Origin of the sequence: Streptomyces sp. NPDC088794 (assembly GCF_044750545.1) — a bacterium.
Taxonomy (GTDB): Bacteria; Actinomycetota; Actinomycetes; order Streptomycetales; family Streptomycetaceae; genus Streptomyces.
In genome coordinates, this window is record NZ_JBIVKB010000001.1 from 1 (window position 1) to 222,428 (window position 222,428).

A 222,428-nucleotide genomic window follows, 5' to 3' on the forward strand; every position below is an offset into this window, starting at 1 on the left:
CTGGCCTTCTCCGGCTTCGGCACCATCCTGGGCGCGGTCAACTTCATCACCACCATCATCTGCATGCGCGCGCCGGGCATGACCATGTTCCGCATGCCGATCTTCGTGTGGAACGTGCTGCTGACCGCGGTCCTGGTGCTGCTGGCCTTCCCGGTTCTCGCCGCCGCGCTGTTCGCGCTGGAGGCGGATCGGAAATTCGGGGCACATGTCTTCGACGCGGCCAATGGCGGGGCGTTGTTGTGGCAACACCTCTTCTGGTTCTTCGGCCATCCAGAGGTGTACATCATCGCGCTGCCGTTCTTCGGCATCATCTCCGAGGTCATCCCGGTCTTCTCCCGCAAGCCGATGTTCGGCTACATGGGCCTGATCGGCGCCACCATCGCCATCGCGGGTCTGTCCGTGACGGTGTGGGCGCACCACATGTACGTCACCGGCGGTGTGCTGCTGCCGTTCTTCTCCTTCATGACGTTCCTCATCGCCGTGCCGACGGGCGTGAAGTTCTTCAACTGGATCGGAACGATGTGGAAGGGATCGCTGTCCTTCGAGACCCCGATGCTCTGGGTCATGGGCTTCCTCGTGACGTTCGTCTTCGGCGGCCTGACCGGCGTGATGCTCGCGTCCCCACCCATCGACTTCCACGTCTCCGACAGCTACTTCGTGGTGGCCCACTTCCATTACGTCGTCTTCGGCACGGTGGTGTTCGCGATGTTCGCCGGCTTCCACTTCTGGTGGCCCAAGATGACCGGCAAGATGCTCGACGAGCGGCTCGGCAAGATCACGTTCTGGACGCTGTTCATCGGCTTCCACGGCACGTTCCTCGTCCAGCACTGGCTGGGCGCCGAAGGCATGCAGCGCAGGATTCCCGACTATCTCGCGGTGGAGGGCCTGACTACCCTCAACACCATCTCGACCATCTCCTCGTTCCTCCTCGGCTCGTCCCTCCTCCCCTTCTTCTACAACGTCTGGAAGACCGCCAAGTACGGGAAGAGGGTCGAGACCGACGACCCATGGGGCTATGGCCGTTCACTGGAGTGGGCCACGTCCTGCCCGCCCCCACGCCACAACTTCGTCTCACTCCCCCGCATCCGCAGTGAATCGCCCGCGTTCGACCTGCACCACCCCGAACACCAGCTGGCTGAGCGGGAGTTGACGGCGCCGTGACGGCTATGGACGAACAGCCCGTGGACACGAGGGCGTTCCTCAACGAGATCGAGGGTCACCTGCTCCTCGCCTCCGAACGCGAACAGGTGCACGCGACGGCAGCGCGTTTCACCGCATCGCTGGACTGGCTGACGGAGCATCAGCGGGCCGAGGTGACGCGGCGGTTCGAGGCAGAGCACCTCGCGCTCGTCCGCGCCTCCTGGCAGCACACCGCGGAGCGCGCCAGGGAGGTGCGGGGCGAGTACGAGGAGGTGTACCGCGACCTGCGACGCCGCCTGCTTGCCCGCTGGCTGCTGACGTGCGCCGCGGTCGCGGTCGTCCTGCTGCTCGTGTGCGGCTAGGCCGGTCCTACGACAGCGACCACTGCTGGTTGGTGCCGCCGTTGCAGGTCCACAGCACGAGTTGGCTGCCGTTGGCCGTGCCGCCGTTGTAGGCGTCCAAGCACAGCCCCGCGTTGACGTTGGTGATCGTGCCGTCCGAGTTGACGTTCCACTTCTGGTTGTTCTGGCCGTTGCAGTCCCAGATCACGACCTTGGTGCCGTTGGTGGTGCCGAGGTTGTAGGCGTCCAGGCACTTGTTGCCGTACACCACCAACTCCTTGCGGGAGGTGTACGACCACGACTGGTTCTGGCCACCGTTGCAGTCCCAGAGCTCGGACTGGGTGCCGTTGGTGATCGTGTTGTTGTAGATGTCCAGGCAACGGCCGGACTGGGCGCCGATGACCTGGGTGCCGTTGGCTCCCGGCAAGGGGCGGACGGTGATGTCGGCCAGGGTCGGGGCGCCGGTGAAGGTCAGGGTGTTCGCGGAGCCCTTCGCCAGGCCGACCTGGACGGAGATGGTGCCCTGCGTGGAGCCGGTGGGCGGGAAGGAGACCGCCGTCGTGCCCTGACCGTTGACCTTGAGGGTCGCGGTGCGGGCGGCGGACGTGTTGTTGGTGTAGGCGACGTCCACGGTCTTCACGCCGGTGCTGCCGGCGACCACGCCGGTGAAGCCGGCGGTGCCGGTGTAGGTGCTGCTCGCCGCCTCGGTGCCGCCGGTGACGGTGAGCAGCACCGAGCCGCCCGCCGGGACGCTGGTGGTGTAACCCGTGCCGTAGGTACCGACGTTGGCGCGCGCCCACAGGTCACGGACGGTCGCGCTCGCGTTGGTCAGGCCGAGGTCGGACCAGCGGACGGTGATGTTCTGGGCGGCGGAGGTGCGGTTGAGGAGGACGACGGCACGGTTGCCGGCGCCGCTGAGCACCTTGCCGTAGACCTGGAGTCCCGTCGTGTCCTCGGCGACCTTGACGCCCTGGAGTCCACGCGCGTCCTGGTCGACGGCGACGACCTCGGGGTTCTTGAGGATCCCGGCGGTCTCCGAGGTCATGGTGGTCAGGTCGTTGCCGGCCAGGAGGGGTGCGCCGGAGATCGCCCAGAGGTTCATGTGCGTGCGGTTCTGCGCGGCGGTGAAGCCGGTCATGCCGACCATCAGCATGTCCGGGTCGTTGTAGTAACCGGTGTGCTGGGCGGTCGGGTGCAGGGTCTGGTCGAAGTTGGACAGCAGGTTCGTCATCGACGGCGAGTTGCCGTAGTAGATGATGTCGGTGCTGGTCCGCCACATGGGGGCCAGGCCCGGCGACCAGTTCCAGGGGTTCTGGTAGCCCCAGTTGCAGATGGAGAGGGTGAGCGGGCGGCCGGTCGCGGCCGTCGCCTTCGTCACCGCGGAGCTGATCGACGTGTACGTCGATGCCGGGTCGAGGCCTTCCGCGTCGCCGCCGCACCAGTCGACCTTCACGAAGTCGAAGCCCCACTGGGAGAACTGCAGCATGTCCTGGTCGTAGTGGCCCTCGCTGCCGCTGCCCGGTGCCGCGGGGCGGCCCGTCGGGTAGTAGTAGCCGCAGCCGTCCTTGCCGGCGTCGGTGTAGATGCCGGCCTTGAGACCCTTGCTGTGGATGTAGTCGGCGATGGCGCTCATGCCGCCGGGCCACTCGCCGGTGTCGACGGTGATGTTGCCCGCGCTGTCGCGGGTGCCCTGCCACCAGCCTTCGTCGATGTTGATGTACTTGTACCCGGCCGCGGGCAGTCCGGCCGCCACGAACGCGTCGACCTGCTGCTTGATGACGTTGTAGTCGATCTTCGCGGCGAAGCTGTTCCAGGAGGCCCAGCCCATGGGGGCGGTGGGCACGGCTATCTGGCGGCTGGTCGCCGCCTGCGCCGGGGCAGGTCCGGCGAACAGCAGCGCGGCGGTCGCGGTCAGGGCGAGGACGAGCAGTCGGACGGCGGCGGCTCTGCACCGTCGGACGAGCCCTCTGCGGGTGGTGGGCGTCGGGGGGTTCATGCGGCTCCTTCGGCGGGGGTCCCGAAGACGGTCATGGACGGGCGGGGACGGTCACGATGATCGAGATGGCCAGGACAGTCGATATTTCGAACGTGGATCGGTGAACCGAACGCGTTGCGCGCCGAAAGTAGAGGCACGGAGAGAGGGAAGTCAACGGATGTGACAGGCGGGAGGGCGTGAAGTGGCCGTTGTTCTCGGGTCGTTGTCGCCGCGCGGCACACCGCGGGCCCATACTGACCGTCGTGCGGGTAGCGATCATGACGGCGGGCTCCCGGGGCGATGTGGCCCCCTACACCGGGCTCGGGTTCGGCCTCTCCCGGGCCGGGCACGAGGTCACCCTGGTCACGCACGCACGGTTCGAACCGCTGGTGGCGGGGTCGGGGGTCCGCTTCCACGCCCTGCCGGTGGACCCGCGGGCGGAGTTGGAGTCCTCGCGCGGGCGGGGGCTGCACGACAGCGCGACCGGCCTGGGGAAACTCACGCGCCTGGTCTCGATGGCGCGGGACGTGGTCGGGCGGATGGCCGACGACCTCGTGGTGGCCGCCCGGTCGAGCGACCTGCTGCTCCTGGCCCCCTCCGTGGCCCCGCTCGGGCACACCATCGCCGAGGGCCTGTCCCTGCCGAGCCTGGACGTCCCGCTCCAACCCCTCAGTCCCACAAGGGAGTTCGCACCACCGATGCTCAGCGCCCGGTCCTTGGGCGCCACGGGCAACCGGATCGCCGGTCATGGGGTGAACCTGGCCGTGCAGCAGGTCTTCGCCGGGACCCTGCCCGCCGTACGGGACCGGCTGGGACTGCCCCGCGTGCGCGCCGTCGCGGCGTGGCGGGCCCGTGAGCGACTGGCGCCGCCGGTCCTGCACGGCTTCAGTCCGCTGGTGGTGCCGCGACCGTCCGACTGGCGGGCGGGGCTCGACATCGCGGGCTACTGGTGGCCGTACGACGTCGATACCCAACTCCCGCCATCGGTACGGGACTTCCTCGACGCGGGTCCACCACCGGTGTACGTCGGACTGGGCAGCGCGACCGTGCCCGATCCCGAGCGGCTCAGCGCCGACGTCGTGCGCGCCCTGCGCCGGGCCGGACTGCGCGGGGTGATCCAGCGGGGCTGGAGCGGTCTGGAGGCGTCCGGCGACGACATGCTGACCGTCGACGAGGTCCCGCACTCCGCCCTGTTCCCGCGCATGGCCGCCGTGGTCCACCACGCGGGCGCGGGCACGACCGGCGCGGGCCTGCGGGCCGGGGTCCCCGCGGTACCGGTACCGATCCAGTTCGACGAGGCCTACTGGGCGGCGCGCCTGGTCCGGCTCGGAGTCGCTCCGTGTGCCGTGCCCCTGCGCCGCCTCACGACCGACTCGCTGGCCACTGCGCTCGAACGGGCAACGGGAGACACGGAGTTGGGGCGCCGGGCTGCGGAGTTGGGTGCGCGGATCCGGGCGGAGGACGGCGTGGCACCGGTGGTGAAGGCCGTCGAGAGGCTGGCCGGCTGAGGGGGTGGGCGCGCAGGTCGGACGGTCGGCTGAGGAAGCAGGCGCGCGGATCGGACGGTCGGCTGAGGGGTGAGCCGACAGGTCGGACGGTCGGCTGAGGAAGCAGGCGTGCGGATCGGACGGTCGGCTGAGGGGTGAGCCCTCGGGTCGGACGGTCGGCTATGCGTCCTTCGGGGACCAGCCCTCCGGCCGCAGAATCCCCAGCAACTGCCGGACCAGTTCGTCCACGACCTCGTCCAGGGTCGCGTCCAGCCATCCGGCGCTCCAGTCGTGGAGCACGCCGTTCACGCTGCCGATGAAGGCGGTCGCGGCGATGCGGTAGTCGCGCTGGGCCGCCTGGCCCCGGGCGGCGGACGCGTCGCACTCGGCACAGATCAGGTCCACCCAGCGGGCGCGACGGGCCAGGCGCTGCTCTTCGAGGCGGGGGCTGACGCCGATGATCTCGACGAAGGTGATGCGGATCCGGCGCGGATCGGCGCTGACGTTCCCGGCGTAGGCCCGGAACATCGCCGTGACGCGCTCGACGAGCGGGAGGTCGCGGGCCTCGGCGAACGCGGCCAGGACCGCCTCCTCGGCCCATCCGTTGACCTGGAGGTGCAGCGCGGCGAGCACGTCTTCGAGGGTGCGGAACTCCTCGTAGAACTGCCGCGTCGAGAGTCCCGCGGCCTCGCTGAGCGCCGCGACCGTGGTCGCGCGGTAGCCGGGTGTGTCGCCGAACAGGTCGAGGGCGGCGTCCAGGAATCTCCTGCGCCGTTCGGCCTGCCGTTCCGTGGCCGACTTGCCGCCGTAGCGTCCGGTCGGGGCTCTGAGCCTGCCCGCCACTGATTCCTCCCTCGCCGCCTGATACGACAGTTTGTCGCGTCATCGACCTCGGCGAGAAGAGCGCCCCCCTTCCTCGGCGTCCGCGCGCCCTTCCTCAGCGCTGCGGAAGGGCGCTCGGCGCCGCGGGCAGTTCCACCGTGATGCGGAGCCCGCCGGCGGAGCGCGGGACGAGGGTGAGTCGTCCGTCGTGTGCGAGCACGATGGTCTTGACGATCGCGAGGCCCAGGCCGACGCCGGCGTGGTCGGCGTGAATGCGCTTGGTGCCGCGCTGGAACGGCTCGGTGAGGGTCGAGACCAGTTGGGGGGTGAGGATCTCGCCGGTGTTCTCGACGGTGACCACGACGGTCCTGGGGCGGACCTCGGTGCTGACCCACACCGTGCCGTCCTCCGGCAGGTTGTGCACGATCGCGTTCTGCACGAGGTTCGTGATCAGTTGCAGCAGGAGCGCCTGCGATCCGATCGTGGGGGTGATGTCGCCGTCGGTCTCGATGGTGACGCCCTGCTTCTCCGCGAGAGGCAGCAGGGTTTCGGCGGCCTCTTCCGCCACAAGAGAGAGGTCTACGGGCTCTCGGGTGAAGGTCCGTTGGTTGGCGCGGGTGAGCAGGAGCAGTGCCTCGGTGAGGTCGATCGCCCGGGTGTTGACGGCGTGGAGACGTTCGATGATCTGGCCGTTGTCGTGATTCGGGTCGGTGCGGGCCAGGTCGATCAGTGACTTGGAGACGGCCAGCGGGGTCCGCAGTTCGTGGGAGGCGTTGGCGGCGAATCTCTGCTGTTCGGCGACGTGTGCCTCGAGCCGGGCGAGCATGGTGTCGAAGGCGTCGGCGAGTTCGCGGAACTCGTCCTTGCGGCCCGGCAGCCGGATCCGGTGGGAGAGCGAGCCGCTCGTGGCCGTGCGGGTGGCCTCCGTGATGCGGGTCAGCGGGGCGAGCATACGGCCGGCGAGGATCCAGCCTCCCACCAGACCGAAGAGCAGCAGGAACGCCAGGACCGCGGCCGCCCTCGGAGCGAAGACGCCCAGGAGGACGGACCGGATGGGGAAGACACCGTTCGGTCTGTCGTCCGGGTTCGTGAGCATCGCGCGATTGGGGACGTACCGCAGGAGGAACACCCACACGGCGGCGAGCAGCAGGACGCCGGCGACCATGAGGAATCCGGCGTAGCTGAGGGTGAGCTTGAGACGAGCGCTCATCCCGGGCGCCCTGTCCACGATCCCCTGCCCGTCTCGCTCCTGCCTGTCTCGCATGCCTTCGATGGTATGAGTCGGCGCATATCGTCGCCGTACCGAAAACCGCATACGCACCGGCAACACCGCGCTGCCTTGGCTGGAGGAATGTCCTACAGCGAAACAGTGCGCACCCCCGCGGGCGTGAACCTGACCGTCAGGCCGATCAGCGCGGCCGACCACTTGGCGTTCGTGCGGGCCCAGCGGTCGGTCAGCTTTCTGCAGACCCCGGCCTGGGGCCGCGTCAAGACCGAGTGGCGCAGCGAGTCCCTCGGCTGGCACGACCGCGGGCGGCTGGTCGGCGCCGGGCTCGTCCTGCACCGGCCGGTGCCCCGGCTCGACCGCTACACGCTGGCCTATCTGCCCGAGGGCCCGGTCATCGACTGGACCGGCGAGATCGATGTGTGGCTCGACCCGCTGGCCGCGTATCTCAAGGCGCACGGTGCGTTCGCGATCCGGCTCGGCCCGCCGGTGCGCACGAACACCTGGGGTGCCGCCCAGGTCAAGGAGGGCATGGCCGACCCGGGCATCGGGCGGCTGACCGAGATGTCCGGCGACTGGGCCGACCCGGTCGGCGCCCGCGTGGCGGGCCGGCTCCGGGACGCCGGCTGGCTGCCGCAGAGCCCGGAGGACGGCTTCGGGGTCGGGCATCCGCAGTTCAAGTACGAGATCCCGCTGGCCGGCAGATCCGAGGACGACGTACTCAGGGGCATGAACCAGCTCTGGCGCCGCAACATCAAGAAGGCGGCCAAGGAGGGGGTCGAGGTCACGGTCGGGGGCACTCTCGGGGGGACCCTCGGTCGGGACTTGAAGGCGTTCCACGATCTCTACGTCCACACCGCCGAACGCGACCGCTTCACGCCCCGCCCACTGCGCTACTTCGAGACCATGTTCCAGGCCCTGAGTACCGAGGATCCCGACCGGATCAAGCTCTACCTCGCCCACCACCAGGGCGACCTGGTCGCCGCCACCGTCCTGGTCCGCGTCGGTGGCCACGCCTGGTACTCCTACGGCGCCTCCTCCACCGAGAAGCGCGAGGTGCGCGGCTCCAACGCCTGCCAGTGGGCGATGATCCGCGACTCTCTCGCGGCCGGCTGCGATGTCTACGACCTGCGCGGCATCACCCCCACCCTCGACGCCGACGACCCGCATGTCGGGCTGATCCAGTTCAAGGTCGGCACGGGTGGCCGGGCGGTGCGGTACGTCGGCGAGTGGGACCTGCCGCTGCGGCCGCTGGTCTACCGGGCGTTCGACCTGTACATGAGGCGGCGCGGTCGCTGAGCGGTTCACGACGAACCGGCTGACCTAGTCCAGTATCGCCCGGCCCAACTACTCGAGCGCGGCGGCGACTTCATCGAAGCGCGCCCCGCGCGAGGCCTTGACGAGCACCAGATCACCGGCGGCGAGGTGTCGGCGCAGCCAGTCGACGGCCGCGTCGTTGTCGGCCAGCAGCACCGCCCGCTCCCCCGCGCCGTCGGCGATCGACCGGGCGCCCTCGCCGACCACGACCACCACATCGACCCGGGCGGCGGCGTACGCCCCGACGGCACGGTGTTCGGCCTCGCTCTCGTCGCCGAGTTCGAGCATCGCGCCGAGGACGGCGACACGGCGTCCGCCCTCGATCGCCGCCAGCGCGTCCAGGGCGGCGCGGGTCGAGTCGGGGTTGGCGTTGTAGGAGTCGTTGAGCAGGGTCGCGCCGCCGGCGAGGTCGCGCGGCTCCATGCGCCACTTGGAGAGCGCGGCGGTGGCGAGTGCGGTCGCGGCCACGTCGAGGGGCACGCCGGCCGCCAGCCCCGCCGCCGCGGCAGCCGACGCGTTGAGCGCCTGGTGGGCACCTACCAACGGCAGCACGACGTGAGCCGAGGCGTCGGCGGTCCGCAGGGTGAAGGACGGCCGGCCGAGCCGGTCCAGCGCCAGGTCGAGCACCCGCACATCGGCGTGCTCCGCCCGGCCGAAGGTCACCACCGGACCGTCGGTGAGCGAGCGCATCGCGGCCACGCGGGGATCGTCGGCGTTGAGGACGGCGGTACCGCCGGGCGCCAGTCCCCGCACCAACTCGCCCTTGGTCCTGGTGATGGCCGCGCGCGACCCGAACTCGCCGAGGTGGGCCTGACCGACATTGAGGACTACGGCGATGTCGGGCGCGACCAGACCGGTGAGCCGGGCGATGTCGCCGACGTGCCGGGCGCCCATCTCCAGGGCGAGGAACCGGGTGGCCGCGTCCGCGCGCAACATGGTGAGTGGCACGCCGAGTTCGTTGTTGAGCGAGCCGATGGTGGCGGTCGTCGGAGCGGTGCTCGACAGCACGGCCGACAGCAGATCCTTGGTGCCGGTCTTGCCCTGGGAGCCGGTCACCGCGACGACGGTCAGCCCGTCGCGCAGCCGGGCCACGACGTGGGCGGCGAGTGTCTGGAGCGCGGCCTGGGCGTCGTCGACCACGACGGTCGGCAGCGGTGTGGGCCGGGAGCCGAGCACGGCCACCGCGCCGGCCCGGCGGGCCTGGTCGACGTAGTCGTGGCCGTCGACGCGCTCGCCGGCGAAGGCGACGAAGAGGCCGCCCGGCCCGGCCTGCCGGCCGTCGAGCACGGCCGGCGCGGTGACCGTCACGGCTCCGTCGCCCTTGACCACACCACCGACGACCGCGGCGATCTCGCCGAGGCGGAGCGGGGTCATGACCGGGCTCCGATGGAGGCTGTTTCTTGGAAAGGCATGCCTCCAGTCAAGGCAGCGCGGTGTATCGCAGGCATATCGAAAACCCCATACATCCGGGCAACACCACGCCCCCTTGACTATGGGCATGACCGACAGCGACAGCGAACCGCCCCGTATCACCGTTTACGGGTGCGGCCCAGATGAAGCCGTCTTGTTCCGAGAGCTGGCGTCTCGCTTCGACATAACGCCGACCATCACCGACGCGCCGGTATCCCCGGCCACCATTGAACTGGCGTCCGGAAGCAGATGCATCAGCGTCGGCCACAAGACCCGCATCACCAACTCCACTCTTCGCGCACTTGGTCACGCCGGCGTGGAGTACATCTCTACCAGGAGTATCGGCTACAACCACCTCGACGTGGACTACGCGAGCGGCGTCGGCATTTCCGTGGGGAACGTCAGCTACTCGCCGGACAGCGTGGCCGACTACACCTTGATGCTCATGTTGATGGCGGTGCGCGACGCGAAATCCACCATCCGTCGCACGGACGTCCACGACTACCGACTGAGCGAACTGCGCGGGAGAGAGCTGCGCGACCTGACCGTCGGGGTGATCGGCACGGGCCGCATCGGCACGGCGGTCATGGACAGGCTTCGGGGTTTCGGCTGCCGAATCCTGGCCCATGACAATCGCCCCAGAACCGACGCCGATTACGTGCCGCTCGACGAATTGCTGAAGCTGAGCGACATGGTCACGCTCCACGCGCCGCTCACCTCGGAGACACGTCATCTGCTGGATCGGCAACGCATGGAGCAGATGAAGCACGGCGCACTGATCGTCAATACCGGACGTGGCGCACTCATCGATACCGAGGCCCTTGTAGAGGCATTGGAAAGCGGCAAGCTGGGCGGCGCTGCATTGGACGTCCTCGAAGGAGAGGAAGGAATATTCTACGCCGACCGCAGAGACGAACCCATCGACAGCAAACCGTTGTTGCGGCTCCAGAGTCTGCCGAATGTGCTGATCAGTCCGCACACCGCCTACTACACGGACCACGCCCTGAGCGACATGGTCGAGAACTCCCTCACCAACTGCCTCACATTCGAAAGCAGGAGTCAGCATGGCTAGGTTGAAGGTCGGCGTCATATTCGGGGGCGTCTCCGAAGAGCACCCCGTCTCCGTCAAGTCCGCGCAGGAGGTCGCGCGAAACCTCGACCTCGACAAGTACGAGCCGTTCTATGTCGGGATCACGAAGAGCGGCGCCTGGAAGCTCTGCGACGCCCCCGGCCCGGACTGGGAGGCCGGCAGGTGCCGCCCGGTTGTGCTCTCGCCGGACAGGAGCGTCCGCGGCCTGCTCGTCCTGGAGCAGGGGCGATACGAGACGATCGGCCTGGACCTCGTGCTGCCCGTCCTGCACGGCAAGCTCGGCGAGGACGGCGCGATGCAGGGGCTGCTGGAGCTCTCCGGCATCCCCTACGTCGGTTGCGATGTGCAGAGTTCAGCGTTGTGCATGGACAAGTCCCTCGCCTATCTCGTCGCCAGGAGCGCGGGAATCGCCACGCCGAATTTCTGGACCGTCATGGCGCACGAGAACATCGATCCCGACGGGCTCACCTATCCCGTCTTCGTGAAACCGGCCCGTTCGGGTTCGTCCTTCGGCGTCAGCAAGGTGTCCGGGAAAGAGGAACTGCTCAGCGCGGTGGAGACCGCACGGCGGTACGACGCGAAGGTCCTGATCGAAGAGGCCGTCGTCGGCAGCGAGATCGGGTGCGCCATCCTCGGGAGCGAGTTGGACCTGTTCGCCGGCGAGGTGGATCACATTTCCCTCTCGCACGGATTCTTCCGCATCCACCAGGAGGACGAGCCCGAAAGCGGCTCCGAGAACTCCACGCCGATCGTTCCCGCCGACATTCCGGCGGAGTCGCGTGCGCTCGTCCAGGAGACGGCGAAGTCCGTGTACCGCGCGCTGGGCTGTACGGGACTCTCTCGGGTCGACATGTTTCTCCGGGATGATGGAGAAGTCGTCCTCAACGAGGTCAACACCCTGCCCGGCCTCACCTCGTACAGCCGTTATCCGAGGATGATGGCGGCCGCGGGGTTGCCGCTTTCCGAGGTGATCGACCGGATGGTGTCGTTGGCGTTGACGGGGAAGATCCGATGACCGAGGATTTCGTCTTCGTGGACGAGGTGGTGTCCGGAATACGCTGGGACGCCAAGTACGCCACCTGGGACAACTTCACCGGCAAACCCGTGGACGGGTACCTGGCCAACCGGATCGTCGGCACGCGGGACGTGTGCGCGGCTCTGGAAAGGGCGCAGGAGCAGGCCGAATCCCTCGGCTTCGGCCTGCTCCTCTGGGACGGTTATCGTCCGCAACGCGCCGTGGACTCCTTTCTCCGGTGGTCCCGACAGCCGGAGAACGGCCGCACGAAGCGACGCCACTATCCGAACATCGACAGAGCCGGGATGTTCGACCTGGGATACGTGGCCACCAAATCGGGTCACAGCCGCGGCAGCACCGTCGACCTGACGCTGTTCCACCTGGATACCGCAGAACTGGTATCCATGGGCGGTGACCACGACCTGATGGATTCGATCTCGCATCACGGAGCAGAGGGAGTCACGGAGGCCGAAGCGGCGAACCGTCAGTATCTGTGCTCCATCATGGAAGCCTGCGGTTTTCGTTCCTACGCCTGCGAGTGGTGGCACTACACACTCGAATCCGAGCCTTTTCCGGACACCTATTTCGATTTCCCCGTCGCATAGGCCCGGGCAGCCAGTCACTGGGTGGCGTTGGCGAGGGCGGCGGCTTCGTCCTCGGTGTCGAACGGCAGGGAGACCAGCACCGGCCCGAAGATCTCCTCCCGTGCCACCTGCATGTCGGGCTTGACGTCGGTGAGCACGGTCGGCTGGATGTAGCGCCCCCGCTCGGGCACCCCGTCCTCGCACTTGTGTCCCCCGACGGCCGCGCGGGCACCCTCCTGCCGTGCGGTGGCGAGCATTCCGAGCACCTTGTCGAACTGCGGTGGAGTGACGATCGGGCCGAAGTGCTCGCCGGGCCGCTTGTCGCTCAGGATCGCGCCGATACGACGTACCAGCTCGTCCTGCACGCCGCGCTCGACCAGCAGCCGAGTGGTCGCGGAGCAGATCGGCCCGGAGTTGATCAGGACGGCCATCGCCGCCGCCCTCGCGGCAGCGTCGAGGTCGGCGTCGGCGAAGACCAACAGCAGGCTCTTGCCGCCCAGTTCGAGGGCGATCGGGATGACGCGCTCGGCGGCGATCCGGCCGACGGCCCGACCGGTGACGACCGAGCCGGTGAAGCTGATCCGGCGGACGAGGGGGTGCGAGACCAGCGGGGTGCCGACCGCGGGGCCGACTCCGGTGACGACGTTGAGGACACCGTCGGGCAGTCCGGCCTCGGCGGTGATCCGCCCCAGGGCCAGGGAGGTGGCGGAGGTGAATTCGCTCGGCTTGAGCACCCCCGCGTTGCCGGCCGCCAGCGCGGGGGCGATGCCTCGGCAGGCCTGGTTCAGGGGGGCGTTCCAGGGAGTGGCATCCTCGAGCACCGCCACCCGGCGGAGGCCGTGCGTACCGCCTACGCCACCGACGCGAGTCTCGCGTTCCTCCCGACTCCTTCGCCGCGACTCTTCAGCGCGCGATCACGATCTACCTGATGGGGCTGCTGGCCGATACCGACAGATGACCCCGACCCGGCCGACCCCGCCGGAGTCGACCGGTCGAGGGCCTGGCCGGGTCTTCGCCTTCCTCAGAACCTTTTCCCACTTCCCTTTCTCAGAACTTCGCCGCCGCCCAAGTCGCCAGCTCGGACTTCGCCGCGCTCAGCAGGGTGGCGGACGGTGCGGTCGCTCCGTTGGTCACCAGCGCGTAGTGCAGGACGCCGGAGTCGGAGTCGGTCAGCAGCAGCCGGCGGCTGCCGGTGCCGCCGGGCTCCGGGGCCACGCCGACCGGGGTCGACGAGGTGTAGGCGGGCGGCGCGTAGGCCGTACCCAGGTCGGAGACGACCGTGGTCGTCGCGGTCGGGAAGGACGCCGGGAGGTGCAGTTCGGTGGGTGCCGTGGCGCTGCCCGAGCGCCACACGAGCAGGCTGTACTGGCCGGATCCCACCAGCGAGGACACGTTCGGGAGTGAACTCGGTACGGGGTTCCAGGTCAGGGTCGTCGACCCGTCCCGGGAGCGGTCCTCGTAGGTGAACGCGGCCGTGGAGCCGGAGGTCGCGCTCGGGTAGATCCGGTCCAGGAGCCGGGCGTCCTGGCGCAGGGCCACCGTGCCGGAGTCGGTCATGTTGACGGCGGAGAGATCCTCGTCGTTCCAGGCGTCGCCGGACGTCAGCACCTTGTCGGGGTTGTCGTTCATCAGCTCGTGGTGGCGGCCGTTGTAGATGTCCCACTGCCACTGGGAACCGGACAGGACAGGACCGGAGTTCGCCGGGCTGGTCCACCAACTCGCCCCGGGGACACGGGAGTCCAGGGCCTGGTACATCGCCTTCAGGACCGTCGGCGCCTTGCCGGCGACCGTCCCGTTCAGGGGGTGCCCGAACTCACTGACGATCGCGGTGGTCCCGGCGGCCGAGGCGCGGTCGCGGATCGTGCCGAAGTCGGTCGCGTACTGGCCGTCGGAGGCGTTGCCCCACATGAGGATGCCGGAGATGGCCTTCTGGTCGTAGAAGTGGGTGTTGAAGACGTAGCGCGAGCCGAGCGTGCCCGCGTCCAGCAGGCCGCCCTCCTGCTTCTGGGAGTCGATGTTGGAGTTCCAGAAGAGGTTCGGCTCGACGAAGGCGGGCTTGGACTGCCAGCCGGCCGCGTCCATCCGGGCCCGGAACTTCTGGTAGAAGGGCCACAGCAGGCTCGCTTCCCAGGTCCGGGAGGCCTGGCCGGAGTCGTAGGTGCCGGCGAACGGCTCGTTGTACGGGTCGAAGCCGACGACGCCCGCGAACTCGGCGGTGGTGAGGTGCTGCGCGAGGTAGGTCATCGTGGACTGCGCCGTGGCCAGGAAGGCGTCCTGGAGGCCGTAGTTGTTGTGCCAGAAGTCGTACTGCCCCTTGGTCACGGCCGCGTTCTGGGTGATGTTCTGCCCCCAGAAGAAGCAGATCCCGCAGTACTCCTGCGGGTAACTGCCCAGGTCCACCGCCCACTTGGGGGCTCCGTCACCCGTGTACCAGCTGCCCGTGTTGAACAGGTACCGGGAGTAGAGGTCCTGGTGGAAGTCGGGGTAGACGCGGATGCCGGTGTCGAGGAAGGCCTGCATCTGCGCGGTCGCGGCGGCCAGATAGGCCGTGTCCACCTGACCGCGGACGGGCTCGGCGTAGGCCCAGGACAGCAGGAAGCGGACCGCGTTGCCGCCGCCGAGGGCGCGCAGCGCGGTCGCCGACTTCTTGGCGTCGGCCACCGAGGCGAAGGGCAGGCCGTTGTTCTCGTCCAGCTTGGTCTCGCCGGAGACGTTGTAGCCGCGCAGCACCACCTCGCGGCCGGTGGCGTCGACGAAGCGGCCGTTCGACACGATGAGGGTCGTGCCGTCGAACGAGAGGGAGTCGGGGACGGTGGCGGCGGTGGCGGGCGAGGCACCCACCACCGTCAGGAATCCACAGAGGACAACCAGAACCACGAGCAGACGAGCCCGGATATTCGGCATGTCCACTACAGTCCGGGGATTTCCCGACACCGTCAATACTTCTGACTCTTGAGTAAGTTTCAGGATTTTCGGACCTGTTTCGCCCCAGTCACCTCAACTCCCGACTCGTCGGGTCATGTTCAACAGGTACTCCCGGCGATCGAGGGGGTTGTGGTCGGTACGCGACCGGGTCGGCACCGTGCCGTACGTGATCGGCGCGTAGTGGTCGAAGGCGCTCTCCAACTCGCCCTCACCGCGCGTGAGTCCGGGGATCCGCCGGCCCAGTTCGTGCACCCGGCCGGCCGGTACCGCGCCCGTCAGCACACAGACGCCGCCGCGCGTCTCGGTGCTCTCCGGCACGGCCCGCAGCGAGGTCAGCACCGGCAGCAACGCGCCCAGGGTGTCCGCCGGGGCCTCGACACGGAACGCGTGCATCGGCTCGTACACCCGCGTCCCCGCCCGCCGCAGGGCCTCGACCAGGACGAGCGGGGTCAGCCCCCGGAAGTCGTACCCGGTGCTGGACATGCTCTTGTCGAAGCCCTGGTGGGCGTGGCTCTGCCGGGGCGAGTAGCCGCAGTGGGTCATGGTGACCGTGCAGTCCGGGATCCGCCAGCCGCACAGGCCCTGTCCGAGGGTCTCGCGGACGGTGTCCTCGACGGCCTTGAAGAAGGCGTACGGCATGGAGCCCAGCTCCACCTCGAGGCGGAAGTCGACGCCGGAGCCGGTCGGGGCGGGGTCGACGCGCAGGCCGACGGTGGCCAGGAAGGGGTTGTCGTCCTTCTTGTTGCACTCGACCGCCGTGCCGGAGCCGGCCGGTCGCTCGACGCAGATGGTGGTGGTCTCCCGGAAGGTGACGTCGAGGCCGTACTCGTCGGCGAGCGTCGCCTGGATGACCTCCTTCTGCACCTCGCCGTAGAGCGACACGGACAGCTCGCGGCGCACTTCGTCGTGGCGCAGGTCGATCAGCGGGTCCTGTTCGGCGAGTTGACCGAGGGCGAGGTGGAGCTTCCCGCGGTCCGTGTCCGCGCCCGGGACGACGACCGTCTCCAGGGTCGGCGGAGCGAAGAAGTGCCCCTGGGTGCCCCGGGGTTCACCGATCGTGTCGCCGATCCGTACGTCGGACAGACCCCACAGCCGGGCGATGCGCCCGGCGGGGACGGCGTCGTCGCGGACGTCGGTGCCGTGGTCGAAGACGGTGATCGCGGTGACCCTGCCCTCCTTGCGGGCCGCGTCCTCCGTCCCGGCCGCACCGAAGGGGACGCGGTCGCGGGTGCGCAGGGTGCCCTCGAAGATCCGGGCGTACGCCACCTTCTCCCCCGCCGGGCCCCGCTCGACCTTGAACACCGTGCCGGAGACCGGCCCTTCGGCGTCCCCGTCGGCCGACGGCAGCAACTCCCCGATCCCGGCGACCAGTTCAGGGACGCCCGCGCCGGTGATCGCGGACCCGAAGTACACCGGATGGACCTGCGCCCGACGAGTGAGGCTGACGAGTGCCGCGTGGAGACGGTCGTGGGAGAGGGTGCCGTCGGCGTACGCGGACAGGACGTCGTCGTCCTGGGACGCGAGGACGTCGAGCGCGCTCGGAGCGAGCCCCGGCGTGAAGTGGGCACCGGGTGTGCCGAGCCCCTCGGCCGTGCCCATGGGCACGATCGCCGGTGTGAGCCGGTCGGCGATCTCGCGCAGCAGACCGTCCTGGCGGGCCCCGCGGCGGTCGATCTTGTTCACGAACAGCAGGGTCGGGATGCCCAGCCGCCGCAGTGTCCGCATCAGGACGCGCGTCTGCGCCTGGACGCCTTCGACGGCCGAGACGACGAGCACGGCGCCGTCGAGCACGCCGAGCACGCGCTCCACCTCGGCGATGAAGTCCGGGTGGCCGGGGGTGTCGATGAGGTTGACCGTCACGTCGTCGATCTGGAAGGAGACGACGGCGGACTTGATGGTGATCCCGCGCCGGCGCTCCAGCGCGAGGGTGTCGGTACGGGTGTTCCCGTCGTCGACGCTGCCGATCTCGTCGATCACGCCGACGGTGTGCAGCAGCCGTTCGGTCAGGCTGGTCTTACCTGCGTCGACGTGCGCGAGGATGCCGAGGTTGAGCAAGTGCACGAAGCGTCATGTCCTTTGGATAGGGGGTGCTTCCTTCCTGGGTGGACATGAACGGTGCGCGCATCTCAGCTCCTCGGATCCTTCGGTAGGGGTGCCTGAGCAGTGCAGCAGACCGGCGCCCGCGATGCCAACGGATTAACCGGGAGCGTGATGATGCGAAGCGTGGTGATACGGAGTCGCTCGTGGCCCGGATGCGACGCTTGACCTCACCGTCGGCACACCGGCTGACCTGGGCCTGTCTTAAGGAGCGGAGCGTGCGTGACATCCTCCCGCGGTTGAGCGAGTGGTATGCGGACCGGGTGCCGTTCGGCCTCGCGACCGTCGTCGCCGTCAGCCGCAGCACGCCGCGCGATCCCGGCGCGGCCATGGCGGTCGGGCCCGGCGACGAGGTCGTGGGGAGCGTGTCCGGCGGCTGTGTCGAGGGAGCCGTCTTCGAGCTCGCCCAGGAGGTGGTGGCGAGCGGCGAGGCACGGCTCGAGACCTTCGGGTACAGCGACGAGGACGCGTTCGCGGTCGGGCTCACCTGCGGCGGCGAGATCACGCTGCTGGTCCGGCCCGTCACCGCGGAGACCGATCCGACGTTCCCGGCGGTCGCGGAGGCCGTCGCCGCCGGCCGTCCGGTGACCGTCGCGACGGTGGTCGACGGACCCGCGCCGCGCGGGGCCACCCTCGTGGTCGGCACCGACGGGGTCTCGGGCACGCTGGAGTCGGCCGGTCTGGACTTCGCCGTCGCCGCCGACTCCCGGGGCGAACTCGCCCTGGGCGCAACGGGGTTGCGGCACTACGGGCCGCACGGTGAGCGTCGCGAGGACACGGTCGCCGTCTTCCTGCACTCCTTCGCCCCACCGCCCCGCATGCTGGTCTTCGGCGCGATCGACTACGCGGCCGCTGTCGCCCGCATCGGCGGCTTCCTCGGCTACCGCGTCACCGTGTGCGACGCCCGCCCGGTCTTCGCCACGCCGAAACGCTTCCCGGCGGGCGTCGAGGTGGTCGTCGACTGGCCCCACCGCTACCTCCACAGCACCGACACCGACGAGCGCACGGTCATCTGCGTGCTGACCCACGACCCCAAGTTCGACGTGCCGCTGCTGACGGAGGCGCTGCGCCGGCCGGCCGCCTACATCGGAGCGATGGGCAGCCGCCGTACCCATGACGACCGTACGCGGCACCTGGTCGACGCCGGCCTCACGGACGCCGAACTGTCCCGGCTGCGCTCCCCCGTCGGACTCGACCTCGGGGCGCGTACGCCCGAGGAGGTCGCGGTGTCCGTCGCGGCCGAGATCATCGCCCGGCGCTGGGGCGGCAGCGGCTCGCCGCTGTCGGCCACGGCGGGGAAGATCCATCCGTCACCGTAGGCGGGGCACGGCTGCTGTCGTCCGCACAAAGGCGACGGCGAGCCTGACCTGGTCGGACACCGTCAGGCCCCGGTCTCCCGGTAGTCCGCCAGGATTCGCTCCAGGTGGTTCAGCGCCGCCTTGGTCCGGGCCGGGTGGTCCCGGAAGAAGGGGTCGTCCGGTACGGGGAGCGAACCCGCGAGCGCCCAGCCGCGGCCCCGCGCCCAGGTGGCATCGTCGGCGCCGACCGCCTCGCGGAAGACGTCCCGGGCCCGGGCGGGCAGGAACTTCCAGGCGGGCACCAGGTCCACCGCGGGGTCGGCCACGGCCAGCGTCCCGAAGTCGATGACGGCGCTGAGCCGGCCGTCCCTGGTCAGGAGGTTGCCCGCGTCGAGGTCGCCGTGGATCCACACCGGGGCCCGGTCCCAGGCGGGCGCGGCGAGGGCGGCCTCCCAGACCTCCGTCAGGGCGTCGGTGTCGACCAGCCCGGTCGTCCGCAGCTTCTCGATCTTGGGCCGGACGCGTGCCTCGACGGCGATGGAGTCGCGCGGGTCGCCCATCGGGACCCCGCGGAAGGCGTTGCTGGCCTCGGGGCCGGGTCCGTCGGTGGCGTCGGCGGCTTGCAGTGCGCGCAGGAATCCGGCCAGGTCGAGGGCGGTCCGGACGGGGTCGGCGAGGTTCTCGTCGGTCGCCGTCTCGCCCTCCAGCCAGCGGTACACGGACCACGGGTAGGGGTAGCCCTCGCCGGGCCCGCCCCTCGCGACCGGTTCGGAGACGGTCAGCGGCAACTGCGGGGCGAGGCGGGGCAGCCAGCGGTGCTCGCGCTCGACCTGGCCGACCCAGTGGGCGTACCGCGGCAGCCGTACGGACAGGTCGTCGCCGAGCCGGAAGGTCGCGTTGTCCATGCCGGACAGCGGAACCGGGGCTACGGGCAGGTCCGCCCAGTGCGGGAACTGGGCGGCGAGCAGACGGCGTACGAGCGGGGCATCGATCAGCATGCCGTCCATCTCAGCCGGGCGGTGGTCGCAGCTCCAGCGAATTACCCGGCACCGGTGGGGCTACCTCGGCGGCAGGCGGTGCAGTTCCAGGTCGGTGAGCCGGCCGTCGGCGACCGTGGCGGTCATGTACGTGCAGTGCGGCTGGCGTCGGCGGTCGGTCGGGGAGCCGGGGTTGAGCAGGCGCAGGCCGGTGGTGGCGGTGGTGTCCCAGGGGATGTGGCTGTGCCCGAAGACGAGCACGTCGAGGTCGGGGAACCGTGCGGCGCAGCGCGCCTCCCGGCCCTGGGCGGCGCCCGTCTCGTGCACGACGCCGAAGCGCAGGCCGCCGAGTTCGGCGTACGCCACCTCGGGCAGCCGGGCGCGCAGGGGCGGCCCGTCGTTGTTGCCGTACACGCCGACGACTCGGCGGGAGCGGTCCTCCAGCAGATCGAGGGTGGCGGTGTCGACCCAGTCCCCGGCGTGCAACACGACGTCCGCGCGCGGGAGTTCGGCGAGCAGCGGCGCGGGCAGTTCCTTGGCGCGCTTGGGGAGGTGGGTGTCGGACATGAGGAGGAGGCGCACGGGGTCAGCCTAGGGAGGGCGGCGGAAGTCCGCTCGGCCGGCTCGACGGAGGTCTGCGCTCGACGGAGGTCTGCGCTCGACAAGGTCTACAGTTGAAACTGTTCAGTCTGGGCTGGACAGTTTCCGGATCACGGTCTTACGGTGGGCCCATGAACGCATCGGCCACCGACCCGCCCGCCGGCATTTCCGACTCGGCGGCCCGGGCCGCGCGCGACCTGCGGGTGGTGTTCAGCCGGCTGCGCCGCCGGATCAGGGTGGTCGCGGAGAACGACGAGCTCACGCCGCCCCAGGTGTCCGCGCTCACCCTGGTCGCCAAACAGGGCGCCGCCACGGCCAGTGCGCTCGCCACGGCCGAGGGCGTGCGTCCGCAGTCGATGGCGACCACGCTCGCCGCGCTCGACCGGCAGGGGTTGATCCGGCGCACCCAGGACCCCGACGACGGCCGCCGTCAGCTCGTCACCCTGACCGACGCCGGGCGCCGGCGCGTCGACGGCGATCAGCAGGCGCGCGAGGAGTGGCTGGCCCGGGCCCTCCAGGACCGGTTCACCGAGGCCGAGCGGAGCAAGCTCCTGGAGGGGCTGGCTCTGCTGGAACGGCTGACGCAGGAGTAGCGGGCCTGGCAGGGCCTTGTCGCAGTCGTCCGGCAGGGCCCGGACCCGAACGCACTCACCCTCTCCCCCAGCACCACCGCACTCTCCCGAAAGGCACGTCCATGACCGTCACCGCCCTCGACCCGCGTACCGCCCTCGTCGTGATCGATCTCCAGGCCGGCATAGTCGGCGCGCCCACCCAGCCGTACTCCGGCGAAGAGGTCGTGGCCCGCGCGGTCGCGCTCGCCGACGCCTTCCGTGACCGGGGTCTGCCCGTGGTCCTGGTCCGGGTCTCCTTCGCCGCCGACGGCGCGGACGCCCCCTCCGGGCGCACCGAGGCCACCGGACGGACCGGGTCTCCGCCCGAGGGCTGGGACCGGATCGTCGGTGAACTCGCGGGCCACGCGGGCGACATCACCGTGACCAAGCGCAACTGGGGCGCCTTCCACGGCACCGACCTCGACGTCCAGCTGCGCCGGCGCGGTGTCACCCAGATCGTGCTGACGGGCATCGCCACCAGCATCGGCGTCGAGTCCACCGCCCGCGCCGCCTACGAGCACGGCTACCACGTCACGCTGGCCACCGACGCGATGAGCGACCTGAGCAGCGAGGCGCACGACAACAGCATCGAGCGGATCTTCCCGCGTCTGGGTGAGCGGGGCAGCACGGCGGAGATCCTGGAACTCCTCGCCAAGACACACGACTGACGCCGCGAAGTCACCGTCCCGACAGGAAGGTGCGAGGGGGACGAGGCCCTCTCCCGGGTTAGCATCTGGCCACCCGCACCAACCGTACGGCGAGCGACCCGAGGGGGCTCGGAAGCCCGATGCCGGTCAAGGTCAGCGTCATCGTCCCCGTCCACAACCCGGGGGCCCGCATCGGCGATTGCATCGCCTCAGTGCTCAAGCAGTCCCTGCCGCCCGACGCCTACGAAGTGATCTTCGTCGACGACGGCTCCACCGACGCCACCCCGGCCCGGCTCGACGCGCTCGCCGCCGCGGACCCCCGGGTCCGGGTCGTCCACCAGGACAACTCCGGCTGGTCCGGCAAGCCCCGTAACGTCGGCATCGCCGCCGCCCGCGGCACGTACGTGATGTTCGTCGACCACGACGACGTCCTCGGCGACGAGGCCCTGGAGCGCATGTACGGGTACGGGGTGGCCAATCGCGCCGACGTGGTCGTGGGCAAGATGGCCGCGCGGGGGCGGCCGGTGCCGGTGGAGCTGTTCCGCCGCAACCTGCCGCGCGCGAGCGTCGCGGACGCCCCGCTCATCGACAGCCTCACCCCGCACAAGATGTACCGCAGGGCGTTCCTCGACGACATCGGCCTACGGTTCCCGGAGGGCCGGCGCCGCGTGGACGACCACGTCTTCGTGACCGAGGCCTATCTGCGCGCGGCCAACGTCTCCGTGATCGGCGACTACGTCTGCTACTACCACAGCAGGCGCGACGACCACTCCAAGGCGGGCGTCCAGCCCTTCGACCCGGCCGGCTACTACAAGAACCTCCGCGAGGCGCTGGACGTCGTCGAGCGGTACACCGAACCGGGCCCGGTGCGCGACCGGCTCTACCGGCGCTGGCTGCGGGTGGAGATGGTGGACCGGCTGCGCGGCCGGCGCCTGCTCGCCCTGCCGGAGGACCACCGCAGGAAGCTCTTCGAGGAGATCCGCCAGGTCGTCGTGGAGCGCTTCGGGCCGGGTGTCGCCGCCGGGCTCCAGCCGACCCAGCAGGTCGTCGCCGCGCTGGTCGCCGCGAACCGGCTCGACGACGTGACGGCGTTCGCGGAGTGGGAGGCCGGTGTCGAACTGGCGGCGGCGCCCGATCGCGTCGAGTGGCGGGACGGTCTGCTGCGGTTCGACTTCGCCGCCGAACTCACGGCGGACGGTACGTCGTTGACGTATCCCGGCGGCAGTGTGCGCACGAGGCCGGACGAGCCGCCCCGTGATGTCGCCGACGCGATCGCGAGGGTGGGGGCCGGGGCGGTGAGCCGGTTCGGCCGGGCGAGCGCGGATCTGCTGCTGCGTGAACGGGCCACCGGCGCCCAGTACTTCCAGCCCATCGAGGTCACCCGGGAGATCGTGCCGGTCGAGGACAGCGGGCGGGTCCGGCTGGTGCTGCGCGGGGTGGTCACCGTCGACGCGGCCACCGCGGCGGGCGGCGCCCCGCTGCACGGCGGGCTGTGGGACACCTACGCCCGGATCAGGCTGGGCGGTTGGACCAAGGAGAGCCGGGTCGGTCCCGGCCCGCGCAAGGCCCGGGCGGCGACGTCGGCCGGGGTGGTGGCCGACCGTGTGGTGCTGCCGTACTGGACGGACCGGCACGGCACTCTCTCGCTCGACGTCGACCGGGCGGTCAAGCGGCTCGGCCTGCACGGACTGAGCCCGGAGGACACCGACGCCTCGGCCGGCCGACTGCGCGTGCCGCTGCCGCTGTACACCCCCGCCGGAACCCGCGTCCGGCTGAAGCTCACGTCCTCCGACGCCTCGGTGGAGACACCGGGCACGCTCGCCCCGGCCGCCGACGGGGCCGTCCTGGAAACCGCTTTGCCGGTCGACCGACTCGACGGCGCCACCTGGCGTGCCGCGCTGTGCCTGACCCCCGACGCCGACGAGCCGCGCTTCCTGCCGCTGCCGCTCGCCCTGCGCGCCGCGGCCGGTTCGGTCGAGGTCGTACGGCCGCCCCGACCCGGCGTCGTACGTCAACTCGCCCGCCGGGTACGGCGCTTGCTCGCCGTCACCATCGGCCGTAAGGCATCCGCGGACGCGAACCGGGGAACATGACCGCGCCCCGCGCAGGCCGACCGCTCTCCCGAAGGGGCGCGTCCTGCGCGGGGCGAAAGGGTCAGCGACCGCCGGTGATCTGACCCAGGGCGGAGCTCAGCGGCTTCCAGCCCCGGGAGCGGCCGAGGCCGAGGTTGCGGGCCCGTACCAGCGGGCGCCAGAAGTCCGCGCGGGTCAGCGTCTCGGGCTGGACCGCCTGCACGCGCTCAAGGATCGCCTCGGGCACCTTCTGCGGGTCGGGCACCTCGAACTCGGCGATGATCTCGTCGTACTTGTCGCTGAGCACGGTGTTGGTGTGGTCGGCACCGAAGACGACCAGCTGGCCGGTGGGCTGGGTGTCGACGAGGACGGTCACCAGGTCCGGGCGGTAACGGTTGAGGATCTCGACGACCTTGTAGACGTCACCGGTCCAGTACTTGGTGTGCCGGTCCCGGGCGGCCTCGTCGATACTGCGCGGCAGCATGTCGTCGAAGACGATGACGCTGGCCCAGTCGGAGTGCTTCTCGACGTTGATGAAGTCCCGCAGCGCGTACTCGAAGAGGTGCATGCCGTCGATGAAGGACAGGTCGAGGGTGGTGCGCCGCCAGTAGCCGAAGGGTTTACGGCCCCGGCGCAGGTTGCGCAGGGGGTGGCGGCCGCTGCGCAGGTGGGCCAGCGGGTTGTTGCGCTTGAAGAAGTCGTCGCTGGTGGCCTTCACCAGGTGGACGTCGTTCCGCACCTCCGTGACCACCTTGAACGCGGGGTCGATCGCGATGCTCGGGACGCGTGACAGCGCGAGGCTGCGTCCGTCGTTGACCCCGATCTCCAGGTAGTTGCGGTTGGCGGTGGCCTTGTGCAGTTCCCGGAGGAACTCATGGCGATTCACGAAGGGACTCCTAGCGGATGTGTGGCATTGCTCCGTGCATGGTGGCGGCGCGGCCGTCGGCGACAACGGTCATGAATGGATCTGCACCTTGCTGTGGTCGCCGAGGACGAACCGGTGGGCGCTGGGCACGCTGGGGGCCGGAGTGACCTCCACGTGCCGGCCGATCAGGGAGTTCTCGATGCGGCCCACGCCGCGGATCGAGGAGTCGCGCAGCACAATGGAGAACTCGAGCTCGCTGTCGGTGATGCCGCAGTTCTCGGCGACCGAGGTGAACGGGCCGACGTAGGAGTCCTCGACGACCGTGCCGGCGCCGATCAGGACGGGTCCGACGATCCGGGAGCGCACGATCCGCGCCCCCTCCTCGACGACCACCCGTCCGATGAGTTCGGACTCCTCGTCGACCTCCCCGTCGGTGCGGGGTTCGAGGGTCTCCAGGACGGTCCGGTTGACCTCCAGCATGTCGGTGACATTGCCGGTGTCCTTCCAGTAGCCCTGGATGACCGTGCTGCGTACGTCGGCGCCCGTGTCGATCAGGTGCTGGAGGGCGTGGGTGATCTCCAACTCCCCTCGCCAGGACGGGCGGATGGCGCGCACCGCGTCATGGACGACGGGGGTGAACAGATAGACGCCGACGAGGGCGAAGTCGCTCTTGGGGTGTTCGGGCTTCTCCTCCAGGCCGACGACCTGGCCCGTGGCGTCGAGTTCGGCGACGCCGAAGGCGCGGGCGTCCGCGACCTGGGTGAGCAGGATCTGGGCGGCGGGGCGGTCGCGCCGGAACTCGCCGACGAGGGCGCTGATGCCGCCGACGATGAAGTTGTCGCCCAGATACATCACGAAGTCGTCGTCGCCGAGCCAGTCCCGCGCGATCAGCACCGCGTGGGCCAGCCCGAGCGGCCGTTCCTGCGGGATGTAGGTGACCCGCAGCCCGAACTTGGAGCCGTCGCCGACGGCTTCCTCGATCTCGGCGGCGGTGTCCCCGACGATGACGCCGACCTCGGTGATGCCGGCCGCGGCGATCGATTCCAGTCCGTAGAAGAGCACGGCCTTGTTGGCCACGGGCACGAGCTGCTTCGCCGAAGTGTGCGTGATCGGCCGCAGGCGTGTACCGGCTCCGCCGGACAGCACAAGAGCCTTCATCTGCTTCACCTTAGCCTCGATCGTCCGGGTGTGACGGGGGACGGTGACGCTCGATGGTCACGAATCAGGCATGGCGGCCCGGTGGACTCCAGGTGACGCTCAGTCCTCGCCGCGCACGATGTTCCACTCCGGCCCCACGGGCACCACGTATGGTCCGACCCGCTCCTCGACGGCGGGCAGACAGGTGCGGACCGCGCCGAGCGGGCGGCGGGCCTTGGACCAGCCGGTGCGGGGCCGGCGGACGACGGGTTTGTCACTGAGGGGCGAGGTCACCGCGGTTCATCTCTTCTCTGCATCCGTTGACTGCTCCGGGACGGGTCCCCGGCGGTGCCGGGGACAAACGCCCCTTCGGTCAGGCGGTGCCGAGCGCGGTACGCAGGGTGGCGACGGCCTGCGCGATGGCCGCTCCGGCGACGTGGGTCCCGCGCAGGGCGTTGAGCATCACGAAGTCGTGAATGATCCCCTGGTAGCGGACCGCGACGACCGGCACGCCCGCCTCGCGCAGCTTGGCCGCGTAGGCCTCGCCCTCGTCGCGCAGGACGTCGGCCTCGCCGGTGATGACCAGGGCCGGCGGCAGACCGGTGAGCTGCTCGGTGGTGGCGCGCAGCGGCGATGCCGTGATCTGTGCGCGCTCGCTCTCGTCGGTCGTGTACTGGTCCCAGAACCACTGCATGCCGTCGCGTCGCAGGAAGTAGCCGGTGGCGAACTGGTGGTAGGAGGCGGTGTCGAAGCTCGCGTCGGTGACCGGGTAGAACAGCACCTGCTGGACCAGCGGGACGTCACCGCGCTCCTTGGCCATCAAGGTCAGCGCGGCGGTCATGTTCCCGCCGACCGAGTCGCCGGCGACGGCCAGCCGGGAGGCGTCGAGGCCCTTGCCCGCGCCCTGCTCGACGATCCAGCGGGCCACGGCGTAGTTCTGCTCGATCGCCACCGGGTAGCGGGCCTCGGGCGAGAGGTCGTACTCGGGGAAGACGACCGCCGCACCGGCGCCGACGGCGAGTTCGCGCACCAGCCGGTCGTGGGTGTGGGCGTTGCCGAAGACCCAGCCGGCGCCGTGGATGTAAAGGATCACCGGAAGGGTGGCGGTGGTACCCGCTGGCTTGACGATCCGGGCGCGGACCTGGCCGGTGGGGCCGCCCTCGACGGTGATCCACTCCTCGTCCACGGCGGGCTTCTCGATGTCGCCGGACTGGACCTCGTCGACCGCCTTGCGGCCCTCGGCGGGCGCCAGGTCGAACAGGTACGGCGGGTTCGCCGTGGCCTCGACGAAGGCCTGGGCGGCGGGTTCGAGGACGGGGCGGGGTGCGGTGCTGTCGGTCATGACTGCCTCCTCGGTACGGGTGCCGCGACGGCTCCGGCGGAGGTGCGGGAGCCGGTGGTGCCGCACGCCGTGGACAGTAGCCCTCGAGTTAGTCGCGCGCAACTCATTAGGGCACGATAGAATCGGACAGACCTGACCGTTAGGGTGGTGACTAGGGTGGTGACCGTCGTGAACAGGACAGCAACCGGGAGCCGTGCCGTGAGCCAAGCCTCAGTGGAGCCGAGCGTGGAGCTGGGCGTGGAGCCGAGCCAGGGATCGCTGCTCCTGGACGACCAGCTCTGCTTCGCCCTGTACGCCGCCTCCCGCGCCGTCACCGCGCGCTACCGCCCGCTCCTGGACGAGCTCGGCCTGACCTACCCGCAGTACCTGGTCATGCTCGTGCTCTGGGAGCGGGACTCGATCTCCGTACGGGACCTCGGGGCCTCGCTCCAGCTGGAGTCCAGCACCCTGTCGCCGCTGCTGAAGCGGCTGGAGGCGAGCGGTCTTGTGCGCCGGGAGCGCCGCGCGGAGGACGAGCGCTCGGTCGCCATCCGGCTCACCGAGGCGGGCGCCGCCCTGCGGGACCGCGCTGCGACGGTCCCGCTCGCCATCGGCGACGCCATGGGTCTCACGCCCGAACAGGACGTCCTGGCCAAGCAGTTGCTGCGGTTGATCACGGCCAACGTCACGAACGGCTGACCGAGAGTTCGGCCCACACCTGCTTGCCTCCGCTGACGGGCACGGTCCCCCAGGTTCCCGACATGGCCTCGACGAGGAGGATGCCGCGCCCGCCGGTGGCCTCCCAGCCGATGCTCGTCGGCTTGACCGGGGTGCGGGGCGAGGAGTCGGCGACGGCCACGCGCAGCCGGTCGCCGAGCAGGGTGAGGTCGAGGCGGACCCGGCCGTCGGTGTGCACGAGGGCGTTGGTGACCAGCTCCGAGACGACGAGCAGGGCCGCGTCCATGTCGTCCCGCGGCACGCCCCAGCCGCGCAGCGCGCGCCGGGTGAAGCGGCGGGCGTGGCCGACGGCCTCGGGCACCCGCCACACCGTCCAGGTCTCGCGCAGCGGGCGCAGGGTCATGCCGTCGTAGCGCAGCAGGAGCAGGGCCACGTCGTCGCTGCGGCGGGCGCCCACGAGCAGGGCGTCGGCGACGAGGTCGAGGTGGGCGGGGTCGGCGGCGGAGAGCTCGTGCGCGAGCCGGTCGAGGCCCTCGTCGATGTCGGCGTCGGAGGACTCGACGAGGCCGTCCGTGGTCAGCGCGATGACGGTGCCGGGCTGGAGGCGCAGCGGGCTCATCGGGAAGTCGGCCTGCGCGACCACGCCGAGCGGCGGGCCGCCCTCGACGTCGGGGATCTCGATACCGCCGTCCGGGTGACGCAGCACCGGCGGGAGGTGTCCGGCGCGGACGTACCAGGCGAAGCCCTCCTCCATGTCGACGTCGACATAGCAGCAGGTGGCGAAGAGGTCCGTCTCCAGGTCCATCAGGAGGCGGTTGGCGTGGGAGACCACGACGTCCGGCGGGTGCCCCTCGACGGCGTACGCGCGCAGGGCGGTGCGCATCTGGCTCATCAGGGTGGCGGCGCCCGCGTTGTGCCCCTGGACGTCGCCGATGACGAGGGCGACGTGGTTGTCGGGCAGCGGGATCACGTCGTACCAGTCGCCGCCGACCTCCAGGCCCGCCGTGGTGGGCAGGTAGCGGGCGACGGCGGCCGCGCCGGGCAGGGTCGGCAGGCGGCGCGGGAGCAGCTGGCGCTGGAGCATGCCGACGAGTTCGTGCTCCGCGTCGAAGGCGTGCGCCCGCAGCAGGGCCTGGCCCGCGAGGCCCGCCGAGGCGGTGAGCAGGGCACGTTCGTCGGTGCCGAAGTCGTGCGGGGCGTCCCAGCCGATAAGGCAGGCGCCGGCCATGCGGCCCCCGGCGGGCAGCGGCAGGACGGCCAGGCCGCCGGGGCCGACCTCGGCGAGCGCGGGCTCCAGGTCACTGCCGGCCGGCCAGATCCGGGCGCGGCCCTCGCGCAGGGCGGCGGCGAGGGTGGGCATGCTCCGAACGGGCGCGTCCGGCCACTCCGAGCGCCACTCCAGACGCCACAGCTCGGGCCAGGACTCCGGCTCGGGCGGGTCGAGGACGATGACGACGAGCCGCTCGTTCTCCAGCTCGGCGAGCGCGATCCGGTCGGCGTGCAGCGGCTTGCGCAGCGCGGAGACCACGGCCTGGCTGACGTCCCGCACCGTGCCCGCGGTGGCGAGGGCGGCGGCAAGGCGCTGCACGCGGGCCACGTCGGTGACGTCGGAGCGCAGTTTCGAGGCGTCGGCGACGGTCCCCACCAGCCGGGCCGGCCGCCCCTCGCCGCCCGGCACCAGGCGCCCGCTCAGTCTGAGCCACTTCGGCGGCCCCGAGGGCTGGAGCACCCGGAACTCCAGCTCACGGTCACCGATGGACATGTGGTCGGCCTCGACCACCGACATCAGCGAGGGCAGGTCCTCGGGGACCGCGAGACCGAGCAGGGTCTCGACCTTGCCGTCGAAGTCGTCGCGGGTGAGGCCGAACAGGTCGAGGATCTCGTCGCCGACCTCGACGCGTCCGGTGTCCATGGCGAGGCCGAACGCGTTGGCCGGCAGCTCCCCGCCCTCCGCGGCCCGGTCCGCGGCCGGGCAGGACACGGCGTCGGCGATCAGCTCAAGAGACTTGCGGTCGTCGGTGTCGAACCCCTCGGGGCGTTCACTCACCGCCACCAGACAGCCGCGGCCGGCGTCCCCGCGCGCGGGCAGCACGGCCAGGAAGAAGTCCCGCGCGGACGTGCGGCGTGACTCCGCGCTCCCCGACAGCTCCTTCGGCCCCAGCCACACCGCGTTCCCGGTGCGGTGGGCGTCGGCCACCGGGGAGCCGCCCGTGAGGAGGTAGCCGTCGCGCAGTCCGAACAGGGTCCGCGGTACGCCGGCCGACTCGACCAGGCACAGCACGTCGCCGTCCTGCGCGGGGGTGTAGAAGGCGGCGAGCGAGGCGCCCGCGAAGACGAGCGCCTGTTCCAGGACGCGGCGCACCCGATCGAGCGATGTCGGTTCGGACGTGAGCGCTTTCAGGGCGCTTTCGGCACGCAACGTTCTCGTTCCGCGTCCCGCAGCGCCCTCACTGACCACGTCCGTCATTACAGCGCGTATGCGGCCCCTGCGCAGCCCCTGTGGACGTTCCATGGAGGCCGAAGGGCCGGTCCGCCCGATACGTACCGAACCTGCGGCGGTTCTCCGCGCCGCTCCGCTCGCCGTGCGCGTCCGGCCCGGGGGAGGCAGATTTGTCCCTGGGACCCGTCGCGCGGCCGTGCGAGGAGGTGGTCGGCGTGTCCGACGGGCATACGTCCGCACAGTCGCCGGCGACCGCGAGGGCGCGGGTGGGCCGGCCGCTGCTGTCCCTGGCGCTGGCCTCGATGATGGACGAGGTGCACGCGCACTCCGGCGCGGTGTATCTGCTGGCCGCCGACGAGCCCGTACTGGAGATGTCGGTGATGGCGGGGCTGCCCCGGGCGTTCGCGGCGCCGTGGGAGCGGGTCGGGCTGAGCGCGCCGATCCCGGTCGCGCAGGCGGTGCGGGAGCGGCGGCTGGTCTGGGTGGGCGGCGAGGAGGACATGGCGCGCAGCTATCCGCGCATCGCGGTGGTGCTGCCGTACCCCTTCGCGCTGGCCGCGCTGCCGGTGGCGACGCGGTCGACGGCGTACGGCGCGGTGTTCGTGACCTGGCCCGGTTCCCATCCGCCGGAGCTGTCCGACCGGGAGCGGGGCCATCTGACCGCCGCCTGCGACCGGCTCGCGGTGCGGCTGGAACGGGCCGTCGAGGAGAACCGTCCGGTGTTCCCGGAGCACGATCTGCTGGCCACTCCCCCGCCGGCGGGCGCGGCGGGGACACTCGGCACGCTGGAGGCGGCCCGGATGGTGGCCCGGCTGCCCTACGGGCTGTGCTCGCTGGATCTGCACGGCCGGATCAGCTTCGCCAACGCGGCCGCCGCCGAACTCATCGGCGTCCCGGTCAGCACACTGCTGGGCACCCAGCTGTGGGCGTCGGTGCCCTGGCTCAACGACCCGGTGTACGAGGACCGTTACCGGGCCGCGCTGCTCAGCCAGCACACCACCTCGTTCATGGCGCTGCGTCCGCCGGGCGACTGGCTGTCGTTCCGGCTGCATCCCAGCACGACCGGGCTGAGCGTACGGATCACCAGGGCGCGGCCGGTGGCGGAGATGAGCCGGGCCGGGCCGCAGCCGGGTGACGCCGCGCCCCGGCTGGTCACCATCTCCCAGGTGCTCAGCCTGGCGGGCGCGCTCACCGAGGCGGTGGGGGTGCAGGACGTGGTGCAGCTGGTCGCGGACGAGATCGCGCCGGCCGTGGGCAGCCAGGCCCTGGTCGTGCTGGGTTCGCGGGCGGGGCGGCTGCATGTGCTGGGGCACCGCGGCTATCCGGACGCGCACGTCGTGGAACGGTTCGACGGGCTGCCGCTGGCCGAGCGGACGCCGGGCACGCACGTGCTCACCACGGGTGTACCGGCGTTCTTCGACTCACGCGGGGAACTGGAGCGCCTCTATCCGGGGCGGCTGGACTCCCCCGACGGTTTCGCCGCCTGGGCGTACCTGCCCCTGATCGCCTCCGGTCGGCCGGTGGGCACCTGCGTGCTCGCCTACACCGAGCGGCACCCGTTCCCCGCGGACGAGCGGGCCGTGCTGACGAGTCTGGGCGGCCTCGTCGCCCAGGCCCTGGAGCGCGCCCAGCTCTACGACGCCAAGCACCAGCTCGCGCACGGGCTGCAGGAGGCACTGCTGCCGAGCACCCTGCCGACGCTGCCCGGCATCGAGGCCGCCGCGCGCTATCTGCCCGCCACCCAGGGCATGGAGATCGGCGGCGACTTCTACGACCTGGTGCCCTCGCACGGGGTGGCGGCGGCCGTGATCGGGGACGTGCAGGGGCACAACGTGACCGCGGCGGGCCTCATGGGCCAGATCCGTACCGCCGTACGGGCGTACACCACGGTCGGGCAGGCGCCCGAGGACGTCATGCGCAGCACCAACCGGCTGCTGATCGACCTGGGCGCGGACCTCTTCGCCAGCTGTCTCTATCTGCGGCTGGATCCGGCGCGGGGGCGTGCGGTGATGGCACGCGCGGGCCATCCGCCGCCGCTGCTGCGCCGACCGGACGGACGGGTACGGGTCCTCGACCTGGCCGGCGGTCCGCTGCTCGGCATCGACGAGGCGGCCACCTACCCGACGACGGAGGTCGACCTGGCCCCCGGTTCCGTGCTCGTCCTCTACACCGACGGTCTGATCGAGTCCCCGGGCGTCGACATCGAGGACGCGCTGGCCGACCTGGGCGAACTGCTCACGTCCTCGGGCGACCTGCCGCTGGAGCAGCTGGCCGACCACCTCGTACGGCACAGCACGGCGGCCCGGGAGCGGGTGGACGACGTGGCGCTGCTGTTGCTGAGGGCGCCTCCGACGGGCCCATGAAGGACGGACACATGAATGCGGTCCGGCCCTCCCGCCGGAGGGCCGGACCGTCCACCGCCGACCGGGACGATGAGCCGACCGACAGTGGGTCTGCGTGGGGGGAACCCGAGCCGAGGGCCAACGGGGTGGGGCCCGATGGATGGCCCTCGGTCAGGGGTGCCTGATTGAGCTGTTGCTGCGGCTAGTGGGAGCCGGTGAGCTGCGAGCCGTCGTCCGCGCCGTTGCCGGTCTGGTCCTCCTGGCCCGTCCCGTTCAGGTCGTCGCCGGCGCCCTGCTGCTCCTCGCCCGCCGTCGCGGAGGGGTCGACCGCCTCGCCGCCGATCTCCTCGCCACCGACGCCCTCGTCACCCGCGCTCGCACTCGGGTCGACGGCGCCTTCGTCACCGGCACCGGCGTCACCCGCACCCGCGTCACCCGCACCGGCGTCACCGGCACCCGCGTCGCCGAGCGTCGCGCCCGTCGCCGCGAGGGCGGTGGTCACCGGCTGGAAGAAGGTCTCGCCGCCGACGGTGCAGTCGCCGCTGCCACCGGAGGTGAGGCCGACCGCGCCGCCGTCCTGCGTGAACAGGGAGCCGCCGCTGTCGCCCGCCTCCGCGCAGACGTCGGTCTGGATGAGCCCGGTGACGGTGTCGACGCCGCTCGGGTCCGTCTCGCTCTGGAAGTTGACCGTGGCGTCCAGTCCGGTGATCGTGCCGTCCTTCAGACCGGTGGTGCTGCCCATCCGGAAGACCTGCGTGCCGACCGTGGCCTCCTCGGCCTGGACGATCTGGACGATCTGGCCGCCGCCGACGTTGACCTCGCTCGGCGCCACGGTGGCCGGGTCGTCGTACTTCACCAGGGAGAAGTCGCCCTCGCCCGGGAAGGTGGCCTGGTCGACGGTGGCGATGGGCTCACCGGTCTCGGAGTCGGACCACTGCTTCGCCGCCACACCGCAGTGACCGGCCGTCAGGAAGGCCGGCGCGCCGTCGCTCGCGGTGACGTTGAAGCCGAGGGAGCAGCGGACGGTGCCGCCTTCGACCTGGGAGAAGATCGCGTCGCCGCCCGAGACGAAGGGCTTGAAGGTGCCGGCCGACTTCTTCAGCGTCGCCATGTCCGCGCCGAGGCCCTGGACCGTGGACTCCAGCTGGTTCCACTTCGCGCCGGTGACCGTGCTGTCGGCGGTGACCACGATCTTGTTGGTGCGCGCGTCGAGCGCCCAGGCGGTGCCCGGGATGGTCGCGTCGGTCTTCAGGGTCTGCGCGCCGGTCTTCAGCTCGGCGAGGCTGTTGTCGACCTCGCGGACCTTCGCGCCCGCCTTTTCGGCCTGGACTATCACGTTGTTGTTTTCGCCGGATATGACGTTGACGACCAACTGCTGGCTGCCGGAGTCGTAGTACGAACCGGCGAAGGCCTGACCGAGCAGATCCTGGAGCTGTGAGGCGAGATCCGAGGCGTCGGTCGCCTTCAGGGTCTTGGGGGCCGCGTCGGACGAATTGTCCTGCGACGCATTGGCGTTCGGCAGCAGTATTGCGGCCGCGCCGAGCGCCACGACGCTGCCTGCCGCGATCGCGACCTTGCGCTTCGGAATTCGCTTGTGACTCAAACTACTCGACCTCCTGGGGGACCGGAGTGTGGGTGCCGCCGTTCGGCAGCTGTTCTGTTCGGGGCGCCTGGTTGGCTGTTGGTACGCACGTGCCGTCCGGTGCGTTCAATTCCGTTTGCCAACTCGCTTTGCCCTACGCCGAATCAGCCATGACCCGCGCCTGACCCGCCGGCGCGACGGGCAAGCGCTTCCCGCCGCCACCACGCCCTGTCCATGCCGCATCCACACCATGTCCACGCTGCGGTGACCGATGCGGATGTCCTGATCGAAGCGGTGCGCGCCGACGGCTCACCGGCGACTCACGACGCCTTGCCGACACGATCAGCGACCGATCGACAACAGTCCGTTCCGATCACGGAGCGGAATCCCGGCTTCAGTGAATCTGCACATCGACTACCCAACCAAGTCACCGTGGGCGGAGGTTCTCCACACAGGAAAGGCCGCCGCCACGTCATTGGGGCGGGAGTGTCGCATTCGCCTCGAGGGCCGCAAGTCCTCGCGTGAACCAATGCCGTGAGGCATGTGAAGAACTCGCCCGGGAGGCGTGCGCACACCTGCACGGAATGGTGCCCGTGAGGCTCAAGTGCCCTGGTGGGACGTTTGGTTGATTGGAAGCCCGTACCCGCCGCGTGCTTTGATCCATCGCACCGCAGGGTCCGCCAACGGCTCCCGGAAACGGGCGCACGGCGTCCGCGGTCGCGGCGTCCATCTGTCCCCAGAGGGGCCGCTCCCCCTTGCTGAATATCCATACGAAGGGAAGTTCCATCATGAACTCCACCCCCCAGGTTCAGACCGTCGAGATCTCCGACGCCGAGCTCGACAACGTCTCCGGCGGCCTTTCCGTGAACGCCGTCAGCAACGTCACCGGCCTGGTGGACGGCATCGTCCCCGTTTCCGGCCTGGTCGACACCGTGGTCGGCACCGTCGAGGCCACGACCGGTCTGAACACCGCCCCGGTCACCAACCTGGTCGCCGGTCTCTGATCGCACCTTCTGTGCCGTCGAGCCCCGGAGCCGTCACCCGGCTCCGGGGCTCTCGGACGCCCTGAAGCAGACGCCCTGAATCAGCAGACGCCCTGAATCAAGGGAAGCCCCCGTGCAGTTCCGCCAGCAGGCCCTCACCAAGCTCCAGTCACCGGAGGATCTCGACCTCCCGGTGCGTTTCGCCCGCCCCCAGGGCTGGCTCGTGCTGTCCGTGACGGTGGTCGCGATGGCCGCCGCCTCCGTGTGGGCGGTGACCGGCTCGGTGGCCTCCACGGTCGGCGCGCCCGCCGTCCTCACGCACGGGGAGGGCAGTTACATCCTCCAGAGCCCGGTCGCGGGCCAGGTCACGGCGGTACTCGCGAAGGAGGGCGTCCGGCTGCCGGCCGACTCCCCCGTCCTCAAGGTCCGCACCAGCGAGGGCAGTACGGTCGTCCGTACGGTCGCCGCGGGCCGGATCACGGCGCTCGCCGCGACCATCGGCCAGATCATCCAGACCGGTGCCAATGTCGCCGCCGTCGAGAAGGTCGCCCACGCGGGCGACCCGCTCTACGCGACGGTGTACGTGCCCGCCGAGAACGCGGCCTCCATCCCCGCCGACGCCGCCGTCGACCTGACCGTCTCCTCGGTGCCGACCCAGGAGTACGGAGTCCTGCGCGGCCATGTGAAGTCGGTGGACCGCTCCGCGCAGTCGGCCCAGCAGATCGGCGCGTTCCTCGGGGACAGCCAGCTGGGCGAGCAGTTCACCAAGAAGGGCAGGCCGGTGGCCGTGCTGGTCCGGCTGGACAAGTCGTCCGGCACGAAGAGCGGTTACAAGTGGTCGTCCGCCGACGGACCGCCCTTCGCCCTCAGCTCCATGACCATGGCCTCGGGCTCGATCCGGCTGGCCGACCAGCGTCCCGTCGATTGGCTGCTGCCGTGAGCACCGCACAGGAGACGCGGAACAGACGCCGCGCCACCGCGCCCAAACGCCCGGTGCCCAAAGGCAGGGCGAAGACCGTCCGCACACCGACCGTGCTCCAGATGGAGGCGGTCGAGTGCGGGGCCGCCTCCCTCGCGATGGTCCTCGGCCACTACGGCAGGCACGTCCCGCTGGAGGAACTCCGCATCGCCTGCGGAGTCTCCCGGGACGGTTCCCGCGCGAGCAACCTGCTGAAGGCGGCCCGCAGTTACGGCCTGACGGCCAAGGGCATGCAAATGGACACGGCCGCCCTCGCCGAGGTGCAGACCCCGGCCGTCCTCTTCTGGGAGTTCAACCACTACGTCGTCTACGACGGCATGGGCCGCCGCTTCGGCCGCCGCGGTGTCTTCATCAACGACCCCGGCAAGGGCCGCCGGTTCGTCCCCATGGAGGACTTCGACGGCAGCTTCACCGGGGTCGTGCTGGTCATGGAGCCCGGCGACGACTTCACCAAGGGCGGCCGCAAGCAGGGTGTCCTGGGCGCGATGCCGGCCCGGCTGCGCGGCACGGCGGGCACGATGCCGGCCGCGGTCCTCGCCAGCCTGCTGCTCGTGCTGGTCGGCGCGGCGGTGCCCGCGCTGAGCCGGACGTACATCGACATGTTCCTGATCGGGGGTCAGACCTCGCTGCTCGGCGTGCTGTTCGCGTCGATGGGCGCGAGCGTCCTGCTCACGATCGTGCTGACCTGGCTCCAGCAGGCGAACCTGCTGCGCGGCCGCATCATCTCCTCCACCCTCTCCAGCGCCCGCTTCCTGCGGCATCTGCTGCGCCTGCCGGTGACCTTCTTCGCCCAGCGCAGCCCGGCCGACCTGGTCCAACGCCTCCAGTCCAACGACCAGGTGGCCGAGACCCTGGCCCGCGACCTCGCTGCGGCGGGCGTGGACGCGGTGGTCGTCGTCCTCTACGCCGTGCTCCTCTACACGTACGACCCGCAGTTGACGTATCTCGGGATCGGCGTCGCGTTGCTGAACATCGTCGCGATGCGGGTGGTCATCCGGCTGCGGGCGACGCGGACGGCGAAGTTGCGGGCCGACAGCGCGCGGCTGACCAACACCGCCTACTCCGGGCTCCAGTTGATCGAGACGATGAAGGCGACCGGCGGTGAGGACGGGTACTTCCGCAAGTGGGCCGGGCAGCACGCCACCACGCTGGAGGAGCAGCAGCGGCTCGGGGTGCCGAGTGCCTGGCTCGGGGTGGTCGCGCCGACGCTGGCCTCGCTGAACAGCGCGTTGATCCTGTGGATCGGCGGCATGCGGGCCGTGGAGGGCGGTATCTCGGTCGGTCTGCTGGTCGCCTTCCAGTCCCTGGTCACCCGCTTCACGGCACCGATCACGCGCCTGAACGGCGTCGCGGGCCGCATCCAGGACTTCGCCGCCGACGTAGCCCGGTTGAAGGACGTCGAGAACTTCCAGGCCGACCCGCTCTACGACCGTCCCGGCGCCGGCGACTCCACGCGCCGCCTCCAGGGTCACGTCGAGCTCCAGAACATCACCTTCGGCTACAACCCGCTCGACAAGCCCCTGCTCACCGGCTTCGACCTGACCGTCGGCCCCGGACAGCAGGTCGCCCTCGTCGGCGGCTCGGGCAGCGGCAAGTCCACGGTCTCCCGGCTGATCTCGGGTCTCTACACGCCGTGGGAGGGCGTGATCCGCATCGACGACCAGCGCCTGGACGACATCCCGCGCGGCGCGCTCGCGGCGTCGGTCTCCTTCGTCGACCAGGAGGTCTTCCTGTTCGAGGGCTCGGTGCGCGACAACGTGGCGCTGTGGGACCCGTCGATCCCGGACGACGCGGTGGTGGAGGCGCTGCGGGACGCGGCGCTGCTTGACGTGGTGACGCGCCGGCCCGGCGGCATCCACAGCAGGGTCGAGCAGGACGGGCGCAACTTCTCCGGCGGGCAGCGCCAACGCCTGGAGATCGCCCGGGCGTTGGTGCGCCGGCCGAGCATCCTGGTCCTCGACGAGGTGACGAGCGCGCTGGACGCGGAGACCGAGCTGGCCGTGATGGACAACCTGCGCCGGCGTGGCTGTGCCTGTGTGGTGATCGCGCACCGGCTCAGCACCGTGCGCGACAGCGACGAGATCGTCGTGCTCCAGCACGGCACGATCGTGGAACGCGGGCGCCACGAGGACCTGGTGGCGCACGGCGGCGCCTACGCGGCGCTGGTCAGGGAGCGTTGAGATGACGACGGCACACGAAGGCGACCTCGTAGTCGGCGCACTCGGCTCCATGGGCACGCTGGTCGACTGCTCGGGTCTGACCCGGCTCGACCTGGAGGGCCCGCAGGTGCTGTGGCTGATCACGGCGGGCAGCCTGGACCTGTTCGCGGTGGACGCCGTCCAGCAGGGCCACTGGCACCACCTCGGCCGCCTGGGAGCGGGCTCGCTCCTCCTGGGACCAGTGGCCGGACCCCAACACACCCTGGTCGCCCGCCCGTTGCGCGACTGCGTGGTCCACCGCATCGGCCTGCGCGAGCTCTACCAGACGGCCGACACCCAGACCTGGTCCTACGACGAGTACGGCAACGCCCAGTACGTCCCGCCGACGACGAGCCCGCTGGAGTACGCCCTGGCCCTCGGCGTCGGACGCAGTCTGTCCGTCCTCTTCCAGGCACCGACGGCCGGCGAACGCGCCGCCGAGTTGACCGACGACGACGTCTTCTGGATGCAGGTGCCGCCGGGCAGCGTGCAGTACGGCTCGTTGTACGGCGCCGAGGCCGCTGCCGACCTGCTGATGGACCCGGGGCTCTGGCAGAGCATGGTCGACCAGCAGTACCGGCTGCTGACCACCCTGGACCGCTGGATCGAGCAGCTGGAGCGCACCCACGAGACCCGAACCGCCGCCGGTATCAAGGCCGGTGAGGCCGTGCGCGCCCAGGCCGACCGCACGCTGCTCGCTTCCATCGGCAAGTCCTCCAAGCGCACCACGGCCGCGGACGCCGACGCCTCGTACGCGGCCTGCAAGTTGGTCGCCCAGGCCGCCGGGATCACCCTGTCCGAGCCCGCGCGCAGCGGTACGGAGAGCGACCGGCTCGACCCGGTGGAGCAGGTGGCGATCGCCTCCCGGGTGCGGACCAGGGCCGTACGCCTGGACGGCCGTTGGTGGCGGGACAACATCGGGCCGCTGGTGGGACACCGGGCCCTGTCCGGGGCGCCGGTCGCGCTGCTGTGGCGGCGCGGCGGATATGTGGCCGTGCATCCGGCGACGGGCCGTGAGACGCCGATCGAGAAGGCGAACGCGGAGGAGTTCGAGCCGCGCGCGGTGATGTTCTATCGTCCGCTGCCCGATCACGGCCTGAGCCCCCTGAAGCTGCTGCGGTTCAGCATGAAGGGCACCGGCAACGACCTCACCAGCCTGCTCCTCGGCGGTCTGGTGACCGTGGCGATCGGCGCGCTGGTGCCGATCGCGACCGGCAAGGTGCTGGGCGAGTTCGTGCCGAAGGCGCAGACGCATCTGATCGTGCAGGTCTGTCTGGCCGTGATGATGACCAGCGTGGTGGCGGCGGCCTTCATGCTGCTGGAGAACCTCACCATCCTCCGACTGGAGGGCCGCATCGAGGCCACGCTCCAACCGGCCGTCTGGGACCGTCTGTTGCGGCTGCCGACGAAGTTCTTCACGGAGCGCTCGACCGGCGAACTGGCGAGCGCGGCGATGGGCATCAGCGCGATCCGCCGCATGATGGCCGGCATCGGGCCCACCGTCGCCCAGTCGCTCACGATCGGCGCGATGAACCTGGGGCTGCTGTTCTGGTACAGCCCGTCGATGGCGCTGGCGGCGATCGGCATGCTCGTCGTCATCGCGGGGGCCTTCCTGGGCCTGGGCCTGTGGCAGGTGCGCTGGCAGCGCCGCCTTGTGGTCCTCAGCAACAAGCTGAACAACCAGGCCTTCCAGACCCTGCGCGGCCTGCCGAAGCTGCGGGTGGCCGCCGCCGAGAACTACGCGTACGCGGCCTGGGCCTCGGAGTTCGCGCGCAGCCGTGAGCTCCAGCAGCGGGTGGGCCGGATCAAGAACCTCACGACGGTGATGGGGGCGGTCTATCTCCCCCTGTGCACCCTGCTGATGTTCATGCTGCTCGCCGGTCCGGCGCGCGGGTCGATGTCGGCGGCGGCCTTCCTCACCTTCAACACCTCGGTGACGATGCTACTGACCTCGGTCACCCAACTCACCGGCGCCTTCGTCTCGGTGGTGTCCGCACTGCCCCTCTTCGAGGAGATCAGGCCGGTCCTCGACGCGACCCCTGAGGTACGCACGGCGAGCACCCGGCCGGGCCCGCTGACGGGCGCGATCGAGACGCGCGGCCTCTCCTTCAGGTACGCGGACGACGCGCCGTTGGTGCTGGACGACGTGTCGTTCGCGATCCGCCCGGGCGAGTTCGTGGCGATCGTGGGCCCCAGCGGCTGCGGCAAGTCGACGCTGCTGCGGCTGCTGATCGGCTTCGACAAGCCGGTCTCGGGCAATGTGCTCTACGACGGTCAGGACCTGGCGGCACTCGACCAGTCGGCGGTGCGCCGGCAGTGCGGTGTGGTGCTCCAGCACGCGCAGCCGTTCACGGGCTCGATCCTGGACGTCATCTGCGGCACCGAGCCGTACACGCCGGAGGAGGCCATGGCGGCGGCCGAGATGGCGGGGCTCGCCGAGGACATCAAGCGGATGCCGATGGGGCTGCACACGATCGTCTCGGGCAGCGGCTCGGTCTCCGGCGGTCAGCGTCAACGCCTCATGATCGCCCAGGCGTTGATCCGCCGGCCCCGGATCCTCTTCTTCGACGAGGCGACCAGCGCCCTCGACAACGAGACCCAACGGACGGTCATCGAGTCCACCAAGGCCCTCAACGCCACCCGCGTCGTCATCGCCCACCGCCTGTCGACCGTGCTCGACGCCGACCGCGTCATCGTGATGGAGGACGGCAAGGTCGCCCAGCAGGGCCCACCCGCCCAACTGCTCGCGGACACGGGCGGCCGGCTGCACGAACTGGTGCGCCGACAGCTGGCGTAAGGGCTCGGCCCAGAGCTCTGAAGGCTCAGTCCAGGCCGGGGACAGGTGCTCCGGAGGGCACGCCGGCCTCGACGTATGCCGCGTAGAACTCCTTCCAGGAAGCGGTCGTCCCGGCGTGCGGCCCCTCGGACCGCTCGCCCCGCGCCGTCGCGTCGAGGGCGGCCAGACAGACCTCCCAGCCCGCGGCGTTGCGGGCGGCGGTGTCGGCGGCCTCCAGGACGTCGGTGAGGGTGAAGCGGGTGCGCTTGTCGTCCAACTCCTCCAGATCGAAGTGGAGTTCGTCGCCGCCCCACGCGAAGGACAGGTGCCGGGGCGCGTCGACGGCGAGCACCCGGCCGGTGGACTCCGGCATGTTCGGATCGCCGCTGAAGGTGATGGTGCCGCCAGGACGCAGCTCGATCTCGGCCCGGGACGGGAACCACCGGGCGAGTTCGCCCGCGTCGGTCACGAGTTGCCACATGTGCGCGACGGGGTGATCGTGAATGCGGCTGAAGCGGACGGCCGGACGGCCGTCGTCCCGGGTCAGATAGGTGCCGGTGAGCTCTGTGGCCATAGCGGATTCCTTCCTCGACTGCCCTCTCGGGCAACCCCTGAAGCGAAACGTTGCCGTTTCGCAGAAAGTGGTCTAGCCTCGACGTGTACGAAACCGTTTCGTTTACCAGCTTTTTGCCCACACCTCCGAACGACTTTCCCTGGAGTGGTTCTCCATGTCCGAGAAGACCCTTACCGAGGGCTCCCGCGAGGGAGTCGAGACGTCGGCGGGGACCGCCGCGTCGACCAACAAGCGGTGGTGGATCCTCGCGGTCGTCGCCCTCGCACAGCTCATGGTGGTCCTCGACACCACGATCGTGAACATCGCCCTGCCGTCGGCCCAGGCCGACCTCGGCTTCAACGACGGCAACCGGCAGTGGATCGTCACCGCCTACGCCCTCGCGTTCGCGTCCCTGCTGCTGCTCGGCGGCCGGATCGCCGACCTCTTCGGCCGCAAGACCGCCTTCCTGATCGGCATCGTCGGCTTCGCCGTCGCCTCCGCCCTGGGCGGCGCCGCCAACGGCTTCGGCATGCTGGTCGTCGCCCGCGCCCTTCAGGGCGCCTTCGGCGCACTGCTCGCACCGGCCGCGCTGTCGATCCTCAACACGACCTTCACCGACGCACGGGAGCGGGCCAGGGCGTTCAGCGTCTACGGCGCCATCGCCGGTGCCGGTGGCGCGGTGGGCCTGCTGCTCGGCGGTCTGCTGACCGACGCGCTCGACTGGCGCTGGACCCTGTACGTGAACGTGGGCATCGCCTTCATCGCCTTCGCGGCCGGCTGGATGCTGCTGACCAACCACCGTGACGCCGGGAACTCCAAGCTCGACGTGCCGGGCACGATCCTGGTCGCCGGCGGTCTGTTCTCGCTGGTCTACGGCTTCTCCAACGCCGAGACTCACGACTGGGGCTCGCCCCTCACCTGGGGCTTTCTGATCGCGGGCGTAGTACTCCTGGCCGCCTTCGCCTGGTGGCAGAACCGGGCGGAGCACCCGCTGCTGCCGCTGCGCATCCTGCTCGACCGTGACCGCGGGGCCTCGTTCCTGGCCCTGCTGATCTCCGGCGGCGGCATGTTCGGTGTCTTCCTGTTCCTCACCTACTACCTCCAGCTCAACCTCGGCTTCAGCCCGACGAAGACCGGTGTGGCGTTCCTGCCCATGGTCGCGGCGCTGATGGTGGCGGCCCAGCTCGGCACCACGGTCCTGGTACCGCGGATCGGCCCGAAGGTCATCGTTCCGCTGGGCTTCGCGGTCGCCGCGCTCGGCATGGCCTGGCTGACCGGGATCGACAACGGGTCGAGCTACGTCAGCGCGGTGCTGCCGCAGCTGATCATCACCGGTATCGGCCTCGGCCTGGTCATGCCGCCGGCCATGCAGCTGGCCACCGGCGGGGTGGCGGCCGAGGACGCGGGTGTCGCGTCCGCCTCCGTCAACGCCATGCAGCAGGTGGGCGGTTCGGTCGGTACGGCGCTGCTGAACACGCTCGCCGCGAGCGCCGCGACCTCGTACCTGGTCGGCAAGGACGCGACCAGCAAGCTGGTCCAGGCCGAGGCGACGATCGAGAGCTACACCACCGCGTTCTGGTGGTCGGCGGGCATGTTCGCGGCGGGTGCCGTGATCACCTTCCTGCTCTTCCGCCGCGGAGTGCCGCAGCAGGACGAGAACGCCGCACCGGTCGTCCACATGTGATCACCCGCACCTGAGCCGCACCAGACCGAGGGGCCACCCGTCCGCAGGGAGACGAGTGGTCCCTCTTCCCTGTCTGTCGTCAAGCGATTCCGCCGCAATTCACCGGGTCGAGTGAACCCGGTCTTGCGGACCGCCGCACAGGGATGGTCGGCGCCCCGTCGGGGTAACTACCGAGATCGAATGCGCCTGCCAGGTGGAGCGGACATGACGCCGGATTCCTACGACCGCGTCCCCGAACCCTCCGAGGGCCCGGCCGCGGAGCTCGTCGGTTCCGCGCCGCCCGCGGCGAACGCGCACGCCCGGACCCGGGCGGACGGCCCCTTCACCGTGGTCGAGGCACTCGGCGAGATCGATCTCGCGACCGCGCAGTCCCTCGGCGAACACCTGGACGCGGCGACCTCGGGGGCCGCACCGGACGTGTTGGTCGACCTGCGCGCGGTGGAGTTCTTCGACTGCTCGGGCCTGCGCGTCCTGTGCCGGGCCGAGGCGCGGGCCAGGGAGCGCGGCGGCCGGCTGCGGATCGTCTCGGATGTCCCGCGCCTGCACCGACTGCTGGCCGGGGCCGGACTGCTGCACCGCTTTCCACCGCTCCCCGGCCTGCCGGAAGGGCCCGAGGAACGGACGTAGAAAGACACAGAAGGCAGCGAAGGCGCAGAAGGGCACCGACATAGAAAAGCCAGGGGCCGGCGGGCAGCCCCACACCGCCCGCCGACCCCTGGTGCGAGATCGCCGGGGTCCCCGCGTCCGGAGCTCGCACTCCCCATCCGCGAGCCGCGTCACGTGGACGCGGGGACCACGCGACCCCGGTCTCAGAAGCTGAAGACGCTCGTCCCGTAGGAGGTCTTCACGCAGTCGTTGGCGAAGGCGCGCTCGTAGGAGACGCGCTTGCCCTGCCAGACGCCGTCGACGGTGACGACGACGGGGTCGTACTCCCTGGTGCACAGCACGTCGTCTCTCGCCGCCAGCGCGTCGAGATCCCCGTCGACACCGCGCAGTTCGGCGCAGGCCAGGCGGGCGGCCGGGTGGGTGCCGGAGGCCGTGGGGGCGCAGGTCAGGGTGACCGCGCGCTGCGGGGCGGCGGTGGCGGAGCTGTCGCCGTGGGCGATGGTCAGCACCAGGGCCGAGGGGGCGTAGAGCGAGGCGGGGGCGGTGGTGACCGGGGCCGCGAGGGCGGCTCCGGTGAGGGGGCCGCAGACGGCGGTGGCCGTGAGGGCGATGGTCGTTGCCCAGCGCGCGGTGTTCCGCATTGTGTGCATCCTTCCGCTGGTTTCGAGGGTGAGCCGGACCTCATCGGGTTGGTGCCGGACCGGCGAGCGCGAGTCTGCCGAGTCCGCGGCGGAAACACACCTCGACCCCATGCGTTTCAGTAACCTTGCGTATTGAATCAGTGGCGCGAAGTTACGGCTTTCGAACGTACGAACCCAGGAACCGCACGGTTCTTGATCGCCGAAAACGGCCGACTGGCCGATTTACCTGGCCTTGTTAATAGGCCTGAAACATTCCGATTGAGCTGTCGGCTGACTCCGCCGCGACCCCTTGCGTTCACGGAGGGGGCGAGTAATCGTCATTACATGATTACGACAGAGCAGCAGGAGAAGGTGCGCGGCTGGTTCGCCGGCCGCATCCCCGACGACCTCTTCGAGGGACCGGTCGAGCTCACGGTCGACCGCGAGGAGATCACCGTCATCGGCCGGGTCCCCGAACCCGCGCTCGCCGAGGACGCCTCGGCGGCCGAGCGCGAGGCCGCGATACAGGGCCGCGTCCAGGAGTTCCGCGAGCGCACGCGCGAGGCACGGATCGAGGTGGCCCGCGAGGCCGAGCACCGGTTCCGCCGGAAGGTCTCCTGGGGTGTGGAAGTGGGCGGCGAGCGCGCCCTGTTCACGCACATCGCCGCGCCCGTCATGACCCGCCTTCGCCAGCCCGAGCGCCAGGTCCTCGACACCCTGATCGCGGGCGGGGTCGCCCGCAGCCGCAGCGAGGCCCTCGCCTGGTGCGTGCGGCTGGTGGAGCGCCACACCGACGACTGGCTCGCCGAACTGCGGGACTCCCTCGAGCACGTCCAGCGGGTGCGGGCCCAGGGTCCGGACGTCGAGGAGGTGAATGATTCGTCCACCAAGGACGCCGAAGATGGATGAAACGTCCACTGGTACGGGTGGCGTCCCGGGCCTTAACGTCGGCAGACGCCCGCCGGACGCCACCCGTCTCCTCGCCCACCCCCAGCGAGTCGCCACGGCCGTCCCGACCGCCCGCGCCGACCCCCGCGCTCCACGCCTGTAGCCCCGCCGGAGCCCACCTTGTCGTCCCTGCCCTCGAACTCCCCCGCCGCGCCGCCCCCGTCCCTGACCGAGGTGGAGGCGCACGGCGTCGAGCGCATCCCCGACGCGGACCGTACCGCGACCCCGCTCGACCTGTTCCGGCTCGCCTTCGGCGGTGCCAACACCTTCTCGACCTGTGTGCTGGGCGCCTTCCCGATCCTGTTCGGGCTCTCCTTCTGGCAGGGGCTCGCCGCCACCCTCCTCGGGGTCGTCGCGGGCGCGCTGATCCTGTGCCCGATGGCCGTCTTCGGCCCGGTCAACGGCACCAACAACGCCGTCTCCTCGTCCGCGCACCTCGGGGTGCACGGGCGCGTGGTGGGCTCCTTCCTGTCCCTCCTGACGGCGATCGCCTTCTTCTCGATCTCGGTGTGGAGTTCGGGCGACGCCCTGGTGGGCGGCGCGCACCGGCTGTTCGGCCTGGCGCGCAGCGACCTCTCCTACGTCGTCGCGTACGCGCTGTTCGCCGTACTGGTCCTCGCGGTGTGCGTGTACGGCTTCCGGTTCATGCTGTTCGTCAACAAGGTGGCGGTGACCTCGGCGACGGTGCTGTTCCTGGTCGGCGCCTTCGCCTTCGCCGGCGACTTCGACCCGTCGTACGCCGGTACTTTCACGGACTCGGCGGACGCGGCGACCCAGTCGCTGTTCTGGCCGTCGTTCATCGGCGCCGCGCTGATCGTGCTGTCGAATCCGGTGTCGTTCGGAGCCTTCCTCGGTGACTGGTCGCGCTACATCCCGGCGAGCACCCCGCGCCGCCGGGTGGTCGGCGCCGCGTTCCTGTCGCAGATCGCCACGCTGGTGCCGTTCCTCTTCGGCCTGACGACCGCGAGCATCATCGCGACGAAGGCCCCGAAGTACGTCGACCCGGCGGCCCCCGACTTCGTGGGCGGACTCCTCGCGATCTCGCCGACCTGGTACTTCCTGCCGGTGTGTCTGCTCGCCCTGATCGGCGGCATGTCGACGGGGACGACCGCGCTGTACGGGACCGGCCTGGACTTCTCGTCGGTGTTCCCGCGTCTCTCGCGCGTGCAGGCGACCGTGCTGGTCGGCGTGTTGTCGATCGCGTTCATCTTCGTCGGCCGGTTCGGCCTGAACCTGGTGCAGTCGATCTCGACCTTCGCCACGATGATCATCACCTGCACCACGCCGTGGATGGTCGTGATGATGCTGGGCTTCTTCACCCGGCGCGGCTGGTACGACCCGGACGCGCTCCAGGTCTTCAACCGCCGTCAGCGCGGCGGCCGTTACTGGTTCGCGCACGGCTGGAACTGGCGGGGCATGACCGCCTGGTGGGTCTCCGCCGTCATCGGCGTGCTCTTCACCAACATCCCGGGCCAGTTCGTGGGCCCGCTCGGCGATCTGGCCAACGGCGTCGACATCAGCCTGCCGCTGTCCCTGGTGGTGGCCGCGGTGCTGTTCCTGTCGCTGCTGCGGCTCTTCCCCGAGCCCCGCGCGGTGTACGGGCCCGAGGGCGCGCGGCTGGCCCGGACCGTGGAGGTGCCGGTGCCGCCGATCACGGGTCCCGGCGCGGAAGCCGACGAGGGGGCGTTGTCAGACCCCTCCGCTACGTTGCGGGCATGACTCGATTCGTGTTGGTGGCGGGCGCCTGGCTGGGCGCGTGGGCGTGGGACGAGGTGGCGGACGGGCTGCGCGCGGCCGGGGACGAACCTCATCCCCTGACCCTGACGGGACTGGCCGAGAAGCGGGGGCTCCCGGCCGGGCAGCAGACGCACGTCCAGGACATCGTCGACGAGGTCGAGCGGCTCGACCTGCGCGATGTGGTCCTGGTCGGGCACAGCTACTCAGGTGTTCCTGTCGGCCAAGCGGCCGAGCGGATCGGGGACCGGCTGCGCAGAGTCGTGTACATCGATGCGAACCTCCCGACCGACGGAGAGTCCTTCCTGGACGACTGGCCCAGCGACCACGTCCGTAAGGCGATCGACGAGCACGACGGCTTCTGGCCGCCGCTCGACGCCGAGGACTACGCGGGGCAGGGCCTCACGGAGGAGCAGCTCGCTCGGATCCTCGCCGGCGGCACCCCGCACCCCGGCGCCCCGCTCACCGAACCGGCCGTGCTGACCGGCTCCCCGGGCGAGTTGCCCTCGACGTACGTGAAGTGCCTCCTGGACGGTCCGGAACCGCCGCCTTCCGTGGCCGAGTTGCTGCGCGGTGAGCGGTGGGAGCTGGTGAACCTGGACACCGGTCACTGGCCGATGTTCTCCGAGCCGGCCGAACTGGCCCGGATCCTGCACGAGTCGGGCACCGCGCGCTGACGCCCGCCAACCGCTGACGCCCGCCCCGGGTCTCGGACCTGCGCCTACTCGCCAGTATCGTTCGGATGCAGCGCGTTCTCAGCGACGAGAGGCGGGATGGACCCATGGGCAAGCACTGGGCGGACTTCCAGTACGAGATCTATCTCAACGGGATGTCGGGGGCCGTGCCGCGGCTGCCCACCGACCTCACCCGGCTGGAGGAGATCACCGAGCAGCGGCTCGGCCCCGGCCCGGTCGGCTATGTCGCGGGCAGCGCCGGTGACGGCAGCACGGCGCGCGCGAACCGGGCCGCACTGGAGCGGCGCCGGATCGTGCCGCGCATGCTGCGGGACGTGCACGAGCGGGACCTGTCGGTCGAGGTGCTCGGGCGCGCCCTGCCCGCGCCGCTGGCACTGGCGCCGGTCGGCGTGCTGTCGATCATGCACCCCGACGCCGAGTCCGCCGCGGCCCGGGCCGCCGCCGCGCAGGGGGTGCCGTTCATCCTGTCCTCCGCGTCCAGCACGCCCATGGAGCAGGTCGCCGAGGCGATGGGGGACGCCGAGCGCTGGTTCCAGCTGTACTGGCCCAAGGATCCGGAGGTGGCCCGGAGTTTCCTGAACCGGGCGAAGGCGGCCGGGTTCACCGCGCTGGTCGTCACGCTGGACACCCCGCTGCTGGCCTGGCGCCCGCGCGATCTCGACCAGGCCTATCTGCCGTTCCTGCACGGCGTGGGCACGGCCAACTACTTCTCCGACCCGGCCTTCCAGGCGGGCCTCGCCAAGCCGGTCGCCGAGGACCCGAACGCGGCGGTGATGCACTTCGTCGGCATGTTCTCGGACCCCGGCAAGACCTGGCCGGACCTGGCGTTCCTGCGCGAGAACTGGGACGGTCCGATCGTCCTCAAGGGCATCCTGCACCCCGACGACGCCCGGTTCGCCGCCGACGCAGGGATGGACGGCGTGGTCGTCTCCAACCACGGGGGCCGGCAGGTGGCCGGGTCCGTGGCGGCGGCCGACGCGCTGCCCCGGGTGGTCGAGGCGGTCGGCGACCGGCTGACCGTCCTGTTCGACAGCGGCGTCCGCACCGGCGACGACGTCTTCAAGGCCCTCGCGCTCGGGGCCCGGGCGGTGCTCGTGGGGCGGCCCTACGTCTATGGGCTCGGCCTCGACGGACAGGCGGGCGTCGAGCACGTGATCCGCTGCCTGCTCGCCGAGTTGGACCTCACCCTCGCCCTCTCGGGACATGCCACGCCCGCCACGATCGGCGCCGCCGACCTCACCGAGGAATCCGGCTGACCGGCGCGCCGTCCCGTCCCGTGCGACGTCCTCGCGGTCGTCGCACTCCCCTTACGCCGTCCGGCGGTTCAGCTCCGCCGGCTGCTGTGCGGGCGGTTCCTCGGTCCGCGTGACCGCGAGCGAGCTGGGGCTCGCCGTGGTCTGCGCGTCGCCCACCCAGCGCTGCCCGGTGGAGCGGTCCCGCACCTTGAGAACGATGTCCGCACCGGGGTCGCCGGTGGTGGCGGCGAGGGCGAGGCTGTCGTCCCAGCGGGGCACCACCTCTCCCTGCACGGTGAAGTCGTAGCGGACGTCGTCGCCGCGCTTGGCCTTCTCGTCGGCGCAGGTGCCGAGGACGACCACACCGGCGTCCACGTGCGAGTCCAGGCACAGATCGGGGTCGGCCGCGCTGCGCAGCAGCCCGTCGTCGCCGTACGTCCACTGCTGGGTGAGGACGCCGGAGCAGGTGGCCAGTTCGGCCCCGGCGCCGGCCCGTACCGTGCCCTTGATGTCGAGGCAGAGGCCGGCCGCCACGTTGCGCAGCCTGGACCGGCCGCCGGCCGTGGGGAGTTTGGCGGTACCCGGGGACGACTGGGTCCCGGCGCTCGGTGACGTGCCGTCGCTCGCGCTGTTGGAGGCGGCCGGGTCGACGCCGCTGTCGTGGGACCACATGCCGGCGGCGACCAGGGTCACGATCACCCCGGCCGAGACGAGGCCCACGCCGGTCATCAGAGTGCGCGAGGCCCTCGGCGATCCCGGCGGACGGCGGAGCGGCAGGGTGATCCGGGGCAGGACCCGGTGGCGTCCGCCGCCGTGCCGGCCGACGTTGCGCGCGCCGCGGGACTCCCCCGGCGTACGCCCGGGGCGGGAGTCCACGTAGCGGCGGGCACCCCAGCCCAGTACCGCCTCGGCCAGGAGCACCCCCAACCCGCCCTCGAATTGGCCCAGTTGTTCGGCCGCGAAACGGCAGTAGCGGCACACCGACAGATGCTGCTGGACATCCGGCAGCAGGGTGCCGCCCCGGCGCAGCGAAACATCCAGGAGGCGGCTGTAGTAGCTGCATTCCTTGGACGGGGCGAGTTCCCGATGGGCATGTACACAACCCTCGCGGAGTTTTTCCCGCGCTTGTTCGAGTGCCGCCGACGCGCTGTCGGTATCCATGCCGAGCAGTCCGGCGGGAACGGAAATCGGTTCCGCCTCGACCTCGGTGTGCCACAGCAAACACCGGGCGAGTCCGGGAAGAGCGTGAAATGAACGCTCCGCCAGCTTGCGGTTATCGGGCGTCATCGACTTGGCGTCACGCATACCGCGCCCGCCGGCGGGTTTCTGCAACTGCGGCAGAACCGCGGATATTCGGTCCTCGGCGGACCACACCCGGGCCGTGTCCCGCACGGCCAGCAGAATCCTTGGGCGCAGCGCGACGCCGGGCTCGCCCAGCGCCAGCCGGTCGAGCACCTGGTGGAAGGCGGCCGAGGTCACCATGGAGACGACGTCGCCCGAGGAGGCGAGGCAGATGGACCCGTAGTCGTGGGCCGCCGGCCAGTGGCGCGCCATGAGCAGCGCGACGGAATGGGTGACCTCACCGTCGGGACGGCCGCCGAGCATGGCCGCGAGGTTCTCGTCGGATTCTCCGGGAACCCCGCCGGGCGGCGGGTAAGGGGGCTGAGGGGGGTGGGGGGTGGACACGGAGCGGATTCCTTCCCACACATGGGGCACGTGAGCGGTGACCGCCGAAAGGCCCCCTGTGGTGCATACCTTCTGGACGGCGAGCACGAGGAGCGTGAAATTCAGCTACGTCCGTCCGACCCGGATCCCCATAGGTCGAACGAGGTTCGGCCATTACCCCCCGCACAGGTGCTTCACCCTCGCACAACACACTCATGACCAACAAGGCACTTGGGCAACATCGGCCTCATTGAACGGAAGTCTGATACGACGGCTAGTCGGATCGTGTTCGCCACCATTCGGCATTCCATGCGCCCCGTGTGAAACACACGCACGCGCCGGAGCGCCACGTGCGCTCCCCCCGGGTGCGCGGGCGTAGTCAGATGGGACCGGCCCTTCTCGGAGGCCCGGCGCGGAACGGCGGCTCTCCCGCGCCCATCCGGGCCGCCGACCTTGTTCCTCCCGCCCTCGGTCGGCGGCCCCGGGACCGCACTTCTCGAATCTCCGGGCCTCAGATCTGCCAGGAGCGCAGCCGGTCGGCCGCGCCGTAGACGTCGGTCTTGCCGGAGATCAGATCGCGGGCGAGGTCGACGAGCGCGCCGTAGGGCGGATCGATACCGACGTCACTGACGAACATGTAGGCAACGGCCGTCGCGCAGGCGAACCGGGCGTTGGCCGACGGCAGGGGCTTGAGCAGGGCCAGCGTGTGCAGCAGCGCGGCGGCCCGCCAGGCGGGGTCGGAGTCCGTGCCGAGTCGGGGCGGATCGACGCGGTGCCGGGCGACGGCGGCGACCAGGGCGGAGAAGTCGTTGATCGTGGGCTGCTCGGGCAGCACCTCTTCGTGCCGCTGGAGCAGCCAGGGCACGTCGATGTGGATGACGGGTGCCATCGCTCAGGCGACCCGCCCCTCGCCGGCCGCGGGTGGTTCGTCGTCCGGGAAGGCGGCGGCGAACTCGTCGGCGTGCGTGGCGAAGAAGCGCCGGAAAGCCTCGGCGCCTTCCTGCAGCGCGCGGTGCCTGGCGATGTCGGCCGCGGCCGCCTCGCGCACGAGCGCCTTCATCGACGTACCGCGTTCCTTGGCGATCTGCCTCAGATCCTCTAGTTCGCGATCGCTGAACTCCACATTCAGAGCTGGCATGCGCATACGGTACCGCCGGGGTACTCGATCGTAAATACGCGCTGCTCACAGCGCCTGTGACCAGGTACCGTCAGGGGCGGTTCCGGTGCGAGCGCCACGTCCGAATCCCGCCGGTCCCGGGGCGCTCGGCGCAGCAGACTGGAGCCATGGAAACGACGTACAGGACGATCGACAGCCCGCTCGGGGAACTGCTGCTCGTGGGCGAGGGCCCGCGGCTGACCTCGCTGTCCCTGCCGGGGCAGCGGAACGCGCCCGCCGTCCGCGCGGAGTGGCGCCGTGACGACACCGCGTTCGGCGAGGCCGCCCGGCAGCTCGCCGACTACTTCGCCGGCCGCCGCACCCGCTTCGCGCTCGAACTCGCCCCCGCGGGGACGGAGTTCCAGCAGCGGGTGTGGCGGGCGCTGGACGACATCCCGTACGGCGAGACGACGACGTACGGGCGGCTCGCCGAGCGGCTCGGTGTGCCGCGCGGCGAGGTCCGGGCGGTGGGTGCGGCGGTGGGCGCGAATCCGCTGCTGCTGGTTCGGCCTTGTCACCGTGTGATCGGTGCGGATGGCTCGATGCGGGGGTATGCGGGCGGGGTCGAGTGCAAGGTGCGGTTGCTGACGCACGAGGGTGCGCTTCAACCGACGTTGCTGTGATTGGCCGTCGTTTTCCTGCCGCGCCGTCGTGGCTGGTCGCGCAGTTCCCCGCGCCCCTTACGGGGCACGGTGGAACCGGACCTGCATTCGTTCGGGCTGTTCAGTGTTCGGCCCACAGGCCCCTTCGGCGGTAACCGCCCTCCCAGAAAAGGCGGTTGAGGACGCGGACCGGGGGTGGCATGGAGTTCAGGAAGGCCGCTCGGTCTGTCTCCGGGGCGCCGTCGACCACCCAGGGCACGAACACCGCGGCGCCGCGCAGGCCTTGGGTCTCTCGGATGCGGCCGGTGAAGGCGGCCCAGTCGGCCTTGGTCAGCACGTCCTGCATGAGCGGGAGCGCGCTGTCCTCCTCGTGCTTGAGGTGGTCGTCGAGCGTGGCCGTCAACGCCCGTACCAGGTCCGGGAGTTCGGGAGCCTGGTCCCGCAGTGCCGTGTCCACGGCGGCGAGCAGCGGGTCGATGCGGGAGTGCTCGGCCTCCATGTCGTCGAGCAGGGCCAGATCGCGCGGGCGCCCGGCGACACGGTCCCGCACGCGCGGCCACAGACCGCTGTCCTCGGCGGTGTGGTGGATGTGCAGCTGGTGGGTGAAGTTGTCCCAACCCGCGCGCACCCCGGGAGTGTTCGCCCGGCCGTCGGCCACGGCCTGGCCCAGGCGCTCCAGGTCGCGCCGGAAGGCGTCGTGGGAGGCGTACATGGCGGTGAAGTCGATCTTTTCCGTACGGGTCTCGGTCATCAGGCGGCCTCTTCCAGCTCGGGTTCGGACACGGGCAGGGCGTGCGGGTTGGCGGACGGGCCGCGGTACCGGCGTACGGCGAGACAGGCGAGCGCTCCGGCCAGCAGGACCGCGGCGGACACGTACACGGCGGGGCCCATCGCGTCGACGAAGCCGTGGCCGAAGACCTGGCCACCGAGGGCGCGCATGCGCTCGGCCACGTCCTGCGGGACCCCCTGTGGGGTGCCGGCCTGCTGCTGGGCGCTCACGTCCGCCTCGGCCCGGGAGAAGGCGCCGACGAAGGAGTCGCGGTAGGCGGCGGGCAGCCCGCCGGCGCTCTCCCGGGCCCGGTCGGTCAGCGCCGAGGACAGCTGCGCCTGGAGCACGGCGCCGACGACGGCGCCCGCGAGCACCGAACCGACCTGCCGCAGTGCGTTGGTGACGCCGGACGCGGCACCGGCCAGGGCGGCCGGGACGCCGCGCATGACCTCGGCGGCCATGGGGGCGAAGGTGCAGCCGACGCCGAGGCCGGTGAGCAGGAGCGGGAAGGCGATGCTCGGCCAGTTCGAGCCGGCGTCGGCGACGGACACCACCCACACCAGTCCCCCGGCCCACGCGAGCAGCCCGCCCATCAGGATGAACTTGCCGCCGATCCGGTCGGCGAGCGCTCCGGCCGGCCCCGCCGTCACGAACGAGCCGAGGGCCACGGGCAGGAGCACCAGGCCGGACTTGAGGGCGCTGTAGCCGAGGACGGACTGGAGGTAGATCGTCAGCGGCAGGAACATGCCGACCACGCCGAACGACACCGTGACGCCGACGAAGTTGATCAGAGTGAAGTTGCGGTCGCGGAAGAGCGAGAACGGGACGAGGGGTTCCTTGGTCTGCTGGCCGCGCTCGTGCAGCAGGAACGCGGCGAAGAACACGCCGGCCAGCACGAACAGGCCCCAGATCCAGCGGTTCCAGTCGTAGCGCTGGCCTTCCGTGAGGCCGAAGGCCAGGCAGAACAGGGCAGTTGATGCGAGTGCCACGCCGAAGGTGTCGAGGCGGTGGCGGACCGTGCGCCGGCCGGCCGGGATGATCGTGGCCGTCAGCAGCAGGACGAGGGCGCCCAGCGGCAGGTTGACGAAGAAGATCCACCGCCAGCTGAGGTGGGTGATCAGAGCGCCGCCGAGGATGGGCCCGAGGGCGCCGGACACCCCGGCGACCGTGCCCCAGATGCCCATCGCCACACCGCGCCGCTCGGCCGGGAACACCTCGGTGATGATCGACAGGGTCTGGGGCATCAACAGCGCCGCGCCCAGGCCCTGTACGGCCCGGAAGGCGACGAGCTGCGTCGGGTCCTGGGCCAGCCCGCAGGCGAGGCTCGCCAGGGTGAAGACGGCGACTCCAGTGGCGAACAGGTTGCGTTTGCCGCGCAGGTCGCCGAGGCGGCCGCCGGTGATCAGCAGGACGGCCAGCGCCAGCGTGTAGGCGTTGACGACCCAGAGGATCTCGTCGAGGGACGCGTCCAGATCCGCGCCCAGGTCGGGGATCGCGATGTTCACGATCGTCAGGTCGAGGAGGGTCATGAAGAACCCGAGAGAGAGGGTGATCAGGATCGCCCATGGGTTGCCGTGCCACTTCTTGAACACGATGTCGGTCTCCTTGCGTTGGACTCGCGTTCAAGAGGGCGGGCCGGTCGCCGAGTGTGACGCGCCGCCTTTTCTGTGAGGCATAGGTCACATTCGGGCCGTCCGCTGTCACATTCCGACCCCTTGCGGCCCTCGCAGTAGTGAGCGCTCAGCGGGGAGGCCCACCTATGTCCGAAACCCATGTCACCGACCAGGCGACCGATGCCTTCATGGACCATCGGGAGCTGTTGTTCGGCCTCGTCTACAACATGCTCGGCAGCGTCGCGGACACCGAGGACGTGCTGCAGGAGACCTGGCTGTCGTGGTCGGGCCGGGGCGCCGAGGGGATCACCAACCCCCGCGCCTACCTGGTCCGCATAGCCGTCAACCACGCCCTCCAGCGCCGGACCGTGATCACCCGCCGCCGCGAGACGTACGTCGGCCCGTGGCTGCCGGAGCCGCTGGTCGGCGACGAGGCGGGCGCCGACGACCCGGCCCTGCGCACCGAGTCGGTGTCGCTGGCGATGCTGGTGGTCCTGGAGTCCCTGACCCCGCTGGAACGCGCGGTGTTCGTGCTCCACGAGGTCTTCGGGTATCCGCACACCGAGATCGCGGACATCATCGACCGGACCCCGGCGGCCGTACGGCAGTTGGCGCACCGCGCGCGGGCCCATGTGCACGCCCGGCGGCCGCTGTACCGGGCGCATCCACGGGTACGGCGGGAGGCGACGGAGCGGTTCGTGCGGGCCGCGCTCGGCGGGGACATCTCCGCGTTGCTGGAGATCCTCGCGCCGGACGTCACGGTCTGGACGGACGGCGGCGGCAACCGCAAGCCCGCGGGGCTGCGGCCGGTGCACGGCCGGGACAAGGCGGCCCGCCTCATCACGAAGTTCGGTTCCCGGCACGATCCGCGGGGCCTGGACCTGCGCTACCGCCGCGTCAACGGCGACGACGCCGTCGTGCTGTTCGAGGGCGACGCCGCGTACGCCGTGATGGTCATGGACCTCACCGACGAGGGCGACCGGATCAACGGCGTCTACATCGTCACCAATCCCGACAAGCTCACGCACGTGATCAAGGACGAGACGGACGACAGGATCGAGAAGGACGGAGAGGAAGCGTGACCGCGACTCGGGAGGCGTCGAACCCTCAGGAGGCGTCGAAGGGCGAACGGGTCGCCGACTGGCTCGACGGCCGCCTCGGCATCCACACCCTCGGCCGGAAGTACCTGCGCAAGGTGTTCCCGGACCACTGGTCGTTCCTGCTCGGCGAGATCTGCCTGTACAGCTTCGTCGTGCTGATCCTGACCGGCGTCTACCTCACCCTCTTCTTCCATCCGTCGATGAACGAGGTGACGTACCACGGCAGTTACGTCCCGCTCAACGGCGTCCGGATGTCCGAGGCGTACGCCTCCACGCTCGACATCAGCTTCGACGTGCGCGGCGGGCTGCTGATCCGGCAGCTGCACCACTGGGCCGCGCTGATCTTCGTCGCGGCGATGCTCACGCACATGATGCGGCACTTCTTCACCGGCTCGTTCCGCAAGCCGCGCGAGCTCAACTGGGTGTTCGGCTGGACCCTGTTGTTCCTCGGCCTGTTCGAGGGCCTGATGGGCTACTCGCTGCCGGACGACCTGCTGTCGGGCACCGGCCTCAGGTTCGTCAACGGCGCGCTGCTGTCGGTCCCGATCGTCGGGACGTATCTCTCGATGTTCCTGTTCGGCGGCGAGTTCCCGGGCCACGACATCGTGCCGCGCTTCTACTCGCTGCACGTCCTGCTGATCCCCGGGGTCATGGCCGCCCTGGTGGTGGTGCACATCCTGCTGGTCGTCTACCACAAGCACACCCAGTTCGCCGGACCTGGCAAGACCGAACGCAACGTCGTCGGCACGCCGTTCATGCCGGTCTACCTGGCCAAGGCGGGCGGCTTCTTCTTCCTGGTCTTCGGCGGCCTCACCCTGATCGCGGCCGTGGCGGCCATCAACCCGGTCTGGGTGTACGGCCCCTTCCGTCCCGACCAGGTCTCCACGGGCGCCCAGCCCGACTGGTACCTGGGCTTCGCGGAGGGCCTGGTGCGCGTGATGCCGGGGTGGGAGATCACCCTGTGGGGGCACACCCTGGTGCTCGGCGTGCTGATCCCGGTGGTCGTCTTCCCGCTCCTCCTCGTCTTCATCGGCGTCTATCCGTTCCTGGAGTCCCGGCTCACCGGCGACAAGCGGGAGCACCACCTCCTGGACCGCCCGCGCAACCGCCCCACCCGCACCGCGATCGGCGCGGCCTGGATCAGCCTCTACCTGATCCTGCTGGCGGGCGGCGGCAACGACATCGTCGCCACCCGTCTCCATCTGTCGATCAACACCGTCACCTGGACGGTGCGGATCGCGGTGTTCGTCCTGCCGGCCGTCGTGTTCGTGGTAACCCGCCGGATCTGTCTGGGGCTCCAGCTCCGGGACCGGGAGCTGGTGTTGCACGGCCGGGAGACCGGCCTGATCAAACGGCTGCCGCACGGTGAGTACGTCGAGGTGCACCAGCCGCTGGACCAGGCCCGCCTGCACACTCTCACCGCCCATGAGCGCCCGGGGGAGCTCGTGGGCGGTGAGTCCCACCGCGACCGGGCCGAACCCGACCGGGTCGACCCGGATCAGGTCAGCCTTGATCGGCGATGAAGGACGCCATCCGGGCAAGGGCCGCGTTCCAGTTGATCGCGGTCTCGTTGGTGGACCAGGACTGGATGTCGTCGATGTAGCAGAACTGGCCGACGCAGCCCTGGAGTTTGCTCTGTGCGTAGGGGTCCTGGATGGAGGAGTTCGGGCCGCCGGCGAGGGTGCCCCGCGGCGGGTTCGGGAGGTTGGGATCCAGCTCGTGGGCGTACCAACGGCTGTGCTGGTTATGGGAGTTGGCCTCGCCGTAGCCGGTGACGTACGACATGTTCAGCGCGTTGCGGCCGAGGATGTAGTCCATGCTCTGCACCGCGCCGTCGCGGTACTTGGATGCGCCGGTGAGGTCGTAGGCGGTGCCGAGGACGACCGCGTTGTTGAGGATCTGGTGGCTGGAGCCCCAGTCGTAGACGTTGTCGGTCGGGGCGTACGGCATGCCGTACGCCTGCGACTTGAGCGTGGTCAGGTAGCCGTCGGCGCCCTTGACCACCGACGCGCGCACCTTGTCGCGGCCGGGCAGCCGGCTCGGCACGGTCGCGAGGTCGAGGCGTCCGGCGGCGGCCGTGCGGCCCCAGTCGAAGCCGAGGCTGCCGAAGATGTCGGCGGTGTGGACCGGGGATTCGAGGACGTGGTCCTTGAACTCCCGCTCCCCCGTCGTGAGATACAGCTCCGCCGCCGCCCAGTAGAACTCGTCGGTCGCGTTCGTGTCGGGGTAGGCGCCGCCGCCGGTGCCGTCGCTCTCGGAGGCGTACATCGCGGGATGGGCCAGGGCCGCGGACCATGCCTTGCGGGCCGCCGCGAGGGCCTTCGCCGCGAAGGCGCGGTCGTAGGGGCGGTACAGACGGGCCGCCTGGGCCGCCGTCGCCGCCAGGTTCAGGGTCGCCTGGGTGGACGGCGGGTGCAGCTCGCGCTTCTGCGGGTCCTCGCTCGGCAGCAGGGGCAGGCCCGTCCACTGCTCGTCGTGGATCTTGTGATGGGCCATGCCGGCCAGCGGCTGCCCGTCCGGCACCTGCATCTTCAGCAGGAACTCCAGCTCCCAGCGTGCCTCGTCGAGCACGTCCGGCACCTTGTTGCCGCTCTCCGGGAGGGCGAGGGTGCCGTCACCGAGTCTGCCGGGGTGCCCGGTGCGGGCCAGCAGCGAGCGCTCGTACGTGCTCAGCAACTCCCAGGTGGCGATGCCGCCGTTGACGACGTACTTGCCGTGGTCGCCCGCGTCGTACCAGCCGCCGGTGACGTCAAGGGTGTAGTCGCAGACGCCGGGTTGGCAGGGGACGTTGTAATCGCCTTGGTTCGGCGCCGAGTTGAGGTGACCGGCGGCCCGGCCGTACCCCGGGCGCAGGTCGTCGCGGATCGCGGTGCCGCTGCGCTGCGTGTAGTAGTACTTCACCGCGTCGACCCGCAGTTGCTCGTACGCGCTGGTGCCGATGTCGAACGGGCGGCTCGTCTCCCCGTCGGCGACCAGCGTGAAGCCCTTACCCGGCCTGCGGTAGCCGCCGAAGTCGATCGAGTGGACGTTCTGCCCGGAGGAGACGTCGACCCCGCGCGGCACGCTCCAGCCGTGGGCGACCGTGGTGCCGCCCGCGTTCTTCAGTTGCCACGGCAGCTTCGCCGTCGCGTCGGTGACCAGCGTGGCGTTCTTCGGGCCCGAGGGCAGATAGGCGACCTGGTTGACGCGCACCCGCGGTCCGGTGTCCGGCTCGTACACCTCCGGCGGGACCCCTCCGAGCAACGACACGTCGTCCATGCAGAACCGCCAGGCGTCGGCGCTCCCACCGGCCTGGAAGGCGACCTGCCCCTGAGTGGTGTCGACGGGCGAGGTGAAGGTGTACGCGTAGCTGTCACCGGACACGCTCAGCTCCGGACTCACCTCGAAGTACGTGTCGTACGGCGCTACTTGGAGCCCGACGACCGCCCGCACCACATGCCCCGCGGGCGAACCGCTCGCGGTGAAGGCGAACTTGTACGACTCGCCCTTCACGAGGGTGAGGTCGTTCTGGCCGACGGCGGCGTCCCAGCGGTTGGTGGTGCCGCCCGGCACATCCCCGCAGAGCTGTCCGGCGGACAGACCCGCGGTCACGTTGCTCGTCGTCCACCAGGGCTCGGTGGTGGTGTCGAAGGTGCCGTTCTTGAGCTGCTCGACCTCGTCGGCGGCGGCCGGACCGGCCGGCAGCGCGGTGAGCAGGGCTCCCAGCAGGGCCGTCAGGCTCAGCAGGGCGGTTCTGCGTCGTTTCACGTCTGGGCTCCTCGGGCGGAGGTGCGGGTGACGCTCGCCATCGCTCAGGTGGGAGCGCTCCCAGATGCGGACGCGGTTCATGTTGTTCGTGTCGTGACACAACGTCAACGGTCCGGACGGGACGGGACTGAATTCGCACGTTTCCCGTCCGGTCGGGACAGGACCCGGTAGCCCACGGTTCCCGTCCCGACCGTGCGACCGCCTCAGCCCGCCGGCACCTCCAGCTTGCTGATCCGCACCGCGCCGACGACCTCGCCCGGCCGCGCGCCGGCCAGCGTGAACCTCAGCCGGGAGCCGCGTACAACGTCGAAGGTGACGACGGTCGGAGCGTCCGAGGCGGTGGCCCACTCGACCGTCGCCCCCGTGACCGGTGCATACCTGCGGCCGTCCCACACCTCCACCGCCACGGCCGCGGGCAGGCTGTGGGTCGCGTCCACGGTGAAGGAGATCTCGGCGCGGTCGACGCTCCGCGCCCGTCCGAAGTCGACGGAGACCCAGTCCTCGGGGCGAGCGCCGCTGAAGGCGGGCAGCAGGGCCGTGGCCGACTTCGCGAAGCCGTTGGACCAGCCGGTGGCCGCGTCGCCGTCGAGCATCGCGGCGGGCAGGGTGTCGGGACGGCCGGAGTAACTGGCGTCCGCGTGCGGGTAGTTCACCGCTGCGGGCGTCTCGGGCTCGAACTTGGCCGGCGAGGTGAGGGCGACCGACCCCGCACGCGTCGTGCGGATGGTCGTCGTGCCCGTCCGCAGCCCCTCCGCCCGCGCAGTCACCTTCAGGGCGCCGGGCCTCGTGCCGGACCGCACGATGGCAAGTGCCTTGCCCTGGAAGGCGGTTCGGGTGGTTGCCTGATAGCGCTCGGCGCTCTCCTCGCGGCCGTTGTCGAGTCCGGCGAGCGAACCGCCCTGCACGCCGAAGGTGATCAGGTGCTCGGCGTCCGGCACCACCACTCCGCGCGCGTCGACCACGTCCGCGGTCACGAACACCAGCGAACGCCCGTCCGCGGCAAGTGACTTGCGGTCGGCGGTCAGCCGTACGGCACGCGGCGCGCCCGCCGTGCGCAGCACGTCGGTGGCCACCACCTTGCCACCGCTGCGTGCCACCGCCTTCAACTCACCTGGCTCGTACGGCACTTTCCACGTCAGGTGGAGCTTGCCCGCGCTGCCGTTGGGGCTCGTGTAGCTGCCGGGGTAGGGGCCGTCGGTGAAGGTCTTGTCGTCACCGGTGGCCTCGGTGGTCTCCAGGTAGGTGCGGCCGTCCGTGGTCCTCTTCGTGTCGAACGTCCGCGTACCGAGGGACTTTCCGTTCAGGAACAGCTCGACCGTCCCGACGTTGGAGTAGGCCCAGACCTCGACCGTGGCGCCCTTGTCGTGGTTCCAGCTCATGGGCACCAGATGGACCATCGGCTCGGCGACCCACTGGCTCCGGAAGAGGTGGTACATGTCCTTGGGGAAGCCTGCCGTGTCGACGGCGCCGAAGAAGGACGCCTTCACCGGGAACACGTTGTACGGCGTCGGCTCGCCGATGTAGTCGATGCCGGACCACAGGAACTGCCCCGCGAACCACTTCCGGTCCCGGTCCTTCTTGTGGCCGTACTCGCCGCTCATGGTCCAGGAGGCGAGGTTGTTGTCGCAGGAGGAGGTCGCCCGCTTCCCGGGCGTGTGGTTCTCGCCTGTGTTGAGATGCTCCGGCTCCTGGTAGGTGCCTCGGGTCGAGGTCTCCGAGGAGGACTCGGACTCGAAGAGGAACAGGCCGGGATAGGCGGCGTGCAGGGCGTCGACGGACTTGGCGGTGTTGTAGTTGAGGCCGAGGCCGTCCAGCTTGGCGAGCATCAGGTCCGCGGCGGAGCCCTTGCGCGGCACGCTGCGGTACTTGTCGGAGCCGATGACCAGCGGGCGTGTGTCATCGGCCGCCCTGATGGCGGCGATGATCCGGTCGGCCATGGCGAGGCCGGCGGTGGAGGTGGAGTCGGGGATCTCGTTGCCGATCGACCACAGCACCACGGCGGGCGAGTTGCGGGCCGCGAGGACCATCTCGGTGGCGTCCTTCTCGCACCACTCGTCGAAGAAGCGCCCGTAGTCGTACTTCGTCTTGCCGGTCCGCCAGCAGTCGAAGGCCTCCACCATCATCACGATGCCCAACTCCTCGCAGACCTCGACGATCTGCGGCGAGGGCGGGTTGTGGGAGGTGCGGAAGGCGTTGACGCCCATCGACTTCATGATGGTCAGCTGTCTGCGGACGGCGTCGACGCTGATCGCGGCGCCGAGGGCCCCCTGATCGTGGTGGAGGTCGACGCCCTTGAGCTTGGCGTGGGTGCCGTTGAGGAAGAAGCCCTCGGCCGGGTCGAAGCGGTAGGTGCGGATGCCGAAGGCGGTGCGGTAGGTGTCGACCACCTCGCCGCCGACGCGCAGCTCGGTCTCCAGGGTGTAGCGGTGCGGGGTCGTGAAGTCCCACAACTTCGGTTCCGCAACGGTGAGTTCATGGGTCTCGGCGGTCCGGTCGGTGACGAGGACCGTGCTCGCGGTGCGGGCCACGGTCCGGCCGCGCGGGTCCTTCACCTTCGACCTGATCTCGACCTGGCTCGCGACTCCGGACTCGTTGAGCACGGCCGTGGCGACCCGCACGACGGCCCGTTCCTCGGTGGCCTCCGGCGTGGTGACGTACGTACCCCAGCGCTCCACGTGCACGGGCTCGGTGACGACCAGACGCGCCTCGCGGTAGATGCCGCTGCCCGAGTACCAGCGGCTGCTGGGGAGCTGGTTCTGCACCTTCACGGCGATGACGTTCTCGGTGGTGCCGTCGGTGTGCAGCAGGTCGGTGAGGTCGAGGGCGAAGCCGGTGTAGCCGTAGGGGTGGCGGCCGGCCTCGGTGCCGTTGCAGTGGACGTACGAGTCCATGTAGACGCCGTCGAACTCGACCGAGATGCGGCGGCCGGCCAGGGCGGGCGGCAGCGTGAAGGCGATCCGGTACCAGCCGAGGCCGCCCGGGAAGAACCCGGTGCCGCTGGTGGTGCCGTGCTCGGTGGTGGGGGTCTGCTCGATGCTCCAGTCGTGCGGGACCGCGACCTCGCGCCACGTCGAGTCGTCGTAGGCGGGGTCGGCGGCCTGTGCGTAGGCGCCGGTCGGATCGGTGAGGCCCCCGGGATCGACCAGCGCGAAGCGCCAGCCGTCGCGCAGCGCGACCGTGAGGCGGCCGGATCCGCTCCCGGTGGCGGTCTCGGCGGCCCGGGCGACCGGGGTGGCGAGGAGTGCTCCGGCCGCGGGCGCGGCGGCGGAGGCGAGCAATACCGATCTGCGAGTGACCGTCATGGCGGCTCTCCCTCATCAGGGCCCAGAAGTACTCACAACTGATCGTGCAACTGATCGCGAACAAACAGATTCTGACGACCTGCCACACCGCCACGTCAAGGGTGCGGAAAGCGCCTTCTGTCTCAGCGGCCACACCGGGCGGCGGGGCCGCCCGGTCCCCGCCGCCGCCCGGCCGCCGCAAGATCACCGCATATCCCGGCTCGCGCCTGGTCACCCGCCCTGTCGTCCACCCCCGCCGCGTGGTCGGTGTTTGTCGTTCACGCGGGAGCGGGACGCACTAGGCTGGAACACGAGTTACGCACCTGATCACTGTGCGTAGGCGCGATGGAGTGGCGACGATGAGCCCGGTGGATCCGTTCGACGATGCCTCGACCGCGCGGGCCGTCATCGACGACCTCGGCGCTGTCGTCCGGTGGAGCACCGGCGCCCGACGGCTGCTCGGGTACACGGAGACGGACGTGCTGGGCCGCCCCGCCGCCGCCCTCCTGGCCGATCCCACCGAGGCCCCGCCCGGCGCGCCGGCCGACCGCCGCTGGAGCGGCCCCCTCGCCCTGCGTCACCGGGACGGGCACACGGTGTCCGTCCGGTTGCTCGCGCTGCGCGCCTCGACCCCGGGCGCCCCGGACACCTGGCACGCCGTGGTCCCGCCCGACATCACCGACCTCGAGCCGCCGCACGAGATCCTGACCGCGGCCGCGCTGGCCCAGTCCCCGTGCCCGATGCTGGTCTGCGACCGGATGCTGCGCCTGCGCTGGCTCAACGACCGCATGACCGAGGTCATCGACCTGCCCGCGGGCCAGGTGATCGGCCTGCGGGTCTCGGACATCGGCGTCCGCTCGGAGAACGCGGAGCTCGAACAGCACCTCACCGACGTGCTCACCTCGGGCCTGCCCCGGGACATCCCCACCTACGTCCGCCCGAGCGGCCTCAGCGAGGCCACCGCACAGCTCACCCGGCTCGCGCCACTCATCGACGCCGCCGGACGCGTCCAGGGCGTCTGTCTGACCGGCCACGACTTCACCGAGCACTATCTGGCCCGCGAGCGGCTCCAGCTGGTCAACGAGGCGAGCGTCCGGATCGGCAGCACCCTCGACGTCACGCGTACGGCACAGGAGCTGGCGGACGTCTGCGTGCCCGCGCTCGCCGACTTCGTCAGCGTCGATCTGCTGGACCCGCAGGAGCACGGCGAGCCACCGCTGCGGCTCATCGCCCCGATCGGCCTGCGCAGGGCCGCGCACGGGTCGGTGAACCCGGGCAGCCCCGAGGCCGTGATCAAGCCCGGCCAGCTGGAGATCTACCCCACCGGTTCGCCCCAGGCCGACTCCCTCGTCGCGGGCCGGTCCGTGGTCGCCTCGGTGTCGGGGGGCGACCTGGACGAATGGCTCGCGCACAACGAACCGCGCGGCGAGCGGGTCAGGGAGTACGGCATCCACTCGTCCATGTCCGTGCCGATCCAGGCCCGCGGCACCACTTTGGGGGTCGCGGTCTTCCGCCGCTACCGCAGACCGGACCCCTTCACCTCCGACGACGTCCTGCTGGCCGAGGAGATCACCGCCCGGGCCGCCGTCTGCATCGACAACGCCCGCCGCTACTCCCGCGAACGCGACACCGCCCTCGCCCTGCAGCGCAGTCTGCTGCCCCGCAGGCTCCCGCGCACGGCCGCCGTGGAGGCGGCCTCGCGCTATCTGCCGGCCGCGCGGGCCGGGGTGGGCGGCGACTGGTTCGACGTGATCCCGCTGTCCGGGATGCGGGTCGCGATGGTCGTCGGGGACGTCGTCGGACACGGCATCCAGGCCTCGGCCACCATGGGCCGGCTGCGCACCGCCGTCCGCACCCTCGCCGACATCGACCTGGCCCCCGACGAACTGCTCACCCACCTCGACGACCTGGTGGTACGGCTGTCCGCCGAGGCCGGCGGCGAGGGCAGCCCCGGCGAGGTCGGCGCGACCTGTCTGTACGCGGTGTACGACCCGGTGTCCCGCAGTTGCACCCTGGCGCGGGCCGGGCATCCACCGCCGGTCCTGGTCACGCCCGGCGGTGCGACCCGGCAGATCGACCTGCCGGCCGGACCGCCGCTCGGTCTGGGCGGGCTGCCCTTCGAGTCCGCCGAGCTGGACGTGCGCGAGGGCAGCGTCCTCGCGTTCTACACGGACGGACTGATCAAGTCCCGCGAACGGGAAGCCGACTCCGGCCACCGGATGCTGCACGACGCGCTGGCGACGTACTCCGACTCGCTCGACGAGACCTGCGACCGGGTCCTGAACACACTGCTGCCCGCGGGCGGTGTCGCCGACGACGTGGCCCTGCTGCTGGCCCGCACCCGGGGACTGCCCGCCTCCCAGGTCTCGACCTGGCACATCCCCGCCGACCCGTCGCTCGTCTCGCCCATCCGCAAGCAGGTCGTCGAGCAGCTCGACGTCTGGGAGCTCCAGGAAGCCGCGTTCACCGCCGAGCTGGTGGTGAGCGAACTCGTCACCAACGCCATCCGGTACGGCGCCCACCCCATCCGGCTGCGGCTGATCCACGACGCCGCGACGCTGATCTGCGAGGTGTCGGACACCAGCCACACCGCTCCGCACCTGCGCCGCGCCAAGACCTGGGACGAGGGGGGCCGCGGGCTGCTCCTGGTCGCCCAGCTCACCGAGCGCTGGGGCAGCCGCCACACGACGGACGGCAAGACGATCTGGGCGGAGATCACGCTCCTGCCGGAGGAATGAGCCCTCCCGGAGACCTGCCCCCGCTTGAAGCCCTCAGCACTCTTGGCGGAACTTTTACTGCGCGGTGCCCAGCCAGGGCCTGATCTGCCTGCGCGCCTCGTGCAGCCGGGACTTGAAGGTGCCGAGCGGGATGCCGGCCCGTTCGGCGGCCTCCGCGTAGTCGAGCTGGCACAGGTCGCGGTACACCAACGGCTCGACCAGGCGCGGGTGTTCGCGCTCCAAGCGGTCCAGCGCCTCCAGCAGGTCGATCCGGGAACCGACGATGACGCTCGTCGTGCGCGGGTCGGCGTGCAGGTCGTACTCGATCGGGGTGGGCGACTCGGCGGCCCGGCGCTTGAGCTCGCGGTACTTCTGCCGGCAGCAGTTGGCCACCACGGTGTAGAGCCAGGTGCTGAAGCGGCTGCGCCCCTCGAAGGTGCCGATCTTCCGCGAGACCTGCAGCAGGACGTCCTGCGCCGCCTCCTCGGCGTCCTCGCGGCAGGGCAGGAACCGCCCGCAGCGCCGGACCACTTCGGGCCACATCTGGGTGAGCAGGGAGTCCAGCGCCGCCGGGTCGCCCGCCGCCGCTGCGCGGGCGAGGTCCTCGGTCGGCGGTACCAGGTGCTGTGCTCGGAGTCGGTCCACGACCAGGCATGATAGTCGCATGCATTTCGTCGAGCGGATCGGCCGCTACCGCCTTGAGCGGCGCCTGGGCACGGGCGCCTTCGGCACGGTCTGGCTCGCCTGGGACGACGAGCTCGAAGCGCCGGTCGCGGTCAAGGTCCTCGCCGACAACTGGAGCCACCGGCTCGACGTCCGCGAGCGGTTCCTGGAGGAGGCCCGGATGCTGCGCCGGGCCGGTTCCAACCGAGTGGTGCAGGTCTACGACATCGGCGAACTGCCGGACGGCAGGCCGTACTTCGTCATGGAGTACGCCGACGGCGGCACCCTCGCCGACCTGCTCACCGGCGGCCCGCTGCCGGTGTCCGAGGCGCTGCGGCTGACGGCGCTGGCCGCCCGGGGCGCAGCCGCGCTGCACGAGGCGGGGATCGTGCACCGGGACATCAAGCCGAGCAACGTACTGCTGCGCTCCTCCCCCGGCGGCACCCCGCGGGTGCTGCTGGCCGACCTCGGGCTCGCCAAGAGTCTGGCGCAGGCGTCCGGGCTCACGCTGGCCGCCGGGTCGGTCGGCTACCGGCCGCCCGAGCAGGCCCAGCCCGGCATGGGCATCGACACCCGGGCCGACGTCTACAGCCTGGGCGCGGTCGGCTACCACCTGATCACCGGCACGGTGCCGGGCGAACCCGGGCACGTCGTCCGTCCCGACCGGCTGCGCCCCGAGCTGGATCCGGACGTCCAGCGGGCGCTGCTGCGCGCTCTGGAGCCGGACCGGGAGCGGCGGTGGCCCCAGGCCCTGGCGTTCGCGGAGGAGCTGGAGCGGCTCGCCTCGCCGGTCCGCCGGACCCGCCCGCGCCGCAGGACGGTCCTGACGCTCGTCGTGGCGGTCGCCGTGCTCGCGGCCACGGGCACCGCCCTGGCGCTGGTCGACCGGGGCGACGGGACCTCGGACGGCCAGGACGTCCAGGTCGCGGACACGACCGGCCGGGTCACGGCGGAGGTCCCGCGCTCCTGGGACCGCCAGTTGCGCGACTCCGGGTGGGATCCGAAGGTGCTCGGGCTGCCCACCGGGCACGAGCCGGGCTTCGCGGTCGCCGACGACCTGACGGCGTGGCCGGACCTGAAGTCCGGGGTGAACGGGGTGTTCGTCGGCCTGAGCGAGCGGGGCGACCTCCCGAAGGCGGTGGCCGCGCTCACCCACTCGGGTTGCTCCTACGAGGGCTCCCGGACCTACGAGGGCGCGCGCTGGCACGGCACGGTCCGCACCTGGAGCGACTGCCCGGGCAGTCAGGGCTCCCTCACCGAAGCGGCGCTCGCTCCGGCCTCCGGCGCGGCCCGACCGCAGGTCTACGTACAGATCCGGCAGAAGAGCGCGGCCCCGTCGGCCGAGCACGTCCTGGATTCCGTACGTATCGGCGACTGACACCGATCGCGCGGCGCGGACGCGCGGATCGCCTGTCCCGGACGCGTACGGATCGCGCCGGAACTCGCCCGAACTTTTTCGTCCGGTCGCGCATCGGACATACATGACGGGGCAACAGCGCCGTACGCACACGCCTCGTCGTGTGCGAGGACACACCAGGAGTGTTGAGGAAGATGGCGAAGAACCCTCCCGCCCGCCGCCGGGCCGCCCTGCTCGCGAGCGCGGTCGCCGTACTGGGCCTGCTGACCGCGTGCGGCAACGACGACGGCACCGCGAGTTCGCCGAGCACCCTGTCGGGCACGGCGGGGCCGGCCACCGACGGCTCAGGCTCCGACTCCCCCGCCCAGTCGCCGAACGCCACGCAGTCCGGCTCCTCCTCGGACACCGGCTCCTCCTCCGGTACCGGCACCACCCCCTCGGAAGGCGTGTCGGCGTCCGGCAGTGTCAGCACCCGCTGCCACACCTCCCAGCTGCGCGCGACCGTCGGGACCGACAACCCCGGGGCCGGTCAGGAGAACTTCCCGATCGTGCTGACCAACACCGCCTCCCACACCTGCACGGTCCGCGGCTATCCGGGCGCCGCGTTCGCCGACTCCGCGGGCAAGCAGCTGGGGCCGGACCCCAAGCGCTCCTCGGGCACGCCGGAGACGGTCACGCTGGACCCGGGCCAGAGCGCGTGGGCGGGGCTGACGTTCTCGAACCCCGACCTCAGCGGCGCCAAGACGGCGACTCCGACGACGCTGGTGGTGACCCCGCCGGACGAGAGGGACCCGCTCAAGGTGAAGTGGACCGGCGGTCAGGTGCCCGTGTCCGGGAACTCCTCCTCGGTCTTCCTGACGGTGTTCAGCCCGGGTTCGGGCGCGTGAGCAACGGGGAGTGGCGGGCGGACCTCTTACCTCCGGCTGTTTTCATGGACGTTCCCGCTCCGCCCCACCGCTAGGACCCCGCTCTGAACACCCCGCTGGCCGAATCCCTGTCCGTCGCCCTGCTGATCGCCGTGCTCGCCTTCGCGGTGCTGCGGCCCAAAGGGCTGCCCGAGGCCGTGGTGGCGGTTCCCGCGGCGGGGCTGGTGATCGTCGCCGGGGCGATCTCGCCGGCGCACGCCCTGGACGAGATCCAGCGGCTCGGGCCGGTGGTGGGCTTTCTCGCGGCGGTGCTGGTGCTGGCCCATCTGTGCGATGTCGAGGGCTTGTTCCAGGCCTGCGGGGCGTGGATGGCCCGCCGGTCCGCGGGCTCGCCCGGCCGGCTGCTGGCCGCGGTGTTCCTGCTGGCCTCGGTGATCACGGCCGTGCTGAGCCTGGACGCCACGGTGGTGCTCCTGACGCCGGTGGTGTTCGCCACCGCCGCCAGGGCCGGCGTCCGCGCCAAGCCGCACCTCTACGCGTGTGCCCATCTGTCGAACACGGCCTCGCTGCTGCTGCCGGTGTCCAACCTGACCAACCTGCTGGCGTTCGAGACCAGCGGGCTGAGCTTCACCCGGTTCGCGGCGCTGATGGCGCTGCCGTGGGTGGCCGCGATCGGCGCCGAGTACCTGATCTTCCGGCGCTTCTTCGCCGACGACCTGGCCTTGTCCGAGCTGCCCTCGGAGCCCGGCGAGGAACCGGAGCTGCCGCTGTTCGCGCTGATCACCGTGGGCTGCACGCTCGCCGGGTTCGTCGTGACCTCCGCGGTCGGCATCGAGCCCGCCTGGGCCGCGTTCGCGGGGGCGCTGGTACTGGCCGTCCGCGCGCTGGTACGGCGGCGGGAGACCCCGCTGGCGGTGCTGCGGGCCTCGTCCCCGGCCTTCCTGGCCTTCGTGCTCGCCCTGGGTGTCGTGGTGCGCGCGGTGGTCGACAACGGCCTGGCCGACGCACTCGACCATGTGCTGCCCGCGGGCTCGGGCCTGCTCGCGCTGCTCGGCATCGCCGTGCTGGCCGCCGTACTGGCGAATCTCATCAACAACCTGCCGGCGGTCCTGGTCCTGCTGCCGCTGACCGCCGCGGCCGGACCGGGGGCGGTCCTCGCGGTGCTGCTCGGGGTGAACATCGGCCCGAACCTGACCTACGCGGGATCGCTGGCGACCCTGCTGTGGCGGCGCATCGTGCACCGCCACGACGAGGACGTGGCCCTCGGGGAGTTCACCCGGCTCGGGCTGTTCGCCGTGCCCGCGTCGCTCCTGTCGGCCGTGGCGGCGCTGTGGCTGTCGCTCCAGCTGGTCGGGGGCTGAGCGCCGGCCCGGTCAGCGGTGGCCGCCGCCACCGCCACCGTAGCCACCACCGCCGTAGCCACCGCCTCCGCCGCCGTAGCAGGCGTACGGGTTGTAGTAGCAGTACTGGTCCACGGGAGGCGTGACGGTCGGGGTCGGCGACGGCTGGGCGGTCGTCGGGGTCGCGGACGGCGTCGGCGTGGGGGTCGGCTTCTTGGCCGCCTTGGGGGTGGGCGCGGCCGTGGGTGTCGGTGTGGGGTCGCTCGCGGCGTCCCAGTTGACGACCTCCATCTGGAGGTCGGCCCTCGAGGTGTCGAACACCCAGCGCTGGGTGGTGCTGTCGTCGCGGGTCTTGAGGACCAGGGCGCCGGATCCGTCGGTGGCGGCGGCGGTCAGCGCCAGGTCCTGGTCCCAGCGCGGCACCAGGGTGCCCTGCAGGGTGAAGTCGTAGCGGATGTCCTTGGCGTCCTTCGCGTCGACGCCCGTGCAGGGCGCGAGCTGCACCTCGTAGCCGAGGTGGGAGTCCAGGCACAGGCCCGGGTCGTCGCCGCTGCGCAGCCGTCCGTCGGTCTCGTACGACCACTGCTGGACCGCTGCCGTGGAGCAGGGCGCGAGTTCCGCCTCGGCGCCCTTGACCGCCTTCTTGCCGACGACGGTGACGCAGAGCCCGGAGTCGACGTTGTGCAGCCGTCCCTGCATCGCGCCCCCTGCGTTCGAGCCCGTGCCGACCCAGGACGGGTTGCCCTCGGTGCTCTTGCCGGTGCCGGGCGAGTCGGCGGACTGCCCCGCCTCGGAGGTGGTGTGTCCGTCGTTCGAGTCGAGTGCGGACCACACGACCAGCGGGAGGACGATCAGCCCGCTCACCGTCAGGACGGCGGCGGTCAGGTTGCGTCTGCGGGCGGCGGCCCGGCGGGCGGCCTTGTGGGCGGAGCGGCGCGAGGCCCTGCGGGTGCCGGCGCGCGTCCCGGCGCCGGTCGCGGTCGGGACGGTGACGAAGGGCTCGCCGGCCATCGCCGGGCGCTCGCCCTCCGCCTCGGCGGCCGTGCCGTCGTCGTGGACGAACCGCGACTCCACATAGGCGCGGGCACCCCAGCCGAGCACCGCCTCGGCGAGCGCGAGGCCGAGGCCCTGGTTGAACTGGGCCAGCTGGTCGGCGGTGTGGCTGCAGTGCTTGCACCCGGCGAGGTGGGCGGCGAGGTCGGGGTCGACGTCGATGCCGCCGCGCCGGTAGGTGACGTCGAGCATCCGCTGGTAGCGCCGGCACTCCTGCTCGGGCGCCAGTTCGCGGTGGACCTGGAGGCACTCCTCGCGCAGCCGCTCGCGGGCCCGGCGCAGTTCGACGCGGGCGTCCTCCTCCTCGAAACCCAGCAGGGCGGCGGGTATCGCCGCCGGTTCCGACTCGACGTCCGCGTGCCACAGCAGACAGCGGGCCGACTGGGGCAGCCGCTGGAAGGCACCCGACAGCAGCCGTCGGTTCGCGGGCGGCAGCAGCCTGGCCGCCACCCGGTCTCCCTCGCCGGGCCGGGAGCGCAGGTCGGGGTGGAGGAGTTCGCGGCCGCGCTCGGTGTCCCATTCCGCGGCGATCCGCCGCACGGTCACCAGCAGTTGGGGCCGCCATGCCGCGGACGGTCCGGTCTGGCGCAGGGTCTCGCCGAACAGCCGGGTGAAGGCCGCGGTGGTGAGCATTCCCGCGGCACGGGCGTCATAGGTGCACAGCCTGGCGTACGCGAAGGCCGCCTCCCAGTGCCGGTCGAGGAGTTCACCGACGGGCTGCAGCGCGGGTGTCGCCCCGGTCCACTTCTTCAGTTCGGCACTCAGTTGCTCGTCCGTGACCTCGAACTGGCTGAACGATGTGGGGGAATTCGACAGACCGGCGTCATTCACGGCTGCATTCCTCTCGAGGCGTACGACTTCAGGTCCATACCGGGCGGTATGGGGATTCGTCGACAAAGCGACGAGATCCACTTGTACGGGATTCGGCACCCCCAACACCCCCGGGAACAGCCCTTATGAAGCCTGGGAGCGAACGGGAGAGACCTCGTGCGCACAGCGGAATGTTTATGGTCCGTGCGCCGACAGAGCACACCTTTGCACAGGTCAGCGAACCCTAACAAGAGATGCCGCCGATTCGTGCTTTGCGTTCTCGGAGGCGGGATTTGACGAATCGTCAAGCAGGGTCCCTGAGAGTTGACCGATGAATCCGAGCGCTAATTGGCAATGGTATTCACTTAATCGTGTATCGAACACTCCATGAACCATTGACCAGGGGTTCCACCACACACACCTCGACTCCCACCGGATGACTCACGTCACTCGCCAACCATTGAACCGCCCGCCCGGTAGGCACCCGGCGGCAGTCCAAAGCGTGCGCGGAACACCCGATTGAAGTGGAAGGCGCTGACGAACCCCGAGGCGGCCGCCACCCGTTCCACCGACAGGTCCGTGCTTTCCAACAGCCGGGCGGCATGCCGCAGTCGCGCCTCGCGCAGCGCCCGCATCGGGGACCGGCCGGCCTGACGGGCGAACAGGTGAGCAAACCGGGAGGGCGAGAGGGAGACACTCTCGGCGAGCGAGTGGACGGTGTGCGGGGCACCCGGATCGGCGTCGATCAACGCCTGCGCCCGGCGCACCCGGGGGTCGACATCCGACGCGGGCTCCGTCGGCCGGGCGATGGCCGCGGTGAGCAGGACGATCTCCTCCAGGGAGGTCAGGGCGAGTTCCCGGGCGGCGGTCGCATGGGCCGCGGTGACCCTTTCGTCCCCCGACACGCCGACGGGCGGCGGCTCGTCGCCCGTCCAGCGGGCGTCAGCGTGCATCCGGCGGAACGCGGCCTCGACCCGGCCGCGCAGTTCCGGCGGGGTGGGGGTGACGACGTACAGACCGTCGCCGGTGTCGTACGGGCGCAGCCAGGGCGACCAGGACGGCCGGGCCACGCAGTGCACCCACCAGAACTCCCAGTGCGAGGCGCCCGGTTCGACGGCGTACTGGTGCGGGACACCCGGCGCGAGCACCACCAGGTCCCCCACCCCGGCCCGCGCCTCGGCCCGGCCCTGCCGCAGTCGGCCGCCACCGCCCGTCGTCCAGGTGAACAGCCAACTGTCGGCGCCGCGGGGCCGGTTCACGCCGTAGCCCTGGAGCTGGTCGTAGCGACCGACCACGACCAGACCGGGCGGCGGAGCCGGGTCGCCGGGGGCAGCAGTGCCGGGCAATCGGTCAGCGTTCACGGGCATCCCCTTCGCATCTGCGGCGGCCTAGCGTGACAGGAAAAGAAGACCACACCGAGGAGTGGACGCATGACAGTCACAGGCAAGGGCACCACCGGCACTCCTACCCTGACGCAGGAGGGTCTTGAGGGGTTTCGCGAGGACGGGTTCACGGTCGTCCGGGGGCTCTTCGGGTACGACGAGATCGACCGGCTGTGCGCGGAGTTCGCGGCGCTGCACGCGGCCGGACCGGTGCCGGGGCACTTCCGGCCGCGCCCCGGGTCCGATCCGCTGCACACCCACCCGCGCGTGATGCAGCCGCACGAGATCAACGGGCTCGCGCGGAGCGTCCTGCTCGACGCGCGGCTGGGAGCCGTACTGGAGACGCTGCTCGGCGAGGAGGTGCTGGCGGCGCAGAGCATGTTCTACTTCAAGCCGCCCGGCGCCCGGGGACAGGCGCTGCACCAGGACAACTTCTATCTGCGGGTCGAGCCGGGCACCTGCGTGGCCGCGTGGGTGGCCTGCGATGTGATCGACCGGGACAACGGAGGGCTCGAAGTCGTCCCCGGCACGCACCGGATGGACCTGTTCTGCCCGGAGGAGGCGGACGAAGGGGTGTCGTTCGCGCGGGAGTACGTTCCGCCGCCGCCGGGGCTCGCGGCCGTGCCGGTCGATCTGGCGCCGGGAGACGTCCTGTTCTTCAACGGCAGCCTGGTGCACGGCTCGCAGCCCAACAGCACGGCCGACCGGTTCCGCCGCTCGTTCATCGGGCACTACGTGGGGCGGTCGGCCGAGCGGATCGGCGCGTACTACCGGACGGTGTCGATGAGCGGCGACCGGGTGGTGCTGGCGGAGAGCGAGGGCGCGGGGCCGTGCGGCACGGAGTTCGCACCGCACGGGCCTCATTGAGCGCCGGTGGCGGACGAGGTCAGTGACCGATGATGGGGTGCGGAGCGTAGGGCTGCTCCAGCTCCTCCAACTCCTTGTCGCTGAGCTCCAGTTCGACGGCCGCCACCGCGTCCTCAATGTGCTGCGGCTTGCCGGCGCCGACGATCGGGGCCGCCACGGTGTTCTGCCGCAGCAGCCAGGCCAGGGCGACCTGGGCGCGCGGCACACCGCGGTCGCCGGCGATACGGGTGACGGCCTCGACGACGGTGCGGTCGCCGTCGGCGTAGAGGCGGCTGCCGAAGTTGTCGTTGGCGCTGCGTTCGGTGACGGTGCCCCAGTCGCGGGTGAGCCGGCCGCGGGCTAGCGGGCTCCAGGGCAGGGCGCCGACGCCCTGGTCGGCGCAGAGCGGCAGCATCTCGCGCTCCTCCTCGCGGTAGAGGAGGTTGTAGTGGTTCTGCATCGACACGAACTTGGTCCAGCCGTGCCGCTCGGCGGTGTACTGCATCTTCGAGAACTGCCAGGCGTACATCGAACTCGCGCCGATGTAGCGGGCCTTGCCCGCCTTCACCACGTCGTGCAGCGCCTCCATCGTCTCCTCGACCGGGGTGTGCGGGTCGAAGCGGTGGATCTGGTAGAGGTCGACGTAGTCGGTGCCGAGCCGGCTCAGGCTGTGGTCGATCTCGGTGAGGATCGCCTTGCGGGACAGTCCGCCGCCGTTGGGTCCGGGCCGCATCCGGCCGTGCACCTTCGTCGCGAGCACGATCTCGTCGCGGTCGGCGAAGTCGCGCACCGCCTTTCCGACGATCTCCTCGCTGGTGCCGTCGGAGTAGACGTTCGCCGTGTCCAGGAAGTTGATACCGGCCTCCAGCGCCTGCCGGATCAGCGGACGCGAGGCCTCCTCGTCGAGGGTCCACTCGTGCACGCCCCGGTCGGGCAGGCCGTAGGTCATGCAGCCCAGACAGATCCGCGACACGTCCAGACCCGTCGAACCGAGCTTCACGTACTGCATCTTCGCCGCTCCCGCCTTCGAGACGATGTACTGATTCGGAGCGTACGTCGTCCCCGCCGGGATCACGGTCCGGCGGACGTCAGGTCCCCGACCGCTCCACCAGGTCCAGTGCCCGTTCCCACCCGAACTCAGGCCGTACGCCGTCCTCCCCCACCTCTCCGGAGTAGGGCGCGCCGAACCGGACGCCCATCCCGCGCAGCCGCGTCAGGCTGTCCTCGTAGGCGGGGTGGACGGTCAACGCGTCGGCCACGCACGGGAGTACGGCGACCGGCACGCCGAGGCCGTACGCCTCACAGAGGGTGGCGACGGCGAGGGTGTCGGCCAGGCCCGCCGCCCATTTGTTGATCGTGTTGAAGGTCGCCGGCGCCACCACGACCGCGTCCGGCGACGGGAAGGGGCGTGGATCGCCGGGCATCCGCCAGGCGGAGCGGACGGTCCTGCCGGTCCGCGCCTCCACGGCGGCCCGGTCGAAGAAGCCGGCCGCCGCGACCGGCGTCGCGATGACGCCCACCTCCCAGTCCCGCTCCCGCGCGGCCGTGATCAGTGTGCCGACGTCGGCGGCGATCCCGGCGGCGCAGACGACGACGTAGAGGAAGGGTCTCGGGTCCGGATCCGTCATCCGGGAACCCTACTCAAGCGGGAAGGTCTCCCCGCGTTCGGCCTCGGGGCGCGGGCCGTGGATGCGGCGCTGCTTCTCCTCGATGGGCACGTCGTTGATGCTGGCCTCGCGCCGGGTCATCAGGCCGTGCTCGTCGAACTCCCACAGCTCGTTGCCGTAGCTGCGCCACCACTGGCCGTCGGCGTCCTGGCACTCGTACTGGAAGCGGACCGCGATGCGGTTGCCGTCGAAGGCCCACAGGTCCTTGCGCAGGGCGTACTCGCGCTCGCGTGCCCACTTGGCCGTGAGCAGTTCGACGATCTCGGCGCGGCCGGTGACGAAGGTGTCGCGGTTGCGCCAGACCGAGTCCTCGGAGTAGGCCAGCGAGACCTTGTGCGGATCGCGGGTGTTCCAGGCGTCCTCGGCGGCCTGGACCTTCTGCGCGGCGGTCTCGCGGGTGAACGGGGGCAGGGGCGGGCGATCGGCCATGGGGTTCCTCCTCGACATGCGGCCCGGTACGGGCCAACTGGTGCGGACAGCCGGCGAGAACGTGCGTTCTCCGGCTGGCTGCTACGGTAGGAGAACGCACGTTCTCGCGTCAAGGAAGGGTCGTACGGAGATGGCCGTCACGGACAGCGCAGTCGCCCGGGAGCAGGCGCTGGACGCCGCCGAGGAGCTGTTCTACGGGCGGGGCATCCAGTCCGTCGGCATGGACGACGTGCGGGGTGCCTCGGGTCTCTCGCTCAAGCGCCTCTACGGACTGTTCCCCGCGAAGGAGCAGCTGGTGGAGGCGTATCTGGAGCGGCGGGACGTGCGCTGGCGCGGGCGGCTCGCCGCGTTCGTGGCCGAGCGCGAGGATCCCGAGGAGCGGATCCTGGCCGTCTTCGACTGGCTGGAGGGGTGGTTCGGCGAGGACGGGTTCCGGGGGTGCGCGTGGATCAACTCCTACGGCGAGCTGGGCGCGACCTCCGCCCGGGTGGCGGCTCAAGTGCGGACGCACAAGCGGGAGTTCCGGGACTATCTCACCGGTCTCGTGGCGGCTGCCGGGCTGTCCGACGCCCTGGCCGGGCAGCTGTTCCTGCTGGCCGAGGGGGCGATGGTCAGCGCCGGCATCACGGGGAGCACGGAGCCCGCGCGGGAGGCACGCGAAGCGGCGCGACTCCTGCTGCGAGCCCGCTGACAGCTCCTGCCGCGACCCGGTGAGCCTCAGCCGTCCGACACGGCGATGGCGCTCACCGGGCAGGCGCGGGCGGCTTCCCGCACCATCGGGTCGCCGCCGCCGTCCTCCCGGCCCGGCAGCAGCGCGCTGAATCCGTCGTCGTCCTGGGTGAAGACCTTCGGGGCGGCCAGGGCGCACTGGCCCGCGCCGATACAGACGTCCTTGTCGATGTCGATGTGCATGGCCGTCAGCCTCTTACCAGGTCACGGGGAGTTCCAGCATCCCCTGGATGGTGTCGCCGGGTTTGAAGGGGATCTCGTCCGCCGGGACGGCCAGACGCAGGGCGGGCAGCCGCTCGAAGAGGGTGCGCAGGGCGATCTCGAGTTCGGCACGGGCCAGGTTCTGGCCCAGGCACTGGTGGATGCCGAAGCCGAACGCGACATGGTGGCGGGCCGGCCGGTGCCAGTCGAAGGTGTCGGGGTCCTCGTAGACGTCGGCGTCGCGGTTGATGACCGCGGTCGAGAAGAGCACCGGGTCGCCGGCCCTGATGGTCGTGCCGCCCGTGTCGATGTCCTCGGTGGCCCGGCGCAGCAGTCCGTCCGCGATCGACAGCATCCGCATGAGCTCCTCGACCGCGTCGGGCAGCAGCTCGGGCCGCGTCCGCAACTCGGCGAGGCGCTCGGGGTGTTGGAGCAGGGCGAAGGTGCCGAGCGAGATCATGTTGGCGGTCGTCTCGTGCCCCGCGATCAGCAGGATCGTCGCGAACGAGACGACCTCGGCGCGGTCCAACTCGCCCTCGCGCAGCTTCTGGTGGACGAGTTCGTCCAGTACGCCGTCGCCGGGCTCCGACTGCCTGAGCTTCACGTCGATCAACTGCTCGAAGTACGCGTCCAGTTGATCGCGGGCGTCCTGCACGTCGGAGACCCCCGGGCCGCGCAGCAGCCGGCGCGACTGCTCTTCGAAGAACTCGTGGTCGGCGTAGGGGACGCCGAGCAGCGCGCAGATCACCATCGACGGCACGGGCAGTGCGAAGGCGCTCACCAGCTCGGCGGGCGGCCCCTGCGCGATCATCGCGTCGAGCCGTTCGTCCACGATCCGCTGGATCTCCGGGCGCAGTGCGGCCGCCCGCCGAAGGGTGAAACTGGGGACCATCATCCGGCGCTGCGTGCGGTGTTCGGGGTCGTCGTGGCCGAGCAGCGCGGCCTTCCGGTCCCGGCCCGCGGTGAAGCGGATGTTGGGCGCCGGGAAGTCGGGGTGGGAGCGGTCGCTGGACAGGCGCTGGTCGGCGAGCAGGCTCCGGGCGAGCGTGTGTCCCGTGACCAGCCAGGCCTTTCGGCCGTCGTAGAGGGTGATCCGGGTCAGCGGGCGCTCGGCGCGCAGCGGGTCGTAGGCCGTCGGCGGGTGGTAGGGGCAGGTCCGGTCCTGGGGGAAGGCGACGGGTTCCGTTTCCGTCATGGGGAGACCTCGCAGACGAAGGGTGCGTCGTGCAGATCTTCATTAGATGCCCCGGGCATCTATGGAACGACGACAAGTTCGGCCAGATGGACGGCGGCGGCTTTCTGGCCGGGGATGATCGCTCAGGAATCGAAAACCGGTCACGGTATCGGCCGTACGGGTGCCTCCGATGGGGTGCGGGGCAGGGGGCGTGCGGTAGGGATGAATTCCGCACGCGACGCTGTTGCAGCGGAGCGGCAGGAAACCGTAGAGACGACGATGGGAAGGATGCCATGCCTCTTGAGGGCGAGTACGAACCCAGCCCGGCGCAGTGGGTGCGTGACCAGGTGGAACTGTTCGAGAGCTCCGGCGGCGCCAAGGGGAACACCCTGCGGGACACCGGACTGCCGGTGATCGTGCTGACGACCCTCGGCGCCAAGAGCGGCAAGATCCGCAAGACGCCGCTGATGCGCGTCGAGCACGACGGTGTGTATGCCGTGGTCGCCTCCCAGGGCGGGGCGCCCAAGCACCCGGTCTGGTACCACAACATCAAGGGCGAGCCGCACGTGGAGCTCCAGGACGGGCCGGAGCCGGTGGACATGGTCGCCCGTGAGGTCACCGGCGCGGAGAAGGCCGAGTGGTGGGAGCGGGCCGTCGCGGCCTATCCGCCCTACGCCGACTACCAGAAGAAGACGGACCGCCAGATTCCCGTCTTCGTGCTCGAGCCGGAGGCCGGGAACGCGTGATCCGCGTACCGACGCACACCCCCTGACCTGGGCTCGAAAAAAATCTTGGGTCAGGGGTGCATGACCCCGGTGTCCCCGGGCACGCGTGCGTCAGGCCCCGCCGCGTTCCCCCGTCGCGGCGGGGTTCTCCGCTGCCTCGTGAGCCTGCCGGTCGGTGATGTCCAGGAAGATCTGGTCCGCCTCGGACACGGCGTCCGAGATGGTCTGCTTGATCCGCACGGAGACCTCCTCCACCACCTCGCTGTCCAGGCCGCCCACCAGATCCACCCGGGCCGCCACCAGCGCGGAGTCGAGGCCCGTCTTCATCGTGAACAGCGCCTCCACGCTGTCGATCTCGGGCTGCTCCTCCAGCAGCTCCCGGATCCGGTCCGCCGCCTCGGGGTCGGCCGCCTCGCCGATCAGCTGGTCACGGGCGTCGCTGCCCAGCCGGTAGGCGACGAAGACGAGCAGCACGCCGATCGCCAGCGAGGCCGACGCCTCCCACACCACCTGTCCGGTGACCATGTGCAGCGCCATCCCGGCCGCCGCCAGCGTCACACCGAGCACCGCCGTGCCGTCCTCGGCGATGACCGTGCGCAGTGCCGGGTCGCGCAGTCCGCTCCGTCCGCCCTGCGCGTGCGCCTGGTGCAGGGCCCGCACCAGTGAGACGCCCTCGGCGACGAAGGCGACGCCCAGGACGATCAGGCCCAGCACATACCCGCTGTGCTTCTCCTCGGTGCCGCTCCGGAGGGCCTCGAAGCCCTGGAAGAAGGAGAAGCAGCCGCCCATCACGAAGATCCCGACGGCGGCGAGGAGCGACCAGAAGAAGCGTTCCTTGCCGTAGCCGAAGGGGTGGCGCCGGTCGGCGGGGCGGCGGCTGCGGCGCAGCGCGGCCAGCAGGAAGACCTCGTTCATGCTGTCGGCCACGGAGTGCGCGGCCTCCGACAGCAGGGCCGGCGAGCCGGCGAAGAGGCCGCCGACCGCCTTGGCCACGGCGATCACCAGGTTGGCGGCGAGCGCCACCAGCACGGTGACGCGGGTCCTGCTGTCGGCGTCCCCCGCGGGTGTTTCCTCAGGGGCTTCCTCGGGTGTTTTGTCTGAGGTCTCGTCGGACGTTTTGTCGGACGTTTTGTCGGATTCCTGTGCAGATGCTGTCCCAGTCACCCTCGCCGACTGCCCCTGAGTGCGCCGCTCACACGGCGTGGGCGCCGGAATCCGGGGTGAGGGGCATGCCTGCGGCTCTACCGGACACTCGGCTCCGGTGAGACTGTCGGCGTCGACCGCATCGAAGGAGAGACACGTGGCCAAGACGAAGAAGCGGAAGAAGCTGAAACTCCCCCTCGGCTACAAGCCACTCGGCTTCGCCCTGGGCTGGGCGAGCGGGACACTCGCCGGCCTCGCCTTCCAGAAGACGTGGAAGGCGATCCGGCACGAGGACGACGCGCCCGACGCGCTGGACCGGGACCGTGGCTGGACGGAGGTCCTGGTGGCCGCCGCGATCCAGGGCGCCCTGTTCGCCGTGGCCCGCAGCGCGGCGGACCGCGCGGGCGCGACGGCCGTCCAGCGCCGGACCGGCGTGTGGCCCGGCGACGGCAAGGGCGGCAGGGACTGACCGACCGCGGGAGCGGCCCGCCGGATGCGGGATCAGCCGGCCACGAGCCACTTCCCGTCCCGCATCAACTCGCGCCCGTCCAGCTCGTCCGCCTCCCGCCAGGCCTGCACGCGCCGTGGGAACACCCTGAAGTACAGGTAGGAGGTGGCGAGTCGGCGTGGGTCGAAGCCGGTCTTCGCCGCGAACAGGTCACCCTCCTGCTCGGAGAGATCCACGGGAGTCACCGTCTCGACCGTGCCCTCGATCATGACCACGTCCCGGGTCGGGCCGATGCCCAGGCGCGTGACGCCGGTCGCCGCGAGGTTGCGGCCGGTGGGACTGGCGGCCGGCGTGGCGAGCAGCAGCGTCGAGCCGTCCCAGCGGAAGGAGAGTGGGACGAGATACGGCGCGCCGCCGTCGGGCGCCGCGGTGGCGACCCAGACGTCCTCGTCGTGTTCGAGTCGTCGGAGCGTGTCCTGCTTGCGCTGTTCGGGATCGCGCGCGGGTGGCCGATTCATTGTCGTACGTCCTCCTCCGGTCGGGCGACCGATGGCCTGATCACCGTCGGTCCGTGCACTGTCAGGGCTATGACGCTCGGGCGTCCGCGGATGTGACCGTCAGCCGACCTCCCCCGCCGCCCGGATCTCCGCGAGCCGTGCCGCCGCCGCGCTGAGCAGCAGGTCCAGGGCGGCCGGGTACGAACTGCGCGGCATGTCGGCGACCAGGTGGCGGGCCGTGGCGGCGATGTGCGGGTGGGTGGCGGCGGGCAGTCTGGCGTACGTCGCACGCCAGACGGAGACTTCGGCCTCGCGGGCCGCCTTCGGCATCGCGAGGCTCGCCGAGTCGAGGGCGCCGAAAGCGAGGCACTGGTCGACGAAGGCGTGGTAGATCCGCACGGCCTCGGCGTCGGGGAAGCCCGCGCCGCGCACCACACCGAGGATCGCCTCCACGGCCTGGATCTCGTGCACCCGCCCGGTCACCCGGTACGAGCTGAGCACGGCGGCCCTGGGCTGGGCGAGGGCGCCTGCGTGCATCCGCAGGCCGAGGTCGCGCAGGTCGGCCCGCCAGTCGCCGGTGGGGCGCCAGGTGCGCAGGGTGCGGCCGATGAGTTCGTCGGCGACGGCGAGCAGCAGGTCGTCGGTGTGCCGGAAGTAGCGGTACAGCGAGCTGGGGTCGGCGCCGAGGGCGCGGCCGAGGCGGCGCACGGACAGGGCGTCGGCGCCGTGCTCCTCGATCAGCCGCAGCGCCGTCTCGACGATCAGCTCCTCGGACAGGACGACACCCGCCTTGGTGGGACGCCTGCGCCGCCGGTCCGCGGCCGGCACGACACGCTCGCTCATGGACTGCCTCCCTGGGGCCGGTGTCCGCACCTTATGACAACACCGTTGACCTGTTAAGTGCCCGCGCAGTTTCATGTGCGGTCACCGGGGCCTGTCAGGTCCCCCAGGTGCGAGCGGAGACCCGCCCATGATCGAGAAACCCTACGGAGCCGACCCACCCGCGCGGCCGGACTCCGAGCTGCGCAGGTCGCTCGGCCTCCTGGACGGCATCGCCGTCGCCGCCTCCAGCACGGCAGCGACCACCACCATCGGCATCGGCCTGGGCGTCACGGCCGGGGTGGTCGGACTGCATCTGCCGGCGATCATGCTGCTGGCGTTCCTGCCGATCGTGGGCATCGCGGGCGCCTTCTCCCGGCTCAACCGGGTCGAACCGAACGCCGGCAACGGCTATGTCTGGGTGGGTCGTTCGCTCAGTCCATGGCTCGGTTTCATGGTCGGCTGGGTGAACATCGTGGCCACGGTGGCGTTCCTCGCGTACACGACCGCGGTCACCGGCTCGGCGCTGATCCAGCTGGCCGGTGACGCCGGCGTGCACCGGGTGGGCCCGCTCGACCTGGACGCGGGCTCGACGGCGCAGACGACCGCGATCGGCGTCGTGGTCCTGCTCGCGGTCACGCTCACCGCGGTCACCGGCATCCGCACCGCCGCCCGCCTGCAGACCGGGCTGCTGATCTTCGAGTACGTCGTCCTGCTGGGGTTCTGCGGATACGGCATCGTCACCGGCCCGCACGACTTCAGCCTGAGCTGGTTCGATCCGTTCGCCGTCCCCTCGGCCGCGGCCCTCGCCCAGGGGTTGCTCCTGTCGGTGTTCTGCTACTGGGGTTTCGAGGCCGCGTTCAGCGTCAACGAGGAGGTGCGCGAACCGCGGGACGCCTCCCGGGCCGGTTTCATCACCCTGTTCACCATGCTGGCGCTGTTCCTGATCGGCTCGGTCGCCTTCCAACGAGTGCTGTCCGAAACGGAGTTGGTCGGACACGGCGCCGAGGGCCTGGCGTTCTTCGGCGACCGGCTGGCCGACCAGCCGCTGGCCGCGCTGCCGCTGGTGGCGCTGATGTTCTCGGCGGTCGCCTCACTTCAGGCCGGGGTGATCCCGACGGCCCGGGCGATGTTCGCGATGAGCCGGGACCGTACGCTCGGGCCGGTGTGGTCCAAGGTCAGCCCGCGGTACGGGACTCCGGCCGCCGGCACCCTGCTGATCGGCGCGCTGGCGGCGGCCGTCGCGGCCCTCGCGCTGGTCATCCCGCGGCTGGCGGACCTGATCATGGCGACGGTGAGCGCGGTGGGGATCGTGGTCGCCCTGTCGTACGCGCTCACCGCGCTGGCGGCCGCGGTGCGCTTCCGCTCGCTGCTGCGCGAGGACCTGAAGGAAGGCATACGCGCTGTGGTGCTGCCGGCGTTGAGCGCCGCCGCGCTGCTCGGTCTGGGCGGCTATCTCGGCTGGTCCTTCTACACCTCCGCCGACCATCTCGAACTCAGCGCGGACAACGGCTGGTTCCTGCTGCTCACCCCGCTGGTGATGATCGCGTCGGGCTTCGTGGCCGCCGCGTGGTCCAAGTGGGTGCGCAGGTCACCGTACTTCCGCACGGGCGAGGGCACCGACGCCGACGCCCCGCACCTGCTCCCGACACCCCACTAGGAAACGGACCATGCACGCAGACCTTCTCTTCACCGGCGGCCCCGTCCTCACCCCCGAGGGCCGTACCGCGACCGCCGTGGCCGTCAGCGGCGAGCGCATCGTCGCCGTGGGGCGCGACGAGGTCCTGGAACTCGTCGGGCCGCGCACCGAAGTCGTCGATCTGGCCGGGCGGTTGCTGCTGCCGGGCTTCCAGGACGCGCACGTCCACCCGCTGCCGGCCGGCCTCGAACTCACCCGCTGCGACCTGACCGGGACACGGACGGCGGCCGAGACCGTCGCCGCCGTGCGCGCGTACGCCGACGCCCATCCGGAGCAGGAGTGGATCACCGGCGGCGGCTGGTCGATGGAGGCCTTCGAGGGCGGTGTGCCGACGAAGGAGCTGCTGGACGCGGTGGTGCCGGACCGGCCCGTCTATCTGCCCAACCGCGACCATCACGGCGCCTGGGTCAACAGCCGCGCCCTGGAACGGGCGGACATCACCCGCGAGACGGCGGACCCGGCGGACGGGCGCATCGAGCGGGACGGTTCGGGCGAGCCGGTCGGCACACTGCAGGAAGGTGCCATGCAGCTCGTCGGCCGGCTCACCCCGCCCGCCGACGCCGCCGACCGGCTGGCCGCCCTGCTGCACGCGCAGCGCCATCTGCACGCGCTCGGCATCACGGCCTGGCAGGACGCGCTCGTCGGGGAGTTCCTCGGCATGGACGACCCGTCCGGCGCGTATCTGGCGGCGGCCCGGGACGGCTCGCTGACCGCGCGGGTCGTCGGGGCACTGTGGTGGGACCGGGAGCGCGGAGCCGAGCAGATCCCCGAACTCGTCGCGAAGCGGGCGGAGTCGAGCCACGGGCGGTTCCGCGCGTCCAGCGTCAAGCTGATGCTGGACGGGGTCGCCGAGACCGGCACCGCCGCGCTCCTTGATCCGTACCTGGACCAGTGCGGATGCGTGACCGGCAACCGGGGAACCAGCTTCATCGACCCGACTCAACTCCCGCAGTACGTAAGCACGTTGGACGCCCTCGGCTTCCAGTGCCACTTCCATGCCCTCGGCGACCGTGCCGTGCGCGACGCGCTGGACGCGGTCGAGGCGGCGCGGGCCGCGAACGGACCGAGCGACACGCGACCCCACCTGGCACATCTTCAGGTGGTCCACCCCGACGACGTGCCGCGTTTCGCCCGGCTCGGCGCCGTCGCGAACATCCAGCCGCTCTGGGCGGCCCACGAGCCGCAGATGGACGAGTTGACCATCCCCTTCCTCGGGTCCCAACGGGCCGCGCGGCAGTACCCGTTCGGGGCGCTGCTGCGCTCCGGCGCCCGGCTCGCGGCAGGCAGCGACTGGCCCGTGAGCAGCCCCGATCCACTCCAGGGAATTCATGTGGCGGTCAACCGTGTGGCGCCCGACGGCGGCGACACGCCGGTGTTCCTGCCGGCCGAACGCATAGGACTCGCCGAGGCGTTGACGGCGTACACGGCGGGCTCGGCGTATGCGAACCACCTCGACGACACCGGACAGGTGCGGGTGGGAGCGCTCGCGGATCTCGTGGTGCTCGACCGCGATCCGTTCGACGGACCGACCGAGGCGATCGCGGAGACGCGGGTCGCGGGGACATACGTGGGGGGCGCGCGAGTATACGCAGCTCAGGAGGTGTAGGCAGTAACCCAGATCACGGACAGGTCACGTGTTGATCGTTTAGGTTTTGGGCAGTCTCGTACCGCTTCTAGGTTCAACTTTCGGCCATAGAAGCTGAGTTCGAGTGTGCGGGTGGCCATGCCGGGCGTCCGCTCGCAGAGCGGGGGAGCTCTGTAGCGCCGTCTCCCAGAAGGAATCGCATGCCTCAGGAGTGCTTGGACAAGGACGAGCCGTTCATGGCAGGACGACGGCACCCAGGGTGAATCCGCCATTCCTCCGGCCGTAGGCCGGAAGCCCCCCGAACACGACAGGCCGACCGCCACGGCCGGTCGATTCCGTTGTCATGGCCACAACCTGATGGAGACCTGTGTGAAATTTCGAGTCGTAGGTGCTGGTCCGAAGTCGTCCGCCGACAACTCGCTCCCGGCGCGGTCGAGCGCCCAACTCCAGCCCACGGAGGCGGGGAACGCCCTGGCCCGCCTCCTGTTGGACCGCATCAACGGAAGCACGGAGGAGTACCTGAGGTGCCAGAGCGCCGCTCAGCAGCGGCTGGACGCGCTCGGCTCCTCCCCCTCCGGCACCACGACGCTGCACGTCGAGGGAGCCCTTCATCTGGCGCAGACCGCGTTCCTCCCGCCCGATGAGGAGGGCTACGCCAGGCTGAGGCACCTCGACACCAGTCTGCGCATGATCGAAGCGGCCTTCCCCGAGGTCAGCATCGATGCCGAGGTCTGCCGGCTGACCTGCTCGATGCTGGAAGGGGCCTGGCGGAGCCGGGCACTCGCCCCACCGCGCGAGGAGGAGCAGACCACCGACTGCGCCTGCGCTCTGTGCCGTCGGCTGCCCACGCCCCCCGCGCGCACCCTGGACGACTACCGCTGGCGGCAGAGCGCCGGTCGTCCCCTCACCGTCAAGACCTGGCCGCACCGCCGGGAACTCGACAGCGTCCTGACCGGTGGCTGGTCCTGGACCCGGCAGATGAACGACCTCGAACGGGACCTCGGCCACCGCCACCGTTTCGAGGACGACATCCTCGTCTTCCACGAATACAAACGCGTGATCGAGACCATCGACACGACACTCCTCACCGAACACGTCGAAGGCCGCCTGGCCGAGAACTTCAGCACCAACAGCGCACGGGCCCTGGTCTCCGGACTCTTCGCGGCCCACAAGCGATCCGTCGACGAGTACTGGCTCCGCCAGCACGAGGCGGGCAGCGTCACGCTCCCCCAGAGCAACCCGCTCGGTCAGAGCACCTACTCGATCCTGCAGATACTGGACTGCCTGTTCTGGCACGTCGCCCCCGACACCGAACTCTGGCAGGAGGAGAACCTCGCCTCGCTGCTGCTGTGCCGCGTCATCGACGACATGGCCGACGTACGGGCCGACGCCCTCACCGGGGAGATCAGCAACTTCTGGCTCGCCGAGATGCCCAGCCACACCAAGGCGCTCTACGCCGCCTGCGCCATAGCCATCGTCAAGTACGGCTGCATGCCCGAGGCGCACGACTCGATGTGGAACACCTGGCTGATGACCACCACCATCGTCTGGATGGGGCTCACGGGCCGCCACGCCCTGTGGTTCGACGGCATCACCGCGGGCCTTCCCGCGGCCGAGGAGTGCCCGCTCTGCGACCTCCAGCCCAACCCGTGCTCCGGCATCCTCACCCACGGCGCCACCCTCGCCATCGCACCGCGGCGCACCGTACCGGCGCTGAGCGCCCGGGCCGCCGAACTGTCCGCACGCTGCCAGGCCCAACACCCCGAGGCATGGCCCCTGTTCGACGCCGAGCTGCATGCCTTCGAAGCGCTGCACGGCCCCTGGCAGGGCGACATCGACAACGCATGGGAGATCCTGCGCCGCACCTACATCGCCGCCGTGGAGGCATCGAGAGCCGAACCGTCGACGGACCGCGCTCGTCAGATCCAGCAGGACGCCGGCGTGATCGGATCCGAGAAGTTCCACGCCCTGCACGATCCCCGGACGGGCCGGGAGGACACCGCTCTGCTCGCCTACATGTTCGGTGCCGCCCACCCGCACTTCCTCTGGAACGCCACGGGATACCGGCCCACCGGCGTCGCGGGCGACTGGCTCGACGGCTGACGCCCCGGCCCTGTCCCAGGTCCACGGGGACAGCACTGCCCGGCCGGAATCCGGCCGGGCAGCGGTGGTGTCAGGCGGAGAACTCGACCGGCAGGCTGTCGAGCTTGGAGTCCCAGGTGGAGGCGGTCGAGGAGAGCTCCTCCGACGGCACGGCCAGGCGAAGGCCCGGCAGCCGGTGCAGCAGGACGTCCACACCGATCTCGATGATGGACTGGCCGATGTTCTGTCCCGGGCACTCGTGCGGTCCCGAACTGAACGCCAGATGCGCCTGGTTGCCCTGTAGAGCGACGGCCGAGTCGGGCCGTACCTCCGGGTCGAGATTGCCGGCGGCCAGGCCCAGGACGAGCAGTTCACCCTCCTGGATGTGATGGCCGCCGAGCTCCAGGTCGGCGGCCGCGAACCGGCCCGGCAGCACGGACAACGGCGGGGTGTCCCACATGACCTCCTCCACCACCGAGGAGATGTTCAGCTGCCCGCTGACCAGACCGGACAGCCGGGCGGAGTCGGTGAGGATCAGCTGGAGGACCCGCGCGAGCAGGTTGCTGGTGGTGGTGTGCGCGGCGATCAGCACCAGGCGCAGATGGCTGACGACCTCGTCGTGGTCGAGCTCGGCCGGGTGTTGCAGCAGAGCCGTGGCGAAGTCGGAGCCCGGCTCGGCCCGCTTCCGGTCGGTCAGTTCCGAGAGGATCTGCATGATCCGGCCGTTGTGCTCAAGAGCACCCTCGCCGCCCTTGAAGACCTCGGCGCACGACTCGACCAGACGTAGCCCGTCCGCCGCGGGAAGGCCCAGGATCCGGGTGAGCACGAGCATCGGCAGCTGCTCGGAGTACTCGGCCACCAGGTCGGCGCGCCCCGCGTCGGCGAACGCGTCGATCAGCTTGTTCGCGAAGTACGAGGTGTGTCGCCGCACGCCCCGGCTGGACGCCGCGAGCAGTCCGTCGGTGACCGCGCCGCGCAACCTGCGGTGCGGTTCACCGTCCTGGGAGACGCAGTCGGGCCGCCAGCCGACCATCGGGATCAAGGGTGACGTCTCGGAGACACGCCCCTCCCGCCAGTCCCGCCAGATCCGCGCGTCCCGGCTGAACTGGCGCGGATTGTCCAGCACCCGCCGGTTGTCCCGGTAGCCGAGCACCAGCCAGGCCGGGACGTCGCCCTCGAGGAGCACCGGCGCGACGGAGCCGTGCTCCTTGCGCAGCCGCTCGTAGATGCCGGCCGGATCGGTCGACGCCTCCGGCCCGAACAGCCGGGCGACGTCGCCCGAACCGTGCGCGACGGGGCAGCCCCGGGGGGCGTCGGGACCGTTTAAGGGCTGGTCGTTCATCGGGCCTCCAGGGCGGCGGCCGAGCGGTCCTTGATGTGCTGGATCAGGGCGACGAGCACATCGCGGCTGGAGGCGCGGTCCCGGGCGTCGCACTCCACGACCGGGGTGTACGGGGAGATGTCCAGCGCGTCCCGTATCTCGTCGACCGGGTGGTTCTTGGAGTCGGGGAAGACGTTGAGCGCGATGACGAAGGGCACGTTCTGCCGCTCCATCTCCTCGATCGCCCGGAAGCTGGAGGCGAGCCGGCGGGTGTCCACCAGGACGACCGCGCCGAGCGCGCCCTTGAACAGTCCGTTCCACAGGAACCAGAACCGTTCCTGCCCGGGGGTGCCGAACAGGTACAGCATCAGGCTCTCGTTGAGGCTGATCTTGCCGAAGTCCAGGCTGACGGTGGTCTCCGTCTTGTCGGCGACGCCGATGAGGTGGTCGACGTCGGCGCTCGCCTGGGTGAGCGTCTCCTCGGTGGTCAGCGGTTTGATGTCGCTGACGGAGCGGACCATGGTGGTCTTTCCGGTGCCGAAGCCGCCGGCGATCATCACCTTCACCGAACGGGTGCCGCCGGCGGCCGGCCGGCCGGGATGGTCAAAGCCTTTGAAGTCCACTGAGTACCTCCTCAAGGAGCGCGAGGTCGGGCCCGCGACCGGCGTCGTGCGCCGGGATCGGATCACGGGCGTCGACGCGGCCTGCCTCGAGCAGATCGGCCAGCAGCACCGCGAGAATGTTGAAGGGCAGTCCGAGGTGGGCGCCGAGTTCGGCCACCGACAGCGGATCGCGGCAGCGCCGGATGATCTCCTCGTGCTCGTGCTGCATGCCCGGTACGGGGGCGGTCAGGGAGACGATGAGGGTCGCCACGTCGAGACTCGACGCCGAACCGCCCGGTCCGCTACGTCCTCCGGTGAGGACGTAGTAGCGCTCGAGACCGGACGGGTCCGTGGGCGGTCGGGGAGCACTCATCCAGAGTGCTCCTCCAGGCGCGGAGTGGTGCCGAGGAGCTCACCCATCCTGCGGGCCAGATCCCTCATCTGGTGACCGAGCAGACCCTGGTCGAGGCCCTCCCGTGCCAGCACGCCGAGATACGTCTCCACACCGGCGCGGACGACGAAGAGGTGGCCGCCGTCGACCTCGATCATCGCCAGCCGCAGCTGCCCCGCGTACTTGGGGAACTGCTCGGCGACGGGCTGGGCGAGGGCCTGCAGTCCGGCCACGACGGCCGCGAACCGGTCGACGTCGTCGGGGTCTTCGGCACCGAAGCTGGTGATGGCCTTGCCGTCACTGGAGGCCACGAGGGCGAAACGGATCTCCGGGATGGACTCCACCAGATCGCGGAGCGCCCAGCTCACGTCGGTTCCCTGTTGCGTCATGTGGACTAGTCGCTCTCTTCAGTGCGGTGCTCGGTGGACTCACGGTCGGCCGGCGCCGCGTCCTCCTCGGTGATCTCCCTGCCTGCGGTCGCGAAGGCGGCCAGGCCGGCGAAGGACTCGTCCGGCGGGACGGCGAAGGCGGCCGACTCCTCGGTCCGCTCCACCGCCCTCGGCGGTGGCTCCTCGTTCCGCTTGCTGCGGCGCCGGGGCAGTCCTCCGGGTGTGGTGTCCGTGGCCTCGCCGAACTCGGCCTCCGCCTCCGGCACTTCGGCCGTCGCCGCCGAGCGGCCCGGGACGGCCGTGACGGTCTGCGCGGCCTGGACCGGCTGGGCCGGGGAGGCAGCGGGCAGCGGGCTGAAGTACTTGTGCGGGACCACGAGAACCACCGAGGTGCCGAGCCACGGCGAGTCCGCGAAGGTGACACGGATGCCGTAGCGGCGGGCGAGGGCGCCGACGACGCGCAGACCGATGTTGGCGTCCTCCGAGATACCGCCGAGACCCGCGCCGACCCCGGTGCCCGCCAGGGCGTCCTCGGCCTCGCGCTTCTTCTCCTCGCTCAGGCCCTTGCCGGAGTCCTGGATCTCGATGCCGACGCCGTTGGGGACCTCCTTGCCGGAGACGACCACCGGTTCGGTGGGCGGCGAGTAGCGGGCCGCGTTGTCCAGCAGGTGGGCGAAGATCAGCGTGAGGTGGTCCACCAGACCGCCGTCCACGCCGAGTTCGGGCAGATGGCGCACCTCGACGCGGTGGAAGTCCTTGATCCGGCCGATGCCGCCGCGCATCACGCTGAGCAGGCGCTGCGGCTCCTGCCACTGGCGTCCGGGCCGGTCCGAGCCGCCGAGCACGCCGATGCTGGCGGCGAGCGAGTCGGCGGGGCCGAGCTCCTGGTCGAGCTCCATCAGACCGCGGGCGACGGCAGGCAGCCGGCCGTGCTCGCCCTGCATCTCGTGCAGTCGGCCGCGCAGCTTGCTGGTCAGGACGTGGATGCGGTTGCCGATGCTGATGACGGCCTGCTCGGCGGAGGTGGAGCGGTTGAACTCCTCCTCCACGCCGATGAGGGCGGTCCTGAGCACCTTGCGCAGGTCGGCCTGGAAGTCGGTGCCGACCTTGGCGTAGTACCCGGGCTCGGGCAGCAGGTCGTCGATGGCGTCACCGGAGCGCAGTCGTTCCAGCGCGTCGGGCAACTGCTCGTCGCCGAGCTGGGCGAGCGCGGACTGCTGGGCGGCGATCTGCTCCTGCCAGACCTCGGCCTGGTCGACGAGCTGGGCCTCGTAGGACGCGGCCTGCTCGGTCAGCCGGAGCTCGAACGCGGCGGACTGCTCGGCGAGTTGGCTCGCCAACGCGGCGGTGCGCTCGGTGAGTTGTGCCTCGTAGGCACCTGACTGGTCGGCGAGCTGCGACTCCAGGGAGCCGCGCTCGGCGCTGAACTTCCGCTCCAGGCCCGCGACATGCTGCTGCCACTGCTGTGACTGCTCGGCCTGCGAGCTACGGAAGGAGCCCTCGACCCGGCGCAGTTGCGTCCGGGTGCGAATCAACAGCCGTACGCAGACGGCGCTCGCGGCCGTGGCCGCGGCACCGGCGACGGCGGCCGTTATTCGCTCGGAGCTCATGAACGTGGCGGCTACCGTTCCGCCTCCTAAGGCCAGCGGCATCAACCACCAGCTGTACCAGGCGACAGGGGCCCGCGCCGCCGGCGGCGGAGTGGCGAGTTCCATCTGCATCCTTCGAAGCAACCCGATCGAACAGGGGGAGTGTGCTGGGGGGATCTCACTGTTGAAAACGCAGCGCGATATGACCGAACGCGATCGGCTCAACTCGTAGCGTCGGTAGGGAGCTTATCGGGTTCTGACACCAAAAGATCAACCTAGATCGTTTGATGGAAGTGAGGATTCCGTCACTGTCCGCCAGCGATCCGTTCATCGACAAATCGCTTACGCGACCCGGGAGTTGGCCTCGGCCGACGGAGCCGGAGGTCAGAGGGATTGGCGCAAAGTGAGCGTCATGGCGCCGAAGCCGTTGCGCTCGTAGAACCGGATCGCGTCGGCGTTCGCCGCGTACGCGGTCACCTCGGCATGCTCGGCTCCCTCGCGCCGGGCCCAGTCCAGGAACTCCCCTGCCAGCCGGGCCCCGGCCCGCGCCCGCCGGTGTTCGGGGCGGACGTACAGACTGATCAGGGTCGCGGAGGTGACCAGCCGCTTGTCCGAGGGCCCGGTGACCGACCCCACCAGGTGGCCGACGACCTCTCCGTCGCACTCCGCCGCGAGGACGAGCCGCGTCGGGTCCGCCAGGGCCGCCGCGAAGGACGCGGCGCCGTGCTCGCGCGGCCAGTCGACGTTGATGCTCGGGTCGCGGGTGCCGCCGTCCTCGGCGAGCAGGCGCGCACTGGAGGCGACGAGCCCCGATATGTCCTCGACTCGGGCCTTTCGAACGATCAGCTCCCCATCAGTCATGGGCCGAGGCTAGCGACCGACACCGACAGTGGAACTTCCTGGACAGATGTCCAGCTATGATGGACATCTGTCCATGAACTTACCCATGAACCTGTCCACGAATTGGAGTTCCGCATGGAGACGCTCGCGCACGTGCTTGTCGGTCTGGTGGCCGCGCTGCACGCCTACATCCTGGTGCTGGAGATGTTCCTGTGGGAGAAGAAGCCCGGGCGGGGGCTGCACGGGTTCGATCCGGAGATGGCGAAGGCGACCGCGCCGCTGGCCGCCAACCAGGGCCTCTACAACGGGTTTCTCGCCGCCGGCCTGGTGTGGGGGCTGATCGCGGCGGACCCGACCGGCTTCCGCGCCCAGGTCTTCTTCCTGTCCTGCGTCGTGATCGCGGGTGTGTACGGCACGGTCACCGCCAACCGCCGCATCCTGTTCGCGCAGGCGCTGCCCGGCACGATCGCCCTGGCCGCCGTCCTGATCGCGCAGTGACACGCCCCGCACCGGAGGACCCACGGGCCGCGCGGACCAAGGAGCGGCTGCGCGAGGCCCTGCTCGCCGAGTGCGCCGAGCGCCCGCTGGCCGAGGTCGGCGTGGCCGCCCTGGTGCGCCGGGCCGGGGTCGGCCGGGCCACCTTCTACGTGCACTACGCCGACCTGGAGGCGCTGGCCGTCGACGCCTGCGCGGACGTCGTACGGGAGGCGGTCGAGGCGCTGCACTCCTGGCAGGGGCGGCCCGACCCGGTGCACGCGCCGCCCGCGCTGGCCGAGTTCTTCAACTCGCTCACCCCGCACGCCGAGCTGTACCGCGCGCTGCTCGCTCCAGGTGGCGGCGGCCCACTCGGCCTTGTGCTGCACCGGGACCTGCGGGCCTACAGCCTGCGCGAGCGGGAACGCGCGGGCGCGGCGGACGCCCCGCTGGTCGCCTCCGCGGTCGCCGCGACCTTCGCCGGCGTGCTGGCCGACTGGCTGCACGGCCTCCTGGACGCCGACGCGTCCCAAGTCGCCGACCAGGTCTGGCAGTTGCTGGTCGCACTGCACGCGAGCAGGTGACGGTGACTCACTTGCAGCCCTGGTCGGGCCGCACCTGCGGCCACGCCTCCACGCCGTCGGCGGTCCGGACGTACGCCTTGGAAAGGTCGGCGTCCGACAGCCACAACCTCCACTCGCCGCGCCGGTATCCGGTGTCGTGGGCGTCGGCGGGCATCCGGACGTCCCCGTCGTACGCCGAGGTCAGCATGGACTCAATGAGCACGCCGTCGGGATCGCGGGCGTAGAGCCTGCCGTCCTCGTCCTCCTTGTCCCGCTCCCCCACCGACAGGAAGTGCGCCGTCTCCCAGCCGCAGTGCTCGTCGCCGACGGAGCTGTGCACCTTGGTGATCGGTACCCGCTTGCCCCGCGCGTCGGTCCAGATCTCGTACCACTTCCCGTCGGTGTAGCTCGCCGGGAGTTCGGTCGGATCGCAGGAGGCACTGGTGTCCGGGCCCCAACCGGGCCTGTTCTTCTGGTCCTTGGCGACAACGACGGCGACCTTGGTCCGTCCGGCGACGTCGAAGGAGTACAGGACGCGGTCGGCCTCCCGGCGCTCGACGCGGTAGCCGTGGTCCGGGTAGTCGGACTGCTCCATGTCGAAGAAGGCCCGCAGCCCCTCCTCGGGCGTCGACCCGCCGTCACTCTTGCTCCACGCGCCGCCGCCCCCGCCTGAGTAGATCTCCCCGTCGCATTCCAGGGCCCGGCCCGCCGCGCCCGACTCGATGCGGGTGGCGCGGGTGCTGTCCTCGTCGAGGTTCTTCGTGGGCACGTGGAGCGGTCCGCTGTAGGGCACCGCCGGAGCGGTCCCGGCGATGACCAGGTCCTGGTCCTTCTCGCCGCCGCACGCCACGGCCGCCGACGCCACCAGCACCGTCGTCACCACAAGTCCTCCGCGCATCAACTTCCCCCGTTCCGCCTGCTGTTCTCCGGTCCTCCGACGCGACAGCACTCCGGAACGTTCACGGTCAGCGCACGGCCGCCTGGAAGGTACGCCGATACGCCTGCGGTGAGACACCGATCGCCGCGTGCAGGTGCTGGCGCAGCGAGGCGCCGGTGGCGAAGCCGACCTGGCCTGCGATCTGGTCCACGGACAGGTCGCTGGACTCCAGCAGGTGCCGGGCGTGGGCGACCCGCTGCTGGATGAGCCAGCGGCCGGGGCTGACGCCGACCTCGTCGTTGAAGCGGCGGGCGAAGGTGCGCATGCTCATCCCGGCGTGCCGGGCGAGGTCGGCGAGGGTGAGCGGTTCGTCGAGGTGGACCAGGGCCCACGCGCGCGTGGCGGCCGTGCTCGCCGCGCCCGGCTCGGGCATGGGCTGTTCGATGTACTGCGCCTGACCGCCGTCCCGGTACGGCGGGACCACGAGACTGCGGGCGACGGCGTTGGCGAGTTCGCTGCCGTGGTCCTCGCGCACGATGTGCAGGCAGATGTCGACGCCGGAGGCGGCGCCGGCCGAGGTCAGGATCCGTCCGTCGCCGACGAAGAGGACGTCCGGGTCGAGGTCGATGTGCGGGTACATGCGCCGGAACGGCTCGACGAGCTGCCAGTGCGTGGTGGCCCTGCGGCCGTCCAGCAGACCGGCGGCGGCGAGCACGAAGGCGCCGGTGCAGATGGAGACGATGCGCGCGTCGGGCCGGATGAGCGCGAGCGCGGCACGGAGTTCGTCGGACAGGTCGGCGGTCACGCGGGACGAGGCGACGGCCGCGACCACGACGGTGTCGGCGGTGGCCAGGGCCTCGGGACCGTGCTCGACGCCGATGGTGAAGTCGGCGTTGGTGCGCACGGGCCGGCCGTCGACGGAGCAGGTGAGCACCTCGTACCGGCCGCCCGCCGCGTCGAAGATCCGGTTGGGGATGCCCAGCTCGAAGGGGTGCACGCCGTCCAGGGCCAGCACCACGACCCGTTCCACCCGGCTGTCCACTCGACCGTTCTCTCGCATGGCACGATCCTATCGAAGGTTGGCCATCGTGCCATTTCCCTGTCGGGCGGGCCCGGGCAGGCTGGTTCACCATGAGCACTGTGAACACGATGCGAGCCATCAGCCAGGACACCCTCGGCGGACCCGAGGTCCTCAGGCTCGTCGAGCTGGAACGCCCGCAGCCGCGCACCAACGAGGTACTGGTCCGCGTCCACGCGGCCGGCCTCAACCCCACCGACTGGAAGCACCGCAAGACCGGCGGCTTCCTGGGCGAGCCGCCCTTCGTACTGGGCTGGGACGTCTCGGGCACGGTCGAGGCGGTCGGCATCGGCGTCGCCCGCTTCCAGCCCGGCGACGAGGTCTTCGGGATGCTGTCCTACCCCTACGGACACGGCTCGCACGCCGAGTACGTCACCGCCCCGGCGCGCACCTTCGCGCACAAGCCGGCCTCGATCGACCACGTCCAGGCGGGCGCACTCCCGTTGGTCTCGCTGACCGCGTGGCAGGGGCTGGTCGAGTACGCGGACGTCCAGCCGGGGCAGCGGGTGCTGATCCACGCGGCGGCCGGCGGGGTCGGGCACGTGGCCGTGCAGATCGCCAAGGCGCGCGGCGCGTACGTGATCGGCACGGCGAGCGCGGGCAAGCACGACTTCCTGCGCTCGATCGGCGTCGACGAGCCGATCGACTACCGGGAGACCGACTTCACCGAGGCGGTGAAGGACGTCGACATCGTCCTGGACACCCTCGGCGGCGACACCGCCCTGCGCTCCATGCGGGTCCTGCGCCCGGGCGGCCAACTGGTCTCGATCGTGCCGATCGGTTCGAACGAGTTCTACGAGGAGGCCGAGCGGCTCGGTGTCCGGGCGCTGCGCATGCTGGTCGACGCCTCCCACAGCGGCATGGCGGCGATCGCGGAACTGGTGGAGGCGGGCAAGCTGCGCGCCACGATCGCCGCGACGTTCCCGCTGGCCGGTGCCGCCGAGGCACACGCGCTCGGCGGCACCGGCCGAACCGCGGGAAAGATCGTCCTGCTGACGGACTGACGCCGCGGCCTGGCGGGGTGACGCCGGTCAGAACGTGAGCACCGGCTTGATCGCCTTGCCCGCGCTCATGTCCCGCACCGCCTGGTCGATCTCCGCGAACGGATAGGTGCTGATCAGACGGTGCAGCGGGAGCCGCCCCTCCTTGACCAGCCGGACCAGGGCCGGGATGGAGGACTGCGTCTCGGCGTCGCCGAGGGTGAGTCCGACGACCCGCTTCCCGCCGAGCAACCCGTTGACGTCCAGGGCGACTTCGGTGCCGAACGGCGGAGCTCCTACGACGACCAGGGTGCCCCGAGCCGCGAGCGCGTCGACGCCCTGGCGCAGCACGGCGACGTTGCCGGTGGTCTCGACGATGCCGTCGGCACCCTGGCCACCGGTGATCTCCGCCAGCGCCTCGGCGAGGTCGGCCGCGCCGGCGTCCACGGTGTGGGTGGCGCCCAACTCCCCGGCCAGCTCGAGCCGTTCGGCGACCCGGTCGACGGCGATGATTCTGGTCGCCGGGGTGAGGGCGGCCGCCATCACCGCCGACAGGCCGACCGCCCCGGCGCCGAGCACCACGACCGTGTCACCGAGTCGGGGCTTCAGCACGTTCCAGACGGCACCCACCCCCGTCTGAACTCCGCACCCCAGCGGGGCGATCGACTCCAGCGGTACATCCGGGTCGACCTTGACGAGGCTGCGTTCGTCGACCAACGCCCGTTCCGCGAACGAGGACTGGCCGAAGAAGTGTCCGCCGAGGGGCTGCCCGTCCCGGCTGATGGTGCTGCTGCCGTCGGCGCGGCGACCGCCGATGAGGTTCAGCGGCAGCCAGGTCGCGCAGTAGGCGGGGTGCCCGCCCCGGCAGTTGCGGCAGTCGCCGCAGGAGGTGAAGGACAGCACGACGTGGTCGCCAGGGGCGACGCCGGTGACGGCCGGGCCCACGGCCTCGACCACCCCGGCCCCTTCGTGCCCGAGCACGCCGGGCAGCGGGAAGGGCAGACCGCCGCTCGCGACGCCGAGGTCGGTGTGGCACAGGCCGGCCGCCACGATGCGGACCACGGCCTCGTACGGTCCCGGCTCGTCGAGTCGGACGTCGGAGAGGGTGAAGGGTGCTCCGCCGGACTCGACGACCGCGGCGCGGGTGGAGATGGACATCGTACGAACTCCCTTTGCCTTCAGGCGTGTTCAGACGCGATCGCGCGGGTTCAGTCGAGCGAGACGACGACGGACTTGGTGCGGGTGTACGCGGCGAGCGCCTCGGGGCCGTACTCGCGGCCGAAGCCGGAGTCCTTGACGCCGCCGAAGGGGACCGCGGGGTCGAGCATCGCCCAGTCGTTGATCCAGACGATGCCCGCCTGGAGCCGGTCGGCGATGCGGTGGGCGCGGGCGAGGTTGCCGGTCTGGACGCCCGAAGCCAGCCCGTACGGCGTCGAGTTGGCGAGCGCGACGGCCTCGTCCTCCGTGTCGAAGGGCTGCACGGTCAGGACCGGGCCGAAGACCTCCTCCTGGACGACCCGGGAGTCGTTCGACAGGTCGGCGATCACCGTGGGCCTGTAGTAGTAGCCGCCGTCCAGGTCGAGCCGCTCGCCGCCGCAGACGATGCGGGCGCCCTCCTTGCGGGCCAGGTCGACGTACTCCTCGACCTTCTTGAGGTGCCGCTCGCCCGCCATCGGTCCGACGACGGTCTCGGGCAGCCTCGGGTCGCCGACCGGGACGCCCGGGACGGCCTCCGCGAGGATGCCGAGCAGGGTGCTGTACACGGAGCGGGCCACCAGCAGTCGGGGGCCGCCCATGCAGAACTGCCCGGTGTTGAAGACGAAGGCCTTGATGACCGCGCCGACCGCCTTCTCCAGGTCGGCGTCCTCGAAGACGAGGTGGGCCGCGTTGCCGCCGAGTTCCATGGTGACCGGCTTGAGGGCCTCGCCCGCGGTGCTCGCCACATGGCGGCCGACGGCGGTGGAGCCGGTGAAGGCGACCTTGTCGATCCCGCGGTGGCGCAGCAGTGCCTCGCCGGCCACCGGGCCGGTCCCGGTGACCACGTTGACCACACCGTCCGGGACGCCCGCCTCCTGGAAGAGCCGGGCCATGTAGAGGGCGCTGAGCGGGGTCTCGTCGGCCGGCTTGTGCACCACCGTGTTGCCGGCCGCGAGCGCCGGGCCGATCTTCGAACCGGCAAGGATCAGCGGGAAGTTGAAGGGGGTGATCGCGGCGACGACACCGAGCGGCTCCCGCTTGGTGTACGCGAGCGCGTTCATGGGTGTGTCGCGGACGGCGCCGTCCAGGGAGTGGGCGAGGGCGGCGAAGTACTCGTAGTCGTTGGCCGTGTTGGTGACGTCGACGGCGTGGCACAGCGTGATGGGCTTGCCGACGTCCAGGCTCTCCAACTCGGCGATCTCGTCGGCCCGTTCGCGGATCAGCGCGGCGACCCGGTGCAGCACCCGGCCCCGCTCCCGGCCGCTCAGTCCGGACCACGCGCCGCCGTCGAAGGCCTGCCGTGCCGCGCGCACGGCCGCGTCCACGTCGGCGGCGCCCGCCGCCGCGACGGTGGTGACGACCGCGCCCCGGGACGGGTCGACCACCTCGATACGGGCTCCGTCCGCGGCCTCGCGCCACTGTCCCCCGACGAACAGCCGTCCGGGTTCGCTCTCGAAGGCGGTCATCACCACTCCTCAGCCTCATCGCCAGGATTGCCAGGACTGTCAAGATTGCCAAGTCTTCAACCAACAGGATTCCTGTTGGTTCATCGTCTGGTTCGCAGTCTGATTACAGACAGGTTTCCTGTCAATGGTCTAGGCTCGACACATGGCCGTCCCCCAGGAAACGAAGGCGCTCCCGTCCCTGCTCTACATGGTCAAGCAGGTGGAGCTGGCCGCGCGCTCCCGCCTCGACGAGCTGGTCAGGCCGTCCGGGATCACGGCGCTGCAGTACACCGCGCTGACCGTCCTGGAGCGGCACGACGGGCTGTCGGCGGCCCAGCTGGCCCGCGACTCCTTCGTCACAGCCCAGTCCATCGCCGATCTCGTACGGTCCCTGGAGAGCCGCGGGCTGATCCGCCGCGAGCGCAATCCGCGCAATCGCCGGGAGCTGCTGATCCTGCTGACCGAGGAGGGGCGCGAGCTGCTCGGGCAACACGCCGGGCCGGTGCGGGAGTTGGAGGAGCGCATGGTGAGCGACCTCACCCCGCACCAGACGGAGCAGCTCCGCCAGGCACTCTCCAAGGCCTGGCACGCCCTCTCGTAGACTGGTCGCTCCAATTCGAAGACATATGTCAATCGAACATGCTCAAATTCACTCGATCGAGGGTAACTTGCAGAGCGGGGAACGGTTTTGCGCTCGCTCTGGGAACCCGGGGCACGGCTGTACTCGTACGCTCGCTGCACGATGTCACCCCAGACCCCGGTGGCCTGCGGTCCCCGCCGTAGTCGGAGCAGGTTGGAGGCGATGTCGTCGTGCAGCAGGAACCTGCGCCGCCCACCCGCCATCTGCGTGTGCACGAGGACCGCGGACACACGGTGGTGGAGTTGCGCGGCGAGATCGACATCGCCGCCGCCGTGGAGATCGGCCCGTATCTGGACCGGGTGACGGCACGCCCGGACGTCCGGCTGGTGATCGACCTCAGGGGCGTCGAGTTCTTCGACTGCTCCGGGCTGCGGCTGCTGTACCGGGCCCGCACCCGGACCCTGGACCACGACGGCGAGCTGCGCCTGGTCTGCACGCACGCCCTCACCCTGCGCGTCATGCGGGTCACCGGGCTGACCCGGTTGCTGCCGCCGCACGCCACGCTGGACGCGGCCCTGGGCCAGCCCGAGGCCACGTCCGGCTCCGTGTAGCGAGGCCCTTCCCTGGAGCGAGGCTTTTCCCTTACGGGCGCGGCTACTTGAGGATCCTGGTGACCTGACCGGCACCGACCGTCCGCCCGCCCTCACGGATGGCGAACTTCAGCCCCTCCTCCATGGCGATCGGCTGGATCAACTGCACGTTCATGGTCGTGTTGTCGCCCGGCATGACCATCTCGGTGCCCTTGGGCAGCGTCACCACGCCCGTCACGTCGGTCGTGCGGAAGTAGAACTGCGGGCGGTAGTTGTCGAAGAAGGGCGTGTGCCGGCCGCCCTCGTCCTTGGACAGGATGTAGGCGCGCGCCTCGAAGTCCTTGTGCGGGGTGACGGAGCCGGGCTGGATGACGACCTGGCCGCGCTCCACGTCCTCGCGCCTGACCCCGCGCAGCAGCAGTCCGACATTCTCGCCGGCCCGGCCCTCGTCGAGCAGTTTGCGGAACATCTCGATGCCCGTGACGGTGGTCTTCGTCCTGGTGTCGTGGAAGCCGATGATCTCGACCTCGCGGTTGACGTGCAGGGTGCCGCGCTCGATCCGGCCGGTGACGACCGTGCCGCGGCCGGTGATGGTGAACACGTCCTCGATCGGCATCAGGAACGGCTGGTCCACGTCCCGCACCGGCTCGGGCACGAACTCGTCGACGGCGCCGAGGAGTTCGAGCACGGAGGCGCTCCACTCCGGGTCCCCCTCCAGGGCCTTGAGCGCGGAGACCCGCACCACCGGGAGGTCGTCGCCGGGGAACTCGTACTCGCTGAGCAGCTCCCGCACCTCCAGTTCGACCAGCTCCAGGATCTCCTCGTCGTCGACCATGTCCGTCTTGTTGAGGGCGACGACGATGTACGGCACCCCCACCTGCCGGGCCAGCAGCACATGTTCCTTGGTCTGCGGCATCGGTCCGTCGGTGGCCGCGACGACGAGGATCGCGCCGTCCATCTGGGCGGCCCCGGTGATCATGTTCTTGATGTAGTCCGCGTGGCCCGGGCAGTCGACGTGCGCGTAGTGCCGGCGCTCGGTCTGGTACTCCACATGGGCGATCGAGATCGTGATGCCCCGCTGGCGTTCCTCGGGGGCCTTGTCGATCTGGTCGAACGGCGTGTACGGGTTCAGCTCCGGGAACCGGTCGTGCAGAACCTTCGTGATGGCCGCCGTGAGCGTCGTCTTGCCGTGGTCGATGTGACCGATGGTGCCGATGTTCACATGCGGCTTCGTGCGCTCGAACTTCGCCTTGGCCACTGCAACCCCTCCTGAGCTTCGGTGTGCCGCCGAGCGTCGCTCCACTCCCTCATGTCTATTCGTTCGGCGGCGCGTCGAACAGGGCGCTGACCGACTCGCCGTTGTGAATGCGCCGCACGGCCTCGGCGAGGGCCGGCGCGATGGACAGGATCCGCAGCTTCTCCGTGCGCTCCTCCTCGGGCACCGGCACGGTGTTGGTGCAGACGATCTCCAGTACGTCCGGCTGCTCGCCGATCCGCTTGAGCGCCCCGTCCGCGAACAGGCCGTGCGTGCACGCCACTCGGATCGAGCGCGGCCCCAACTCCCGCAGCCGCTGGAGGAGTTCCAGCACCGTGCTGCCCTTGGCGATCTCGTCGTCCAGCACGATGACGTCCCGGCCCGCGACATCGCCGATGACGGAGCTGATCGACACCCGGTCGTCCGCGAACCGCTGCTTGGCGCCGGCCGCCACCTGGGCGCCGATCAACCGCGCGAACGCGGCGGCCTCCTTGGCGTTGCCGAGGTCCGGGGAGACCACGGTGGTCCGGGACAGGTCGTACTGCCGGAAGTGCACGGCCAGTTCACGCAGGGCGTGCAGATGGTCGACCGGGACCGAGAAGAAGCCGTGCACCTGCGGTGCGTGCAGGGTCATGGCGAGCACCCGGCTGGCGCCCGCCGCCACCAGCAGGTCGGCGACCAGGCGGCCGCCGAGCGAGATGCGGGGCGCGTCCTTCTTGTCGGAGCGCGCGTAGGAGTAGTGCGGCATGACGACGCTGATCCGCCCCGCCGACGCCCCGCGCGCCGCGTCGCACATCAACAGCAGCTCGACCAGGTGCTCCTGGACCGGCTTGACCAGCGGCTGGATCAGAAAGACGTCCCGTTCCCGGCAGTTGGCCTGGAGCTGTACCTCAAGACAGTCGTTGGCGAACCGGCTGACCCGGGTCGGGCTGAGCGGCACCCCGAGATGCGCGCAGACCTCCGCCGCCAGGTCGGGGTGGGCACTGCCGCTGAACACGGAGATGTCTCGCACGGTCCGCTCCTCGCATGATCGATCCGGGGGTCGCCTCATGCTACTGACCTCGAAAAACCTGTTGCGGGCCGCTACCGGTGGTGGGCCAGGATGGTCCGGTCCGCCCTCCCCGGCTTCAGGAGCTCCCATGCGCCGACTCCTCGGAATCCACCAGTGCCCCCATAGGCCCACGGTTCCTGAGGACTCGACCCCGCATGCACACCCTGAACATCGGCATCCTGGCCCACGTCGACGCCGGTAAGACCAGCCTCACCGAGCGCCTGCTCTTCGACCACGGGGCGATCGACCGGCTCGGCAGCGTCGACACCGGCGACACCCTGACGGACGACGGGGAGATCGAGCGCCGGCGCGGCATCACCATCCGCTCCGCCGTGGCCTCCTTCACCGTCGGCGACACCCGCGTCAACCTCATCGACACCCCGGGCCACTCCGACTTCATCGCCGAGGTCGAGCGCGCCCTGGAGGTCCTCGACGGCGCGGTCCTGCTGCTGTCCGCCGTGGAAGGCGTCCAGGCGCAGACCAGGGTGCTCATGCGCACCCTCCGCCGGCTCCGGCTGCCCACCGTCGTCTTCGTCAACAAGATCGACCGCGCGGGCGCCCGCGCCGACGGCCTGCTGGCCGACATCCGGCGCAGACTGACGCCGTACGTCGCACCGCTCGCGGACGTGACGGGCATCGGCACCGCAGACGCCCGCGTGACCGCCCGTCCGCCGGGGGATCCCCGGCTGGCCGAGGCGCTCGCCGAGGTGGACCCGGACGTTCTCGCGGCGGTCGTGGACGGGCCCGCGCCCACCCCGGACGACCTGCGCAAGGCCCTGGCCGCCCGTACCGCCGACGGCTCGTTCCACCCGGTCCTGTTCGGCTCGGCCCTCGGCGGCCAGGGCGTCACCGGACTCGTGGAGAACATGCTCCGGCTGATCCCGCCCGCACCGGGAGCCGAGAGCACCGCACCACGCGGCACGGTGTTCGCCGTACGCCCGGGGCCCGGCGGGGCACGGACGGCGTATCTGCGGTTGTACGACGGTGAGGTGACACCGCGTCAGCGGCTGACCTTCCTGCGGCGGGAGGCCGACGGCCGGACCGTCGAGGTCTCCGGGCGGGTGAACCGCCTCGACGTGATCGGCGGGAGCGGTCCGCTGACCGCCGGGAACATCGCGGCGCTCACCGGCGTGAGCACCGTGCGCGTCGGCGACCGGCTCGGCGAACTCACCGACCGCGCACCGCAGTTCGCGCCGCCCACGCTGGAGACGCTGGTACGGGCCAGGCGTCCGGAGGAGGCCGGGCGGCTGCGCGGCGCCCTGCTCGCGCTCGCCGACCAGGACCCGCTGATCCATGCCAGGCCCGCCGGGCCCGACGCCACCGCGCTTCTGCTGTACGGCGAGGTCCAGATGGAGGTGCTCGGGGCGACGCTCGTCCAGGACTTCGGTATCGAGGCCGACTTCGCACCCGGCCGGGTCCGGTTGCTGGAGCGGCCGGCCGGGGTCGGCGAGGCGGTCGAGGAGCTGCCGTGGCACGACCGCACGCGCTACTGGGCGACGATCGGGCTCCGGGTGGAGCCGGAACCGCGGGGCACCGGCGGGGTGTTCGGCTACGACACGGAACTCGGCGCCCTCCCCCGCGCCTTCCACCAGGCCATCGAGGAGACCGTGCACGTGAGCATGGGCGCCGGACTGTCCGGCGCGGCCGTCACGGACTACCGGGTCACCCTGATCCGGTCGGGCTTCGTCGGGCCGCTCAGCACGGCCGCCGACTTCCGCGGGCTCACCCCGATCGTGCTGCGCCGCGCCCTGGAGCGGGCGCGGACCCGGCTGTACGAGCCGTACCACGCGTTCGAGGCGGAGGTCCCGCCGGACTCGCTGGCGCCGGTGACCGCGCGGCTCGCCTCGTGCGGGGCGGAGTTCACCGGGACCACGGGCGGGTCCGCCTCCTGGCTGATCTCCGGTGAACTGCCGGCCCGGCGGCTGCGCGAGATCGAGCTGGCGCTGCCCGGGCTCACCCACGGCGAGGGCGTGTGGTGGACGCGGCTCTCCGGCGACCGGGAACTGCCCCCGCGCAGGTAGACGGGGGTGCACCCGCCGGTGCGCCCCCTGTGCCTCGGGCATGTGTCCCGAATCGGCAACAGGGCGGTCTGACAAGGCTTTTGGGGGGCATCCGGTGACTAGGAAGGAGGGCCGTCACCATGACGACTCCCATCAGGCGCGTGTCCCGGCGGATGCCGGGCTGGGTCAAAGCGGTGTGCGCCGTAGTGCTGGTGATCGCGGTGTTCTTCATCGGGGTCACGCTGAGTGTGATCCCCGGTCTCAAGGACCTGTTCGGCACGGAGACGCACGACCGCACGGGGCCCACCCTGCTGCAGTCCATCCAGGACATGAGCCGCTACGACGCCGCGTCCGGCAACTTCCAGGTCGTCGTGGACCTGGAGAAGGACACCAAGTACCTGCCCGACGCGATCCGCGGCTCCCGCGTGCTGTACGTGGGCGCGGGCACCGTCGACGCCTATGTCGACCTCGGCAAGGTCGGCAAGGACGACGTGACGGTCAACGAGGACCGCACGTCCGCCACGCTCAACCTGCCGCACGCGGCCCTGGGCAAGCCCGCCCTGAACCCGGACCGCTCCTACGCCGTGTCCAAGCAGCGCGGTCTCCTCGACCGGCTCGGCGATTTCTTCTCGGACAACCCCAACAGCGAACAGGCCGTGCAGAAACTCGCGGTCAAGCACATCGGCGACGCGGCCAAGGACAGCGGCCTGACCAAGCGCGCCGAGACCAACACCACCGACATGCTCGAAGGTCTCCTGCACTCCCTCGGCTTCAAGGTCGTGCACGTCACCTTCGCATCCTGATCCGCACCGGATCGGGGTCGGCGCACGGCATCGTCGGGGGGTTCGCGGGTATCCGCCCTTCCACATCAGCACGTTCAAGACCGGAGGACTGAATGGCCCGGACCGTCGTACGACCGCGCGCCGGCTGGCGTCTGCGTTCCGCCAAGACAGAGGGCGAGGAGCAGCCGGCCACCGTCGAACGGCATGTCGTGCCCTTCCCGATCCGCTTCCTGGCGATGCTGTGCGCCTTCGCGTTCATGGTGGCGTTCGCCGTCGTGCTGGCCAAGCTGACGCTGGAGCCGTCGCCCGCCTCGACGGCTCTCGTGCACACCAATCTCCACCCGGGCCGCTCGCTCAAGGCCTATCTCGACCAACCCGCTCTGCGGGACGCCGTCAAGCAGATCGGCGGCAATATCGTCCTCGGCATCCCGTTCGGCATCCTCATCCCCGTCCTGGCCCCCAAGGCCCGCGGGCTGCTGCGCGTGCTCCTGCTGACGGCCGTCGTCATGCTCCTGGTGGAGTTCGCCCAGGGCGCGTTGATCACCGGCCGCGCCTTCGACATCGACGACGTCATCCTCAACACCAGTGGCGCGCTGATCGGTTACCTCCTGCTGGGCCGCCGGATGGGCCGCGTCGTGCACGCCCGCAAGCGCCGGCCGCGCAAGGTGCGGTCCGCTGAGCGGAAAGCCGCGAAGGAGAAGTCGGCGAAGGCGTCCAAGGACGCCTAGCCCTCCGACGTGCGGGGGAACGGAATCCAGCCGTCCGGGGTTCTTGATTGTCGATAGTTGGTCCGTACCTAGCTATTGACTCACCCTTTTCTCACTCCTTAAATCAACAGGCGACGCCTTCACCCCCCACCCCGGTCGGCCCACCTGTGTGCTCGACCGCCGTACGGAAGGACAGAGACGTGGCCTCCCCACGCCTGCTCCGCAGATGCCTGTTCGCCGCCTTGTCCGCCGTGCTGGTCGCGTCCGCCGCGACCGGTGCGGCGCACGCGGATCCATCCGATGTCTCCGCCTCCGACGTCTCCGCGGCCGCGGTGGTCTTCAACGACACCTTCGACGGTGCCGCCGGCAGCGCCGTCAACTCCTCCAGGTGGTCGCTGGAGACCGGCGACAACGTCAACAACCACGAGCGCCAGTACTACACGTCCGGCACCAACAACGCGGCCCTGGACGGCCAGGGCCACCTGGTGATCACGGCCAAGAAAGAGAACCCGGCCAACTACCAGTGTTGGTACGGCACTTGTCAGTACACCTCGGCCCGGATGAACACCTCCGGGAAGTTCAGCGCGCAGTACGGGCACGTCGAGGCCCGGATGAAGGTCCCGCGCGGGCAGGGCATGTGGCCCGCGTTCTGGATGCTCGGCACCGACATCGGATCGGTCGGCTGGCCCAACTCGGGTGAGATCGACGTCATGGAGAACGTCGGCTTCGAGCCCTCCACGATCCACGGCACCATCCACGGCCCCGGCTACTCCGGCTCGGCCGGCATAGGCGCCGGCTACACCCTGTCGAACGGCCAGGCCTTCGCCGACGCCTTCCACACCTTCGCCGTCGACTGGGCGCCCAACTCCATCAAGTGGTCGGTCGACGGTGTCGTCTACCAGACCCGCACACCCGCCGACGTGGGGGGCAACACCTGGGCGTTCAACAAGCCGTTCTTCCTGATCCTCAACCTCGCGGTCGGCGGTTACTGGCCCGGTGACCCCAACAGCTCCACGGTCTTCCCGGCCCAGCTGGTGGTCGACTCGGTGTCCGTGACCACGAGTGACACGGCCACCGGCGTGGCGATCCGCGGCCTGGCCGGCAAGTGCGTGGACGTCGCCGGCGGCAGCTCCGCCAACGGCACCGCCGTACAGCTCTACGACTGCAACGGCTCCGCCGCCCAGCAGTGGACCGTGGGCTCCGACGGCACGATCCGCGCGCTGGGCAAGTGCCTGGACGTGAACGCCGGCGGCACCGCCGACGGCACGAAGGTCCAGCTCTACGACTGCAACGGCTCCAACGCCCAGAAGTGGGCCGTCAGTTCGGCGAACGACATCGTCAACCCACAGGCCAACAAGTGCCTGGATGTCACGGGCAACAACTCGGCCAACAGCACCCCGCTCCAGATCTGGACCTGCGGGGGCGGCGCCAACCAGAAGTGGACGGTCGGCTGAGCCGTAGCCGATCGCTCGTAGCGCCTGATCCGCTCCTGGGGCCTGATCCGCCGGTCAGGTCCTAGCGCAGCCGCCAGGTGAACTTGTCGCCGCCGACCCACCGCACCACGTCCGGATCGTCCATGTCATGGACCGTGATGCCGAAGACGGCGGCGACTTCCAGTACGTCGGTCACCGCTTTCGCCTCGGCGACCACCAGACCGTCGATCTCCACGATCCGGAACGGCGGTGTGCCCGGCTGCACGCCGAGAACCAGGATCCTCGGGTGGGAGATGTGCGGGCTCGCGATTTCGGTCATGCAATAGAGCGTAGAGCTCATTCCGAAGTCGCGAACCTGCTGATTCGTCCCCCTCGGAGGTCGCCGTGGATCCCCTGGACGCACTGGACCGGATCTCCTTCCTGCTGGAGCGGTCCCTGGCGCCGACCTACCGCGTCCGCGCCTTCCGCGGCGCCGCCCGGGTCCTGGCGGACCTGCCCGCGGACGAGGTCCGCGAGCGGGCGGCCGCCGGGACGCTGGAGTCCTTGAAGGGCATCGGCCCCAAGACGGCCCAGGTGGTGCGCGAGGCGCTCGCCGGACAGGTGCCCGAATACCTCGCGAAGCTGGAGCGGGCCGAGCCCGAACCGCGCCCTCCTGGCGGGGAACGGCTGCGGGCGCTGCTGCGCGGGGACTGCCATCTGCACTCCGAGTGGTCGGACGGCGGCAGCCCGATCGAGGAGATGGGGCGGACGGCGGCCCGTCTCGGGCACGACTGGGCGGTGCTCACCGACCACTCCCCCCGGCTGACCGTGGCCCGTGGTCTGTCCCCCGAGCGGCTGCGCGAGCAGTTGGACGTGGTGGCGGCGCTGAACGAGACCTGGGCGCCGTTCCGGCTGCTCACCGGGATCGAGTGCGACATCCTCGACGACGGCTCCCTGGACCAGGAACCGGAGCTGCTGGAGCGCCTCGACGTGGTCGTGGTCTCGGTGCACTCGAAGCTGCGGATGGACGCCCGCGCCATGACCCGCCGCATGGTGGCCGCCGTACGGAATCCGCACGCGGACATCCTCGGGCACTGCACGGGGCGGTTGATCATCGGGCGGGACGGGGGTTCCGCGCGGCCGGAGTCGCAGTTCGACGCGGACGCGGTGTTCGCCGCGTGTGCCGAGTCGGGCACGGCCGTGGAGATCAACAGCCGCCCGGAGCGGCTGGACCCGCCGAGGCGACTGCTGCGGCGGGCCGTCGACGCCGGGGTGCTGTTCTCGATCGACACCGACGCGCACGCGCCCGGCCAGCTGGACTGGCAGATCCTCGGCTGCGCGCGGGCCGAGGAGTGCGCGGTGCCCGCCGAGCGGGTGGTGAACACCTGGTCCGCCGAGGCGCTGCTGGCCTGGACCCGGGAGCGGTGACACAGGTCACCCCGGATCCGGGCCCGGGCAGGAACACCACGGGGAGGTTGCCCGTTGAACAACACGTGGGTGTGGATGGGACAGTGTCCCCGGGCCTCACCTTTTGCCCACAGGGACGATCGTTCGGCTGAAGCCCTGTGGAGCCTTTCGCCGAGAGGCGACCGCCATCCGCGCCCACACTGTGACCGCCCCGACCGTGATTCCCCCGTCCGGTCGGGGCTTCCCCATGTCCGGGGGGGCAATCGCGCGGCAGTGTCCGGTGCGGTCGCGCGGGTTCCGCTTGACTTCGAGAGCACTCCAATCCGTAGCGTTTCGGACATGACCACTGCACAGCACAGGATCGGATCCGGTTTCGGCGCCACCTCCACCGCCGACGAGGTCCTCAAGGACATCGACCTGACCGGAAAGCTCGCGATCGTCACCGGTGGCTACTCGGGCCTCGGTCTGGAGACCACCCGCTCGCTCACCGCCGCGGGCGCCCACGTCGTCGTCCCCGCGCGCCGCAGGGCGACCGCCGAGGAGGCCCTGGCGGGCTTCGACGGCGTCGAGGTGGACGAGCTGGACCTCGGGGACCAGGAGAGCGTGCGCGGCTTCGCGGAGCGCTTCCTGGCCACCGGCCGCACCATCGACATCCTCATCGGCAGCGCCGGGATCATGGCCTGCCCTGAGACGCGCGTCGGACCCGGCTGGGAGGCCCAGTTCGCGACGAACCACCTGGGCCACTACGCCCTCGTCAACCGCCTGTGGCCCGCGATCGAGCCCGGCGGCGCCCGCATCGTCTCCGTCTCCTCCCGCGGCCACCACGCCGCCGGCATGCGCTGGGACGACGTCCAGTGGACGCACGGCTACGACAAGTGGGAGGCCTACGGCCAGGCCAAGACCGCCAACGTCCTGTTCGCCGTCCACCTCGACCGGCTCGGCCGCGACGCCGGGGTCCGCGCGTTCTCGCTCCACCCGGGCGGCATCCTGACACCCCTCCAGCGGCACCTGCCCCAGCAGGAGATGATCGACCGCGGCTGGATCGACGAGAACGGCAAGCCGCTCAACCCGGAGGGCTTCAAGTCCCCGGAGCAGGGCGCGGCCACCCAGGTATGGGCGGCCACCTCACCCCAGCTGAACGGTCTCGGTGGCGTCTACCTGGAGGACTGCGACATCGCCGAGCCCGCCCCGGCGGACGACGAGCGGGTCGGCGTGAAGGCCTGGGCGACGGACCCCCAGCAGGCGGCCCGCCTGTGGGACCTGTCGGCGGAACTGACCGGCGTGAACGCGTTCGCGGTCTGACGACCTTCGTGGTCTGACAACAGGGGTCAGCGGCCTCCGCCGTCATGCTCCGCGTCGGCTCAGCCGGGCGACTCCTCCGGCGCCGGGTGCTCGGGATGGACGGTCGCGGAGCGCGGGTCGCCCTGCCGGCCCGCGCCCGCCTCGTCGGCATCGGGTACGTCCTCGGCGGCGGCGTCGCCCCAGGCCTCCACGCCCGGGGCCGCCTCCCAGGGGTCCTCACCCTCGCGCGCCTGCTGGTCGGGCAGATCCCGCGGTACGGGCCCGCTGTCCTGACCCTTGTGGTCTTCGTCCGCCACGGTGCACTCCTTCGGTCGTCCGAGGGAGGCGGGTACCTGCACGGCCGCCGGCCGAAACCTCAGTGCGGGGCGCGGTCCTCCAGTGCGGTGCGCCAGGCGGGGGCCGGGCCCTCGGGTTCCGGCTCGACCCGTCGGCCGCCCCGGGCGAAGAAGTCGGCGAGCGGCAGGATCGCGGCACCGACGGTGACCGCGTCCGGACCGAGCAGACCGAGTTCGACGGTCACCTTGTCCGCCGGATAGCGCAGTGCGTACGACATCGCGTGCCGGCGTACGGCGGGCAGGAAGCGGGAGCCCAGCTGGAGCCCCGCCCAGCCGCCGATCAGGATGCGCTCGGGCTGGAAGAGGTTGATCAGGTCGGAGAGGCCCGCGCCCAGGTACTCGGCGGTCTCCTCCAGGACCGCGAGTGCCACCGGGTCGGCCGCCGTGCCCTCGGCCGGGTAGGCGGCGGCGAGCATCGCGGTCATCGCGGTCTCCTCGTCGGTGCCCTCGGGAAGCCGGCCGCCCTCGTCGCGCCACCGGTCAAGGAGCGACTCGGCGCCCGCGTAGGCCTCCAGGCAGCCGAGCGCACCGCACCGGCACCGGCGCCCCCGCACCCGTACCGTCAGATGCCCCCACTCGACCGCGCGGCCGTGCTCCACCTCGGGGGTGACCAGGCAGGCGCCGACGCCGGAGCCGAACAGGACCACGACCGCGTTGCGGGCGCCGCGTCCCCCGCCGAACCACATCTCGGCCTGGCCGAGGGTCTTGGCGCCGTTGTCGATGAAGTACGGAACGGTGTCCGGGAGTTGGGACGTGGAGCGGAGCAGGCTCTCCAGCGGGACCGCGTCCCAGCCGATGGTCTGCCCGTGTACGACGGCCCCCTGCTCCGGGGTGCGTTCGACGATGCCGGGAACGCCGATGCCGACGCCGAGCAGCTGCCCGGGGTCGATGCCCGCGGCCGCGAGCACCTCGTCGACGCCGTCGCGGATGTGGCCGACGATCACCTCGACCTCGTAGCGCTGCTTCGCCAACGGGCGTTCGGCGCGGGCGAGTTCGGTGAGAGTGAGGTCGAACAGCTCGATGCGCACCCGGGTTTCGCCGACGTCCACGCCGATCATGTGGCCGCTGCCGGGAGCGACCCGCAGCAGGGTGCGGGGGCGGCCGCCGTCGGAGTCGACGCTGCCGGCCTCCTCGACCAGTCCGTCGGCGATCAGGTCCGCGACCACGTTGCTCACCGAACCGGAACTGAGGCCGGTGGCCGGGCCGAGCTCGAAACGGCTGAGGGGTCCGTCGAAGTAGAGCCGCTGGAGCACGGCCGTGCGGTTGGCCCGCCTGAGGTCCCGCACCGTTCGCCCGTTGCGCCCCGCCATGTGGCTCCCTTCTAACCCGGTTCGACCTGCAACATACCCCTCGGGACAGGGCCTGCGCGACTTTCTGACAACCCTTAGTTCACGTAGTGAGGTAAGACGAGTGGAAAGTCAGGACCTGGTGGACAGCTCCTCGATATGGTCCAGCGCCGCCACGAGTTCCGGCGCGACCGCTTCCTGGACCCAGCTGTCGGGTCCGGTGTCCCCGCCGCGCGGGACCACTTCCGTCAGCATGATCAGGTACAGGTAGGCGCGGTAGAGCGCGAGCCGCAGCAGTGCGGGGACGTCGAACTCGGCCCGGCCGCCCGCTTCCCGGTAGCCCGCGAGGAACGCCTCGTCCTTCCTGATGTCACCCAGCAGCGCCAATGAGACGAAGTCCGCGAGGGGGTCGCCCCAGAACATGCGCTCCCCGTCGATCAGCCCGCCGATGCTCGCCCAGGGCGTCGAACGGTCCACCAAAATGTTGCCCGGCCAGAGGTCGAAGTGGACCAGGCTCGGGACGGTGACCTCGTCGAGCGCGTCGTACGCGGTCCGCAGCGTCCGGGCGATCTCGTCGACGGGCCGGGGCAGTCGGGGCCGGTAGCGGCGGGCGTCGTCGAGGACGGCGTCGAGCATGCCGGTGAAGGCCGCCCGCCAGTCGGGGGCGAGCGGGCCGAGGGCGCCGGACGGATAGCCGAAGCCCGGCCCTGTGACGCGGTGCAGGCGGGCCACCAGACGGCCCAACTCCGTGCGCAGGTCCACCTGTTCGTCCGCGTGGAGCGAGTCGCCCCAGGGCTCGCCGGGGCAGACGGTCATGAGCAGCCACGGCCTGCCGGCCGCCACGACCCGCGGGGCCGGTACGTCCACGTGCGCCGCCCCCTCGTAGAACTCCGCTTCGGAGACGAGGAGTCGGCGCTCGTGGCGCAGGCCTTCGGCGTCGGGGGCGACCTTGAGGATGTAGCGGGCGCCGTCAGTGAGGCGGAGGTCCTCGACGGAGTTGTAGGTGCCGCCGGTCAGGGGGGTGAGGCGGGCGAGCCGCTCGGGCGGGATGCCGGCCGCCTCCAGCACGTGTCGGGCCCGCTCCCAGGTGTCCGTCACTGTGCGCCCACCCCTCCCCGTTCGGTTCAGCCGCCGGCGTACACGTCCTCGACGTACCGTCCGTCCGTGATCAGCCCGTTGATCCAGTTGTCGGCAGCCGCTCCGTCCGCACCGGACGTGCGGTTGCGGTACAGGGTACGGAACGCGTCCCGTACACCGGGTGCCATACGTGATCCGTCGCCGCAGACCAGGACACGGGCCCCGGCGTCGAGCAGGTCCCAGACCTCGTCGGCCTCGGCGGCGATGCGGTGCTGCACATAGGTCACGCCACCCTCCGGAACCGCGCTGAAGGCCGGGCGGAGGGAGACGGCTCCGGCGGTCTCGGCGGCGCGCAGTTCCTCGGCGTGCAGGAAGTCGGCTTCGGGCGCGTCACAGCCGAAGTAGCAGAGCGCCGGGGCGAGTTCGGTGCCGATGGCGCGGGCGGCCGTGCGGTCGGCGACGGCGCCGCGGAAGGGGGCGAGGCCGGTGCCGGCCGCCACCATGATCAGCGGGGTCGAGGTGTCGCCGGAATCGATACGGAAGGCCTCGCGGCAGGGCTGGATCCGGGCGTACAGCGTGTCGCCGGGCTCGATGTCGGCGAGATAGCCCGACCCCGTGCCCCGGTAGACGCCGTTGCCGGAGCGGGCCGGGGCCTCCAACAGGGACACCATCAGGTCGACGTGGGTGGGGTCGACGGCGGGCGAGGAGGAGACGGAGTAGTGGCGGGGGCGCAGCGGGGTGAGGATCTCCAGGAGCTGGGGCCAGGTCAGGGCGGAGCGCAGCGCGGGGTGGTCCTCGATCACCTCGACGAGGGTGCGCGGGTCGTCTCCGGCGAGGGCGGCCAGGGCGGTCTTCTCGGGCGGGCAGGGGTTCGCGGCGGCGAGCGCGGCCGCCTGCGCCGGGGTCGGGCGCTCCTGCAACTCGACGTGGTGCGCGAGCAGCTGACGTACCGTCAAAGATCGGTCGACGGCGAGTCCGTCGCGGCGCGGGCGGGTCGCGCGGATGTCCAGGACCGCGTCCGGGTCGACGCCGAGTGCGGTGGCGGCGCGGGCGACGAGGGCCGAGGCGTTGACGGGCAGGACGGTGAGGTGGTCGGCCGTGCGGTAGGCGGTGCCGGCCGGGAGGGCCACGCGGACCAGGCGCTTACGGCGCGGGTGTCCGGGGGCAGTGAGGTCGCGGGCCTCGGTGACGGTCATGGGGACGAGTCCGTGCCGTTCGGCGAGGGCGTCCAGGGGACCGCCGGTCAGGGTGCGGACCTCGTAGGCGCTCGCGGGATCATGGCCGGCAGGGGCGGCGGCGGCGTCCGGGTCGCCGTACTTCTCCAGCAGTGCCGTGCGCAGCCGGGTCGTGAACTCCCGTACCGCGCCGGTGAGATCGCCGGAGGCGTCGGCGGCGCCGCGGTCGATCAGCCGGACGGCGCCCAACTCGGCGAGGCGTTCGTCGATCCGGGTCGGGAACTGCTGGTAGGTGGCGGCCCAGTTGCGGTCGCCGACGCCGAGGACGGCGTAGTCGACATCCGTCAGGTCGTGGATGTCCTCCAACCAGGCGGCGAAGGCGGTGGCGTCGTCGGTGGGGCGGCCGTTGTAGGAGGCGGCGGTGATGACGACGGGCCGGTCGGTGGGCAAGCCGGCACTGAAGGCATCGAGGGACGCGACCTCCGTCTCGCAGCCCAACTCGGCCGCCTCGTCGGCGAGTCGGGCGGCGAACTCGCGGCAGGTGCCGTAGTTGCTGCCGTGCAGGAAGAGAGCGCGGGTGCCGGGGCGGACGCGGGCGGGAAGGGCATCCGGGGTGGAGACGGCTTCCGAAGCCGCAGGAGCTACGCCGGGCAGCGGGCCGTGCGGCCGGTCGGCGGACGTGCGCGGAGTCAGCGTCAGGGTGAAGCCCTCGGGCTTGAGGGTGAGGGTCTCCTTCACCTGGAGCGCGTAGTCGGCGTGGTCGTGCAGCCGGTAGCGGTGGACCAGCATGGCCAGCAGCATGGTCGCCTCGTGCAGGGCGAACTGCCGCCCGATGCAGGCGCGTTCACCGGTACCGAAGGGCTTGAAGGCGTGCACCGGGCGCGCCTCCTCCGCCTCCGGGGTGAACCGGGCGGGGTCGAACAGCTCGGGGTTGTCGCCCCAGACGGGCTGCCGGTGCAGCATCGGCGCCAGCACGGTGACGGCCTGCCCGGCGCGCAGCGGGATCCGCCCGCCGAGCAGCGTGTCGGCCAGCGCGTGCCGGCTGAAGGCGGCGGCCGTCGGCCACAGCCGCAGCGCCTCGTTGAGCACCTGCCTGGTGTAGGTCAGTCTGCCGACCTCCTCGTACGTCGGCTCGGGGTCCGCCTGGTCGCCCCAGAGCGCGTCGACCTCGCGCTGGACGAGTCGCAGCGCGGTCGGGTCCTTGGCGAGGTGGTACAGCGCGAAGGACATCGCGCCGGAGGTCGTCTCATGGCCGGCGATCAGGAAGGTGATGACCTGGTTGCGGATGTTGGCGGTGTCGAGCGTGCTGCCGTCGGCCGGGTGGCGGGCGGTGAGCATGAGCCCGAGCAGGTCGTCGGCGTCTGGTTGATCGGTGCCGGTACGGGAGGCGATCACGTCGTCGACGACCTGGGCGAGGTAGTCGGCGTCGTCCCGGAAGGCCGCGTCGGCGGCGGAGTGGTCCTGGCCCGGGGTGCGGGCGAGCCGGTTCATGCTCCACTCCAGGCAGCGGACCATCGCCTCGACGAACGGATGCGCCTCGTCCCGCCCGAACGACCCGAAGTCGTAGCCGAACCCGGCAAGGCCGATGGTGTCGAGGGTCATCCGGGTCATGTCGTCGGGCACGTTCACCGCCTGCCCGGCGCCGGCGGCCCGGTCCCAGGAGGCGACGAGCCGACGGGCCACCTCCAGCATCACGGGGTGATAGGTGCGCATCGAGCCCAGCGCGAAGGCCGGCATCAGGATGTCGTGCGCCTTGGCCCAGTTGGGCTCATCGTTGTACGCCGTGAACAGCCCGTCGGCGGCGAACTCCCGGACGTTCTCCAGGGCCGGCCCGACATGCTTGGCGAACCGCTTCTCGTCGGCGAGGTCGGCCACCAGATCGAGATCACCGACGAACAGGGTCTCCCGCCCGTGCAGCCGCCGCACCAGCACGGGCCCGTGCTCCCGCATGAGAGCCATGACCTGCTGGATCGGCGTGTGTCCGGGTCCGGTGGCGGTGATGTCGACGACGGGGACGCCGGGGTGGGTGTCGGTGGACCGGGGTGTGTGGGGGTGCAGCGCGGTGGGGGGCATGGCGCGACAACTGCCTTTCGCGGTACGGGAGTACTGCGATCCAGGTTGGTCCAGGTGGGGCCGGGTCCTGTGCTGCCGCACTACATGATTGTGCAGTCGAAAGTGTCCAACAGGACTTGTGTGAGTCCGTAGGACCACTCAACGTCCAGGTCAGTGGCTCAGGCTGTGGATCCGGGCGTCCTGTACCCGCGCTGCGGATACTTCGGGCCGAACTCGGCTGCCATGACCTGGGACACGACGTACAGCGTCAGGGTGTCCGCAGGGATCGGCGCCAATACGGTGCCGCTTGCCCGCAGCACGCCGGCACTCCCGTGGCCCGTCTCGTAGCAGTCGACCGACTCGTCGGCGAGCGGCAGACCGAGCGCCGCCAGACGGGCGTGCACCGCGCCGATGCTGTCGTTGTGACCCCGTACGGCGGCGATCAGCTTCCCGAGTGCCTGAGCCGCCTCCTGCCGCGCCCTGTCGACCGTCTCGGCGGAGTCGGACAGTTCGGCGTTCAGCTTCTTCAGCTCGGGCAGGTGGGGGCGCTCGGCCGTCTTGCGGGCCTTGAGCGCGTGGTCCTGACGCTCCTTGGCATCGCGCAGTTCGGTCAGGCGCCCGACCTCCAGCCGGATGGCGTCCGCGGTCTCCTCGCGGTTGGCCATGGCCAACCGGGTGCCCCGCTCCCGCATCTCGGTGACGCGTGCCTCGGCCTGCTCGATGTCCTGCTCGGTGATCACGTGTGCTCCTTCAGGCGATGGACCGGCGGCAGAACTCCTGCCGGACGACGGGGGCGGTGGACTGCTGCTCGGCCAACTGGGGGTGCGGCTTGCGCGAGCAGGGCGTGCGCTTCGCGGATGACACGGGAGGCGTCGGGGTCACCGGCGAGGGCGGCATCCTGGTGCTCGGTCAGGGCACGGACGTATGCACGGCTGGCGCTCATGGCCATGTTCTGAGCCAACGCTTCGTATGCGGCGCGGACGCTGTTCATATGGCTGGAGTCGGCCGCCACGGCAATCCCTTTCCGACATAGACGCGCTTTGAATTCTCTCCATACATTCTAGCGGGGAATTCAGGTACTTGAATAGTCGATCGCCTTTCGTCAACCCTTCCGGTCAACTTCACGGTAAAGAATTTCCTTGCTCAAAAATTACCTAAGAATCTTTTGGATCTTGGCGCGCACACTCGCGCAATGCGTGTAATTTTTTTCAGCCTTATAAGACTTCAGACATAAAGGGCATAACACCTCTCGGCCACATTGACCTGCAAGAACCTCAAGACATCCCATGCCGATCACGGTAATATTGAATGCAGGAATTCACTGCATCAGAGACGGTATGACGCTCAACCTGGCGAATAAGACAGGCATTCTCGGGCACCTGCATACAAAGGGCACCGCCCGTCGCTGCGGTGGTTGACAGCCAGGGCGGGAAGTCCGTCGACATTCCCGAACGGCGTGATCAGCGTGGCGTTCGACGACGGAGCCGACTCGATCTGGAACTACGTCCGCCCCGCGATGGACACCAGGCCGAGGAGATCGACCGCCTCACGCACGAACTCGCCGACCGGGCCGACGAGGCGCATGGGCACAGCCACCCCCACGACTGACCGGCTACGCCTGCGGGGTGCCGTTCATGGAACTGGACTGCTTCTTCGTGGTCCGCTTCTTCGGGCTGCGTTTCGGAGCCTCTTCTTTCTGCGACTCCCCCTTGCTACCCATGCGCCCGCTGTTGATGAGCATCTCGTCAATGACTTGTTTCCGAGCCTCGTCCTGGCTCTCGGGGCCGAGTTTTACGATGAGGCGTTCGGCGGCAAGATAGTAGCTGTTCAATACCGGTTGATCGAAGTACCGGTTCAACTGACCGATCGCTTCCTTGTACAGGGTCAGGTAGGTCTTGCTGAGGAAACCGGACAAGAGGGTGCTGAACGCAGCGAGAGCGCCGATGAACCAACGCACCTGTTCCAGGGGTACGAAGGCGCCGCCAACAGCAGCACACACGAGAAGAAAAAGGCCGACCCGCATGGCGGTCCGAGAGGACTTGAATGACTTGTCCGCTTGCTCGGTAACGATGTCGTGGTAGGTCTTGATCTGGTCCTGGTTCAACTGCATGAGAGTTTCGAGTTCGCTGGCGAGCCTCAACTTCTCCAAGGCTTTGGCGTGCAGGTCCCGTTCTGCTTCGAGACGCTGGTCGAAGGCGTCGTTCTGGTTACGCAAGTACCTGCGCTGTTCGATGAGCCATGGAACTAAGAACATCATGGCCGCCAACGCCCCGATGACCAAAACCACAAACGCTACTTGGGGGTTGATCTCCGTACTCTGATCATTCTGGCCGTGCGCGACGAAGAAGGTTGCGGCGACCCCAACGACGAGGCCAATCGTTAAAGTGCCAACAGCTTTCAGTTCCCGAAGCGTTATCGCTCTACGCTCCGCAGCCCGTCGTCTTTTATGAGCGAGAGATATACCGCGTAGTTGAGAGTCCCGCTTTTTTGATGAGAGCTTCTTGCCTTCTGCCATCTGTCCCCCCAGGCACTCAAGGGCGGCAGCGTAGCGCCTGACTACCTATCAGGGCAGGCGTTCTTCAGGTAGTGAATCCGGTTCGTGACCAGGCGACTGACCCAGGGTCAGATGGCGGACAGGATGTTGGCCGCGAGTCCGACCGCAATACCGAAGCCGAGGATCGCCGGACCTCGGTACGACACCCACCGGTGCTCGTCGGCGCCCTGGAGGTACTCACGCACACCCTCCAGCTGGTCCCCGACGGTCTTCTCCGAGGCGGTGAGGGCTCCGGTGTAGTCGCCGCGGATACGGTCGCTCAGTTGCCGTTCACGGTGGGCGAGTTCGTCCGGCAGGCCTCGCTTCCAGGCCTCCAGGGCGGTCAGGCGCTGCTCCAGGGTCTGGTTCTGCGGTATGAGATCCATCGCCATCTCCGAGGTCGCCGCGAGGCCCAGTGAGGCGTACGTGACGGAGCGGCGTTGAAGGTAGTCGGCGAGACGACGGCGGGCGGCGTGGATGTCCCGGACAGTGAGCAGGAGACCACCGGCTTCCAGGGCGGCGGCGATCGAAGCCAGGGTCACGACAAGGGCGGTCATGACCTGGAGGGTAGACCTGCACCGCGATACAGATCCGTTCCGCTAGTCGGCCAAGGCAGTGAGCGCACTCGTGATCACGGCACGCGCCGCTGCCCCGTACACCGCACCCTCAGCGAGTCGGTCGAACGCCTTCATGTACAGCTCCACCGTGCTGGGCTGCACATGCGTGGATGCGGCATCCAGGGAATCGGCGTGCACCCGCGCGCCGTCGAATACGGTGAACGTCGCCATCGGCCACACCGTGCGCTGCACCGCGAACGGGATCACACCCAGCGAAACCGCCGGCATCGTCATCGCCGCCAGCAGATGACCGAGTTGACCCGCCATCGTCTCCGCGTCGCCGATCCGGTGCCGCAGAACCGACTCCTCCAGGACGATCGCGAACCGGTGATCACCCTCCCGCACCACCGAGTTGCGGCGTATGCGGGCCTGAACGGCTTCGCTCACGTCATCCGGCGTACCCCGGAACGAGGCGATCGACTTCAGGAGCGCGGTCGCATAGCCAGGCGTCTGGAGGAATCCCGGGATCACATCGGACGTGTACACCCTGAAGTTCCTGGTCCGCTGATACAGATCCGCCCCGGACTCCTGCAACTGGCGCAGCCCGGTGCGCTGAAGGCGGCGCCACTCGACGTGCATCTCGGAGCTTTGCCGGTTGGCGGCGACGAGATCCGGCGCCTGGCCGTCTGCGCCGCACGCCGTGCACCATGCCCGGATGTCGGCGTCCGACGGCGGGGTCCGGGCGCTCTCGATCCGGCTGCTCTTGGACTCGTGCCAGCCGCAGCGAACGGCCAGCTCACGCTTCGAAATCCCTGCGTCCAAGCGGACGTCCCGCAGGCGGGCGGCGAGAGCTTCACGCGCCTGCTGAACGCTGGCCGACGGGTGCGGAGACATGAACTGGCCGATCAATCAGACGCTGTACCGGTCGTGCGGGATTGCGCGTTCCCACACGGATTCGAAGGAGTCGGCGAGGTGCTTGATCAGCGCCGGGTCCTCCGTGAACTCGTCCTCGACGACGGCCCCGTCACCGTCGAAGTGGTGGATCCGGGCCAACCGGCCGTCGAACAGCCAGAAGTCGACGCCCGGCAACGAGAGATCCGCCGTACGACGACGCGGCAGCCAACGCACCACCTCGCCCGCCTCGACCAGCTCCCGCGTCATGGCGTGCTCCCACCGGATGTACTCACTCACCGGCTCCGACACGATCCGGGCACGTCTCATGACCACGCCGCGAGCGACCGTGTCAGCGGTCGTCTGAAGGTAGGGATCCCACCACGACGCGCGGTCCTCCCAGTCGATCCGCTCGCCGTGCTGCCATGCCCGGAACCGGTCGGTCGGGGCATAGCCGTCCCGTAGTTCGAGGTGCACCGCCGAGTGCTGGCACTCGGCAAGCAGCTCAGCGAACGTGGGTACGTTCGAGGGCATCGCATGCCTCCCGGATCGCCGGGATCATCCGGGCGGGGATCCGGACGATGGCCTCGGTGTCGGGCACCGGCCCATTTGCCGGGGACGACGCTTCGCACGCTGCCTGCGTCCCGGCGTCCGGCAGCCAGCCCTGCACAAGAACCTCCTGCGCTTCGGTGTCCGCCCATACGGTAGGGCAATGATCACGATCGGTGTCAGGATCGATGCCGACGAACTCCACAGCCACTGTGCCTCCCCGGTCGGCTACTTGCTCAGACTTGCACGAGCGTCGTGCGCTGCCCTGGAAACGTCAAGGGTGCAGCCTGCCAAGATGGTTGTCGTGCAAGCCCATGCAAGTTGCTGGATCGCTAGACTCCGCCGTCCCTAGCGTCGGGACATGGCGACGACAACGACCACCATGGCGGCAGCGGTGCACCTCCCGCTGCCCCAGCTGGAACCCGTGGCAGTCGAGGGATGCGACGTCTGTCGCGCCCTCGGCAAACAGAGAGCCGAGGCACGGACGGCAGGGAACATGTCCCGGGTCTCGGACTGCAACGTCGAGATCCGCGCGCACTCCGATCACCACGGCGGCAGGCCGTGAGCGGCGTGCGATGGGAGTGGCGGGACGCTGGCAGCGGCCCCGGACATCTTCAAGCTGTGGCCGACAGCCAGACGTTCACCGCCGTGGAAACGGCGTACCGCGCACTCCTGAATCACGGAGTTGCATGCCAGGCGTGCAGGAACCCGGAGACGAGTTGCGAGGAGGCCGAGAGCCTGCACCGCGCATGGCGTGACGCAGGCGGCCCATGGGCGCAGTGACCGGTACCGACCAAGACAGCCCCCGCCACGGTGGGGCTGTCGCATGAGTGCCGGCGGACCGAACTCGCGGGACTGTACGGGCGTCTGACGCGGGTTTGAGAGGTTGAGCGGGGGGATCGATTGATGGGTGATCGGGCGCCAGATGGGGACCCAGGCCCCCTCCGCTCTCGCTTTCGGTCCACATCGTTTGGCTCTTCATTCGGGCTAGGCGGGCAGGGGGCGGACCATGACGGGGATGCCGTCCCGCCAGATCGGCACTGAGGCCTTGCGCCCGGCGACGACGACATCGACCTCGACGCCCGTACGGTCGAGGTCGGCGACACCCGCACCCTGATGTCCCGCAAGGGTGTGCCCTCCACGGTCATCGAGAAGGGCGTAAAGACAGAGGCGGGCAACCGGCTCCTGCCGCTGCCCGACCTGGCGTACGGCGCTCTCGCCGCCGCCCGGGTAGTGCAGGACGCCGAACGCCTTACCAGCGGAGACCCGTACGCCGGTGCCGGGTACGTCTTCGCGGACGAGGCAGGCAGCGCGCTGACGACGCGCCACCTCCGGGAGCACGCCTACCGGCTCATGACACGGCTTGGCCTGCGCAAGGTACGGCTGTACGACGCCCGCCACTCGTGCCTGTCGTACCTCGCCCTCAAGGCCAAGGTGCCTGACGTCGTCCTCGCGGCGTGGGCCGGACACGCGAACGTGAGCGTCACGAAGAAGCACTACGTCCACGTCTCACCCGAAGATCTCCGAGAGGCAGCCGACGCCCTCGACTCCGGGCTCATGGTGCGACGTTCGGGAGGAGGCGATACAGACCCTGTGTGAGATTTCGTGAGACATCAGAGCTAGTCGATCATGCAATCTAGCCTCTGACCTGGATGTTTAACTTTGATTGCACTACATGATTGTGTAGGGGACAGACCCGTGTGGCCCTTGCGCTGAGCCCCCAGGAGGTGCGAATGGACTGGACCCGTCCCGAGGCGGTGGTGTGGCGCAACCGTGCCCTCATGGTCTTCGACCGGGTCGCGGTGCCGGTCGCGGTGTGCGATGTGTACGGCATGGTCCAGCTGGCCAATCCGGCGATGGCGGCGGAGTGCGGTACGACACCGGGGCGGCTGCGCGGCCGGGACGTGCTGGAGCTGTTCCGGCCGCAGGAGACGACGCAGGTGGAACGGATCGCGGAGGCGCTGCGACTACGGCACCGGTCGCGCTACCAGGTGTCGGTGCAGTGGCGCGCGGAGGGCGGGGCCGAGCGGTACGGCGAGCTCACGGCCGATCCGGTGAGCGACACCGTTGAGGACACTCCCGCCCTGCTGGTGATGCTGCGCGTCCTCGGCGAGCGCGAGCCGAGCGCGGAGTCATCGGCCCGGGGCACGACGGTCACGCCGGTCACTCTGGTGGAGGCCCGGATCCTGGCGCTGCTCGCCGGGGGCGCCACCACCGCCAGAGCGGCCCGCGAGACCGGGCTCACCACGGACGGCGTCACGTATCACCTGCGGCGACTGTCGGCCCGGTGGGGCGCGGCGAACCGGACGGAACTGGTGGCGCGGGCCTATGCGACGGGGGTGCTGGTGGTGGGGGTGTGGCCGCCGGCGCCTGCCGGCGAGGTGGACGCGGGCGGGAGCTAGCGCGGGTTCACGATCTCCTGCGGCAGGCCTGCCGTTCCCGCGCCCTCCGGCGCCCCGAAGCGAGCCAGGGTGTGCCACACCTTCTTCAGGTCCTGCAGTTCGTAGCGGCCGGTGCGTGCCGCGTCGCCGATGATCCGTGGGTCGACGCGGCCGTCCTCGGCGATGCGGGTGCCGAGATCGACGTACTCCTGACCTCGGAAGTCGGCGTGCCGGCGCAGGTCCGGGACGGACAGGACGTATCCCGGGTGCCACTCGACCGCGCACGGCAGGCGCTCCGCCGCGGTCTCGACCGGTGTGTCCCGGTAGCACGCGTCCAGGACCAGGGCCTCCACGTCCTCGGCCAGGTCGACACCGCCGTGCACCTGCGCCTCGATGTAGTCGTCGAGGGCGTCCCGCTCGTCGGCCTCGGCCTGGGCGATGAGGGACATGCCGGCGGCGACGCCGAAGTCGGTCGGCTCGGCTGCGCTGTCGGGGTAGCAGAACGTGGCGCGGGCGAGGGCCGCCGGGGCGAGCCGGAAGTGCGAGGAGCCGAACCGCGGGGCGGCGCCCACCACTTGGTGCCGGAAGTTCAGGGCGCCGTACACGGGTCGGTCGTGCGGGACGGCATCGTCGTAGGCACCGCCGAAGATCCGGCTCTCCCAGCGCCAGCGGTCACCGCCGGGGTGCGCGGTGAGGCCGCCGTTGCTGGTGCCCGTGACGAACTGCGAGTGGTAGGCGCCGTCCTGGGCCAGCCGGAGGAGGACGGGGAGGTCGCCCGCGAACCGGTCGGGGTGGAAATTCAGGGTGATCCGGTGGTGCGGGGCGACTGCCGGGCCCGCGGACCGGGCCGCGACATGCATCAGCGCCCGGCGCGCCCGCGACGGCCCGACGTGCCCGAAATCCATTGGCTTCTCCTCGCTTAAGCTATATACCATCGCCAAGACCCTAGGAACCCTAGGTTTCCCCGGCGGGACCCGCCGGCCGATCCAGGAGCCCTTTCATGAGATCACTCACCGAGCCCGACATTCGCAACTCATTTGTGAACTGCTCGAAGGGAGAGGCCAAACGCCTCGCGGTCCCCCGCGATCTCGACCAACACCCTTGGGACGACCTGGACTTCCTCGGCTGGCGCGATCCCGGAGCCCCCGATCGCAGCTATCTGGTCATGGAGCGGGAGACGGGGCTCTTGGGCGTCACACTGCGCTTCCAGCCGGCACAGCACGGCTATATGCACCGCAGCATGTGCTCCCTGTGCCTGACGACCCACCCGCGCGGCGGTGTCTCGCTCATGACCGCACGGAAGGCCGGCCAGGCGGGCCGCGACGGCAACTCGGTCGGCGTGTACATGTGCGCCGACCTCGCATGTTCCCTCTACGTACGCGGCAAGAAGATCTCACAGAGCGGCGCCCGGTTCGAGGAGAGCCTGACCCTGGACGAACAGATCGCCCGGACCACGGGCAACCTGTCGACCTTCATCGACAAGTTGTACGTCTGACGTCGGCGAGCACCGCGTCCGACGACCGGCACCCCGTCGACCTGGCGACCTGGCGACCGGCCCCTCAGAGGTCCGCCACCGCCAGGACGATCTTGCCCCGGTTGTCCCGGCTCGCCAGCCGCTCGTGCGCGGCCCGTGCTTCTTCGAGGGGCAGGACGGTCTCCACCGGCACCCGATAGGCCCCGGCGGCGACTCGTTCGGCCAGTTCACGCAGGTCGGGACGGGGGTCGTAGCCGTGGATCTGGAGGTTGGTGAGCTGGAAGCCGAGGATCGCCGCGTTCTTGGGATAGAAGTCGCGGGTGTCGACGGTGCTGGGCTCCAGCGCGACGTTGGCGAGCGCGACGACCCGGCCGCCGTGGCCCACCTCGCGCAGGCTCCGCCCGAACGCACGGCCGCCGACGGCGTCCACGACGACGTCGGCACCGCGTCCGTCGGTCAGCCGCAGGATCTCGTCGACCTCCGCGTCATCGGGGAACGCGGAGGTGTCGAGGACGTCCTGAGCCCCGAACTCCCCGGCCCACGCGGCCTTTTCGGCCGAGCCCGCCAGTGCGATCACCCGGGCTCCGGCCTCGGCGGCGATCTGTACGGCCGCGGTCCCGACCCCACTGGCCGCGGCCTTCACCACCACCGTGTCCTCCTTGGTGACCCGGGCGAGACTCCGTAGGCAGTACCAGGCGGAGAGCCAGGCGACGGGCAGCGTGGCCGCCACGGTCAGGCTCAGACCGTCCGGCAGGACGGTCACCCGCTCGGCTGGCACCACCGCCAACTCGGCGTAGAAACCAGGGGCGTCTATCCCGTCCAGCGCCATCACCCGCTGCCCGACGGCGAGTTCGGTCACCCCCTCCCCCACGGCCGCGACGACTCCCGCCGCCTCCGCTCCGGGTATCAACGGCGGACGCCCGGCCCGGTGGTAGCGCCCGGACCTGATCAGCGCGTCGGCGCGATTGACGCCCGCCGCCGCGATCCGCACCAGCACCTCGCGGGGCCCCGCCACGGGGTCGGGCACCTCGACCGGCACCAGCACCTCGGGCCCGCCGAACTCGTCGATCCGTACCGCACGCATACCGCACCTGCTTTTCTCTGCCGCAGCCGTCCCCACACACCCGGCTGACACCGGTTAAAGTGGTGTCACCATCCGACACCGCTTCAACCGGTGTCAAGAGCTGCCGCTCGGATGGGAACTTCCGGCTACGACACCGCATGAACCGGTGTACCTCGGTGTAACCTCATCTCCATGAGCAGCACCCCGGCACCCGCCGATCCCGCTCCCACCGACCCGGCACTCACGTTCCCCTTCATCGGCGGCCGCCCCTGCCTGGACTTCGTGGCGACGCTCGGCAAGCGGCATGCCACCCCGCTGGAGCGGATCCCGGACACCGCCGCGCTGTCCCGCTGGTTCACGGAGGCGGAGCTGGCCGCGGGCGACGAAGCGGTTCGGGTGACCGCCCGGGACCTCGCCGACGCCCGTGTCCTGCGCGAGGCGATCCACCGGGTCCTGCGGGCCGCCATGGACGGAGGCCGGCCGGACGCGACCGACGTACAACGCGTCAACGACGTGGCCGCGCGGCCGGACCTCGCTCCCCAACTGGGCCCCGTGCACTGGACCGCACGCCACCCGGCTCGCGCTGCACTGGCCACGGTCGCCCGGGACGCCGTACTCCTGGTGGGCGGTCCCCTGTTGGAGCGGGTCAAGAAGTGCGAGAACCCGGACTGTTCGCTGCTGTTCCTCGACGACTCCCAGGCCCGGCGCCGACGTTGGTGCTCCATGGAGCGCTGCGGCAACCTGGCGAAGGTCGCCGGCTACCGATCGCGCAGCCGGGCCGCCGACACCCGGTGAAGGTCGGTCCGACGCTCACATAGCCGATGTCCGCCCACTGTCTTCGCTGTCCGGTCGCGATCACGGGTTCGATGCGAAGGTAGAAGGGGAAGGGCCCGAGGATGCGTGATGTACGTGAGTGGAGGGCGTCCCTCGTGCGCTTCGTGAAGCGTCGCAGGGACCCCGTGGTCGTGCAGACGCTGCGATCGGCGGTCGCGGCGACGGTCGCCTACGTCGTCGCCCTGCGCCTGAGCCCCGAGCCGGCGCCGCTCACCGCCCCGCTGACGGCCCTGCTGGTCGTCCAGGTCACCCTGTACGCCACGCTCACCAACGGCATCCGGCGCGTGAACGCCGTCGTCGCCGGTGTGCTCGTGGCGATCGCCTTCAGCCTCCTGGTGGGCCTGACCTGGTGGAGTCTCGCGCTGCTGATCCTGGCCTCGCTGGTGGTGGGGCGCCTGGTGCGGGTCAACGAGTACGTGCCCGAGGTGGCGATCAGCGCGATGCTGGTGCTCGGGGTGACGACCGTCGGGGACACGGCCTGGGCGCGGGTGGTCGAGACACTGATCGGCGCGGTCGTCGGGCTCGGATGCAACCTGCTCCTCGCACCACCGGTGTGGGTGGAGGAGGCGGGCGAGTCGATCGAGGGCCTTGCCCGGCGGGTACGGCGGCTGATGCTGCGGATGGGCGAGGAGGCCGCGGGGCGTACGCCGGTGGAGCTCGCGACCCAGCGCCTGCACGAGGCGCGCCGGCTCGACCACGACATCATCGACGTGGACGCGGCGCTGCGGCAGGCCGAGGACAGCCTGCGGCTCAATCCACGCGTGCGTGAGGGGCTGCTGCACCGGGTGGTGCTGCGCACGGGGCTGGACACGCTGGAGATCTGCACGGTGGTGCTGCGGGTGCTGGCCCGCACCCTGACCGACCTCGCGAAGGAACGCGAACCCGAGCGGCTGTTCCCGGCCGAGACGGGCGCCGTGGTGGAGCGGTTGCTGTGCGAGGTCGGCGACGCCGTGGTCAGCTTCGCCGTGCTGGTCACCTCCGACGTCAGCAAGAGCGCGGAGTCGGCGGAGGCCCGGCTCGCCGCCGAGCTGCGCCAGGCCTCGGCCACCCGCGACAAGCTGGCCCTGCTGCTCCTGGAGGAGGTCCAGCGCGACGCCCGGACCTGGCAGCTGTACGGCGCCGTACTGACCGAGGTCAACCGCACCCTCGACGAACTGGACACCGAGCACCGCTCGCGCCGGCTCCTTGAGGAGCTGGACCGCGTCTCCCAGGAGCAGCGCGAGCGCATGCCGCGGCTGACCCGGCTCCAGGAGGCACTCCACGATTCCGACCTGCCGCGCGTTCCGGACGCGCTGCGCCGGAACCGTCCCGGTACCGGCCGTCGTTCTAGGTGACGAAGTCACCGGGGCGGCGTACGTTTCCGGCACCGGCTACGAGGGGGCGGCGGATGACCGACAGCACCGTGCGGATCGACGGGAACACACTGCGGCTGCCGGGCGGAGTGGCGGTGCGGTTCATCCGTACCCTGCGACTGCCCGAGACGGGCACCCATCCCCTGCCGCCGGGCCTCGGCGAGTTCCCGGTCCGACGGGTCGCCGACTTCCCCGACACCGTGCCCGAGGAGTGGCGTGCGCGAGGCGGTGTGATGCTGCCGGTGTATCTGCGCGAGGCGATGTGGCTGAGCTTCGGCGGCACGACGGAGCCGGCCGCCCTCCAGGTCGGGGTCGGCAAGGTGTGCGCGGTCTCCGGGAAGCCGTGGAGCGACCGGCTGGCGCGGAAGCCGCAGAACTACGTGGTACTGCCTCGCCAGCCCTGGCTGGACGGCATCAACTCGGGCAAGGGCACGGTCCGCCAGTTCGTGGCGGTGCCGCTGGGCCTGGGTGCGACCGTCGAGGGCCAGGTGACGGGCGAGGAGGTCTGGGGCGGCGTACAGCTTCAGTCCTTCTCGCTGAAGGAGAAGCAGCTGGCCGCGTGGCGGGCAGCGGAGCGGCGCCGGGCGGAACGGCCGCCGTCGATGCCCATGGCGGCCGGGGGTTACGGCGCGGCGATGCCCATGGATGAGGGGGGATACGGCGCCGCGATGCCCATGGCGGCACCCGCTCCCAGTGGCGCGCCGGCTGCGGCGGCGGCCCGGCGGAAGACCGCCACGGCGATGGGTCTCGGCGTCGGCGGCTCGATGCGGCAGGAGGTCTACACGGACGACCGGCCGCTCAAGGACTGGGCCCCGGAGCCCGCCGGGCGCGTCTTCGTCCATCTGGTGACGCCTCCCGAGTGGCGCCGCATCACCGGCGAGGCTCCCCCGCCGTCGCCGGTGGACCGGGCGGCATACACGCGCGCGGGGCTGCCTTGGTACGACTACTACGACCAGGACGCACAGGATCTGGCTCCCACGGACACGCTGGAGGGCGTGAAGCCGGTCGGCGACTGGCTGGGCGACGACCACGAGCCCTGGGAACCGCCCGCTCCGCACCAGGTACAACCGCTGGGCGACGCGCCGGGCAAGCCGGTGAAGGACGGCGACTGGTAGACCACGACGTTTCACGGAACGCGTCATTTCGCACGGCGCGGACACTCCCGCGGCCCGTCCGGGCGTTGCACTCCACGCAACGCCCGGTGCCGTTCTTGCATGTGCCGGGTGGTCCACGTCAAGGTGGCTGTCACGACCGGGACGACCGATCACCTGAGGTGCGGACATGAGCAGTGGGACCGGAGCGACGAACGGCGGCTGGAGCAGGCGCCGTTTCGTGGGCGCGCTCGCGGGAGCGGCCGCCGTGACAGCGCTGCCCGCGCCGGCCCCGCCCAGATCCACACCGACGTCCGCCGTGACGACCCCCGACCGGGCGGTGGCCCAGAAGGATCAGCCGGCCACCGGGCAGCGACCCGCGCCGGAGCCCGTCGGCCCCCGCCCCCTCTACCTCGGCACCTACACCTCCGTCGCCGGCGGCGGCAAGGGCATCGGCCTCGCCACCTACGACTCCGCGACCGGAAAGATCACCGGTACGGGCACGATCACCGGTGTCGCCGATCCCTCGTACCTCGCCGTGCACCCCGACGGCCGCACCCTGTACGCGGTGAACGAGCGCGAGGCCGGCGCCGTGACCGCCGTACGCCTCGCCGACCGCAAGGTCCTGGGCAGCCGCGGTACGGGCGGGGCGGGGCCCTGCCATCTCTCCGTGCACCCGAGCGGCAAGTGGCTGCTGAGCGCGAACTACACCTCGGGCAGCGTGGCCGTGCACCCGATCGACGGCGCGGGCGCGCTCGGTGAGCGCACCGACCTGGTCACGCACTCAAGCCCCGCGCCCGGACCGGGCCAACAGGGCCCGCACGCCCACCAGTTCGTCACCGGCCCGGACGGCGGCCATGTGCTCGCCGTGGACCTGGGAACCGACACCGTCTACACCTACCGACTGGACGAGAGCACCGGCAAGCTCACCGAGACGTCCCGCGCGCAGACCCGCGCGGGTGCCGGTCCGCGCCATCTGACCTTCCACCCCGGCGGGCGGTACGCCTACTTGGCGAACGAGGTCGACGACACGGTCGCGGTGTGCGGCTACGACCCGTCCAGCGGCCGTCTCACGATCGGCGCGCCGCAGTCCACCGGCTCGGGTTCGGGCACCAACTACCCGGCGCAGATCCTGGTCACGCCGAACGGCGCCTTCGCCTACCTGGCCAACCGGGGGCACAACAGCCTGGCGCGCTACATCGTGGAGGCGGACGGCGCGCGACTGCGGTTGCTCGACACGGTCCCGGTGTCCGGCGACTTCCCGAGGCAGATCGCCCTCTCGCCGGACGGGACGCTGCTGTTCGCCGCGAACCAGAAGTCGGGCACGGTCAGCGTCTTCCACGTCGACGGGGACAGCGGTGAACTCCGGCTCACCGGCGCGCCGTTCGCCTCACCCGTCGCCGTCTGTGCGCTGCCGCTGTAGCGGGCGCGGGCAGGACGCGTTGCCGGCCTGCGTGAGCAGAACGTGCATGCGCTCCGTGAGCTGTCCGACGTCGTCGGCGGGCTTGTGGAACGGCAGTCGTACGTCGCCGTGGGTGCGGTTGCGTTCGATGCGCAGGGTGAGTCCGTGCCGGTCCACGGCGAGGGGCTGGACGCGGACCGCGCCGTGCAGGCTGTCGCGGTCGACGAGCCGGGTGAGGCGCTCGACGGCGTCGGCGTGGCAGTCGGCGAGGTGTGTCAGCAGCCGGGCCTCGGCGCCGGCGAGCGGGTCGGGCGCGGCGGCGGCGAACTCGTCGAGGGCGACGACGACCGCGCCGGTCGGCGGGCGCAGCACCACGCGCGTTGCCTGGAAGGCGAGTTGGCCGTCCTCAGGGACGAAGTACCCCGCGAGCCAGAGCCTGGCGCGGATACGGTTGCGGACCGGGACGGGCGCGACGTCGGCGAACTCCAGGACGGCGGACGGCTCGCCGCGGGGCGCGCAGATCGCGGCCGCGTTGAGCGCGCTGTCCTCGGGCACCTGCACCAGCACCCGGCCGTCGTCGGTCACGGTGTGCGCGCCGACGAACTCCTCGCGGCCGCCCTCCCCCGTCACCGCGCAGGACCACGCGGCGGCGAGCACCGAGCGGGCGCGTTCCGCGGCGGGGGGCGCGGCCGTCCAGGCCTGGCTGTCACCCATTCCGAACCTCCTTAGGTAAGCCTTGCCTAACTTACCGAAGATCGGGGCGCACGCCAACCATGGGGGCGCACTCGGCGCGTCCCCCGGGCGATTCCCTCTAGGCGATGACTCCCAGCAGGGCCCGGGCACACAGGTCCCGCACCTGCTCCCGCGTCAACTCCGAGTCCCGCAGCCACTCCAGGCACACGGCGGTCGTGAAGGCCAGCCAGCCGCGGACCGCGAGCCGGACGACGGGACGTTGCTCGAAGAGCGGGCCGAACTCCGGGTCCGCGGCGAGGGCCAGCAGGATCTGCCGCTCCTGGGCCGCCAACGCCCGCTGATAGACGCGCCGTACGGCCTGGTCGCCGGCCGCGTCGGCGCGGTGAAAGGCACGGAAGCCGTGGGCGTGCGCCTCCACGTACGTCAGATAGGTGTCGAGCCCGGCGGTGAGCTGCTCGCGCGCCGGCACCCCGGGCACGGCCGCCGTCATCTGGAGCATGCGCTCGCTCTCGCGCTCGACGACGGCCGCGAAGAAGTCCCGCTTCGTCGGGAAGTAGTGGTAGAGCAGTCCGCGCGAGACCCCGGCGATCTCGGCGACCTGCTCGATCCAGACCTCGTCGTAGGGACTCTCCGAGAACAGCCGCGCACCGACCGACAGCAGCTGCTCCCTGCGCGCCTCGGTGCTGAGTCGGCGGCGCGTGCGCTCACCCTGCTTCGCGACCATCCCCGCACTTTACTTGACGCGAGTTCAACAAGGGGATCAGACTGAATCGCGCTATTGAACCCACGTACAACATGCTCAACCTGCCGCTGCATCAAGGGAGATCGCGTCATGGCGGAGACGGACACGGAGACGAGGCCGACGGGCGGGAACGGACTCCCGAAGGGTTTCCGCAGCGCCGAGCAGGGCTGGCCTGAGCTGCGCCGCATCCCGCATCCGCCGCGCCGGGTCCCCTTCCTCGGTGACGTGATCGGCGCCAGCCGGCGCACCCCGCTCCAGGACACCCTGCGCTACGCCCGGCAGTTGGGCCCGGTGTTCCGGCGCAAGGCCTTCGGCAAGGAGTTCGTGTTCGTGTGGGGCGCCGAGCCCGCGGCCGACATGGCGGACGAGTCGCGCTTCGCCAAGCACGTCGGTCTCGGGATCGCCAATCTGCGGCCGGTGGCCGGTGACGGGCTGTTCACGGCGTACAACCACGAGCCGAACTGGCAGTTGGCGCACGACGTCCTGGCGCCGGGTTTCAGCCGGGAGGCCATGGCGGCCTACCACCCGATGATGCTGGCGGTGGCCGGGCGGCTCACCGACCACTGGGACCGCGAGCTGACGGCGGGGCGGGCGGTGGACGTGCCCGGTGACATGACCAAGCTGACGCTTGAGACCATCGCGCGCACCGGGTTCGGGCACGACTTCGGGTCCTTCGAGCGCTCCCGGCCGCACCCCTTCGTCTCCGCGATGGTCGGCACGCTCACCTACGCGCAACGGCTCAACACCGTGCCCTCGCCGCTGGCTCCGTACCTGCTGCGGGGTGCTTCCCGGCGCAACGCGGCCGACATCTCGTATCTCAACCGCACGGTCGATGGGCTGGTCCAGGCCCGCCGTGCGTCGGACGCCGACGGTGACGGTGACCTGCTCGACCGGATGCTGGAGACAGTCCGTCCGGAGACCGGCGAGCGGCTGTCCGCGGAGAACGTCCGGCGGCAGGTCATCACGTTCCTGGTGGCCGGGCACGAGACGACCTCGGGCGCGCTCTCCTTCGCCCTGCACTACCTCTCCCTGCACCCCGAGGTCGCCGCACGGGCGCGGGCCGAGGTGGACGCCGTCTGGGGCGACGCCGAGGTGCCGGGGTACGACCAGGTGGCCAAGTTGCGTTATGTGCGGCGGGTGTTGGACGAGGCGCTGCGGTTGTGGCCGACGGCGCCGGCCTTCGCCCGGGAGGCCCGCGAGGACACGGTCCTTGCGGGCGGCCATCCGATGCGGCGCGGCGCGTGGGCGCTGGTCCTCACGGCGATGCTGCACCGCGATCCGGAGGTGTGGGGCGCCGACGCCGAACGCTTCGACCCCGACCGCTTCGACCCGAAGTCCGTACGCTCCCGGGTCCCGCACACCTTCAAGCCGTTCGGGACGGGCGCGCGGGCGTGCATCGGGCGGCAGTTCGCGCTGCACGAGGCCACGCTGGTGCTGGGCCTGCTGCTGCGCCGCTACGAGCTACGGCCCGACCCGGACTACCGGCTGCGCGTGACCGAGCGACTGACGCTGATGCCGGACGGACTGCGGCTGCACCTGGACCGGCGGACGGCGAGCGCGTCGGCCGCGCCGGCACCGGACGAGTCGCCGACATCGGACGACCCGTCGTCACCGGATCTACGGTGTCCAGTGCACGGGACGGGTGACTGAGCCCGGCAGCCGGGTCCCCGCGCTCCCCCGGGCCGCGTTGACCTGGGGCTGGGTGAGGAAGAAGGCGCCGGTCAGGTCCGCGTCGGTGAGGTCGGCGTCGCGCAGGTCGGCGCCGATCATGTCCGCCTCGCGCAGATCGGCACCGGTCAGGTCGGCGGCGATGAGGTAGGCGCCGCGGAAGTTCGCGCCGCGCAGATCGGCGCCCTTGAGCCGGGCCCCCATCAGGTCAGCGCCCCGGCGCTCCTTCTTGCGGCCACGGACGCCCGCACGCACCAGGTCGCTGGTCTTCAGCAGCAGGACGTTGACCTCCTGCCGGTGCGCGCCGACGTCCAGCGCGGTCAGCTCCTCCGGCGGGCGGCGGGTGTGCTCCTCGGTCCGCTCCAGCAGCCGGCGCAGATCGGCGTGGACCGGACGGGCGGCCGGGAGGGTCAGCGCCTCGGTGAGGTACCAGAGCAGTTCGTGCAGTTGCCGGACGACCGGGAAGACGTCGAACATCTGCCGGGCGTCCTCCTTCGACCCCTCACGCCAGTCCCGCCCGCCGAAGGTGACCTGGGAGATCTTCTGCCCGGCGCCGAAGCAGTCGTAGACCGTGCAGCCGTTGAACCCCTCCTGCCGCAGCCGGGCGTGGATCCCGCACCGGTGGTCCTCCCGCAGGTTCGGGCACGGACTGCCGGCCTTCTTGTCGATCGCGAAGTCCGTGGAGCGGGCGAAGGGCAGCGCGACACAGCACAGCCCGAAGCACCGCCCGCAGTCGGCGCGCAGTTCGGTCGGTTCCACTGTCTGATCTGGCACGAAGACCAGTTTATCGAGGCGGGCCCCCATCTCTGGACCATCATCGAACCGATCGGTACCATCTTCCGCATGCCCGTACCGAAAGGCACGACCCTCGATCCGGAGCGCACCCGCGCGGCGCTCCTCGCCTCGGCGACCGAGATCTTCTACGAGCGCGGTCTGGACGGCGTCGGAGTGGCCGAGCTGTGCCGCGCGGTGGGCGCCTCCAAGGAGACGCTCTACCGGCACTTCGGCTCCAAGGACGGCCTCGTGGAGGCAGTACTCACGGCCCGCAGCGACCGAGTCGTGCACTGGCTCACGGCCACGGTCGAGGCGGCGGGCGCCGACCCGCGCGCCCAACTGGCGGCGCTCTTCGACGCTTTGGGCGACTGGTACCGCCAACCCGGCTTCCGCGGCTGCGCGATCGTCAACGCCGCGACCCAGCACCACGCACCACCGGCCGCCCCGGCCGCCGACCGCCACCTGGGCCGCTACCAGGACCTGCTGACGAGCATCGCCGAGCGCGCCGGAGCACCCGAACCGGAGCGCCTGGGACGGCAGTTGCTGATCCTGCTGGAGGGCGCCACGGTCGTCGCGGACCACCACGACCCGGACGGCCTTGCGGCACAGGACGCCAAACGGGCGGCCCTCACCCTGCTCGCGGCCGAGGGGGTGTGAGGCGATGACGACCGAGGCTCTCCCCGCGCCCGACGGCGTCGAAGGATGGACGGCACCCGGATACGAGCCGGTGGCCCAGGTCTTCGCCGGCAACTTCGAGCGATACGGCGAGACGGGCGCCGCGTTCGCCGCGTACCGGGACGGCGAACTCGTCGTCGACCTGTGGGGCGGCACCGCCGATCCGGCGACGGGACGCCCCTGGCGTGCCGACACCCTTCAGCTGGTGTTCTCGGGCGCCAAGGGGCTGACGGCCGCCTGCGTCCTGCTGCTCGTCGAGCGCGGGCAACTGGACCTGGACACCCCAGCCGCCCACTACTGGCCGGAGTTCGCCGCCGCCGGCAAGGACCGGATCACGGTCGGCGAGATCCTCTCCCACCAGGCCCGGCTGCCGGGTGTGCAACAGCCGTTCAGCACACAGGAGTTGCTGGACCCCGAGCACATGGCGAGCCTGCTGGCCGCGCAGGCGCCGTCCGCTGATCCGCGGGCCGGGTTCATCTACCACGCGCTGACGTGGGGCTGGTTGACGGGCGAGTTGGTGCGCCGGGTCGACGGGCGGACGGTGGGGGCCTTCTTCGCCGAGGAGTTCGCCGGTCCGCTCGGTCTGGACGTCTGGCTGGGCCTGCCGGACGAGGAGCGCGGCCGGGCCTCGACGACGCTCGCGGGCCCCGGCGTCCTGGTACCGCAGGTCGGTGACGACGACGATCCGTTGCGCGTCCTGACCCGCAATCCCCTCACCACCCCCGACGCACCGGCCCTTTGGAACAGCGCCGCCTTCCGCAGGGCCCGGATCCCCGCCGTCGGCGCGCATGTGACGGCCCGTTCGATGGCCCGCTTCTACGCCTGTCTCGCGCGGGGCGGTGAACTGGACGGCGTCCGTGTGCTCAAGGAGGCGACCGTCGGCCTCGGCCGCCGGGAGCTGCGGCGCGGCACCTCACCTCTGTGGGGCAGCCCGATGGCGTACGGCGCGGGCTACGAACTCCGCACCGACCTGGCCCTGTTCGGGCCGCCGCAGGACACGTTCGGGCACGCGGGCTTCGGCGGCTCCCGGCACGGTGCCTGGCCGGGAGAGCGCGTCGGATTCTCGTACACGATGAATCTGGTCCGTGGGGACTTTCCCGACCGTCGGCCGTTGGATCTGCTGACGGCCCTGCATGGTGCCGTGACGGTCAGTCCAGCGCGGTGAGGTCGAGGCGGGCGAGGCGGTCCGGGTCGGCCAGGATGTGCATCTCGGCGATCCTGCCGTCGACGACGGTGAGGCCCATGACGGCGAGCGCCCGGCCCTCGACGACGTTGACCAGGCCGACCGTGTCGTTGACCAGGACCACCCGGGACAGCGGCGTGAACTGCCGGAACATCATTGCCTGTTCGGCCACGCTCCTGGCGCCGCGCACCAGCTTGGAGGCGGCCGCGCCGCCCACCAGGGTGCCGGAGTCGACGCGCAGCACGATGTCCGGGTCGAGGACCGAGACCAGTGCCTCGAAGTCACCGGCGCGGGCGGCGGCCATGAAGGCGTCGACGACCTGTCGCTGCCGGCCGAGGTCGGGTTCCGCCGACGGTGTGGCGCCCCGCACGCGGCGCCGGGCCCGGCTCGCCAGCTGCCGGGTGGCCGCCGAACTGCGCTCCACGATCGGCGCGATGTCGTCGAAGGGCACGGCGAACATGTCGTGCAGGACGAACGCCAGTCGCTCGGCCGGCTCCAGGGTCTCCAGCACCACCAGCAGGGCCAGCCCCACCGAGTCCGCCTGGAGCACCTCCTGCTCCGGGTCGATCTGCGACAGCGGCCTGATCACCGGGTCCGGGACGAAGGTGTCGTCGATCGGCTCCTCGCGCCGCAGGTTCCGCGAGCGCAGCAGGTCCAGACAGACCCGGCCGACCACGGTGGTCAGCCAGCCGCCGAGGTTGCGGATGTCGTCCGCCTCGGTGCGGCTCAGCTTGACCCACGTCTCCTGGACGGCGTCCTCCGCCTCGGCCGTCGAGCCGAGCATGCGGTACGCCACCGCCTTCAGCCGCCCGCGGTGCTCCTCGAAGCGGTCGGCCAGCAGTTCCGTCTCGTTCATTCCGCCCCCGTCGCGGTCTGGATCGTACGGACGATGTGATCATCCAATCACGACCCGAACGGCTCGAAACAGCGCCCGTGCCCCCCGCCCTTGCATGACCTCAGTAGCGCTGCGCCTTGACCAGCTTCGGCGTCAGCACCGGCTTCGGCGGCTTGCGGCTGATGGCGATCGGCTGGGCCCGTTCCCCGGGTGCGAGGTTCTCCGCGCCGACGTATCGGGTCTCGACCGTCTTGCCGGCCGAGTCGAGGAAGTCGACCTGGACGGCGTACGAGGCCTTGTGGTCGGTCTTGTTGGTGATGGAGACGACGACGGCGAGCAGGCCGTCGGTGCTGGCGCGCGCCTTGCCGGTCATCGCGACCTCGGACAGTGCGTTGCCGCGTCCCTTCACGTCCTTCAGCGCGTTCCGGGCGGCCTTGTTGGCCCGCTCGACCTCGGCCGAGACGGAGGCCTCGAAGGAGGACGCGGCGGCGGAGGCGGATGCTTCGCGGGCCGAGGCGGAGGCGCGGGCCGACGCGACGGCCGACGCGGCCTTCGACTCCAGGGCGGAGGGCGTGTTGCCGGAGAAGGAGGCCGTGTCGGGTGCCGTCGGCGTGGCCGAGGAATCACCGTCGCCGTCGCCGTCACTGCTGCACGACACCAGGGCCGCACCCGCCAGAGTGGCCGCCAGGGCCAGGGCGACCGCCCGGGCTCGTCCCGTTCGGCGCTCCGGGCGGGCTGACCTCGTACGCATCGCGTGGTGTCCTCTCGCGCGACAGGGAACGACGGACCGACGAAATGAACCTTATGTCGGTTTCGGTGTCGTCACACCTCGTCGCGCGTCAGCGCCAGCAGTCGATCCAGGACCCGCGGCCCGCCGGCCCTGACGCCGTCGTGTTCGAACTCGTCGGTGACCCAGGTGCGCAGTCCGCGGATCGCGCGGGCGGTCTCCAGGGAGTGGGTCGCGTCGACGTACATGTCGTCGTGGTAGACCGCCGCCGCGACCGGGACCTCGTTGGCGGCGAGGCGGGCGGGGTCGTACAGGGGCGTCCAGTCGGTGCGGGCGGCGAGGAGTTCGGCGGTCTCGCGGAGCGGGCGCAGGGCGGGGTCGTTGTCGAACATCCAGGGGTGGATCGTTTCTCCGGTGAACAGCAGCGGGCCGTCGCCGGCCAGGGCCTTGGCCGCATCGAACTGCGGGTACTCCCCGCGGACGCGCTCGGCCGACCATGCGGTGGGGCGCTCGTCCTGGGCGTAGACCGACTCGTGGACGAGGGCGTACAGGGGGTGTCCGGCGTACGAGAGCTGGGCCTGGACCTCGTCCTGGAAGGCGTCCGAGAGGGCCGGGCCCTGCGGGGTGCGGACGAAGGCGTGTTCCAGGAGGTAGTGCAGTCGGTGGCTGCCCTCGCTGCCGCCGAGGACGATGCCGAGGGTCTGGAAGGCCTCGACGGTGAGGCGGTAGCCGTTCGGCAGGGTCACGTCGTGCGCGAGGAGGTGGTCGGCGATGCGGCGGGCCCGCTCGACGTCCTGCGGGTAACGCGCGTAGTGCGCGGCGACCTTGCGCTCGATACGTGGGTAGGCCGCCCGGTAGACGTCGTCGGCGTGCGCGTCCAGCGAGGGCAGGCCGCCGGTGATCACGGCGGCGGTCAGGCCCTCGGGAGCGCTGGAGAGGTAGTGCACCGCGCAGAAACCGCCGAAGCTCTGGCCGAGGACGGTCCAGGGCGCGCCGCCGGTGACCTCGGCGCGGATCGCCTCGCAGTCGCGGACGATCGAGTCGGCGCGGAAGTGCGTGAGGTAGTCGGCCTGCTCCGCGGGGCCGCCGCGCAGCGGAAGGGTCTGGCGGGTGGCGGGCGTGGAGTGGCCGGTGCCGCGCTGGTCCAGGAGCAGGACCCGGAACTCCTTCAGCGCCCGGTCGAGCCAGGCCTGCCGTCCCACGAAACGGTTCGCCCCGAAGCCCGGGCCGCCCTGGAGGTAGAGCAGCCACGGCAGGTTCTGGTGCGCCTTGTCGCTGCCGACGACCTCACGGGCGTAGAGCTCGATCGTCTCCCCGGCCGGGTCGTCGTGGTCGAGGGGCACGGTGAAGCGGCGGTCGGTGAGGACGACGCCGGGCTGGCGGTACGTGGCGGTCAACGGGGCTCCTGGGACGTACGGGTTGTGGACCGCGTCCCAGTTCAGCACATGATCCTGCGGCCAACACCCCCCGGGATCATGAAATCGTACTGAACGCGCGATCAGCGGGCGGACAGACTGGATCTGCGCACGACCAGTTCGGGCTGGAGGACGACCCGTCGGTGTTCGTGCTGCACCAAGCCGTTCTCGGCCTCCGTCTCCTCCAGGAGGAGTTCGGCGGCGAGGGCGCCCAGGGTGACGGCGGGCTGGCGGACGGAGGTGAGCGGGACGGCCGCGGCGGCGGCGAACTCGATGTCGTCGTAGCCGACGATCGCGAGGTCGTCGGGGACCGAGACGCCGGCCGCGAACATGGCCTGGAGGACGCCGAGGGCGAGCAGGTCGTTGGCGCAGAAGACGGCGGTGGGGCGGTCTGCGAGGCCGAGCAGCCGGGCGCCCGCGTCCCGTCCGGCGGCCACGTCGAGACGTTCGGTGGGCAGCTCGCGCAGGTTCTCGGGGCCCAGGCCCGCCTCGGCAAGGGCGTTCAGTGCGCCGGTGCGGCGGTCGCGGACCTGGTTGAGGCCGGGCGGGCCGCTGACGTAGGCGATGGAGCGGTGTCCGGCGTCGACCAGATGGCGTACGGCGAGCGCGCCGCCCGCCACGTCGTCCACCGAGACGGAGCACTCGGTGGTGCCCTCGGCGACCCGGTCGACCAGCACGAAGGGGATGTTGTGCCGCCGGAACGACTCGATGTTGCGGCCGGTCGCGTCGGCGGGGGTGAACAGGACGCCCCGCACCCGCTGCTCGGCGAAGAGGGACAGGTAGTCGGCCTCCTCGCTGGCGCTCTGGGCGCTGTTGCAGACCATCACGCCGAGGCCCGCCTCGCGGGCGGCGCGCTCGGCGCCGCGCGCCACGTCGACGAAGAACGGGTTGCCCATGTCCAGGACGAGCAGTCCCATGATGCGGCTGCGGCCCGCGCGCAACTGGCGCGCGGACTCGCTGCGGACGTAACCGAGCCGGTCGATCGCGGACAGCACGCGCGCCCGGGTCTCGGTCGCGACCGTGTCCGGGCGGTTGATGACGTTCGAGACCGTGCCGACCGAGACTCCGGCGACGCGGGCGACGTCCTTGATACCCACCGACTGGGCCATCAGGCAGGGACCTCCAGGGGTACTCGGGAGGGCGGAAAGAAGACCTTCACATTACCGTCATCACCGCGCACATCCGGCCCGGTCACGCGGGCAACGCGAAGTCGACGACATGGAGCGCCGAGGGTGTCGTACCGCTCGACTTCTCCTGGTACATGAACGACAGGACGTTGTCGGCCCGCACCCGCGTCTCGTCGACGACGACCTCACCGAAGGCGTTCAGGTCGCCGCCGTCGTGCAGCAACGTCCAGTCGGTGTACCCGGATGCCTTCGAGGCCCCGGCGATCCGGCCGTAGGGGAGGACCGCGTAGGCGTTGTCGTACCGGTCCAGGACCAGCTTGGTGCGCTGGCTGGAGGCGAGCGGGACCGGGATCTCGGTCTTCTGCCAGGTGCCGGCGGAGTTCTTGCGGAGGTGGAAGGCGCGGCCGTGCGCGGTGCGGTCGGCGACGTAGTTGGTGGTGCACTGCCCGAAGCGGCCTGGGACGTAGCTGATGATCGCGTGCGGGAGACCGGTGGAGTCGGTCGCCTGGCTCTCCTGGTTCATGAGGGAGTGGTCGGGGTCGAGGGCGTCGACGACCAGGCCGCGGTCCGTGACGGCCACGGTGTCGGAGCCGCCTGTCGTGCCTACGACGGTGCCCGCGTCGTTGCGCCAAGTCCGGCCGCGGTCGGTCGAAGTGACGTAGCCCGTGTCGTGGTTGGTGATACCGCCCCCATTGCACATCACGGCCGCGTTCTGCTCACGCCAGGTGAAAAGGGCATGCAGGCGCCCGTGGACGTCGTAGTCGATGCCGTGCAGGTACATGTTGCGGGCCGTGGAGGAGCCGTGCGCGCTGGTGTACGTGCCGGTAGAGGCGGTCCACTCCCCCAGTTCCGTCCAGCGCGAACCGTCGTACTCCGCAAGGGCGTTGCGGCCGTTGCCGGAGACGCCGACCCGATAGCTGAGCTGGAGCGCGCCCTCGGGGGTGGCGATGAACTGCGGGTACGTGAACTGCGAGGTGAGCGGGAGTCCGTCGAGCGAGGTCTGTACCGGGCCGAGGACGGATGAAGTCCAGGCCGTGGACGCCGGATTGTCGAGGAGGCCCGCGATCGACTTGGCGTAGAAGTAGCCGTCGCTGTGGGAGTCGAGGTTGAGGTGGAGGCGGCCGTCCAGTTCCGAGACACCCATCGAGATGACGTTGTGGGAGTCGTCGCTCTTCAGGGTGTGGGCGAGGGTGAGCGTGGACCAACTGGAGCCGTCCAGCGGGCGTCTGGCGATGACGGCGTGACGGGTGGCCGTGTACCAGGCCGCGTACTGGTGACCCATGTACGTCAACAGCCCGTTCTTCTGGAACGAGTTGTTGTTGACCAGCCCGTCGTAGGAGACGAAGTAGAGGGCGGTGGTGTCCAGTCGGGTGCGGTTGAGCAGGCTGAGGGCGGGTGCGGCGAGTCCGCTTCCGGCGGCGGTCATGAGAGGTGGAACACCTCCGTGAGGGGCGTCATCGCCTCGTCGGGCCGGGCGCCGTCCAGTGACTCGAAGAACGGCGCCATCTCGGCCTGCCAGCGGGCGTTGACGTCGGTGGCCTCCATACCGGCCTGGGCGGCGGCGAAGTCCTCGGTCTCCAAGTAGCCGACCAGCAGGCCGTCCTCGCGCAGGAAGAGCGAGTAGTTGTGCCAGCCGGTGGCCGCGAGCGCGTCGAGCATCTCGGGCCACACGGCGGCGTGCCGCTCGCGGTACTCGTCGAGGCGGTCCGCCCTGACCTTCAGCAGGAAGCACACGCGCTGCATCAACGACCTTCCGGAAACTAGAAGTTGAACTGGTCGATGTTCTTGGCGTCGAACACGGTCGGCTTGCCGAGGTTGATCACGCCGTCCTTGCCGATGGTGTACGAGGTGTCGCCGGCCTTGAAGGTCTCGCCCTCCTTGCCGGTGATCTGACCGGACGCCAACGCCACGGCGGTGCGGGCGGCGAGGTCGCCGAGCTTGGCCGGGTCCCACAGCTCGAAGGCATCGACGGTGCCGTTCTTGACGTACTTGCGCATGTCGTTCGGGGTGCCGAGGCCGGTCAGCTTGACCTTGCCCTTGTACTTGGAGCCGGACAGGTACTGGGCGGCGGCCTTGATGCCGACGGTGGTCGGGGAGATGATCCCCTTCAGGTTCGGGTACTCCTGGAGCAGGCCCTGGGTCTGCTGGAAGGACTGCTGGGCGTCGTCGTTGCCGTACGCGACCTTGACCAGCTTCACGTCCTTGTACTTGGGGTCCTTGAGCTCGTCCTTCATGAAGTCGATCCAGGTGTTCTGGTTCGTCGCGGTCTGCGCGGCGGACAGGATCGCGATCTCGCCCTTGTAGCCGATCTGTTCGGCGAGCAGCTGCACCTCGGTGCGGCCCAGGTCCTCGGCGCTGGCCTGCGAGACGAAGGCGCTGCGGCAGTCGGCCTTGGTGTCGGAGTCGTAGGTGACGACCTTGATGCCGTTCTTCATGGCCTGCTTGAGCGCGGTGCACAAGGCGCCCGGGTCCTGCGCGGAGACGGCCATCGCGTTCACCTGCTGCTGGGTGAGCGTGTTGACGTAGGAGACCTGCCCGGCCGTGTCGGTCGCGCTGGAGGTGCCGACCTCCTTGTACTTGGAGCCCAGTTCGGTGAGCGCCTTCTCGCCGCCCTTGTCGGCGGAGGTGAAGTAGGGGTTGTTGACCGACTTGGGCAGGAAGCCGACGGTGAGGCCCTTCTTGAGGGCGGCGTTCGGGTCGGCCTTCCCGGCGGTGGCGGCGGAGCCCCCGTCGTCCTTGACGTCGTTCTTGGTGGTGCCGCCACAGGCGGTCAGGGCGAGCGCGAGGGAGGTGGTGGCGGCGAGGGCGGCGCAGGAGCGGCGGATCGATGACTTGCGCATGACGGAGGTCCTTTACCAGGGTGGGCGGACGTTACGAGGTCGGAGCCGAGGCGGCTCTGCGGCCTGCCCTCGCTACGGAGATCTGTCGGGCGACCCGGGGGCCGAGCACGGAGACGACGAGCAGGACGCCGGTGACGACGATCTGCGATTGAGCCGAGACGTTGAGGAGACTCATCACGTTCTGGAGCGCCCCGAGCAGGAACACCCCCGCGATGGCACCGCCCAACGTGCCCTTGCCGCCGTCGAAGTCGATGCCGCCGAGCAACACGGCGGCCACGACGGAGAGTTCGAGCCCGGTGGCGTTGTCGTAGCGGGCGCTGGCGTAGTGCAGGGCCCAGAAGATGCCGGTGAGCGAGGCCATCAGGCCGGTCACCGTGAACAGGATCAGCTTGTGCCGCCTGACCCGGATCCCGGCGAACCGCGCGGCCTCCTCGCTCGCGCCGATCGCGAACAGGGACCGCCCGAACGGTGTGGCGTGCAGGACGACCACCGCGATGGCGAGCAGCACGAGGAAGGGCAGGAAGGCCTGCGGGAGGAAGCTGTCGCCGATGCGTCCGGACGCGAAGTCCAGGTACTGCGTGGGGAAGTCGGTGACCGCGTTCGAGCCGAGCACGATCTGCGCGATGCCCCGGTAGGCGGCGAGGGTGCCGATGGTGACCGCGAGGGAGGGCAGTCCGAGCCGGGTGACGAGCAGGCCGTTGACGAGCCCGCACACCAGGCCGAGGAGGAGGCAGATCGGAATGATCGTCTCGATCGCCATGCCGTCGTTCCACAGCTTGCCCATCACCGCGCCCGACAGACCGGCCGTGGAGGCGACGGACAGGTCGATCTCGCCGGCCACCACCAGGAGGGTCATCGGCAGGGCGATCAGCGCGATCGGCAGCGTGTTGCCGAGCAGGAAGGACAGGTTGAGGGCGTTGCCGAAGCCGTCGACCGTACCGAACGACAGCAGGAGCAGGACGATCAGGAGCGCGCCGACGACCGTGTCCCAACGGACCGCGCGCGTCAGGGAGTCAGGCATGGCGGGCGTTCCTCTTCTTCAGGGCGGAGGCCACCCGCAGCGCCACGATCCGGTCGACCGCGATGGCGAGGAGCAGCAGGATGCCATTGATGGCGAGCACCCACACGGAGCTGACGCCGAGGGCCGGCAGCACGCTGTTGATGGAGGTCAGCAGCAGGGCACCGAGGGCCGCGCCGTAGACGCTGCCGGAACCGCCGGTGAAGACGACGCCACCGACCACGACCGCGCTGACGACGGTGAGTTCGTAGCCGTTGCCGGTGCCGGAGTCGACGTTGCCGAACCGCGCCAGGTACATCGCGCCGGCGAGCCCGGCGAGGGCACCGCAGAAGGTGTACGCGGCCAGGATCCGCTTGCGCACCGGGATGCCGGCCAGGCGTGCGGCCTCGGGGTTGGAGCCGAGCGCGTACAACTCGCGCCCGCTGCCGAAGTGTTTGAGGTAGTACGCCGTCGCCACGAGCACCGCGAGCGCGATGAGCGCCAGCCACGGCACCGCCGAGATGCCACCGGAGCCGAAGTCGACGAAGCCGCCCGGGAGATCGGCCGCGGTGATCTGGCGGGAGCCCACCCAGATGGAGTCGAGGCCCCGGATGATGTAGAGCGTGCCCAACGTGACCACGAGCGCGGGGACTTGGCCGAGGCTGACGAGCAGCCCGTTGAGCAGACCGCAGCCGATGCCGAGCAGGACGGCCAGGACGACGGCGACGAGTCCGTTGCCGCCGCCTTGGAGATAGTCGCCGGCGGCGAAGGCGGTGATGCCGAGGGTGGAGCCGACGGACAGGTCGACGTTGCGGGTGATGACGACCAGGGACTGGCCGGTGGCGACCAGGACCAGGATGGTCGCGTTGAGGAGCAGGTCCTTGATGCCCTGTTCGGACAGGAACTCGCTGTTGCCCATCTGGGTGATGGCGATCATCACCAGGAAGACGGCCAGGATGGCGAGTTCGCGCATCTTGAAGACACGGTCGACCAGCCGGGTGCCGCTGGACTTGGGCACCTCGGCGGCGGGAGCGGGATTGGGTGCGGTCACCGTCATACGGCGGCCCTCCATACGGCAGTCGTCGTGCGGCGGGTCCGTGCCGAACGGGTCGGCGCCGTGAAGGAGTTCGCTGTGCGGAAGCTCGCGGCGTGGGAGTTCGCGGCGTGAGAGTTCACGGCGTGAAAGTCCACCGTGCGGCGCGCCGGCCCGCGGGACGTCGTCGTCATGCGGCGGCCCTCCCGGTCGCGGCGGCCATCACGGTCTCCTCGGTGGCCTCGGCGCGCGGGATCTCGGCGGCGAGCCGGCCCTCGTGCATCACCAGCACACGGTCGGCCATGCCGAGCACCTCGGGCAGGTCGGAGGAGATCATCAGGACGGCCACCCCGTCGGCGGCCAACTCGCCGAGCAGCCGGTGCACTTCGGCCTTGGTGCCGACGTCGATGCCCCGGGTGGGCTCGTCCACGATCAGCACCTTGGGCCCGGTGGCGAGCCACTTGGCGAGGACGACTTTCTGCTGGTTGCCGCCGGACAGCGTGGACACGGCGTCGGCGATCCGGGCGTACTTGACGTGCAGCTTGACGGCCCAGTCCAGCGACCGGCTGCGCTCGGCGCCGCGGTCCATCAGGCCGGCCCTGACGGTCGAACGCAGGCCGGTGAGGCCGATGTTGCGCTCGATGGACATCTCCATCACCAGGCCCTGCGCGCGCCGGTCCTCGGGGACGAGGGCGATTCCGGCGGCCATGGCCGTGGAGGGAGCACCGTTGGTCAGTCCCTTGCCGTCCACCTCCACCGCGCCGGCGTCCCACCGGTCGATGCCGAAGACGGCACGCGCCACCTCGGTACGGCCGGCGCCGACGAGCCCGGCGAGGCACACGATCTCGCCGCGCCGCACGTCGAAGGAGACGTCGGTGAAGACGCCCTCCCGAGTCAACCGCCTTACGCTGAGGGCGACTTCGCCGGGCTCGACGTCCTGCTTGGGATACAGCTCGTCGAGATCGCGACCCACCATGCGCCGTACGAGATCGTCCTCGGTCATGCCGTCGAGCGGCTCGCTGGCGATCAACGCGCCGTCCCGCAACGTTGTCACTCGGCGGCAGATCTCGAAGATCTCCTCCAGCCGGTGCGAGATGAACAGCACGGCGGCGCCCTGGTCGCGCAGGGTGCGCACGACCCCGAAGAGGCGGGCCACCTCGCTGCCGGTGAGCGCGGCCGTCGGCTCGTCCATGATCAGCACCCGCGCCTCGAAGGAGAGCGCCTTGGCGATCTCGACGATCTGCTGGTCGGCGATGGACAGGCCGCGGGCCGGGCGCTCGGGGTCGAGGTCGACGCCGAGGCGCTTCATCAGGGCGGCGGTCGCCGCGTGGGTGGCCTTGTGGTCGATGCGGCCGAGCGCCCGCCGGGGCTGGCGGCCCATGAAGATGTTCTCGGCGATCGAAAGGTCGGGGAAGAGCGTGGGCTCCTGGTAGATCACGGCGATGCCGGCGTCCCGGGCGTCGCCGGGCCCGTGGAAGACGACGGGCTCGCCGTCGAGCAGCACCCGGCCGGCGTCCGGCCGATGCACTCCGGCGAGCGTCTTGATGAGGGTCGACTTGCCCGCGCCGTTCTCTCCGGCGAGCGCGTGCACCTCGCCGGGCAACAGTTCCAGGGACACGTCCCGCAGGGCACGCACGGCGCCGAAGGACTTGGAGATGTCCTCCAGTGCCAGCACCGGGGCCGGCCCCGTGTCGGACGGGTGGGTCATGAGGGGCTCCTCGACGACGCCCGGGGCGGGCCCTCACAGCGTCGTGAAAGGTTTCAACTTGGTTGCCGGGACGTTAGGCGCGTGGGCCATGTCACGTCAATGGGTCCGGATCGAAAAAGTTTCGACAGTCCTTCGAGAGCCGGAGGTCACGGTCAGGCCACGGACGGGCCATGGGCAACAGGGTCTGCCAAAACGCTTGACACCCCTCCGGGAGCCTCTTAGCTTCCGATCCTGAATCGATTCATACAGAAGCTGTTCTGTACCGACGTCACAGGAGCCCTGAAGTGACCGAGCTCGCCGCGGTGAAGGCCGCGCTGAAGACCCAGGCAGTCGAGACGCCGTCATGGGCGTACGGGAACTCGGGGACCCGTTTCAAGGTGTTCGCGCAGCAGGGCGTACCGCGTGATCCCTATGAGAAGCTCGCGGACGCGGCCAAGGTGCACGAGTTCACCGGCGTGGCGCCGACGGTCGCGCTGCACATTCCGTGGGACAAGGTCGAGGACTACGGGGCGCTGGCGAAGTACGCGCAGGAGCGCGGACTGAAACTGGGGGCGATCAACTCCAACACCTTCCAGGACGACGCCTTCAAGCTCGGCAGCATCTGCCACGCGGATCCGGCGGTGCGGCGCAAGGCGCTCGATCATCTGCTGGAGTGCGTCGACATCATGGACGCGACGGGGTCCCGGGACCTGAAGCTGTGGTTCGCCGACGGCACCAACTACCCCGGGCAGGACGACATCCGCGAACGCCAGGACCGGCTCGCGGAGGGCCTGACCGAGGTGTACGACCGCCTCGGCGACGACCAGCGGATGCTCCTGGAGTACAAGCTCTTCGAGCCCGCCTTCTACACCACCGACGTCCCCGACTGGGGCACGGCGTACGCCCACTGCCTCAAGCTCGGCGACAAGGCGCAGGTCGTGGTGGACACCGGCCACCACGCCCCCGGCACCAACATCGAGTTCATCGTCGCCACGCTGCTGCGCGAGCAGAAGCTCGGCGGCTTCGACTTCAACTCCCGCTTCTACGCCGACGACGACCTCATGGTCGGCGCGGCCGATCCCTTCCAGCTCTTCCGCATCCTCTACGAGGTCTCGCGGGGCGGCGGGTTCACCGCGGGCGTCGCCTTCATGCTCGACCAGTGCCACAACATCGAGGCCAAGATCCCGGCGATCATCCGCTCCGTGATGAACGTCCAGGAGGCCACGGCGAAGGCACTGCTGGTGGACCGGGACGCGCTGGCCGTGGCCCAGCGGGAGGGTGACGTGCTGGGCGCCAACGCCGTGTTGATGGACGCGTACAACACGGATGTGCGGCCGTTGCTGGGTGAGGTGCGGGAGGAGTTGGGGCTGGATCCGGATCCGATGGGGGCGTATCGGCGGTCGGGGTGGGCGGAGCGGATCGTGGCGGAGCGGGTTGGGGGGACGCAGGCGGGGTGGGGGGCGTAGGGGGTGTGCTGAGAGTGCTGAGGGGCGTGGGAGGTGTTGGGGTGTAGGGGGCGTGCTGAGGGGCCTGGGAGGTGTTGGGGCGTAGGAGGTGTTGGGGGGCGCTCTCGGGGTGGTTGGTGACGGTGAGGGGAGAACTGGCGGGGCCTGCGGTCGGGGCCCGGTAGAGGCTCGGTGCGGTTGTGAGCGCACTTGGCGCTGTGCCTGCGGCGGCCCGGTGACGGCCGCAGGTGATCGGCGGGCGCCCGCTCGGCCACGCCCGTGACGGCAAGGGCTGAGACACGGTGGCGGCCGTAGGTGCCCGGTCGGCACCCGCTCGACGCGCCGATGGCAGCCGGGCCCAGGGCTCGTCGACGGCCGAAGGTGATCGGTCGGCGCCCACTCGGCCACGCCGGTGACGGCCAGGGTCGGCCGGTGACGGACAGAGCGTCCTCGCGTCGGTGATGGGCGGGGGGCGGTGGCACCGGGCCGGTTCAGTGGCGGTGGGGATTGTCTGCCTGCGCGCCGCAGGCACAGCGCGCGGCACGGTCACCCGATTGCAGTGGGCCCCGTTAGGCTCCCTGCTCGGAGCACATTCGCGCCCGGTCGGGAAGGGCTGTGGCCGAGCAGGGCGGTGAGGACAGGGTGACGGACGGCGCGGCCGGCGAGCGCGGGGCGCGGGGGCAGGCCATGTACCGGAAGGTCGCAGCGGACCTGGGCCGCGAGATCGGCGACGGCAGATACGACTCCGGCGGCCGGCTGCCCACCGAGGGCGAGCTCGCCGAACGGTACGGCGTCTCCCGCGGCACGGTCCGCCAGGCGATGGCCCTGCTGCGGACCGAGGGGCTGATCGCTTCTCGGCGCGGCACCCGGCGGGTCGTGATCGGGGTGCCCCGGCCGCAGAGCTTCGGTGAACTGCTCAGTTTCACCCGCTGGGCCCGTTCGACGGGCGAGGAGCCCGGTGGCCTGATCGTCGCCACGGACACCCGCCTCGCCGATCCCACCGAACGTGCCCAACTGCGCCTGCCCGAAGGCGCCGAGGTCCACCAGGTACGGCGCCTGCGCACCCTGTCGGGGCGCCCGGTGATGCTGGAGCGCACCGTCTACCCGTCCGCCGTGGGCGAGTTGCTCGCCGGGCTGCCGTCGGACACGGTCTCGTACACGGTGGCGCTGGAGGACTCGGGGGTGCTGTTCGCCGACGCCCAGCACACCATCGACCTGTGCCGGGCCGACGACGAGGACGCCCGGCTGCTCGGCTGCCGGCCCGGCGACCCGCTGCTGCGGGAACGCCGGGTCAGCACCGATCCGACCGGCACACCGATCGAATGGTCCGACGACCGGTACCTGCCGGAGACCGTCGCCTTCACCGTGCACAGCTCGGCGGCCTCCGGCTCGCTGGCCCGCCGCCCGGCCGGCGACACCTGAGGCGACGCCGCCGGGGAGGGGCGGACCTCTGTTCAACCGCATCTCTGATCAACCGCGCGTTTGATCAGCCACACGCCTGATCAAACGCGCGCCTGATCGAACGGGCCTTTGATCACACGGTCCGCAGCAGGCCCGCGAGTAGAGGATGGAAGTGTGCGAAGTCCGGGGCCGACGCCTCGGGGTCCTTGCCCTCGTCGTCCCAGCGGCGCACGGCCACCCCGTCCGCCGCGTAGGGATTCGCCTCGTACTCGGCGACCTCGGCCGGGGACATCGGACCACCCTGCACCGCAAGCGTGAACACCGAGGCCTCGGAGAGCAGGCCGAAGTACTCGGGTTCGACCGCGCACAGGTACCGCTTGGCCGCCACGTGCAGGCGTATCGGCTCGGTGACCGCCGGGCCGAACCACTCCACTAGCCGGTCCGCCCCGGTGTGACTGTGCCGGTTGTCGGTGCCGGTCATCAACTCCTCGCCGCTGACCGGCCCCTGGAAGTGTCCGACGTCGTGCAGCAGCGCGGCCGCCACCAACACGTCCGGCGCACCCGCCTCTTCGGCCCGTGCCGCGGCCTGAAGCATGTGCTGCGCCATCGTCACCGCCTCGCCCAGGTACGCACCCGCCCCCTCGCCCGCGAAGAGTGCGGCGAGCCCGTCGAGGAACTCCTCACCGGCCACGGCCCGTTGGCGCCGCAGCACGGCCAAGGTGCCGGCCAGCGCATCGATGTCGGCGTAGGCGCCTTGCAGGTGGCGGGCGCCGCTCTCCTCGAAGGCGGTCCGTGCGTGCAGCAACCGGACGTTGTCGAAGATCAGGCAGTCTCCGGGCGACAGCCGGAAGTCCAGCTGGAGTTCGGGCCGCAGGATGATCTCGGCGAAGGTCCGGTAGGCCCGGTAGAAGGCGTCCAGTTCGTCGGCGGGCAGCCGCAGCGTGGAGATCGACCGGTTGTTGAAGCGCACCTCGCGGATCCGGCCACGCCCGTCCACCTCGATCAACGGTCGGTCGGCCGCCAACACCGTGCGGGCGTCGCTGAATCGGAAGGGTACGAGGGTGCGCGTCAGGACCCCGAACGCCTCCGGGTCCTCGTCGCGCAGCAGCGCGGCGGCCTGGAACCCGTCCACGAGACCGGAGTCACCGCCGACCGCCGCGTTCGACAGACAGTGCAGCAACTGGAGCGTGGGGACCGGGTCCCGGTACGGGTTGTCGGTGTGCGGGGTGATCCGCGCGCCGGTGAACGCGAGGTTGTTGGGGTCCGGTTCGACCCGTACGTCGAAGAGCCGACCGTAGTTGGTCTCGCGGACGTAGCCGAAGGTCTCCGCCACCTCCAGCACCTGGCCCTCACGGCACGGCACGTCCCGCAGCAGGGCGAAGCCGAGCCCGAGGACCGACTCCAGCACCCGCGCCTTGGTGACCGGATCGCCCAGGTAGTCCGCCCAGTTGGCCTCGGGGAGCCCGCCGTCCAGGTCGGCGGCGGCCCACAGCGTCTTGCCGGTCTCGTCGCGCCGGTCCCCGGAGCGGTCGCCCGCGTCGGGCCGGTTGGCCGTCAACCACCGCGCGGAGTACGCGGATCGGTGGCCGTCCGGCGACCAGTCGACCTCGACGCCGTCGGCGGTCCGCCGCACCGCTCCGAGTCCGAGATCGGCGGGCAGCTCGGTGATCTGGAACAGCTTCTGCCCGTTGCGTGGGTCCTGGCAGCGGGGGCAGGGGCAGTTGTCCCGCAGCCAGGTGAGCGGCAGATCTTCTACTGACAGCGACACCTTCATCACTCGCTTTCACAGTTGTATAGCCAACTTTAGCGGCACGGCGAAGATCTCAGCCGCGAATGAGCGAGGGGCGACGTGCCGATTGCCTGTCCGTGAACGAGGTGCGGATCGTTCATTAAAATGAACGAAAGGTTCACCAAGGGGCTGATGGTTCGGTATAGTGAACGCATGGTTCATTCAGTTGCGGTTCCCCGGGTGGGCACACCGCAGGTCAGCGCCTACCTCGACGACACCTACCTGGAGCAGGTCGATACGCGGGTGATCGCGGTCGGCGAGCGGGACGGGGCGCCCTGGGCGGCCGTCGAGCACTGCCTGTTCCATCCGCAGGGCGGGGGCCAGCCGGCGGACCGAGGGTGGCTGGACGATACGGAGATCGTGCCGGTCCGGGACCGCGAGTCAGGACTGATCGTGGCGATCGCGGTCGAGGGCGGCTCTCTTCCGCCGCTCACCGAGGGGCAGCAGGTGCACGCCAGGATCGACCTCCCGACCCGGACGGCTCACGCCGCGCTGCACACGGCCGGGCACCTGGTCGAAGCGGCCGGCCGGGCGCAGGGGTGGGAGATGGTCGCCAGCAACCACTTCCCCGGTCAGGCACGCGTCGAGTTCCAGGTGCCCGAGGCGGACGCGCGGCTGGCCGACCCGGAAGGGCGGGAGGAGGTGACCGCGGTGCTGCGCACGGCGGTGGCTGCTGCGATCGCCGATGACCTGCCCGTTTTCGCGCGGTACCTCGACGACGGTCGGCGCGTGGTGCACCTCGACGCGCTGCACTCGGCGCCGTGCGGGGGCACTCATGTGCGCAGCCTCGGGGACCTGACCGACGTGGTGCTGCCGACGCTGAGGGTCAAGAAGGGCCGTATCCGGGTGTCGTACACCGCCACGCACAGGAGCGGCTCATGACTCCCCCGCCGTCCGGCCGTCAGCCGGTGAGCAGTACCGCGGCCGCCGTCGGCGCGAAGATCCGGCTGCGTCGCCAGCAGCGCGGGATGAGTGCCGCCGAGATGGCGCGGCGGGCCGGGCTGAGCAAGGCCACGCTGTCGCAGTTGGAGGCCGGCAACGGCAATCCGACGATCGACACGCTGGACGCGATCGCGATCGCCCTGCGCATCCCGATCGCCGACCTGCTGGCGCGGGACGCCGACACCGGACCGGTCTTCCGGCCGGCAACGGACGTCGAACCCGGCGAAGTGTCAAGGGAGTTGCTCCGCAGGATCAGCAGCGGCAACAGCCTGGAGATCTGGCGGCTGCGCATTCCGGCCGAGACGGAACTGGCCGGCGTACCGCACGCCACCGGCACGATCGAGCACCTGCTCATCGCCACCGGGCACGTCACCGCGGGACCCGTCGACGCCCCGCAGGATCTCGGTCCCGGCGACATGCTCGCCTTCGCCGGGGACGCCCCGCACTTCTACCGCACGGGTGCCGAGGAAGTGGACATCACCGTCGTCTTCGCGTCCCCCATCAGCACCTGAGCCCTCCCTCAAGACTCAGTACCTGAGACGTCCCCGACCCCAGGAAGACTCCTCATGAGCACGGCCATAGCCACCACCCCCTCCAGCCTCGCCTTCATCAGCGACAACATGGCCGGGGCGTCCCCGCAGATAGCCCGGGCCGTCGCCGACGCGGCCGCCGGGCAGGTTCTGCCGTACGGCAACGACCCCTTCACCGACAGCGCCCGCCGCAGGCTCGGTGAGATCTTCGAGCGGGACGTCAACGTCTTCCCGGTCTCCACCGGGTCCGCGGCCAACGGCCTGAGCCTGGCCGCCCTCACCCCGCCGTGGGGCAGCGTGCTCTCGCACCCCGGCAGCCACATCAACACGGACGAGTGCGGGGCTCCGGAGTTCTTCACCGCCGGCGCCAAGCTGGTCGGTGTGCCGGGTCCCGACAGCAAGATCGACCCCGAGGCGCTGCGGGTGGCCGTGCGCCGCCGGGCCGGTGACGTGCACAGTGTGCAGCCGTCCGTGGTGAGCATCAGCCAGGCCACCGAGAGCGGCAGCGTCTACACCCTGGAGGAGATCCGCCGCCTGTCCGTCATCGCCAAGGACGCGGGGCTGCGCGTCCACATGGACGGCGCGCGCTTCGCCAACGCCCTGGTCCATCTCGGCGCCACCCCGGCCGAGATGACCTGGAAGGCGGGCATCGACGTCCTGTCCTTCGGCGCCACCAAGAACGGCGCGATGACCGCCGACGCCATCGTCTCCTTCGACCCCGCGCTCGCGGCCGAACTGGCCTTCCGCGCCAAGCGCGCCGGTCAACTCACCTCCAAGATGCGCTTCCAGACGGCCCAGATCGACGCGTACCTCACCGACGACCTGTGGCTGCGCAACGCCCGCCAGGCCAACGAGATGGCGACGCGCCTCGGCGACGGCCTCAAGTCCATCGCCGGCGCGGGCCTGTTGGCCACGCCCCAGGCCAACATCCTCTTCTGCCGCCTGCCCCAGCAGGTCACCGAAGGACTTCTCGCCGAGGGCTACGCCTTCTACCACGACCGCTGGGAACCGGGCATAGTCCGCCTGGTCACCTCCTTCTCGCACAACGCCGACGACATCGACCAACTCCTCGACGCGGTACGGCGCCACACCCTCTGACGAACGGTCGCAGGGGAGAGAATGTCGGCCATGATCCTCCCGAAGATCAGAGACCCGCGCTTCGTGACGATCCGACGTGGTGGGACTCTCACCGACGCGGATCACCATCTCCTCGCCCTCTGGGCGGCGGACTGCGCGGAGCACGTCCTCGGTCTCTTCGAGGCTGTTCAGCCCGAGGACCCACGACCGCGCCAGGCGATCGAGCACGCTCGCGCCTGGGTGCGCGGCGAGGTCAAGATGATGCAGGCCCGCGCGGCCGGCGGCCATGCGATGGGGGCGGCTCGTGATCTGACGGGCGCGGCACGACATGCCGCGTACGCCGCCGGCCAGGCCGGAGCCGTCGCACACGTCGCCGCGCATGAACTCGGTGCGGCCGCCTACGCGATCAAGGCCGCGCGCGCCGCCGCACCCAAGGGCGAGGGCGAGGCCGCCGGGCGACGCGAGTGCCAGTGGCAGCGCGACCGGCTCCCGGAGGCGATTCGCGAGCTCGTACTCGACGACCAGCAACTGCGGAACGACATCTGCTGGTCGGTGTTCGACTGCTGAGCACGCGTCGGGCGCCAGGACATCAGACATGTCGGGCGCCAGACATCAGACATCAGGCGTCAGGCGTCAGGCGTCAGGCGTCAGCGAAGGGCGGTGACGGCCATGTCGCGGAGGACTTCCTCGGCGCGGTCCCATGACCAGCCGTTCTCGACCACGAGCGTGCGCCATCCCGTGGGGCCGAACCAGTACCAGAGGAGATCGCCGGTCTCCTCCGTCGAGTGGGGCGGCGAGGGCGTCAGGGTGTGCAGATGGCGCGCGGCGGTGTGCAGTGCCTCCCGGTACGCGGCCGTCGCGCGCTCCCACAACTCCTCGCCGTTCTCATGCACGGGCAGCGCCTTCCGGATCGCCTCGTGCACCGCGAACTGCCCCTCGTTGCCCCGTCGCGTGCCGTGGGCCAAGGCCGTCAGGACCGACTCCGGGGTCCGTAGTTCGAGCAGATCCTTCATGGCCTGCTCGTAGCCCGAGGCGAGCACGCCCTGGTCGACGATCAGGTTCAGAATGTCGCCCTTGCTGCCGACGCTCGCGAAGACGGTCTTCGAAGCGACTCCGGTCGCCGCGGCGATGTCGGCGACGGTGACCCGCCCGTATCCACGCTCGGCGAACAGTTCCGTGGCGTGTTCGAGGATCAGCGCGCGCGTCCGAGCGGCGCCCTGCTCGCGCAGCGGAGAGACGTAACGGCGCTTGGGAGGCATCACGCCATCCTACGGTGATGAATTCAATAGGCGTACTGTAACCTCAATTGCTATAGCTCGCTGCACCCAGGTCATCAGCACCCCCAGCACCCCCTCAGAACGCACCTCCCGCGAAAGGGATCACGCAATGGGCATGGACTCCACGGAACTGGCCCACGGGCTCTTCCGAATCCTCGAGACCGGCGATCCCGCACTGGCCGCCGAGGTGGTGCACGAGGACTTCCACAACCGGGAGGCGGCCGTCTCGCCCTCGCCCTGCTCACTCCCCGGCCCCGCGGGAGTGCTCGCCTCCAGCGTGTGGATGCGCTCGGCCTTCAGCGACCTGAGCTTTCCGGTCCTGGCTGTCGCCCACAACGACGAGCAGGTGTGGATACGACTGCGCATGCGCGGCCGTCACACAGGGCCCTTCGTCCGCTTCCGCGACGGCGCCCTCGACCAGGCGATACCTCCCACCGGACGGGACATCGACTTCGAGCAGATCCATGTGCTCGACCTCAAGGACGGCAAGGTCATCGGGCACGAGGCGGTGCGCGACGACGTGACCATGCTCGGACAGCTCGGCGTCTTCCCGCCCAGTCCTGCCGTCGGGCTGAGCATGCTCGCCTGGAAGGTGACGGGACGCTCGGCGCGTGCCGCCGCCGACGTCACGGCCAAAGCCGCGGAGGCGGCGGCCGGAGCGGTGGGGAAGGGCGCGGGCCGGACCCGCTGACGGGAGCTACGTACTGGATCCTCCGGGCACACTGGCGGGCATGCCTGTCTCTCTGCATCACATCGTCATCGACGCCCACGATCTGCCCGCCCTGGCCCGGTTCTGGTCCGAGGTTCTGGGCTGGCGGATCCTGTCCGAGCGGGAGCGGGAGGTCGTGATCGGGCCGGACGAGACCGCGCCCGTGGGCATCTGCTTCATGCCGGTGACGGACCGCAAGGTCGTCAAGAACCGGCTGCACCTCGACCTGACGTCCGCCGCGGAAGACCGTGAGACCGAGATCGAGCGCATCCTCGCACTCGGCGCCCGCCGGGCGGATGTCGGTCAGAGCGGCGACGAGTCGTGGACGGTACTGGCCGATCCGGAGGGGAACGAGTTCTGCGTGGTCCGCCCGAAGACGACCCTCATCGCCTAGGACCGACCTCGAACTCACAGGCCGACCAGGCGGGTTGGCTCAGCAGGGGGCGGAAGCGAGTGAAGAGGGCGAGGAGTTCGGCTCCCCACTGCTCGCGGAAGGCAGGATCGATGCGGGCGATGTCGAGTTCGTTGGCGGCGGACAACTCGGCGAAATCCCGGCGGAGTTGAAGCTCCGGAAGGTGACTGCGCCCGGTGAAACGGTCATGGAAAGGCCCGTCGGCCTCTACGAGCCTCGGGTAAGTGGCCTTCCGGTCGCACGCGGCGTAGCGGTACACGATCGCTTCCGCCTCGGCGCCGATCACCAGGGCGAGTTCGGCACGGCGGTCCACCGGCAGCAAGGCCGTGGGGAAGCCGTCGGTGCCGTAGAACGCGTGGCACAGGCCCGCGAGTTGGAGGTCGGGGCGGGCACCCCACTCGGCGAGTCGGCCCTGGACGCGCTGGAGGTGTGCGAGGAGGGTACCTCCCGGGTGGGGGATGTCCGCGGCACCCAACTCGCGCAGCAGGGCGACGGCTTGGTCGGCGGAGGCAGAAGTGGCGGAGGGGACAGCGGAGGCGGAGCCATCGCCAGAAACGGCGGAGGCGGAGGCGGAGCCATCGCCAGAAACGGCGGAGGCGGAGCCATCGTCGGAGGCAGTACCCATCCCTCTACGCCCTCACCGAAGTCGCCGCCCGCACCAGCGCCGCCGTCGCCATGGAGCACGACTGCTGAGGCCACGCGATCCACAACGTGGCGGGCGGGGCGTCCAGGACCGGGCGGTAGGCCACACCCGGGCGCGGATAGCGGAACGTCACGGATTCCGGCAACAGCGTGACCAGATCGCCCAGTTCGACGCGTGCGAGCAGTTGGGCGAGGTCGATGAAGCCGTGCTGTTCGACCGTCGAGTCGAGGAAGCGGCCGAGACCGGCGAGGTCGCCCGGCTCGACCCCGGGAAGGGCCAGGTCGGCCAGGGTGAGGCGGTCGCGGGCGGCGAGGGGGTGGGCGACGGGCAGGACCGCCGTTCGCGGTTCGACGAAGATCGGCTCCGCGTCGAGGCCGGTGCGGTCGAACGGGTCGTAGAGCAGGGCCGCGTCCGCCTCGCCCTGCCGCAGCAGACGGACCATCTCGCCCCAGCCGGAGAGGCGGACCGACACCGGGAGGGCGGCGGGGTCGGTGGCGAAGCGAGCCAGGACGGTCTCCAACAGACCCGCGTCGCCGTCGGCCTTGACGGCCAGGGCCAGCTTCGCGTCCGGGCTGGACGCACGTTGGGCGCGCCGCCCGGCAGCGTGCAACGCCTCCAGCGCGCTCCGGGCCTCCGTCAGGAGGACGCGGCCGGCCGGGGTCAGTGCGACGCTGTGCGTGGTGCGCTCCAGGAGGGTGACACCCAGGTCCGCTTCGAGCTTGCGGATCGCGCGGGACAGGGGCGGGGCCGAGATGCCCAGGCGCTCGGCGGCACGGGCGAAGTTGAGCTCTTCAGCGACGGCGACGAAGTAGCGCAAGGGCCGGGATTCCATAGCCGGAGACACCTCCGATCAGTATTACCTCCAGGGTAACAACCCGGATCCTTTCGATCCTTCCGTTCCGCGGGACCTGATCCGAAGATCGAAGCAGGGCACACGAAGTACGGCGCCGTGCAGTGCCGTGCAGTGCCGTGCAGCCCAGTGCACCAAGCACTCGGCGTACGAAGCATGCACCGCAGCACACGCAGCGCGCCTTCGCGTCTCCGCCCTCCCTGCCATCAAGTTTTCGGAGTCCGCTTTGATCGTCATCACCACTCCCACCGGCTCCATCGGCCGACAGCTCCTCGCCGGCATCGTCGACGGCGAGGAGGCGATCCGCGTGATCGCGCGTGATCCCTCTCAACTCCCCGAGCGCGTACGCGAACGCGCCGAGATCGTCACCGGTTCGCACACCGACCGCGATGTCGTCATGAAGGCCTTCGAAGGCGCCGACCGCGTCTTCTGGGTGGTACCCCCGGACCACCGTGCGGCCGACGTCGAGGCCCACTACCTGGACAGCACCCGCCCGGCCTGCGAGGCGATCGAGGCGCACGGGGTCAAGCAGGTGGTGGGGGTGTCCACCTTGGGCGTCGGCATCGAGAAGAACGCCGGACATCTGTCCGCCGCGCGGGCCACGGACGAACTGATCGCCGGCACGGGCGTCGCCTACCGGTCGCTGCGGCCGCCGACGTTCATGGAGAACCTGCTCCGCCAGGTCGAAGGGATCAGGGACCAGGGCACGTTCTTCATGCCGCATCCGGCGGACCGCGTGCTCGCGAACGTCGCCACCCGTGACATCGCCGCCAAGGCCGCCGAGCTGCTGCGCGACCACTCCTGGACCGGCTACGAGGGCGTCCCGGTGATCGGCCCCGACGCGCTCACCCTCGACGAGATGGCCGGGATCATGTCCGAAGTGCTGGCACGGCCCGTCCGCGTGCAGTCCATCCCCGTCGAGGCGCACCGCCAGAACATGCTCCGGCGCGGCGCGTCCGAGGATGCGGCGCAGTGTCTGGCAGACATGGCCACGGCCCAGAACAACGGTGCCTACGACGAGGAACAGCGCACCGCGCGCCCCGGCCCCACCGGTTTCCGCCAGTGGTGCGAGGAGGTGCTCAAGCCGGCCGTCCTGGGCTGATCCCCAATGGTCACGCCGACATCTTGACTCCTTCACAGCCCTGCGGCTAGTTTCCCTGAAACGATTCAAAACGCGATTCACGCAGCGTTTCACCCAGGGTTTCTTCTCGAAGGACTGAATGGACATGGCACCCCAGCCCGAAGCCGCCCACCCCGCAACCACCCATCCCCAGGCCGCCGCCCTGCTCGCGCGCTCCCATCGCCTCGGCGCCGACCCCCGCAACACCAACTACGCCGGCGGCAACACCTCGGCGAAGGGCGTCGACATCGACCCCGCGACCGGCGGGGACGTCGAGTTGATGTGGGTGAAGGGGTCCGGCGGTGACCTCGGGACGCTCACCGGGGCCGGGCTCGCCGCGTTGCGGATCGACCGGCTGCGCGGGCTGAGGGACGTGTATCCCGGTGTGGAGCGCGAGGACGAGATGGTCGCCGCGTTCGACTACTGCCTGCACGGGAAGGGCGGGGCGGCGCCGTCCATCGACACCGCGATGCACGGGCTGGTCGAGGCCGCGCACGTCGATCATCTGCACCCCGACTCCGGGATCGCGCTGGCGTGCGCGGCGGACGGCGAGAAGCTGACCGCCGAGTGCTTCGGCGACACCGTGGTGTGGGTGCCGTGGCGACGGCCCGGCTTCCAACTGGGCCTGGACATCGCCGCGGTGAAGGAGGCCAACTCACAGGCCATCGGCTGCGTACTGGGCGGGCACGGCATCACGGCGTGGGGCGACACGTCCGAGGAGTGCGAGCGCAACTCGCTGCACATCATCCGCACCGCCGAGGCCTTCCTCGCGGAGAAGGGGCGGTCCGAGCCCTTCGGTCCCGTCATCGAGGGGTACGACGGCCTCCCGGAGGCCGACCGGAGGGCGCGGGCCGCCGCGCTCGCACCCCACGTGCGCGCCCTCGCTTCTCAAGACAGACCACAGGTCGGTCACTTCACCGACGCGGACGTGGTGCTGGACTTCGTCTCCCGGGCCGAGCACCCGAGGCTCGCCGCCCTGGGCACCTCCTGCCCGGACCACTTCCTGCGCACCAAGGTCCGCCCGCTCGTCCTCGACCTGCCGCCGTCCGCCCCGCTGGAGGAGGCGATCGCCCGGCTGACGGAACTGCACGCCGAGTACCGCGAGGAGTACGCCGCCTACTACGCACGGCACGCCCTGCCCGACTCCCCCGCGATGCGCGGCGCCGATCCGGCGATCGTGCTGGTCCCGGGCGTCGGCATGTTCTCCTTCGGCAAGGACAAGCAGACGGCGCGGGTGGCAGGCGAGTTCTACGTCAACGCCATCAATGTCATGCGGGGCGCCGAGGCGGTCTCGACGTACGCGCCGATCGAGGAGTCGGAGAAGTTCCGTATCGAGTACTGGGCGTTGGAGGAGGCCAAGCTCCAACGGATGCCGAAGCCCAAGCCGTTGGCGACCCGGGTGGCGCTGGTGACCGGTGCGGGGAGCGGGATCGGCAAGGCCATCGCGCGGCGGCTGGCGGCCGAGGGCGCGTGTGTCGTGGTCGCCGATCTCGACGCGGACAACGGCCTCGCCGTGGCCGAGGAGTTGGGCGGGGCCGACAAGGCCGTCGCGGTGACGGTGGACGTGACGTCGGAGGAACAGATCACCGAGGCGTTCCGGGCTGCCGTGCTCGCGTTCGGCGGGGTCGACCTGGTGGTCAACAACGCCGGTATCTCCATCTCCAAGCCCCTGCTGGAGACTTCGGCCAGGGACTGGGACCTTCAGCACGACATCATGGCCCGCGGCTCCTTCCTCGTCTCGCGCGAGGCCGCGCGGGTGATGGTCGCGCAGGGGCTGGGCGGTGACATCGTCTACATCGCCTCGAAGAACGCCGTCTTCGCCGGCCCGAACAACATCGCCTACTCCGCGACCAAGGCCGACCAGGCCCACCAAGTACGGCTCCTGGCGGCCGAGTTGGGCGAGCACGGCATCCGCGTCAACGGGGTCAACCCGGACGGTGTCGTGCGCGGTTCCGGCATCTTCGCGGGCGGCTGGGGCGCGCAGCGGGCGGCCGTGTACGGCGTACCCGAGGAGAAGCTGGGCGAGTTCTACGCGCAGCGGACGATCCTCAAGCGCGAGGTGCTGCCGGAGCATGTGGCGAACGCCGTGTTCGCGCTGACCGGTGGGGAGTTGACGCACACCACCGGCCTTCATGTCCCGGTCGACGCCGGTGTCGCGGCCGCCTTCCTTCGGTGACAGAGATGGCACAGGCAACTGCGGTGACGGCCCCGCACGCGTACGCCGCGGTCGACCTCGGCGCGTCCAGCGGGCGCGTCATGGTCGGCCGCGTCGGGCCCGACAGCCTGGAGCTGACCGAGGCCCACCGCTTCCCCAACCGGCCCGTGCGCGTACCCGAGGGGCTGCGCTGGGACATCCTCGGGCTGTACGCGGGCGTACTGGACGGGCTCAGGGCCGCGGGTGCCCAGTGCGGTGGCCGCCTCGATTCCGTCGGCATCGACAGCTGGGCCGTGGACCACGGCCTGCTGGACGCCGACGGCGCGCTGCTCGGCAACCCCGTCCACTACCGGGACCCCCGCACCGAGGGCATCGCGGAGAAGGTGTGGGCGACCCTGCCGGCAGAGGAGCTGTACGCGGCGACAGGACTCCAGTACGCGCCTTTCAACACCCTCTACCAACTGGTGGCCGCCCGCAGCACGGACCAACTAGCCCACGCTCGCCGCCTGTTGCTCGTCCCCGACCTGCTCTCCTACTGGCTCACCGGCGAACAGGGCACCGAGCTCACCAACGCCTCGACCACCCAGCTCATCGATCCCCGCACCCGCGACTGGTCCCACGAGGTCGCCTCCCGACTGGGCATCGACCTCGGCCTGTTCGCGCCCCTGCGACAGCCCGGTGACCCGGCCGGAGTGCTGCGCGCCGAGGTCCTGGAGGAGACCGGCCTCAAGGGTCCGGTGCCGGTGACGGCGGTCGGGTCGCACGACACGGCGAGTGCCGTGGCCGCCGTACCCGCCGAGGGCGAGCGCTTCGCGTACATCTCCACCGGCACCTGGTCGCTGGCCGGACTCGAGCTGCCGGCGCCGGTGTTGACCGAGGAGAGCCGGGCCGCCAACTTCACCAACGAGCTGGGGCTGGACGGCACGGTCCGCTATCTGCGCAACATCATGGGTCTGTGGCTGCTCCAGGAGTGCGTACGGGCTTGGGGCGAGCCGGAGTTGGGGGCGTTGCTGCTGAGCGCGGCCGAGGTGCCGGCGCTGCGGTCGGTCGTGGACGCGGGCGACGAGACCTTCCTGGCGCCGGGCCGGATGCCGGAGCGGATCGCCGAGGCGTGCCGTGCCTCGGGGCAGCCGGTGCCCGCCTCGCCCGCGGAGATCACGCGCTGCATTCTCGACTCGCTCGCCCTGGCCCACCGCAGGGCCGTGGAGGACGCCCAGCGGCTGGCCGACCACCCGGTCGACTTCGTACACATCGTCGGCGGCGGCACCCGCAACGCGCTGCTGTGCCAGCTCACCGCCGACGCCTGCGGGCTGCCGGTGGTGGCGGGCCCGACGGAGGCGGCGGCTCTCGGGAACGTGCTCGTGCAGGCCAGGGCGCACGGGCTGGTCGGCGACCTTCCGGCCATGCGACGCCTGCTCACCCGTACCCAACCGCTCACCCGCTACGAGCCGCGGGGCGACACCGCACGATGGCACGAGGCACAGGTCAGGCTCACCGGAAGGTGACGGGCCGGAAGAAGACGGGGACTCCCCCAGACTGCATCGCCGCATTACGCTGCACTCATCCGATGATCGATCGCTAGGAGCCGCGATGCGTGTCGCCCTGTTCCTGACCTGTGTCAACGACACGCTCTATCCCGACACCGGGCGTGCCGTGGTGAAACTGCTGACCAGGCTGGGCGTCGAGGTCGACTTCCCGATGACCCAGACCTGCTGCGGACAGGCCCACTACAACACCGGCTACCGCCACGAGGCAGAACCGCTGGCCCGGCATTTCTCCGATGTATTCGGCGACTACGAGGCGATCGTGACGCCGTCCGGGTCGTGCGGGGCGATGGTGCGCGAGCTGTACCCGCGGATGGGCGAGCGGGCCCGCGCCGAGGGGCGGGGCGACAGCCTTGCGGTGACGTTGGCGCCGGTGGTGCCCAAGACGTACGAACTAACGGAGTTCCTCGTGGACGTGCTGGGGGTGACGGATGTGGGCGCGTACTACCCGCACACCGTCACCTACCACCCGACCTGCCACGGCCTGCGCAGCCTGGGCCTGGGCGACCGTCCGCGCAGACTCCTCCAGTCCGTCAAGGGACTCGAGCTGGTCGAACTGCCGGGCGCCGACGAGTGCTGCGGCTTCGGCGGGACCTTCGCGCTGAAGAACGCGGATGTGTCGGCGGCGATGGGCGCGGACAAGGTCCGCAACGCCGCATCGACCGGGGCGGAAGTACTGTGCGCGGCCGACAACTCCTGCCTGATGCACATCGGCGGCACCATGACCCGCCTCGGCACCGGGATGCGGCCGGTCCACATCGCCGAGATCCTGGCGAGCACGGAAGAGGAGCCGACGGCATGAGCGGGACTTTTGTTGGCATGCCGGCCTTCCCGGTCGCCGCGCACGAGGCCGTCAACAACCAGACCCTGCGCGGCAATCTGCGCCACGCCACCCACACCATCCGCGCCAAACGAGCCAAGGCCGTGGCGGAGGTGTCCGACTGGGCGGCGCTGCGCGAGGCGGGCAAACAGCTCAAGGACCACACCCTCCTCCATCTCGACCGCTATCTGGTGCAGGTGGAGGAGGCCGTCACCGCGGCCGGCGGCACCGTCCACTGGGCAGCCGACGCCGACGAGGCCAACCGGATCGTGGTCCAACTGGTCAAGGAGACCGGCGAGTCGGAGGTCGTCAAGGTCAAGTCGATGGCCACCCAGGAGATCGGCCTCAACGAAGCCCTGGAAGCCGAGGGAATCCGGGCCTATGAGACCGATCTCGCCGAGCTGATCGTGCAGTTGGGCCACGACCGGCCCTCCCACATCCTGGTCCCCGCCATCCACCGCAACCGCGGCGAGATCCGCGACATCTTCACCCGCGAGATGAGCGAATGGGGCCGCCCGGCCCCCGACGGACTCACCGACACACCCGCCGAACTCGCCGAAGCCGCCCGCCTGCACCTGCGGGAGAAGTTCCTGCGGGCCAAGGTCGGTGTCTCCGGCGCCAACTTCATGATCGCCGAGACCGGGACACTCGTCGTCGTGGAGTCCGAGGGCAACGGCCGCATGTGCCTGACCCTGCCCGAGACGCTGATCTCGGTCGTCGGCATCGAGAAGATCCTGCCGACCTGGCAGGACCTGGAGGTGTTCGTACAGACCCTCCCGCGCTCCTCGACCGCCGAGCGCATGAACCCCTACACGTCGATGTGGACCGGCACGACAGATGAGGACGGGCCGCAGACCTTCCACCTGGTCCTGCTCGACAACGGCCGCACCGACACCCTCGCCGACGAGGTCGGCCGCCAGGCCCTGCGCTGCATCCGCTGCTCCGCCTGCCTCAACGTCTGCCCCGTCTACGAACGGGCCGGCGGCCACGCCTACGGCTCCGTCTACCCGGGCCCCATCGGCGCCATCCTCAGCCCCCAACTACGGGGCACGGCAAGCGACATCGACGCCTCCCTCCCCTACGCCTCCTCCCTGTGCGGCGCCTGCTACGAGGTCTGCCCGGTCGCCATCGACATCCCTGAAGTACTGGTGCACCTGCGCGAACGCATCGTGGAAGGCGGGGAAGTAGTCCGCGAGGGCAACAAGGTGGTCCTCAAACCCGCCAAGGGACACGCCGCCGAACGCACCGCCATGCGCGCCGCCCGCTGGGCCTTCGCCCGCCCCGGCGCACTACGCACCGGGCAGCGGCTCGCCTCCCGCACCCGCCGCTTCCACCCCCGCACCCTCCCCGGGCCAGGCAAGGCCTGGAGCAGCAGCCGGGATCTGCCGACCCTGCCTCCCGAACCCTTCCGCGACTGGTGGCAGCGCACGAACGGCGGAAAGGACGGCGCCAAGTGAGCAGCAGGGAACGGATCCTGGGCCGGGTACGACGCGCACTGACCGACGTACCACCCGACAACACCCCCTACGAACAGGCAGTCCAGCGCGACTACCTGCACCAGCACGGCAACCTGAGCGTCGCGGCGACGGTAGACCTACTGGCCGAGAACCTCGCCGACTACCGGGCGATCGTCCACCGCACCGACACTGATGACCTGCCGTACCTGATCATGCGGCTGCTCGCCGAGCGCGGGCCCCAGTACGTTCTCGTACCGCCAGGGCTGCCGCCCGAGTGGATGTCGGCCGCCGATCCGACCCGCGTCCACGACCGCGCCGTGAGCACCCCGCACGAGCTGGACAAGGTCGAGAGTGTGGTCACGGGCTGCGCCATCGCGATCGCCGAGACCGGCACCATCGTCCTCGACGGCTCCCCCGACCAGGGCCGCCGCCGCATCACCCTCATCCCCGACCACCACATCTGCGTCGTACGGGTCCCGGACCAGGTTGTCTCCTCGGTACCCCAGGCTCTCGAACGCCTCGACCCGACCCGCCCGTTGACGTGGATCTCCGGTCCGTCGGCGACCAGTGACATCGAGCTGGACCGGGTTGAGGGGGTGCACGGTCCGCGCACCCTGGAGGTGGTGCTGGTGAGCGGTCCGCCGGGTGCTGGGGACGACGCCTAGGGGCCCGTTCACCAGCGGCTTCATCCATCCGCCCGGCCCCGGGCCTGCCGGGGCGCGGGTGGGAAGCCGCGCGGCTAGCGTGAGGGCATGATCCGGTTCGAACAGGTCACCAAGCGGTATCCGGACGGTACGACGGCGGTGGACGGCCTGAGTTTCGAGGTGTCCGACGGTGAGCTCGTCACGCTCGTGGGCCCGTCCGGCTGCGGCAAGACGACGACCATGATGATGGTCAACCGGCTCATCGAACCGACCTCGGGCCGGATCCTCGTGGACGGCGAGGACATCGCGGCCGTCGATCCGGTGCGGCTGCGGCGGCGCATCGGGTACGTCATCCAGCAGGTGGGGCTCTTTCCGCACCGGACGATCCTCGACAACACGGCGACCGTGCCGGCGCTGATCGGCTGGAAGCGGGCGAAGGCCCGGGCGCGGGCGGCCGAGTTGCTCGATCTGGTGGGCCTGGATCCGAAGCTGTACGGGCCGCGCTATCCCGACCAGCTCTCCGGCGGCCAGCGCCAGCGGGTCGGCGTGGCGCGGGCGCTGGCCGCCGATCCGCCGGTGCTGCTGATGGACGAGCCGTTCGGGGCCGTCGACCCGGTGGTGCGGGAGCAGTTGCAGGACGAGTTCCTGCGGATGCAGGCCGCGGTGCGCAAGACGGTGCTGCTGGTCACGCACGACATCGAGGAGGCGGTGCGGCTCGGCGACCGTATCGCCGTGTACGGGCAGGGGCGCATCGAGCAGTTCGACACCCCGGGGGCGGTGCTGGGCACGCCGGCGACGCCGTATGTCGCCGAGTTCGTGGGCGCCGACCGCGGGCTGAAGCGGCTGTCGGTGACCGCGATCGAGGCCGAGGACCTGGAGCAGCCGCCGGTGGCCCGCGTCGACGAGCCGGCCGGGCGGGCGGCGGCGCGGCTGCGGGCGGACGGGGCGCGCTGGGCGGTCGTCCTCGACACGCACGGCGATCTGCACGGCTGGGTCGGTATCGAGGACCTCGACTCGGACGGTACGGTCGGCGACCGCGCACGGCGCATGAACGCCTGGGTCCCGGTCGGCGCGCCTCTGAAGCAGGCGTTCGGCGTGATGCTCCAGCACGACGCCGGCTGGGTCGCCGTGCTGGACGAGGCCCGCTTCCTGGGCGTGCTGACCCCGGCGAAGCTGCACGAGGCGCTGCGCCGGTCGGTGGACGCGGACGCGCTGGGCGTGCCGCGGGATCAGGTGTCGTTCGACTCGGTGGCGGACGCCTGACGCCTGCGGGACCGGTTGCCCCGCGTCTCGGGGCGGTTCAGCATGCCGAAGGCCCACCGTTCGTTGAACCCGGCGAGGAACCCGATCGCGCACCAGAAGCCCCAGAACGCCGTGCCCTTCGACGCGGCCTCGCTGCCGGTGGCGCAGATCTCGGCGGTGGTGGCCGGCATGTCGATCACCGTGACCCAGCCGGTGCTGAGCAGGAAGTACACGGCGAGCGCCAGGATCCAGCCGACCATGACGCGGTAGACGCCCTCGTGGCGCAGGCTGCGCGACACCTGGGCCGGGGCGATCGCCAGTTTGTGCGTGAACTTGCCCCGCCGCAGCGGTTCCTCGCTGCACCGCACCCGCAGCAGCACGCTGAGTACGGCGCCCAGCGAGCCGACCCCGCCGCACACGAACGCGCCGAGCAGGCTCCAGCGGTCGTTGCAGTTCAGCGACACGTCGATCAGGCCCAGCACCTTCACCCCGGCCAGCAGCGGCACGCACAGCAGCAGGAAGCTGCACACGCCGCCGATGGTGAGACCGATGTTGAGCCCCCGGACGACCGCGACCGCCTCGTCCTGGCACAGCCGCGCCCACACGCCGTCGATCTCCCGGTCCAGGTAGTCGCCCAAGTCCTCGTCGCCCGGCGCGTCATAGAGTCGCGGGTCGTTGAGAACGGTCCGCACCAACCGGTCCAGCGTGATCTTCAACGCCTCCCTGGTGCGCTCCTCGAAGGCCCGCTGGGCCGCTCCGTAGAGGTACTCCAGCTCCAGCTGCCGCTTCGGGTACACCTTGCGGAACTGGGCCATGTCCTGGGCGAGTTCGGGCTCCACGCCGACCAGCAGCTCCTGCGGGTGCCGTTCGGTCGGTGCCCCCTCGATCACTGCGCACGCTCTTTCCCACCGAGTCCGGTGGATTCCCCCGTTGTCCGTCATACAGGACATGTACCGCCACGGGCGGGTGCTCGGAACGCCCGTACCGCACCAATACGGTCACGGCATCGTCACCGCATCGCGGGCCGGGAGAAGGCAGGTTGACGATCCGGCAGGTTCTCAGTCCAGCAGACCCTTGTCCTTGAGATAGGTCCGTGCCACGTCCTCGGCCAACCGCCGCCAGCTGTCGACCTGTTGGTTCATGGCGGCGAGGTCGGCCGTCGTGAGGACGTCGTTCAGTTTGCCCAGCGCCTTGGTGACTCCTTCGCCGCCCGCCCGGGAGCGGTTGACGACCGGGACGACGTAGTCGGCGTTCTGGAGGTGCTTGTCGTCGGCGAGGAGGACGAGGCCGAACTCGGAGAGGGTGGCGTCGGTCGTCGTGGTGAGGACCATCTGGTCCTGGCCGCTCTGCACGGCCCGCTTGGCCTGGGTGGTGCCGACGCCCTTGGGGTCGACGGCGGTGATGTCGATGCCGTAGGTCTTCTTCAACCCCGGTTCGCAGTATGGCCGTTGGACGCACTCGTCGCCCGCCGCGAGCCGCACCTTCAACCCGGACGCGCCCAGGTCGCTCAGGGTCTTCAGGTCATGCTGCTTGGCGTAGGAGGCGCTCACGGCGAAGGCGTTCTGGTCGACCGCCCGGCCGGGGGCGAGGACGGTGAGGCCTCGGGGTGTGGCCAGTCGGCGCAGGGCCTTCATCGTGGCGTCGAGGTCGGGCGAGCCGACCGGCGGCGCGTCGGCTCCGTTGGTCTTGGCGTTGAGCCAGTCGGCGAAGGTGGCCGCGTACTCGGGGACGACGTCGATCTGCCCTGATTCCAGGGCGGGTTCGTACAGTTCCCGGTTGGCGACGGTCAGCAGGGACGTCTTGTATCCGGCCTGCTTGAGGAGCAGGGAGTACATCTGGGCGAGCAGGTCGCTCTCGGTGAATCCGGCCGAGCCGATGGTGAGATGGTGGCTGTCGCCGGGCGGCTCGGTGACCGCGTTCTGGTTCTCCAGGGACGGGCCGGTGGAGCAGCCCGCCAGCAGCAGTACGGCCGCCAGGGCCAAGGCCCGCCTCACCGCTCGCCCCTGGCCCAGCGCGGCGACAGTCTCTCCACCGTCTCGAAGATCCCCTCGACGACCAGCGCGAACACGGCGACCAGCACGGCGCCGGCCACCACCTGTGCCGTACTGGCCAGGTTGAACCCGGCCGTGATGATCCGCCCCAGCCCTCCCCCGCCGGCCAGCGCGGCGATCGTCGCGGTCGCGACCAGCTGGACGGCGGCGATCCGCACACCGTTCATGAGCATCGGGAGCGAGAGGGGCAGTTCGACGCGGAACAGCATCTGCCGGCCTGTCATCCCCATGCCGCGCGCGGCCTGGACGATGCTGCGGTCGACCTCGCGCATGCCGACGTAGGCGTTGGTGAGCAGGGGCGGTACGGCGAACAGCACCAGGGCGACGACCGTGGGGCCCTCGCCCCACTTCCCGATGGGGGTCAGCAGGAGGAGGACGAGGACGGCGAAGGTCGGGACGGCGCGGCCGATGTTGGAGATGTTCACCGCGAGCGCTCCGCCCTTGCCGAGATGGCCCAGGACGAGCGCGATCGGCAGGGCGATCAGGCAGCTGATGACCAGGCAGACGACGGTGAGGACGAGGTGCTGGGCGAGCCGGTGCCAGATGCCGTCGTCGCCCGACCAGTGGGCGGAGTCGGTGAGCCAGTCCCAGGCGTCGGTCAGTGTCTTCATCCGCGGGCCGCCCTGGTCCAGGGGGTGAGCAGGCGTTGCACACCGAGCAGGAGCAGATCGGCCACGATCGCGATGACCACGCACAGCACGGAGGCGGTGAGCACCTGCGCCTTGAAGTAGGTGTTCATCCCGGCGTAGATGAGGTTGCCGAGTCCGCCGAAACCGACGATCGCGCCGACCGTGACCAGGGAGACCGCCGAGACCGTGGCGATGCGCAGTCCGGCCATCGCGGCGGGCAGGGCGAGGGGCAGTTCGACGGTGAGCAGGAGGCGGATCGGGCCGTAGCCCATGCCGCGCGCGGCCTGTCTCGTCTCCGCCGGGACCGCGCGCAGGCCCGCCAGGATGTTCCGTACGAGCAGGGTCAGCGAGTAGAGCACGAGTCCGGCGACGACGAGGCTCTTCGACAGGCCGTAGACGGGCAGGAGCAGCGAGAACATCGCCAGGGACGGGATCGTGTAAAGGATCGTCGTCAGAGCGAGGACCGGACCGGCCGCCCAGCCCCAGCGGCGCGCCACGACGGCCAGCGGGAGGGCGAGCGCGAGCCCGATGAGCACCGAGATCGCGGTCAGTTGGAGATGCTGGAGGACGGCGTCGAAGAGGATGTGGCGGCGGGTGCTCAGATACTCACCGCAGATCCACTCGTTGCGCGCGAGGCAGTCGTCCGGGGGCGCGGTCACGGGTCCATTGGATCCGGCGGGGCGGGTGTCGGCGCGTTGTGGTGACCCGTACGGGCGGCGGTCAGGGGTTCCAGTAGGTCGAGAGCGAGGCGACGAAGGCGGCCGCGGAGGTGAGGACGACGAGTTGCGCGCCGGCGGTGATCCAGAGGCGGCAGGCGATCGCCAGGCCGACGGTCACGGCCTCGACCCGGCAGAGGAACACCACGCAGTCGTGCTGGTAGGAGAAGGCCGTGGCGTCCATCATCCCGGGGTAGGGCATCCAGTCCTCGGTGAAGATGCCCTCGGTCCCCAGCAGGAGGATCCCCGCGACGAGGAGGACGTCGAGGGAGATCAGCAGTGCGCAGGTGATGCCGTCGGCCCGGCGGTGTTCGGGCGAGCGGCGCAGGAGGCGCCGCGTGAACCGGGTGGCGGCGGTGTCGTGGGCGGTCATCGGGTGCCTCCGTCGCCGGTCGCGGTGTGCCAGGGGCTGACGCCGAGCTTGCCCGTGGTCCCGAGGTCGAGGCCGCCGTCCGGTGCCACGAGGAGCGGGAGCGCGCCGGGATGCGCCTCGACCGTCAGGTACGGCACGTCAGTCGCGCCGTCGAAGCCGGTGGTCGTGTTGCGCCACAGCAGACCGGCGGAAGCGGTTTCTCCGGGCGCCAGGGTCACGGCTTTCGGCGGTTCGTCGAACGTGGCCACCGTGGCGATGCCGCCGCTGCCGTGGATGACGGAGATGCCGGGGATCGTCTGCTGATCCTGGTCGAGGAGCCGGAGGCCGGGGTAGCCCTCGACGCGGTAGGTGCGGGTGCCGCAGTTCTCCAGTTTGAGGTCCATGGCCCGCAGGCCGAGGGCCGCCTCCACCGGGCCCGCGGTGACACGGACGCCGTCCCGCGGACAGGTCGGCTCCGGCTTCTGCGCCGCGGCGGCGGGCGCGTCGTACACCACGTCCGTCACCGTCCAGATGACCGCGCCGACGACCAGTCCCACCGCCGTCGTCAACATCGCGTCGAGCACGCTTCTCCGCATCCGCAGAGTCGATCAAGACGGAGTCAGGAAGGCTGTGACGGAAGCCATACCTCCGGTCACAGACCTGTCACAGCCTCCCCGACGACCGCAGGACCACCCGAGGGGTGTCGCTGAGTACACCCCGCGATACGGGTTCTGCGCCCCATGTGCTCCGACCTCGCTCTCCGTAGGTTCTTCACCAGGGCACAGGGCGTGCCGGACGGGGAGTGATGACGATGTTTCGTACGGGATCGCGGCGCGGTCACGACAAGGGACCCGCCGCCGAGGCACTGCGGCTGGTGAAGGTGAGCAAGACGTACGGCAGCGACGAGGGTGCCGTGGCCGCGCTCGACGGTGTCACGCTCGGGCTGGCCCGGGGCACCTTCACCGCGGTGATGGGGCCGTCGGGCTCGGGCAAGTCGACGCTGTTGCAGTGCGCGGCCGGCCTGGACCGGCCGGACAGCGGGATCGTGCAGGTGGACGGTACGGAGCTGACGGGCGGCGGCGAGGCCGAGCTGACGAAGTTCCGGCGCGGGCGGATCGGGTTCGTGTTCCAGCAGTACAACCTGCTGGAGACGCTGACGGTGGCGCAGAACACGGTGCTGCCGCTCAAGCTGGCCGGTCGGCGCGTCGACCGGCGGCGGGCCAGGGAGGTTCTCGAACAGGTCGGTCTCGGCGACCGGCTCGGCCACCGTCCCGCTCAGCTCTCCGGCGGTCAGCGCCAACGGGTCGCGATCGCAAGGGCGTTGGTGACCGAGCCGCGGGTGATCTTCGCGGACGAGCCGACCGGCGCACTGGACACCCGCAGCGCGCGGGACGTGCTGCGGCTGCTGCGGGAGGCGGTCCAGGTGCACGGCCGGACCGTGGTAATGGTGACGCACGACCCGGTCGCCGCCTCCTACGCCGACTCCGTGCTGTTCCTCGCGGACGGCCGGCTGGTCGGACGGCTCGACGCACCGACCGCGGACGCGGTGGCCGAGCGCCTCGCGCACTTGGGCGACGACGTGACGGTGGGGGTGTGAGCGATGTTCGTACTGGCCATGCGGTCGATACGGCAGCGTCCCGGGCGGTTCCTCGCCACGTTGCTGTCGGCGTTCCTGGGCGCGACCATCATCATGACGTTCAACTCCCTGCACGACACGGCCGCGGGGACCGGTGTCGACTCGGTGAGCCGGGACACGCTGACCACCACCGCGAGCGTCGTCGGCGGTTACGGCACGCTGCTGGTGTTCTTCGCGGTCGCCTCCACGCTCACGGTCAACGTGCGCCAGCGGGCTGCCGAGTTGGAGCTGTTGCGCAGTTCGGGGGCGACTCCGGCACAACTGAAGCGGATGATCGTGGGTGAGGCGGCGGTCGTGGCCCTGGTGGGCGCGGTGCTGGCGATCGGTCCTGCGATGCTCGGCGGGCGATGGCTGCTGGACATGTTCCAGGACAGCGGTCAGGTCTCCGGGTCGGTCGAGTACTCCTTCGGCACGGTCGCGCTGATGTCGGGCGTCGACATCACGCTGCTCGCGGCGGCGGGGGCCGCGTTCCTGGCCGTACGGCGGGCCACGCGGCGGAGTGAACCGCGGGGGCGGGCACGGACGTTCCTCGCCTGGGCGGCACTGGCCGTCGGTGCCGTGTCGGTGATGTCGACGTTCGCGTTCTCGGCGACGGACCCGGCGCTCATGGCGGCACCGGCCTACGGGGCGATCCTGCTGTCGGTGGGGTTCGCGCTGCTGTCGCCGCGGCTGCTGAAGGCGGTGCTCGACCGGCTGCCGCTGTCCGGTGCGGCCGGCTGGCTCGCCGTGCGGAACCTGCGGGAGCGGACCGGTCAACTGGCCGGGATCCTCATGTCGTTGGTGCTGTTCACGGCGGTGGCCTCGGCGACCCTGACGATGCAGGCGGTGGAGAGCGACGCGGTGGCCGCCTCGGGGCTGAAGAAGTCCGTCGAGGACAAGAACCTGGAGACGCTCAACCTCACGGTCGTCGGCATCATCGTGGTCTTCGTCTGCGTGATGCTGGTCAACTCCCTCTACGCGGCGACGACTTACCGCAGCCGGGAGTTCGGGCAGCAGCGCCTGGCGGGCGCGACTCCCCGGCAGGTGCTGGCGGTTGTGGGTGCCGAGGGGCTGCTGCTGACCGTCGTCGGTGTCGTCTTCGGCACGGTGGCCGCGCTGGCGGGGGTCGTCCCGTTCACGGTCGTCCGGTCCGATGCGGTGCTTCCCGACCAGTGGCTCGGCATCTGGCTCGCGGTCGTCGCGGTCGCGACGGCGGTGACGCTGGGGACGGGCCTGACGACGGCACGGCGCGTGCTGCGCGCCCCGGCGGTGGGGGCGGTGGCGGTCGCCGCGTGACGGGTGTCCGTACCGGGGGCCGACGGCTTCGGCGGTCCCCGGAACCGGTTCCGCGACCTCGGCAAGGGGCGGCTGCTTCGGCGGCCGCCCCTTCGTCTGTGCCCGGCCGGCACTCGGCTGCCGCGCCCCCGGCCCTGCTACTTCACGCCGGCCGCGTCAAGCAGCGCTGCCGCGGTCGCGATGCTCAGCCCGTCCAGCGTCTCGATCCGGGCGCCGGCGCGGGCGCTCGCGCCGTCGTAGACGAGCATCAGCTGCCGGGCCAGGAACTCCGGGTCCGATGCGCCACCGCGCTCCGCCTCGGCGCGGAACCCGTCCTGAAGCTGCTGCTTGGCGATGCCGGCGACCTTGCTCGCCGGATGCTCGGGGTCCTTCAGTTCGACCAGCGCGGCCAGGAAGGGACAGCCCTGGTAGTCGGGGCCGGTCGAAAGCCACTCGGACCGCTCGAAGACGTGCAGGATGCGCTCCCGCGGAGTGACAACCTGCTCCAGCCCCTCGGCGAGCTGGGCCGCGACCTCGGGAGCGCGCCGCTCCAGGCTCGCGGCGAGGACCTCGTCCTTGCCGGCGAAGAGCTGGTACATCGACCGCTTCGAGACGCCGGCCTCCCGGCACAGTGCATCGACACCGATCGAGACGCCGTCGCGGTAGAAGAGCTCGGCCGCCGCGTCGAGCAGCCGGTCCTTCGTCGACGCCTTGTCTGTCGTGGTCATACACCGAGGTTACCTCCGCGAGGGCCGGTATGGAAACCGATCGGTATCCGGCTGGGGCGGTCCCGGGGACCCGTGACAGACTGGGTGAACAAGCGCTTAGATAGTGACTCCGCGCCGCGCCGACCTGGAGGCCCCGTTGCTGTTCACATCCGTCGACGACGTCTCCGCGCGTCTGGCCGAGACCGGCTATCTCGCCTCGCCCGCGGTGGCCACGACCGTCTTCCTGGCCGACCGGCTCGGCAAGCCGCTGCTGGTGGAGGGACCCGCCGGAGTCGGCAAGACCGAGCTCGCCAAGGCCGTGGCCGAGGTGGCGGACGCCCGGCTGGTCCGGCTGCAGTGCTACGAGGGCGTCGACGAGTCCCGGGCGCTGTACGAGTGGAACCACGCCAAGCAGCTCCTGCGCATCAGCGCGGGACGGGACGAGTCCTGGGACGAGACGCGCACGGACATCTTCAGCGAGGAGTTCCTCCTCCCCCGTCCGCTGCTGACCGCCATCCGCGGGGACGACCCCAAGGTGCTGCTGATCGACGAGACCGACAAGGCGGACGTCGAGGTCGAGGGCCTCCTCCTGGAGGTGCTCAGCGACTTCCAGATCACGGTCCCCGAACTCGGCACGGTCACCGCGACCCGCCGCCCCTTCGTCGTCCTCACCTCCAACGCGAGCCGCGAGCTGTCCGAGGCCCTGCGCCGCCGCTGCCTCTTCCTCCACATCGGCTTCCCCGACGAGGAGTTGGAGCGCCGGATCGTACGGCTGAAGGTGCCCGCCCTGGACGAGACGCTGGCCGCGTCGGTGGTCCGGGTGGTCGGCGCGCTGCGCGCCATGGACCTGCGCAAGGTCCCCTCGGTCGCCGAGACCATCGACTGGGCGCGCACCCTGCTCGCACTCGGCGCCGACACCCTCGACGAGACCGTCGTACGGGACACCCTGGGCGTTCTCCTCAAGCACCAGGACGACGTCCTCAAGGCCGCCGCCAAGCTCGACCTGGACGCCGTGTGACCGCCCCCGGGGTCGCCGACCGGCTGACCTCGCTGGTCGGGGCGCTGCGCGCGCACGGCATGCGCATCGGGACCGGCGAGACCGTCGACGCGGCCCAGGCGATGGCCGAACTGGGCCTCGCCGACCGCGAGTTGCTGCGCGAGGGGCTGGCCGCGACGCTGCTGCACGGCCCGGCGCAGCGCCAGGTGTTCGACCCCGTCTTCGACCTGTACTTCCCGCGGGGCGTCGGCGCCCCGGAGACGGAGTCCGCCGGCCGGGAGGACCTGCGGGACCGGCTCGCGGCAGCGCTGGCCGCCCAAGACGTCGCGCTGATGGGGCAGTTGGCGGCGGAGGCGGTCGACGGCTTCGGCGGCTACGGCACGTCACCGCGGTCGGACGGCTGGTCCTCGTACCAGACGCTCGAACGGATCAGACCGCAGACGCTGTTCGCCCGGGTCCGTGACGACGTCCGTGCGCGGGACGGCAGTTCGGGGTTCTCGGACCGGTTGCTCGACGACGAGATCCGGCGGCGCATCGAGACGTTCCGGCGGCTGGTGGCGGCGGAGGCGCGGCGACGGGTCGCCGAGCGGCGCGACCGGGACGAGCTGGCCCGGCGCGCGGTGGCGCCGACGGCGGACCGGGTGGACTTCCTGTACGCCGGCAAGGACCGGCTCGCCGAACTGCGCAGGACCGTACAGCCGTTGGCCCGTAAGCTCGCCACCCGGCTCGCGGCGCGTCGGCGCCGGGCCGCGCGGGGCACCATCGATCTGCGGCGCACCCTGCGCGGCTCGCTGTCCACGGGCGGGGTGCCGATGAAGCCGGTGCTGCGCAGGCGCCGGCCGGTGCGGCCCGAACTCGTCCTGCTGTGCGACGTGTCGGGCTCGGTGTCCGGCTTCTCGGACTTCACGATGCTGCTGGTGCAGGCGCTGCACGACCAGTTCAGCAAGGTGCGGACGTTCGCCTTCGTCAACCGGATCGACGAGGTGACCGGCCTCCTGACGCACGGCACGGCCGACCCCGAGGGCCTGGGCGCCCACATCAGGACCCAGGCCACGCTCACCGGCTGGCACGAGAGCAGCGACTACGGCGTCGCTCTGGGCGAGTTCGCCGAGCGCTACGGCGACGCGGTCGGCCCGCGGACGACGGTCTTCGTGCTCGGTGACGCCCGCACGAACATGAGCGACCCGAACCTGGCGGCCGTCCGACGGGTGTCCGAACGGGCCCGCCGCGTCTACTGGTTGAACCCCGAGCCGCGCACCCAGTGGGGCACGGGCGACTCCGCGGCACTCGACTACGCCGGTCTGGTGGAGATGTTCGAGTGCCGCAACGCCCGGCAGCTCGGCGCGCTGGTGGCGCGTCTGCTGCCGGTGTGAGCGCCCTGACGCGCCACTACACCTGGGCGGCGACCTGTGCGTAGAGCACCGAGGGGTCGACGGCCAGGCCGGCCTTGACCTGGCGGGTGAGGTCGTCGGCGAGCACCTCCCAGGCGTCGGCCTCGACACCGTCGAGGGCCTGGGCGGCGACGCTCTCGGGAGTGGACTTGGGCGCGTCGACGTGGGCGGCCATGTCCGTGTCGACGTACGCGACGTGCAGACCGGTGACCTCGATGCCGCGCGGCTTCAGGTCCAGGCGCAGGGAGTTGGTCTGGGACCACAGGGCCGCCTTGGAGGCGCTGTAGGAGCCGAGGAGGCCGACCCAGGACAGCACGGAGTGGAAGTTCAGGATGTGTCCGCCGCCGTTGCGCTCGATGATGGGAACGAAGGCGCGGGTGACGAGCAGCGGTCCGTAGAAGTTGGTCTCGAACTCGCGGCGGACGTCCTCGATGGGCGAGTCCAGGAAGTTCGCGTTCACGGACGCGCCCGCGTTGTTGATGAGCAGGGTCACATCCTGGGCCTGCGCGGCGGCGGCCGCCACGGAGTCGGGGTCGCTCACCTCGAGGGCCAGCGGCACGGCGTCCGGGTGCGTGACCGTGCGCGGGTCGCGGGCGGTGGCGTACACCTTCTTGGCACCTCGCTCGTAGAGGGCTTCGACCAGCGACTTGCCGATGCCTCGGCTGCCGCCGGTGACCAGGGCGACGGAACCTTCGATGGTGGTCATGGGAGTTCTCCCGACTGTGCGAACACTGGATGGGCGGACCGACTGGAAACCGATCGGTTTCCATGTCTCGACCACAGTAAACCGATCGGTTTCCAAGGGCAAGCGGGAGCGCGCGTCATCCCGGAGACGTAGGGCTCGTCCCGGATATCGGGGGCGGCGGAATTTCCCTACTCTCCCCAGTGATGGAGGGGGATCCCATGAAGGCAGTCGTTCAGGACCGGTACGGCTCGGCGGACACGTTGGAGTTCAAGGAGGTCGACCAGCCCGTGCCGGACGAGGGCGAGGTGCTGGTGCGGGTGCTCGCGGCCTCGGTCAACGCCTACGACTGGCACTTCATGCGCGGCGATCCGAGGATCGCGCGGCTCAGCATGGGGTTCGGCCGGCCCAAGGCGCGGATCAGGGGCCGGGACTTCGCCGGGCGCGTGGAGGCGGTCGGCAGCGCGGTCAAGGGGCTGCGGCCCGGGGACGAGGTGTACGGCGAGGCCGACGGCGCGTTCGCGGAGTTCGTCTGCGCCGCCGACCACTCGGTGGACGTGAAACCGGCCGGGTTCACCTTCGAGCAGGCGGCCGCGGTACCGCTCGCGGCGAACACCGCGCTGATCGGCCTGCGGGACGTCGCCGGGGTCGAGGCGGGGCAGTCGGTGCTGGTGAACGGCGCGTCCGGCGGTGTGGGCACGTTCGCCGTGCAGATCGCCAAGTCGTACGGCGCCGAGGTGACCGGCGTGTGCAGCACCCGGAACGTGGACCTGGTGCGCTCGCTCGGCGCGGACCACGTCGTCGACTACACGCAGGAGGACTTCACCCGGGCCGGGCTCCGCTACGACGTCGTCCTGGACCTGGTGGGCAACCGCTCACTGACCGACTTCCGGCGCGCCCTGACACCCACCGGGACGCTCGTCCTGTCCGGCGGGGGCTTCTACGAGGGCGGCAGTCTGATCGGGCCGATGGCGCTCTTCATCAAGGGGCGGCTGGCCGCGCCCTTCGTCCGTCAGCGGCTGCGCGAACTCCCCGCGAAACAGAGCAAGGCCAACCTGGCGGAGCTGCGCAGGCTCGCCGAGTCCGGGCAGCTCTCGCCGGTCGTCGAGCGCACCTATCCACTGAGCGAAGTGCCGGAGGCCATGCGGCACATGGAGGTGGAGCACGCGCGCTCGAAGATCGTCATCACGGTGTGAGAACGCCGCGAGAAGGGCCGCGCGAGAGCCTGTTCTCCGACCTTTTCTGCGACCTTCCGGACGGAACGCGACGAACGCGGCGCCTAGTCCTTCGCCTTCGCGTACTCCTGGGCCATACCGCCGGCGAAGTCGTACACGATGACCTGTTCGTCGCCGATCACCCAGGCGTCGTGCCCGGGCGGAACCACGAAGACGTCGCCCGGTCCGACCTCGCTCTCACCGCCGTTCTCCATGCGCATGCCCATGCGTCCCTGGACGACGTAGCCGTTGTGATGGACCTGGCAGCTCTCCGTGCCGGCGATGGGCGCCACGGACTCGGACCAGCGCCAGCCGGGTTCGAAGGTGCCCACCGCGAAGTCGAGCCCGGTGAGATGGACCGCTTCCAGGTGGCCGCGCGGGAAATCGCGCCGTTCGTCGGGCTTGTCCACCGACTTGATCTCGATCATGACCGCTCCCTTCCGTTCGAACCCGCCCACCACTCCATCGTCGGTCTGTCAAACGGATGGCGCCATTCGGGGGATGCCGGCAGGCGCCCACCCTGCGCACCGATCAGTGGCCGCACAGCTCCGCGAAGCGGTCGGCGGCGATGTTGCCGCCGGAGACGATCACGCCGATCCGGCGCGGCAGAGCACCCACCCGCCCGCTGAGCAGCGCGGCCAGCGGGGTCGCCCCGCTCGGCTCCACGACGATCTTCAGTCGCTCGAACACGAACCGCATCGCGGCCCGGATCTCGTCGTCGGACACCAGGGCGATCTCGTCGACGAGCCGCTGGTTCACCGAGAACGTCAGCTCGCCGGGGATGTCCGCGGCCTGGCCGTCGGCGATGGTGCGCGGCACCGGGATGCCGACCCGCTTCCCCGCCTCCAGGGACCGCTTGGTGTCGTCCCCGGCCTCCGGCTCGACACCGATCACCCGGATCCCGGGGTGCAGGCCCTTGGCCGCCGTGGCACTCCCGGCGATCAGGCCACCGCCACCGACCGGCACGACGAGCGCGTCCAACTCCCCGGTCTCCTCGAGGAGTTCGAGCGCCGCGGTGCCCTGTCCCGCCATCACGTGCGGATGCTCGTACGGCGGGATGAGGGCGAGGCCGCGCTCGGCGGCCAGTGCCTCGCCGACGGCGACGCGGTCCTCGGTGTAGCGGTCGTACGTGACGATCTCGGCGCCGTATCCGGCGGTGGCGTCCCGCTTGGAGCGCGGGGTGTCCTCGGGCATGACGATGACGGCGGTGCTGCCGAGCTCCCGGGCCGCCAGGGCGACCGCCTGGGCGTGGTTGCCGGAGGAGTAGGCGGCGATGCCGCGGGCCAGTTCCTCGGGGGTGAGCCGGGAGGCCGCGTTGTAGGCGCCGCGGAACTTGAAGGCGCCGATCCGCTGGAAGTTCTCGCACTTGATGTGGACCTCGGCGCCGACCAGCGCGTCGAGGGTGCGGGAGCGGAGCACGGGGGTGCGGTGGGCGATGCCCTTGATCTGTGCGGCGGCGTCACGGACGGCGTCGAGGGTGATCGGCGGGGTGGTGGTCGTCACGCGGGTCCTCCATCGGGATCGGGCGTCGAGGCCGCGGCGGCGCGGGCCTGGGAGAGGTAGCTGTAGGCGGAGGCGCGGGAGATGCCGAGGCGGGCGCCGACCTGCTCGACGGCGCGGCGCACCGCGAACACGCCGTGCTCGTCGAGGCCCCGGAACAGGTCGAGCCGTCCGGCGCGGTCCAACCCGGCCCAGGTCCGGTGCTGGCCGGCGAGGTGGGTGTCGAGGATGGCGTCCACGACGGAGTCGACGTCGTTGCCGAAGGTGGTGACCGGCGCCTCGGTGGCGCCCCGGCCGAGGCCGGCCAGCGCGCCGAGCAGTGCGTGGGCCTCTCCTACGGCGGTGATGTCCACGTTGACGCACAGCGCGCCGAAGACCGCGCTCGTGGAGTCCCGCAGGACCATCGTGGACGACTTCACGAGTCGGCCGGTCGGGGTGCGGGTGACGTAGTTGAGGTCGTCGGCCGCCGCGTCGCCGCGGGCGACGATCCGCAGGCCGATCTCGCTCATCGACCCGCCCACGGCCCGTCCGGTGACCGAGCCGGCGAGGGCGACGACGGACTTCTCGGGCCGCCGGTAGTCGTGCAGGACCACCTCGCACATCGGCCCGAAGGTCGCCACGAGGCCGTCGACGACCGGTCCGAGGGCGGCGATGATCGCGTCGCGTTCGACGGTGAGCGCCTGTGCCTTGTCGGCGACCATGACGTGCCCCCGTTCTTCCGCGGCTCTGTGGTTCGGCGGCTCCGGTGGTTCCGGGCCGCGCCCGAGAACTAGACTACATGTCCAAGCTCTGGACTAAAAGTCCAGGACCTGTCCGAGGCGCCGCCGCACTCGAGACGCCGTCCGCCTAGGACACCGAGTCGTGTGTCGCCGCGTGCACCAGCGCCTCCCTCGCCGCGTGCCGGTCGCCGACCGTCTCCCACCAGGTGTGGGTGTGCATCTCCTCGGCCAGCCGGCGGCACCGCTCACGCGCGTCCGACAGCCGCTCCCGCTGCTCGCCCGTGATTTCGGCCCGCCCCGCCGCGACATCGGCGCCGCTGGGCAGGTGCGAGGCGATGTCCTGGCAGTGGGCCAGCGCCCTGGTGAAGGTGCGCCGGGCGGCGACCAGATCGCCGGGTATGACGAACTCGCCCACGGTGAACGGCCGGGAGAACTCCCAGGAGGGCGGTTCCGTGTGCCACAGCGAGGCGTCGAGGGGCCGTTCGTCGTCACGCGCCCGCGCGAGCTCCGCCCGGACGTCCGCCTCCGCGCCGTCCCCGCTCCCCGGATCGAGTGGTCGGCGTACGGGATCCGCCGCTCCTCCCCGGCGCTGCGTCGGCACCCCAGGCAGGGGTTCCGGGCGGCCTTCGAGGAACTCCTCCTTGTCCGCCGGGGTGACCCACATGTGCCAGCCGCGGCGGCCCGCCGGGTGGGGCAGGTAGAGCGAGACGAGTTCACCGGTGGCCGTGCGCCGGATGACGTCGTCGTAGTAGAGACCGCGCACCGGTTCCCACAGCCCGTGCCGGCCGCCGCACCTGCTGGTGCCCTGGCGTGGGCACGGGACCGGGTTGGTCCAGTCGCAGCGGGACATGTGCAGCTGCTTGATGCCGCCGCGCACCGGCAGGGCCGCGCGGTCGGTCACGTCACGCCAGCTCTGTACGTTCAGCCGGGCCCAGGGGGCGCGGTCGATGGGGATCGCGTTCTCGTTGTTGACCAGCCACAGCGGGGTGAGCCCGGCCTCGCGCGCGCCGCGGGTGCGCTCGTCGACGGATCCGCCCGCGATCGCCGAGAGCTGGATCTCGTAGCCGAACCGCCTGCTGTCGGTGCCCTCCACGGTCACGTCCGTGCGCCGCTTCCCGCGCCGGCCGCCGTCCGGGCGGGTGACGCGGAACCCTTCTCCCCCGGCGACCTGAGCGGTGTATTCCTCGAGTGCCTTGTGGAGATCGCTCTCGGCCTTCGTCTCGGGGCGCTCGCCCTTGGCCACATGCATCCCGTGCGGACGGCCGTCGACCTTGCGGATGGCCATGAAGCCGGGGCAGATGAAGCCCTCGTCCTCATGGGCTTCCAGGCAGTACAGAAGATCCGGCTGGTAATTGCCGTAGATCTCGTCGAGCAGCCCCGGGTATTCCGGGTGCCCGAGATCGGCCTCGGTGAGGTCGAGCGTGATTCCGAGGCCCCTGTGCCAGACGCTGTAGGTCATGCTTCGAGCGTAGGACGCGCCACTGACAACGGGGTTCGGGCGGCCGGGCATGAAGGGGCCACGGAATTGCGTTCGTTGATATAACGGGAATCGCCGGGCGGGAGCAGGGCGGCTCGCGTCCGGCATGTTCCCAGCGAACGAGGACGTAATGCTCCGTATTCATTTCACCCCCCACGACCTGCAGAGCATCCGGATCCTGCGGCGCCCGGACCCGCTGTGGGAGCTGGTCTGCAGTATGTGTCGGCTGAAGACCGGACAGGGACCGCTGGAATTCGGTCAGTGGCGTCGTTCGGCGCGTTCGAGAATCGCCGGTGAACCGGCGTTGAGAGAGGCCCTGCAGCCGCTGCGGTCACTGATCCCCAGCGTGGGCTACATCCCCGATTTCCTCACTCCCCCGATCTCCGGCGCGGAGTTGACCGCCGGCCTCGACGAGGTGCGTGCCACTCCGCGCCGACGCGTGGTGCGCGAGCTGACGCGGTTGAGCGGGACCCGTTCGCTGCCCGCCTGGACCACCGGGCTCGGCCGCCCCGGCGACGGCGGCCTGGCCGCCCTCACGCGCGCGTTGGGGGTCTACTTCCGCACCCTGGTGGAGCCGCACTGGTCCCAGGTGCGCGCGATGGTCGGCGACGACCTCGACCGGCGCACGAAGACGCTCCTGGACGGCGGCACCGTCGCGCTCCTGAACGGGCTGCATCCGCATGCCCGTTGGCGCTCCCCGGTCCTAGAGGTGGACTACCCCGTGGACCGCGACCTGCATCTCCAAGGGCGCGGGCTGCTGCTGGTCCCCTCGTACTTCTGCTGGGGCCGGCCGACCGCGCTGGCGGACCCGGAGTTGGCGCCGGTGCTCGTGTACCCGGTGTCGAAGACCCCGCTGGACGTCTCGCGCCGGACCGGGGAGTCGCTCGTACGTCTGCTGGGACGCACGCGTGCGGCGGTCCTGGCCGACGTGGCCGAGCGGGAGGGCCGGACCACCTCCGAGGTCGCCGAGGCGGTGGGCCTCTCCCTGCCGAGCGTCAGCCACCAGCTCGGCGTGCTGCGCGAGGGCGGCCTGGTCGACAGCCAACGGGCCGGCAAATACGTCCTGCACTCGGCGACCCCGCTGGGGCTGCGGCTGCTCGACACGGGGTGAAGGTGCCGCTCACGCGCGCGCCAAGCTTTTGCAGCCCCCGCGCGCGTGCTGCTCGGTCCGCCACGCGCGCGAGGCGAACACTCGCGCACCGCACCCCCGCCGATCAGTCGACGCTCGTCCAGCGTGAGGAGTCCGCGGCGCTGCGTTCGACGGCCCGCATCACGCACTGGACCTGGAGGCCGTCGGCGAACGACGGGCTCGGCCGGCTCCCGTCCTCCGCCAGCGCCGTCAGGAAGTCGTGGACCTGGTGGACGAACGCGTGCTCGTAGCCCAAGCCGTGACCGGGCGGCCACCAGGCGCTCAGGTACGGGTGTTCGGGATCCGTCTCCAGGATCCGGCGGAATCCCGCCTCCGTCTCCGAATCGGTGGCGTCGTACAGCTGGAGCTCGTTCATCGCCTCGAAGTCGAAGGCGAGCGACCCTCGTGATCCATTCACCTCGATCCGCATGGCGTTCTTGCGTCCCGTGGCGAAACGCGTCGCTTCGACCACGACGAGGGCACCGCCTTCCAGCCGACCCGTGAACGCGGTCGCGTCGTCGACGGTCACCTGGCCGCGCTGTTCCCCCGCACTCGCCGACAGCCCGCTGGATTCCGTCGGCAGCGGGCGCTCGGTGACGAATGTGGCCTGTACCGCCGAGACTCCGGTGAGCCGCTCGCCGGTCAGGTGCTGGAGCAGGTCGATGACGTGCGAGCCGAGGTCGCCCAGCGCGCCGGAACCGGCCTTCTCCTTCCGCAGCCGCCACACCAGCGGGAACTCGGGGTCGACGATCCAGTCCTGGAGGTACTGGGCTCTGACGTGCCGCACCTTGCCGATCACGCCCTCGGCGATCAGCCACGCGGCGTGGGCCAGCGCGGGGACCCGCCGGTTGTTGAAGCCGACCATCGACCGGACGCCCGCCTCCGCGGCCTCCTGGGCTGCCGCGGCCATCCGCTCGGCCTCCTCCACCGTGTTGGCGAGGGGCTTCTCGCACAGCACGTGTTTGCCGGCGGCCAGGGCGGCGATCGCGATCTCGGCGTGCGAGTCGCCGGGCGTGCAGATGTCGACGACGTCCACGTCGTCGCGGCACACCACCTGCCGCCAGTCGACCGCCCAGTCGCCCCACCCCAGCCGCTCGGCGGCCCGCGCCGTGCCCTTGGGGTCACGGCCGCAGACGACGGTCATGTCGACGTCGAAGGGCAGGTCGAACACTCGAGGTGCGGTGCGCCAGGCCTGGGAGTGCACGGCTCCCATGAACGAGTGGCCGATCATCGCCACCCCGAGGCAGGGGCGGCCGGGCACGGGGTCGGGCGAAGGGCGGGGCACGGGATCTCCGTATCGGTAGGGCGTCAGGCGGACGCGGCGGGCGGTGTCCGGTGCGGGCCGAGGGCGCCGCGGACCGACGGCCAGGCGGCGAGGGCGGCGCGTACGTCGGGGCGGCTCTCCTCACCCAGGGCCGCCGCGTACGCCTGGTCGAGCACGTCGTCGACGAGTACGCGCCGGCCGGTCCTGGCGGACTCCACCGCGGCCTCGACCATCGCCAGGCTCATGGTGTTCTCGTGCACCTCGCCCATGGGCACGCTGCCGGTCCGCAGCGACTCGACGAAGACCCGCAGCGCCCCGGCGATGTCGGAGTACGGGGAGCGGGGCCGCTCGGCGGGTTGTACGTCGGCGACGAGCACGGGCTCGTGGTCGCCGTCCCACTGCGCCGAGCCCTTCTCGCCACTCGCCCGCCACACCCCGTTCCATGAGGTCTCGGCGCCCGGACTGCACCAACTCCCGTTGTACGCATAGCGCGCACCGCTCTCCATCTCGAAGACGGCGCTCGCGGCGGCGTCGCCGGCGTACCAGCTCCACGGCGGGTTGTACGCCTGGCAGTAGGCGGAGACCGGGTCCGCGCCGAGCAGGAAGCGGGCCGAGTCGAAGGCGTGGATGGCCATGTCGATCAGCAGCGGGTACGCCATCTCCTCGCGGAATCCGCCCATGTGCGGTGCCTTGAAGAACTCGGTCGTCAGCGTGCCGATCGCGCCGAGTTCTCCCAACATCGCGCGCAGGGCGAAGAGTTGGGGGTTCCAGCGGCGTGACTGGCTCACCATGAACAGCTCGCCGCTCACCTCGGACGCGGCGGCCAGGGACAGGGCGTGGGCCAGGGTGTCGGCGATCGGTTTCTCGCCGAGGACGGGCAGTCCGGCGAACAACGCGGCGGTGGTGACGGGGTGGTGGGCCACCGGGACCGTCACGTTGACGAGGGCCTGGGCGCCGGTGTCGGCCGCGAGCGCGACAGCGTCGGTGCCGACCGGGAGGTCCGGCAGGCCCACAGCGGCGGCCGACCGATGGGCCGCGTCCAGATCGAGGTCGACGATGCCGACGAGTTCGGCCTCGGGTGCGGCGGTGACGGTGGTCAGCCACTGCTGTCCCATGGAGCCGGCGCCGACCACGATCACGCGCAGGGGGTTGTCGGGCCCGCAGGGAATCGTCCGGTGGGTCATCGAAGCGGCCCCAAGTAGTCCACGCCGTTGAAGAAGTCGTCGGTGTCGTAGCGCAGCAGCACCGGTACGGCGCGCTCGGGCCGGTCCGTGCGCGCCCACTGGACGCCGTTGGCGATCACCCGTCGGATGTCCTTGTTGTGGTAGACGGGGTAGTCCTGGTCACCGGGGCTGAAGTAGAAGATCCTGCCGTGGCCGCGGCGGAAGGTGCAGCCGCTGCGGATCACCTCGCCGCCCGTGAACGAGCTGACGAAGACCAGCTCGTCCGGAACGGGGATGTCGAAGAACTCGCCGTACATCTCGTCCTCGTCGACGACGAGCGGATGCGGAACTCCCTGGGCTATGGGGTGAGTCGGGTTCACCGTCCACACCAGCTCGCGGTCGTGCTCGTTGCGCCAGCGCAGGGTGCAGCTGGTGCCCATGAGCTTGACGAAGATCTTCGACCAGTGGCCGGAGTGCAGCACCACGAGGCCCATGCCCGACAGCACGTGCCGGTGCACCCGTTCGACGACCTCGTCGGACACCTCGGCGTGTGCCGCGTGTCCCCACCAGGTGAGGACGTCGGTCGAGGCCAACACCTCCTCGGCGAGGCCGTGTTCGGGGTCGTCCAGCGTGGCCGTGCGTACGGCGCAGGCGTCGCCGAGGTTCTCCTTGATGCCCTCGGCGATCGTGGTGTGCATGCCCTGCGGGTAGATCTTGGCCACGTGCTCCTCGATCTTCTCGTGGCGGTTCTCCCCCCACACGGTCACGCGGATCGGGGCCGGGGGCGGTGCGGAAGACGTGGTCACAGGAGTGTTCTGCCTTTCTCCGAAGTCGCCCTGGGGGCGGGTCATTTGACGGCTCCGCCGGTCACGCCGGTGGCGATGTAGCGCTGTGCCACCAGGAGCAGGACGAGAGCCGGGACCGAGGCGAGGGTCGCGGTGGCCATCACCGCGTTCCAGTCGCTGACGTGGGCGCCTAGGTACTGGTAGAGGCCGAGGGTCACGGGGCGGACGTCCTCGGTCGTCGTCAGGGTCAGCGCGAAGAGGAAGTCACTCCAGGTGAACAGGAGGGTGAACAGCCCCGCGGTGATGAGGGCATTCCTGCTCATCGGCAGGACGATCGAAACGAACGCCCGGACCCTCCCCGCCCCGTCCACCCGAGCCGCCTCGATCACCGAGGCGGGGATGTTGCCCATGAAGGCCCGCAGGATCAGGATCGCGAAGGGGATGCCCGCGGTGGAGTCGGCCAGGACCAGGCCGGGGATCGAGTTGAGCAGCCCGAGGTCGTTGTACGCGCTGTAGAGGGCGTTGGCCACGACGATGCCGGGGACCATCTGGCTGATCAGGATCCCGAACAGCACCGGCCCGACCCAGCGCGCGTCGACATGGGCGAGCGCGTACGCGGCCGGGCTGGCGATGATCAGGCTGAACACCACACTCCCCACCGCGACGAGCAGGCTGGTCAGGAGGTTCGACCCCTGCTGGCTCAGCGCGGTGGTGTAGCCGTCGAGGTTCAGGTGGGTCGGGAACCAGGGTGTGCTGACCGCGGTGTTGGCCGGCTGGAGGGAGACGTTGACCATCCAGTAGACCGGGAACAGCATCACGGCCAGGATCAGCGCGCCGATCGCGGTGTATCGCCAGGGCCGCCGGGAGCGCCGCCGGTGGACGGGTGGGGGCGTGGCCGGTCGGACCGGTGTGTGCGTGACAGTTGCCATGACGGCCTCACTGCTCGACGGCGCGTCGGTTCGCGCGCAGGTAGAGGACGGCGAAGACCAGCGAGATGACGATGAGGATGTTGCCGAGCGCGGCACCCTGCCCGAAGTCGAACTGCTGGAAGGAGAGTTGGTAGGACTGGCTGGCGATGGTCTGCGTCGCGTTCGCCGGTCCGCCGTTGGTGAGCCCGAGGATGACGTCCAGCACCTTGACCGTGTAGACGACGCCGAGCACGAGCACCACGCTCACCACGGGACGCAGCAGTGGCCAGGTCACGTGCCGGAACGCCCGCCAGCCCGTGGCCCCGTCCAGGGCCGCCGCCTCGTACAACTCCTCGGGGATGTCCTGGAGTCCGCCGTAGAGGATCGCGACGTTGAACGGGATCCCGATCCAGATGTTGACCACGATCACCGCGAACAGCGCCAGCGAGGTGCTGGTCAGCCAGCCGGGGCGGTCCTGTACGAGGTGCAGGGCGCCGAGGAAGCGGTTGAGGACGCCGTTGTCCTGGTCGAGGATCCAGCGCCACACCGCGCTGGAGACGATCAGGGGCACCAGCCAGGGCAACAGCAGCAGGGAGCGCAGTACGCCGTTCAGCGGGAACCCGCGGCGGAAGAACAGGGCGATGGCCAGGCCGATGAGGAACTGCCCGGCGATCGAACCCACCGTGAACAGGACGGTGTTGAGGAGTGCCTTGTCGAAGACGGAGGACGAGATGACGGCGCGGTAGTTGGCGAGGCCGACCCAGGGCGCCTCGCCGGTGTAGAAGGTGCTCGTCGTGTAGTGCTGGAACCCCATGACGACGTTCTTCACGACCGGGTAGCCGAAGAAGGCCACCATGTAGGCCAGGGCGGGCAGCAGGAACAGCAGGTGGGACTGGCCCCGCCGGCCGCGTTTCCGCAGGCTCCCGAGCCTCCGGCCCGCCGGGGCGCTGTCCGTGGCCGGTACCGCACGCTCCTTGGCCCGCACCGCTCGGCGCAGTACGTCAGCCATCCTGGGCCTGCTTCAGTGCCTTCGCCGGAGTCGCCCCCTGGGTGAGCGCGGTCTGCATGGCGGTGTAGATCTTGGTGGCGGCCTTGGGCCAGTCCTTGCCCAACTCGCCCGTGCGGGCACGGGCGTTGCGCACCTGGTCGGTGAACGCCTTCATCCTGGGCTGATCCGCCGCGAACTTGTCCATCAGCGCGGTCTTCGTCGGCACGGTCTGGCGCTCTTCGGCCAGCGCCAGCTGGTTCTTGTCGGAGTTGAGGCAGGCGACGACCTTGGCCGCCTTGTCCTGGCGCTGCGCGTTGCCGGTCTGCGGGACGGTCCAGGTCTCACCGCCCAGCGGGACGACGGGAGTTCCGCCCGCCTTGGGCACGGGGATCTGGACGACGTCGTAGTGCAGGCTCGTCTTCTTGTCGAGGACCGGGAACTGCCAGGGGCCGTTGACCATCATGGCCGCGTTGCCCGCCGCGAACTGGTCGTTGACGTCGGCCTGGCCCCAGCTGACCACGGACTTGGAGGCCGATCCGCTCTTGACCAGGTCCACCCAGAGCTGAAGGGCCTGCGCCGTCCGGGGAGTTGCGATGTCCTTCTCGTCGCCGCCGTTGGACCACATGAAGGGCAGGAACTGCCAGGTGCCCTCGTAGGTGGCGGGCGCGGAGAAGGCGATGCCGTAGCGCTTGCCCGAAGTGAGCTTCTTGGCGGCCGACTTGAGCTCGGCCCAGGTGGTGGGCGGCTTGACGCCCGCCTTGTCGAGCATGTCCTTGTTGTAGAACAGGCCGATGGTGTTGGTGACCGGTTGCAGGCCGTAGAGCTTGCCCTGGTAGGTCGAGGCGTCCACCACGCCCTTGGCGTATCCGTCGGCCTTCAGGCCGAAGTCGCCGAGCGGGGCGAGGGCGCCGCTGGCGGCGATCTGTTGCAGGTCGGGGTTGTCGAGCATCAGGACGTCGGGCAGGGTCCGCGACGAGGCCTGTTGCAGCACCTTGGGTATCAGGGAGGGGCCGGCCACGGCCTCCCGCTTGATCGTCACGCCGTTCTGCCGCCCGCACGCGTCCAGGACCTTCGCGTAGATCCCCTTGTCGGGCTGATCGGCGTAGTAGTCCATCACCCGCAGTGTGTCGGCGCCGCCGGACGATCCGCTGTTCGAGCCGCAGGCGCTCAGCGAGAGCGGCGCCATGAGCGCGAGGGTCACCGTCAGTGTCGTTCTGCTGGAGATCGCTCGTCGTTGAGCCATGTTCTTTCTCTCCTCGGTCGGCGCTGTCTCGGCGGACCGCGCGGGGTGTCGATGCGTATCGACAGCAATGACGCGTCATCCCCCTTGACACGGAACACTGGGGATCAGCGGGCGGACAGGCTGGTCTGACGCAGGGTCAGACGCGGGGTGACCAGTTCGACGGTCGAAGGGGCGGGCACGCTCTCGCGGTTCAGCAGCCGGAACAGGATCCGCATCGCGCGGCGCGAGACGTCCCTGGGTTCCAGCGAGAGGTTGGTGACGGGGGGTGTGGAGGTCTCGGCCGTGCGGTCCGTGCACAGTCCGATGACGGACAGGTCGCGGCCCGGCACCAGACCGCGGTCCAGCAGGCTCTGGAGGGTCGGCTGGATCAACTGCGGGTCGGGGACGACGAGTCCGAGCCGCTCGCCCCCGCCGGACAGCGGTTGCGCGAGCGCCTCGTCCAGGGCGGCCTCGGCCCCGGCCCGGCTGGTGTCGGGCGGGCTCACCTCGGCGTAGGCGATGCCGTGCGCGGCGGCCGACTCCTCGGCTCCCCGCAGGAAGCGTCGGACGAAGTTGACGTCGCGCGCCATGACATCACGGGGGTAGCCGAGCAGGACGACGCGGTCGTGCGCGGAGGCGGCCAACTCGTCCACCGCCATGCGTCCGGCCAGCGTGTAGTCCAGGTCGACGCAGTACAGGCCCGCGGGATCGTCCGGCACGCCGATCAGGATGACCGGCACGCTCAGGTTCGCCGCCACGGGAATGCGCGGGTCCTTGGACCCGACCTCCATCAGCACGATCGCGTCGCACAGGGACTGGTCGCTGAGCCGGGTGAGGCCCTCGGCGCCCTCGTCCTCGGTGGCCAGGATGACGTTGTGGTCCTCTTCCCGGGCGCACTTGGTGATCGTCTCGATGAAGGGCAGCACGCCCGTCATGTCGGCCCCCGGCGCGAACGGCACGACCAGGCCGATGACTTGGCTGCGCTGACTCGCCAACGCCCGCGCACCGGCGTTCGGTTGGAACCCCAACGTCTCGATGGCCTCCTCGACCCGACGCCGGGTCTCGGGGGATATCGAGCGGCGCCCGCTCATGACGTAGGAGACGGTGCTCTGGGAGACGCCCGCCAACCGGGCCACGTCCCGGCTCGTGACCATGCGGAGCACCTCCCTCGGTTCCCGCGTCGATCCGGTGTCGATCGCGGTGTCGATGCGTATCGACTGACTGGGACGAGACTGTAGGGAGGGGCCGCGAACGACGGCAAGGGTCGTGCAGGAAAAGAATCGGCCCCGGTCGCCCACGGCCGCCGTGTCAGCCGCGTCGGCTCGGAGGCGGGACATCGTAAAGCCCCAGCTCGTCGGTGTCGGGGGCCTGGAAGAGCCTCACGTACTCCTCCAGCCGGGCGCGCGGCGAGGGTCGTCTTGCCGGACCCGGGCAGCCCGCACAGCAGGATCTGTCCGGGCTCGGGGCTGGCGACCATCGGGCGCTTTCATGGCCGGGCGGCATGATCGCGCCCGCTTATTCGTTTGCCGCCGGTCGAGCCGCTCGGATAGGAAGCTCGCATGCTAACGGGCAGCAAAGTCGGGCTCAGGGCCCGGCACGAGGACGACATTCCGATCCTTCAGGCCGAACTCCACGACGACGTGGCCAACTTCTCCCGGTCCAACGGACGGCCGTGGCGGCCGATCACGCCGGGTTCGAAGGACTCGCCGTTCGCGGTCGACGACAAGGAGCAGGCGTACGCCCCGTTCTCCGTGGTGGAGCTGGAGGGCGGCACGCTGGTCGGCGACGCGACGCTGTGGAAGATCGACACCCACAACAGGTCCGCGCACCTCGGGCTCGGGCTGCTGCCCTCCGCCCGAGGCAAGGGGTACGGCACCGACGTGGTCGCGGTGCTGTGCCACTACGGCTTCGTCGTACGCAGCCTGCAACGGCTGCAGATCGAGACACTGTCGGACAACGAGGCGATGCTGCGAGCCGCCGAGCGCAACGGCTTCGTCCGTGAGGGCGTGCTGCGCTCCGCGGGCTGGGTGATGGGCGAGTTCCTGGACGAGGTCCTGCTTGGTCTCCTCGTCCAGGAGTGGAAGCCGGACTCGAAGGGCTAGAGCGGGGGCGAAGGGGCGAGGCAGGGGCGAAGGGTTTGGGGGCGGCGTTCTGCCGGCGCCCGCCTCACCTCGTCGACACCGCCACGCGCGCGCCCGTCGTTTCGCTCCGTGGTGCCGGGATCGTGCCGAAGTCCGAGATCTCCAGCAGCACTTGCTGAAGCGTGCGGCGAAGTTCCGTCATCGTACGGCGGGACTGGGGCGTGTCGGCGTAGATCGAGTTCATGTGGAGGCCGGCGGTGTCCCGTTGGAACCAGGAGGAGGTTCCGTTGGAGCGTGATGCCCATACGTGGGTCGTGGGCCGCCAGCTCTCGTGGTTCTCCGCTCCCGGGCACTTCCGCATGTCGGCGTAGGAGAAGAAGTTCACCGGGAACGGCCAGGTGCGCTTGGCGAAGTCGTCCGGCGCCAGCAGTTCCCACACCCTGACGAACGGCACGTCGATGCTGCGCAGCATGTCCGCGAAGCCGGCCCGCACATTGGCCACCACCTCGGCGAAACTCTGCTCCTCCGTCGCGGAGAACTCGATGGGCATGGTGTTGACGAACCATCCCATCGAGCCCAGCCAGTCGCCCTTGCCGCGTTCACTGACCGGCATCAGCCCCCGGTAGACGCCGGGACCGCCCGCCTGCCGGAGCGAGATCGCGACCGCGGCCAGCACCCCCATGAACGCCTTCCCGCCGACCGCGCGGCAACGGTTCTCCAACTGGGCGGTCTGCCGGGCGTCCAGGAGCGGGAACGCCTCGTTCACCGTGGGATACGTACGTCCCGGATCGATACCGAGATCGAGCGGGAACCGCGGGAAGAACTCACCGTTGCGCGCGATGAAGGACTTCCAGTAGTCCAGCCGCCTGTCGCACTCGCTGATCGACAGGTACCGCCGGCGCTGCTCCTGCGCGAAGTCCAAGTAGCTGCCGACACTGGGAAGTACGACGTCACCGCCGGCCGCGTACGCGGCGTACGCGGCCTGGATGTCGCTGACGACGTTCGGCATCGACATGCCGTCGCAGACGATGTGGTCGAACGCGAGGTACACCGTCGACGACTCGTCCCGCACCACCGCTCCCATCAGGAACAGCGGCCAGGAGAGCGTGTCGATCCGCTTCTTGAAGCTCTCGGACAGAAACGTCCGGAGTTCGTCCGTGGACTCGAACTCCCCCACCTCGACCGGCGTCAGGCCGATGTCCCGCGGACCGAGCGGCTCGCACGCCAACTCGCCCGCCAGCCGCCGGAACTCGCACCGCAGCACCTCGTGCCGCCGCACGAAATGCAGCAGCGCGGATTCCAGCGCGCTCCGGTCGAGGGTCCCCGACACCTCGAACGCGACGGCGAGCCAGGAGGAGAACAGATCGTCCGCCTTGCGGCCTTCCTCGGCCACGCTGAAATGCTTGTCCTGATTGAACGAGGCCCGTCTGACCGGCCCGTCGCCGCCGCTGCCGGCCTGCTCCCCCGTCCGCCCGAGCTGCCACTCCACCAGGCGCCCGGGCGCCAAGTCGAGTGCCTCCAAGGGAAACTGCCTCATGCTGGCTCTCCCGCCACCTAAGAACGACTCTCTGGACGGCTAACGACCGTGCGCTGATCAGGTGGCGACGTCGGCCGCGCGGACCTGCGTGCATGGGCAGAGGGGTCGGGGGTAATCGGATCGCGAATGTCAGGTTCAAGCGATGGGAGACCCCTGGTGCTGATGGCCCACCCCGCGGTGTTGAAGGACCTCGTCGAGCAGTACGAGACCCTGTGCGCCCTGCATGCCGAGAACGGCAGCCCCGCCGCACGACGCCGAATGGACGACGTCGCCTACACGCTGTGTGTGTCCACCGGTACCCGGGACGTCGATTCGGCCCTGGCCGCGGCACGCCGCCGACTGCCCGGCGCCCGCCCCCAGGACGACTCCGTGCTCACCGCGCACTGACCTCACACCTCCGCGGCCTTCGGTCACTGCCTCTCGGTTGCGGCGAAGACGCTTGAGTCCAGGTGTCCGAGGAGATCGGCAGGGTCCCGGTACACGGCCTGAGCACCGGCGCTCTCCAGGTCCGTGCGCGGGATCCCGCCGCAGAGCACTGCCACGGGAGTCACCCCGTCCCGGGCAGCGGCCTTCATGTCCCAGACGGTGTCGCCGACGAACACGGCCCGTTCGCTCGGTACCCCGGCGACTTCCCTGGCCAGTCGCACGGGGTCGGGGGCGGGTTTGCCGTCGGCGACGTCGTCCGCGCTCGCCGCCCCGCCGATCACGTCGTCCGCGTCGATGGCACGCCGCAGCGCGGAGAGCTCCGCGCCACTCGCCGAGGTCGCCAGGACGATCTCCCAGCCCCGTCCGGCCAGTGCTCGCAGCAGGTCGCCCGCCGCCTCCAACGCCGGGAGCCGGTCGAAGTACGTGGCGTAGAGGGTGTGGTGGGCCGTTACGAGCCGCTCGTCGCCGTCGGGATCGCGGTCATCCCCGAGCAGGTGCTCGATCAGGTCGCCGCCGCCGAGGCCCACCGCCCGGTGGATCTCCCGCATGGGAACGCCATGGCCGGCCTGCCGGAACGCCTCCCACCAGGTCACGACATGCAGGTGATTGGTGTCGACGAGGGTTCCGTCCACGTCGAAGATCGCGGCCCGCTTGGTGGCACGTTTCGTGGTCATCGCGGATGCCCTCTCACAGTTCCCGGAGGGCGGGGAGCAGCTTCTGTTCGGCCCATTCCAGGTAGGGCTCCTGGTGGTCGCCGCCGATCTGGACGAGCGCGACCTCGGTGAACCCCGCGTCGACGTAGGGACGTACGGCCTCGACGACCGCCTGCACGTCGTCGCCGCAGGGGATGGACTCGGCCACGTCCTCGGGGCGTACGAACTGGGTGGCGCCCTCGAACGCGGTGGGTCCGGGGAGTTCGGAGTTGACCGGCCAGCCGCCGCCGAACCAGCGGAACTGGTCGTGGGCGCGGGCGATCGCCGCGTCACGGTCGGTGTCGTAGCAGATCGGCAGCTGGCCGACCTTGGGCTTGCCCGTGCCGCCGTGCCGGTCGAACGCGGAGATCAGTTCCGGCCTGGGCTCGGTGGCGATCACCAAGTCGGCCAGGCGGCCCGCGAGTTCGCACGAACGGTCGCCCGAGACGGCGACCCCGATCGGCGGGAGCGTGTCGGGCAGGTCCCACAACTTGGCGTTCTCCACGTCGAAGTGGACACCGTGATGGTTGACGTTCTCCCCCGCGAAGAGGGACCGGATGATCTCCACGGCCTCTTCCAGCTTCTCCAGCCGGACGTGCGCGGCAGGCCAACCGCCGCCCACGACATGCTCGTTGAGGTTCTCCCCGGAACCGAGCCCCAGCCGGAACCGGCCCTGGGAGAGGAGCTGCACCGTGGCGGCCTTCTGTGCGACGACGGCCGGGTGGTAGCGGGTCGTGGGGCAGGTCACGTACGTCATCAGGGGGATGCGTTCGGTGGCCTGCGCGGCGGCACCGAGCACGCTCCACGCGTAGGAGGCGTGGCCCTGGGACTCCAGCCAGGGGAAGTAGTGGTCGGACGTGACCGAGAAGTCGAAGCCGGCGCGCTCTGCGCCGACCACATGGCCCACGAGCCCTCGCGGGCCGGCCTGTTCGGTCATCATCGTGTAGCCGATCTGCACCATGCTGCTCATCTCCTCGTGGGTCGCCTACGCGGGGTACTGCACCCGCCTCAGCGCTGCTTCGTTCCGAGCCGCAGGTCGACCTCCTTCTCCTGGTCTCCCGAGGCGGTGCCCCGCTCCTGCACGGCGAACGCGACGTCCAGGGCTTCGCGGAGCTGGTCGACGGCGACGTAACTGCCCTGCAGGGTGGCGGTGACCGTGCCCTCCAGTTGCATGGGGCCGGTCGGGACCCACTCCTGCGTCGGCTCGAACTCCGCGGTCCAGACGGCGGACTGGTCCCCCGGCTGTTCCTGGGGTATGTCGTCGGCGGGCCGGTCGGTGGGGAACCCGATCCGCAGGACGCCGAACACGGTGGCGGCGTCCTCCTTGGACGCGTCGGTGAGGGACACGGTGGCCATCAGGCTCACTCTCCTTGGCTGCCTTGCATACGAGGGTGTGGAACGACGTCCGGACCGTCCGGACGCCGCCGAGGGCGGGCGCCGGCAGAACGCCGGTACCCGCCCTCTTGTACTGCGGAGTGACGATCAGACGTGCCGGTCTCCGTAGTAGCCGCCGACCTGCTCGTGGTAGCCGGCGTCACCGACATGCTTGTCCTTGTCGAACTCGGGGGAGTTCTTGATCTCCTCCTTGGTGCGGCCGACGTGGACCGTCCGCTCCGCGACGTCGATGGAGGAAATGACACCGGCAGGAAGCAGAACCTGCTTGCCGAAGATCCACACTCCGGTGTCGACGACGATGTACGCGGCCCCGACGTCCTCGGAGTGCTTGTCGACCTTGCCGATCGAGCCGTCGCTCGCCTCGACCTTGAACCCGGTCAGGTCCATCCCCGTCTGGTGACCCGACTCTGCCTGGTAACCCCACATGTTGTCCGTCATACAAAACCTCCCCTTGCAATGCGTGAATACGAGGAAGCCCGTCCGGCATTCCGGTGGGCGACCCTCGGCAGGCCGGGTGCCCATCGTTTTCCGTCCCACACCTTCATCCATTTATTGATGGCGAACCCCACGCCATCGAATATCAGGGCGAGATAAGTACAAGAATCAACACAACCGTTTTCACGTCCAGGAGGGCCCGGTCGGCGCGGGCGGTGCGCATGAGACGGGTCAGACGGGTTACTCGTGGCTCGTGCTGAGAACCGGAACGGTCGCGGTGGTCGTGTGCGCCGCCCTCGCAGTGGTCGGTGTGGCCGTGGTGGCGTCACCCTGGTGGTGGGCGGCCGCTGTGCCACTGGCCTCGATCGGCGTGATCGGGGTGTGGGACCTGGTCCAGCGACGGCACTCGGTGCTGCGCAACTATCCGGTGATCGGACACGCCCGCTTCCTGCTGGAGCGCATCCGGCCCGAGCTGCAGCAGTACTTCGTGGAGCGGAACTTCGACGGGCGGCCCTTCGACCGGGACGTCCGCAGCATCGTCTACGAGCGCGCCAAGGGCACCGCCGCCGAGGAGCCGTTCGGCACCGAACGCGATGTGTACCGGGCGGGATACGAGTACCTGGTGCCCTCGATGGCGCCCCGCCCGGTGCCCGACCGCCCGCCGCGCGTACGGATCGGCGGCCCGGACTGCACCCGGCCCTACGACATGGCCCTGCTGAACGTCTCCGCGATGAGCTTCGGCTCGCTCTCCGCCAACGCCGTCCTGGCGCTCAACCAGGGCGCCGCGGCAGGGGGTTTCGCGCACGACACCGGTGAGGGCGGGCTGTCGGAGTACCACCTGCGCCCGGGCGGTGACCTGGTCTGGGAGATCGGTACCGGCTACTTCGGCTGCCGGACCCGGGACGGGGACTTCGATGCCGGGGAGTTCGCCGAGAAGGCGTCCGGCGAGAGCGTGAAGTGTGTGTCGCTCAAGCTGTCGCAGGGGGCCAAACCCGGGATCGGCGGTGTACTGCCCGGAGCCAAGGTCAACGCGGAGATCGCCCGGGTGCGGGACGTGCCCCAGGGAGAGACGGTCGTCTCACCGCCGTACCACCGGGTGTTCTCCACCCCTCGTGAACTGGTCCTCTTCATCGCGCGGATGCGGGAGCTGTCCGGCGGCAAGCCGACCGGTTTCAAGCTGTGCGTCGGGTCCCGGCGCCAGTTCCTCGCCGTGTGCAAGGCGATGATCGAGGAGGGCACCGCACCCGACTTCATCATCGTCGACGGCGCGGAGGGCGGTACGGGCGCCGCACCGCTCGAATTCGCCGACCACATCGGCACACCGCTCACCGAGGGCCTGATGACCGTGCACAACGCGCTGGTCGGCGCGGGCCTGCGGGACCGGATCCGGATCGGCGCGAGCGGCAAGATCGCCACCGGGGCCGACCTCGTCAAGCGCCTGATCCAGGGCGCCGACTACGGCAACGCGGCCCGCGCCATGATGTTCGCGGTCGGCTGCATCCAGGCCCAGCGCTGCCACACCAACACCTGCCCCGTCGGCGTCACCACCCAGGACCCGCGACGGGCCCGCGCGCTGGACGTCGGCGACAAGGCCGCGCGCGTACGACGCCTCCAGGAGGCCACCGTCGGCAGCGCCCTGCAGATCATGGCCTCCATGGGGGTCGCCGACCCCGCGCAGCTCCACCCGCACATGCTGCGCCGGCGCATCGACCCGCAGACCGTGCGCTCCTACGACGTGCTGTACGAGTGGCTCTCCCCCGGCCAGCTGCTGGTCGAGCCGCCCGCCGACTGGGCGACCGACTGGAAGGCCGCCGACCCCGACCGCTTCACGATCTGACCTGGCCCTGACCCGCCTCTGTCCCGTATCCGACCTGGAGGAACCCGTGGCACGAACCGTCGCCCGCGTCATCGTGGACGCCCTGAGCGAACTCGGCGTACGCCAGGTGTTCGGCGTCGTGGGAGACGCGCTCAACCCGCTGACCGACGCCATCCGCACCACCGACGACGTGGAGTGGGTGGGCTGCCGCCACGAGGAGGCGGCCGCCTTCGCCGCGAGCGCCCAGTCCCAGCTCACCGACCACCTGGGGGTGTGCATGGGCACGGTAGGCCCCGGTTCCGTCCATCTGCTCAACGGCCTCTACGACGCTGCCAAGAGCCGTACGCCCGTGCTGGCCGTCGCCGGCCAGGTCCCCCTGTCCGAGCTGGGCAGCGACGCCTTCCAGGAGGTCGACAACGACCTGCTCTTCCGTGACGTGGCGGTCTTCCGCGCCACGATCACCGATCCCGACCAGTTGCCGCAGCTCCTTGAGACGGCGGTGCGCAACGCCCTGGGGCACAAGGGTGTCGCGGTCCTCACGGTGCCGGGCGACATCGGCGACCGGGAACTGCACGCCGACCGACCCGTCCGCTTCTCCCTCACCACACCCACCACCCGCCCCGAGGCGGACGCCGTGCGCCGGGCCGCCGAACTCCTCGACCGCGCGGGCCGGATCACCCTGCTGGTAGGGCAGGGCGCCCGCGCCGCCCGCGAGGACGTCCTCGCACTGGCGGACCGCCTCGCGGCGCCGATGGTGCTGACGTTGAAGGCCAAGGAGGGATTCGAGGGCGACAACCCCTTCCAGGTCGGCCAGACCGGTCTGATCGGGAACCCGGCGGCGGCCGGTGCCCTGCAGTCCGCGGACACCCTGCTCCTGCTGGGCACCGACTTCCCCTACCGCGACTGGTATCCCGAGGGCCGCACGGTCATCCAGGTCGACACCGAGCCGGCGCACATCGGCCGCCGCGTCCCGGTGGACATCGGCCTGGTCGGCGATGCGGGTGCCACCGTGCGCGACCTCCTCGACCACCTGGCCACCGGGCCGGGCGAGTTGGGCGACCTGGGCGGCACGCGCGACCGCGGGCATCTGGAGCAGGCACGGGAACGCTTCCTGAGCTGGCGTGCGGGCCAGGCACGCCTCGCCGACCCCACGCACGACAAAGGTCTGGTCGGCAGGGTGCGCTCCGCGCTCGACAACCGCGAACACGGCATCCGCCCGGAGGCGCTGGCGGCCGCCGTGGACCGCGGCGCCACCGACGACGCGATCTTCACCTCGGACACCGGGATGGCCACCGTCTGGCTCTCGCGGTTCGTCGAGATGCGCGGGACGCGCCGGCTGCTCGGCTCCTACAACCTGGGCTCCATGGCCAACGCCATGCCGCAGGCGCTCGGCGCGCAGTACCTGGACCGGGACCGCCAGGTCGTGGCCTTCTGCGGGGACGGCGGTCTGAGCATGCTCCTGGGCGACCTCATGACCCTCAAGTCGTACCGACTGCCGGTCAAGCTCGTCGTCTTCGACAACCGCCGCCTCGGCATGGTCAAGCTGGAGCAGGAACAGGCAGGACTCCCCGAGTTCGGAACCGTTCTGGACAACCCCGACTTCGCGGCCGTCGCCGCCGCCATCGGGATCACCGGCATCCGGGTCACCGACCCCGCCGACCTCGACGACTCCGTACACCGTGCCTTCGCGACGCCGGGCCCCGTCCTCCTCGACGTACTCACCAATCCGGACGAGATCGCCGTCCCCGCCAAACCCACCGTCGAACAGGGCTGGGGATTCGCCGTCGCCAAGATGAAGGAACTACTGCGCAGCCACGGCGACGAAACCCGCCACTGAACGCGACCATGCCCGCCCTGGGATTCACAGAAATCCGGGGCGGGCTGTGGTCAGTGCTGATCGTGCGGTCGAAAAGGCACGGGTCAGCGACGGCGCAGCATCATGACGATGAGGACAATGACAATGATGAGGACGACGGTACCCAGACCTATGTACACGATTTTCTCTTTCCTTCGGGAAACGGCGCCCATCGGTGCCGCGGACTACCGAGTGCCCCGGATGACGCGTTTCAGCCCCCGCACTTCCTGATGCCATTTCTGGGGCACCGCGGGCGGGATATCCATCCACCGAGCGGTGAGGAGTCGTTGTCCGGGTACCCGGCACACGATCAGGCGGTGACAGGAGAAGGCGTGTTGATCGCCCAGAAGGACAGGTGAGTACCCATGACGACAGAAGGCACCCCCCGCACCGGCAACGGAGCACAGGAACCGGTCGGCGATCTGGTCCAACGTGCCTCGCAGCAGTTGTCCCAGTTGGTCCGTGACGAAATGCGCCTGGCCCAGGCGGAGATGGTCCAGAAGGGCAAACGCTTCGGCAAGGGCGGCGGACTGTTCGGCGGCGCCGGTCTGATGGGTGTTCTCACCCTCCAGGCCCTGGTGGTCACCGTGATCGCCGCGCTCTCGCTCGTCATGGACGTGTGGGCGGCGGCGCTGATCGTCACCGCCGTCCTGGCCGCGGTCTCCGCGCTGATGGCGACTCTCGGCAGGCAGCAGATCAGCAAGGCATCCCCGCCGACGCCGGAACAGACCATCGACAGCGTCAAGGCCGACGTGGCCGAAATCAAGGAGAAGGCACACCGATGACCCAGGACAAGCCGCACACGGGCGATGAGGCGACACCCTCCCCGGAGGAACTGCGCCGGCAGGTCGAGGCGACCCGCGAGGAACTCGGCGAGACCGTCGAGGCGCTCGCGGCCAAGGCCGATGTCAAGGCCCGCGCCCAGGAGAAGACGGACGCCGTCAAGCAGCAGGTCGAGGAGAAGACCGCACAGGCCAAGGCCCAACTGCGGGACAAGGCATCACACGTGGCCCAGGTGGTGCAGGACAAAACGCCGGAGACGGTGCGGGCCAAGGCCGGCGCGGCCACGGAACAGGTCCGCGACAAGGCGGTTCAGGCCGGGCAGCTCGCGCGGGAGAAGACCCCGGATCCGGTGCTCGAGAAGGCGGACCAGGGCTTGCAGGCGGCACGGGCCAACCGCGTCCCCCTGCTCGCCGCGGCCGGCGCGTTCATCGCGCTGCTGCTCATCCGCCGGTCCAGGAAGCGCCGTTGAGAAACGTGGGAAGAGGGCGCGCGGAGCCACTCAGCATGGCCCTGCGCGCCCTCAACCTTCTCAACCGCCCAGGTCAGCGCACCCTGCCCCGCGGCTTCAAGGCCACCGGCGGCAGTTCGGGCGCCGGGATCGGGTCACCGTCGTAGCCCTTGACCTCGCCGAAGCGTGTTCCCGTCATCCAGTCCGCGCGGGCCTGCTCGATCTCCTGCTGGGTGCGGCCGATCCAGTTCCAGAACATGATCAGTTCCTCCTCGAACGGCTCACCGCCCAGGAGCATCAGCCCGGCGTCCGACTCGGCCCGCACCGGCAGTTCGTCGCGGCCGCAGCCGAGGTAGAGCATCGAACCCGGCAGCAGGGGCACACCGTCGACGCGGGTCTCGCCGGACATGGCGAGGACGGCGTACTCGAAGTCCCGCTCCAGCGGGACGCGTACGTCCGCTCCGCCGGCCAGCGTCAGGTCCGCGCCGACGATCGGGGTGTACGTCGTGCCGGGCGAGGTCGCGCCGTCGAGGTCGCCCAGGATCAGCGTGGCCTTGAGGCCCGGTGCCGTGACGACCGGGAGTTCGGCGTGGTGCTCGAAGCGCGGGTCGGTGTGGCGGTGGCCGTCCGGGAGGGCGACCCACAGCTGGGCGCCGTGCAGGAGCCGCGCGTGCGGACGGGGGCTCTCCTCGGAGTGGCTGATCGCGCGCCCTGAGGTCATCAGACCGAGCTCGCGCGGGCGGATCGTCTGGAGGCTGCCGGTCGAGTCGCGGTGCAGCACCTCGCCGTCGTGCAGCCAGCTCACCGTCTGCAGACCCATGTGCGGGTGCGGCGGGACCTGCATGCCGGACTCGTCGGCGATGTCGTCGGGGCCGTAGTGATCGACGAAGCACCAGGCGCCCACCATCCGGCGGCCCAGGTTGGGCAGCAGTCGACGGACCTCGGTCGACGCGCCGAGCTGCACCCGGCGCGGGCTGAGAAGTTCACGCACGGGCTCCGCCACCACGAAGCCACGACCACCGCACAGGGCGGGAACCGCCTCGCGATCAAGATTGCTCATGTCCCACAACCTAGCCCCGTCGGAGCGGTTCCGTCAGTCCGGGTGAAAATAGTAGCCATGTATATAGTCGCCATGTACTGTATCTGTCATGAGCAAGGGTTCCGGTACAGATTCCGAGAAGGCGACACCCGGTGCGCTGGTGTGGCGCCTGTCGATGAAGTGGCGCGTCGCGGTCGACCGGGCGGTGGCCCCGCTGGGGCTCACCCACGCGCAGTACGTCATGGTGGCCTCGCTGTACGGGCTGCGGCGGGCCGGGGAGCGTCCCAGCCAGCGGCGCCTCGCCGACGTCACGGGACTCGAGCCGCTCTACGTGTCCAAGCTGGCGCGCGCCCTCGAGGCGGCCGGCCTGGTCGAGCGGGACCGGGATCCCCGGGATCCCCGCGCCGTACAACTGGCACTCACCGAGCAGGGCCGCGAGGTCACCGGGCGCGCGATCAAGGTCGTACAAGGACTGTTGCGGCAGTTGCTGGCGCCGCTCGGCGGTCTCGACAGTCCGCGCGCCAAGGAGTTCTCGCGTGACCTGGCGACCCTGCTCGACGCCCCCCTGGACCCCTTCGCGGCCTCCACTCACGACGAGAACGAGCACGCAGACATCGAGCACGACGACATCGAGACGGAGCAGTCATGACCACCACCGCACCCACCGTCAACGGCCAGGTGATCGGCCTCGCCCACTACGCGGGCCGCGCCGTCCTGGAGAGCGTCCTGGCCCTCCACGGCGCCACCTTCCAGCAGCAGATCACCCTGAACCGGGTCACCGGGGGTCCGGTCGAACGGGACGCCCTCGTCGAGGAGGTCGCCGACGCGCTCAAGGTCGGCACCGCCGAGATACAGGGTGTCGTCGACGAGCTGATCGCCAAGGGGTCGCTGGCGGCCCAGGCCTCGCAGGTCCGGCTCACGGACACCGGGAAGACGTTCCACGCCGAGGTGTCGGCCGAGGTCGGGGAGATATCCGCCCGACTCTACGCCGGTATCCCGGCCGAGGACCTGGCGGTGGCCGGCGGCGTGCTGGCCCAGGTGACCGAGCGGGCCAACGCGGAACTGGCCGCGCGCCGCTCCTGACGCACCCACCCCTCCCGGGACGCCTCCGAGGTAGTGGAATATTCAACCAAATCCTCCGGTTGAGCAGGCCGAAGGAGGCAACGAGTGGACACCACGTACTACGACCACGGAACACCGGCGGAGCGCTGGGAGCGCGCGCAGCTGTTCTTCGACGCCAAGGACTTCACGGCCGCCGCACGGGTGCTGGACGGGCTGGTCGAGGAGGTGCCGGAGCAGACCGGACCCCGGCTGCTGCTGGCTCGGGCCTACTACCACTCGGCCCAACTCAAGCGCGCGGAGAGCGAGTTGCGGATCATCGTCGAGCGCGACCCGGTGGAGCACTACGCCCGGCTGCTGCTCGGCCGCACGCTCCAGCGGCAGAGCCGGGACGAGGAGGCCGACTCGCACCTGCGGATCGCCTCGGCGCTCGCGGGCGACTTCGAGCAGGTCTGAACCACACCGCACGACCGACACGGCACGGCCGACAACACATGACCGACACCGCATGACCGACCCCCGGGTCGCCTCCGTATCGAGGTGGCCCGGGGGTCGTCCGTCATTTGGCCGCCGCTGTCCCCCGCCGGTGGGCGATCTCGCCCAGCAGGATGTCGGCCACGACGAAGGCGGCCAGGGGGATGCCGAGCAGCGGGACGAAGTAGCCGAGGACGGCGATGACGGCGACACACGGGACGAGGATCTGCGGGGGCACGTTCTGCCAGGCACCGCGCGGTATGGGGCGGCCGAAGGAGGAGCCCCGGCCGCGCTGCCACCACATGCGGTAGCCCCAGACGATCAGCAGGATCAGGGAGGCCGCGAGCAGCATCAGGGCGATCTGGTTGACCAGGCCGAACAGGGAACCGGTGTGCAGGTCGATGCCCCAGCGGGTCAGCTTGGCGAGCAACGGGTAGTCCGCGAACCGGAGTTCGTCGGTGACCTTGCCAGTGCTCGGGTCGACGGCGACGGAGTCCTGCTTCTCGGGCCAGCTGCGCTGGACCTGACGGACGACGTACGCGGAGTTCTCGTCGGCGGGCGGAACGATCTCGACGGGGTCGCCGAGGCCTTTCGCGCGGGCCGCCGCGAGCACGGTGTCGAGGCCGACGCCGTGGTCGGCGTCCCCGGTGGTGGTGGCCGCCCCGTGCCCGGCGTGCTCGCCGCCGGCCGCCGCGGAGACCGACGGGGTGGACTGGCCGAGCGAGGTGCGCAGTTCGTCGATGTTGGCGCCGGCGTACGTCGACCAGGTCAGGCCGGTCGCCGAGAGGAAGATGAACCCGGCCGCCGCCCAGACGCCGACGGTGCCGTGCAGACCGAGCGTGCGGCGCCGGCCGCTGGTGCCGCGGACCTTGCGCAGCGCACGGCGGCGGGAGAACCACAGCACCAGGCCGCCGCCTGCGATGACCCACAGCCAGCTCGCGGCGAACTCGCTGTAGAGCCGGCCGGTTTCGCCGAGCCGCAGGTCCCGGTGGAAGTCGTCGATCCAGGTGCGCAGGGGCAACGCGCCGGTCGAGCCGTACTGTTCGAGGGCCCCGCGCACCTTGCCGGTGTACGGGTCGACGAAGACCGCGAGCGTGTGGTCCGCGTCGACGCCCGCGACGCCCGACAGCAGCACCCGGGTGGTGGCGTCGGACTCCGGGGAGGGGCGTACGGCGGACACGGTGCCCTCGGGGTGGGCCGCGCGGGCGGCGGTGACCTGCTCGGAGATGGGCAGCTTGGTGTCGCCGACCTTCGCGACGGTCATCTCATGGGCGTACACCAACTTCTCGGCCTGGAACGAGCCGGCGTAGAGGAAGCCCGTGACGGCGGCGACGAGCAGGAACGGCGCGACGAACACTCCGGCGTAGAAGTGCAGGCGCAGCACGAGGGGGCGCAGCGGGGCCCATCCGGAAGGGGTCGGCGCGGGGACGGCGGCGGGTTGCGGGGCCTCGTCCGTGGTGGTCGGTGGCGCGGTGGACATCGGCGGGATCTCCGGGGGGACGGGGACGGTGTGTGACTGTGGCGGTCCAGTAGTCGGGGGCGGAGGGCGTCGAGTTCCCGGCGACACAAGTGGCGTACGTCACAGGCCGCGGCGGCCGTGGCGGAACGTCATGGCATCCTGGCCCGATGGCAACTCCCCGTGACCCCGCACCCCTTGTCGACCTGGTCGAGGAACTCCTCGCGATCGATGGCCCGTTGCCGATCGTGGCCGCCGGTGACCCGGTCCTGCGCAGGGGCACCGAGCGCTTCGACGGTCAGCTGGACCCGGCGCTGCTGGCCCGTCTGGTCGAGGCCCTGCGGGTCACCATGCACGCGGCGCCGGGCGTGGGCCTGGCCGCGCCGCAGGTCGGGGTGCCGTTGCGGATCGCGGTGATCGAGGACCCGGCGCCGGTGCCGGACGAGGTGCGCATCGCCCGGGGCCGGGTGCCGCAGCCGTTCCGGGTGCTGGTCAATCCGTCGTACGAGCCCGTCGGCGGCGAGCGGGCCGCGTTCTTCGAGGGCTGTCTGAGTGTGCCGGGGTGGCAGGCGGTGGTGGCCCGGCACGCCGAGGTGCGGCTGACGGGCGAGGACGAGCACGGGCGCGCGGTGGACGAGGTGTTCAGCGGCTGGCCGGCCCGGATCGTGCAGCACGAGACGGACCATCTCGACGGCCTGTTGTATCTGGACCGCGCCGAGTTGCGCTCGCTGTCCTCGAACGAGGCGATGGCGGAGCGGTGGACCCGGCCGACACCGGAGGAGGCGGCGCGGGAACTCGGCTTCGAACTGCCGTAGCCCGGCCGCGCACTGCCTCTCACACGCGGCGCGGGGACCACCTGAAGTCGGTGGTCCCCGCGTGAACTTCCCTGTCCCGCACGTCAGTTGTCCCGGTACGCCTCCAGCAGGCGCAGCCACACCTCGCTGAGCGTCGGGTAGGACGGCACCGCGTGCCAGAGCCGGCTGATCGGAACCTCGCCCGCGACGGCGACGGTCGCCGAGTGGATGAGTTCGCCGACGCCGGGGCCGACGAAGGTGACGCCGAGCAGGATCTCGCGTTCGAGGTCGACGACCAGGCGGGCCTTGCCGCGGTAACCGTCCGCGTAGAGCCCCGCGCCGGCCACCGAGGCGAACTCGACGTCGACGGCGCGCACCCGGCGCCCGGCCTGCTCTGCCTCCGCGAGCGAGAGGCCGACGGACGCGGCCTCCGGGTCGGTGAAGACGACCTGCGGTACGGCGCTGTGGTCGGCGGTGGCCGCGTGCGCGCCCCAGGGGTCGGTCTCCAGGAGCGGTACGCCGGAGGCACGGGCGGCGATGGCGGCGCCCGCGATCCGGGCCTGGTACTTGCCCTGGTGGGTGAGCAGGGCGCGGTGGTTGACGTCGCCGACCGCGTAGAGCCACTGGCTGCCGGTGACGCGGAGGCTGTCGTCGACGGCGAGCCAGGAGCCGGGGGTCAGACCGACCGTGTCCAGGCCGATGTCCTCGGTGCGCGGGACGCGGCCGGTGGCGAAGAGGATCTCGTCGGCCTCGATGCGGTCGCCCTGCCCGGTGACGACCACGACCGTGCCGTTCTCGCGGGTGACCGACTCGACCGAGGCGCCGGTGCGCACGTCGACGCCCGCCGCGGTGAGCGCCTCGGCGATCAGTTCGCCGGCGAAGGGCTCCATGCGGTTGAGCAGGCCCTTGCCGCGGACCAGGAGGGTGACGCGCGAGCCGAGGGCCTGCCAGGCGGTGGCCATCTCGGTGGCGACCACTCCCCCGCCGACCACCACGAGCCGGCCCGGCACCTCCTGGGCGCTGGTGGCCTCGCGGCTGGTCCACGGGCGGACCTCGGCCAGTCCGGGCAGGTCGGGGAGAGCGGCGCCGGTGCCCGTGGCGACGGCGACCGCGTGCCGGGCGGTCAGCGTCTTCACCGTGCCGTCGGGGCCGGTCACGGTGACCGTGCGGGGTCCGGCGAGGCGGCCGTGGCCGCGGTAGAGGTCGGCACCGATGCCGTCCAGCCAGCCGACCTGCCCGTCGTCCTTCCAGTGGGAGGTGAAGTAGTCCCTGCGGGCGAGGACCGCGGCCGCGTCGAGCGGGCCCTGCACGTCCTGGCTCAGGCCCGGCAGCCGGCGGGCGTCCGCCTGGGCGATCACGGGGCGCAGCAGGGCCTTGCTGGGCATGCACGCCCAGTACGAGCATTCGCCTCCGACGAGCTCGCTCTCCACGATCGCGGTGGAGAGTCCGGCCGCACGGGTGCGGTCCGCGACGTTCTCCCCCACGGGCCCGGCCCCGAGCACCACTACGTCGTACGCGATGTCTTCCGTTTCCGTCATGGGGCCAGTCTGCTCGGTGGTGTGACCGGAGGCCACACGGGTAGGGGCGCGGAATACGTGACCGGCCGGCCGCGTTGTGCCGACGGCTTCGCCCCGACACGAGGAAGTAGGGATACACGTCATGAGCAGCACCGTGGAGCTCACCAAGGAGAACTTCGACCAGACGGTCACGGACAACGAATTCGTCCTGATCGACTTCTGGGCAGCCTGGTGCGGGCCGTGCCGTATGTTCGCCCCGATCTACGACAAGGCCGCCGAGGAGAACCCGGACCTGGTGTTCGGCAAGATCGACACCGAGGCGCAGCCCGAGCTCGCCGCGGCCTTCGGCATCCAGTCGATCCCGACGCTGATGATCGTGCGTGACCAGGTCGCCGTGTACGCCCAGGCGGGCGCTCTGCCGGAGGCCGCCCTGACGGACGTCATCGGCCAGGCCCGCAAGCTCGACATGGACGAGGTCCGCAAGTCCGTCGCCGAGCAGCAGGCGCAGGCCGAGCAGAACGGCGAGTAGGTCTCAGCCCAGAAGCGGAAGTCCCGTGTAGTTGGCGGCCAGTTCGGCGGCCGCGTGCCGGGACGAGGTGATCCGGCGGAGACGCGCGAGCTGCACCCGGTTCTCGAACGCGTCCCCGTCCGGCTGGGTGTGCAGCATCCGGGTCATGTCGTACGAGAAACGCGTGGCCTGCCACACGCGTGCGAGGCATGCGTCGGAATAGGTGTCCAGGAGCCGTTCGGAGCCCGTGCGGTGCAGTTCGGCGAAGGCGCGGGCGAGGAGGCGGACGTCGGAGACGGCGAGGTTGAGTCCCTTGGCGCCGGTCGGCGGGACGATGTGCGCGGCGTCGCCGGCCAGCAGCAGCTGGCCCAGGCGCATCGGTTCGTGGACGTAACTCCGCATCGGTGTCACGGACTTGGCGGTGATCGGGCCGCGCTTCAGGCTCCAGTCGGCGTCGACGGCGAACCGCGCGGCGAGTTCGTCCCAGATCCGGTCCTCCGGCCAGTCGTCGGGGTCGGTGTCGTTGGGTACTTGCAGATACAGGCGTGAGACGTGCGGGGAGCGCATGCTGTGCAGCGCGAAGCCGCCCTCCCCGCGCGCGTAGATCAACTCGTCGCAGGACGGCGCCACATCGGCCAGGACACCGAGCCAGGAGTACGGGTAGTCGTGCGCGTACGACCGGGCGACCTCGGCCGGGAAGGTGCCCCGCGAGATGCCGTGGAAGCCGTCGCAGCCGACCACCCAGTCGCAGCTCAGCGTCTGCTCACGGCCCTCGTGCACGAACCGGACGACGGGTGTCCCGCTCTCCGGCTTCTCCACCGCCAGCGCCTCCGCCTCGAACAACAGCGGTGGCCCCTCGGCCAGTTGGAGGGCGACGAGGTCCTTCACGATCTCGGTCTGGGCGTAGATGGTGACCGTACGGCCGCCGGTGAGGGCCGGGAAGTCGATGTGGTGGCGTTCGCGGTCGAAGCGCAGCTCGATGCCCTGGTGCACCAGCCCTTCGGCGCCGAGACGGTCGGCGGCGCCTGCCTCGCGCAGCGCGTCCACCGTGCCCTGCTCCAGCATTCCGGCACGCTGGCGCTGCTCGACGTACTCCCGCGTCCTGGCCTCCAGGACGACACACTCGATGCCCGCGCGGTGCAGCAGCCGGGCGAGGAGCAGCCCGGCGGGGCCGCCGCCGATGATGCCGACCGTCGTGCGCATGGGCGCCTCCTGAGGGTTCAGCTGGACTCTCGGTGGACGACCGTGGCGCCCAGTACTTCGTGCGTCTCGGGCCCGGCGCCCGGGTCGCGCACCGCGCGGTCCACCAGTTCGGCGAGGTCGCGGCCGGACGGGAGCTCGATGTGCACCGTGCTCAGCCGGGGCCGCAGCAGCCGGCCGAGGACGAGGTCGTCGGCGCCGATCACGGCCGTGTCCTGAGGGATGCGTACGCCCGCGTCCTGGAGGGCGCGCATCAGCAGCATCGCGTACTCGTCGTTGTAGGCGAACACGGCGTCGAGCTTGAGGGCGTGCCAGCGGGCGGCGAGGCGCGCGGCGGCCTGCTCGTCGTAGGCGAGAGGAAGGTCGGTGACCGCCGCGTCGGTGCCGTCCAGGGCCCGACGCACGCCCTTGAGGCGGGGCAGCGAGAAGAGCTCCAGGCCGTCCTCCTCGGGAACGAGGACACCGATGCGGCGCCGGCCGCGGTCGTACAGGTGGCGGCCCGCGCAGAAGCCGACGGCCTCGTGGTCCATGAGCAGGGCGTGGGCGCCCTCGACGGAATCGGGGCCGAGGGTGACGACCGCCCGGGCGCCGGAGCGCTTGAGCACGGTCACGCCCTGCGGGCCCAGGCCCGCGCCCGGCACCAGGACGGCGACGGGCCGCAGTTCGGCCCAGGCGCGGGCGGCCTCGTCGCCCTGCAGTCCGACGGTGCCGTACTGGACGACGGTGTAGTCGAGGCGGCTGAGCGCCCACTGGAGTTCGTTGATGAACTGGCTGTAGAGCGGGCCGATCGGGATGGTGGGGGCGGGCATCAGGACCAGGCGGCTGTGTCCGGCGCGCAGGCTGCGGGCGGCCGCGTGGGGCACGTACCCGAGTTCCTTCGCGGCTTCGTGGACGCGGCGGCGCGTGGGCTCGCTGATGCGTACGGCGCTGGTGTTGTTGAGGACGTAGGAGACGGTCGCGCGCGAGACTCCGGCCAGACGGGCCACATCGGCGCTCGTGGGCACGGGGCGCGCGGCGGGGGACGCGAGCGCGGGCGTGTTCGGTATCTGCACCATGACGTGAGGCATCTTTGCAGAACCTGTGTCCGAGGCCACACCCGGTCTACAACGAACATGTTCGTCACGAACTTGTTCTCAACGAACATGTTCGTTACCTTGGAGGCATGACAGACCGCCCCGACATCCCCCGCAGCCGCCGTGAGCGTCCGGCGAAGCCCGCCCTGTCCCGGGAGGGCATCGTGGCCGCCGCCGTGGCCGTGCTGCGTACCGAGGGCCTGCGGAAGGTGACCATGCGGCGCCTGGCGCAGGAGCTCGACACCGGCCCGGCCTCGCTGTACGTCTACGTGCGCAACACCGCGGAGCTGCACGCGGCCGTGCTGGACGAGCTGCTGGGCACCATCGGACCCGCCCCGACCGAGGGCTCGTGGCGCGAGCGGCTGGAGCGGGTGCTCACCGCGTACACGGCGATGCTCTTCGAGCACCCGAGCCTGGCCCGCTCCGCGCTCACCGCCCGGCCGAGCGGCCCGCACTACCTGACCCTGATCGAGACGCTGCTGGCCCTGCTCGACGAGGGCGGCGTCCCGCCGGCACAGGCCGCGTGGGGCGTGGACCTGCTGCTCCAGCACTCCACCGCGCAGGCCGCCGAGCACGTGGAGGACACGTCCGACGAGGAGTGGGATGCCGTGCGCCGTGCCGTGCGAGACGCGTCCGACCGCACGCATCCACGCGTCGCCGCACTCGCGGACGACCTGCTGTCGGGGCCGCCCGAGGCCCGCCAGACGTGGGCGCTACGGGCAGTGATCACCGGCATAGAGCGGACCGCCGTACCGACTGACCTCGCTGCCTCTCCTCTCCCCCACCTGCCATCTCTTCAAGTCCCGCCCCTTTCAAGGAGGTTCACCATGACCACCCCCCACCACCCCATCGCCGTCGTCGGCGGCGGACTCGGCGGGCTCACGCTCGCCCGGGTCCTGCACGTGAACGGCATCGAGGCCGCCGTCCTCGACCTCGACGACTCCCCCGCCGCACGCACCCAGGGCGGCATGCTCGACATCCACGACGACTCGGGCCAGCCGGCGCTGCGCGCGGCAGGTCTGCACGAGGCGTTCCTGACCCTGGTGCACCCGGGCGGCGAGGCCACCCGCGTCCTCGACCGGCACGGCACGGTCCTCGTGGACAGCCCCGACGACGGCAACGGCGGGCGCCCCGAGGTCGACCGCGGCCAGCTGCGCGACCTGCTGCTTGGTTCCCTCCCCGAGGGCACCGTCCGCTGGGGCGCGAAGGTCACCGGCGCCCGCCCGCTCGACGGCGGCCGGCACGAGGTGACGCTCGCGGACGGTTCCTCCTTCACGACCGATCTGCTGATCGGCGCGGACGGCGCCTGGTCCAGGGTGCGGCCGCTGCTCTCGGACGCGCGGCCCCAGTACACCGGCATCTCGTTCGTCGAGGCGGACCTCCCGGACGCCGACCTGCGGCATCCCGTGAGCGCCGAGGTCGTCGGCGGCGGCATGCTGATGGCGCTCGGCGCGGGCAAGGGCTTCCTGGGCCACCGCGAGACCGACGGCAGCCTGCACATCTACGTGGCGCTCAGCATCCCCGAGGACGGGTTCGACGGCGTCGACTTCACGGACACCGAGGCGGCGAAGGCGTACACGCTGGAGCACTTCGGCGACTGGGACAAGAGTCTGCGGGCGCTGGTCGGCGACGCCGACGGACCGCTGGTGCCACGGCACATCCACGCCCTGCCGATCGGGCACCGCTGGGACCGGGTGCCCGGGGTCACGCTGCTGGGCGACGCGGCCCATCTGATGTCACCGTTCGCGGGCGTGGGCGCCAACCTGGCCATGCTCGACGGGGCCGAACTGGGCCAGGCACTGGCCGCGCACCCCGGCGACACCGAAGCCGCACTGGCCGCCTACGAGGCGAAGCTGTTCCCGCGCAGCGAGGAGGCGGCGGCGGACTCCGCCGCGAACGGGATCCTGATGTTCCGCGACGACGCCCCGCAGGGCCTGGTCGACTTCTTCGGCTCGCACCACGGCTGAGCCGGACTCAGCGGGACGGCGGTACGGAGGTCACGCGCTCGACGAGGTCGATCCAGCCGGCCTCCAGGCGGGCCATCGGCATCCCGCACTGCTTGGTCAGGTGGTGGATCAGGGCGGGGTCGAGGTAGCCCATCAGCGTCCGCGCCAGCAACTCGCAGTCGGCGTCCGGCACAAGCTGTCGGAGCAGAACGGTGACGTGCATCGTGAGGGCCCGGGTCGGCGGCAGGTCGAACCTGCGGGTCGGCTCCGGCTGGGCGGCCAGTTGCAGGTCCAGCTGCTCCTGTGTGCGGTACAGCACCGCCACGCCGAACGCCCGCAGCCGCTCCAGAGGCGGAGCCCCGGGTCCCAGCGGGGCCGGTCCGCCGAGGAAGTCGGCCTGGAGCTTCTTCGCCGAGTGGTCCAGCAGGGCCATCAGCAGTCCGGTCCGGTCGCCGAAGCGACGGAACACGGTCCCCTTGCCCACCTTGGCCGCGGCGGCCACCGCCTCCATCGTGACCCCGGCCGCGCCGTGCTCGGCGATCAGCCGGGTGGCCGCCTCCAGCAGCGCGGCCCGGTTGCGCGCGGCGTCGGCCCGCAGGCAGGGCTCGTCCTCGACGGGGCTGAGCTGCAACAACTCCGGCTCGCCGACGGGCTCCTGAGGCGCCGGTATGGGCGGCAGGGTAGCGGACATGAAGACAGCGTAAAGCATGGGAACAAAACTGGACCGCAGTCCGCTTAGGGTGCTAGAACTTGAAACGGACCTCGGTCCGGATCGTAACGGCAATGTTTCAGCACCCCCTCTGGAGTCCCCCATGTCTGTTCGCATCCTCGCGCTCGTCGGCAGCCTTCGCGCCGGTTCGCACAACCGCCAGCTCGCCGAGGCCGCTGTGAAGCTGGCCCCGGAGGGCGCGGACATCGAGCTGTTCGAGGGCCTGGCCGAGATCCCCTTCTACAACGAGGACATCGACGTCGAGGGCGACGTGCCGCCCGCCGCCGCCAAGCTGCGCGCCGCCGCCCAGGCCGCCGACGCCTTCCTGCTCTTCTCCCCCGAGTACAACGGCACCATCCCGGCCGTCCTGAAGAACGCCATCGACTGGCTGTCCCGCCCGTACGGCGCCAGCGGCTTCGGCGGCAAGCCCGTCGCCGTGGTCGGCACCGCCTACGGCCAGTTCGGCGGCGTGTGGGCGCAGGACGAGGCCCGCAAGGCCGTCGGCATCGCCGGCGGCAAGGTGATCGAGGACCTCAAGCTCTCCATCCCCGGTTCCGTGGTCCGCTTCGCCGAGACCCACCCGGCCGACGACGCCGAGGTCGCCGCGCAGGTGACCGAGGTGCTCACCCGTCTGCACGGGCACGCGGGCGAGACCGTCGCCGCCTGATCGGCGCACTAGTCACCCGAAGGGGCCGGAGCTCTGAGCTCCGGCCCCTTTTCAGTGGTGCGGGCCCTTGCGGCCCAGGGTCTCCACAGGGCCCGCGCCGGGACGGGTCCACTGCGGCACCGGTCGGCTGGTGCCGCCCCAGGTGGCGTTCCCGTCCGCGTCCGTGCGCCAGGACCAGCACGCGTGCGCACCCTTGGGCCAGCCCTCGGGGTTGTCCTCCCACGTCTCGCCTCGGCCGTAGGGAGTCATGTCGAGCAGGCCGAGGGATCCGTTGACCCGCTCGTTGCCGCGACCCGTCGTGGAGTAGGTGAGGAACACGCGGTCGCCGTCGCGCAGGTAGCTGGCGAGGTAGCCCATGTGACCGCCGGCCGGCCCGTCCACACCGCGCACCGAGTACCAGGGCTGGGTGTAGCCCATGAACTCGACGTACGACGCGATCTCGTCCCACGGGCCCGTGGCCAGCACGGCGAACGAGACGCCGCGGGCGTGGAGATAGACGGCGTCCTGGAGGTGCCAGGCCGTGGTGGTGCAGCCCTCGCACTGCCCCTGGTGGGGGGCGCCGTCGTACCACATGTGCTTGTAGACGACGAGCTCGTCGCGGCCCTGGAAGAGGTCCAGGAACGGGACCGGTCCGTCGGCGCCGGTGACCTCGACCCTGCCGTCGAACTCGACCATCGGCAACCGCCGCCGGGCCGCGGCGATCGCGTCGCCCTCGTGGGTGTGCGCCTTCTCCCGGACCAGCAGCTCCTCGCGCGCCGCCTGCCAGGTGGCCAGATCGACGACCGGCGGTTTGCCGGGAAGGTCGCCGCTCGCGTTGCCGGGTGTGGTCGTCATGGTGTCCTCCGTGGTGTCCGATGCCGGGCGTCGTCGTACGACGCGCTACGACGCACACCGGAACAGACTCGCGAAGGCGCCGGAACTCATCGCGGCCGAGGGCTGTGGTTCGGGTCGGCCCGGCCGCTGGGGCCTCAGGCCACCGCCGTCCGCGCCAGCTCCCGCAGTTCGCGCAGCGCGGCGGCGACCGCGGGACGCTCCCGGCCGCCCGTGCGGGTGGAGGTGAGGAGCTTGCGGTGCGGGTTGCCCGTGCAGCGGACGCGGGTGATCGGCAGGTGCGGGGTGAGCTGGGAGAGCCTCGGGATCAGGGCCACACCGAGCCGGTGGGCGACCAGGTGGGCGGTGACGTTCCACTCCACCGTGTAGTGGACGACGCCTGGGCTGAACCCGGCCTCACCGCACGCCGACAGCACGTGCGGGCTGCACGGGCTGTCGGGCATCGGGGCGATCCAGTCCTCGTGGGCCGCGTCGGAGAGGTCGACGCGCTCACGCCCCGCCAGCGGGTGGTCCTCGGGTACGACGAGGTCGAACGGGTCGTCCAGCAAAGGCTGTTGGTCGAAGCGGGCGTCGCTCAACGGCGGGTTGTACGGCGTGGCCTCCACGACCGCCAGATCGGCCTCGCCCTCGAAGAGCTGGTCGAAGCTGTCCGGCACGCCCGCCTCCCGGATGCGCACCGACAGCCGCGGATGCCGCTCCCGCAGTCGGGCCGCCATCGGGGCGAGCAGCACCGACACGGCCGTCGGGAAGCCGCTGACCCGCAACGGGCCGCCGGGGGCGCTGTGTTCGGCGCGGAGATCCAGCTCGGCCTCTTCCCAGCGCGCCTCGATGGCGTCGGCGTGCGCGAGCAGACTCTCGGCGGCCGGGGTGAGGCGTACCCCGCGGCCCTGCGGCTCCAGCAGGTCGACGCCGAGGTCGCGGGCGAGCCCGCGGATCTGCTGGGAGGCGGCGGAGGGGGTGAAGTGCAGGGCGCGGGCGGCCGCGGTGACCGTGCCGTAGTGCGCGACCGCGCGCAGGACGTGGAGCCGGCGCAGATCAATCATGAAGCCCACGCTTCAAGGTCGGGTCCGGAAAGTCAACCTGGACGTGTACGAAGGTCGGGCCGCACGCTGGGTGTTTCGCGACGGTCAACCAGCCACGAGATACGAGGAGTTCCCATGCCCGGCCCGACCGGCGCCGCCTGCCCGCACTGCGGATGGCCCGACGCCGCCGAACCCTTCCGGGTGCTGTCCCGGCACGCCACCGCCGGCGGCCTCACCCTCTGGACGCGCTGCGGCTGCGGTTCGCTCCAGGTCAGGAGCGTCGACGACCGCGGTGTGCGGATCGTCTCGCGCAGCCGCCCCGCCACCGCTCAGTCGAGCCCGGCCAGCCGCTGAACGGCCGGTGCCACGAAGCTCTCCATCCAGCCGGAGGTCTCACCGAGGCGCGGCGAGAGGATGACCGTGTCGATGCCGAGCCCGGTGTAGCCCTCGATGTCCCGCGTGGCCGCGTCGAGGTCGCCCTCGTTGACCGCCTCTCCGCTGTAGGCGACGGTCTTGCGGATCGTGTCGTAGTCGCGTCCCTCGGTGTCGCAGTGGGCGCGCAGCACGTCGAGCTTGTGGCGGACCTCGTCCGGGGAGGTCGTGAAGAGGTTGCAGGCGTCGCCGTAGCGGGCGACCAGGCGCAGCGTCTTCTTCTCGCCGCCACCACCGATCATGATCTCGGGGCGGGGAGCGCTGACCGGGGCGGGTACGCACAGGGTCTCGGCCAGCCGGTAGTGCTTGCCCTCGAACGGGCCGTTGTCGTCCGGGTCCCACATCTGGAGGCAGACGCGCAGGGCCTCCTCCAGGCGCTCGAAGCGCTCCGCGAGCGGTGGGAAGGCCACGCCGAGCCCCTCGTGCTCGCGGCCGTACCAGGCCGCGCCGATACCGAGGGTGGCCCGGCCGCCGGACAGGACGTCGAGGGAGGTGGCGATCTTGGCGAGCAGCCCGGGGTGGCGGTACGTCACGCCGGTGACCAGCGCGCCCAGCTGCACCGTGGAGGTCTGGCCCGCGAGGTAGCCGAGGGTCGTGTAGGCCTCCAGCATCGGCGCCTCGGCCCCGCCGTTGAACTCCATCTGGAAGTAGTGGTCCATGACCGACAGCCAGCTGACCCCGGCCACCTCGGCCGCGCGGCCGGCCGCGGCGAGCTCGGCCCCGAGCGCGGGGCCTCCCCCGCTGTGGTCGAACCGGTTGATGTGCACACCCAGACGCATGTCCGTCTCCGTTCACCCCGGCCCGTGCCGATCCGTGCCGACCCCGGCGACGTTAGATCTTCGAGCACTCTCGAAGTCAAGGACGCGCCGCTTCACGCCGGGGGGCGCGCCGCCTCACGCTCTTCCTGCTTCTTCGACGCCCGCAGGCTGGTGAACGTCGTGACCGCCAGGACCAGCACGATGAAGCCCAGCGAGAAGGGGATGGAGATCTCCGGGACGTGCACGCCGGACTCGTGCAGTGCGTGCAGCACCAGCTTGACGCCGATGAAGCCCAGGATGATCGACAGGCCGTAGCTGAGGTGCACCAGCTTCTTGAGCAGTCCGCCGATGAGGAAGTACAGCTGCCGCAGGCCCATCAGCGCGAAGGCGTTGGCAGTGAACACGATGTACGGGTCCTGGGTCAGTCCGTAGATGGCCGGGATGGAGTCGAGCGCGAACAGCACGTCCGTGGAGCCGATCGCGAGCATCACGACCAGCATCGGGGTCATGACCCGCTTGCCGTTCTGCTCGACCCAGAGCTTGGTGCCGTGGTATCGGTCGGCGACGCCGAACCGCTTCTCCACCGCCTTCAGCAGCTTGCTCTCCTCGTAGTCCTCCTCGTGCCCTTCCTTGCGCGCGTCCTGGATGAGCTTCCAGGCGGTCCAGATCAGGAAGGCGCCGAAGAGGTAGAACACCCAGGAGAAGGTGGAGATGATCGCCGCACCGGCCGCGATGAAGCCGGCGCGCAGCACCAGGGCCACGAGGACGCCGACCATCAGCACCCGCTGCTGGTACTGCGAGGGCACCGCGAACTTCGCCATGATCAGGACGAAGACGAAGAGGTTGTCGACACTGAGCGACTTCTCGGTGACGTACCCGGCGAAGAACTCGCCCGTGGGCCCCGCCCCGCCGAAGACGAGAAGGCCCACCCCGAAGAGACAGGCCAGGACGACCCACACGATCGTCCACACCCCCGCTTCCCTGACCGACACGTCGTGGGGTTTGCGGCCGATGAAGAAGTCGACGGCGACGAGCAGGCACAGGGCCAGTACGGTCAGCAGCCAGACGGTGAGGGAGACGTTCACAGGTGGGACTCCTGGTGCGGTGGGGGGTCCGGTCAGCGTTGTCGGAACGTGTGATCCCTTCCACCACGGACAGGTGAACAACGGGCAATGAGGCGGTTTCGGGAGTCCACCCGCCATTCGGCGGGCACCTTCCGCCGGACGGCGGCGGGCCCGGCGGCGCCGTCGCGCGGACCATGGCAGTCGAGAGCCGCCGCGCCCCGCGTGAGGAGACGTCATGACCCAGGTTCCGCCCCCGTTCGACCCCGAGCTCGCCGCCGCGCTGGAGCTGGTCGGGGATGTGATCTCGCCCGGCCTCACGCTGGACGACATCGCCACGATGCGCGAGGGAATGGGGGTCGACTTCCTGGGCGAGCTCGACCTGACCCTCGACCGGTTCTTCGAGGTCGAGGACCGTACGGTGCCGGGTCCCGACGGCGAGCCGGACATCTCGCTGCTCATCTGCCGTCCCGCCGCCCCCGCGACCGTCGGCCCGCGGCCCGTCTTCTACCACGTGCACGGCGGCGGCATGGTCATCGGCGACAACCGGATCGGCGTGACCGCGGCCCTCGACTGGGCGAAGGAACTGGACGCGGTCGTCGTCTCCGTGGAGTACCGGCTGGCACCGGAGCATCCGCATCCGGCGCCGATCGAGGACGTCTACGCCGGGCTGGTCTGGACGGCGGAACACGCGGCCGAACTCGGTGCCGACGCGGACCGGATCGTGATCGCGGGCGCCAGCGCGGGCGGCGGACTGACCGCGGCACTGGGCCTGCTCACCCGGGACCGCAAGGGTCCGCGGCCGATCGGCCAGGTGCTGATGTGCCCGATGCTCGACGACCGCAACGACACCGTCTCCTCCCACCAGATGGCGGGCCTCGGTGTCTGGGACCGCACGGCCAACGAGACCGGCTGGACGGCACTGCTCGGCGACCGGCGCGGCGGCCCCGACGTGTCCCCCTACGCCTCCCCCGCCCGCGCCGACGACGTCACCGACCTGCCGCCCACCTTCATCGACGTCGGCTCGGCGGAGACCTTCCGCGACGAGGCGGTCGCCTACGCCACCCGGATCTGGCAGTCCGGCGGAGTGGCCGAGCTGCACGTATGGCCGGGCGGCTTCCACGGCTACGACGGCTTCGTGCCGCAGGCGGCGGTGTCCCGCGCGACCGGGGCGGCACGGCTGAACTGGCTGCGGCGGCTCATCGGCGAGTGAGGGGATCCGGCGGGTGGGGTGAGGCGCCGACCTCCCCCACCGCGGACGAAGCGCCGACATCCCACTCCCCGGGCGAGGACCCGACATCCCGCACCGCCGCGGACTCCCCCGCATCGGCGCCATGGAGGACCATGAACGTATGAAAGAGCTGGCCGGACGACTGACCGCGCTGGATCCGGACGCCGGAGCCGCGGTGCAGGTCATCTCCTACTTCGATCACCTGGCCGAGGCCAGGGCCGGTCTGGAGACCCTGGTACGGGGCGCCGCCGTGCTGGCCGGCTGCCCGGCGCGGCTCGTCGACGGAAGTCGGCGCGTACGGGTCCGGGTCGAGCCCGACGGCACCCGCAAGGACGTCGACACCCCGCCGGACCCCGCCTGGCCGTCCGCCGCGCTGGAACCGGGCGGTGCCCCGGCCCTGTGGCTGGAGCGTCCGGCCGGGCAGCCCAGTGTCGTCGACGCGGTGATCGTGGAGCGGGCCGCGGGCGCCGTCCGGCTCGTCCTGGACCGCACCCGGGGCCGCGCCCCCGCCTCGCTCGCCGACGACCCGGCCCTGGTGGAGACGCTGCTGGACGCGACGGTCCCGCAGGACGCCCGGCTGCACGCGGCCCGTCTCGTCGGCGTCGACCCCGCCGACCCGGCCCTCCGCGTACGCGCCCTCGCCCCGGCCGACGGCAGACCCCGCCTGCTGATCGCCGGCGCGGACCTCCCGGCAGGCCGCGTCGGCGTCGGCCCCGCCGTCCCCGTGCTCGACCTGCCGCACTCCTGGGCCGAGGCCCGCACGGCCCTGCGGTTCACGGCCGACGGCACCGCGCAGGACCCCGGCCCGCGCGTGGTGTACGCCGACGAGCTGGGCGGCATCGCCCTGCTCGCCGGGCTGATCGCACCGGGCGCCGAGCCACCGGCCGACGTGCACGCCATCGAGGCGGCCGCCGCTGCCGTGCCCGGGCTGCTGGCCACGCTCAACGCCGTGGCCGCGACGGCGAGTCAGCGGGCGGCCGCCGCCGAGATCAACGTCCACCACTCCACGCTCCAGGACCGGTTGACCCAGGCGGAGCATCTGCTGGGCTGGCCGGTACGTACACCGCAGGGCCGGCTCAGGCTCCAACTGGCGCTGGCGATGCGGCACTTGGCGCGGCCGTAACGGTCAACCGAGGTCGCGCGCCTGCCTCGCCACGCCGGTCCGTCCTAGGGGGAACGACGCCTCAAGGCGCCACTCCGTGCCGCTGAACACCACCAGGTCGACCGCCGACACATGAGCCGAGACAGGGAGGTTGGGACCGATGTCCGCCTCCGCCTCGTCCAGGGCTTTTTCGTCCTTGACCTGGCCGACGGTCAGATGGGGCACGGGTTCGTACTTGCCGCCGTACGGCGGGGCTTCCGGCCAGCGTCCGACGACGGCCTCGGTGAGGCGGCGGAAGGGGGTGTCCGGGTCCGGAGCGAGGTACAGGACGCCGGGGAAGCGGCCGCAGCGCTCGAAGCGGAGGTCGAAGGCCGGTTGCCGGGCGGCCAGTTCGCCGAGGGCGGCACGGGTGCCGACGTCGATGACGTCCGCGTGCAGGAACGGGAAGAGGACGGTGACATGGGCCGGGACGCCCGCGCGCGCGGCGGGATCGAGGCGCTCGCGCCACGTTCCGACCACCGGCTCGGCCTCCGGGATCAGCGCCACGAGGCCTGTCTGTCCTGCCTGGAATCCACGGGAGTCGTCCGTCACCCGACGTGTATATCAGCCGTACCGACGAGCACGGACCCGCACCGGCGGTCACTCGTTGCATACGCGCGCTACATGCTTCCGCCGGTAATTTCACCGATCCCCTATCCTGGATCCCAGTCATCACGCGACGGAGGACCCAGGCCATGACCGCGACGGACCCGGCACTCACCGCCCTCGCCCAGGGCTGGTGCGCCCTCTCGCTACTGCACGGCAGGATCGAGGCCCACATCGAGCGCGCCCTACAGGCGGCGCACGACCTGAGCGTGCGCGAGTACTCGCTGCTGGACGTCCTGAGCCGGCAGCACGACGGCGACGGCGGGCATCTGCAGATGAAGCAGGTCGCCGACGCGGTCGTACTCAGCCAGAGCGCCACTACCCGGCTGGTCACGCGCCTGGAGGACCGCGGTCTGCTGACCCGCTACCTGTGCCCCACCGACCGCCGTGGCATCTATACGAACGTCACCGAGTCCGGCTTCACACTGCTGGAGGCGGCCCGCCCGACCAACGAGGCCGCCCTGCGCGAGGCCCTCGACTCGGCCGCGGCGAATCCCGAGCTCGCCCCGCTGGTCAAGGCGGTCGAGACGCTCCGCGTGGCCGCCTGACCCCTGACCCCGCCTCCTCCTCTGACGCCGAGCCCCCGAGGTGCTTTCGCCGCGGGGGCTCTCGCTTGACCACATGCTTGCAGACGCGCTCTACCCGCCCTCGACCTTCCCTGCACTTGCATTTATCCCGCGTCTGCAATTATTGTCGACGCTCGTAAGCGACACACGCAATCGCCTGGAAGGTACCTCCCATGCCTCTCGCCCTTCTGGCCCTCGCCATCGGGGCCTTCGGGATCGGCACGACGGAATTCGTGATCATGGGCGTGCTGCCCGAGGTCGCGGGTGACTTCGGGGTCTCCATCCCGACCGCCGGCTGGCTGGTCTCCGGCTATGCCCTCGGTGTCGTCGCCGGCGCACCCCTGCTGACCGTCCTGGGCACCAAGGTCTCCCGCAAGAAGATGCTCATGTTCCTCATGGGGCTCTTCGTGGTCGGCAACGCGCTGTCCGCGTTCGCCCCCAGCTTCGGCGTGATGCTGATCGGCCGCGTGATCGCCTCCCTGGCGCACGGCGCGTTCTTCGGCATCGGCTCCGTGGTCGCCGCCGACCTGGTCGCCCCGGAGAAGAAGGCCTCCGCGATCTCCCTGATGTTCATGGGCCTCACGGTCGCGAACATCGTCGGTGTCCCGCTGGGCACCTACATCGGTCAGGCCGCCGGCTGGCGCGTCACGTTCGTCCTCGTCGCCTCGCTCGGCATCGTCGGGCTGCTCGGTCTGGCGAAGCTCGTGCCCGACGCGGGCCAGCCCAAGTCCCCTGACGTACGCGCCGAGTTCGCCGCCTTCCGCAACGTCCAGGTCTGGCTCGCGCTGGCGATGACCGTCCTCGGCTACGGCGGAGTCTTCGCCGCGATCACCTACATCACGCCGATGATGACCGAGGTGGCCGGCTACTCGGCCGGCGCGGTGACGTGGCTCCTGGTGCTGTTCGGGGTCGGCATGTTCCTGGGCAACCTGCTGGGCGGCCGGTTCGCGGACCGCGCGCTGATGCCGATGCTGTTCACCGCGCTCGCCGCGCTGACCGCGACACTGCTGCTCTTCACGGCCACCGCGCACAACAAGGCCCTCGCCGCGATCACGCTCACGCTGATCGGTGCCCTCGGCTTCGCCACCGTTCCCCCGCTGCAGAAGTGGGTACTCGACCAGGCGTCCGCCGCCCCGACCCTCGCCTCGGCCGTCAACATCGGCGCCTTCAACCTCGGCAACGCACTGGCCGCCTGGCTGGGCGGTGTCGTCATCTCCGCCGGGCTCGGCTACACGTCGCCGAACTGGATCGGCGCCCTGCTGTCCGGCTCCGCGCTGCTGCTGTCCTTCCTCGCCGCGGCCCTGGACCGCCGTACCCGCACCGCCACCGGCCATGTCGTGGCCGCGTCCGCCCCGGCCGACGGCGTGCCCGTCGCCGCCCGGCACTGAACCGACCGAACCGACCGGCACCGAACCGGCCGACCCCGCACCGCCAACACCGCAAAGGAACAGCGCACATGACCCCCACCGTCACCCTCAACAACGGCGTCGAGATCCCCCAGCTCGGCTTCGGCGTCTTCCAGGTCCCCGACGCCGAGACCACCGCCGCCGTCACCAACGCCCTTCAGGCGGGCTA

At 70.7% G+C, this 222,428-nt stretch carries 211 protein-coding genes and 1 pseudogene (1 of these 212 running past the window's edge); 100 read left to right on the forward strand and 112 right to left on the reverse strand.

All coding sequences use genetic code 11. The features are described from left to right. Together ACIP6U_RS00005 and ACIP6U_RS00010 are read left to right on the forward strand one after the other, a co-directional pair. The coding region (locus tag ACIP6U_RS00005; protein ID WP_401710496.1) for a cbb3-type cytochrome c oxidase subunit I at nucleotides 1-1,161 on the forward strand (1,161 nt) is incomplete at its 5' end. A 5-nt stretch (nucleotides 1,162-1,166) separates the two neighbouring features. Beyond that, nucleotides 1,167-1,502, forward strand: a complete 336-nt coding sequence (locus ACIP6U_RS00010; protein WP_401712831.1) for a hypothetical protein — start codon at nucleotides 1,167-1,169, stop codon at nucleotides 1,500-1,502. A 7-nt stretch (nucleotides 1,503-1,509) separates the two neighbouring features. On the opposite strand, the gene ACIP6U_RS00015 is transcribed toward ACIP6U_RS00010, so the two are convergent. Continuing rightward, nucleotides 1,510-3,477, reverse strand: coding sequence for a ricin-type beta-trefoil lectin domain protein (locus ACIP6U_RS00015; RefSeq protein ID WP_401710499.1), 1,968 nt, complete (start codon nucleotides 3,475-3,477; stop codon nucleotides 1,510-1,512). A 257-nt stretch (nucleotides 3,478-3,734) separates the two neighbouring features. Between ACIP6U_RS00015 and ACIP6U_RS00020 the strand changes: the two genes are divergently transcribed. Next, nucleotides 3,735-4,964 (forward strand): glycosyltransferase, encoded by a 1,230-nt coding sequence (locus ACIP6U_RS00020; protein ID WP_401712834.1) that lies wholly within the window; start codon nucleotides 3,735-3,737, stop codon nucleotides 4,962-4,964. Nucleotides 4,965-5,123: 159 nt separating this feature from the next. Here ACIP6U_RS00020 and ACIP6U_RS00025 read toward each other — a convergent pair whose 3' ends face one another. Both ACIP6U_RS00025 and ACIP6U_RS00030 read right to left on the reverse strand, forming a co-directional pair. Continuing rightward, complete coding sequence (locus tag ACIP6U_RS00025) at nucleotides 5,124-5,786, reverse strand: TetR/AcrR family transcriptional regulator (RefSeq protein WP_401710502.1); 663 nt, start codon at nucleotides 5,784-5,786, stop codon at nucleotides 5,124-5,126. Between the two features lie 94 nt (nucleotides 5,787-5,880). Then, complete coding sequence (locus ACIP6U_RS00030) at nucleotides 5,881-6,975, reverse strand: sensor histidine kinase (protein WP_401712837.1); 1,095 nt, start codon at nucleotides 6,973-6,975, stop codon at nucleotides 5,881-5,883. A 141-nt stretch (nucleotides 6,976-7,116) separates the two neighbouring features. On the opposite strand from ACIP6U_RS00030, the gene ACIP6U_RS00035 reads away from it, so the two are divergent. Continuing rightward, nucleotides 7,117-8,289: a lipid II:glycine glycyltransferase FemX gene (locus ACIP6U_RS00035; RefSeq protein ID WP_401710505.1), complete on the forward strand. Its 1,173-nt coding sequence runs from the start codon at nucleotides 7,117-7,119 to the stop codon at nucleotides 8,287-8,289. A gap of 48 nt (nucleotides 8,290-8,337) precedes the next feature. Here ACIP6U_RS00035 and murF read toward each other — a convergent pair whose 3' ends face one another. Then, on the reverse strand, nucleotides 8,338-9,681 hold the full coding sequence (gene murF / locus ACIP6U_RS00040) for a UDP-N-acetylmuramoyl-tripeptide--D-alanyl-D-alanine ligase (protein WP_401710508.1): 1,344 nt from the start codon (nucleotides 9,679-9,681) through the stop codon (nucleotides 8,338-8,340). A 124-nt stretch (nucleotides 9,682-9,805) separates the two neighbouring features. Here murF and ACIP6U_RS00045 point away from each other — a divergent pair, with 124 nt between their 5' ends. Genes ACIP6U_RS00045 through vanX form a run of 3 tightly spaced genes read left to right on the forward strand, consistent with a single transcriptional unit; the run spans nucleotide 9,806 to nucleotide 12,427 of the window. Beyond that, complete coding sequence (locus ACIP6U_RS00045; RefSeq protein WP_401710511.1) at nucleotides 9,806-10,789, forward strand: D-isomer specific 2-hydroxyacid dehydrogenase family protein; 984 nt, start codon at nucleotides 9,806-9,808, stop codon at nucleotides 10,787-10,789. Beyond that, nucleotides 10,782-11,822, forward strand: coding sequence for a D-alanine--(R)-lactate ligase VanA-Sc (gene vanA-Sc, locus ACIP6U_RS00050; RefSeq protein WP_401710514.1), 1,041 nt, complete (start codon nucleotides 10,782-10,784; stop codon nucleotides 11,820-11,822). The genes ACIP6U_RS00045 and vanA-Sc overlap by 8 nt, the downstream gene beginning before the upstream one ends. Beyond that, a complete protein-coding gene (gene vanX / locus ACIP6U_RS00055) occupies nucleotides 11,819-12,427 on the forward strand; it encodes a D-Ala-D-Ala dipeptidase VanX (protein ID WP_401710516.1) in 609 nt (202 codons plus the stop codon). Before vanA-Sc ends, vanX begins: the two co-directional genes overlap by 4 nt. Nucleotides 12,428-12,441: 14 nt before the next feature. Here vanX and ACIP6U_RS00060 read toward each other — a convergent pair whose 3' ends face one another. From ACIP6U_RS00060 to ACIP6U_RS00070, 3 genes are all read right to left on the reverse strand, one after another. Beyond that, nucleotides 12,442-13,233 (reverse strand): aldehyde dehydrogenase family protein, encoded by a 792-nt coding sequence (locus ACIP6U_RS00060; protein WP_401710518.1) that lies wholly within the window; start codon nucleotides 13,231-13,233, stop codon nucleotides 12,442-12,444. Nucleotides 13,234-13,453: 220 nt separating this feature from the next. Next, entirely contained in the window at nucleotides 13,454-15,310 is a 1,857-nt protein-coding gene (locus tag ACIP6U_RS00065) for an endoglycosylceramidase (protein WP_401710521.1), read from the reverse strand. Nucleotides 15,311-15,403: 93 nt separating this feature from the next. Beyond that, a complete protein-coding gene (locus ACIP6U_RS00070) occupies nucleotides 15,404-17,392 on the reverse strand; it encodes a GTP-binding protein (RefSeq protein WP_401710524.1) in 1,989 nt (662 codons plus the stop codon). A 254-nt stretch (nucleotides 17,393-17,646) separates the two neighbouring features. Here ACIP6U_RS00070 and ACIP6U_RS00075 point away from each other — a divergent pair, with 254 nt between their 5' ends. Continuing rightward, entirely contained in the window at nucleotides 17,647-18,747 is a 1,101-nt protein-coding gene (locus ACIP6U_RS00075; protein WP_401710527.1) for an XdhC family protein, read from the forward strand. 62 nt (nucleotides 18,748-18,809) lie between these two features. Here the strand turns inward: ACIP6U_RS00075 and ACIP6U_RS00080 are convergent, their stop codons facing one another. Continuing rightward, nucleotides 18,810-19,724, reverse strand: a complete 915-nt coding sequence (locus tag ACIP6U_RS00080) for an aminoglycoside phosphotransferase family protein (protein WP_401710529.1) — start codon at nucleotides 19,722-19,724, stop codon at nucleotides 18,810-18,812. Nucleotides 19,725-19,784: 60 nt separating this feature from the next. Further along, entirely contained in the window at nucleotides 19,785-20,285 is a 501-nt protein-coding gene (locus tag ACIP6U_RS00085) for a metallophosphoesterase family protein (RefSeq protein WP_401710532.1), read from the reverse strand. A 149-nt stretch (nucleotides 20,286-20,434) separates the two neighbouring features. On the opposite strand from ACIP6U_RS00085, the gene ACIP6U_RS00090 reads away from it, so the two are divergent. From ACIP6U_RS00090 to ACIP6U_RS00100, 3 genes are all read left to right on the forward strand, one after another. Beyond that, entirely contained in the window at nucleotides 20,435-20,896 is a 462-nt protein-coding gene (locus tag ACIP6U_RS00090) for a MarR family winged helix-turn-helix transcriptional regulator (RefSeq protein WP_401710535.1), read from the forward strand. Nucleotides 20,897-20,997: 101 nt separating this feature from the next. Then, nucleotides 20,998-21,582: a hydrolase gene (locus ACIP6U_RS00095; protein WP_401710538.1), complete on the forward strand. Its 585-nt coding sequence runs from the start codon at nucleotides 20,998-21,000 to the stop codon at nucleotides 21,580-21,582. A gap of 119 nt (nucleotides 21,583-21,701) precedes the next feature. Beyond that, on the forward strand, nucleotides 21,702-23,654 hold the full coding sequence (locus ACIP6U_RS00100; RefSeq protein ID WP_401710540.1) for a glycosyltransferase family 2 protein: 1,953 nt from the start codon (nucleotides 21,702-21,704) through the stop codon (nucleotides 23,652-23,654). A 61-nt stretch (nucleotides 23,655-23,715) separates the two neighbouring features. On the opposite strand, the gene ACIP6U_RS00105 is transcribed toward ACIP6U_RS00100, so the two are convergent. The 4 genes from ACIP6U_RS00105 to ACIP6U_RS00120 all read right to left on the reverse strand — a co-directional run bounded on the left by ACIP6U_RS00105 (nucleotide 23,716) and on the right by ACIP6U_RS00120 (nucleotide 26,977). Then, nucleotides 23,716-24,519, reverse strand: a complete 804-nt coding sequence (locus ACIP6U_RS00105; protein WP_401710543.1) for a class I SAM-dependent methyltransferase — start codon at nucleotides 24,517-24,519, stop codon at nucleotides 23,716-23,718. A gap of 69 nt (nucleotides 24,520-24,588) precedes the next feature. After that, on the reverse strand, nucleotides 24,589-25,656 hold the full coding sequence (locus ACIP6U_RS00110) for a glucose-1-phosphate thymidylyltransferase (protein WP_401710546.1): 1,068 nt from the start codon (nucleotides 25,654-25,656) through the stop codon (nucleotides 24,589-24,591). A 99-nt stretch (nucleotides 25,657-25,755) separates the two neighbouring features. Then, nucleotides 25,756-25,929 carry a hypothetical protein gene (locus ACIP6U_RS00115; RefSeq protein WP_401710549.1) on the reverse strand — a complete coding sequence of 58 codons (174 nt, stop codon included), beginning with the start codon at nucleotides 25,927-25,929 and terminating at the stop codon, nucleotides 25,756-25,758. A gap of 79 nt (nucleotides 25,930-26,008) precedes the next feature. Then, complete coding sequence (locus ACIP6U_RS00120; protein WP_401710551.1) at nucleotides 26,009-26,977, reverse strand: alpha/beta hydrolase; 969 nt, start codon at nucleotides 26,975-26,977, stop codon at nucleotides 26,009-26,011. A 198-nt stretch (nucleotides 26,978-27,175) separates the two neighbouring features. On the opposite strand from ACIP6U_RS00120, the gene ACIP6U_RS00125 reads away from it, so the two are divergent. Then, nucleotides 27,176-27,655, forward strand: coding sequence for a MarR family winged helix-turn-helix transcriptional regulator (locus ACIP6U_RS00125; protein ID WP_401710554.1), 480 nt, complete (start codon nucleotides 27,176-27,178; stop codon nucleotides 27,653-27,655). Here the strand turns inward: ACIP6U_RS00125 and ACIP6U_RS00130 are convergent. Continuing rightward, nucleotides 27,642-30,092 carry a SpoIIE family protein phosphatase gene (locus ACIP6U_RS00130; protein WP_401712840.1) on the reverse strand — a complete coding sequence of 817 codons (2,451 nt, stop codon included), beginning with the start codon at nucleotides 30,090-30,092 and terminating at the stop codon, nucleotides 27,642-27,644. The genes ACIP6U_RS00125 and ACIP6U_RS00130 overlap by 14 nt on opposite strands. A gap of 188 nt (nucleotides 30,093-30,280) precedes the next feature. On the opposite strand from ACIP6U_RS00130, the gene ACIP6U_RS00135 reads away from it, so the two are divergent. Beyond that, entirely contained in the window at nucleotides 30,281-32,437 is a 2,157-nt protein-coding gene (locus ACIP6U_RS00135) for a SpoIIE family protein phosphatase (RefSeq protein WP_401712843.1), read from the forward strand. 181 nt (nucleotides 32,438-32,618) lie between these two features. Here ACIP6U_RS00135 and ACIP6U_RS00140 read toward each other — a convergent pair whose 3' ends face one another. Continuing rightward, nucleotides 32,619-34,019 carry a S1 family peptidase gene (locus ACIP6U_RS00140; RefSeq protein ID WP_401710557.1) on the reverse strand — a complete coding sequence of 467 codons (1,401 nt, stop codon included), beginning with the start codon at nucleotides 34,017-34,019 and terminating at the stop codon, nucleotides 32,619-32,621. A 767-nt stretch (nucleotides 34,020-34,786) separates the two neighbouring features. Here ACIP6U_RS00140 and ACIP6U_RS00145 point away from each other — a divergent pair. From ACIP6U_RS00145 to ACIP6U_RS00160, 4 genes are all read left to right on the forward strand, one after another. Continuing rightward, nucleotides 34,787-35,002: a type A2 lantipeptide gene (locus ACIP6U_RS00145; protein WP_123996206.1), complete on the forward strand. Its 216-nt coding sequence runs from the start codon at nucleotides 34,787-34,789 to the stop codon at nucleotides 35,000-35,002. A 112-nt stretch (nucleotides 35,003-35,114) separates the two neighbouring features. Further along, a complete protein-coding gene (locus tag ACIP6U_RS00150) occupies nucleotides 35,115-35,921 on the forward strand; it encodes an HlyD family efflux transporter periplasmic adaptor subunit (RefSeq protein WP_401710558.1) in 807 nt (268 codons plus the stop codon). Then, nucleotides 35,918-38,140, forward strand: coding sequence for an NHLP family bacteriocin export ABC transporter peptidase/permease/ATPase subunit (locus tag ACIP6U_RS00155; RefSeq protein ID WP_401710560.1), 2,223 nt, complete (start codon nucleotides 35,918-35,920; stop codon nucleotides 38,138-38,140). The genes ACIP6U_RS00150 and ACIP6U_RS00155 overlap by 4 nt, the downstream gene beginning before the upstream one ends. Before the next feature lies 1 nt (nucleotide 38,141). Beyond that, entirely contained in the window at nucleotides 38,142-40,955 is a 2,814-nt protein-coding gene (locus ACIP6U_RS00160; protein WP_401710561.1) for an NHLP bacteriocin export ABC transporter permease/ATPase subunit, read from the forward strand. A 25-nt stretch (nucleotides 40,956-40,980) separates the two neighbouring features. Here the strand turns inward: ACIP6U_RS00160 and ACIP6U_RS00165 are convergent, their stop codons facing one another. Next, nucleotides 40,981-41,508: an SRPBCC family protein gene (locus ACIP6U_RS00165; RefSeq protein WP_401710564.1), complete on the reverse strand. Its 528-nt coding sequence runs from the start codon at nucleotides 41,506-41,508 to the stop codon at nucleotides 40,981-40,983. A 154-nt stretch (nucleotides 41,509-41,662) separates the two neighbouring features. Here ACIP6U_RS00165 and ACIP6U_RS00170 point away from each other — a divergent pair, with 154 nt between their 5' ends. Both ACIP6U_RS00170 and ACIP6U_RS00175 read left to right on the forward strand, forming a co-directional pair. Then, a complete protein-coding gene (locus ACIP6U_RS00170; protein WP_401710567.1) occupies nucleotides 41,663-43,171 on the forward strand; it encodes an MFS transporter in 1,509 nt (502 codons plus the stop codon). A 204-nt stretch (nucleotides 43,172-43,375) separates the two neighbouring features. Then, complete coding sequence (locus tag ACIP6U_RS00175) at nucleotides 43,376-43,798, forward strand: STAS domain-containing protein (protein WP_401710570.1); 423 nt, start codon at nucleotides 43,376-43,378, stop codon at nucleotides 43,796-43,798. Nucleotides 43,799-43,980: 182 nt separating this feature from the next. Here the strand turns inward: ACIP6U_RS00175 and ACIP6U_RS00180 are convergent, their stop codons facing one another. Next, nucleotides 43,981-44,418, reverse strand: coding sequence for a protease inhibitor (locus ACIP6U_RS00180; RefSeq protein ID WP_401710574.1), 438 nt, complete (start codon nucleotides 44,416-44,418; stop codon nucleotides 43,981-43,983). Between the two features lie 324 nt (nucleotides 44,419-44,742). Between ACIP6U_RS00180 and ACIP6U_RS00185 the strand changes: the two genes are divergently transcribed. The 4 genes from ACIP6U_RS00185 (at nucleotide 44,743) to ACIP6U_RS00200 (ending at nucleotide 49,030) form a co-directional block, all read left to right on the forward strand. Next, entirely contained in the window at nucleotides 44,743-45,306 is a 564-nt protein-coding gene (locus ACIP6U_RS00185) for a hypothetical protein (protein WP_401710577.1), read from the forward strand. Nucleotides 45,307-45,465: 159 nt separating this feature from the next. Continuing rightward, entirely contained in the window at nucleotides 45,466-47,064 is a 1,599-nt protein-coding gene (locus ACIP6U_RS00190; protein ID WP_401710580.1) for a purine-cytosine permease family protein, read from the forward strand. Next, on the forward strand, nucleotides 47,061-47,756 hold the full coding sequence (locus ACIP6U_RS00195) for an alpha/beta fold hydrolase (protein WP_401710582.1): 696 nt from the start codon (nucleotides 47,061-47,063) through the stop codon (nucleotides 47,754-47,756). Before ACIP6U_RS00190 ends, ACIP6U_RS00195 begins: the two co-directional genes overlap by 4 nt. Nucleotides 47,757-47,860: 104 nt before the next feature. Further along, nucleotides 47,861-49,030 carry a lactate 2-monooxygenase gene (locus tag ACIP6U_RS00200; protein WP_401710585.1) on the forward strand — a complete coding sequence of 390 codons (1,170 nt, stop codon included), beginning with the start codon at nucleotides 47,861-47,863 and terminating at the stop codon, nucleotides 49,028-49,030. Nucleotides 49,031-49,081: 51 nt separating this feature from the next. Here the strand turns inward: ACIP6U_RS00200 and ACIP6U_RS00205 are convergent, their stop codons facing one another. The 3 genes from ACIP6U_RS00205 to ACIP6U_RS00215 form a co-directional block, all read right to left on the reverse strand. Further along, nucleotides 49,082-50,695 (reverse strand): RICIN domain-containing protein, encoded by a 1,614-nt coding sequence (locus ACIP6U_RS00205; RefSeq protein WP_401710588.1) that lies wholly within the window; start codon nucleotides 50,693-50,695, stop codon nucleotides 49,082-49,084. 490 nt (nucleotides 50,696-51,185) lie between these two features. Beyond that, entirely contained in the window at nucleotides 51,186-51,563 is a 378-nt protein-coding gene (locus ACIP6U_RS00210) for a toxin Doc (RefSeq protein ID WP_123996219.1), read from the reverse strand. Nucleotides 51,564-51,566: 3 nt separating this feature from the next. After that, the gene (locus ACIP6U_RS00215) at nucleotides 51,567-51,812 is read right to left on the reverse strand and encodes a hypothetical protein (RefSeq protein WP_123996220.1); all 246 of its coding nucleotides are present in this window, start codon (nucleotides 51,810-51,812) and stop codon (nucleotides 51,567-51,569) included. A 146-nt stretch (nucleotides 51,813-51,958) separates the two neighbouring features. Between ACIP6U_RS00215 and ACIP6U_RS00220 the strand changes: the two genes are divergently transcribed. After that, nucleotides 51,959-52,453, forward strand: coding sequence for a methylated-DNA--[protein]-cysteine S-methyltransferase (locus tag ACIP6U_RS00220; protein WP_401710592.1), 495 nt, complete (start codon nucleotides 51,959-51,961; stop codon nucleotides 52,451-52,453). A 100-nt stretch (nucleotides 52,454-52,553) separates the two neighbouring features. Here ACIP6U_RS00220 and ACIP6U_RS00225 read toward each other — a convergent pair whose 3' ends face one another. Both ACIP6U_RS00225 and ACIP6U_RS00230 read right to left on the reverse strand, forming a co-directional pair. Next, nucleotides 52,554-53,183 carry a hemerythrin domain-containing protein gene (locus ACIP6U_RS00225; protein ID WP_401710595.1) on the reverse strand — a complete coding sequence of 210 codons (630 nt, stop codon included), beginning with the start codon at nucleotides 53,181-53,183 and terminating at the stop codon, nucleotides 52,554-52,556. After that, entirely contained in the window at nucleotides 53,183-54,793 is a 1,611-nt protein-coding gene (locus tag ACIP6U_RS00230; protein ID WP_401710597.1) for an MFS transporter, read from the reverse strand. Before ACIP6U_RS00230 ends, ACIP6U_RS00225 begins: the two co-directional genes overlap by 1 nt. Before the next feature lie 167 nt (nucleotides 54,794-54,960). On the opposite strand from ACIP6U_RS00230, the gene sigJ reads away from it, so the two are divergent. Together sigJ and ACIP6U_RS00240 are read left to right on the forward strand one after the other, a co-directional pair. Further along, nucleotides 54,961-55,896 carry an RNA polymerase sigma factor SigJ gene (sigJ, locus tag ACIP6U_RS00235; RefSeq protein ID WP_401710600.1) on the forward strand — a complete coding sequence of 312 codons (936 nt, stop codon included), beginning with the start codon at nucleotides 54,961-54,963 and terminating at the stop codon, nucleotides 55,894-55,896. Then, a complete protein-coding gene (locus tag ACIP6U_RS00240; protein WP_401710602.1) occupies nucleotides 55,893-57,437 on the forward strand; it encodes a cytochrome bc complex cytochrome b subunit in 1,545 nt (514 codons plus the stop codon). Before sigJ ends, ACIP6U_RS00240 begins: the two co-directional genes overlap by 4 nt. Here the strand turns inward: ACIP6U_RS00240 and ACIP6U_RS00245 are convergent. Both ACIP6U_RS00245 and ACIP6U_RS00250 read right to left on the reverse strand, forming a co-directional pair. After that, the gene (locus tag ACIP6U_RS00245; protein ID WP_401710604.1) at nucleotides 57,418-59,661 is read right to left on the reverse strand and encodes a glycoside hydrolase family 9 protein; all 2,244 of its coding nucleotides are present in this window, start codon (nucleotides 59,659-59,661) and stop codon (nucleotides 57,418-57,420) included. The two genes, ACIP6U_RS00240 and ACIP6U_RS00245, sit on opposite strands and share 20 nt — an antisense overlap. Nucleotides 59,662-59,864: 203 nt before the next feature. Next, complete coding sequence (locus ACIP6U_RS00250) at nucleotides 59,865-62,963, reverse strand: glycoside hydrolase family 2 TIM barrel-domain containing protein (protein WP_401710607.1); 3,099 nt, start codon at nucleotides 62,961-62,963, stop codon at nucleotides 59,865-59,867. Nucleotides 62,964-63,301: 338 nt separating this feature from the next. Here ACIP6U_RS00250 and ACIP6U_RS00255 point away from each other — a divergent pair, with 338 nt between their 5' ends. Continuing rightward, nucleotides 63,302-65,680 (forward strand): SpoIIE family protein phosphatase, encoded by a 2,379-nt coding sequence (locus ACIP6U_RS00255; protein WP_401710610.1) that lies wholly within the window; start codon nucleotides 63,302-63,304, stop codon nucleotides 65,678-65,680. A gap of 54 nt (nucleotides 65,681-65,734) precedes the next feature. On the opposite strand, the gene ACIP6U_RS00260 is transcribed toward ACIP6U_RS00255, so the two are convergent. After that, entirely contained in the window at nucleotides 65,735-66,304 is a 570-nt protein-coding gene (locus tag ACIP6U_RS00260; protein WP_401710613.1) for an RNA polymerase sigma factor, read from the reverse strand. Between the two features lie 19 nt (nucleotides 66,305-66,323). On the opposite strand from ACIP6U_RS00260, the gene ACIP6U_RS00265 reads away from it, so the two are divergent. From ACIP6U_RS00265 to ACIP6U_RS00275, 3 genes are all read left to right on the forward strand, one after another. Beyond that, nucleotides 66,324-67,700 carry a serine/threonine-protein kinase gene (locus ACIP6U_RS00265; protein WP_401710616.1) on the forward strand — a complete coding sequence of 459 codons (1,377 nt, stop codon included), beginning with the start codon at nucleotides 66,324-66,326 and terminating at the stop codon, nucleotides 67,698-67,700. A gap of 173 nt (nucleotides 67,701-67,873) precedes the next feature. After that, nucleotides 67,874-68,566, forward strand: a complete 693-nt coding sequence (locus tag ACIP6U_RS00270; protein WP_401710619.1) for a DUF4232 domain-containing protein — start codon at nucleotides 67,874-67,876, stop codon at nucleotides 68,564-68,566. An 83-nt stretch (nucleotides 68,567-68,649) separates the two neighbouring features. Beyond that, nucleotides 68,650-69,906 carry an arsenic transporter gene (locus ACIP6U_RS00275; RefSeq protein WP_401712845.1) on the forward strand — a complete coding sequence of 419 codons (1,257 nt, stop codon included), beginning with the start codon at nucleotides 68,650-68,652 and terminating at the stop codon, nucleotides 69,904-69,906. A 12-nt stretch (nucleotides 69,907-69,918) separates the two neighbouring features. Here ACIP6U_RS00275 and ACIP6U_RS00280 read toward each other — a convergent pair whose 3' ends face one another. Both ACIP6U_RS00280 and ACIP6U_RS00285 read right to left on the reverse strand, forming a co-directional pair. Further along, nucleotides 69,919-71,769, reverse strand: a complete 1,851-nt coding sequence (locus ACIP6U_RS00280; RefSeq protein ID WP_401710621.1) for an RICIN domain-containing protein — start codon at nucleotides 71,767-71,769, stop codon at nucleotides 69,919-69,921. A 425-nt stretch (nucleotides 71,770-72,194) separates the two neighbouring features. Continuing rightward, the gene (locus tag ACIP6U_RS00285; RefSeq protein WP_401710624.1) at nucleotides 72,195-73,115 is read right to left on the reverse strand and encodes a helix-turn-helix domain-containing protein; all 921 of its coding nucleotides are present in this window, start codon (nucleotides 73,113-73,115) and stop codon (nucleotides 72,195-72,197) included. A 63-nt stretch (nucleotides 73,116-73,178) separates the two neighbouring features. Between ACIP6U_RS00285 and ACIP6U_RS00290 the strand changes: the two genes are divergently transcribed. Further along, entirely contained in the window at nucleotides 73,179-73,997 is an 819-nt protein-coding gene (locus ACIP6U_RS00290; protein ID WP_401710627.1) for a phytanoyl-CoA dioxygenase family protein, read from the forward strand. Nucleotides 73,998-74,016: 19 nt separating this feature from the next. Here ACIP6U_RS00290 and ACIP6U_RS00295 read toward each other — a convergent pair whose 3' ends face one another. From ACIP6U_RS00295 to ACIP6U_RS00305, 3 genes are all read right to left on the reverse strand, one after another. Next, on the reverse strand, nucleotides 74,017-74,985 hold the full coding sequence (locus ACIP6U_RS00295; RefSeq protein WP_401710630.1) for an aldo/keto reductase: 969 nt from the start codon (nucleotides 74,983-74,985) through the stop codon (nucleotides 74,017-74,019). A gap of 79 nt (nucleotides 74,986-75,064) precedes the next feature. Beyond that, nucleotides 75,065-75,604 (reverse strand): flavoprotein, encoded by a 540-nt coding sequence (locus ACIP6U_RS00300; RefSeq protein ID WP_401710633.1) that lies wholly within the window; start codon nucleotides 75,602-75,604, stop codon nucleotides 75,065-75,067. Between the two features lie 9 nt (nucleotides 75,605-75,613). Continuing rightward, nucleotides 75,614-76,072 (reverse strand): nuclear transport factor 2 family protein, encoded by a 459-nt coding sequence (locus tag ACIP6U_RS00305; RefSeq protein WP_401710635.1) that lies wholly within the window; start codon nucleotides 76,070-76,072, stop codon nucleotides 75,614-75,616. 130 nt (nucleotides 76,073-76,202) lie between these two features. Here ACIP6U_RS00305 and ACIP6U_RS00310 point away from each other — a divergent pair, with 130 nt between their 5' ends. Further along, nucleotides 76,203-76,763: a TetR/AcrR family transcriptional regulator gene (locus tag ACIP6U_RS00310; protein WP_401710638.1), complete on the forward strand. Its 561-nt coding sequence runs from the start codon at nucleotides 76,203-76,205 to the stop codon at nucleotides 76,761-76,763. A 26-nt stretch (nucleotides 76,764-76,789) separates the two neighbouring features. Here the strand turns inward: ACIP6U_RS00310 and ACIP6U_RS00315 are convergent, their stop codons facing one another. Beyond that, nucleotides 76,790-76,984: a ferredoxin gene (locus tag ACIP6U_RS00315; protein ID WP_401710641.1), complete on the reverse strand. Its 195-nt coding sequence runs from the start codon at nucleotides 76,982-76,984 to the stop codon at nucleotides 76,790-76,792. A gap of 13 nt (nucleotides 76,985-76,997) precedes the next feature. Beyond that, nucleotides 76,998-78,197, reverse strand: coding sequence for a cytochrome P450 (locus ACIP6U_RS00320; RefSeq protein WP_401710645.1), 1,200 nt, complete (start codon nucleotides 78,195-78,197; stop codon nucleotides 76,998-77,000). A gap of 272 nt (nucleotides 78,198-78,469) precedes the next feature. Between ACIP6U_RS00320 and ACIP6U_RS00325 the strand changes: the two genes are divergently transcribed. Next, nucleotides 78,470-78,922, forward strand: a complete 453-nt coding sequence (locus ACIP6U_RS00325; RefSeq protein WP_401710648.1) for a nitroreductase family deazaflavin-dependent oxidoreductase — start codon at nucleotides 78,470-78,472, stop codon at nucleotides 78,920-78,922. Between the two features lie 90 nt (nucleotides 78,923-79,012). Here ACIP6U_RS00325 and ACIP6U_RS00330 read toward each other — a convergent pair whose 3' ends face one another. Beyond that, nucleotides 79,013-79,930 (reverse strand): cation diffusion facilitator family transporter, encoded by a 918-nt coding sequence (locus ACIP6U_RS00330; protein ID WP_401710651.1) that lies wholly within the window; start codon nucleotides 79,928-79,930, stop codon nucleotides 79,013-79,015. Between the two features lie 271 nt (nucleotides 79,931-80,201). On the opposite strand from ACIP6U_RS00330, the gene ACIP6U_RS00335 reads away from it, so the two are divergent. After that, nucleotides 80,202-80,513, forward strand: coding sequence for a DUF4235 domain-containing protein (locus tag ACIP6U_RS00335; protein ID WP_401710654.1), 312 nt, complete (start codon nucleotides 80,202-80,204; stop codon nucleotides 80,511-80,513). 32 nt (nucleotides 80,514-80,545) lie between these two features. Here ACIP6U_RS00335 and ACIP6U_RS00340 read toward each other — a convergent pair whose 3' ends face one another. Both ACIP6U_RS00340 and ACIP6U_RS00345 read right to left on the reverse strand, forming a co-directional pair. After that, complete coding sequence (locus ACIP6U_RS00340) at nucleotides 80,546-81,010, reverse strand: pyridoxamine 5'-phosphate oxidase family protein (RefSeq protein WP_401710657.1); 465 nt, start codon at nucleotides 81,008-81,010, stop codon at nucleotides 80,546-80,548. 99 nt (nucleotides 81,011-81,109) lie between these two features. After that, nucleotides 81,110-81,832, reverse strand: a complete 723-nt coding sequence (locus ACIP6U_RS00345; protein WP_401710660.1) for a helix-turn-helix domain-containing protein — start codon at nucleotides 81,830-81,832, stop codon at nucleotides 81,110-81,112. Nucleotides 81,833-81,959: 127 nt separating this feature from the next. On the opposite strand from ACIP6U_RS00345, the gene ACIP6U_RS00350 reads away from it, so the two are divergent. From ACIP6U_RS00350 to ACIP6U_RS00360, 3 genes are all read left to right on the forward strand, one after another. Beyond that, a complete protein-coding gene (locus ACIP6U_RS00350) occupies nucleotides 81,960-83,468 on the forward strand; it encodes an APC family permease (RefSeq protein WP_401710663.1) in 1,509 nt (502 codons plus the stop codon). Nucleotides 83,469-83,478: 10 nt separating this feature from the next. Continuing rightward, nucleotides 83,479-85,113, forward strand: a complete 1,635-nt coding sequence (locus ACIP6U_RS00355) for an amidohydrolase (protein ID WP_401710666.1) — start codon at nucleotides 83,479-83,481, stop codon at nucleotides 85,111-85,113. A gap of 348 nt (nucleotides 85,114-85,461) precedes the next feature. Beyond that, nucleotides 85,462-87,195 (forward strand): hypothetical protein, encoded by a 1,734-nt coding sequence (locus ACIP6U_RS00360; protein ID WP_401710669.1) that lies wholly within the window; start codon nucleotides 85,462-85,464, stop codon nucleotides 87,193-87,195. Between the two features lie 70 nt (nucleotides 87,196-87,265). Here the strand turns inward: ACIP6U_RS00360 and ACIP6U_RS00365 are convergent, their stop codons facing one another. The 6 genes from ACIP6U_RS00365 to ACIP6U_RS00390 all read right to left on the reverse strand — a co-directional run bounded on the left by ACIP6U_RS00365 (nucleotide 87,266) and on the right by ACIP6U_RS00390 (nucleotide 92,327). Continuing rightward, entirely contained in the window at nucleotides 87,266-88,516 is a 1,251-nt protein-coding gene (locus ACIP6U_RS00365; protein ID WP_401710672.1) for a cytochrome P450, read from the reverse strand. Next, a complete protein-coding gene (locus ACIP6U_RS00370; RefSeq protein WP_401710675.1) occupies nucleotides 88,513-89,118 on the reverse strand; it encodes a GTP-binding protein in 606 nt (201 codons plus the stop codon). Before ACIP6U_RS00370 ends, ACIP6U_RS00365 begins: the two co-directional genes overlap by 4 nt. Further along, nucleotides 89,099-89,470 carry a DUF742 domain-containing protein gene (locus tag ACIP6U_RS00375; RefSeq protein WP_401710678.1) on the reverse strand — a complete coding sequence of 124 codons (372 nt, stop codon included), beginning with the start codon at nucleotides 89,468-89,470 and terminating at the stop codon, nucleotides 89,099-89,101. The genes ACIP6U_RS00370 and ACIP6U_RS00375 overlap by 20 nt, the downstream gene beginning before the upstream one ends. Continuing rightward, nucleotides 89,467-89,877 carry a roadblock/LC7 domain-containing protein gene (locus tag ACIP6U_RS00380; protein WP_030043913.1) on the reverse strand — a complete coding sequence of 137 codons (411 nt, stop codon included), beginning with the start codon at nucleotides 89,875-89,877 and terminating at the stop codon, nucleotides 89,467-89,469. The genes ACIP6U_RS00375 and ACIP6U_RS00380 overlap by 4 nt, the downstream gene beginning before the upstream one ends. 5 nt (nucleotides 89,878-89,882) lie before the next feature. Next, nucleotides 89,883-91,592, reverse strand: coding sequence for an ATP-binding protein (locus ACIP6U_RS00385; RefSeq protein ID WP_401710681.1), 1,710 nt, complete (start codon nucleotides 91,590-91,592; stop codon nucleotides 89,883-89,885). Nucleotides 91,593-91,850: 258 nt separating this feature from the next. Then, a complete protein-coding gene (locus tag ACIP6U_RS00390) occupies nucleotides 91,851-92,327 on the reverse strand; it encodes a GNAT family N-acetyltransferase (RefSeq protein ID WP_401710684.1) in 477 nt (158 codons plus the stop codon). A gap of 114 nt (nucleotides 92,328-92,441) precedes the next feature. Between ACIP6U_RS00390 and ACIP6U_RS00395 the strand changes: the two genes are divergently transcribed. Next, the gene (locus ACIP6U_RS00395) at nucleotides 92,442-92,804 is read left to right on the forward strand and encodes a DUF1304 domain-containing protein (protein ID WP_401710687.1); all 363 of its coding nucleotides are present in this window, start codon (nucleotides 92,442-92,444) and stop codon (nucleotides 92,802-92,804) included. Beyond that, nucleotides 92,801-93,364: a TetR/AcrR family transcriptional regulator gene (locus ACIP6U_RS00400; protein ID WP_401710690.1), complete on the forward strand. Its 564-nt coding sequence runs from the start codon at nucleotides 92,801-92,803 to the stop codon at nucleotides 93,362-93,364. The genes ACIP6U_RS00395 and ACIP6U_RS00400 overlap by 4 nt, the downstream gene beginning before the upstream one ends. Before the next feature lie 7 nt (nucleotides 93,365-93,371). Here ACIP6U_RS00400 and ACIP6U_RS00405 read toward each other — a convergent pair whose 3' ends face one another. Beyond that, nucleotides 93,372-94,241: a hypothetical protein gene (locus ACIP6U_RS00405; protein WP_401710693.1), complete on the reverse strand. Its 870-nt coding sequence runs from the start codon at nucleotides 94,239-94,241 to the stop codon at nucleotides 93,372-93,374. A 67-nt stretch (nucleotides 94,242-94,308) separates the two neighbouring features. After that, nucleotides 94,309-95,280 carry a GlxA family transcriptional regulator gene (locus ACIP6U_RS00410; RefSeq protein WP_401710696.1) on the reverse strand — a complete coding sequence of 324 codons (972 nt, stop codon included), beginning with the start codon at nucleotides 95,278-95,280 and terminating at the stop codon, nucleotides 94,309-94,311. A 71-nt stretch (nucleotides 95,281-95,351) separates the two neighbouring features. Here ACIP6U_RS00410 and ACIP6U_RS00415 point away from each other — a divergent pair, with 71 nt between their 5' ends. Further along, nucleotides 95,352-96,302, forward strand: coding sequence for an NADP-dependent oxidoreductase (locus ACIP6U_RS00415; RefSeq protein ID WP_401710699.1), 951 nt, complete (start codon nucleotides 95,352-95,354; stop codon nucleotides 96,300-96,302). A gap of 27 nt (nucleotides 96,303-96,329) precedes the next feature. Here ACIP6U_RS00415 and ACIP6U_RS00420 read toward each other — a convergent pair whose 3' ends face one another. Beyond that, on the reverse strand, nucleotides 96,330-97,436 hold the full coding sequence (locus tag ACIP6U_RS00420) for an NAD(P)-dependent alcohol dehydrogenase (RefSeq protein WP_401710701.1): 1,107 nt from the start codon (nucleotides 97,434-97,436) through the stop codon (nucleotides 96,330-96,332). 50 nt (nucleotides 97,437-97,486) lie between these two features. After that, nucleotides 97,487-98,941 (reverse strand): aldehyde dehydrogenase family protein, encoded by a 1,455-nt coding sequence (locus tag ACIP6U_RS00425; protein WP_401710704.1) that lies wholly within the window; start codon nucleotides 98,939-98,941, stop codon nucleotides 97,487-97,489. A 142-nt stretch (nucleotides 98,942-99,083) separates the two neighbouring features. Here ACIP6U_RS00425 and ACIP6U_RS00430 point away from each other — a divergent pair, with 142 nt between their 5' ends. Beyond that, a complete protein-coding gene (locus ACIP6U_RS00430) occupies nucleotides 99,084-99,521 on the forward strand; it encodes a MarR family winged helix-turn-helix transcriptional regulator (protein ID WP_401710707.1) in 438 nt (145 codons plus the stop codon). Between the two features lie 209 nt (nucleotides 99,522-99,730). Next, complete coding sequence (locus ACIP6U_RS00435) at nucleotides 99,731-100,111, forward strand: anti-sigma factor antagonist (RefSeq protein WP_401710709.1); 381 nt, start codon at nucleotides 99,731-99,733, stop codon at nucleotides 100,109-100,111. A gap of 43 nt (nucleotides 100,112-100,154) precedes the next feature. On the opposite strand, the gene tuf is transcribed toward ACIP6U_RS00435, so the two are convergent. Then, nucleotides 100,155-101,348, reverse strand: coding sequence for an elongation factor Tu (gene tuf / locus ACIP6U_RS00440; RefSeq protein WP_401710712.1), 1,194 nt, complete (start codon nucleotides 101,346-101,348; stop codon nucleotides 100,155-100,157). Nucleotides 101,349-101,403: 55 nt separating this feature from the next. Continuing rightward, nucleotides 101,404-102,357, reverse strand: a complete 954-nt coding sequence (locus ACIP6U_RS00445) for a ribose-phosphate diphosphokinase (RefSeq protein WP_401710714.1) — start codon at nucleotides 102,355-102,357, stop codon at nucleotides 101,404-101,406. A gap of 194 nt (nucleotides 102,358-102,551) precedes the next feature. Between ACIP6U_RS00445 and otr(A) the strand changes: the two genes are divergently transcribed. The 4 genes from otr(A) (at nucleotide 102,552) to ACIP6U_RS00465 (ending at nucleotide 107,339) form a co-directional block, all read left to right on the forward strand. Beyond that, on the forward strand, nucleotides 102,552-104,417 hold the full coding sequence (otr(A), locus tag ACIP6U_RS00450; RefSeq protein ID WP_401710716.1) for a tetracycline resistance ribosomal protection protein Otr(A): 1,866 nt from the start codon (nucleotides 102,552-102,554) through the stop codon (nucleotides 104,415-104,417). Nucleotides 104,418-104,536: 119 nt separating this feature from the next. Then, nucleotides 104,537-105,199 (forward strand): DUF4230 domain-containing protein, encoded by a 663-nt coding sequence (locus tag ACIP6U_RS00455; protein ID WP_401710719.1) that lies wholly within the window; start codon nucleotides 104,537-104,539, stop codon nucleotides 105,197-105,199. 92 nt (nucleotides 105,200-105,291) lie between these two features. Continuing rightward, entirely contained in the window at nucleotides 105,292-105,906 is a 615-nt protein-coding gene (locus tag ACIP6U_RS00460) for a VanZ family protein (protein WP_401710722.1), read from the forward strand. 179 nt (nucleotides 105,907-106,085) lie between these two features. Next, nucleotides 106,086-107,339, forward strand: coding sequence for a lectin (locus tag ACIP6U_RS00465; RefSeq protein ID WP_401710724.1), 1,254 nt, complete (start codon nucleotides 106,086-106,088; stop codon nucleotides 107,337-107,339). A 61-nt stretch (nucleotides 107,340-107,400) separates the two neighbouring features. On the opposite strand, the gene ACIP6U_RS00470 is transcribed toward ACIP6U_RS00465, so the two are convergent. Further along, nucleotides 107,401-107,637, reverse strand: coding sequence for a hypothetical protein (locus ACIP6U_RS00470; RefSeq protein ID WP_123996268.1), 237 nt, complete (start codon nucleotides 107,635-107,637; stop codon nucleotides 107,401-107,403). A 65-nt stretch (nucleotides 107,638-107,702) separates the two neighbouring features. On the opposite strand from ACIP6U_RS00470, the gene ACIP6U_RS00475 reads away from it, so the two are divergent. Together ACIP6U_RS00475 and ACIP6U_RS00480 are read left to right on the forward strand one after the other, a co-directional pair. Then, nucleotides 107,703-108,725 carry a PHP domain-containing protein gene (locus ACIP6U_RS00475; RefSeq protein ID WP_401710727.1) on the forward strand — a complete coding sequence of 341 codons (1,023 nt, stop codon included), beginning with the start codon at nucleotides 107,703-107,705 and terminating at the stop codon, nucleotides 108,723-108,725. A gap of 318 nt (nucleotides 108,726-109,043) precedes the next feature. Further along, nucleotides 109,044-110,006: an SDR family NAD(P)-dependent oxidoreductase gene (locus tag ACIP6U_RS00480; protein WP_401710730.1), complete on the forward strand. Its 963-nt coding sequence runs from the start codon at nucleotides 109,044-109,046 to the stop codon at nucleotides 110,004-110,006. A gap of 59 nt (nucleotides 110,007-110,065) precedes the next feature. Here the strand turns inward: ACIP6U_RS00480 and ACIP6U_RS00485 are convergent, their stop codons facing one another. The 10 genes from ACIP6U_RS00485 to ACIP6U_RS00530 form a co-directional block, all read right to left on the reverse strand. Then, complete coding sequence (locus ACIP6U_RS00485) at nucleotides 110,066-110,302, reverse strand: hypothetical protein (protein ID WP_401710733.1); 237 nt, start codon at nucleotides 110,300-110,302, stop codon at nucleotides 110,066-110,068. A 59-nt stretch (nucleotides 110,303-110,361) separates the two neighbouring features. Next, on the reverse strand, nucleotides 110,362-111,651 hold the full coding sequence (locus tag ACIP6U_RS00490) for an ROK family protein (RefSeq protein WP_401710735.1): 1,290 nt from the start codon (nucleotides 111,649-111,651) through the stop codon (nucleotides 110,362-110,364). Nucleotides 111,652-111,759: 108 nt separating this feature from the next. Continuing rightward, nucleotides 111,760-112,725, reverse strand: coding sequence for a phosphotransferase family protein (locus tag ACIP6U_RS00495; protein ID WP_401710738.1), 966 nt, complete (start codon nucleotides 112,723-112,725; stop codon nucleotides 111,760-111,762). Between the two features lie 26 nt (nucleotides 112,726-112,751). Beyond that, nucleotides 112,752-115,952 (reverse strand): cytochrome P450, encoded by a 3,201-nt coding sequence (locus ACIP6U_RS00500; protein WP_401710741.1) that lies wholly within the window; start codon nucleotides 115,950-115,952, stop codon nucleotides 112,752-112,754. Nucleotides 115,953-116,110: 158 nt separating this feature from the next. Beyond that, nucleotides 116,111-116,671, reverse strand: coding sequence for a hypothetical protein (locus tag ACIP6U_RS00505; protein WP_401710744.1), 561 nt, complete (start codon nucleotides 116,669-116,671; stop codon nucleotides 116,111-116,113). Nucleotides 116,672-117,543: 872 nt separating this feature from the next. After that, nucleotides 117,544-118,446: a hypothetical protein gene (locus tag ACIP6U_RS00510; RefSeq protein ID WP_401710747.1), complete on the reverse strand. Its 903-nt coding sequence runs from the start codon at nucleotides 118,444-118,446 to the stop codon at nucleotides 117,544-117,546. A gap of 107 nt (nucleotides 118,447-118,553) precedes the next feature. Beyond that, the gene (locus tag ACIP6U_RS00515) at nucleotides 118,554-119,021 is read right to left on the reverse strand and encodes a hypothetical protein (protein WP_401710750.1); all 468 of its coding nucleotides are present in this window, start codon (nucleotides 119,019-119,021) and stop codon (nucleotides 118,554-118,556) included. Nucleotides 119,022-119,063: 42 nt separating this feature from the next. Further along, on the reverse strand, nucleotides 119,064-119,915 hold the full coding sequence (locus ACIP6U_RS00520) for a helix-turn-helix domain-containing protein (protein ID WP_401712848.1): 852 nt from the start codon (nucleotides 119,913-119,915) through the stop codon (nucleotides 119,064-119,066). A 15-nt stretch (nucleotides 119,916-119,930) separates the two neighbouring features. Then, entirely contained in the window at nucleotides 119,931-120,446 is a 516-nt protein-coding gene (locus ACIP6U_RS00525; RefSeq protein ID WP_401710753.1) for a DUF6879 family protein, read from the reverse strand. Then, the gene (locus ACIP6U_RS00530) at nucleotides 120,418-120,672 is read right to left on the reverse strand and encodes a hypothetical protein (RefSeq protein ID WP_401710756.1); all 255 of its coding nucleotides are present in this window, start codon (nucleotides 120,670-120,672) and stop codon (nucleotides 120,418-120,420) included. Before ACIP6U_RS00530 ends, ACIP6U_RS00525 begins: the two co-directional genes overlap by 29 nt. Before the next feature lie 150 nt (nucleotides 120,673-120,822). On the opposite strand from ACIP6U_RS00530, the gene ACIP6U_RS00535 reads away from it, so the two are divergent. The 3 genes from ACIP6U_RS00535 to ACIP6U_RS00545 all read left to right on the forward strand — a co-directional run bounded on the left by ACIP6U_RS00535 (nucleotide 120,823) and on the right by ACIP6U_RS00545 (nucleotide 122,863). Beyond that, complete coding sequence (locus ACIP6U_RS00535; protein WP_401710759.1) at nucleotides 120,823-121,026, forward strand: hypothetical protein; 204 nt, start codon at nucleotides 120,823-120,825, stop codon at nucleotides 121,024-121,026. A 551-nt stretch (nucleotides 121,027-121,577) separates the two neighbouring features. Beyond that, complete coding sequence (locus ACIP6U_RS00540; protein ID WP_401710762.1) at nucleotides 121,578-122,060, forward strand: tyrosine-type recombinase/integrase; 483 nt, start codon at nucleotides 121,578-121,580, stop codon at nucleotides 122,058-122,060. 134 nt (nucleotides 122,061-122,194) lie between these two features. Continuing rightward, nucleotides 122,195-122,863 (forward strand): PAS domain S-box protein, encoded by a 669-nt coding sequence (locus ACIP6U_RS00545; protein ID WP_401710765.1) that lies wholly within the window; start codon nucleotides 122,195-122,197, stop codon nucleotides 122,861-122,863. On the opposite strand, the gene ACIP6U_RS00550 is transcribed toward ACIP6U_RS00545, so the two are convergent. Beyond that, nucleotides 122,860-123,747 carry a DUF3626 domain-containing protein gene (locus ACIP6U_RS00550; protein ID WP_401710767.1) on the reverse strand — a complete coding sequence of 296 codons (888 nt, stop codon included), beginning with the start codon at nucleotides 123,745-123,747 and terminating at the stop codon, nucleotides 122,860-122,862. The two genes, ACIP6U_RS00545 and ACIP6U_RS00550, sit on opposite strands and share 4 nt — an antisense overlap. A 95-nt stretch (nucleotides 123,748-123,842) precedes the next feature. On the opposite strand from ACIP6U_RS00550, the gene ACIP6U_RS00555 reads away from it, so the two are divergent. Further along, nucleotides 123,843-124,337, forward strand: a complete 495-nt coding sequence (locus tag ACIP6U_RS00555) for an FBP domain-containing protein (RefSeq protein ID WP_401710770.1) — start codon at nucleotides 123,843-123,845, stop codon at nucleotides 124,335-124,337. A 64-nt stretch (nucleotides 124,338-124,401) separates the two neighbouring features. On the opposite strand, the gene ACIP6U_RS00560 is transcribed toward ACIP6U_RS00555, so the two are convergent. Continuing rightward, nucleotides 124,402-125,400: a zinc-binding alcohol dehydrogenase family protein gene (locus tag ACIP6U_RS00560; RefSeq protein ID WP_401710773.1), complete on the reverse strand. Its 999-nt coding sequence runs from the start codon at nucleotides 125,398-125,400 to the stop codon at nucleotides 124,402-124,404. Nucleotides 125,401-125,571: 171 nt separating this feature from the next. On the opposite strand from ACIP6U_RS00560, the gene ACIP6U_RS00565 reads away from it, so the two are divergent. From ACIP6U_RS00565 to ACIP6U_RS00580, 4 genes are all read left to right on the forward strand, one after another. After that, nucleotides 125,572-126,174: a CGNR zinc finger domain-containing protein gene (locus ACIP6U_RS00565; protein WP_401710775.1), complete on the forward strand. Its 603-nt coding sequence runs from the start codon at nucleotides 125,572-125,574 to the stop codon at nucleotides 126,172-126,174. 101 nt (nucleotides 126,175-126,275) lie between these two features. Further along, complete coding sequence (locus ACIP6U_RS00570) at nucleotides 126,276-127,547, forward strand: aromatic acid exporter family protein (protein WP_401710777.1); 1,272 nt, start codon at nucleotides 126,276-126,278, stop codon at nucleotides 127,545-127,547. Nucleotides 127,548-127,600: 53 nt separating this feature from the next. After that, complete coding sequence (locus tag ACIP6U_RS00575) at nucleotides 127,601-128,680, forward strand: hypothetical protein (protein ID WP_401710780.1); 1,080 nt, start codon at nucleotides 127,601-127,603, stop codon at nucleotides 128,678-128,680. 166 nt (nucleotides 128,681-128,846) lie between these two features. Then, on the forward strand, nucleotides 128,847-130,079 hold the full coding sequence (locus ACIP6U_RS00580) for a lactonase family protein (RefSeq protein ID WP_401710783.1): 1,233 nt from the start codon (nucleotides 128,847-128,849) through the stop codon (nucleotides 130,077-130,079). Here the strand turns inward: ACIP6U_RS00580 and ACIP6U_RS00585 are convergent. Together ACIP6U_RS00585 and ACIP6U_RS00590 are read right to left on the reverse strand one after the other, a co-directional pair. Beyond that, on the reverse strand, nucleotides 130,047-130,772 hold the full coding sequence (locus tag ACIP6U_RS00585; RefSeq protein WP_401710786.1) for a DUF2470 domain-containing protein: 726 nt from the start codon (nucleotides 130,770-130,772) through the stop codon (nucleotides 130,047-130,049). The two genes, ACIP6U_RS00580 and ACIP6U_RS00585, sit on opposite strands and share 33 nt — an antisense overlap. Nucleotides 130,773-130,869: 97 nt before the next feature. Continuing rightward, nucleotides 130,870-131,475, reverse strand: coding sequence for a TetR/AcrR family transcriptional regulator (locus tag ACIP6U_RS00590; RefSeq protein ID WP_401710789.1), 606 nt, complete (start codon nucleotides 131,473-131,475; stop codon nucleotides 130,870-130,872). 108 nt (nucleotides 131,476-131,583) lie between these two features. Between ACIP6U_RS00590 and ACIP6U_RS00595 the strand changes: the two genes are divergently transcribed. Beyond that, nucleotides 131,584-133,143: a cytochrome P450 gene (locus ACIP6U_RS00595; RefSeq protein WP_401710792.1), complete on the forward strand. Its 1,560-nt coding sequence runs from the start codon at nucleotides 131,584-131,586 to the stop codon at nucleotides 133,141-133,143. Here the strand turns inward: ACIP6U_RS00595 and ACIP6U_RS00600 are convergent. After that, complete coding sequence (locus tag ACIP6U_RS00600; RefSeq protein WP_401710795.1) at nucleotides 133,111-133,965, reverse strand: pentapeptide repeat-containing protein; 855 nt, start codon at nucleotides 133,963-133,965, stop codon at nucleotides 133,111-133,113. The two genes, ACIP6U_RS00595 and ACIP6U_RS00600, sit on opposite strands and share 33 nt — an antisense overlap. A gap of 39 nt (nucleotides 133,966-134,004) precedes the next feature. Between ACIP6U_RS00600 and ACIP6U_RS00605 the strand changes: the two genes are divergently transcribed. Then, the gene (locus tag ACIP6U_RS00605; RefSeq protein WP_401710797.1) at nucleotides 134,005-134,592 is read left to right on the forward strand and encodes a TetR/AcrR family transcriptional regulator; all 588 of its coding nucleotides are present in this window, start codon (nucleotides 134,005-134,007) and stop codon (nucleotides 134,590-134,592) included. Between the two features lie 4 nt (nucleotides 134,593-134,596). After that, nucleotides 134,597-135,775 (forward strand): serine hydrolase domain-containing protein, encoded by a 1,179-nt coding sequence (locus ACIP6U_RS00610; RefSeq protein WP_401710800.1) that lies wholly within the window; start codon nucleotides 134,597-134,599, stop codon nucleotides 135,773-135,775. On the opposite strand, the gene ACIP6U_RS00615 is transcribed toward ACIP6U_RS00610, so the two are convergent. From ACIP6U_RS00615 to ACIP6U_RS00660, 10 genes are all read right to left on the reverse strand, one after another. Next, nucleotides 135,759-136,649, reverse strand: coding sequence for a sigma-70 family RNA polymerase sigma factor (locus tag ACIP6U_RS00615; RefSeq protein ID WP_401710803.1), 891 nt, complete (start codon nucleotides 136,647-136,649; stop codon nucleotides 135,759-135,761). The genes ACIP6U_RS00610 and ACIP6U_RS00615 overlap by 17 nt on opposite strands. A gap of 100 nt (nucleotides 136,650-136,749) precedes the next feature. Next, complete coding sequence (locus tag ACIP6U_RS00620) at nucleotides 136,750-137,379, reverse strand: FxLYD domain-containing protein (protein WP_401710806.1); 630 nt, start codon at nucleotides 137,377-137,379, stop codon at nucleotides 136,750-136,752. 71 nt (nucleotides 137,380-137,450) lie between these two features. Beyond that, on the reverse strand, nucleotides 137,451-138,752 hold the full coding sequence (locus ACIP6U_RS00625; RefSeq protein ID WP_401710809.1) for an alpha/beta fold hydrolase: 1,302 nt from the start codon (nucleotides 138,750-138,752) through the stop codon (nucleotides 137,451-137,453). Between the two features lie 101 nt (nucleotides 138,753-138,853). Further along, a complete protein-coding gene (locus tag ACIP6U_RS00630) occupies nucleotides 138,854-139,879 on the reverse strand; it encodes a LacI family DNA-binding transcriptional regulator (RefSeq protein WP_401710812.1) in 1,026 nt (341 codons plus the stop codon). Nucleotides 139,880-139,961: 82 nt separating this feature from the next. Then, entirely contained in the window at nucleotides 139,962-141,323 is a 1,362-nt protein-coding gene (locus tag ACIP6U_RS00635; RefSeq protein ID WP_401710815.1) for a BNR repeat-containing protein, read from the reverse strand. Next, nucleotides 141,320-141,640, reverse strand: coding sequence for an L-rhamnose mutarotase (locus ACIP6U_RS00640; protein WP_401710818.1), 321 nt, complete (start codon nucleotides 141,638-141,640; stop codon nucleotides 141,320-141,322). Before ACIP6U_RS00640 ends, ACIP6U_RS00635 begins: the two co-directional genes overlap by 4 nt. Nucleotides 141,641-141,657: 17 nt before the next feature. Then, nucleotides 141,658-142,737 carry a rhamnose ABC transporter substrate-binding protein gene (rhaS, locus tag ACIP6U_RS00645; RefSeq protein WP_401710821.1) on the reverse strand — a complete coding sequence of 360 codons (1,080 nt, stop codon included), beginning with the start codon at nucleotides 142,735-142,737 and terminating at the stop codon, nucleotides 141,658-141,660. A 31-nt stretch (nucleotides 142,738-142,768) separates the two neighbouring features. Next, nucleotides 142,769-143,758, reverse strand: coding sequence for an ABC transporter permease (locus ACIP6U_RS00650; RefSeq protein WP_401710823.1), 990 nt, complete (start codon nucleotides 143,756-143,758; stop codon nucleotides 142,769-142,771). Next, the gene (locus ACIP6U_RS00655) at nucleotides 143,751-144,791 is read right to left on the reverse strand and encodes an ABC transporter permease (protein WP_401710826.1); all 1,041 of its coding nucleotides are present in this window, start codon (nucleotides 144,789-144,791) and stop codon (nucleotides 143,751-143,753) included. The genes ACIP6U_RS00650 and ACIP6U_RS00655 overlap by 8 nt, the downstream gene beginning before the upstream one ends. Before the next feature lie 166 nt (nucleotides 144,792-144,957). Beyond that, the gene (locus ACIP6U_RS00660) at nucleotides 144,958-146,475 is read right to left on the reverse strand and encodes a sugar ABC transporter ATP-binding protein (RefSeq protein ID WP_401710829.1); all 1,518 of its coding nucleotides are present in this window, start codon (nucleotides 146,473-146,475) and stop codon (nucleotides 144,958-144,960) included. 284 nt (nucleotides 146,476-146,759) lie between these two features. Here ACIP6U_RS00660 and rhaI point away from each other — a divergent pair, with 284 nt between their 5' ends. Both rhaI and ACIP6U_RS00670 read left to right on the forward strand, forming a co-directional pair. Then, entirely contained in the window at nucleotides 146,760-147,920 is a 1,161-nt protein-coding gene (gene rhaI, locus ACIP6U_RS00665) for an L-rhamnose isomerase (protein WP_401710832.1), read from the forward strand. A 594-nt stretch (nucleotides 147,921-148,514) separates the two neighbouring features. Further along, entirely contained in the window at nucleotides 148,515-149,321 is an 807-nt protein-coding gene (locus tag ACIP6U_RS00670) for a GntR family transcriptional regulator (RefSeq protein WP_401710835.1), read from the forward strand. Nucleotides 149,322-149,433: 112 nt separating this feature from the next. Here ACIP6U_RS00670 and ACIP6U_RS00675 read toward each other — a convergent pair whose 3' ends face one another. Further along, on the reverse strand, nucleotides 149,434-151,074 hold the full coding sequence (locus ACIP6U_RS00675; protein WP_401710838.1) for a TauD/TfdA family dioxygenase: 1,641 nt from the start codon (nucleotides 151,072-151,074) through the stop codon (nucleotides 149,434-149,436). Nucleotides 151,075-151,242: 168 nt separating this feature from the next. Here ACIP6U_RS00675 and ACIP6U_RS00680 point away from each other — a divergent pair, with 168 nt between their 5' ends. The 4 genes from ACIP6U_RS00680 to ACIP6U_RS00695 are packed head-to-tail and all read left to right on the forward strand — an operon-like array spanning nucleotide 151,243 to nucleotide 154,205. After that, complete coding sequence (locus ACIP6U_RS00680; protein ID WP_401710841.1) at nucleotides 151,243-151,971, forward strand: metal-dependent hydrolase; 729 nt, start codon at nucleotides 151,243-151,245, stop codon at nucleotides 151,969-151,971. Beyond that, the gene (locus tag ACIP6U_RS00685; protein ID WP_401710844.1) at nucleotides 151,968-152,543 is read left to right on the forward strand and encodes a helix-turn-helix domain-containing protein; all 576 of its coding nucleotides are present in this window, start codon (nucleotides 151,968-151,970) and stop codon (nucleotides 152,541-152,543) included. Before ACIP6U_RS00680 ends, ACIP6U_RS00685 begins: the two co-directional genes overlap by 4 nt. A gap of 54 nt (nucleotides 152,544-152,597) precedes the next feature. After that, nucleotides 152,598-153,659, forward strand: a complete 1,062-nt coding sequence (locus ACIP6U_RS00690; RefSeq protein WP_401710847.1) for a threonine aldolase family protein — start codon at nucleotides 152,598-152,600, stop codon at nucleotides 153,657-153,659. A gap of 30 nt (nucleotides 153,660-153,689) precedes the next feature. Continuing rightward, nucleotides 153,690-154,205, forward strand: a complete 516-nt coding sequence (locus ACIP6U_RS00695) for a putative immunity protein (protein ID WP_401710850.1) — start codon at nucleotides 153,690-153,692, stop codon at nucleotides 154,203-154,205. Between the two features lie 80 nt (nucleotides 154,206-154,285). Here the strand turns inward: ACIP6U_RS00695 and ACIP6U_RS00700 are convergent, their stop codons facing one another. Then, complete coding sequence (locus ACIP6U_RS00700; RefSeq protein ID WP_401710853.1) at nucleotides 154,286-154,897, reverse strand: TetR/AcrR family transcriptional regulator; 612 nt, start codon at nucleotides 154,895-154,897, stop codon at nucleotides 154,286-154,288. A 133-nt stretch (nucleotides 154,898-155,030) separates the two neighbouring features. On the opposite strand from ACIP6U_RS00700, the gene ACIP6U_RS00705 reads away from it, so the two are divergent. Together ACIP6U_RS00705 and ACIP6U_RS00710 are read left to right on the forward strand one after the other, a co-directional pair. Continuing rightward, nucleotides 155,031-155,606: an ester cyclase gene (locus ACIP6U_RS00705; protein WP_401710856.1), complete on the forward strand. Its 576-nt coding sequence runs from the start codon at nucleotides 155,031-155,033 to the stop codon at nucleotides 155,604-155,606. Nucleotides 155,607-155,646: 40 nt separating this feature from the next. Then, nucleotides 155,647-156,018 carry a VOC family protein gene (locus tag ACIP6U_RS00710; RefSeq protein WP_401710859.1) on the forward strand — a complete coding sequence of 124 codons (372 nt, stop codon included), beginning with the start codon at nucleotides 155,647-155,649 and terminating at the stop codon, nucleotides 156,016-156,018. Here the strand turns inward: ACIP6U_RS00710 and ACIP6U_RS00715 are convergent. Together ACIP6U_RS00715 and ACIP6U_RS00720 are read right to left on the reverse strand one after the other, a co-directional pair. Then, nucleotides 156,008-156,661, reverse strand: a complete 654-nt coding sequence (locus ACIP6U_RS00715) for a DUF6817 domain-containing protein (RefSeq protein ID WP_401710862.1) — start codon at nucleotides 156,659-156,661, stop codon at nucleotides 156,008-156,010. The two genes, ACIP6U_RS00710 and ACIP6U_RS00715, sit on opposite strands and share 11 nt — an antisense overlap. Nucleotides 156,662-156,665: 4 nt before the next feature. Next, on the reverse strand, nucleotides 156,666-157,511 hold the full coding sequence (locus ACIP6U_RS00720; protein WP_401710865.1) for a LysR family transcriptional regulator: 846 nt from the start codon (nucleotides 157,509-157,511) through the stop codon (nucleotides 156,666-156,668). A 244-nt stretch (nucleotides 157,512-157,755) separates the two neighbouring features. On the opposite strand from ACIP6U_RS00720, the gene ACIP6U_RS00725 reads away from it, so the two are divergent. The 7 genes from ACIP6U_RS00725 (at nucleotide 157,756) to ACIP6U_RS00755 (ending at nucleotide 166,532) form a co-directional block, all read left to right on the forward strand. Further along, nucleotides 157,756-158,631 carry an NAD(P)H-binding protein gene (locus ACIP6U_RS00725; protein ID WP_401710868.1) on the forward strand — a complete coding sequence of 292 codons (876 nt, stop codon included), beginning with the start codon at nucleotides 157,756-157,758 and terminating at the stop codon, nucleotides 158,629-158,631. Nucleotides 158,632-158,755: 124 nt separating this feature from the next. Continuing rightward, the gene (locus ACIP6U_RS00730; RefSeq protein ID WP_401710871.1) at nucleotides 158,756-160,825 is read left to right on the forward strand and encodes a bifunctional aldolase/short-chain dehydrogenase; all 2,070 of its coding nucleotides are present in this window, start codon (nucleotides 158,756-158,758) and stop codon (nucleotides 160,823-160,825) included. Between the two features lie 5 nt (nucleotides 160,826-160,830). After that, the gene (locus tag ACIP6U_RS00735; RefSeq protein ID WP_401710874.1) at nucleotides 160,831-162,309 is read left to right on the forward strand and encodes a rhamnulokinase family protein; all 1,479 of its coding nucleotides are present in this window, start codon (nucleotides 160,831-160,833) and stop codon (nucleotides 162,307-162,309) included. Between the two features lie 85 nt (nucleotides 162,310-162,394). Beyond that, on the forward strand, nucleotides 162,395-163,150 hold the full coding sequence (locus ACIP6U_RS00740) for a (Fe-S)-binding protein (RefSeq protein ID WP_401710877.1): 756 nt from the start codon (nucleotides 162,395-162,397) through the stop codon (nucleotides 163,148-163,150). Further along, the gene (locus ACIP6U_RS00745) at nucleotides 163,147-164,625 is read left to right on the forward strand and encodes a LutB/LldF family L-lactate oxidation iron-sulfur protein (RefSeq protein ID WP_401710880.1); all 1,479 of its coding nucleotides are present in this window, start codon (nucleotides 163,147-163,149) and stop codon (nucleotides 164,623-164,625) included. Before ACIP6U_RS00740 ends, ACIP6U_RS00745 begins: the two co-directional genes overlap by 4 nt. Then, a complete protein-coding gene (locus ACIP6U_RS00750; RefSeq protein WP_401710883.1) occupies nucleotides 164,622-165,290 on the forward strand; it encodes a lactate utilization protein C in 669 nt (222 codons plus the stop codon). The genes ACIP6U_RS00745 and ACIP6U_RS00750 overlap by 4 nt, the downstream gene beginning before the upstream one ends. 87 nt (nucleotides 165,291-165,377) lie before the next feature. After that, a complete protein-coding gene (locus ACIP6U_RS00755) occupies nucleotides 165,378-166,532 on the forward strand; it encodes an ABC transporter ATP-binding protein (RefSeq protein ID WP_401710886.1) in 1,155 nt (384 codons plus the stop codon). Here the strand turns inward: ACIP6U_RS00755 and ACIP6U_RS00760 are convergent. From ACIP6U_RS00760 to ACIP6U_RS00785, 6 genes are all read right to left on the reverse strand, one after another. Continuing rightward, nucleotides 166,499-167,401, reverse strand: coding sequence for a hypothetical protein (locus tag ACIP6U_RS00760; protein ID WP_401710888.1), 903 nt, complete (start codon nucleotides 167,399-167,401; stop codon nucleotides 166,499-166,501). The two genes, ACIP6U_RS00755 and ACIP6U_RS00760, sit on opposite strands and share 34 nt — an antisense overlap. A 168-nt stretch (nucleotides 167,402-167,569) precedes the next feature. After that, nucleotides 167,570-168,505, reverse strand: a complete 936-nt coding sequence (locus ACIP6U_RS00765) for an ABC transporter substrate-binding protein (protein ID WP_401710891.1) — start codon at nucleotides 168,503-168,505, stop codon at nucleotides 167,570-167,572. Continuing rightward, entirely contained in the window at nucleotides 168,502-169,173 is a 672-nt protein-coding gene (locus tag ACIP6U_RS00770; protein ID WP_401710894.1) for an ABC transporter permease, read from the reverse strand. The genes ACIP6U_RS00765 and ACIP6U_RS00770 overlap by 4 nt, the downstream gene beginning before the upstream one ends. Then, a complete protein-coding gene (locus tag ACIP6U_RS00775; RefSeq protein WP_401710897.1) occupies nucleotides 169,170-169,850 on the reverse strand; it encodes an ABC transporter permease in 681 nt (226 codons plus the stop codon). The genes ACIP6U_RS00770 and ACIP6U_RS00775 overlap by 4 nt, the downstream gene beginning before the upstream one ends. A gap of 61 nt (nucleotides 169,851-169,911) precedes the next feature. Then, complete coding sequence (locus tag ACIP6U_RS00780; RefSeq protein ID WP_401710900.1) at nucleotides 169,912-170,280, reverse strand: hypothetical protein; 369 nt, start codon at nucleotides 170,278-170,280, stop codon at nucleotides 169,912-169,914. Further along, nucleotides 170,277-170,855 carry a DUF4232 domain-containing protein gene (locus ACIP6U_RS00785; RefSeq protein WP_401710903.1) on the reverse strand — a complete coding sequence of 193 codons (579 nt, stop codon included), beginning with the start codon at nucleotides 170,853-170,855 and terminating at the stop codon, nucleotides 170,277-170,279. Before ACIP6U_RS00785 ends, ACIP6U_RS00780 begins: the two co-directional genes overlap by 4 nt. A gap of 215 nt (nucleotides 170,856-171,070) precedes the next feature. Here ACIP6U_RS00785 and ACIP6U_RS00790 point away from each other — a divergent pair, with 215 nt between their 5' ends. Continuing rightward, nucleotides 171,071-171,856, forward strand: coding sequence for an ABC transporter ATP-binding protein (locus ACIP6U_RS00790; protein WP_401710906.1), 786 nt, complete (start codon nucleotides 171,071-171,073; stop codon nucleotides 171,854-171,856). 3 nt (nucleotides 171,857-171,859) lie between these two features. Continuing rightward, entirely contained in the window at nucleotides 171,860-173,170 is a 1,311-nt protein-coding gene (locus ACIP6U_RS00795) for an FtsX-like permease family protein (RefSeq protein WP_401710909.1), read from the forward strand. 137 nt (nucleotides 173,171-173,307) lie between these two features. Here ACIP6U_RS00795 and ACIP6U_RS00800 read toward each other — a convergent pair whose 3' ends face one another. Continuing rightward, complete coding sequence (locus tag ACIP6U_RS00800) at nucleotides 173,308-173,877, reverse strand: TetR/AcrR family transcriptional regulator (RefSeq protein ID WP_401710912.1); 570 nt, start codon at nucleotides 173,875-173,877, stop codon at nucleotides 173,308-173,310. 139 nt (nucleotides 173,878-174,016) lie between these two features. Here ACIP6U_RS00800 and ACIP6U_RS00805 point away from each other — a divergent pair, with 139 nt between their 5' ends. Together ACIP6U_RS00805 and ACIP6U_RS00810 are read left to right on the forward strand one after the other, a co-directional pair. Next, the gene (locus tag ACIP6U_RS00805) at nucleotides 174,017-174,874 is read left to right on the forward strand and encodes an AAA family ATPase (RefSeq protein ID WP_401712851.1); all 858 of its coding nucleotides are present in this window, start codon (nucleotides 174,017-174,019) and stop codon (nucleotides 174,872-174,874) included. A 59-nt stretch (nucleotides 174,875-174,933) separates the two neighbouring features. Next, nucleotides 174,934-176,226 carry a VWA domain-containing protein gene (locus tag ACIP6U_RS00810; RefSeq protein ID WP_401712854.1) on the forward strand — a complete coding sequence of 431 codons (1,293 nt, stop codon included), beginning with the start codon at nucleotides 174,934-174,936 and terminating at the stop codon, nucleotides 176,224-176,226. 16 nt (nucleotides 176,227-176,242) lie between these two features. Here ACIP6U_RS00810 and ACIP6U_RS00815 read toward each other — a convergent pair whose 3' ends face one another. After that, entirely contained in the window at nucleotides 176,243-176,950 is a 708-nt protein-coding gene (locus ACIP6U_RS00815) for an SDR family oxidoreductase (RefSeq protein ID WP_401710915.1), read from the reverse strand. Between the two features lie 197 nt (nucleotides 176,951-177,147). On the opposite strand from ACIP6U_RS00815, the gene ACIP6U_RS00820 reads away from it, so the two are divergent. Further along, a complete protein-coding gene (locus ACIP6U_RS00820) occupies nucleotides 177,148-178,122 on the forward strand; it encodes an NAD(P)-dependent alcohol dehydrogenase (RefSeq protein ID WP_401710918.1) in 975 nt (324 codons plus the stop codon). An 83-nt stretch (nucleotides 178,123-178,205) separates the two neighbouring features. On the opposite strand, the gene ACIP6U_RS00825 is transcribed toward ACIP6U_RS00820, so the two are convergent. The 4 genes from ACIP6U_RS00825 to ACIP6U_RS00840 all read right to left on the reverse strand — a co-directional run bounded on the left by ACIP6U_RS00825 (nucleotide 178,206) and on the right by ACIP6U_RS00840 (nucleotide 181,818). Continuing rightward, a complete protein-coding gene (locus ACIP6U_RS00825; protein ID WP_401710921.1) occupies nucleotides 178,206-178,568 on the reverse strand; it encodes a cupin domain-containing protein in 363 nt (120 codons plus the stop codon). A 103-nt stretch (nucleotides 178,569-178,671) separates the two neighbouring features. Next, nucleotides 178,672-179,643 (reverse strand): pyridoxal-phosphate dependent enzyme, encoded by a 972-nt coding sequence (locus ACIP6U_RS00830; RefSeq protein WP_401710923.1) that lies wholly within the window; start codon nucleotides 179,641-179,643, stop codon nucleotides 178,672-178,674. Then, nucleotides 179,640-180,341 (reverse strand): transcriptional regulator, encoded by a 702-nt coding sequence (locus ACIP6U_RS00835; RefSeq protein WP_401710926.1) that lies wholly within the window; start codon nucleotides 180,339-180,341, stop codon nucleotides 179,640-179,642. Before ACIP6U_RS00835 ends, ACIP6U_RS00830 begins: the two co-directional genes overlap by 4 nt. A 145-nt stretch (nucleotides 180,342-180,486) precedes the next feature. Beyond that, entirely contained in the window at nucleotides 180,487-181,818 is a 1,332-nt protein-coding gene (locus ACIP6U_RS00840; protein ID WP_401710929.1) for a hypothetical protein, read from the reverse strand. A 322-nt stretch (nucleotides 181,819-182,140) separates the two neighbouring features. On the opposite strand from ACIP6U_RS00840, the gene ACIP6U_RS00845 reads away from it, so the two are divergent. Then, nucleotides 182,141-182,947 carry an ArsR/SmtB family transcription factor gene (locus tag ACIP6U_RS00845; RefSeq protein WP_401710931.1) on the forward strand — a complete coding sequence of 269 codons (807 nt, stop codon included), beginning with the start codon at nucleotides 182,141-182,143 and terminating at the stop codon, nucleotides 182,945-182,947. A 103-nt stretch (nucleotides 182,948-183,050) separates the two neighbouring features. On the opposite strand, the gene ACIP6U_RS00850 is transcribed toward ACIP6U_RS00845, so the two are convergent. The 7 genes from ACIP6U_RS00850 to ACIP6U_RS00880 all read right to left on the reverse strand — a co-directional run bounded on the left by ACIP6U_RS00850 (nucleotide 183,051) and on the right by ACIP6U_RS00880 (nucleotide 190,632). Then, nucleotides 183,051-184,196 (reverse strand): Gfo/Idh/MocA family protein, encoded by a 1,146-nt coding sequence (locus ACIP6U_RS00850; protein ID WP_401712857.1) that lies wholly within the window; start codon nucleotides 184,194-184,196, stop codon nucleotides 183,051-183,053. A gap of 77 nt (nucleotides 184,197-184,273) precedes the next feature. Further along, nucleotides 184,274-185,413, reverse strand: a complete 1,140-nt coding sequence (locus ACIP6U_RS00855) for a Gfo/Idh/MocA family protein (RefSeq protein ID WP_401710934.1) — start codon at nucleotides 185,411-185,413, stop codon at nucleotides 184,274-184,276. After that, nucleotides 185,410-186,198 carry a ThuA domain-containing protein gene (locus ACIP6U_RS00860; protein ID WP_401710937.1) on the reverse strand — a complete coding sequence of 263 codons (789 nt, stop codon included), beginning with the start codon at nucleotides 186,196-186,198 and terminating at the stop codon, nucleotides 185,410-185,412. The genes ACIP6U_RS00855 and ACIP6U_RS00860 overlap by 4 nt, the downstream gene beginning before the upstream one ends. 41 nt (nucleotides 186,199-186,239) lie before the next feature. Further along, nucleotides 186,240-187,106 (reverse strand): carbohydrate ABC transporter permease, encoded by an 867-nt coding sequence (locus ACIP6U_RS00865; protein ID WP_401710940.1) that lies wholly within the window; start codon nucleotides 187,104-187,106, stop codon nucleotides 186,240-186,242. A 7-nt stretch (nucleotides 187,107-187,113) separates the two neighbouring features. After that, nucleotides 187,114-188,094 carry a carbohydrate ABC transporter permease gene (locus ACIP6U_RS00870; RefSeq protein ID WP_401710943.1) on the reverse strand — a complete coding sequence of 327 codons (981 nt, stop codon included), beginning with the start codon at nucleotides 188,092-188,094 and terminating at the stop codon, nucleotides 187,114-187,116. Next, entirely contained in the window at nucleotides 188,087-189,316 is a 1,230-nt protein-coding gene (locus ACIP6U_RS00875) for an extracellular solute-binding protein (RefSeq protein WP_401710946.1), read from the reverse strand. Before ACIP6U_RS00875 ends, ACIP6U_RS00870 begins: the two co-directional genes overlap by 8 nt. 104 nt (nucleotides 189,317-189,420) lie before the next feature. After that, complete coding sequence (locus ACIP6U_RS00880) at nucleotides 189,421-190,632, reverse strand: LacI family DNA-binding transcriptional regulator (RefSeq protein ID WP_401710949.1); 1,212 nt, start codon at nucleotides 190,630-190,632, stop codon at nucleotides 189,421-189,423. Nucleotides 190,633-190,854: 222 nt separating this feature from the next. On the opposite strand from ACIP6U_RS00880, the gene ACIP6U_RS00885 reads away from it, so the two are divergent. Continuing rightward, entirely contained in the window at nucleotides 190,855-191,397 is a 543-nt protein-coding gene (locus ACIP6U_RS00885; protein WP_401710951.1) for a GNAT family N-acetyltransferase, read from the forward strand. Nucleotides 191,398-191,461: 64 nt separating this feature from the next. On the opposite strand, the gene ACIP6U_RS00890 is transcribed toward ACIP6U_RS00885, so the two are convergent. Continuing rightward, nucleotides 191,462-192,913, reverse strand: coding sequence for a condensation domain-containing protein (locus tag ACIP6U_RS00890; RefSeq protein WP_401710954.1), 1,452 nt, complete (start codon nucleotides 192,911-192,913; stop codon nucleotides 191,462-191,464). Nucleotides 192,914-193,069: 156 nt separating this feature from the next. On the opposite strand from ACIP6U_RS00890, the gene ACIP6U_RS00895 reads away from it, so the two are divergent. Further along, a complete protein-coding gene (locus ACIP6U_RS00895; protein WP_401710957.1) occupies nucleotides 193,070-193,300 on the forward strand; it encodes a DUF5133 domain-containing protein in 231 nt (76 codons plus the stop codon). 23 nt (nucleotides 193,301-193,323) lie between these two features. On the opposite strand, the gene ACIP6U_RS00900 is transcribed toward ACIP6U_RS00895, so the two are convergent. The 4 genes from ACIP6U_RS00900 to ACIP6U_RS00915 form a co-directional block, all read right to left on the reverse strand. Beyond that, nucleotides 193,324-194,013 carry an HAD family hydrolase gene (locus ACIP6U_RS00900; protein ID WP_401710959.1) on the reverse strand — a complete coding sequence of 230 codons (690 nt, stop codon included), beginning with the start codon at nucleotides 194,011-194,013 and terminating at the stop codon, nucleotides 193,324-193,326. A 13-nt stretch (nucleotides 194,014-194,026) separates the two neighbouring features. After that, nucleotides 194,027-194,992 carry an LLM class F420-dependent oxidoreductase gene (locus ACIP6U_RS00905; RefSeq protein ID WP_401712859.1) on the reverse strand — a complete coding sequence of 322 codons (966 nt, stop codon included), beginning with the start codon at nucleotides 194,990-194,992 and terminating at the stop codon, nucleotides 194,027-194,029. 47 nt (nucleotides 194,993-195,039) lie between these two features. Then, a complete protein-coding gene (locus ACIP6U_RS00910; RefSeq protein WP_401710962.1) occupies nucleotides 195,040-195,387 on the reverse strand; it encodes a hypothetical protein in 348 nt (115 codons plus the stop codon). Between the two features lie 126 nt (nucleotides 195,388-195,513). Continuing rightward, a complete protein-coding gene (locus ACIP6U_RS00915) occupies nucleotides 195,514-195,864 on the reverse strand; it encodes a PRC-barrel domain containing protein (RefSeq protein ID WP_401710965.1) in 351 nt (116 codons plus the stop codon). 274 nt (nucleotides 195,865-196,138) lie between these two features. Between ACIP6U_RS00915 and ACIP6U_RS00920 the strand changes: the two genes are divergently transcribed. The 4 genes from ACIP6U_RS00920 to ACIP6U_RS00935 all read left to right on the forward strand — a co-directional run bounded on the left by ACIP6U_RS00920 (nucleotide 196,139) and on the right by ACIP6U_RS00935 (nucleotide 200,784). Next, complete coding sequence (locus ACIP6U_RS00920) at nucleotides 196,139-197,698, forward strand: FMN-binding glutamate synthase family protein (RefSeq protein ID WP_401712861.1); 1,560 nt, start codon at nucleotides 196,139-196,141, stop codon at nucleotides 197,696-197,698. Nucleotides 197,699-197,744: 46 nt separating this feature from the next. Beyond that, nucleotides 197,745-199,514 carry a thiamine pyrophosphate-dependent enzyme gene (locus tag ACIP6U_RS00925; protein WP_401710967.1) on the forward strand — a complete coding sequence of 590 codons (1,770 nt, stop codon included), beginning with the start codon at nucleotides 197,745-197,747 and terminating at the stop codon, nucleotides 199,512-199,514. 383 nt (nucleotides 199,515-199,897) lie between these two features. Continuing rightward, nucleotides 199,898-200,317, forward strand: a complete 420-nt coding sequence (locus tag ACIP6U_RS00930; protein WP_401710970.1) for a phage holin family protein — start codon at nucleotides 199,898-199,900, stop codon at nucleotides 200,315-200,317. Next, a complete protein-coding gene (locus ACIP6U_RS00935) occupies nucleotides 200,314-200,784 on the forward strand; it encodes a DUF3618 domain-containing protein (protein ID WP_401710973.1) in 471 nt (156 codons plus the stop codon). The genes ACIP6U_RS00930 and ACIP6U_RS00935 overlap by 4 nt, the downstream gene beginning before the upstream one ends. Before the next feature lie 73 nt (nucleotides 200,785-200,857). On the opposite strand, the gene ACIP6U_RS00940 is transcribed toward ACIP6U_RS00935, so the two are convergent. Continuing rightward, nucleotides 200,858-201,823, reverse strand: a complete 966-nt coding sequence (locus ACIP6U_RS00940) for a pirin family protein (protein WP_401710975.1) — start codon at nucleotides 201,821-201,823, stop codon at nucleotides 200,858-200,860. A gap of 88 nt (nucleotides 201,824-201,911) precedes the next feature. Here ACIP6U_RS00940 and ACIP6U_RS00945 point away from each other — a divergent pair, with 88 nt between their 5' ends. From ACIP6U_RS00945 to ACIP6U_RS00955, 3 genes are all read left to right on the forward strand, one after another. Next, a complete protein-coding gene (locus ACIP6U_RS00945) occupies nucleotides 201,912-202,451 on the forward strand; it encodes a MarR family winged helix-turn-helix transcriptional regulator (protein ID WP_401710978.1) in 540 nt (179 codons plus the stop codon). Next, nucleotides 202,448-202,885, forward strand: coding sequence for a MarR family transcriptional regulator (locus ACIP6U_RS00950; protein WP_401710981.1), 438 nt, complete (start codon nucleotides 202,448-202,450; stop codon nucleotides 202,883-202,885). The genes ACIP6U_RS00945 and ACIP6U_RS00950 overlap by 4 nt, the downstream gene beginning before the upstream one ends. 84 nt (nucleotides 202,886-202,969) lie before the next feature. Continuing rightward, on the forward strand, nucleotides 202,970-203,317 hold the full coding sequence (locus tag ACIP6U_RS00955) for a tetratricopeptide repeat protein (RefSeq protein ID WP_401710984.1): 348 nt from the start codon (nucleotides 202,970-202,972) through the stop codon (nucleotides 203,315-203,317). A gap of 103 nt (nucleotides 203,318-203,420) precedes the next feature. Here the strand turns inward: ACIP6U_RS00955 and ACIP6U_RS00960 are convergent, their stop codons facing one another. Next, nucleotides 203,421-204,815 (reverse strand): PepSY-associated TM helix domain-containing protein, encoded by a 1,395-nt coding sequence (locus ACIP6U_RS00960; RefSeq protein WP_401710987.1) that lies wholly within the window; start codon nucleotides 204,813-204,815, stop codon nucleotides 203,421-203,423. 146 nt (nucleotides 204,816-204,961) lie between these two features. Between ACIP6U_RS00960 and ACIP6U_RS00965 the strand changes: the two genes are divergently transcribed. Beyond that, nucleotides 204,962-205,606 (forward strand): peptide deformylase, encoded by a 645-nt coding sequence (locus ACIP6U_RS00965; protein ID WP_401710991.1) that lies wholly within the window; start codon nucleotides 204,962-204,964, stop codon nucleotides 205,604-205,606. Between the two features lie 83 nt (nucleotides 205,607-205,689). Here ACIP6U_RS00965 and ACIP6U_RS00970 read toward each other — a convergent pair whose 3' ends face one another. Continuing rightward, nucleotides 205,690-207,123, reverse strand: coding sequence for a dihydrolipoyl dehydrogenase family protein (locus ACIP6U_RS00970; protein WP_401710994.1), 1,434 nt, complete (start codon nucleotides 207,121-207,123; stop codon nucleotides 205,690-205,692). 121 nt (nucleotides 207,124-207,244) lie between these two features. On the opposite strand from ACIP6U_RS00970, the gene trxA reads away from it, so the two are divergent. Then, nucleotides 207,245-207,631: a thioredoxin gene (trxA, locus tag ACIP6U_RS00975; protein WP_123996407.1), complete on the forward strand. Its 387-nt coding sequence runs from the start codon at nucleotides 207,245-207,247 to the stop codon at nucleotides 207,629-207,631. A gap of 3 nt (nucleotides 207,632-207,634) precedes the next feature. Here trxA and ACIP6U_RS00980 read toward each other — a convergent pair whose 3' ends face one another. Next, nucleotides 207,635-208,813 carry a 4-hydroxybenzoate 3-monooxygenase gene (locus ACIP6U_RS00980; RefSeq protein ID WP_401710998.1) on the reverse strand — a complete coding sequence of 393 codons (1,179 nt, stop codon included), beginning with the start codon at nucleotides 208,811-208,813 and terminating at the stop codon, nucleotides 207,635-207,637. 17 nt (nucleotides 208,814-208,830) lie between these two features. Beyond that, nucleotides 208,831-209,865, reverse strand: a complete 1,035-nt coding sequence (locus ACIP6U_RS00985) for a LacI family DNA-binding transcriptional regulator (protein WP_401711000.1) — start codon at nucleotides 209,863-209,865, stop codon at nucleotides 208,831-208,833. Nucleotides 209,866-209,972: 107 nt separating this feature from the next. Here ACIP6U_RS00985 and ACIP6U_RS00990 point away from each other — a divergent pair. Further along, a pseudogene (locus ACIP6U_RS00990) lies at nucleotides 209,973-210,170 on the forward strand (helix-turn-helix domain-containing protein); the annotation flags it as partial. A gap of 12 nt (nucleotides 210,171-210,182) precedes the next feature. Beyond that, nucleotides 210,183-211,850: an FAD-dependent monooxygenase gene (locus tag ACIP6U_RS00995; RefSeq protein WP_401712864.1), complete on the forward strand. Its 1,668-nt coding sequence runs from the start codon at nucleotides 210,183-210,185 to the stop codon at nucleotides 211,848-211,850. 7 nt (nucleotides 211,851-211,857) lie between these two features. Here ACIP6U_RS00995 and ACIP6U_RS01000 read toward each other — a convergent pair whose 3' ends face one another. Continuing rightward, a complete protein-coding gene (locus ACIP6U_RS01000; protein ID WP_401711001.1) occupies nucleotides 211,858-212,538 on the reverse strand; it encodes a TetR/AcrR family transcriptional regulator in 681 nt (226 codons plus the stop codon). A gap of 103 nt (nucleotides 212,539-212,641) precedes the next feature. On the opposite strand from ACIP6U_RS01000, the gene ACIP6U_RS01005 reads away from it, so the two are divergent. Then, on the forward strand, nucleotides 212,642-213,205 hold the full coding sequence (locus ACIP6U_RS01005) for an NADPH-dependent FMN reductase (protein ID WP_123996413.1): 564 nt from the start codon (nucleotides 212,642-212,644) through the stop codon (nucleotides 213,203-213,205). Between the two features lie 51 nt (nucleotides 213,206-213,256). On the opposite strand, the gene ACIP6U_RS01010 is transcribed toward ACIP6U_RS01005, so the two are convergent. Beyond that, the gene (locus ACIP6U_RS01010; protein WP_401711002.1) at nucleotides 213,257-214,039 is read right to left on the reverse strand and encodes a DUF899 domain-containing protein; all 783 of its coding nucleotides are present in this window, start codon (nucleotides 214,037-214,039) and stop codon (nucleotides 213,257-213,259) included. 134 nt (nucleotides 214,040-214,173) lie between these two features. Continuing rightward, nucleotides 214,174-215,079, reverse strand: a complete 906-nt coding sequence (locus tag ACIP6U_RS01015; RefSeq protein WP_401711005.1) for a LysR family transcriptional regulator — start codon at nucleotides 215,077-215,079, stop codon at nucleotides 214,174-214,176. A 114-nt stretch (nucleotides 215,080-215,193) separates the two neighbouring features. Here ACIP6U_RS01015 and ACIP6U_RS01020 point away from each other — a divergent pair, with 114 nt between their 5' ends. Further along, nucleotides 215,194-215,412, forward strand: coding sequence for a hypothetical protein (locus ACIP6U_RS01020; RefSeq protein ID WP_401711007.1), 219 nt, complete (start codon nucleotides 215,194-215,196; stop codon nucleotides 215,410-215,412). Here ACIP6U_RS01020 and ACIP6U_RS01025 read toward each other — a convergent pair. Beyond that, nucleotides 215,388-216,269, reverse strand: coding sequence for an LLM class F420-dependent oxidoreductase (locus ACIP6U_RS01025; protein WP_401711010.1), 882 nt, complete (start codon nucleotides 216,267-216,269; stop codon nucleotides 215,388-215,390). The two genes, ACIP6U_RS01020 and ACIP6U_RS01025, sit on opposite strands and share 25 nt — an antisense overlap. Nucleotides 216,270-216,361: 92 nt before the next feature. Continuing rightward, nucleotides 216,362-217,333 carry a TerC family protein gene (locus ACIP6U_RS01030; RefSeq protein WP_401711013.1) on the reverse strand — a complete coding sequence of 324 codons (972 nt, stop codon included), beginning with the start codon at nucleotides 217,331-217,333 and terminating at the stop codon, nucleotides 216,362-216,364. A 214-nt stretch (nucleotides 217,334-217,547) separates the two neighbouring features. On the opposite strand from ACIP6U_RS01030, the gene ACIP6U_RS01035 reads away from it, so the two are divergent. Next, nucleotides 217,548-218,522, forward strand: a complete 975-nt coding sequence (locus ACIP6U_RS01035) for an alpha/beta hydrolase (RefSeq protein WP_401711016.1) — start codon at nucleotides 217,548-217,550, stop codon at nucleotides 218,520-218,522. A 139-nt stretch (nucleotides 218,523-218,661) separates the two neighbouring features. Beyond that, complete coding sequence (locus ACIP6U_RS01040) at nucleotides 218,662-219,663, forward strand: helix-turn-helix domain-containing protein (protein ID WP_401711019.1); 1,002 nt, start codon at nucleotides 218,662-218,664, stop codon at nucleotides 219,661-219,663. A 3-nt stretch (nucleotides 219,664-219,666) separates the two neighbouring features. On the opposite strand, the gene ACIP6U_RS01045 is transcribed toward ACIP6U_RS01040, so the two are convergent. After that, nucleotides 219,667-220,233: a 2'-5' RNA ligase family protein gene (locus ACIP6U_RS01045; protein WP_401711022.1), complete on the reverse strand. Its 567-nt coding sequence runs from the start codon at nucleotides 220,231-220,233 to the stop codon at nucleotides 219,667-219,669. Nucleotides 220,234-220,376: 143 nt separating this feature from the next. Here ACIP6U_RS01045 and ACIP6U_RS01050 point away from each other — a divergent pair, with 143 nt between their 5' ends. The 3 genes from ACIP6U_RS01050 to ACIP6U_RS01060 form a co-directional block, all read left to right on the forward strand. Then, on the forward strand, nucleotides 220,377-220,835 hold the full coding sequence (locus ACIP6U_RS01050; protein ID WP_401711025.1) for a MarR family winged helix-turn-helix transcriptional regulator: 459 nt from the start codon (nucleotides 220,377-220,379) through the stop codon (nucleotides 220,833-220,835). Nucleotides 220,836-221,026: 191 nt separating this feature from the next. Beyond that, nucleotides 221,027-222,241, forward strand: a complete 1,215-nt coding sequence (locus tag ACIP6U_RS01055; protein WP_401711028.1) for an MFS transporter — start codon at nucleotides 221,027-221,029, stop codon at nucleotides 222,239-222,241. 68 nt (nucleotides 222,242-222,309) lie between these two features. Beyond that, on the forward strand, nucleotides 222,310-222,428 hold the beginning of the coding sequence (locus ACIP6U_RS01060; protein WP_401711031.1) for an aldo/keto reductase. The gene runs 700 nt beyond the window's last position; the window shows 119 of its 819 coding nt (coding positions 1-119); its start codon is at nucleotides 222,310-222,312; its stop codon lies off the right edge, out of view.

Coding starts and splice junctions, on each gene's coding strand:
- ACIP6U_RS00010 (WP_401712831.1), top strand. CDS start 1,167: ATGGACGAACAGCCCGTGGACACGAGGGCGTTCCTCAACGAGATCGAG.
- ACIP6U_RS00015 (WP_401710499.1), bottom strand. CDS start 3,477: ATGAACCCCCCGACGCCCACCACCCGCAGAGGGCTCGTCCGACGGTGC.
- ACIP6U_RS00020 (WP_401712834.1), top strand. CDS start 3,735: ATGACGGCGGGCTCCCGGGGCGATGTGGCCCCCTACACCGGGCTCGGG.
- ACIP6U_RS00030 (WP_401712837.1), bottom strand. CDS start 6,975: ATGAGCGCTCGTCTCAAGCTCACCCTCAGCTACGCCGGATTCCTCATG.
- ACIP6U_RS00035 (WP_401710505.1), top strand. CDS start 7,117: ATGTCCTACAGCGAAACAGTGCGCACCCCCGCGGGCGTGAACCTGACC.
- murF (WP_401710508.1), bottom strand. CDS start 9,681: ATGACCCCGCTCCGCCTCGGCGAGATCGCCGCGGTCGTCGGTGGTGTG.
- ACIP6U_RS00045 (WP_401710511.1), top strand. CDS start 9,806: ATGACCGACAGCGACAGCGAACCGCCCCGTATCACCGTTTACGGGTGC.
- vanA-Sc (WP_401710514.1), top strand. CDS start 10,782: ATGGCTAGGTTGAAGGTCGGCGTCATATTCGGGGGCGTCTCCGAAGAG.
- vanX (WP_401710516.1), top strand. CDS start 11,819: ATGACCGAGGATTTCGTCTTCGTGGACGAGGTGGTGTCCGGAATACGC.
- ACIP6U_RS00065 (WP_401710521.1), bottom strand. CDS start 15,310: ATGCCGAATATCCGGGCTCGTCTGCTCGTGGTTCTGGTTGTCCTCTGT.
- ACIP6U_RS00080 (WP_401710529.1), bottom strand. CDS start 19,724: ATGCTGATCGATGCCCCGCTCGTACGCCGTCTGCTCGCCGCCCAGTTC.
- ACIP6U_RS00090 (WP_401710535.1), top strand. CDS start 20,435: ATGAACGCATCGGCCACCGACCCGCCCGCCGGCATTTCCGACTCGGCG.
- ACIP6U_RS00095 (WP_401710538.1), top strand. CDS start 20,998: ATGACCGTCACCGCCCTCGACCCGCGTACCGCCCTCGTCGTGATCGAT.
- ACIP6U_RS00100 (WP_401710540.1), top strand. CDS start 21,702: ATGCCGGTCAAGGTCAGCGTCATCGTCCCCGTCCACAACCCGGGGGCC.
- ACIP6U_RS00110 (WP_401710546.1), bottom strand. CDS start 25,656: ATGAAGGCTCTTGTGCTGTCCGGCGGAGCCGGTACACGCCTGCGGCCG.
- ACIP6U_RS00120 (WP_401710551.1), bottom strand. CDS start 26,977: ATGACCGACAGCACCGCACCCCGCCCCGTCCTCGAACCCGCCGCCCAG.
- ACIP6U_RS00145 (WP_123996206.1), top strand. CDS start 34,787: ATGAACTCCACCCCCCAGGTTCAGACCGTCGAGATCTCCGACGCCGAG.
- ACIP6U_RS00160 (WP_401710561.1), top strand. CDS start 38,142: ATGACGACGGCACACGAAGGCGACCTCGTAGTCGGCGCACTCGGCTCC.
- ACIP6U_RS00165 (WP_401710564.1), bottom strand. CDS start 41,508: ATGGCCACAGAGCTCACCGGCACCTATCTGACCCGGGACGACGGCCGT.
- ACIP6U_RS00170 (WP_401710567.1), top strand. CDS start 41,663: ATGTCCGAGAAGACCCTTACCGAGGGCTCCCGCGAGGGAGTCGAGACG.
- ACIP6U_RS00175 (WP_401710570.1), top strand. CDS start 43,376: ATGACGCCGGATTCCTACGACCGCGTCCCCGAACCCTCCGAGGGCCCG.
- ACIP6U_RS00180 (WP_401710574.1), bottom strand. CDS start 44,418: ATGCGGAACACCGCGCGCTGGGCAACGACCATCGCCCTCACGGCCACC.
- ACIP6U_RS00185 (WP_401710577.1), top strand. CDS start 44,743: ATGATTACGACAGAGCAGCAGGAGAAGGTGCGCGGCTGGTTCGCCGGC.
- ACIP6U_RS00195 (WP_401710582.1), top strand. CDS start 47,061: ATGACTCGATTCGTGTTGGTGGCGGGCGCCTGGCTGGGCGCGTGGGCG.
- ACIP6U_RS00200 (WP_401710585.1), top strand. CDS start 47,861: ATGGGCAAGCACTGGGCGGACTTCCAGTACGAGATCTATCTCAACGGG.
- ACIP6U_RS00210 (WP_123996219.1), bottom strand. CDS start 51,563: ATGGCACCCGTCATCCACATCGACGTGCCCTGGCTGCTCCAGCGGCAC.
- ACIP6U_RS00215 (WP_123996220.1), bottom strand. CDS start 51,812: ATGCCAGCTCTGAATGTGGAGTTCAGCGATCGCGAACTAGAGGATCTG.
- ACIP6U_RS00220 (WP_401710592.1), top strand. CDS start 51,959: ATGGAAACGACGTACAGGACGATCGACAGCCCGCTCGGGGAACTGCTG.
- ACIP6U_RS00225 (WP_401710595.1), bottom strand. CDS start 53,183: ATGACCGAGACCCGTACGGAAAAGATCGACTTCACCGCCATGTACGCC.
- sigJ (WP_401710600.1), top strand. CDS start 54,961: ATGTCCGAAACCCATGTCACCGACCAGGCGACCGATGCCTTCATGGAC.
- ACIP6U_RS00250 (WP_401710607.1), bottom strand. CDS start 62,963: ATGACGGTCACTCGCAGATCGGTATTGCTCGCCTCCGCCGCCGCGCCC.
- ACIP6U_RS00255 (WP_401710610.1), top strand. CDS start 63,302: ATGAGCCCGGTGGATCCGTTCGACGATGCCTCGACCGCGCGGGCCGTC.
- ACIP6U_RS00265 (WP_401710616.1), top strand. CDS start 66,324: ATGCATTTCGTCGAGCGGATCGGCCGCTACCGCCTTGAGCGGCGCCTG.
- ACIP6U_RS00270 (WP_401710619.1), top strand. CDS start 67,874: ATGGCGAAGAACCCTCCCGCCCGCCGCCGGGCCGCCCTGCTCGCGAGC.
- ACIP6U_RS00285 (WP_401710624.1), bottom strand. CDS start 73,115: ATGCCCGTGAACGCTGACCGATTGCCCGGCACTGCTGCCCCCGGCGAC.
- ACIP6U_RS00290 (WP_401710627.1), top strand. CDS start 73,179: ATGACAGTCACAGGCAAGGGCACCACCGGCACTCCTACCCTGACGCAG.
- ACIP6U_RS00295 (WP_401710630.1), bottom strand. CDS start 74,985: ATGCAGTACGTGAAGCTCGGTTCGACGGGTCTGGACGTGTCGCGGATC.
- ACIP6U_RS00300 (WP_401710633.1), bottom strand. CDS start 75,604: ATGACGGATCCGGACCCGAGACCCTTCCTCTACGTCGTCGTCTGCGCC.
- ACIP6U_RS00305 (WP_401710635.1), bottom strand. CDS start 76,072: ATGGCCGATCGCCCGCCCCTGCCCCCGTTCACCCGCGAGACCGCCGCG.
- ACIP6U_RS00310 (WP_401710638.1), top strand. CDS start 76,203: ATGGCCGTCACGGACAGCGCAGTCGCCCGGGAGCAGGCGCTGGACGCC.
- ACIP6U_RS00315 (WP_401710641.1), bottom strand. CDS start 76,984: ATGCACATCGACATCGACAAGGACGTCTGTATCGGCGCGGGCCAGTGC.
- ACIP6U_RS00320 (WP_401710645.1), bottom strand. CDS start 78,197: ATGACGGAAACGGAACCCGTCGCCTTCCCCCAGGACCGGACCTGCCCC.
- ACIP6U_RS00325 (WP_401710648.1), top strand. CDS start 78,470: ATGCCTCTTGAGGGCGAGTACGAACCCAGCCCGGCGCAGTGGGTGCGT.
- ACIP6U_RS00340 (WP_401710657.1), bottom strand. CDS start 81,010: ATGAATCGGCCACCCGCGCGCGATCCCGAACAGCGCAAGCAGGACACG.
- ACIP6U_RS00345 (WP_401710660.1), bottom strand. CDS start 81,832: ATGAGCGAGCGTGTCGTGCCGGCCGCGGACCGGCGGCGCAGGCGTCCC.
- ACIP6U_RS00350 (WP_401710663.1), top strand. CDS start 81,960: ATGATCGAGAAACCCTACGGAGCCGACCCACCCGCGCGGCCGGACTCC.
- ACIP6U_RS00355 (WP_401710666.1), top strand. CDS start 83,479: ATGCACGCAGACCTTCTCTTCACCGGCGGCCCCGTCCTCACCCCCGAG.
- ACIP6U_RS00365 (WP_401710672.1), bottom strand. CDS start 88,516: ATGAACGACCAGCCCTTAAACGGTCCCGACGCCCCCCGGGGCTGCCCC.
- ACIP6U_RS00375 (WP_401710678.1), bottom strand. CDS start 89,470: ATGAGTGCTCCCCGACCGCCCACGGACCCGTCCGGTCTCGAGCGCTAC.
- ACIP6U_RS00380 (WP_030043913.1), bottom strand. CDS start 89,877: ATGACGCAACAGGGAACCGACGTGAGCTGGGCGCTCCGCGATCTGGTG.
- ACIP6U_RS00385 (WP_401710681.1), bottom strand. CDS start 91,592: ATGGAACTCGCCACTCCGCCGCCGGCGGCGCGGGCCCCTGTCGCCTGG.
- ACIP6U_RS00390 (WP_401710684.1), bottom strand. CDS start 92,327: ATGACTGATGGGGAGCTGATCGTTCGAAAGGCCCGAGTCGAGGACATA.
- ACIP6U_RS00395 (WP_401710687.1), top strand. CDS start 92,442: ATGGAGACGCTCGCGCACGTGCTTGTCGGTCTGGTGGCCGCGCTGCAC.
- ACIP6U_RS00405 (WP_401710693.1), bottom strand. CDS start 94,241: ATGCGCGGAGGACTTGTGGTGACGACGGTGCTGGTGGCGTCGGCGGCC.
- ACIP6U_RS00410 (WP_401710696.1), bottom strand. CDS start 95,280: ATGCGAGAGAACGGTCGAGTGGACAGCCGGGTGGAACGGGTCGTGGTG.
- ACIP6U_RS00415 (WP_401710699.1), top strand. CDS start 95,352: ATGAGCACTGTGAACACGATGCGAGCCATCAGCCAGGACACCCTCGGC.
- ACIP6U_RS00420 (WP_401710701.1), bottom strand. CDS start 97,436: ATGTCCATCTCCACCCGCGCCGCGGTCGTCGAGTCCGGCGGAGCACCC.
- ACIP6U_RS00425 (WP_401710704.1), bottom strand. CDS start 98,941: ATGACCGCCTTCGAGAGCGAACCCGGACGGCTGTTCGTCGGGGGACAG.
- ACIP6U_RS00430 (WP_401710707.1), top strand. CDS start 99,084: ATGGCCGTCCCCCAGGAAACGAAGGCGCTCCCGTCCCTGCTCTACATG.
- ACIP6U_RS00455 (WP_401710719.1), top strand. CDS start 104,537: ATGACGACTCCCATCAGGCGCGTGTCCCGGCGGATGCCGGGCTGGGTC.
- ACIP6U_RS00460 (WP_401710722.1), top strand. CDS start 105,292: ATGGCCCGGACCGTCGTACGACCGCGCGCCGGCTGGCGTCTGCGTTCC.
- ACIP6U_RS00470 (WP_123996268.1), bottom strand. CDS start 107,637: ATGACCGAAATCGCGAGCCCGCACATCTCCCACCCGAGGATCCTGGTT.
- ACIP6U_RS00480 (WP_401710730.1), top strand. CDS start 109,044: ATGACCACTGCACAGCACAGGATCGGATCCGGTTTCGGCGCCACCTCC.
- ACIP6U_RS00490 (WP_401710735.1), bottom strand. CDS start 111,651: ATGGCGGGGCGCAACGGGCGAACGGTGCGGGACCTCAGGCGGGCCAAC.
- ACIP6U_RS00500 (WP_401710741.1), bottom strand. CDS start 115,952: ATGCCCCCCACCGCGCTGCACCCCCACACACCCCGGTCCACCGACACC.
- ACIP6U_RS00510 (WP_401710747.1), bottom strand. CDS start 118,446: ATGGCAGAAGGCAAGAAGCTCTCATCAAAAAAGCGGGACTCTCAACTA.
- ACIP6U_RS00515 (WP_401710750.1), bottom strand. CDS start 119,021: ATGACCGCCCTTGTCGTGACCCTGGCTTCGATCGCCGCCGCCCTGGAA.
- ACIP6U_RS00520 (WP_401712848.1), bottom strand. CDS start 119,915: ATGTCTCCGCACCCGTCGGCCAGCGTTCAGCAGGCGCGTGAAGCTCTC.
- ACIP6U_RS00525 (WP_401710753.1), bottom strand. CDS start 120,446: ATGCCCTCGAACGTACCCACGTTCGCTGAGCTGCTTGCCGAGTGCCAG.
- ACIP6U_RS00535 (WP_401710759.1), top strand. CDS start 120,823: ATGGCGACGACAACGACCACCATGGCGGCAGCGGTGCACCTCCCGCTG.
- ACIP6U_RS00540 (WP_401710762.1), top strand. CDS start 121,578: ATGTCCCGCAAGGGTGTGCCCTCCACGGTCATCGAGAAGGGCGTAAAG.
- ACIP6U_RS00545 (WP_401710765.1), top strand. CDS start 122,195: ATGGACTGGACCCGTCCCGAGGCGGTGGTGTGGCGCAACCGTGCCCTC.
- ACIP6U_RS00550 (WP_401710767.1), bottom strand. CDS start 123,747: ATGGATTTCGGGCACGTCGGGCCGTCGCGGGCGCGCCGGGCGCTGATG.
- ACIP6U_RS00555 (WP_401710770.1), top strand. CDS start 123,843: ATGAGATCACTCACCGAGCCCGACATTCGCAACTCATTTGTGAACTGC.
- ACIP6U_RS00560 (WP_401710773.1), bottom strand. CDS start 125,400: ATGCGTGCGGTACGGATCGACGAGTTCGGCGGGCCCGAGGTGCTGGTG.
- ACIP6U_RS00565 (WP_401710775.1), top strand. CDS start 125,572: ATGAGCAGCACCCCGGCACCCGCCGATCCCGCTCCCACCGACCCGGCA.
- ACIP6U_RS00570 (WP_401710777.1), top strand. CDS start 126,276: ATGCGTGATGTACGTGAGTGGAGGGCGTCCCTCGTGCGCTTCGTGAAG.
- ACIP6U_RS00575 (WP_401710780.1), top strand. CDS start 127,601: ATGACCGACAGCACCGTGCGGATCGACGGGAACACACTGCGGCTGCCG.
- ACIP6U_RS00580 (WP_401710783.1), top strand. CDS start 128,847: ATGAGCAGTGGGACCGGAGCGACGAACGGCGGCTGGAGCAGGCGCCGT.
- ACIP6U_RS00585 (WP_401710786.1), bottom strand. CDS start 130,772: ATGGGTGACAGCCAGGCCTGGACGGCCGCGCCCCCCGCCGCGGAACGC.
- ACIP6U_RS00590 (WP_401710789.1), bottom strand. CDS start 131,475: ATGGTCGCGAAGCAGGGTGAGCGCACGCGCCGCCGACTCAGCACCGAG.
- ACIP6U_RS00595 (WP_401710792.1), top strand. CDS start 131,584: ATGGCGGAGACGGACACGGAGACGAGGCCGACGGGCGGGAACGGACTC.
- ACIP6U_RS00600 (WP_401710795.1), bottom strand. CDS start 133,965: ATGGGGGCCCGCCTCGATAAACTGGTCTTCGTGCCAGATCAGACAGTG.
- ACIP6U_RS00605 (WP_401710797.1), top strand. CDS start 134,005: ATGCCCGTACCGAAAGGCACGACCCTCGATCCGGAGCGCACCCGCGCG.
- ACIP6U_RS00610 (WP_401710800.1), top strand. CDS start 134,597: ATGACGACCGAGGCTCTCCCCGCGCCCGACGGCGTCGAAGGATGGACG.
- ACIP6U_RS00615 (WP_401710803.1), bottom strand. CDS start 136,649: ATGAACGAGACGGAACTGCTGGCCGACCGCTTCGAGGAGCACCGCGGG.
- ACIP6U_RS00620 (WP_401710806.1), bottom strand. CDS start 137,379: ATGCGTACGAGGTCAGCCCGCCCGGAGCGCCGAACGGGACGAGCCCGG.
- ACIP6U_RS00630 (WP_401710812.1), bottom strand. CDS start 139,879: ATGGCCCAGTCGGTGGGTATCAAGGACGTCGCCCGCGTCGCCGGAGTC.
- ACIP6U_RS00635 (WP_401710815.1), bottom strand. CDS start 141,323: ATGACCGCCGCCGGAAGCGGACTCGCCGCACCCGCCCTCAGCCTGCTC.
- ACIP6U_RS00640 (WP_401710818.1), bottom strand. CDS start 141,640: ATGCAGCGCGTGTGCTTCCTGCTGAAGGTCAGGGCGGACCGCCTCGAC.
- rhaS (WP_401710821.1), bottom strand. CDS start 142,737: ATGCGCAAGTCATCGATCCGCCGCTCCTGCGCCGCCCTCGCCGCCACC.
- ACIP6U_RS00650 (WP_401710823.1), bottom strand. CDS start 143,758: ATGCCTGACTCCCTGACGCGCGCGGTCCGTTGGGACACGGTCGTCGGC.
- ACIP6U_RS00655 (WP_401710826.1), bottom strand. CDS start 144,791: ATGACGGTGACCGCACCCAATCCCGCTCCCGCCGCCGAGGTGCCCAAG.
- ACIP6U_RS00660 (WP_401710829.1), bottom strand. CDS start 146,475: ATGACCCACCCGTCCGACACGGGGCCGGCCCCGGTGCTGGCACTGGAG.
- ACIP6U_RS00675 (WP_401710838.1), bottom strand. CDS start 151,074: ATGAAGGTGTCGCTGTCAGTAGAAGATCTGCCGCTCACCTGGCTGCGG.
- ACIP6U_RS00680 (WP_401710841.1), top strand. CDS start 151,243: ATGGTTCATTCAGTTGCGGTTCCCCGGGTGGGCACACCGCAGGTCAGC.
- ACIP6U_RS00685 (WP_401710844.1), top strand. CDS start 151,968: ATGACTCCCCCGCCGTCCGGCCGTCAGCCGGTGAGCAGTACCGCGGCC.
- ACIP6U_RS00690 (WP_401710847.1), top strand. CDS start 152,598: ATGAGCACGGCCATAGCCACCACCCCCTCCAGCCTCGCCTTCATCAGC.
- ACIP6U_RS00695 (WP_401710850.1), top strand. CDS start 153,690: ATGATCCTCCCGAAGATCAGAGACCCGCGCTTCGTGACGATCCGACGT.
- ACIP6U_RS00700 (WP_401710853.1), bottom strand. CDS start 154,897: ATGCCTCCCAAGCGCCGTTACGTCTCTCCGCTGCGCGAGCAGGGCGCC.
- ACIP6U_RS00705 (WP_401710856.1), top strand. CDS start 155,031: ATGGACTCCACGGAACTGGCCCACGGGCTCTTCCGAATCCTCGAGACC.
- ACIP6U_RS00710 (WP_401710859.1), top strand. CDS start 155,647: ATGCCTGTCTCTCTGCATCACATCGTCATCGACGCCCACGATCTGCCC.
- ACIP6U_RS00715 (WP_401710862.1), bottom strand. CDS start 156,661: ATGGGTACTGCCTCCGACGATGGCTCCGCCTCCGCCGTTTCTGGCGAT.
- ACIP6U_RS00720 (WP_401710865.1), bottom strand. CDS start 157,511: ATGGAATCCCGGCCCTTGCGCTACTTCGTCGCCGTCGCTGAAGAGCTC.
- ACIP6U_RS00730 (WP_401710871.1), top strand. CDS start 158,756: ATGGCACCCCAGCCCGAAGCCGCCCACCCCGCAACCACCCATCCCCAG.
- ACIP6U_RS00735 (WP_401710874.1), top strand. CDS start 160,831: ATGGCACAGGCAACTGCGGTGACGGCCCCGCACGCGTACGCCGCGGTC.
- ACIP6U_RS00740 (WP_401710877.1), top strand. CDS start 162,395: ATGCGTGTCGCCCTGTTCCTGACCTGTGTCAACGACACGCTCTATCCC.
- ACIP6U_RS00745 (WP_401710880.1), top strand. CDS start 163,147: ATGAGCGGGACTTTTGTTGGCATGCCGGCCTTCCCGGTCGCCGCGCAC.
- ACIP6U_RS00755 (WP_401710886.1), top strand. CDS start 165,378: ATGATCCGGTTCGAACAGGTCACCAAGCGGTATCCGGACGGTACGACG.
- ACIP6U_RS00770 (WP_401710894.1), bottom strand. CDS start 169,173: ATGAAGACACTGACCGACGCCTGGGACTGGCTCACCGACTCCGCCCAC.
- ACIP6U_RS00780 (WP_401710900.1), bottom strand. CDS start 170,280: ATGACCGCCCACGACACCGCCGCCACCCGGTTCACGCGGCGCCTCCTG.
- ACIP6U_RS00785 (WP_401710903.1), bottom strand. CDS start 170,855: ATGCGGAGAAGCGTGCTCGACGCGATGTTGACGACGGCGGTGGGACTG.
- ACIP6U_RS00790 (WP_401710906.1), top strand. CDS start 171,071: ATGTTTCGTACGGGATCGCGGCGCGGTCACGACAAGGGACCCGCCGCC.
- ACIP6U_RS00795 (WP_401710909.1), top strand. CDS start 171,860: ATGTTCGTACTGGCCATGCGGTCGATACGGCAGCGTCCCGGGCGGTTC.
- ACIP6U_RS00800 (WP_401710912.1), bottom strand. CDS start 173,877: ATGACCACGACAGACAAGGCGTCGACGAAGGACCGGCTGCTCGACGCG.
- ACIP6U_RS00810 (WP_401712854.1), top strand. CDS start 174,934: ATGCGCATCGGGACCGGCGAGACCGTCGACGCGGCCCAGGCGATGGCC.
- ACIP6U_RS00815 (WP_401710915.1), bottom strand. CDS start 176,950: ATGACCACCATCGAAGGTTCCGTCGCCCTGGTCACCGGCGGCAGCCGA.
- ACIP6U_RS00820 (WP_401710918.1), top strand. CDS start 177,148: ATGAAGGCAGTCGTTCAGGACCGGTACGGCTCGGCGGACACGTTGGAG.
- ACIP6U_RS00825 (WP_401710921.1), bottom strand. CDS start 178,568: ATGATCGAGATCAAGTCGGTGGACAAGCCCGACGAACGGCGCGATTTC.
- ACIP6U_RS00835 (WP_401710926.1), bottom strand. CDS start 180,341: ATGGTCGCCGACAAGGCACAGGCGCTCACCGTCGAACGCGACGCGATC.
- ACIP6U_RS00840 (WP_401710929.1), bottom strand. CDS start 181,818: ATGACCTACAGCGTCTGGCACAGGGGCCTCGGAATCACGCTCGACCTC.
- ACIP6U_RS00850 (WP_401712857.1), bottom strand. CDS start 184,196: ATGATCGGCCACTCGTTCATGGGAGCCGTGCACTCCCAGGCCTGGCGC.
- ACIP6U_RS00855 (WP_401710934.1), bottom strand. CDS start 185,413: ATGACCCACCGGACGATTCCCTGCGGGCCCGACAACCCCCTGCGCGTG.
- ACIP6U_RS00865 (WP_401710940.1), bottom strand. CDS start 187,106: ATGGCAACTGTCACGCACACACCGGTCCGACCGGCCACGCCCCCACCC.
- ACIP6U_RS00870 (WP_401710943.1), bottom strand. CDS start 188,094: ATGGCTGACGTACTGCGCCGAGCGGTGCGGGCCAAGGAGCGTGCGGTA.
- ACIP6U_RS00875 (WP_401710946.1), bottom strand. CDS start 189,316: ATGGCTCAACGACGAGCGATCTCCAGCAGAACGACACTGACGGTGACC.
- ACIP6U_RS00880 (WP_401710949.1), bottom strand. CDS start 190,632: ATGTCCCGCCTCCGAGCCGACGCGGCTGACACGGCGGCCGTGGGCGAC.
- ACIP6U_RS00885 (WP_401710951.1), top strand. CDS start 190,855: ATGCTAACGGGCAGCAAAGTCGGGCTCAGGGCCCGGCACGAGGACGAC.
- ACIP6U_RS00890 (WP_401710954.1), bottom strand. CDS start 192,913: ATGAGGCAGTTTCCCTTGGAGGCACTCGACTTGGCGCCCGGGCGCCTG.
- ACIP6U_RS00900 (WP_401710959.1), bottom strand. CDS start 194,013: ATGACCACGAAACGTGCCACCAAGCGGGCCGCGATCTTCGACGTGGAC.
- ACIP6U_RS00905 (WP_401712859.1), bottom strand. CDS start 194,992: ATGGTGCAGATCGGCTACACGATGATGACCGAACAGGCCGGCCCGCGA.
- ACIP6U_RS00910 (WP_401710962.1), bottom strand. CDS start 195,387: ATGGCCACCGTGTCCCTCACCGACGCGTCCAAGGAGGACGCCGCCACC.
- ACIP6U_RS00915 (WP_401710965.1), bottom strand. CDS start 195,864: ATGACGGACAACATGTGGGGTTACCAGGCAGAGTCGGGTCACCAGACG.
- ACIP6U_RS00930 (WP_401710970.1), top strand. CDS start 199,898: ATGACGACAGAAGGCACCCCCCGCACCGGCAACGGAGCACAGGAACCG.
- ACIP6U_RS00935 (WP_401710973.1), top strand. CDS start 200,314: ATGACCCAGGACAAGCCGCACACGGGCGATGAGGCGACACCCTCCCCG.
- ACIP6U_RS00940 (WP_401710975.1), bottom strand. CDS start 201,823: ATGAGCAATCTTGATCGCGAGGCGGTTCCCGCCCTGTGCGGTGGTCGT.
- ACIP6U_RS00945 (WP_401710978.1), top strand. CDS start 201,912: ATGAGCAAGGGTTCCGGTACAGATTCCGAGAAGGCGACACCCGGTGCG.
- ACIP6U_RS00950 (WP_401710981.1), top strand. CDS start 202,448: ATGACCACCACCGCACCCACCGTCAACGGCCAGGTGATCGGCCTCGCC.
- ACIP6U_RS00960 (WP_401710987.1), bottom strand. CDS start 204,815: ATGTCCACCGCGCCACCGACCACCACGGACGAGGCCCCGCAACCCGCC.
- ACIP6U_RS00965 (WP_401710991.1), top strand. CDS start 204,962: ATGGCAACTCCCCGTGACCCCGCACCCCTTGTCGACCTGGTCGAGGAA.
- ACIP6U_RS00970 (WP_401710994.1), bottom strand. CDS start 207,123: ATGACGGAAACGGAAGACATCGCGTACGACGTAGTGGTGCTCGGGGCC.
- trxA (WP_123996407.1), top strand. CDS start 207,245: ATGAGCAGCACCGTGGAGCTCACCAAGGAGAACTTCGACCAGACGGTC.
- ACIP6U_RS00980 (WP_401710998.1), bottom strand. CDS start 208,813: ATGCGCACGACGGTCGGCATCATCGGCGGCGGCCCCGCCGGGCTGCTC.
- ACIP6U_RS00985 (WP_401711000.1), bottom strand. CDS start 209,865: ATGGTGCAGATACCGAACACGCCCGCGCTCGCGTCCCCCGCCGCGCGC.
- ACIP6U_RS01000 (WP_401711001.1), bottom strand. CDS start 212,538: ATGCTTTACGCTGTCTTCATGTCCGCTACCCTGCCGCCCATACCGGCG.
- ACIP6U_RS01005 (WP_123996413.1), top strand. CDS start 212,642: ATGTCTGTTCGCATCCTCGCGCTCGTCGGCAGCCTTCGCGCCGGTTCG.
- ACIP6U_RS01010 (WP_401711002.1), bottom strand. CDS start 214,039: ATGACGACCACACCCGGCAACGCGAGCGGCGACCTTCCCGGCAAACCG.
- ACIP6U_RS01015 (WP_401711005.1), bottom strand. CDS start 215,079: ATGATTGATCTGCGCCGGCTCCACGTCCTGCGCGCGGTCGCGCACTAC.
- ACIP6U_RS01020 (WP_401711007.1), top strand. CDS start 215,194: ATGCCCGGCCCGACCGGCGCCGCCTGCCCGCACTGCGGATGGCCCGAC.
- ACIP6U_RS01025 (WP_401711010.1), bottom strand. CDS start 216,269: ATGCGTCTGGGTGTGCACATCAACCGGTTCGACCACAGCGGGGGAGGC.
- ACIP6U_RS01035 (WP_401711016.1), top strand. CDS start 217,548: ATGACCCAGGTTCCGCCCCCGTTCGACCCCGAGCTCGCCGCCGCGCTG.
- ACIP6U_RS01040 (WP_401711019.1), top strand. CDS start 218,662: ATGAAAGAGCTGGCCGGACGACTGACCGCGCTGGATCCGGACGCCGGA.
- ACIP6U_RS01050 (WP_401711025.1), top strand. CDS start 220,377: ATGACCGCGACGGACCCGGCACTCACCGCCCTCGCCCAGGGCTGGTGC.
- ACIP6U_RS01055 (WP_401711028.1), top strand. CDS start 221,027: ATGCCTCTCGCCCTTCTGGCCCTCGCCATCGGGGCCTTCGGGATCGGC.